The 230,686-nt window shown below is 59.8% G+C and carries 167 protein-coding genes, 4 tRNA genes and 3 pseudogenes; 60 read left to right on the top strand and 114 right to left on the bottom strand.

Annotated features, from left to right (window positions below; genetic code table 11):
* Positions 1-72: 72 nt before the first annotated feature.
* The 7 genes from JF70_RS01395 to leuC all read right to left on the bottom strand — a co-directional run bounded on the left by JF70_RS01395 (position 73) and on the right by leuC (position 9,580).
* Positions 73-966, bottom strand: a complete 894-nt coding sequence (locus tag JF70_RS01395; RefSeq protein ID WP_045935016.1) for a lysophospholipid acyltransferase family protein — start codon at positions 964-966, stop codon at positions 73-75.
* 14 nt (positions 967-980) lie between these two features.
* Positions 981-2,312, bottom strand: coding sequence for a UDP-N-acetylglucosamine 1-carboxyvinyltransferase (gene murA, locus JF70_RS01390; protein WP_045935015.1), 1,332 nt, complete (start codon positions 2,310-2,312; stop codon positions 981-983).
* 139 nt (positions 2,313-2,451) lie between these two features.
* Positions 2,452-3,504, bottom strand: a complete 1,053-nt coding sequence (locus JF70_RS01385) for a CPBP family intramembrane glutamic endopeptidase (protein WP_156149552.1) — start codon at positions 3,502-3,504, stop codon at positions 2,452-2,454.
* 103 nt (positions 3,505-3,607) lie between these two features.
* Positions 3,608-6,196 carry a CPBP family glutamic-type intramembrane protease gene (locus JF70_RS01380; protein ID WP_045935013.1) on the bottom strand — a complete coding sequence of 863 codons (2,589 nt, stop codon included), beginning with the start codon at positions 6,194-6,196 and terminating at the stop codon, positions 3,608-3,610.
* A gap of 167 nt (positions 6,197-6,363) precedes the next feature.
* On the bottom strand, positions 6,364-7,323 hold the full coding sequence (locus tag JF70_RS08415; RefSeq protein WP_052690667.1) for a CPBP family intramembrane glutamic endopeptidase: 960 nt from the start codon (positions 7,321-7,323) through the stop codon (positions 6,364-6,366).
* 114 nt (positions 7,324-7,437) lie between these two features.
* Positions 7,438-8,124, bottom strand: a complete 687-nt coding sequence (gene leuD / locus JF70_RS01370; protein ID WP_045935012.1) for a 3-isopropylmalate dehydratase small subunit — start codon at positions 8,122-8,124, stop codon at positions 7,438-7,440.
* A gap of 52 nt (positions 8,125-8,176) precedes the next feature.
* A complete protein-coding gene (gene leuC / locus JF70_RS01365; RefSeq protein ID WP_045935011.1) occupies positions 8,177-9,580 on the bottom strand; it encodes a 3-isopropylmalate dehydratase large subunit in 1,404 nt (467 codons plus the stop codon).
* 152 nt (positions 9,581-9,732) lie between these two features.
* Here leuC and JF70_RS01360 point away from each other — a divergent pair, with 152 nt between their 5' ends.
* Entirely contained in the window at positions 9,733-10,521 is a 789-nt protein-coding gene (locus JF70_RS01360; protein ID WP_045935010.1) for an IclR family transcriptional regulator, read from the top strand.
* Positions 10,522-10,531: 10 nt separating this feature from the next.
* Here the strand turns inward: JF70_RS01360 and JF70_RS01355 are convergent, their stop codons facing one another.
* Positions 10,532-12,001, bottom strand: a complete 1,470-nt coding sequence (locus JF70_RS01355; protein ID WP_045935009.1) for a metallophosphoesterase family protein — start codon at positions 11,999-12,001, stop codon at positions 10,532-10,534.
* A gap of 228 nt (positions 12,002-12,229) precedes the next feature.
* On the opposite strand from JF70_RS01355, the gene JF70_RS01350 reads away from it, so the two are divergent.
* Positions 12,230-13,189, top strand: a complete 960-nt coding sequence (locus JF70_RS01350) for a polyprenyl synthetase family protein (protein WP_082069321.1) — start codon at positions 12,230-12,232, stop codon at positions 13,187-13,189.
* 245 nt (positions 13,190-13,434) lie between these two features.
* Here JF70_RS01350 and JF70_RS01345 read toward each other — a convergent pair whose 3' ends face one another.
* The 12 genes from JF70_RS01345 to JF70_RS01290 all read right to left on the bottom strand — a co-directional run bounded on the left by JF70_RS01345 (position 13,435) and on the right by JF70_RS01290 (position 28,319).
* Positions 13,435-14,928, bottom strand: coding sequence for a cytochrome ubiquinol oxidase subunit I (locus tag JF70_RS01345; protein WP_045935008.1), 1,494 nt, complete (start codon positions 14,926-14,928; stop codon positions 13,435-13,437).
* 261 nt (positions 14,929-15,189) lie between these two features.
* On the bottom strand, positions 15,190-17,049 hold the full coding sequence (gene cydC, locus JF70_RS01340; protein ID WP_052690665.1) for a thiol reductant ABC exporter subunit CydC: 1,860 nt from the start codon (positions 17,047-17,049) through the stop codon (positions 15,190-15,192).
* Positions 17,050-17,068: 19 nt separating this feature from the next.
* A complete protein-coding gene (locus JF70_RS01335; protein ID WP_045935007.1) occupies positions 17,069-19,012 on the bottom strand; it encodes an ABC transporter ATP-binding protein/permease in 1,944 nt (647 codons plus the stop codon).
* Between the two features lie 61 nt (positions 19,013-19,073).
* Positions 19,074-20,126: a cytochrome d ubiquinol oxidase subunit II gene (gene cydB, locus JF70_RS01330; RefSeq protein WP_045935006.1), complete on the bottom strand. Its 1,053-nt coding sequence runs from the start codon at positions 20,124-20,126 to the stop codon at positions 19,074-19,076.
* The gene (locus JF70_RS01325; RefSeq protein WP_045935005.1) at positions 20,123-20,395 is read right to left on the bottom strand and encodes a hypothetical protein; all 273 of its coding nucleotides are present in this window, start codon (positions 20,393-20,395) and stop codon (positions 20,123-20,125) included. The genes cydB and JF70_RS01325 overlap by 4 nt, the downstream gene beginning before the upstream one ends.
* Before the next feature lie 53 nt (positions 20,396-20,448).
* Positions 20,449-21,624 (bottom strand): NAD(P)/FAD-dependent oxidoreductase, encoded by a 1,176-nt coding sequence (locus JF70_RS01320; protein ID WP_045935004.1) that lies wholly within the window; start codon positions 21,622-21,624, stop codon positions 20,449-20,451.
* 315 nt (positions 21,625-21,939) lie between these two features.
* A tRNA-Gln gene (locus JF70_RS01315) sits at positions 21,940-22,011 on the bottom strand.
* Between the two features lie 41 nt (positions 22,012-22,052).
* Positions 22,053-22,125, bottom strand: a tRNA-Glu gene (locus tag JF70_RS01310).
* Positions 22,126-22,193: 68 nt separating this feature from the next.
* Positions 22,194-23,720, bottom strand: coding sequence for a glutamate--tRNA ligase (gltX, locus tag JF70_RS01305; protein WP_045935003.1), 1,527 nt, complete (start codon positions 23,718-23,720; stop codon positions 22,194-22,196).
* Positions 23,721-23,776: 56 nt separating this feature from the next.
* Complete coding sequence (gene nrdG / locus JF70_RS01300; protein WP_082069320.1) at positions 23,777-24,499, bottom strand: anaerobic ribonucleoside-triphosphate reductase activating protein; 723 nt, start codon at positions 24,497-24,499, stop codon at positions 23,777-23,779.
* Between the two features lie 69 nt (positions 24,500-24,568).
* Entirely contained in the window at positions 24,569-26,965 is a 2,397-nt protein-coding gene (gene nrdD / locus JF70_RS01295) for an anaerobic ribonucleoside-triphosphate reductase (protein ID WP_045935994.1), read from the bottom strand.
* A gap of 349 nt (positions 26,966-27,314) precedes the next feature.
* A complete protein-coding gene (locus JF70_RS01290) occupies positions 27,315-28,319 on the bottom strand; it encodes a LacI family DNA-binding transcriptional regulator (RefSeq protein ID WP_045935002.1) in 1,005 nt (334 codons plus the stop codon).
* A gap of 401 nt (positions 28,320-28,720) precedes the next feature.
* Here JF70_RS01290 and JF70_RS01285 point away from each other — a divergent pair, with 401 nt between their 5' ends.
* From JF70_RS01285 to JF70_RS08410, 3 genes are all read left to right on the top strand, one after another.
* The gene (locus JF70_RS01285; RefSeq protein WP_231578782.1) at positions 28,721-29,737 is read left to right on the top strand and encodes an ABC transporter substrate-binding protein; all 1,017 of its coding nucleotides are present in this window, start codon (positions 28,721-28,723) and stop codon (positions 29,735-29,737) included.
* Positions 29,734-30,522, top strand: coding sequence for an ABC transporter permease (locus JF70_RS01280; protein ID WP_045935001.1), 789 nt, complete (start codon positions 29,734-29,736; stop codon positions 30,520-30,522). The genes JF70_RS01285 and JF70_RS01280 overlap by 4 nt, the downstream gene beginning before the upstream one ends.
* A 179-nt stretch (positions 30,523-30,701) precedes the next feature.
* Positions 30,702-31,754, top strand: coding sequence for a DUF805 domain-containing protein (locus tag JF70_RS08410; protein ID WP_052690664.1), 1,053 nt, complete (start codon positions 30,702-30,704; stop codon positions 31,752-31,754).
* 51 nt (positions 31,755-31,805) lie between these two features.
* Here JF70_RS08410 and JF70_RS01270 read toward each other — a convergent pair whose 3' ends face one another.
* The gene (locus tag JF70_RS01270) at positions 31,806-32,666 is read right to left on the bottom strand and encodes a hypothetical protein (protein ID WP_156149549.1); all 861 of its coding nucleotides are present in this window, start codon (positions 32,664-32,666) and stop codon (positions 31,806-31,808) included.
* 81 nt (positions 32,667-32,747) lie between these two features.
* Positions 32,748-33,404, bottom strand: coding sequence for a histidine phosphatase family protein (locus tag JF70_RS01265; RefSeq protein WP_045934999.1), 657 nt, complete (start codon positions 33,402-33,404; stop codon positions 32,748-32,750).
* Between the two features lie 214 nt (positions 33,405-33,618).
* On the opposite strand from JF70_RS01265, the gene JF70_RS01260 reads away from it, so the two are divergent.
* The 3 genes from JF70_RS01260 (at position 33,619) to JF70_RS01250 (ending at position 35,997) form a co-directional block, all read left to right on the top strand.
* Positions 33,619-34,956 carry an MFS transporter gene (locus tag JF70_RS01260; protein ID WP_045934998.1) on the top strand — a complete coding sequence of 446 codons (1,338 nt, stop codon included), beginning with the start codon at positions 33,619-33,621 and terminating at the stop codon, positions 34,954-34,956.
* Between the two features lie 78 nt (positions 34,957-35,034).
* Entirely contained in the window at positions 35,035-35,541 is a 507-nt protein-coding gene (locus tag JF70_RS01255; protein WP_045935991.1) for a GtrA family protein, read from the top strand.
* Between the two features lie 108 nt (positions 35,542-35,649).
* On the top strand, positions 35,650-35,997 hold the full coding sequence (locus tag JF70_RS01250; RefSeq protein WP_045934997.1) for a phenylpyruvate tautomerase MIF-related protein: 348 nt from the start codon (positions 35,650-35,652) through the stop codon (positions 35,995-35,997).
* Between the two features lie 120 nt (positions 35,998-36,117).
* On the opposite strand, the gene rplI is transcribed toward JF70_RS01250, so the two are convergent.
* The 10 genes from rplI to JF70_RS01200 form a co-directional block, all read right to left on the bottom strand.
* Complete coding sequence (rplI, locus tag JF70_RS01245) at positions 36,118-36,567, bottom strand: 50S ribosomal protein L9 (RefSeq protein ID WP_045934996.1); 450 nt, start codon at positions 36,565-36,567, stop codon at positions 36,118-36,120.
* Positions 36,568-36,581: 14 nt separating this feature from the next.
* Positions 36,582-36,830, bottom strand: a complete 249-nt coding sequence (gene rpsR, locus JF70_RS01240) for a 30S ribosomal protein S18 (RefSeq protein WP_015021310.1) — start codon at positions 36,828-36,830, stop codon at positions 36,582-36,584.
* A gap of 36 nt (positions 36,831-36,866) precedes the next feature.
* Entirely contained in the window at positions 36,867-37,484 is a 618-nt protein-coding gene (locus JF70_RS01235) for a single-stranded DNA-binding protein (protein WP_029677658.1), read from the bottom strand.
* Positions 37,485-37,572: 88 nt separating this feature from the next.
* Positions 37,573-37,869, bottom strand: coding sequence for a 30S ribosomal protein S6 (rpsF, locus tag JF70_RS01230; RefSeq protein WP_015021308.1), 297 nt, complete (start codon positions 37,867-37,869; stop codon positions 37,573-37,575).
* A 139-nt stretch (positions 37,870-38,008) separates the two neighbouring features.
* A complete protein-coding gene (rfbB, locus tag JF70_RS01225) occupies positions 38,009-39,040 on the bottom strand; it encodes a dTDP-glucose 4,6-dehydratase (protein ID WP_045934995.1) in 1,032 nt (343 codons plus the stop codon).
* A gap of 25 nt (positions 39,041-39,065) precedes the next feature.
* Complete coding sequence (locus tag JF70_RS01220; RefSeq protein WP_052690662.1) at positions 39,066-40,214, bottom strand: LicD family protein; 1,149 nt, start codon at positions 40,212-40,214, stop codon at positions 39,066-39,068.
* A complete protein-coding gene (locus tag JF70_RS01215; protein WP_045934994.1) occupies positions 40,207-41,337 on the bottom strand; it encodes an NAD-dependent epimerase/dehydratase family protein in 1,131 nt (376 codons plus the stop codon). The genes JF70_RS01220 and JF70_RS01215 overlap by 8 nt, the downstream gene beginning before the upstream one ends.
* The gene (locus tag JF70_RS01210; protein ID WP_082069316.1) at positions 41,337-42,095 is read right to left on the bottom strand and encodes an IspD/TarI family cytidylyltransferase; all 759 of its coding nucleotides are present in this window, start codon (positions 42,093-42,095) and stop codon (positions 41,337-41,339) included. Before JF70_RS01210 ends, JF70_RS01215 begins: the two co-directional genes overlap by 1 nt.
* Before the next feature lie 38 nt (positions 42,096-42,133).
* Positions 42,134-43,411 carry an ABC transporter ATP-binding protein gene (locus tag JF70_RS01205; RefSeq protein ID WP_045934992.1) on the bottom strand — a complete coding sequence of 426 codons (1,278 nt, stop codon included), beginning with the start codon at positions 43,409-43,411 and terminating at the stop codon, positions 42,134-42,136.
* Positions 43,411-44,250: an ABC transporter permease gene (locus tag JF70_RS01200; RefSeq protein WP_045934991.1), complete on the bottom strand. Its 840-nt coding sequence runs from the start codon at positions 44,248-44,250 to the stop codon at positions 43,411-43,413. The genes JF70_RS01205 and JF70_RS01200 overlap by 1 nt, the downstream gene beginning before the upstream one ends.
* A gap of 140 nt (positions 44,251-44,390) precedes the next feature.
* Between JF70_RS01200 and JF70_RS01195 the strand changes: the two genes are divergently transcribed.
* Positions 44,391-45,569 carry an acyltransferase family protein gene (locus JF70_RS01195; RefSeq protein WP_052690661.1) on the top strand — a complete coding sequence of 393 codons (1,179 nt, stop codon included), beginning with the start codon at positions 44,391-44,393 and terminating at the stop codon, positions 45,567-45,569.
* Between the two features lie 6 nt (positions 45,570-45,575).
* Here the strand turns inward: JF70_RS01195 and JF70_RS01190 are convergent, their stop codons facing one another.
* From JF70_RS01190 to JF70_RS01180, 3 genes are all read right to left on the bottom strand, one after another.
* A complete protein-coding gene (locus tag JF70_RS01190; RefSeq protein WP_045934990.1) occupies positions 45,576-47,654 on the bottom strand; it encodes a DUF6541 family protein in 2,079 nt (692 codons plus the stop codon).
* 109 nt (positions 47,655-47,763) lie between these two features.
* Positions 47,764-48,705 carry a glycosyltransferase family 2 protein gene (locus tag JF70_RS01185; RefSeq protein WP_045934989.1) on the bottom strand — a complete coding sequence of 314 codons (942 nt, stop codon included), beginning with the start codon at positions 48,703-48,705 and terminating at the stop codon, positions 47,764-47,766.
* Positions 48,705-50,402, bottom strand: a complete 1,698-nt coding sequence (locus JF70_RS01180) for a glycosyltransferase (protein WP_045934988.1) — start codon at positions 50,400-50,402, stop codon at positions 48,705-48,707. Before JF70_RS01180 ends, JF70_RS01185 begins: the two co-directional genes overlap by 1 nt.
* Before the next feature lie 118 nt (positions 50,403-50,520).
* Between JF70_RS01180 and JF70_RS01175 the strand changes: the two genes are divergently transcribed.
* Positions 50,521-51,498 carry a glycosyltransferase family 2 protein gene (locus JF70_RS01175; protein ID WP_045935988.1) on the top strand — a complete coding sequence of 326 codons (978 nt, stop codon included), beginning with the start codon at positions 50,521-50,523 and terminating at the stop codon, positions 51,496-51,498.
* A gap of 19 nt (positions 51,499-51,517) precedes the next feature.
* Here JF70_RS01175 and JF70_RS01170 read toward each other — a convergent pair whose 3' ends face one another.
* On the bottom strand, positions 51,518-52,219 hold the full coding sequence (locus JF70_RS01170) for a metal-dependent transcriptional regulator (RefSeq protein WP_045934987.1): 702 nt from the start codon (positions 52,217-52,219) through the stop codon (positions 51,518-51,520).
* Positions 52,220-52,394: 175 nt separating this feature from the next.
* Between JF70_RS01170 and JF70_RS01165 the strand changes: the two genes are divergently transcribed.
* From JF70_RS01165 to JF70_RS01155, 3 genes are all read left to right on the top strand, one after another.
* Positions 52,395-53,837: an Nramp family divalent metal transporter gene (locus JF70_RS01165; protein WP_231578778.1), complete on the top strand. Its 1,443-nt coding sequence runs from the start codon at positions 52,395-52,397 to the stop codon at positions 53,835-53,837.
* Between the two features lie 301 nt (positions 53,838-54,138).
* Positions 54,139-55,581, top strand: a complete 1,443-nt coding sequence (locus JF70_RS01160) for a catalase (protein ID WP_045934986.1) — start codon at positions 54,139-54,141, stop codon at positions 55,579-55,581.
* 126 nt (positions 55,582-55,707) lie between these two features.
* Positions 55,708-55,795 (top strand) — tRNA-Ser (locus tag JF70_RS01155).
* A 176-nt stretch (positions 55,796-55,971) separates the two neighbouring features.
* Here the strand turns inward: JF70_RS01155 and JF70_RS01150 are convergent.
* From JF70_RS01150 to JF70_RS01140, 3 genes and pseudogenes are all read right to left on the bottom strand, one after another.
* Entirely contained in the window at positions 55,972-58,398 is a 2,427-nt protein-coding gene (locus tag JF70_RS01150; protein ID WP_045934985.1) for a hypothetical protein, read from the bottom strand.
* Between the two features lie 532 nt (positions 58,399-58,930).
* Positions 58,931-60,261: pseudogene (locus tag JF70_RS09140) on the bottom strand (MFS transporter).
* A 165-nt stretch (positions 60,262-60,426) separates the two neighbouring features.
* Positions 60,427-60,876, bottom strand: coding sequence for a MarR family winged helix-turn-helix transcriptional regulator (locus JF70_RS01140; RefSeq protein ID WP_045934984.1), 450 nt, complete (start codon positions 60,874-60,876; stop codon positions 60,427-60,429).
* Positions 60,877-61,634: 758 nt separating this feature from the next.
* On the opposite strand from JF70_RS01140, the gene JF70_RS01135 reads away from it, so the two are divergent.
* The 4 genes from JF70_RS01135 (at position 61,635) to JF70_RS09060 (ending at position 64,040) form a co-directional block, all read left to right on the top strand.
* A complete protein-coding gene (locus JF70_RS01135) occupies positions 61,635-61,913 on the top strand; it encodes a MarR family winged helix-turn-helix transcriptional regulator (protein ID WP_338058847.1) in 279 nt (92 codons plus the stop codon).
* A complete protein-coding gene (locus tag JF70_RS09070; protein ID WP_052690659.1) occupies positions 61,913-62,878 on the top strand; it encodes an excinuclease ABC subunit UvrA in 966 nt (321 codons plus the stop codon). Before JF70_RS01135 ends, JF70_RS09070 begins: the two co-directional genes overlap by 1 nt.
* A gap of 379 nt (positions 62,879-63,257) precedes the next feature.
* Complete coding sequence (locus JF70_RS09065; RefSeq protein WP_197069075.1) at positions 63,258-63,515, top strand: hypothetical protein; 258 nt, start codon at positions 63,258-63,260, stop codon at positions 63,513-63,515.
* Positions 63,516-63,563: 48 nt separating this feature from the next.
* Positions 63,564-64,040 carry a hypothetical protein gene (locus JF70_RS09060; RefSeq protein WP_197069074.1) on the top strand — a complete coding sequence of 159 codons (477 nt, stop codon included), beginning with the start codon at positions 63,564-63,566 and terminating at the stop codon, positions 64,038-64,040.
* Between the two features lie 32 nt (positions 64,041-64,072).
* On the opposite strand, the gene JF70_RS01125 is transcribed toward JF70_RS09060, so the two are convergent.
* On the bottom strand, positions 64,073-64,843 hold the full coding sequence (locus JF70_RS01125) for a GNAT family N-acetyltransferase (RefSeq protein WP_045934983.1): 771 nt from the start codon (positions 64,841-64,843) through the stop codon (positions 64,073-64,075).
* Between the two features lie 348 nt (positions 64,844-65,191).
* Here JF70_RS01125 and JF70_RS01115 point away from each other — a divergent pair, with 348 nt between their 5' ends.
* On the top strand, positions 65,192-65,812 hold the full coding sequence (locus JF70_RS01115) for an isochorismatase family protein (protein ID WP_045934981.1): 621 nt from the start codon (positions 65,192-65,194) through the stop codon (positions 65,810-65,812).
* Positions 65,813-65,830: 18 nt separating this feature from the next.
* On the opposite strand, the gene JF70_RS01110 is transcribed toward JF70_RS01115, so the two are convergent.
* The gene (locus JF70_RS01110; RefSeq protein WP_045934980.1) at positions 65,831-66,577 is read right to left on the bottom strand and encodes an SDR family oxidoreductase; all 747 of its coding nucleotides are present in this window, start codon (positions 66,575-66,577) and stop codon (positions 65,831-65,833) included.
* Between the two features lie 262 nt (positions 66,578-66,839).
* Between JF70_RS01110 and JF70_RS01105 the strand changes: the two genes are divergently transcribed.
* Complete coding sequence (locus JF70_RS01105) at positions 66,840-67,721, top strand: glycosyltransferase (RefSeq protein ID WP_231578775.1); 882 nt, start codon at positions 66,840-66,842, stop codon at positions 67,719-67,721.
* A gap of 3 nt (positions 67,722-67,724) precedes the next feature.
* On the top strand, positions 67,725-69,776 hold the full coding sequence (locus tag JF70_RS01100) for a DUF6541 family protein (protein WP_045934978.1): 2,052 nt from the start codon (positions 67,725-67,727) through the stop codon (positions 69,774-69,776).
* Here the strand turns inward: JF70_RS01100 and JF70_RS01095 are convergent.
* Positions 69,749-70,744: a glycosyltransferase gene (locus tag JF70_RS01095; RefSeq protein ID WP_082069314.1), complete on the bottom strand. Its 996-nt coding sequence runs from the start codon at positions 70,742-70,744 to the stop codon at positions 69,749-69,751. The genes JF70_RS01100 and JF70_RS01095 overlap by 28 nt on opposite strands.
* A 153-nt stretch (positions 70,745-70,897) precedes the next feature.
* On the opposite strand from JF70_RS01095, the gene JF70_RS01090 reads away from it, so the two are divergent.
* The 12 genes from JF70_RS01090 (at position 70,898) to JF70_RS01035 (ending at position 90,275) form a co-directional block, all read left to right on the top strand.
* Positions 70,898-72,223 carry an MFS transporter gene (locus JF70_RS01090; protein WP_045934976.1) on the top strand — a complete coding sequence of 442 codons (1,326 nt, stop codon included), beginning with the start codon at positions 70,898-70,900 and terminating at the stop codon, positions 72,221-72,223.
* 530 nt (positions 72,224-72,753) lie between these two features.
* Positions 72,754-78,240 (top strand): endo-alpha-N-acetylgalactosaminidase family protein, encoded by a 5,487-nt coding sequence (locus JF70_RS01085; RefSeq protein WP_052690656.1) that lies wholly within the window; start codon positions 72,754-72,756, stop codon positions 78,238-78,240.
* Positions 78,241-78,534: 294 nt separating this feature from the next.
* The gene (locus tag JF70_RS01080; RefSeq protein ID WP_045934975.1) at positions 78,535-79,860 is read left to right on the top strand and encodes an ABC transporter substrate-binding protein; all 1,326 of its coding nucleotides are present in this window, start codon (positions 78,535-78,537) and stop codon (positions 79,858-79,860) included.
* A gap of 131 nt (positions 79,861-79,991) precedes the next feature.
* Positions 79,992-80,948 carry a carbohydrate ABC transporter permease gene (locus JF70_RS01075; protein WP_045934974.1) on the top strand — a complete coding sequence of 319 codons (957 nt, stop codon included), beginning with the start codon at positions 79,992-79,994 and terminating at the stop codon, positions 80,946-80,948.
* On the top strand, positions 80,948-81,853 hold the full coding sequence (locus JF70_RS01070; protein WP_045934973.1) for a carbohydrate ABC transporter permease: 906 nt from the start codon (positions 80,948-80,950) through the stop codon (positions 81,851-81,853). Before JF70_RS01075 ends, JF70_RS01070 begins: the two co-directional genes overlap by 1 nt.
* A 49-nt stretch (positions 81,854-81,902) precedes the next feature.
* Positions 81,903-84,095 (top strand): 1,3-beta-galactosyl-N-acetylhexosamine phosphorylase, encoded by a 2,193-nt coding sequence (gene gnpA / locus JF70_RS01065; protein WP_045934972.1) that lies wholly within the window; start codon positions 81,903-81,905, stop codon positions 84,093-84,095.
* Entirely contained in the window at positions 84,085-85,164 is a 1,080-nt protein-coding gene (locus JF70_RS01060; RefSeq protein ID WP_045934971.1) for a phosphotransferase enzyme family protein, read from the top strand. Before gnpA ends, JF70_RS01060 begins: the two co-directional genes overlap by 11 nt.
* Positions 85,161-86,693, top strand: a complete 1,533-nt coding sequence (locus JF70_RS01055; RefSeq protein WP_045934970.1) for a galactose-1-phosphate uridylyltransferase — start codon at positions 85,161-85,163, stop codon at positions 86,691-86,693. Before JF70_RS01060 ends, JF70_RS01055 begins: the two co-directional genes overlap by 4 nt.
* A gap of 59 nt (positions 86,694-86,752) precedes the next feature.
* On the top strand, positions 86,753-87,493 hold the full coding sequence (locus tag JF70_RS01050; protein ID WP_045934969.1) for an SDR family oxidoreductase: 741 nt from the start codon (positions 86,753-86,755) through the stop codon (positions 87,491-87,493).
* 111 nt (positions 87,494-87,604) lie between these two features.
* Complete coding sequence (locus JF70_RS01045) at positions 87,605-87,973, top strand: TIGR02328 family protein (protein ID WP_045934968.1); 369 nt, start codon at positions 87,605-87,607, stop codon at positions 87,971-87,973.
* Positions 87,974-88,961: 988 nt separating this feature from the next.
* A complete protein-coding gene (locus JF70_RS01040) occupies positions 88,962-89,552 on the top strand; it encodes an SAV1803-related protein (RefSeq protein ID WP_045934967.1) in 591 nt (196 codons plus the stop codon).
* Positions 89,553-89,690: 138 nt separating this feature from the next.
* Complete coding sequence (locus JF70_RS01035; protein ID WP_156149547.1) at positions 89,691-90,275, top strand: hypothetical protein; 585 nt, start codon at positions 89,691-89,693, stop codon at positions 90,273-90,275.
* Here the strand turns inward: JF70_RS01035 and JF70_RS01030 are convergent.
* Complete coding sequence (locus JF70_RS01030; RefSeq protein ID WP_045934965.1) at positions 90,262-91,512, bottom strand: MFS transporter; 1,251 nt, start codon at positions 91,510-91,512, stop codon at positions 90,262-90,264. The genes JF70_RS01035 and JF70_RS01030 overlap by 14 nt on opposite strands.
* A 204-nt stretch (positions 91,513-91,716) precedes the next feature.
* Here JF70_RS01030 and JF70_RS01020 point away from each other — a divergent pair, with 204 nt between their 5' ends.
* The gene (locus tag JF70_RS01020; protein WP_156149546.1) at positions 91,717-96,825 is read left to right on the top strand and encodes a Spy0128 family protein; all 5,109 of its coding nucleotides are present in this window, start codon (positions 91,717-91,719) and stop codon (positions 96,823-96,825) included.
* 236 nt (positions 96,826-97,061) lie between these two features.
* Positions 97,062-97,478, top strand: a complete 417-nt coding sequence (locus tag JF70_RS01015) for a hypothetical protein (protein WP_045934962.1) — start codon at positions 97,062-97,064, stop codon at positions 97,476-97,478.
* A 158-nt stretch (positions 97,479-97,636) separates the two neighbouring features.
* Here the strand turns inward: JF70_RS01015 and JF70_RS01010 are convergent, their stop codons facing one another.
* Both JF70_RS01010 and JF70_RS01005 read right to left on the bottom strand, forming a co-directional pair.
* On the bottom strand, positions 97,637-98,332 hold the full coding sequence (locus JF70_RS01010; protein WP_197069073.1) for an MIP/aquaporin family protein: 696 nt from the start codon (positions 98,330-98,332) through the stop codon (positions 97,637-97,639).
* A gap of 260 nt (positions 98,333-98,592) precedes the next feature.
* Positions 98,593-102,087: an SNF2-related protein gene (locus JF70_RS01005; RefSeq protein ID WP_045934961.1), complete on the bottom strand. Its 3,495-nt coding sequence runs from the start codon at positions 102,085-102,087 to the stop codon at positions 98,593-98,595.
* A 160-nt stretch (positions 102,088-102,247) separates the two neighbouring features.
* Here JF70_RS01005 and JF70_RS01000 point away from each other — a divergent pair, with 160 nt between their 5' ends.
* From JF70_RS01000 to JF70_RS00985, 4 genes are all read left to right on the top strand, one after another.
* The gene (locus JF70_RS01000) at positions 102,248-103,720 is read left to right on the top strand and encodes a DHA2 family efflux MFS transporter permease subunit (protein ID WP_045934960.1); all 1,473 of its coding nucleotides are present in this window, start codon (positions 102,248-102,250) and stop codon (positions 103,718-103,720) included.
* A 101-nt stretch (positions 103,721-103,821) separates the two neighbouring features.
* On the top strand, positions 103,822-105,057 hold the full coding sequence (locus JF70_RS00995; RefSeq protein ID WP_045934959.1) for an FtsX-like permease family protein: 1,236 nt from the start codon (positions 103,822-103,824) through the stop codon (positions 105,055-105,057).
* On the top strand, positions 105,054-106,061 hold the full coding sequence (locus JF70_RS08390) for an ATP-binding cassette domain-containing protein (protein WP_052690655.1): 1,008 nt from the start codon (positions 105,054-105,056) through the stop codon (positions 106,059-106,061). The genes JF70_RS00995 and JF70_RS08390 overlap by 4 nt, the downstream gene beginning before the upstream one ends.
* A gap of 82 nt (positions 106,062-106,143) precedes the next feature.
* Positions 106,144-107,025: a hypothetical protein gene (locus JF70_RS00985; RefSeq protein ID WP_045934958.1), complete on the top strand. Its 882-nt coding sequence runs from the start codon at positions 106,144-106,146 to the stop codon at positions 107,023-107,025.
* On the opposite strand, the gene JF70_RS00980 is transcribed toward JF70_RS00985, so the two are convergent.
* Positions 107,004-107,669: an HD domain-containing protein gene (locus JF70_RS00980; RefSeq protein ID WP_045934957.1), complete on the bottom strand. Its 666-nt coding sequence runs from the start codon at positions 107,667-107,669 to the stop codon at positions 107,004-107,006. The two genes, JF70_RS00985 and JF70_RS00980, sit on opposite strands and share 22 nt — an antisense overlap.
* Before the next feature lie 232 nt (positions 107,670-107,901).
* Here JF70_RS00980 and zwf point away from each other — a divergent pair, with 232 nt between their 5' ends.
* From zwf to pgl, 3 genes are all read left to right on the top strand, one after another.
* On the top strand, positions 107,902-109,383 hold the full coding sequence (zwf, locus tag JF70_RS00975; RefSeq protein ID WP_231578908.1) for a glucose-6-phosphate dehydrogenase: 1,482 nt from the start codon (positions 107,902-107,904) through the stop codon (positions 109,381-109,383).
* On the top strand, positions 109,380-110,387 hold the full coding sequence (locus tag JF70_RS00970; protein WP_045934956.1) for a glucose-6-phosphate dehydrogenase assembly protein OpcA: 1,008 nt from the start codon (positions 109,380-109,382) through the stop codon (positions 110,385-110,387). Before zwf ends, JF70_RS00970 begins: the two co-directional genes overlap by 4 nt.
* An 81-nt stretch (positions 110,388-110,468) precedes the next feature.
* Positions 110,469-111,260: a 6-phosphogluconolactonase gene (pgl, locus tag JF70_RS00965; protein WP_045934955.1), complete on the top strand. Its 792-nt coding sequence runs from the start codon at positions 110,469-110,471 to the stop codon at positions 111,258-111,260.
* 29 nt (positions 111,261-111,289) lie between these two features.
* Here pgl and JF70_RS00960 read toward each other — a convergent pair whose 3' ends face one another.
* Positions 111,290-112,066: a FadR/GntR family transcriptional regulator gene (locus tag JF70_RS00960; RefSeq protein ID WP_197069072.1), complete on the bottom strand. Its 777-nt coding sequence runs from the start codon at positions 112,064-112,066 to the stop codon at positions 111,290-111,292.
* A gap of 232 nt (positions 112,067-112,298) precedes the next feature.
* Here JF70_RS00960 and JF70_RS00955 point away from each other — a divergent pair, with 232 nt between their 5' ends.
* The 3 genes and pseudogenes from JF70_RS00955 to gnd all read left to right on the top strand — a co-directional run.
* Positions 112,299-113,744 (top strand): GntP family permease, encoded by a 1,446-nt coding sequence (locus JF70_RS00955; protein WP_052690654.1) that lies wholly within the window; start codon positions 112,299-112,301, stop codon positions 113,742-113,744.
* Between the two features lie 36 nt (positions 113,745-113,780).
* Positions 113,781-114,458, top strand: a complete 678-nt coding sequence (locus JF70_RS00950; RefSeq protein WP_082069312.1) for a gluconokinase — start codon at positions 113,781-113,783, stop codon at positions 114,456-114,458.
* Between the two features lie 54 nt (positions 114,459-114,512).
* A pseudogene (gene gnd, locus JF70_RS00945) lies at positions 114,513-115,424 on the top strand (phosphogluconate dehydrogenase (NAD(+)-dependent, decarboxylating)); the annotation flags it as partial.
* Here gnd and JF70_RS00940 read toward each other — a convergent pair.
* The 4 genes from JF70_RS00940 to JF70_RS00925 form a co-directional block, all read right to left on the bottom strand.
* Positions 115,414-116,343, bottom strand: coding sequence for a family 43 glycosylhydrolase (locus JF70_RS00940; RefSeq protein ID WP_045935980.1), 930 nt, complete (start codon positions 116,341-116,343; stop codon positions 115,414-115,416). The pseudogene gnd and the gene JF70_RS00940 sit on opposite strands and share 11 nt — an antisense overlap.
* Before the next feature lie 83 nt (positions 116,344-116,426).
* A complete protein-coding gene (locus tag JF70_RS00935; protein WP_029677600.1) occupies positions 116,427-117,284 on the bottom strand; it encodes a carbohydrate ABC transporter permease in 858 nt (285 codons plus the stop codon).
* Complete coding sequence (locus tag JF70_RS00930; protein WP_082069311.1) at positions 117,281-118,210, bottom strand: carbohydrate ABC transporter permease; 930 nt, start codon at positions 118,208-118,210, stop codon at positions 117,281-117,283. The genes JF70_RS00935 and JF70_RS00930 overlap by 4 nt, the downstream gene beginning before the upstream one ends.
* A 13-nt stretch (positions 118,211-118,223) precedes the next feature.
* Positions 118,224-119,474 (bottom strand): ABC transporter substrate-binding protein, encoded by a 1,251-nt coding sequence (locus JF70_RS00925; protein WP_045934953.1) that lies wholly within the window; start codon positions 119,472-119,474, stop codon positions 118,224-118,226.
* A gap of 185 nt (positions 119,475-119,659) precedes the next feature.
* On the opposite strand from JF70_RS00925, the gene JF70_RS00920 reads away from it, so the two are divergent.
* The gene (locus tag JF70_RS00920) at positions 119,660-120,694 is read left to right on the top strand and encodes a LacI family DNA-binding transcriptional regulator (RefSeq protein WP_045934952.1); all 1,035 of its coding nucleotides are present in this window, start codon (positions 119,660-119,662) and stop codon (positions 120,692-120,694) included.
* 69 nt (positions 120,695-120,763) lie between these two features.
* Here JF70_RS00920 and gndA read toward each other — a convergent pair whose 3' ends face one another.
* From gndA to JF70_RS00905, 3 genes are all read right to left on the bottom strand, one after another.
* Positions 120,764-122,230, bottom strand: coding sequence for an NADP-dependent phosphogluconate dehydrogenase (gene gndA, locus JF70_RS00915; protein WP_045934951.1), 1,467 nt, complete (start codon positions 122,228-122,230; stop codon positions 120,764-120,766).
* A 112-nt stretch (positions 122,231-122,342) separates the two neighbouring features.
* Positions 122,343-124,664, bottom strand: coding sequence for a KUP/HAK/KT family potassium transporter (locus JF70_RS00910; protein ID WP_045934950.1), 2,322 nt, complete (start codon positions 124,662-124,664; stop codon positions 122,343-122,345).
* A 175-nt stretch (positions 124,665-124,839) separates the two neighbouring features.
* On the bottom strand, positions 124,840-125,796 hold the full coding sequence (locus JF70_RS00905; RefSeq protein WP_045934949.1) for a TatD family hydrolase: 957 nt from the start codon (positions 125,794-125,796) through the stop codon (positions 124,840-124,842).
* A gap of 198 nt (positions 125,797-125,994) precedes the next feature.
* On the opposite strand from JF70_RS00905, the gene JF70_RS00900 reads away from it, so the two are divergent.
* Complete coding sequence (locus JF70_RS00900; RefSeq protein WP_045934948.1) at positions 125,995-127,059, top strand: alpha-arabinofuranosidase; 1,065 nt, start codon at positions 125,995-125,997, stop codon at positions 127,057-127,059.
* Between the two features lie 120 nt (positions 127,060-127,179).
* Here JF70_RS00900 and JF70_RS00895 read toward each other — a convergent pair whose 3' ends face one another.
* The 8 genes from JF70_RS00895 to JF70_RS00860 all read right to left on the bottom strand — a co-directional run bounded on the left by JF70_RS00895 (position 127,180) and on the right by JF70_RS00860 (position 138,992).
* Complete coding sequence (locus JF70_RS00895) at positions 127,180-127,911, bottom strand: PDZ domain-containing protein (protein WP_045934947.1); 732 nt, start codon at positions 127,909-127,911, stop codon at positions 127,180-127,182.
* A 163-nt stretch (positions 127,912-128,074) separates the two neighbouring features.
* On the bottom strand, positions 128,075-128,956 hold the full coding sequence (locus JF70_RS00890; RefSeq protein WP_052690653.1) for a carbohydrate ABC transporter permease: 882 nt from the start codon (positions 128,954-128,956) through the stop codon (positions 128,075-128,077).
* Positions 128,953-129,903, bottom strand: a complete 951-nt coding sequence (locus tag JF70_RS00885) for a carbohydrate ABC transporter permease (protein ID WP_045934946.1) — start codon at positions 129,901-129,903, stop codon at positions 128,953-128,955. The genes JF70_RS00890 and JF70_RS00885 overlap by 4 nt, the downstream gene beginning before the upstream one ends.
* 112 nt (positions 129,904-130,015) lie before the next feature.
* The gene (locus tag JF70_RS00880; RefSeq protein WP_045934945.1) at positions 130,016-131,335 is read right to left on the bottom strand and encodes an ABC transporter substrate-binding protein; all 1,320 of its coding nucleotides are present in this window, start codon (positions 131,333-131,335) and stop codon (positions 130,016-130,018) included.
* Between the two features lie 227 nt (positions 131,336-131,562).
* Positions 131,563-132,555: a glycoside hydrolase family 43 protein gene (locus JF70_RS00875; protein ID WP_045935977.1), complete on the bottom strand. Its 993-nt coding sequence runs from the start codon at positions 132,553-132,555 to the stop codon at positions 131,563-131,565.
* A 140-nt stretch (positions 132,556-132,695) separates the two neighbouring features.
* Positions 132,696-135,476 carry a family 43 glycosylhydrolase gene (locus JF70_RS08385; protein ID WP_052690652.1) on the bottom strand — a complete coding sequence of 927 codons (2,781 nt, stop codon included), beginning with the start codon at positions 135,474-135,476 and terminating at the stop codon, positions 132,696-132,698.
* 211 nt (positions 135,477-135,687) lie between these two features.
* On the bottom strand, positions 135,688-136,770 hold the full coding sequence (locus JF70_RS00865) for a LacI family DNA-binding transcriptional regulator (RefSeq protein ID WP_045934944.1): 1,083 nt from the start codon (positions 136,768-136,770) through the stop codon (positions 135,688-135,690).
* Positions 136,767-138,992: a family 43 glycosylhydrolase gene (locus tag JF70_RS00860; RefSeq protein WP_045934943.1), complete on the bottom strand. Its 2,226-nt coding sequence runs from the start codon at positions 138,990-138,992 to the stop codon at positions 136,767-136,769. Before JF70_RS00860 ends, JF70_RS00865 begins: the two co-directional genes overlap by 4 nt.
* 210 nt (positions 138,993-139,202) lie before the next feature.
* Between JF70_RS00860 and JF70_RS00855 the strand changes: the two genes are divergently transcribed.
* Positions 139,203-140,786, top strand: coding sequence for a glycoside hydrolase family 43 protein (locus JF70_RS00855; RefSeq protein ID WP_052690651.1), 1,584 nt, complete (start codon positions 139,203-139,205; stop codon positions 140,784-140,786).
* A 6-nt stretch (positions 140,787-140,792) separates the two neighbouring features.
* On the opposite strand, the gene JF70_RS00850 is transcribed toward JF70_RS00855, so the two are convergent.
* The 6 genes from JF70_RS00850 to metG all read right to left on the bottom strand — a co-directional run bounded on the left by JF70_RS00850 (position 140,793) and on the right by metG (position 152,514).
* On the bottom strand, positions 140,793-142,151 hold the full coding sequence (locus JF70_RS00850) for an alpha-amylase family protein (protein WP_045934942.1): 1,359 nt from the start codon (positions 142,149-142,151) through the stop codon (positions 140,793-140,795).
* A gap of 51 nt (positions 142,152-142,202) precedes the next feature.
* The gene (locus tag JF70_RS00845) at positions 142,203-143,270 is read right to left on the bottom strand and encodes a glycoside hydrolase family 43 protein (protein WP_231578772.1); all 1,068 of its coding nucleotides are present in this window, start codon (positions 143,268-143,270) and stop codon (positions 142,203-142,205) included.
* A 114-nt stretch (positions 143,271-143,384) separates the two neighbouring features.
* Entirely contained in the window at positions 143,385-145,292 is a 1,908-nt protein-coding gene (locus tag JF70_RS00840) for an ABC transporter ATP-binding protein (RefSeq protein ID WP_045934941.1), read from the bottom strand.
* 29 nt (positions 145,293-145,321) lie between these two features.
* The gene (locus tag JF70_RS00835) at positions 145,322-147,160 is read right to left on the bottom strand and encodes an ABC transporter ATP-binding protein (protein WP_045934940.1); all 1,839 of its coding nucleotides are present in this window, start codon (positions 147,158-147,160) and stop codon (positions 145,322-145,324) included.
* A 224-nt stretch (positions 147,161-147,384) separates the two neighbouring features.
* Positions 147,385-150,405 (bottom strand): HAD-IA family hydrolase, encoded by a 3,021-nt coding sequence (locus tag JF70_RS00830; protein ID WP_052690650.1) that lies wholly within the window; start codon positions 150,403-150,405, stop codon positions 147,385-147,387.
* Between the two features lie 237 nt (positions 150,406-150,642).
* Positions 150,643-152,514, bottom strand: coding sequence for a methionine--tRNA ligase (gene metG, locus JF70_RS00825; protein WP_045934939.1), 1,872 nt, complete (start codon positions 152,512-152,514; stop codon positions 150,643-150,645).
* Positions 152,515-152,911: 397 nt separating this feature from the next.
* Here metG and JF70_RS00820 point away from each other — a divergent pair, with 397 nt between their 5' ends.
* Together JF70_RS00820 and JF70_RS09135 are read left to right on the top strand one after the other, a co-directional pair.
* Complete coding sequence (locus JF70_RS00820) at positions 152,912-153,388, top strand: hypothetical protein (RefSeq protein ID WP_052690649.1); 477 nt, start codon at positions 152,912-152,914, stop codon at positions 153,386-153,388.
* Positions 153,385-153,846 (top strand): variant leucine-rich repeat-containing protein, encoded by a 462-nt coding sequence (locus JF70_RS09135; RefSeq protein ID WP_231578770.1) that lies wholly within the window; start codon positions 153,385-153,387, stop codon positions 153,844-153,846. The genes JF70_RS00820 and JF70_RS09135 overlap by 4 nt, the downstream gene beginning before the upstream one ends.
* On the opposite strand, the gene rsmI is transcribed toward JF70_RS09135, so the two are convergent.
* Complete coding sequence (gene rsmI / locus JF70_RS00810) at positions 153,810-154,763, bottom strand: 16S rRNA (cytidine(1402)-2'-O)-methyltransferase (protein WP_045934937.1); 954 nt, start codon at positions 154,761-154,763, stop codon at positions 153,810-153,812. The two genes, JF70_RS09135 and rsmI, sit on opposite strands and share 37 nt — an antisense overlap.
* Positions 154,764-154,989: 226 nt before the next feature.
* Between rsmI and JF70_RS00805 the strand changes: the two genes are divergently transcribed.
* Positions 154,990-156,546 (top strand): dolichyl-phosphate-mannose--protein mannosyltransferase, encoded by a 1,557-nt coding sequence (locus JF70_RS00805; RefSeq protein ID WP_045935971.1) that lies wholly within the window; start codon positions 154,990-154,992, stop codon positions 156,544-156,546.
* A 155-nt stretch (positions 156,547-156,701) separates the two neighbouring features.
* Here JF70_RS00805 and JF70_RS08645 read toward each other — a convergent pair.
* The 7 genes and pseudogenes from JF70_RS08645 to JF70_RS00775 form a co-directional block, all read right to left on the bottom strand.
* Positions 156,702-157,047: pseudogene (locus JF70_RS08645) on the bottom strand (class I tRNA ligase family protein); the annotation flags it as partial.
* A 513-nt stretch (positions 157,048-157,560) separates the two neighbouring features.
* Positions 157,561-159,183 carry a type 2 periplasmic-binding domain-containing protein gene (locus JF70_RS00800; protein ID WP_045934936.1) on the bottom strand — a complete coding sequence of 541 codons (1,623 nt, stop codon included), beginning with the start codon at positions 159,181-159,183 and terminating at the stop codon, positions 157,561-157,563.
* A 96-nt stretch (positions 159,184-159,279) separates the two neighbouring features.
* Entirely contained in the window at positions 159,280-159,951 is a 672-nt protein-coding gene (locus JF70_RS00795) for a YesL family protein (protein ID WP_045934935.1), read from the bottom strand.
* Between the two features lie 87 nt (positions 159,952-160,038).
* Positions 160,039-160,959, bottom strand: a complete 921-nt coding sequence (locus JF70_RS00790; protein WP_227028615.1) for a carbohydrate ABC transporter permease — start codon at positions 160,957-160,959, stop codon at positions 160,039-160,041.
* 37 nt (positions 160,960-160,996) lie between these two features.
* A complete protein-coding gene (locus tag JF70_RS00785) occupies positions 160,997-161,998 on the bottom strand; it encodes an ABC transporter permease (RefSeq protein ID WP_156149544.1) in 1,002 nt (333 codons plus the stop codon).
* A 445-nt stretch (positions 161,999-162,443) separates the two neighbouring features.
* A complete protein-coding gene (locus JF70_RS00780; RefSeq protein ID WP_045934934.1) occupies positions 162,444-163,883 on the bottom strand; it encodes a GH1 family beta-glucosidase in 1,440 nt (479 codons plus the stop codon).
* Between the two features lie 53 nt (positions 163,884-163,936).
* Positions 163,937-164,839, bottom strand: a complete 903-nt coding sequence (locus JF70_RS00775) for a TetR/AcrR family transcriptional regulator (RefSeq protein ID WP_082069306.1) — start codon at positions 164,837-164,839, stop codon at positions 163,937-163,939.
* 412 nt (positions 164,840-165,251) lie between these two features.
* Here JF70_RS00775 and JF70_RS00770 point away from each other — a divergent pair, with 412 nt between their 5' ends.
* A complete protein-coding gene (locus JF70_RS00770) occupies positions 165,252-167,753 on the top strand; it encodes a glycoside hydrolase family 94 protein (RefSeq protein WP_045934933.1) in 2,502 nt (833 codons plus the stop codon).
* Between the two features lie 76 nt (positions 167,754-167,829).
* Positions 167,830-168,669: an alpha/beta hydrolase gene (locus tag JF70_RS00765; RefSeq protein ID WP_045934932.1), complete on the top strand. Its 840-nt coding sequence runs from the start codon at positions 167,830-167,832 to the stop codon at positions 168,667-168,669.
* A 91-nt stretch (positions 168,670-168,760) separates the two neighbouring features.
* Here JF70_RS00765 and JF70_RS00760 read toward each other — a convergent pair whose 3' ends face one another.
* From JF70_RS00760 to JF70_RS00715, 10 genes are all read right to left on the bottom strand, one after another.
* Positions 168,761-170,800, bottom strand: coding sequence for a beta-galactosidase (locus JF70_RS00760; protein ID WP_045934931.1), 2,040 nt, complete (start codon positions 170,798-170,800; stop codon positions 168,761-168,763).
* A gap of 88 nt (positions 170,801-170,888) precedes the next feature.
* Positions 170,889-172,391 carry a glycoside hydrolase family 43 protein gene (locus JF70_RS00755; protein ID WP_045934930.1) on the bottom strand — a complete coding sequence of 501 codons (1,503 nt, stop codon included), beginning with the start codon at positions 172,389-172,391 and terminating at the stop codon, positions 170,889-170,891.
* Positions 172,392-172,403: 12 nt separating this feature from the next.
* Entirely contained in the window at positions 172,404-173,483 is a 1,080-nt protein-coding gene (locus JF70_RS00750; RefSeq protein WP_045934929.1) for a glycoside hydrolase family 5 protein, read from the bottom strand.
* Between the two features lie 186 nt (positions 173,484-173,669).
* The gene (yicI, locus tag JF70_RS00745) at positions 173,670-175,697 is read right to left on the bottom strand and encodes an alpha-xylosidase (protein WP_045934928.1); all 2,028 of its coding nucleotides are present in this window, start codon (positions 175,695-175,697) and stop codon (positions 173,670-173,672) included.
* Positions 175,698-175,774: 77 nt separating this feature from the next.
* Complete coding sequence (locus JF70_RS00740; protein WP_082069305.1) at positions 175,775-177,298, bottom strand: alpha-L-fucosidase; 1,524 nt, start codon at positions 177,296-177,298, stop codon at positions 175,775-175,777.
* Complete coding sequence (locus JF70_RS00735) at positions 177,285-177,962, bottom strand: SGNH/GDSL hydrolase family protein (RefSeq protein ID WP_045934927.1); 678 nt, start codon at positions 177,960-177,962, stop codon at positions 177,285-177,287. Before JF70_RS00735 ends, JF70_RS00740 begins: the two co-directional genes overlap by 14 nt.
* A gap of 239 nt (positions 177,963-178,201) precedes the next feature.
* Positions 178,202-179,953 carry a type 2 periplasmic-binding domain-containing protein gene (locus JF70_RS00730; protein ID WP_045934926.1) on the bottom strand — a complete coding sequence of 584 codons (1,752 nt, stop codon included), beginning with the start codon at positions 179,951-179,953 and terminating at the stop codon, positions 178,202-178,204.
* A gap of 162 nt (positions 179,954-180,115) precedes the next feature.
* The gene (locus JF70_RS00725; protein ID WP_045934925.1) at positions 180,116-181,864 is read right to left on the bottom strand and encodes a type 2 periplasmic-binding domain-containing protein; all 1,749 of its coding nucleotides are present in this window, start codon (positions 181,862-181,864) and stop codon (positions 180,116-180,118) included.
* 363 nt (positions 181,865-182,227) lie between these two features.
* Positions 182,228-183,157: a carbohydrate ABC transporter permease gene (locus JF70_RS00720; RefSeq protein ID WP_045934924.1), complete on the bottom strand. Its 930-nt coding sequence runs from the start codon at positions 183,155-183,157 to the stop codon at positions 182,228-182,230.
* Positions 183,158-183,187: 30 nt separating this feature from the next.
* Positions 183,188-184,159, bottom strand: coding sequence for an ABC transporter permease (locus JF70_RS00715; protein ID WP_231578768.1), 972 nt, complete (start codon positions 184,157-184,159; stop codon positions 183,188-183,190).
* Between the two features lie 397 nt (positions 184,160-184,556).
* On the opposite strand from JF70_RS00715, the gene JF70_RS00710 reads away from it, so the two are divergent.
* The 4 genes from JF70_RS00710 (at position 184,557) to JF70_RS00695 (ending at position 188,543) form a co-directional block, all read left to right on the top strand.
* Positions 184,557-185,207: a YesL family protein gene (locus JF70_RS00710; protein WP_045934922.1), complete on the top strand. Its 651-nt coding sequence runs from the start codon at positions 184,557-184,559 to the stop codon at positions 185,205-185,207.
* 262 nt (positions 185,208-185,469) lie between these two features.
* Positions 185,470-186,195, top strand: coding sequence for a DedA family protein (locus tag JF70_RS00705; RefSeq protein WP_045934921.1), 726 nt, complete (start codon positions 185,470-185,472; stop codon positions 186,193-186,195).
* 140 nt (positions 186,196-186,335) lie between these two features.
* Positions 186,336-186,408 (top strand) — tRNA-Ala (locus tag JF70_RS00700).
* A 245-nt stretch (positions 186,409-186,653) separates the two neighbouring features.
* Positions 186,654-188,543, top strand: a complete 1,890-nt coding sequence (locus JF70_RS00695) for a cellulase family glycosylhydrolase (protein ID WP_052690647.1) — start codon at positions 186,654-186,656, stop codon at positions 188,541-188,543.
* A gap of 83 nt (positions 188,544-188,626) precedes the next feature.
* On the opposite strand, the gene JF70_RS00690 is transcribed toward JF70_RS00695, so the two are convergent.
* From JF70_RS00690 to JF70_RS00660, 7 genes are all read right to left on the bottom strand, one after another.
* Entirely contained in the window at positions 188,627-189,814 is a 1,188-nt protein-coding gene (locus JF70_RS00690; protein ID WP_045934920.1) for a glycoside hydrolase family 1 protein, read from the bottom strand.
* A 397-nt stretch (positions 189,815-190,211) separates the two neighbouring features.
* Positions 190,212-193,871: a glucosidase family protein gene (locus tag JF70_RS00685; protein WP_045934919.1), complete on the bottom strand. Its 3,660-nt coding sequence runs from the start codon at positions 193,869-193,871 to the stop codon at positions 190,212-190,214.
* A 42-nt stretch (positions 193,872-193,913) separates the two neighbouring features.
* On the bottom strand, positions 193,914-194,807 hold the full coding sequence (locus tag JF70_RS00680) for an alpha/beta fold hydrolase (protein WP_052690646.1): 894 nt from the start codon (positions 194,805-194,807) through the stop codon (positions 193,914-193,916).
* A 24-nt stretch (positions 194,808-194,831) separates the two neighbouring features.
* Positions 194,832-196,499 carry an ABC transporter ATP-binding protein gene (locus tag JF70_RS00675; protein WP_045935965.1) on the bottom strand — a complete coding sequence of 556 codons (1,668 nt, stop codon included), beginning with the start codon at positions 196,497-196,499 and terminating at the stop codon, positions 194,832-194,834.
* Complete coding sequence (locus JF70_RS00670) at positions 196,499-197,467, bottom strand: ABC transporter permease (RefSeq protein ID WP_197069070.1); 969 nt, start codon at positions 197,465-197,467, stop codon at positions 196,499-196,501. The genes JF70_RS00675 and JF70_RS00670 overlap by 1 nt, the downstream gene beginning before the upstream one ends.
* Positions 197,468-197,472: 5 nt before the next feature.
* A complete protein-coding gene (locus tag JF70_RS00665; protein ID WP_231578767.1) occupies positions 197,473-198,372 on the bottom strand; it encodes an ABC transporter permease in 900 nt (299 codons plus the stop codon).
* Between the two features lie 213 nt (positions 198,373-198,585).
* Positions 198,586-200,232 carry an ABC transporter substrate-binding protein gene (locus tag JF70_RS00660; RefSeq protein ID WP_052690645.1) on the bottom strand — a complete coding sequence of 549 codons (1,647 nt, stop codon included), beginning with the start codon at positions 200,230-200,232 and terminating at the stop codon, positions 198,586-198,588.
* 336 nt (positions 200,233-200,568) lie between these two features.
* Between JF70_RS00660 and JF70_RS00655 the strand changes: the two genes are divergently transcribed.
* Positions 200,569-201,681 carry a LacI family DNA-binding transcriptional regulator gene (locus JF70_RS00655; protein WP_045934917.1) on the top strand — a complete coding sequence of 371 codons (1,113 nt, stop codon included), beginning with the start codon at positions 200,569-200,571 and terminating at the stop codon, positions 201,679-201,681.
* Between the two features lie 18 nt (positions 201,682-201,699).
* Here JF70_RS00655 and JF70_RS00650 read toward each other — a convergent pair whose 3' ends face one another.
* The 10 genes from JF70_RS00650 to JF70_RS00605 form a co-directional block, all read right to left on the bottom strand.
* Positions 201,700-203,397, bottom strand: a complete 1,698-nt coding sequence (locus tag JF70_RS00650) for a DEAD/DEAH box helicase (protein ID WP_045934916.1) — start codon at positions 203,395-203,397, stop codon at positions 201,700-201,702.
* Between the two features lie 202 nt (positions 203,398-203,599).
* Positions 203,600-204,130 (bottom strand): heat shock protein transcriptional repressor HspR, encoded by a 531-nt coding sequence (locus tag JF70_RS00645; protein WP_052690817.1) that lies wholly within the window; start codon positions 204,128-204,130, stop codon positions 203,600-203,602.
* A gap of 52 nt (positions 204,131-204,182) precedes the next feature.
* The gene (locus JF70_RS00640) at positions 204,183-205,187 is read right to left on the bottom strand and encodes a DnaJ C-terminal domain-containing protein (RefSeq protein WP_045934914.1); all 1,005 of its coding nucleotides are present in this window, start codon (positions 205,185-205,187) and stop codon (positions 204,183-204,185) included.
* 147 nt (positions 205,188-205,334) lie between these two features.
* A complete protein-coding gene (grpE, locus tag JF70_RS00635) occupies positions 205,335-206,063 on the bottom strand; it encodes a nucleotide exchange factor GrpE (protein WP_045934913.1) in 729 nt (242 codons plus the stop codon).
* 1 nt (position 206,064) lies between these two features.
* Positions 206,065-207,945: a molecular chaperone DnaK gene (gene dnaK, locus JF70_RS00630; protein ID WP_045934912.1), complete on the bottom strand. Its 1,881-nt coding sequence runs from the start codon at positions 207,943-207,945 to the stop codon at positions 206,065-206,067.
* A gap of 239 nt (positions 207,946-208,184) precedes the next feature.
* Entirely contained in the window at positions 208,185-210,335 is a 2,151-nt protein-coding gene (gene malQ / locus JF70_RS00625) for a 4-alpha-glucanotransferase (RefSeq protein ID WP_045934911.1), read from the bottom strand.
* Positions 210,336-210,589: 254 nt separating this feature from the next.
* The gene (locus JF70_RS00620) at positions 210,590-211,201 is read right to left on the bottom strand and encodes a DUF624 domain-containing protein (RefSeq protein WP_045934910.1); all 612 of its coding nucleotides are present in this window, start codon (positions 211,199-211,201) and stop codon (positions 210,590-210,592) included.
* Positions 211,202-211,282: 81 nt separating this feature from the next.
* Positions 211,283-212,119 (bottom strand): carbohydrate ABC transporter permease, encoded by an 837-nt coding sequence (locus JF70_RS00615; RefSeq protein WP_045934909.1) that lies wholly within the window; start codon positions 212,117-212,119, stop codon positions 211,283-211,285.
* Positions 212,116-212,961, bottom strand: a complete 846-nt coding sequence (locus JF70_RS00610) for a carbohydrate ABC transporter permease (protein ID WP_045934908.1) — start codon at positions 212,959-212,961, stop codon at positions 212,116-212,118. The genes JF70_RS00615 and JF70_RS00610 overlap by 4 nt, the downstream gene beginning before the upstream one ends.
* A 126-nt stretch (positions 212,962-213,087) precedes the next feature.
* Entirely contained in the window at positions 213,088-214,437 is a 1,350-nt protein-coding gene (locus JF70_RS00605; protein ID WP_045934907.1) for an ABC transporter substrate-binding protein, read from the bottom strand.
* Between the two features lie 470 nt (positions 214,438-214,907).
* On the opposite strand from JF70_RS00605, the gene JF70_RS00600 reads away from it, so the two are divergent.
* A complete protein-coding gene (locus tag JF70_RS00600) occupies positions 214,908-215,996 on the top strand; it encodes a LacI family DNA-binding transcriptional regulator (RefSeq protein WP_082069302.1) in 1,089 nt (362 codons plus the stop codon).
* A 25-nt stretch (positions 215,997-216,021) separates the two neighbouring features.
* Here the strand turns inward: JF70_RS00600 and JF70_RS00595 are convergent, their stop codons facing one another.
* From JF70_RS00595 to JF70_RS00565, 7 genes are all read right to left on the bottom strand, one after another.
* Positions 216,022-218,475 (bottom strand): glycogen/starch/alpha-glucan phosphorylase, encoded by a 2,454-nt coding sequence (locus JF70_RS00595; protein ID WP_045934906.1) that lies wholly within the window; start codon positions 218,473-218,475, stop codon positions 216,022-216,024.
* Between the two features lie 472 nt (positions 218,476-218,947).
* Complete coding sequence (locus tag JF70_RS00590) at positions 218,948-219,784, bottom strand: carbohydrate ABC transporter permease (protein WP_045934905.1); 837 nt, start codon at positions 219,782-219,784, stop codon at positions 218,948-218,950.
* Positions 219,781-220,635 (bottom strand): carbohydrate ABC transporter permease, encoded by an 855-nt coding sequence (locus JF70_RS00585; protein WP_045934904.1) that lies wholly within the window; start codon positions 220,633-220,635, stop codon positions 219,781-219,783. The genes JF70_RS00590 and JF70_RS00585 overlap by 4 nt, the downstream gene beginning before the upstream one ends.
* A 158-nt stretch (positions 220,636-220,793) precedes the next feature.
* A complete protein-coding gene (locus JF70_RS00580) occupies positions 220,794-222,116 on the bottom strand; it encodes an ABC transporter substrate-binding protein (RefSeq protein WP_052690643.1) in 1,323 nt (440 codons plus the stop codon).
* 132 nt (positions 222,117-222,248) lie between these two features.
* Positions 222,249-223,592: a glycoside hydrolase family protein gene (locus JF70_RS00575; RefSeq protein ID WP_052690816.1), complete on the bottom strand. Its 1,344-nt coding sequence runs from the start codon at positions 223,590-223,592 to the stop codon at positions 222,249-222,251.
* A 234-nt stretch (positions 223,593-223,826) separates the two neighbouring features.
* Complete coding sequence (locus JF70_RS00570; protein ID WP_045934901.1) at positions 223,827-224,888, bottom strand: LacI family DNA-binding transcriptional regulator; 1,062 nt, start codon at positions 224,886-224,888, stop codon at positions 223,827-223,829.
* A gap of 270 nt (positions 224,889-225,158) precedes the next feature.
* Entirely contained in the window at positions 225,159-225,869 is a 711-nt protein-coding gene (locus tag JF70_RS00565; RefSeq protein ID WP_045934900.1) for a histidine phosphatase family protein, read from the bottom strand.
* A 40-nt stretch (positions 225,870-225,909) separates the two neighbouring features.
* Between JF70_RS00565 and JF70_RS00560 the strand changes: the two genes are divergently transcribed.
* Positions 225,910-226,275, top strand: coding sequence for a DUF4235 domain-containing protein (locus JF70_RS00560; RefSeq protein WP_045934899.1), 366 nt, complete (start codon positions 225,910-225,912; stop codon positions 226,273-226,275).
* Positions 226,276-226,381: 106 nt separating this feature from the next.
* Positions 226,382-227,200 carry a nitroreductase family protein gene (locus JF70_RS00555; RefSeq protein ID WP_045934898.1) on the top strand — a complete coding sequence of 273 codons (819 nt, stop codon included), beginning with the start codon at positions 226,382-226,384 and terminating at the stop codon, positions 227,198-227,200.
* A gap of 211 nt (positions 227,201-227,411) precedes the next feature.
* On the opposite strand, the gene JF70_RS08640 is transcribed toward JF70_RS00555, so the two are convergent.
* The 4 genes from JF70_RS08640 to JF70_RS00535 all read right to left on the bottom strand — a co-directional run bounded on the left by JF70_RS08640 (position 227,412) and on the right by JF70_RS00535 (position 230,507).
* Positions 227,412-227,663, bottom strand: a complete 252-nt coding sequence (locus JF70_RS08640; RefSeq protein ID WP_045934897.1) for a hypothetical protein — start codon at positions 227,661-227,663, stop codon at positions 227,412-227,414.
* A gap of 221 nt (positions 227,664-227,884) precedes the next feature.
* Complete coding sequence (locus JF70_RS00545; protein ID WP_045934896.1) at positions 227,885-228,823, bottom strand: aldo/keto reductase; 939 nt, start codon at positions 228,821-228,823, stop codon at positions 227,885-227,887.
* Positions 228,824-228,891: 68 nt separating this feature from the next.
* Positions 228,892-229,644: a tyrosine-protein phosphatase gene (locus JF70_RS00540; RefSeq protein WP_045934895.1), complete on the bottom strand. Its 753-nt coding sequence runs from the start codon at positions 229,642-229,644 to the stop codon at positions 228,892-228,894.
* A 197-nt stretch (positions 229,645-229,841) separates the two neighbouring features.
* On the bottom strand, positions 229,842-230,507 hold the full coding sequence (locus JF70_RS00535) for an NAD(P)H-binding protein (protein ID WP_052690642.1): 666 nt from the start codon (positions 230,505-230,507) through the stop codon (positions 229,842-229,844).
* Positions 230,508-230,686: the final 179 nt, after the last annotated feature.

The raw sequence follows: 230,686 nt of genomic DNA, 5'->3' as shown, positions 1-230,686 counted from the left end.
CAGCCTCATTCTTGTCTCTACCATCCTATGACACCGCCGCCGGACAGTGGGAATTGGAGGTGGGTTCCAGCCTTATTGCTCGCTTCTGGGCCGACGGGTCATGGTCACGTAATCGAAGTATCCAGCCGCCGGAGGTTCCTCGCCACGGATCTCGGCCATGACCTCCTCCATCCTGTTGCGCAGGCGGACGCAAAGGAGATGCACGGACTGCTTGGGAGGTTCAGCACCCCACTGACCCACGTCTTCCAGAAGGTCGGAATAGTCAAGGAGCCGGTCATAGCACATGACCACGTTCTTCCGAGGCCAGGGCCACTTGTGATTGATCGAAGCCGCCCCCCAGGTGATGCTGGGATAAAGAGGGACCATGCGACCCAACTGCCGCGAAGCCTCCAAGGCGATGAATCCGACCCCGGGCTTGAGCGACATGGGCCACTTCAGGGGGTCACGGGTCACGGTCCCCTCGGGCCAGATGGTCAGCGGCCTGCCCGAGGTGATGATGCTGATCGACTCCTCCTCGATCGACCTGGCCTTGCCGGACTTGCGCTCCACCGGCTGCATGCCCACCATGCGAAACCAGCTGCCGATAAGGGGCCAATGGGCCATCTCGGCCTTGGCCATATAGCGGGGACGACGACCCAGGTGGAAGAGGGCCATCATGGGGATGAAAACGTCGAACTGGGTCACATGGGTGGCTGCGGTGATAAAGGGCCCGGTCTCCGGAACCCGCTCCAGCCCCCAGGCATAGACCCGGCAGGAGTCACGCACCACCTGGGAGACCCCGCGCAATAGACGGGTGGTCCCCACAGGGTGCTGACCGTCTATCTCGTCCAGGGCCGGCGTGCGATGTCCAGTGGGATAGTAGCGGGTCGGATCCACCAGACTGTGCCGTTGGGCCAGCAGGGCCACCTGTCGGTCGGACAGGGCAGGCACCGCAGACCGGGGGGAGGGTTTGCCTTTGGAAGCCATCTATGTCTGCCGGATCAGTCGATCTGCGCGTCCAGGGCCAGCAGCTTGTCGCGGAAGTCCTCGTAACCGCGGTCGATCAGGGAGATGCCGTGGACGGTGGAGGGGCCGGAGGCCGTCAGTGCGGCGATCAGGTGGCTGAAGCCGCCACGCAGGTCGGGCACATCGATGTCCTGGCCGGTCAGCGGGGTGGGCCCGAAGATGACCGCCGAGTGGTTGAAGTTGCGCTGCTGGAAGCGGCAGGGCAGGGATCCTAGGCACTCCTTGTAGAGCTGGATGGTGGCGCCCATCTGAATAAGCGGCTTGGTGAAGCCGAAGCGATTCTCGTAGACGGTCTCGTGAACGATGGAAAGACCCTTGGCCTGGGTGAGAGCCACCACCAGGGGCTGCTGCCAGTCTGTCATGAATCCGGGGTGCACGTCGGTCTCGATGGCCACGGGCCGCAGGTCGCCGCCCGGATGCCAGAAGCGGATGCCGTCGTCGCGCACGTCGAACTGGCCGCCGATCTTGCGGAAGACGTTCAGGTAGGTCATCATGTCGGGCTGGTGGGCGCCCTTGACCATGATGTCGCCATGGGTGGCCAGGGCGGCAGAAGCCCAGGAGGCGGCTTCGATCCGGTCGGGCAGGGAGGTATGGGTGAACCCCTTCAGGGAGGGCACACCCTCGATGCGGATGGTCCTGTCCACGTCCACGGAAATCTGCGCGCCCATCTTCTGCAGGACCGCCACCAGGTCCATGATTTCGGGCTCGGTAGCCGCCCCTGACAGCTCGGTACGCCCCTCGGCCAGGACTGCCGCCAACAGGGTCTGCTCCGTCGCGCCCACCGAGGGGTAGGGCAGGTGGATCTTGGCTCCATGCAGGCCGTCTGGCGCTGTGATGTGGATGCCGGACTCATGCTCCTTGTCGACATTGGCCCCCAGCTTGCGCAGGGTCTCCAGATGGAAGTCGATGGGCCTGCTGCCGATGCGGCAGCCACCAAGAACGGGGATGAACGCCTCCCCCATCCGGTGCAGGAGCGGTCCGGAGAAGAGGATGGGTATGCGGGAAGAACCCGACAAGGTATCCACATCGGCCACATCAGCCAGCTCCACATGGCTGGCATCGATGGTGACCACGCCCTCCTGAGGACGAACGTCCACCTTGACACCGTGAAGCCTCAGCAGATCCGAAACCACCTGGACATCGCGGATTACAGGCACATTCTTGAGTACCGAGACACCCGGAGCCAAAAGGGCGGCCACCATGGCCTTGCTGACGAAGTTCTTGGCCCCGCGGACCTGTATGGTGCCATGCAGGGGCCTGCCGCCCACCACATGCAGCACATCATCCTGAGTATTCACCTTGGGCATTTATCGGCTTCTTTCTCGTATCCGCTCAGAGCCGGGCTTTGGCACATCATCGGCCCTTATTGCAAGTCTGCCACAGGGGGTGTGGGGACACCGTGAATTGTCGCCTCAGGCATAGAGCGTCCACCCTGTCAGATACCGGTCAGGCGCCGGCTGAACCGAAGGGGGTCAGCATGGTGAAGCCCATGATCAGCAGCAGCATGATGAAGAATGGGCAGGCCCAGGCGCCATAGACGTTCGTATAGGTGCGGTTTTCCCGCAGAAAAGCGACAATCCGATGGCGACCCAGGTAAAGGACCAGGACGGCTGCCAGCATACCTGCCAGCATCATGAGCACGTTGATGTAGGAGGACATATTGTCGCTCATAAACCCGAGAAGGAGTTCCAGCCCGTCGCTGACGACCAGATTGTTGAACACGTGCAGAGCTATTGACCAGAAGATGGAGTATTCGCAGGCCAGATAGCCCAGGAGCAAACCCATGATGAAAGCGAAGAACCCTTGGCCAAGGTCGCCATGGAAGAAGCCGAACATGACGGCGGATGTGACGATGGCGAAGACGTGGCCGTAGGGCTTCAGCGCGTGCAGGATGGCACCTCTGAAGACCAGCTCCTCGATGACCGGGGCCAGCAGGCTGACGTATATAAACATGGGAATGGTACCCGAGGCCTGCTGAATCTGCTCGGTCGTGGTCCAGGACTGCTGCACTCCCAACCGCGCCGCGGTCCAATCCATGCCTGACTGATACCAGTCGGCCAGGGTCTGCCCGGTCAGCGTCAGTGCAAAGCATCCCAGCAGAACCTGCCATGTCATGGGATGCAGATCAGTGTGGAAAATGCCCGTAGGGCCGGAATCGCAGATCTGCCGGCGTCGTGTGAAAACCAGGAAGCAGAGGCCTGTGCAGGCGGCGATCAGATTGATGATGCCCCCATACTCCTTGTCGGCATGGCTCATCACATATATAAATCCCGAGTGGGCAGGCACCGGATCGAACACGGCATTCCACTCCATCTGAGCCAGGACACCGAACAGAAGGCCGACGCTGTTGATGATAAGCAGGTAGACCAGCAGCAGGGCGGCCTGACGGTTGAGCATGCCCCTGGCCGCACTCATCCATGCGCGATCCGCCGTGCCTCGTCTGGGCTTCTGAGTCTGCCCAGTCCCTGACGCGTCGGCCGCCGTCGCTGTCTGCCCCATGTCACCATGCCCTTTCACGATCCTCTGCAGGTTTGGCCATCCGGCATTGACCTCCAGCTGGTCCAAGTCTACGCCACCACCGACAGCACCTATACGTCACGCGCTAGAGCAGACCGGGCACAAACTTGAAGACCGTCAGCAGCAGGCAGAGCAGCAGATAGAGCAGGAACCAGGGCTGCCTCCAGGAAACGTACGTTCCCTTAGGTGCCCGATAGCGCCGCCGGTAGTCCAAGAGGCTGGCGCGGCGCAGAAAGAACATGACCAACCCAGCCAGAACCAAGACGAGTGCCACTGCCAAAATCGACAGACGGGCGGTTCGCGGGGCGCTCATCAGATAACGGTTGGGCAGGCCACTGAAGAGCAGATCGCCGACCACACGGGCTCCGATGGCCCAGATCAGACCATACTCCAGGGAGCAGTATCCCAAGGCCAGCCCCAGCAGGAAGATCCAAAGCCCAGAGACCGGATCACACTGGAGCAGGGCGCAGAGCAGGGATGCGGTCAGGATGGCAAAGACTCGACCAAACCGACGCAGTCCGTTAAGGATGATGCCACGGAACACCAGCTCCTCAGCCAAGGGAACAGCCAATAGCGCGTACAGGGCCATCATCGGCGAGGAGGCGCCCGTGACCAGCAGACTGCGCGAAGCCAGGGAGGGGATGTGCAGAAGCAGGCAGAAGTGGTTGAAGAACTTGTTCAGTTCATGGACCATCCCCTGGCCCAGCAGGAGCACCGCCACAAGGGCCAGCAGAGCTGCCACCGTCATTCTTCTATCTGTGCGCCAGTGGACGGCGTCCTGTCCCCGCTGATCCTCGCCTCGAATAACGCTCCACTCTGAAATACAGGCATAGGTCAGCGCCAGCAGGACCGACAGTAGGGTAATTCCATCGGACAGGAAGGCTATGGATCCGGGGTCTTTGACCTGCTCCATGATGACAGGCAGGATCATCCCTGAACCGACCATGAGCACCAGAACCGATATGGCCAGGTAGACGAAGGCGAAGGCGGCCTGGCCATTGACGGCATGGAGGACCCCCGAACTGGCTGTGTAGGTGGCGGACTTTTTGGCGGCGGGTTTGCCCGCAACTGCAGCAGCTGGCGTGGCAGTATCAAGTTCCCTTGGAACAACAATCGGCTGCGAATTGGCCGGCACCGGTCGGCTTGCTCCTGCGACGGGTTCTGCAGAAGAGTTGGAAACGACCCTGGGGGCTGCCGACTCGACTGAAGGACGGGTGCGGTTACGAACAGACCGCCGCTTGGACAACCGACGGGCTCCTCCACTCCTTTTACGACCTCTGGTGGAAAGGCCCAGATGAGGACCATGCGAAGAGCCGGACGGCTTGGTTGCGTCCGTCGTTGCGGCCTTGGCAGCCACAGCAGCTGCAGCAGCCTCGGCAGCCTTGGCGGCGAGAGCCACCGAAGCACCTGGAGAAGATACGGACGTCGGTGAAGATGCAAACTGAACGACCGACTGCGTCCCTGAAGCTGCATTCGCAGCATCGGAAGATTCAGAAACGGCAGGCTGAACGGCAATGCCTTCTTGGCCGGTCTGCACGGGCTGACCGGCATGATCCTTCTGCGCGAGCGCCGGCCCCTGTCCCCCGATAGCCTTTGAGGAAACGACCCGACCACCGGTGCCGTCACTGGCGACTGCAGCAGGCTGGGCAACTACCCGTGGAGTCGAACAGACACGACGCCCCTGATGTTCGGCCTCGCTGGCCACGGATTGTGCAGCGGCATCGCTCTGTCCTGGAGCCGAGGAACCGGTGACCAGGGAATTCCAGTCCGCATCCGAACGACGGACAACGACTGGCCGGTCGGCGAATACCACGGGGGTCGCAGGCACAGAGACCTCCGGACTCGGTTTCGCAGACATCGAAGCCTGAGGGCCGGAGGCCGAGGGCGCCTCGGCTGTAGTCACCGACTTGGGTTCGGCTGTTTTGACTCCGGAAGGAGCGGGAGCGGAAGCTTTTGATGACTCCTGCTCAACCTTGGAAGGTGCCAGGACAGCGGAATCGACAGCATTGGCAGACGATGCGGAAGCTGCAGGTTTGCCTGCGCGGGTGCTTGTGGACGGCTTACGACGCTTGGGCATATTCCAAGAGAAGACCGGGCCTTTGTTCGTCTCGGGCTTGGTCCAGGACCAAACGACCTTGACTGCAGGCTGCTCCTGCTGTGCCGAGGTCCCTGAGACCGTCCCGGTGGCCTTGGAAGCCTCCAGCTCTCGGCGTACCACCACACGTCGCGGGGATGGCTCTTGGCCGGAATCCTTTACGCCCTGCCCGTCAACCGGCAGGTCTGCCGGAGGAAATGCGGGAACTTCCGGTTGACTGGCCATGGTGACCGAGTTCAAAAAATCATAGGATCCGGGAAGCACCGAGGGTCGTTCACCAACTGGCATGGCACCCTTGTGCCCCTTGCCACCAGCTCCGTCATCACCCAGAAGAGCGGTCTTCCTATGGGCTATCCGCCCCGGGTAGGCCAAGCCATCATCCACCGCCTCCCCCGGCAGGCTCAAGGGTGGCAGGCTGATGGACCCTTCCTCATAGTCCCAGTGGCGTGCGTAGTCCTTGCTGGCACTGTGGCTTGCAGTCATGAGGGCAATAGAGGAGCGCGACACCTTCAAGCGCCCCTGATCGCTTTGGGCATCGGCAGACTCACTGCCGCTGTCGCGATCCTCATCATCCCTCATCCGTCGATGATCCTTCCCCTTCATGCACTACCGTACGACCGCCAAGGGCGTCCAGCGACACGAACCTTTCCCCACGTTCATATCAACACTACATGTCCGAGTCTAGCCCGACCCCGCCCTTCCCTCGACAGAATCCCGACAATGGGCCAGTGCCATCGACTGTCTGCTCAGGACAGCCCCGGCACGAATTCGCTCAGGGCCATCAGCAGGCATGCCATGCAGAAGAGCAGGAACCAAGGCGCCCTCCAGGAAGCGTATATCCCCTTGGGAGCGCGATTGCTCCGGCAGTAATCACGAAGAGTCCCCAGCTTGAACAGCAGTCCGACGACTCCGGTCAGCAGCACCAGGATCATGAGCAGGCCTAGGCCGATGCGAACAACCTCGGGTGCCAGGGGCATGTACTTGGCCAGCAGACCTGAAGAGAAGGCATTGTTGAGCATGTGCACCAGCAGGGACCAGACCAGCCCGTACTCCATGGCCAGATAGCCCAGAACCAGGCCGGAAATGAAACCGAACAGACCCTGGACCAAGGAGCCATGCATGAAGCCGAAAAGCAAAGAAGAGGTAATGATGGCGAAGACTCGGCCAAAGCGGCGCAAGCCATTCATGATGACCCCTCGGAAGACCAGCTCCTCGGCAAAGGGCCCCAGAAGAATGCCATAGAAGAGCATGATCGGCGTTTCCATGCCGCCGTCGTCGGATGCGGTCGGCGGATGCAGACCAGTACCGGACAGAATGGCGCTCAGTCCAGAGTTGGCAGCACCGGCCACCAGCTGACTGAGGAAGAAGCAGGCCAGGGCGATGATCAACGCCAGCAGGCTGAATCGGCGCGCAGTGACCCAACGCACCTGGTCCTGGCCATGCCGTTCATGGCCGACGATGACCGGCCATTGACTGATCAAGGCAAACATCAGGGCCAGCACCACGGAGACAACCACTGTCCAGTCACCTAAAGGACCATTGTATTGCTCCTTGGAAGCATGCGGGAAAAGAGCAGGCAGAACCACCTTGCTTCCCAAAAGACCCGCCAGGGTCTCGATGGCCACATAGATGAAAGCAAAAGCACTGAGGGCATTCACTGCCTGTCTAACGCCCCAGTTGTGCACATCGCCGCTGCTGTGCCTCATGATAATCGCCCCTCTTAGCTTGCCAACCGGTCACAGTCGACCAATGACTGTCACATTCCATGGTAGGCGAAGAAGGGGCGAATGACTTTCATATAAGGGCACACGGCCCGTCGGTCAGATGATGCCGCGGTCAGCCAGGGGCCCGGGCCAGTCGATTTGACCCTCCCTGGCTGAAGTGACCGGCTCTTCCGGCATATGCCGGGCCGGCAGGGTGCGCGGCTTGAAGGGGAAACGCTCGGCCCGAATGCGCTCATAGGCACGAATGTCATCCTCATGCTGCAGGGTCAGATCAATGTCGTCGTAGCCGTTCATGAGCCGCCATCGCACGTAATCGTCCACTTGGAAGGGCAGGGTCACATCCGCGCAGGTGACTGTGCGAGTACCCAGGTCCACGGTCATCTCGGTGCCGGGGTCCTCCTCCAGGAGCTTCCAGAGCAACTCCACTGATTCCTGGGGCATGATGGCGGCCAGGACCCCGTTCTTGGCTGTGTTCCCATAGAAGATGTCAGCGAAGCGGGGGGCGATAACCACGCGGAAGCCGTAGTCCCGCAGAGCCCAGACCGCATGCTCCCGCGAGGAGCCGATGCCGAAGTCCGGCCCGGCCACCAGGATGCGGGCACCTGAATATTCGGGCCTGTTGAGCACGAAATTCGGATCCCTTCGCCAGGCGTAGAAGAGCGCATCCTCGAAGCCTGTCTTCTTCACCCGCTTCAGGAATACGGCGGGGATGATTTGGTCAGTGTCGACGTTGGAGCGGCGCAAGGGCACCCCGACCCCGGTTACAACGGAAAGTGGCTCCATGATGACCTCCTGCCTGCTGGATGGCGATGATGATGACGAATGATTGATGGGCTTACAGATCGGCCGGGGAGCAAATGGTTCCCTTGATGGCCGTCGCAGCAGCCACCTCGGGCGAGGCCAGATGCGTCCTGCCGCCCTTGCCCTGACGACCCTGGAAGTTGCGGTTGGATGTGGAGATGGAACGCTCCCCCGGCACCAGCTGGTCGGGATTCATTCCCAGGCACATGGAGCAGCCGGCGTTGCGCCATTCGGCTCCGAAGTCCTCGAAGATGCGGTCCAGCCCCTCCTTTTCGGCCTGAATGCGAACGCGCGAAGAAGCCGGAACCACCAGGACGCGATGCAGGTTCTTGGCCTTGTGATGCCCCTTCATGATGGCCGCTGCCGCGCGCAGATCCTCGATGCGCCCATTGGTGCAGGAGCCGATGAATACGGTGTCCACGGCGATGTCCCGGATGGGCATCCCCGGCTTCAGACCCATATAGTCGATGGCCTCCTGGGCTGCCTGGCGCTTGGCCGGATCGGCGATCTTTTCGGGCACAGGCACATCAGCAGCTATGGGCAGGCCCTGTCCGGGATTGGTGCCCCAGGTCACGTAGGGGGTCAGCTGGTCGGCATCCAGAATGACCTCCTTGTCAAAGACCGCATCCGGATCGGTGGGCAAAGTTCGCCAGTAGTCCAGGGCCTGATCCCACATGGCCCCCTTGGGGGCATGCGGCCGGCCCTCCAGGTAGGCGAAGGTGGTCTCGTCGGGCGCAATCATCCCGGCCCTGGCCCCGGCCTCGATGGACATGTTGCAGATGGTCATGCGTGCGTCCATGGACATCCGCCGAATGGCCTCGCCCCGGTACTCCAGAACGTGCCCTTGGCCGCCGCCCGTGCCGATTTTGGCGATGACAGCCAGGATGACGTCCTTGGCGCCTACGCCCGGCTTGAGCTGCCCGCGGACGGTGATGGCCATGGTCTTGAAGGGCTTCAGGCTCAGAGTCTGAGTGGCCAGGACATGCTCCACCTCGGAGGTGCCGATGCCGAAAGCCAGGGCCCCGAAGGCCCCGTGGGTCGAGGTATGCGAATCGCCGCAGACGATGGTCATGCCGGGCTGGGTCAGTCCCAGGACGGGTGCAAAAGCATGCACGATGCCCTGGTCGGCATTCCCCAATGGAAGCAGACGGACGCCAAACTCACGGCAGTTGCGCTCCAGGGTGGAGATCTGCAGGGCCGAAACCTTGTCGGCGATGGGCCGATCGATGTCGATGGTGGGGGTGTTGTGATCCTCGGTGGCGATGACCTGGTCCACGTGACGAATCTCCCGGCCTGCCAGGCGCAGACCCTCGAAAGCCTGAGGACTGGTCACCTCGTGCATGAGCTGCAGATCGATGTAGATCAGATCGGGCTCGCCGCCTTGGCCCTTTCTGACCAAATGATCGGTCCAGACCTTTTCCGCCATTGTGCGTCCCATATCGCCTCCTGAAAGCCTACGACCGGCCAGGGCACCAATCTCATCGGCACCCCCGCCGGCCTCCTACCACCGAGTATGGAACTGCCCAACCGTTATGAACTTTTGCATTTCATATACTGAGATGGCATAATTCAACCATGGACACACCTTCTATGAACGACGACGACAGATACCCCTCCGTAAACGATCGGAACATGCATCAGGAGGAGATTCATTCGGGCGTCGGCGTTCTGGACAAGACGGTGCGAATTCTGGACACCCTGGAGACCGGACCCATGACCCTGGGCCAGCTGGTCAACGCCACCGGATTGGCTCGACCCACAGCCCACCGGTTGGCCATCGCCTTGGAGCGCCACCGCTTCGTGCTGCGGGACGCGCATGGCCGCTTCGTCCTGGGCTCCCGCTTCGCCGAGCTGGCCGCCGCCGCCGGCGAGGATCGACTGCTGACCGCCTCGGGGCCCATCCTGCACACACTGCTCAACCGTTCGGGCGAGTCGGCCCAGATTTTCCGCCGTCAGGGCGAAGTCCGTGTCTGCATCGCCGCAGTGGAACGCGCATCGGGCCTGCGCGACTCCATCCCCGTAGGCGCCCTGCTGTCCATGGAGGCCGGGTCGGCAGCACAGATTCTGCTGGCCTGGGAGGAACCTGAGCGCCTCCATCAGGGTCTGCGACACGCCAAGTTCAACGCAGCGACCCTGGCCACGGTCCGCAAGCGCGGCTGGGCCGAATCCATCAACGAGCGGGAAGAAGGCGTCTGCTCCATCTCGGCCCCCATCCGCAACGGATCCGGACAGGTCATGGCCGCCATATCCATCTCCGGTCCGGTCAACCGCATGTCGACCACGCCGGGAAGGCGCTACGCCCCCCTGGTCATGGCCGCCGGCAAATATCTGACCGAAGCCCTGCTGCGAGCCTCATCTCCCGCCCGTCGTAGGGTCTGAGCCGGAATTCCTAACCCCTTGGCCCTGATCGCCGCCGGGAGGAACCCCAGGAGGCAATCAACCCGGCCAGGGCCGTCAGGCCGCCTGCCAAGACCCCGGGCCGACGCAAGAGGTTGACCGCGTCTCCGGTGGAGGTGGGTACATGGCTCATGGCGAAGGTGTAGACCTTGTGGGATCCTGGCCGCCCCACCAATTGCCCGAACTCCAGGAGCTGGGTGCGGGGATGATGGGGATGGCGGATGTCGAACTCGAAGAGCCGTGCCGCCCGCTTGCTGGGCACCGGACCGTAGGAACCGAATCCACATGTGGGCGTGGCCCCCAGCGTCAGATCCCCGCTGCGTCCGACGAAGCCATTGCGATGGTCATGCCCGGCGAAGAGGGCGAAGTAGCCCCGGTTCCGGGTCAGCAGGTCATACTCGCCGCTGTCCTCGTCCGGACAGGAGACGCCTTCGCCCAGGTAGGAGCCCGGGCAGGTGCGCGACTCGTCCAGGATATAGCAACGGGAGTCGAAGCTTCGGTAGCCCTGGACCGCATAGGCTGTGGTGGCCGGCACCGGCTTGAGCAGATCATAGAACTGGGGGATGGGCATGTGCTGAAAGACTATGGATCGGTTGCCCAGAAGGTCAGGAGCGGCCGCCAGGAAATCCAGAGCCTGGGCCGAAGGTGAGCCATAGCCGCCTGCACGGGCATAGTCGCCGGAGTCCACCAGGACCAGGCCCATGACCACCCCGTGACCGTCACAATCCGCCACAGGCAGCGCGAAGGTGCCCGGAGCGCAGACGAAGGCCGTCTGGGAGGGCAGGGCCGACCCGATCAGCGCATGGACCCTATCAGGATGGGCGACCGTGGCCTCCGGATTCAGGCAGCCGGGCACCTCCCGATAGATGGCGTCCATCTGATCGGTGTCCAGGCCGCACTGGAAGTCGTGGTTGCCATAGGTGACGACGAAGGGAATCCCACGTTCAACCAGCGGGCCGGTGATCAGGCCGACGGTTCTGCGGACCAGATCCTCGGTGTGCTTGATGTTCTGCTGACGTACACGCTCGGCATCCCTACTACCCGGTTCCCGGCGGTCAGCAGCAGCCTGACCATCCTGGGACTTGGCAGAGCGCTTCAGGGAGGCCCCCCCAAGCCCCAAGGCGCTGCCCATGCTCAGACCAGCGGAATAGATGCCGTCCAAGGGGGTGCTCCAACGCCTCTTGCGGAAGGTGTGCTCGTAGGCCGTGTCGTACCCGGCCACCTGGTTGCCCGAAAAGACCACCAGATCGGGCTTTGCCGCATCACAAGCCGCGCCTATCAGCCTGATTGTGTCCGCAGAGACCTTGGGGCCCTCCTGGACGTCGGCCAGCTGCAGAAGTCTGAACTTGCCCGAGTAATGGAACTGGAGTCGCCCCAGCCGGGCCGAAACGGACAGCGGTCGATCATGCTCTCCCTCGCCGCCTTGTGGGGAGACCTGATCCGCGTGGTAATGCTGACTCATACATCTAGCCTACTTCACCCGTCTTCGCCTCCAGGCCAATCTATGCAGCCCCCTTACGAATGGAATCCAGGCCGGAGCGTCACCGCAGCCGGCCGGCACCCTGATGTCAGCTTGGCCACAGTGATTACGATGACAGCCAGGACCGGGCCACCAATCTTCAGGCCTGGCCCCGGTCTTGGTATATTGGATACGTTGCGGTTCTTAACGAGATAGAGGGAGCGTACCTCCATGGCAGAAGGACAAGGGCTCCTGTTGCGCAAGGATCTTGAGCGGGTCATTGATCGCCTGCACCAGGAGCGTACCCATGTGGCCCCCTATCAGGAGGATTACCGTCGACTGCTGGATAACCACGGCAAGATGATTCGCGCCGCCATGGTGGTCCTCTTTGCCCGGGCCGGAGCACGGACAGAAGGACACCTGGACGACACCGTCATCACCGGCGCCGCCGCCATCGAGATGCTTCATCTGGCCACCCTGGTCCACGACGACGTTCTCGACAATGCCCCCATTCGCCGCAACAAGCCCACGGTCCACACCATCCGGGGCAATAAGGCAGCCATCTATCTGGGTGATCTGATCCTTTCGCGCTACATGGAGATCATGGCCTCCATCGCCCCTGACACAGGCTTTATCCGCGAGCAGGCCGGCACGGTCTGCGAGATTGTGGGCGGCGAACTCTACCAGGAGTCCGAACGCCACCATACCCATATCACCATTGACGATTACGACCGAGCCATCTCCGGCAAGACCGCAGCCCTCTTCCGACTGGCCTGTCTGACCGGGATCCGCCTCGATGACCAGCCAACTGACCCAGCCTTGGAGCGGACCGCCAGAGACTTCGGCGGGAATCTGGGCATGGCCTTCCAGATCATCGATGACATCAACGATTTTGATCTGGACCGTGACACCGGCAAGCCCAAACTGGAGGACATTCGCGACGGAATCTACACTCTGCCGGTTCTGCTGGGATTCCAGGAGGATGAGAACTTCAGAACCTTGGTCCAGCAGGATGATCCCAACCTGGTGGTCGACTACCTCAGAGCACATCCCCAGTTGATGGAAAGCAGCCGTCAAACCGCCAAAGACTGTCTGCGGCGGGCTTCAGACAGCCTGGAGGATTCCCCCATGAACAAAGACGTGCGTGACCTGTTGCAGAGGATTACGGTCAAGCTGACCGCACAGGTCTGACTGGACCGGCACGACAGAACCAGCTCGAACGAACCTGAGCGAGTAAAGCCGGTCTGGCATCAAGCAGAAGTCGAACATGCATCTTATCTGTCGCTTCATGCGGGCATCGCTCTCTTTTCTGAATCTCACCCACATCCACCGCTGATGGCAAACACCCTATGACAGCAAATCCCCCGCTCCGAACCATGCGGTCCGAAGCGGGGGATTTACCGAAGGGGAAGGAAAGGTTTGAAATCAGTCGACCATCAGGCCAGGGCCACCCGAGCCGGCGCACCATGCACCTTGGCAGGCTGCGGCCCATTGCCGTCATCCGGCTTATAGAAGGGTCCCTGGTGCAGGGTCCTCCTGGTATAGAAGACCATGACTCCGCCCAGAACCAGGAAGAGCAGGAAGTAGACAATGCAGGTGAAGAGCAGGTTCGGCACCGTGCTGGTGGGCGAAACCCCATCGGCGATGGTCTGATAACCATATACCAGCCACGGATAGCGCCCTAGCTCGGTCACCAGCCAGCCGCTGGTCGTCGCAGCAAATGGAGCAAAGGTGAAGATACCCATGATCCAGAGCTTCCAGCGCGTGGTGAACAGTGTGTTCTTCTTCTTACGTGTGAACCAGAGCACCAATGCGGATATCAGGGCAAAGGCAAACCCGATTGCGACCATCAGGCGGAAGACCCAGAATAGGGTGGTGACCGGCACGTAGTAGTTCATGTCCTTGCCATACTTGGCATCGTACTTCTCGTGCAGTTCCTTGTTCACGGTGTTCATGCCCTTGACGGCGCCTGTTTTCTTGCCGTAAGCCAGCTGCGACATGGCTCCGGGAATCTCGACGGACCCCTCAATCTTATGGTCCTTCTCATTGATCAGAGCCACGGCATTCCAAGGAGCGGGATCACCGGTGTCCTCGTAGATGCCCTCGGTGGCGGCCAGCTTCATGGGCTGATCGGTCACGATGTACTTGCCCTGCAAATCACCGTAGGTGATCACGCAGATGGAACCGATAAGACCGAGCAGGGCGGCCAGACGGATTGACTTGGTGAACAGGTTGACCTTGGCCTGCTTCTCGGAGTCGGCCTCGACAGCAGCCACGGCCTGGTCCTTGTTCCCCATGTGCATCCTCAGCAGACTGAAGGCACTGCAGCCCATGACCACGAAGGCCCCTGTGCAGACGGCGGCGAAGAAGACGTGGGGGAACTCGATCCACAGCTGGGGATTGAACATGACGTCACCAAAATTGCGCAGCCGTACATGGCCGGTAGTCTGGTTGATCTCGAAACCAACCGGGTGCTGCATGAAGCTGTTGGCAGCCAGAATCCAGATTGCCGACATGGAGGAACCCAGGAAGGTCAGCCAGATGAAGACCGCATGCACGGCCGGCTTGAACCTATTCCAGGTGAACATCCACACGCCGATGAAAGTGGACTCCAGGAAGAAGGCCAGCAGGGCCTCGATGGCCAGGGGGGCACCGAAGATGTCACCCATGAACCTGGAGTAGTTGGACCAGTTCATGCCGAACTGGAACTCCTGAATGATGCCGGTGACCACGCCTACCGCAAAGGAGAGCAGGAAGATCTTGGACCAGAACATGGTCATCTTCTTGTAGACATCCTTCTTGGTCACCACATAGGTGGTCTCCATGATGGCGACCGCCAGGGCCAGACCGATGGTCATAGGGACATAGAAGAAGTGGAATATCGTCGTCATGGCGAACTGGAATCTAGACAATCCCAATACAGTGAACATCGTTCCTCCCAATCTCTGCAGGGTTCGTCGGGCGCGGGTACACGGGTCGAATCCGGACGGATTCAGATATGACCGGGCTTATGCCTACGAGAACCTCTCAGCTCTCCCCGACTTCGCGACCTGGTCGCTTCCGCGGGCTCCGGTTTCCATGTCGTCCTGTCCATGAACCGACGGCGCACGGTGACCCGCCGGGAAGCCATCCGCAAAGATCGGCAACCCGACAACCGTGCAAAATTCATTGCTCGGGAAACAGCCTGATGGTCATTCAACAGGGTTCCGTCCATCTGAATCTGACTGCTTCTGTAAGTATATCCCTTGACCGGCACCCTTGTCCACGTCCGAGACGTCCATGCGATAAAGTTCACGGAAACGGGCGTTTTCACGGTACAGATCGACCGGACGACCCTGCATGGCGATGTGCCCGTCCTGCATAAAGATGACCTGGTCGGCCTCCTCCAGCCCCTGCAGGTGGTGGGTCACCCAAAGAAGGGTGCGATTCTGGCTGACCTTGAAGATCATGGCCATGAGCCGCCGCTCGGTTATGGGATCCAGACCGATGGTGGGTTCGTCCAGAAGGATGATCGGGGTGCGCTTGAGCACGATCCTGGCCAGGGCCAGGCGCTGACGCTGTCCGCCTGAGAGTCGTCCGCCGGCCTCATCCACCGGCGTGTCGATTCCCTGGGGCATGTCATCCACCACCTGATCCAGCTGTACAGCCTTCAAGGCCTGGCGAACCTGATCGTCATCGGCCTGGGGAGCGCCCAGTCGCACGTTGGAGGCGATGGTGGTGTTGAAGAGGAAGGCCTGCTGGTTCAGGTAGCCAAAGAGTTGGGGACGCTGATCCTGTAAGGCATCGACCGGTATTCCATTGATCAGGATGCGGCCGCTGGTAGGACGCAGGTCTCCCAGGAGCAGCTGAAGGACCGTCGTCTTGCCCTCGCCGCTGGGACCGAGCAGGGCCACCCGCTGCCCGCCTTCGATTCGCAGGCTGAAGTCGTCCAGCAGCAGGGGGTCATCGGGGCCGTAGGAGAAGCTGACATGGTCGAAGACGATTGACTTGATCGGCCCCTCCAACCTGGTCTGTGCACTCGGCTCGATTCGCCGGGACTCGACGCGCTCGGTCAGACCGTTCAGATGGTCCAGCGAGTCCGTGTAGAGGGGGACCTCAGCCACAGCCTGGGAAACCACGATGAAGCAATCGACCAGGGGGAAAACCGCCAGGACCACGGCTGCCGCAAAGTCAGCAATGGAGGTGGAGCTGGTCATACGCAGATCCGCCCCAACAATCAGAGCCACCACCATGAGGGCGAAAATCATCTGGATGCCGCAGTTGCGCCAGCGTTCAAACCGCTTCTGCTCTCTGCGGCCGGTGGCGATGTCGTTGAAATCACCGGAGGCTGTATCGACGAAGCGGTGCCGACGGCGGGTAATCACCCAATCCCCCAGGCCCATGTAGCTCTCGGTCACCGCTGTGTACTGGTCCTGCCGCCGTGCCTTCTCCATGTCGTAACGCCCGTCTGAATAAGCCAGCGAGACCAGCGGGACCAGAATCAGAATCAGGGCGAAAAGCAGGAAGAGCAGGAGCGAGGTCAGCCAGGAGAAGACACCCACGGCGATGGTGACCACCACCCACATCATGTAGGCCACGACCGTGGGGAAGATGGTGCGCAGGTAGAAGTTCTCCAGATGGTCCAGGTCGTCCGAGAGCATGCCCAGGACCGTGCCTGTGCGCTCATGCTCGTTCAGGAAGGCCGCGTCCTGCGAGAGGGTGCGGTAGAGCTGAACCCGCAGCTTGGAAACCACTCGGAGCACCCAGTCATGGCTCTTGATGCGCTCCAGGTACTTGAATGTGGGTCGTCCGATACCGAAGGCCCTGGTCAGGACCACCGGCACATAAACGGCGAAGATGTTGAAGGGATGACGGGCCGACCTGCTGATCAGGAATCCCGATGTGAACATCAGTCCGGCCGCGCACACGAAGGTGATGGTCCCCAGGAAGAAGATCAGGGCAAGCAGACCCTTGTCCTGACGCAGGTAGGGCCAGAACCAATGGTCCCGGTGCCAGATATGCATGTAGCCTGACAGCCCACGGCCGCGGCGGGAGGTCTTCGACGATCCCATGCCACCTCTTCCGGCGGTTTCAGTCCTGCTGGTAGTCGGCAATCTGGTTCCCTCCCATCTCATCGATCAATGCATCCAGGGGTCCGCCCTGACCAATCAGCTCTTGCGGATTGCCCTGGGCCACAATTCGTCCATGCTCCAACATGATCACCCAGTCCATGTTGGCCAGCCAGTGCAGCCGGTGGGTGGCCAGGACGACCAGATGCCCGTCCATAATGGGCAGCAGGGTCTGTTTCAGGTCGTATTCGGTCTCGATGTCCAGGTGGGCTGTGGGCTCGTCAAAAAACAGAATCTCGCGCGAGGGATCCAGGATGCCCCTGGCCAGGGCGATTCGCTGTGCCTGGCCACCGCTGATGCCGCGGTTGCCCTCCCCGATTTGGGTGTTCAAACCGTCGGGCAATGTGTTCAGCCAGTCGGTCAGTCCAGCCCGATCGGCTGCACGGGCCACTTGAGCATCGTCTGCTTCCAGGTTGTAAAAGCGGATGTTGTCGGCCACTGTGCCGTGGAAGATGAAGGGGTTCTGCGGAATGTAGCTGATGTGCCGCTGCCAGGCAGCCACGTTGCAGTGCTCCAGCTGATGACCATCCAGGTCTATGGTGCCTGCCTTGGGCTGGTCAAAGCCGGCCAGCAGATCCATCAGCGTGGACTTGCCGGCTCCGGAACGACCGACAATGGCCACCTTGGAAAAACCGTGCAGGTTGAAGTCCAGACCGCTCAGGGCCAGAGGCTGCTCCTGAGAATCCACGGCTGCCTCGGCTCCGGTTCCCTGCGATGCCGCGGAACCGACCTCAGCCGAGACCGCTCCCCCATTACCGTGATGAACCTTGGTTGCCTTGCGTTTGCTGCCCTTCTTGCCGGACTTTTGGCTCTCGGACTTGGCCATGGCATCCATCTGCGCCCCGGCTGAAGCAGTACTCTCCACCGGTTTGGGGCCAGGATAGGCAAAGTCGATTCCTTCCAGGCGCAGGTGGCTGTCTTCCTTCCATCCTGACCAGTCCAGTTCCTCCAAACGTTTGGGCTCTGGTTGCGCCAGCATGTCCGCGATGTCGTCCAAGGCGTTCTTGCCGTTCAGCGTGGCGTGGAAGTCGTCCCCGAACTGCCGGATGGGCATGAAGTACTCAGGGGCCAGAATCAGGGCCAGCAGGGCTGGGAAGAGCTCCACCTTGGCATTGATCAGATTGTTGCCCAGGAAGACGGCCATGATGGCGATGGCCAAGGTGGCGAAGAAGTCCAGAGCGAAGGTGGAGGTCATGGCCACCCTGATAACGCTCATGGTCCTCTTGCGGAAGCGGTCCGAGACCGAATAGATCTCGTCCTCGTATTCCTTGTCAATGCCCAGCATCTTCAATGTCGGCAAGCCCAGGACCGTATCCATGAATCGGGTGTTGAGCTTTCGGAACTGAGCGTACTGCCTGCTGGAGCGATCCCTGGCTGCCAGACCCAGGATGACCATGAAGAAGATGAGCAGGGGCAACATGAGCAGGAGAATCAGGCCGGAACCTGCATCCTGGGTCCAGACCACCACCAAGACAATCAGTGGGATGAAGATGAGATCCATCATCTTGGGCAGAACCGTCAGCACGTAGGTACGCACCTGGTCAAGCCCATCCACCAGCATGGTGACGGCCGAGCCCGTGCCACGCCGAGCCAGAGCCGACGGCCCCAGGGAGAAGACCTTGTCCTGAATACGGGGCCGCAGCTCGGCTACGATGGCATCGGCACGGTCGGTGGCGATACGATCCTTGGCCACGTCACAGAGCTGTCGACAGGTGTAGGCGGCCAAAAAAATCAGTACCGGCACCACCAGCACCTTCAAATTCTTAAGGCGCCAGATACGCACCAGGGCCAGGGTCAACCCATAGGCCTGAACCACCACGCCTATTCCCTGGACCAGGGACAGTGCGGCCAGCAGGCCCAAGGTGAACCGGACTCCGTCGAAACGGAAGAGATTTTTGTCAATCAATGCATTATCCTCCGGATGCGCTCCGGTCCTGTCAGCACTGCCCCCCTGCCTCCTTCAACTTTCAGACTGTCTCAGCCACGGTGGCCGAAGGGGCCACAGGCGAAGCCAGGTGGGCACCATCGGTGTCCAGCCGCTTGCGCTGGATGAAGTAGCTCCAGATGAAGTAGGCCAGCATGATGGGCAGGAAGATGCAAAGCACCACGGTCATGATCTTCATGGTCAGCGGCGATGCCGAGGCATCCTGGATCAGCAGGTTATGAGCCGGATCATCAGCGATCATCACCCGCGGGAAGAGCCCGTTGAAGATAAAGGCGATAATGGCCATCAGGGTGATGCCCGAGCAGGTGAAGGCGTAGCCGCCGCGCTTCTTGAAGACGGCAACGTGACCTCCGATAACCGACGCCAGGATGATGACGGTGATCAGCCAGGTAGACAGGGGGCGTGCCTTGTAGAAGTCGGTGTTGAAGATGGCCAGGAGCACGAAGACAATCAGGGCCGGATAGGCGATCCAGTAAGCCTTCTCGCTGACGTTGAGCATCCGGCGGGAATCCATGGCGCCCAGCTTCAGGCTCAGGAAGTGCAGGCCATGAACGAAGCTGAAGAAGACGACAGCGATGCCGCCGACCACGGACAGCCAGTTGAACACGTCGAAGAACCCGGGCCAGGCATCGCCGTTCTTGTCCATGGGAATGCCCTGGATCAGGCTGGTCAGCATCATGCCCAGGAAGAGTGGCGCGAAGAGCGAGCCGATGAAGTTGGCCCACTGCCAGACGCCACGCTCACGGCTGGTCAGCGCGTGGGAGGCGAACTCGAAAGAGACGCCACGCAGAATCAGGGAGACGAGCACCAGGAAGAGCAGAAGATAATACCCAGAGAAGAGAGAGGCGTACCAGAGCGGGAAAGCAGCAAACATAGCGCCACCGGCGGTAATCAGCCAGACCTCGTTGCCATCCCAGTGGGGGCCGATGGCCCTCATGAAGGTGGCGCGCTCATCACCGTCACGGGCCACGAACCTGGTAGCCATGCCAACGCCGAAGTCGAACCCTTCAAGCAGAAGGAATCCTGCAAAAAGCAGGCCGATGACAAAGAACCACAAACCTTGTAGAAAACTCATGCTAATGCCACTCTCCTCTCGCTCCTGCCAATCCGCGCACAGGCCCGGGAATCTTCGCCCTGGCTGTGAGCACTCCAGATATCCGCCACACTGGAGCGGCAGACCGTGTCTTCCACCGGGAGGAGGAAGAGCAGGAGGTAGTCGATAATCTTAATGAACACATGGTCGACGGCCATCGTCGGCAAGGACGAACCGGGGCGAGGCGAGGGCAGGACGAACAGGCTCCCCATCGAAGAACAATGTCGCGACATCCTCATGGCATTGACCATGTCCGTCCTCCTCTCTCATCGCCTCTAGCCCCTGGCGTCTTTAAGACGCTGGTTCAGTTGCTCTCCAACATGGTACGCACGTTGGCCAACTCCAGGACCGACCGCTCGTTGACAATCCACTTAACGACCGAGACTATCTTGCCCTTGAGCTTCAGCGTTCCCATTCGGTCGATTTCGGCAACCCCGGCGTGGGGGCCAAGAGAGCACACGGTCCCTAGGCTCCGGAAGGTGAACCGCTGGGGCTCCTGCCCCCGCATTCTGGCAAGGACATTCGCGGCCGCGGTATCAGCCTGGGCCATCGAAATCTGTGCAGTGGTCGGGTAGAGCCGACCTGACTGCGGATCGGGAACGGCGCTGACATCACCCACCAGAAACTCCTCTGGATGCTGCTCCACCGACAGGTCATCCCTGACCACTACACGGTTACGCTTCTGATTATACCCGGAATCGGCAATAACGTGGCTACCACGCACACCCGTTGTCCAAATGATCGTATGGGCCTTGAACTCCTGATCATTGGAGACCACGGCATCCTGCCTGACCTCGGTAATGGGGGTGGAGGTGTGGAAGTTGACTCCGCGCTTGCGCAGATAATCCACAGCCCAGTCGACCAGGTCCTTGCTGAACATGGGCAGGATCTTGGGCGAGGCCTCAATGCAATCCACCTTGACCTGATCCATGGGGAAGCCCAGGCGCTTCGAGAGCTGAGGCAGACGGTAGACCAGTTCGCCCAGGTACTCGATGCTGGTGAAGCCAGCGCCGCAGACAACGATGCTCAGATCCAGCGGATCGTGGCTGGTCTTGTAGCGGGCCAGCGTCTCTTCCAGCTTCTTACGGGCCGCCAGAGCGGTGTCCACGTCGACGAGCGGCCATCCATACTCATCGGCACCCTTGATGCCGAAGGTTTCGGACTCGAAGCCCAGGGCATTGATCAGGTAATCATAGGACAGAGGATCGTGATGCTCCAGGCTGACCCGGCGGTTGTCCTGATCGATGCCGACCACCTTGTCGACAATCAGCTCCACCGAATCGGGCAGGGACTTGCGCAGGTCGAAGACCACGTCCGCAGGCTCCTTGGTCCCCGCCGCCACCTGGTGCAACTGGGTGGACTCGTAGTGATACTCATTCTGATTGACCAGGACTATATGTGCATCAGTCTTTGCATGAGCCAGCTTCTTGACCGCGCGAAGACCCGCATAACCAGCTCCCAACACCATGATTGTCGTCATAATCACACACCTTTACCGAAAAAATCGTACAATGATTCATATACCGGGTGATGTTGCCCGATCAGCCGATGATTGGGTCCATCACTCAAGCCTCTATGCTCAAAGTATCAGATTCCGTCATCGGAAACTCTGACATAGCAGTCTGCCGGGCCTCCTCTTTTTGTTTGCTTGCTCACACCGTGGGCAACTCTCGTGGATACCACTGGCCGCCGCTTTGCAAACCAGAAGCATTCCTAGATTCCATGGTAATGCGTAAACAAGAAGAGCGGAACACCGTGTCGGCGTTCCGCTCCCTGGGACTCAATGTCTCTACCGCTGGGGTACCTGGACTCGAACCAAGAATGGATGAACCAGAATCACCTGTGTTGCCAATTACACCATACCCCAATTGGCTGTGCGACAATCGCTTGGACGATTGCCACATGTCGTACCCCCGACCGGATTTGGACCGGTGTTGGCGCCGTGAGAGGGCGTAGTCCTAGACCGCTAGACGACGGGGGCTTCACTTTTCGCCGCGTACGAACCCGGTTCAGCAGGTCAGTAGCACAACAAAAAAGAAATATACCCGCTCAGAGGTTTTGGCGCAAGTTGGACATCCTTCGGAGTGTTGTACTCTTGCCCAGGATCTCCAGGGACTCAAACAGGGGCGGCGAGACCCGCCTTCCCGAGACCGCCACCCTGACCGGGCCGAAGGCCAGACGGGGCTTATAGCCGCCCTCATCCACCAAGGCCTGAGTAAGCAGGTCGTGAAGGTGATCGGTCTTCCAGTCCTGGTCCGGCACACCCTGCAGGGCGGCGATAGCCAGGTCCAGGACCTGTCCGGCGGAATCCTTGAGTTGTTTGCGGGCGTCCGGCTCGGGCTCCAGGTAATCCTCCTGGCTGAGCAGACTGCCCACCATGCCGGAGACCTCGCCCAGCAGACGTACGCGGGGCTGGACCAGTGGGGCGGCAGCACTCAGAATCCGTTGCTCACGATCGCTCAGGTCCTGCCAGCGCTCGGCACTCACCAGCCCGTCGCGCTTGAGGTAGGGCAGGGACCGGTTCAGGAAGTCCTGTGGCTCCAGCATGCGGATGTGCTCGGCGTTTATGGCCACGGCCTTGTCGATATCGAAGTGGGCCGGATTGGCCTTGACGTCCCGGATGTCGAAGTGCTCAACCATCTCGTCCATGGAGAAGACATCCCGGTCGGGGCCGATGGACCAACCAAGCAGGGCCAGATAGTTGAGCAGGCCTTCGGGAATGAAGCCGTGCTCCCGGTGCAGGAAGAGGTTGGACTCGGGGTCGCGCTTGGACAGCTTCTTCTTGCCCTGGCCCATGACGTAGGGCAGGTGCCCGAACAGGGGCATGGCCCGGGCTATGCCCAGCTCCATCAGGTACCTGTAGAGGACGATCTGCCGGGGGGTGGAGCTGAGCAGATCCTCGCCGCGCAGGACCACGTTGATGCGCATCAGGGCGTCATCCACCGGGTTGGTCAGCGTGTACAGTGGATCGCCGTTGGGGCGCACAATCACATAGTCGGGCACAGACCCGGCCTTGAACTCGATGTGTCCGCGAATCAGGTCGTCAAAGGCGATGTCCTCGTCGGGCATGCGGACGCGCAGGGCTGGTCGCCGGCCCTGATCACGGAAGGCCTGACGCTGCTCCTCGCTCAGGTCGCGGTCGTAACCGTCGTAGCCGAAAGCGGCAGGACGACCGGCGGCTAGGTTGCGCTCCTTGATCTCCTCGGCGGTGGAATAAGACTCGTAGGCGTAGCCGGCATCCAGCAGCTGCCGGGCTACATCGCGGTATATGTCGCCACGCTCGGACTGCCGGTAGGGGCCATCCGGGCCGCCGACCTCCACACCCTCGTCCCAGTCCAGCCCCAGCCACTTGAGGGCCTCCAGAATCTGCTGGTAGCTCTCCTCGCTGTCGCGCTGGGCATCGGTGTCCTCGATGCGGAAGACGAAGGTGCCATGCGAGTGCCGGGCCTGGGCCCAGTTGAAGAGTGCGGTTCGAACCATGCCCACATGCGGGGTGCCGGTCGGCGAAGGGCAGAAACGGACCCTCAGGTCCTTAGGCAGGTCGGGTTTGGCGTCGTGATCATGCTCATCAGTCATGACACCCATTGTGCCCCGGCAAGGCGACGTAGACCAATTCAGGGCAGGAGCCGGTATCAGCCCCGCTGCTGCTCCTGCTGACGGTCCTTGCTGTAGGTCTCCGGAATGAACCTGGTCTGGTCGTGCAACTTGGACCAGATGACCACCTGGCCCTGCTCCAAGGACCGTGGCACATCGATGATCCGCTGGTTGTCCGAGCCTCGGAACTGGAGCAGGCTGTTCTTCCGATTCTCCAAGTAGCGTCCGTCCACCAGCACGTCAAGGTAGGAGATCAGCTGGGCCTTGTCCGGGGTCTCCCCCGGCCGGTTCAGCTCCTCCCAGGTGTAGCCGGTCCAGCACCAGATATCCTTCTCGTGGCCGAACTCGCGCCGGATTCGCTCCGAAAGGCCGAGCAACATGGGGGTGTTGAGCAGAGGCTCCCCGCCCAGGTAGGTGATGCCCTGCACATAGGACAACGACAGGTCCTTGATGATGCGGTCCTCAAGCCGCTGGGTATAGGGGTGTCCGGCGCCGAAGTCCCATATGGAGGCGTTGTAGCACCCCTGGCAGCGGAAGGGGCAGCCGCTGACGTAGAGGGAGCAGCGGATCCCCTCGCCGTCGGTCATGACCAGACGCTTGTAGTCCGCCACGATTCCCCGACTGAGCCGGCGACCGTCCCACTGGCCGGCCTTGGGATTGTTGGTCAGCGCAGAGGGAACCCCCGGACCGCGCCCCTGCTCATCAGCAGCGAAATCACGGTGGCCGCCTGTCTTCCTCATGGCTCCCTGTATGTCCGTCATCTGGTCCTCCTCATGACAATGGCGGGCCGCAAACTACCCGGCCCGCCATTAACTGCGTCTTTTCAGAGCCTATTCGGCCTTGTCGTCGAACCACTCCTTGGTGGATCCGTCCTTGAGGACCACGTGGCCGGTCTCGCCCTCCATGTGCTTGACGCGGTGGGCGATCTCCTCGTGCCTGCCGTGGACCATGGGCCGCTGGACGGGGTTGCCCAGGTAGCCGCAGGTGCGCTTGGTCACGTTGCACTTGTCAGGGTCGTCGTTGCCGCATTCGGGGCACTTGAAGCCCTCCTCGGTGGGTTCGAAGTCGCCCTCGTATCCACAGACGAAGCAGTGATCGATGGGCGTGTTGGTGCCCAAGTAGCCGATGCCGATGTCGTAGGCGTAGTCCCAGACCGCCTCCAGGGCCTTGGGGTTCTGCTGCATGGAGGGAAACTCGCAGTAGTTGATGAAACCGCCCGAGGCCAGATAGGGGAAGTCCCGTTCATAGCTGAGCTTCTCCATGGGTGTGGGCCGCAGCCAGACCGGGTAATGGAAGCTGTTGGTGTAGAAGTCATGGTCGGTCACGCCGTCGACTACGCCGAACTTCTCCTTGTCCATCCGGGCGAAGCGGTCGGTCAGCGACTCGGCCGGGGTGGAGTAGACCGAGTAGTGGTATCCCTCAGCCTTCTCCCACTGCTTGCAGAGCTGATTCATCCGGCGAACGATGCTCAGGGCGAATTCCTTGCCCTCCGGATCCCAGGAATGATCCTTCATCCAGTCCTTGCCGTAGAAGACGCTGGTGGCCTCGTAGAGGCCGATATAGCCAAGCGAAACAGTGGCGCGGCTGTTGCGGAAGAGAGTATCCACGCTGTCGGTCGGCTTCAGCCTTCCGAAGGCGCCGTACTGGTAGAGGGTGGGAGCGTTGATGGGCGTGGCCTGCTTGCAGCGCATGATACGGAACTGCAGGGCGTGGTGGGCCACCTCCATACGCTGATCGAAGATCTTCCAGAAACGATCCTTGTCGCCGCGGGATTCCAGGGCGATGCGGGGGATGTTGACGGTGACGACGCCCAGGTTCATGCGTCCGTCCTCCTCATCCTCGCCCGTCTCGGGGTTGGTCCAGGCCTGCAGGAAGGAACGGCAGCCCATGGGGGCCTTGAAGGAGCCCGTAATCTTGACCAGGTTCTCGTAGAAGACCACGTCAGGGTACATGCGCTTGGTCGAGCACTCCAGGGCCAGCTGCTTCATGTCGTAGTTGGGATCGCCCTCGTCCGCATTGAGACCATGCTTGATGGTGAAGACCAGCTTGGGGAAGATGGCGGTGTGGCGGTCCTTGCCCAGTCCGCGGATACGAATCAGGAAGATGGCCCGCTGGATCTCCCTGGCGAACCAGGAGGTGCCCAGCCCGAAGCCCACGGTGACAAAGGGGGTCTGGCCGTTGGAGACACGGTTGGAGTTGATCTGGTACTCCATGGTCTGCATGGCATCGTAGATGTTCTTGCGGGTCAGGATCTTGGCATAGACCTGGCGCAGCCGAACAATCTGCGGAGCGTCCAGGTCGAAGGGGGCGTCCTCGCCGATAGGGGCACGATCGTCCAGGTGGAGCCAATCAGCCTCCCGAGCCTTGAGTCCCCGGACGACATCCTTGGCCACGTCGATGGGCTCTTCGTCCGGCAGGACGGCCTCAGCCATGGAATAGTTCTTCTTGTAGTCCAGACGCGCGTACTTGTCCAGCATCTCGTCGCAACGGTTGACCGTCTGGCCGCCGTACTGGGAGCCGGCGATGTCCTTGATGATCTGGGTGATCTGCGTGGCGGCCGTACCGATGGACTTGGGTGAGTCCATCATGGCGTTGCCCAGCTCGAAACCATGGGCCAGCATGTCGCCGAAATCAGGCAGTGAGCAGTTGGTCTCGGCCGTAAAGGGCGAGTAGTCCGCGTCGTGGAAGTGGATGTCGCCCTTCATATGGGCGTTGGAGACATCCTTGGGCAGCATGGCGAAGGCCGAGGCCTTGGAGACCGCGCCAGCCAGCAGGTCGCGCTGAGTGGCGTAGACGTTGGCGTCCTTGTTGGCGTTCTCCCGCACCAGGGTCTCGTCCTTGCTGGTCAGACGATGGACGGCCTCGTTGACATCCGTGGCCTTGGCCCGCTGAATGTCACGGTCGAGGCGGTAGGAGGTATAGGAGCGAGCGATCTCGTAAAGATGGGCATTGACCAGCGCGTGCTCGACCAGGGTCTGGATGTCCTCGATCTTGACCGGGTTGGTGTAGCGATCGGTGATCTCGGACTGAACGGTCAGGGCCATACCCCGGATCTGCTGACGATCCTCGGGGCTGACCTCGTGCTTGACATCCTTGAAGGCGGCTTCGATGGCGTTCATGATGTTGACGGGATCAAAATCGACGATCCGGCCGTCGCGCTTCTCGACCAGAATGCCATCGACAGCATCGCGATCCGAAATGCCACGCTCCTTCACGCTATCGGTCATGACCTCAGTATCCATCGTCACTCCTCATATGGTCTTCTAATAACTGTTCATGTGCTCTTGCTTTGGCGTTCCTGAATTCCATGCCGGGAACGGCGAATCACATGGATGTCATTCTTGATGACAAGACTCACTCTATCACGTCGTGACCACCATATGTAGTGTCTGCGGATGATTCGTTTCCTACATTTAGTTATTCCCATGTTTTGTGAGCTGAGTCACAAATAGCAGGGTATGGACAAGGGCGGCAAATGGCCGAAAGGCCATTGAAAATCATTTACAGGGACGACACAGCCGCCCGACACGCACATGATTTGTCGAGCCCCGACCCCTGCGTCAAGCAGGAACGGACCTAAGCCAGCAGGCCCCTTGGCACGAAGAGGGTTTGGGTGCGCAGACGGCGATCCACGCCCATGCCCTCCGGAGCCTGCCGCCCCGGCTCAATCATGGACAGGAGCATGTCAACGCCCTGGCGGCCCATGCGATCCACCTGCTGGGAGATGACCGACACCTGGGGACTGATCAGTTGAAAGACCTCCAGGTCGTCGAAGGAGACCAGGGGCACACGTGAGCGCAGGTCGCCCTCCCACTCCATGGCGACGGCCTTGATGGCATCGGCCGAGTAGCCGAAGATGACCGCGTCCACCCCTTGGCCGAGCAGGTGGCGCATGGTCGCGGCCGCCCGGGGACGGTCCTCGAACCCCTGGCGGACCACCAACCCCGTCAACCCCTGACGGGCATCCACGCCGTCCAGGAAAGCCTGCTCGCGCTCGCGGAAGGTATAGGAGCGGCTCTCTGGGCCCGGGACGAAGGCCACTCGTCTGCTTCCCCTGGCTACCAGCGCGTCCAGGGCCGCCTCCATGCCGGGTACCGGGTCGGAATCCACCAGAGGGACGCCGGGCAGGGTCCGGTCCGGACGGTCCACGAAGACCACGGGGAATTCCCTTGCCAGCATGGTGCGCAGCATGGGCGACGTGGGCCCGTCAGGCACGACCAACACGCCGTCCATATGTCGGGACAGAAGGATGCGGTAATAGTCCTCCTGCCTGCTGGCCCGGCAAGAGGACACGCCGATCAGGGGCGCGTAGCCTGCCGAGTAGAGCTGGTCCTGAACCGCGTAGACCAGCTCGGAGAAGTAGGGGTTGCGGATGTCGGGGACCAGCAGACCTACGGCATGCGAGCGCGAGGATCGCATGGAACGGGCTCGGCTGTCGGGGATGTAGCCCAGCTCCATGGCCGCCCTGCGGACCCTGTCCTTGGTGGGCGGGGAGATGCGCCCCTTGTCGTTGAGCGCCTGGGAGACCGTGGATACGGACATGCCCGCCTGCTTGGCCACATCACTGATGGTCACCGACATGGGAACCCTCCGTCGAACCCTACCGAAATCGGATGTCTTGCTCCGGACGGGACCGACAGCGGCCGGCCCGCACGGACCTCTCGTGAGTCTCCAGTATAAGGGCATATGATGCAACCTTTCACCACGGCGAGGCAGGAGCGGCCGGGTTGGACTAGAGTGGTCTTGTTCGCGCGGCTGGTGGCAGCAGCCGTGGCACACATCGCAGAATTCCATCGGTCAAGACCGTATCGGATCGTCGCGCGGGCTCCTCACCTTCCCGTAGCGGCCCCGATGCGGATGGGCACCAGGGGTGTCGGAGAGGCAAGGTGACAGTGATGAGCATGTCGGAGAACAGTGGCTTCAGGAGAATTCCCGGCCGCAAATTGATCGTACGGGCGCTTGCCCTGACAGCGGCGCTCTGCATGGCAGCTACGAGCGCAGCCTGCGGGTCCAAGGGTGCAGAGAACAAGGCCGATGACGGCTCCAAGCTCTCCTTCATGCTGGATTGGACGCCCAACACCAATCATGTGGGCATCTACGTGGCCCGGCATCTGGGCTACTTCGACAAGGCCGGCCTGAAGCTGACCATCCTGCCCACGGCCCAGGCAGGAGCCGAGACCTCAGTCCAGAACGGGGTCGCCGACGTAGGTTTCTCCAAGCTGAGCAACTTGGCCACCTTCAACTCCCAGGGGGCCGACCTGCGGCAGGTCTTCAACATAGGCCAGCATTCCGTGGCACGTTGGTGCTCGCTGGCCTCGCGCACCGACATCCAGACCCCTAAGGACTTCGACGGCAAGACCTTCGTCAGCTTCGGCTCGGCCGAACAGACGGCCGTGGTCAAGCAGATGATCCGCTATGCGGGCGGCAAGGGCGACTTCAAGCGGGTGACCAGCGGCACCAACACCTTCGCCACTTTGACCAGCGGCAAGGGCGACTTTGCTGGCTTCTACGCCAATTGGGAGGGCGTGGAGAGCGAGCTCAAGGGCCCGGCACTGCACTGCTTCACCCAGGCCGACTGGGGAGTGCCCGGCAACCCCGACCAGCTGGGCTTCGTGGTCAAGAATTCCTGGCTGCAGCAGGCCGGCCACCGTCGCGCCCTGACGGCATTCGTCAAGGCCTGCCTGAAGGGATACAACTACGCCCTGAGCCACCCCGACCAGGCGGCGGACATCCTGGTCAAGGAGACCAAGGGATCGGCCATCGACCCGACCCTGGCCAAGCGCTCCATGGAGAGCATCGTCAAGGAGGGGTACTGGGTTGACAGTCCAGAGCAAAAGAGCATCAGCGGACTGATCAACGTCAAGGATGCCCAGGATTATCTGGACTTTCAGTTCAAGGCAGGCACCTACCGGGACGCCAAGAAGGCAGACCCCGACAAGGCCCCTCAGGCCAAGGACCTGTGGACCGATCGCTACGTCCGGGAAGCAGCCGATCAATGAGGGTGCGGCAGCAGAGCGGTACCCGGGCGCTACCTCCGACCATCACCCTGCTGGCACTCCTGATCATCTGGGAGCTGGCCGCCCGCCTGGGCGGAGTCAGCGAACAGGTTCTGCCGGCACCCAGCCGAATCCTGGATGCCACAGTGCAATCCCGGGAGGACCTGCTGCCCGCCACCGCCATCACCGCCCTTGAGGGCCTTCTGGGCTTCCTCCTGGCCTCGGTCCTGGGAATAGTGATCGGCCTGGCCCTCTACAGCTGGCGTACCCTGCACGACGCCCTCTATCCCCTGATCGCCGGAGCACAGATGATCCCGCTGATCACCATCGCCCCCCTGTTCGTGATTTGGTTCGGATTCGAACCCCTGGGCAAGGTGGTCATCGTGGCCGTCTTCGCCCTCTTCCCTATAGTGGTCCAGACCTACCGGGGCCTCAAATCAGTGCCCCGCTTCTACCAGGACGTTGCGCTGAACTGCGGGGCGACTGAAACCTGGACGCTCTGGCATGTCAAGCTGCGAGTGGCCTCCGGGCAGATCTTCGGCGGTCTGCGCATCAGCGCCGCCTATGTCTTCGCCACCGCGGCCACCTCGGAGTATCTGGGCGCCAGGAACGGTCTGGGCATATGGCTGCAATCGGCCTTCAACTCCTTTAGAACCCCGCTGATCTTCTCGGCAACCCTGGTCATCATCCTGCTGACCGCCCTTCTGCTGGGCCTGATCACCCTGACTGAAAGGCTACTTCTGGGCGATGCCGGCGATGATCATATGGTCAATCCGGACGACGAGTGAAGAATCCTGCAGCAGCAATCAAATACCGAATCTGACAGACTGATCCGAGTAAGTGTGACGAGTCCCCCCATCCCCGCACTATCAATGACTAGCAGATAGAAGAACCGGCCTGCCATAATAGGAATATACGGCAAAGTCAGATTCAGGATTATCAACAGAAGATGAGAGGGACGATATCCATGAGCCATCCAGATGATACGAACGACGGGAACCAGATCCCCAATGACCAGGGTTCGGCTGATCAGGGTTCGGCCAACGACTGGTCCCCGAAGGTCCCTAGTGACGGAACCGGCTCAGAAACCACAGCCTACCAGAACCAGCCTCAACCAGGACAATCCGGCTATGCACAGCCGGCTTCGGACCAGAGCGACATCTACCATCCAACGAGCGAAGCCCAAAGCCCTGCCGGCGATTACCACCGGGAACAGCCATACCAAGGGCAGCCATACGGTCAACAGCCACAGGGTCAACAGCCAGGCTACAACCAGCAACAGCCCTATGGTCAACAGCCCAATGAACAGCAGTACTACGGACAGCAGCAGGCGCCTTACGGTCAGGGTCCGAATCCCGGCCAGTCCAACGGCCAGCCCAACGGTACAACCCCGCCGTCTGGCTATGCATCGGACAACTCTTATCAATCGCCTGAAGGTTGGTCGCAGGCAGGCTACCAATCGGGGTATCAGGCAGGGTACCAGCCCGGACCTCAGGTCCCGCAGTATCCGGCCTACCCCTATGCGGATGCCGGGTACAATGGCGAGCCGCCGCTGAACGCACCCTGGTACGGCATTGACTTCGTAAACGCCTGCAAGCGGTTCTTCGTCAAATATTCCGTCTTCTCCGGAAGGGCCTCCCGTGGGGAATTCTGGTGGGCTTTTCTAATGATCTTCCTCATCAACCTTGCGATCTCGATCATCAGCTCAGGATCCAACTTTGTGGGACGGATTCTGTCCCTCCTGGTCACCATAGGACTTTTCATACCCAATCTGGCCGTGAGCATACGACGCCTTCATGACACCAACATGTCCGGCTTCTGGATACTCCTGCCCTTCGTAAGCGAACTGGCGGGCAGCATCCCTCTGATCTTCGCCATCGTGGCTATTGTAGACGGGCATCCAGAATCCTCGCTCTCCCTGCTTGGCTTGGGAGTATTGATCATGATTGCCGGAACCGTCGCCGGGATCATTCTGTTGGCCCGGCCCAGCGATCCACGTGGAGCACGCTTCGACCGCTGAATCCACCCTGCCCTTCGCCTTGACCGATGCCAAGGCGAAGGGCAGGAGGTCTTAAAGCTCCACAGGAGGCTTGTTGGGGTCCTCGGGCACATGGGCGAACTTGGCCTGCAGGGCTTCGCGGCTCTTGCGTTCGTCATCCTCCTTGGCCTTGCGCTTGGCTTCCTCGGGGTCCCAGAGCACCTCCTGACGATGGTGGTCCCACTCAGCACCCACCAGAGGAGCCAGCAGGTCGGCGAAAGCCTCAGGATCATCCAGTAACCCCAGGGCGTGGATGACGTCCTCGGCAGACAGGAAGGCCCGGGGGATGCCCAGTCGCTCATTGAGCTCATTGACATAGACCAAGACCGGCGCGGCGGCCGCAGCATGGTCAGAGTCGGCGCCGGCGCGTTGAAGCAGATCACGGCAGATCTCCAGACTCGTAGCCAGGGCCTGGGTCACTCCCTCCTTGCCCCGAGAGGATTCGGGGGATTTGTTCTGACCATCCAGAGACTGCTCGGCCTTGGCCACGCCGGCAGCCACATCCTGCTGCCGAGCCTGGTCCCAGCCGCTGCCCAGGGTTTCGGCCAAATCCGCAAGCGTCTTGGACTGGTCGTCCTGCGCCTGTGCAGCCGCCTCGATGGCATCGTTGGCCGCCATGAGGGCATCCACCAGATCCTGGGGACGACCGGGGATGTCCTCAGCGCCCTCATAGACGTATTCAGCGTCTGGGATGGTCACATCCTCTCCCGTCATCAGTTGCGCCAGCACCATGCTGATGCGCACCTGCAGGTCCTCCGCATATTTGGCGTCGTTGGCCAGATGCTCTGCATTCGTCAAGGGCCAAAGGTCCACCAGCCTGGCCCCCTGCTCAGCTGCCTGAGCCAGGGCGGGCCGTCCGGCTATCGCATCCAGGCTTGCCTGTACATCCACCATGATCATCACGCTCCTTCATCGGGTTCTCGGACAGTCATCCACGACAGTATCCCCAGCCATCCTAGGCCGCTCGAGCGGTCTTTACACGCCTGCCGCCGGGTCCGCATAGGCGATTCCCAGCAATTTGCCGGTTTCACAGTCCAGGGTGATGGAGGTCACAGAAGCCAGGGCAGTGGCCCGAAGGAGCATGTTGTGCTCGGGATGACCGGTCTCCAGGAGATGACGATACGACCAGATGGGCGATTCATGCGAGACGGCGAGGACCTGGGCGTCAGGATGGTTATGAACCACCTGCCGGACGAAATCCCCCACTCGCCGGGCGATCTGCCGATAGGACTCCCCCCAGCTGGGACGGCGCAGATCCAGGATCAGCCGCAGGTTGGAGGGTCGCCAAAAGGCCCCCTGCCCGTGACCGATGCGTTTGCCCCGGAATTCGTTGCCGGCCTCGATCAGACGACGGTCGTAGATAGGCTCCAACGGTTTCAAGCCGTGCCGGACACGAGCGGGGTTGATCTGCTCAAGCAGAATGTCCGTGGTCTCCCGGGTCCTGTCCAGCGGAGAGGAGTAGACGGCTTCCAGATTGCGCATGCCGGGAGCCTCGGCCAAAAAGCGGGCCGTCGCCTCGACCATGGCCCTGCCTCTGTCAGACAAATGGAATCCCGGCAATCGCTCATAGAGAATATGATCGGGATTATCAACCTGGCCATGACGGACGAAATGTATGGTCGTCGCAGGCACGACCCACCTCCCAAACTCCCCGACAGGCCCCATAAGTGACCATGGCGGAGGGTAGAATCATCAGTATCCGAATGGCACCGATCAGGCGCCGATATGGTTACCACTGTAGCAGTCCCCCCAGCAGCCCCACATCCCTTCATGCGTCTGGAAGGTCCTGTGGAAAAACATGCTTCGGGACCGTGAAAACACCCAAGGAAAGCGAGACGAACAGCCCATGCCACGGCAATTGAAGGCGGCTTTGATCGAAGCCGGTCACAGGGTCTTCGGAGGTTACTCGGCGCTCCTGCGGCTGCCGCACACGGCTCGGTTCGCAGTGGGGTCGGTCATCGCCTCCATGCCCTTCCCCATGGTGGGCATGACCATCACCATCTCGGTGCAGCACTACTACGGCAGCTATTCCCTGGCTGGCGCCCTGACCGCCATCCAGGCCGTGGCCCTCGCCCTGATAAGCCCCATGCTGGGCAAGATGGTCGACAAGTTCGGCCAGCGGCAGGTCTCCATCCCCACGGTTCTGGTCTGGATCGTGGCCGCCACGGTCCTGATTACGGCCATCACCGCCCACGCTCCCACCTGGGTGCTCTACCTGGTCACCCCCTTCATGGCGGCCATTCCACCCTGGGGAGCCATGAGCCGTAGCCGGTGGACACATCTGCTGCGTGGCGACCATCGGGCCACCAACCAGGCCCTGTCCCTGTCAGGCGTCTTCGATGAGGCCATGTGGGTGATCGGCAACCCACTGGCTTCCATACTGGCGGTCATTTCAGGCGTGTTGGCCTTCTCCTTCACCGGGATCTGCGTGCTGGTCGGGGCCTTCATGTTCCTCTCCTGCCGAGAAACCGAGCCGCCCTCGCAGACGGACATGGCCCGCGCCCAGGGCATCACCCGCAAGGAGTACCGGGAGCGTCAGGCTCGGCAGGTGGCTCGTCTGCGGGCACAGGAGGGCGGGAACGGCCGCAGCGGCGCCTTCTGGAGCGCCGGCATGATTGCCGTCTGTGCCACCTGGTTCGGTCTGGGAGCCTTCCAGAGCGCGGCTTCCATCTCCATCATCGCCTTCGCCACCGAGCAGGGGATGAAGCAGATGACCGGGTTTGTCTTCGCCTGCTTCTCCTTCAGCTCCCTGGTCGGCGCCCTGCTCTACGGGGCCAAGAACTGGACCATCCCCCTCTGGAAGCGTTTCTACTTCTGCCTGCTGGTGGTCAACCTGGGCATCGGAACCTTCATGTTCGCCAGGAATCTGTGGACCATCATGGTCATCTACCTGATCATCGGCGTCTGCCAGGCACCCACCTGGATCAACGGCAACCAGCTCATGCTCCACCTGGTGCCGCCCATCCGCTTCACCGAAGGCATGGCCTGGTTGAGCGCCATGAATTCGATCGGGTCCTCGGCCGGTTCGGCTGTAGCAGGGCAGTTCATAGACCGTTACGGATCCCAGGGCGGGTTCGGGGTGGTCACTACGCTGGCTCTGGCCTCGCTGGCCATCGCCTTTGTGGGCTTCCGTCAGATTCGCAGCAGCACCGAGGAGCCCATTCTGACCGAGCTGCCCGCCTGAGGGCGTAACGTAAGGCTTTTGCGCACAAGCGGCTCCCGGTACCCCGCCAGCACAGGAGGAATGATTGAATGGGCTACCGTGCGTAGATTAATCGGACAGTTGCTCAAGTTCGGCATCGTGGGCGTCATCGCCTTCCTGATCGACATCGGCATCATGAACCTGCTGATCATGGGTCCGCATCTGAACAATGTCCTGGCAGGAGCCATCTCCTTCCTGATCTCCCTGGTTTTCAACTATCTGGCCAGCATGCGCTACGTCTTCAAGCATCGGGAGGACATGGCCCGGTGGATGGAGATGGCGGTCTTCCTGGTCTCCTCGGTCATCGGTCTGGGAATCAACGAGGTGATCCTGTGGATGGGCACCGCCATGCTGCCCCCGGATGCCATCACCACCATGCACGCCCGCTACCTGCTCTACGCCAACATCGCCAAGATCACAGCCACCGTGGTGGTGGCCATCTGGAACTTCCTGATCCGCAAATGGTTGCTGGACGCGCCAGCCCCCGGCAAGCCGGTCAACCCGCGTTCGGTGGCCCACCGTCTGGGGGCCTGGTCCCTAAGTCATCGGCCCTTCGGCTGGCACTGAACCAGCCCGTCCGGTCGAGGCTACTATGGGACGGGAATAGTCAGCCATCCGCCGGGCGGACCGAATCATCCTGATTGGTCATGCCGGGCGGACCCGAAAGGAAGCACCATGCCCGTTATCCACACTCACGTAAGCACGCCCCTTACCGCCGAACAGCGCGAGCGGATCAAGACCGCCTACGGCAAGGCCATCACCGCTGTCCCCGGCAAGTCCGAGGGCTGGCTCATGTGCCCCTTCGAGTCGGACATGCCCATCTACTTCGGTGGTGATGACAGCAAACCCGCGGCCTATGTTGAGGTCAACGTCTTCGGCAGCGATGTGCCCAAGTCCGCTTGGGAAAGCCTGACCAAGACCATCATGGATACGTTGGAATCGGAGCTGTCCATCCCCAAGGACCGCACCTACATCCGCTACACGGCCACCACCGACTGGGGTTGGAACGGCGGCAATTTCTAAATCGGATAATGCCCTGTAACGCATAAGGAGGCCTTCCCGCGCATAATCCGCTGCGGGAAGGCCTCCTGCTTAAGCCCAGATCCCTATTTCAAGGGATCCTTATGGGATAGGTCGCATTTGCTACTCAGCGACGACCTTGACCGTGAAAGCAGCCGAGATCTCGGGGTGCAGAGCTACGGTTGCCGGGAACTCGCCAGTGGTCTTGATGGTCTCCACGGAGATGGCGCGGGGATCCACGTCGGCCAGGGGGCGAAGGGCCTGGGCGATGGCATCGTTGGAGATGCCGCCGAAAAGCTTGCCCGAATCGGACACCTTGGCTGCGATCTCGACGGTCTGCCCATCGATGGCGGTCTTGGCAGCCACAGCATCCTCACGGGTGGCCATGGACTTGGCGCGACGGGCCCGCTGCAGGGACTCGATCTGCGCGGCGGCGCCCTTGGACCAGGCGAAAGCCAGTCCCTGGGGAATCAGGAAGTTGCGCGCATAGCCGGGCTTGACTGCGACGACGTCGCCCTTGTGACCCAGATCGGTCACGGTATCGGTCAGAATAACCTTGGTTTCCTTTGCCATAATCCTGACCTCCCTCAGCGACCGTTGGTGGCGTAGGGCAGCAGGGCCATCTCACGGGCGTTCTTGATTGCCTTGGAGATCTCGCGCTGCTCCTGGACGGTGACGCCGGTGATGCGGCGGGAACGAATCTTGCCGCGGTCAGAGATGAACTTGCGCAGCAGAGCCACGTCCTTGTAATCGATGGTATGAATCTTGGCGGCCCTCAGAGGATTCGGCTTCTTCTTGAAGGGCTTGACCGGCGGTTGCGGCCTTTTACGTGACATTGGTACTCCTTAAATGAATGATGACGCTATGAAACTTCAGAATTCGGGTTCGTCCCCGGAACCACCGAACTCACCGGTGGACCCGAAGGATCCGAAGGAATCGCCGGACCCGGTCGATGACCAGGGATCCTGAGCAGGGGCCTGCTGGCTCTGCGCTGGCTGCTGACGACCCATGGGGGCCGATGCCGCGCCGGCGCCGCCCTGGTAGGAAGCCCCACCCTGGTATCCGCCGTTGTTGGAGCCAGCGAAACCACCACGGGATCCTCCGCCACCAGTGTTGGCATTCCTGGTGACCTGGGCGGTGTTCCGTGTCAGTGCGGGTCCAATCTCGTCCAGACGCAGCTCCACGACCGTGCGGTTGTTGCCCTCACGATCCTGATAGGAGCGCTGCACCAGACGACCCTGAGCGATCACCCTCATGCCCTTGGTCAGGCTGGCCTGAATGTTGGAGGCCATGGGACTGTAGGTGGAATCCCAGGCCGAGCAGCGCATGAAGAGCGAGTCGCCGTCCTCCCACTGCCCGGAGTTCCTGTTGAACTGCCTGGGCGTGGACGCGATGGTCAGGTTGGCCACCGTGCCTCCATTGGAGGTCGTACGCACCTCCGGATCCGCAGTGAGATTACCCACCACGGTGATGTATGTATCTCCCGCCATGTCACGACCTTTCCTCGGAATGAGGACTTGGGAATGGGCCTGCTGGGGCGAATGTCAGCCGACGCTTCGATGTCCTTTTACTGTTTGCTTACTTGTCATCCTTGCGAAGAATCTTGGTGCGGATGACGGACTCGTTCAGGTTGAGCACACGATCGAGCTCAGCACTGGCGGAAGGCTCGCAGGTGTACTCGACCACCACGTAGTTGCCTTCCTTATGCTTGTCGATCTCGTAGGCCAGCTTGCGACGGCCCCAGACATCGATGTTGTCGACGGAGCCGCCTTCCTTGGTGACCACCTCGAGATACTGGTCGGTCAGCTTCTTCAGCGAGCGCTCATCCATGGCCGGATCGGCAATGAACATCAATTCATACTTATGCGCAGACATCACCCACCTCCTTTGGACTTACAGGTCACGGACCTTCCGTGACAGGAGGGTGTATTGCACGCCATTCGCGGCAGAACAGTTCTCTGGCCACGATGGGAACCCGATTAGTTTACATCCAAGGGTGGTACAGCTACAAATATCAGTGTCCCTGCTCCCGATAGCGAGCCTCGACTGCCTGCTTATCACCTACCCACCACCTGCGGTGACAACGATACCAGTCAATCGTCTCTGCCAGACCCTGCTCGAAGTCTCGGTGCAAAGGCTGCCAACCCAGATCTCGCCGTATCTTTCCGGCATCGATGGCATATCTACGATCCCCTCCAGGCCGATCTGCCACCAAATCGAATTCGTCCGGCCCACGGCCCATGAGGCGCAGGATCATCCTGAGCACCTCCATGTTGCTCAACTCGCCATCCGCGCCGATGAGGTAGGTTGATCCAGGCGCTCCATGAACCAGGATGCTCCAAATGGCCCGGCAGTCATCCTCCACATGGATCCAATCCCGGACCGCACGTCCTTGGCCATAGATTCGTGGACGGATTCCGGACAGGATGTTGGTGATCTGCCGAGGAATGAATTTTTCAATGTGCTGATAGGGACCGTAGTTGTTGGAGCAGTTCGAGATGGTCACCCGGGTCCCATAGGTGCGCCACCAGGCTCGCGCTAAATGGTCCGCTCCTGCCTTGGTGGCCGAATACGGACTCGAGGGCCGGTAAGGGCTGGCCTCGGTGAAACGGTGCGGATCATCGAAGCCGATATCGCCGAAAACCTCATCAGTGGACACCTGATGGAAGCGAAGGCCGTGGCGACGGGCCGCCTCCAGCAGAACATAGGTGCCATAGAGATTGGTCCTGATGAAGGGCGCTGGATCCTGGATGGAGTTGTCGTTGTGCGACTCAGCCGCAAAATGGACGATGGCATCGACACGAAACCGGCGAATGGCCTGTTCAACAGATTCCGCGTCGCAGATATCGGCATGGACCATATCGATCCGATCGGGAATAAGGCCATGGAGGTTATCGATCTTGGCTGCATAGGTGAGCAGATCGTAAACCACGATGTGCGTGCCAGGATGGTGGGCCAGCACATAACGCACAAAATTCGTGCCGATGAACCCGGCACCCCCCGTCACCATCAGGCATGAGGGCCCCGACGACTCATGGCCTTCCATGCTGCCCGAACGAAGCCCAGACGTCTCACTTCCGTTCTTCATCACCAGGAGTCCGTTCCCAATCCTCCGAAAGCATCCTGCGCATGGCTCGTACCGATTCCGGCGAGGTAATGTACTCATCGGCGACATGCTCATGGGAATGCATGTCGCGCGGCAAAGCCATGTAGTCGCCATAGGCCTTACCCAGGTACTCGCGATAATTCCTGGGCACTGGAACAGAGATCCCGCGGAAGGGCAGAGTCGTCGAACCGGTCCAGTCACCGGTCAAGTAGGGACCGGATGAGCGCACCTCGTCGATGTTTTCAATGCCCCTGATCAATCCTGCAGCGCCATCAGCTGTGGGCAGGATGGATACGCGAGTCGCCAGATCTGCCAGGTGTGCCTGCAGGTCGGATTCCAGGGCGGGTATCAGAGGATCCGCCCCGGAAATGTAAATATCCCGGCTCCAAGAGGAGCTCGCGTATTGTTTGCGGATTTCCTGGACAAACTGTAAACGTTCCTGCGTGCAGATTTGCCAAGCATCTTCCGGATTGCCAGATACCCAATCCAGGGGGAAAAGATCGACAAAACAGGGGTTGGCCTCATCTATTGACCGGAATCTGATCTGCTTGCAAGGCACATACCAGTCCCAGACGACCGTGACACGGAAACGTCCATCCTCGTGCACGGCTTTTTCCAACCTGCTCAACTGTTCGCGAGTGATGTAGACGTCAATATCGTCATCCCAGGGGATGAAATCCTGCTGACGGAAGGCGCCCAGCACTGTGCCGCCGGTACCCCAATAGGATATCTCATGATCCCGGCAAAACTGATCAAAGAGTTCGAACAGCCTTGCCTCCGCATCCTGGAAGAGCGCATGGATGCCTTCGGCCTTGGGCAGCCCTCTGAAGAATCTGAGTTGAGCCTGCTCAGTGGTCTCATGATCTCCCCGGAACAGCTGCCAGTACATGACGCTATTCGAATCATGGACGTATTCCAAGGTCTCATTCAGCGCACGGCATTGCCTCTCCAAGCGGTCAAGACTCTCCTGAGCCTTGTCCAGGGCCTTCCGCTGATCATCGATCACCTGAAGGAGTCGAGCATATCTGGCATCATCCTGCGCCCGGAAGTCCCGCAAAGACCGGGAGGAGATGGGCAGGCGCCCCTTGATGCCGGCAATCAGACGGCTATTCATTGTCCATGCCTTTCCCTGCGACATTGCCGGTCTGCCATGTTGACGGCCGCATGCCAAAATACCGACCGGTGCGTTCCAGTCCTTGCGCCAGTCCGACCTCTGCCTCAAATCCCAGAGCCCGCATTTTGGAAGTATCAAGAATATTGTCCTCCGGAGGAGAGAAGCGCGCAAGCTCATCCTGATCAGGCTGTTCATACCGCACCATACCGCCCGGACGTCCAAAAAGCCGAGTCAGTTTCCGAGCCACCCCGGCTATGGTGACTTCTTCCTTGCCCTTGGCGATGTTGTAAGTCGAATCCTGGCCGCGCAGCAGAAGCAGCATGATGCCATAGACCGCGTCTTTGATATAGCAGTAGCTACGTCGCTGCAGACCCGGGCTGTGCATTTCGATGTCCCTGCCCTCTTGAAGCATCCGCAGAAAAAGCGTAATGATCTTGGGATCGTCCAGCCGGTCACCCGGGCCATACAGGTAGGCCATACGTGCCACAGTCACAGGAAGGCCCAGCTGCAGACGTGCCCCTGCGCAAAGGTTTTCAGCGGCTAGCTTGCTGATTGGGTAGCAGTTGCGGACCACTGCCGGGTCAAAGCTTCCCCTATCCCCCTCCTTGAGGATCCCCTCCTGGCTATGACCTCCATAGGCTTCAACGCTGGACAGATAAACCACTCGGAAGGGCTTGGTGTCCAGATCCGCCAGATATTGCAGAATCTGCTCAGTCCCAACCACGTTGGTCATCATGGTCCCCATGGGATCGGATTGGTAGGCCACGGGGTCGGCATTGCTGGCGGCGTGGATGCAATACTCTATCGGACCTTCGTTTTGCAGCGAGAGGGGGGCGCGAAGATCCTGTTCCACGACCTGCAGCCATGAGTCCTCCCAGTCGTCGCCCAAAACATCTCGCAGACGTTTCCGACTCCTGACCACAGCAAGAACATCGATATGCAGGCCATGGCGACGACGCAAAGCAGCTATCAGATGCAGAATGAAGGAACCCACAAAGCCTGTTCCGCCGGTAATCAGTATCCTGCAGCCATCCAGCTCCCGCCACAAGTCCGGATGGGCGTCGGCCAGACCATTCACATCCTGTTGCAGAATGTCTGCATCGACTCGTCCTCTCCCCGTCATCAGGACATTCCCTTGGCATCGAGATAGGCCTCGAAGAGCGCCACATCCTCGGGACTGGTGAGCTTGAAGTTGGAATTGTCACCGGCTACCGCATGAACCACATGACCAGTCTCGATCAGCAGCGTGCAGGTAGCTACCGAATCATGAATACCCATCTCATCAGCCTGGCGATGGATTAGTGAAAGATCGCGCAAACGCAGGCTCTGTGGGGTCTGGGTTCGCATGACGTGAGAACGTTCAACCACCCTGCTGCTGGACTCGCCGTCATCGGTATGAAGCAAAGCCTCGGTTGCCGGCACTACAGTGACGGCATTGCCGTATTTCTCCACACCTGCGATGTTGGCGTTGATCACTTCTTCAGTCAGCAAGGGGCGAACACCGTCATGGATCAGAATGATGTCCTCAGGCGAATACTGTTTCTCAAGATAACGCAGACCGCAACGAATGGATTCGAAACCGCTGGCACCTCCAGGTAAAACAGCTCGGACCTTGGTCAGCCCGCAATCTTTGACATACTGCTCAACGATTCCTGTCCACTCGGGCAGGGATACGACAATGATGTCCTCGACGGCCACTGCTCGTTGAAAAGCTTCCAGGGTATAGACCAGTACCGGCTTGTTCCGAACTACCAGAAACTGCTTGGGCACCGGTCCGCGCATACGGGCGCCAACCCCACCGGCCAATACCAGGGCGACGACCCTGACGGCGGGCTCCTCCGGGGAATCCATACTCCTCTTTCCCCAACTCTCGTGACTCATATTCCGATTCTATCGAAAGTGCTGCGGGTACAGACAGGTCAGAGTGATTCCTCGCCCAAAAGACTGATCTGCAGCCCACGGTCGCTCAACAAGGCGTACTCCCTGTTTCGCTTGTCTCTGATGGCAAAGACACAGGAGTTCTCGTCATTGGTGAAGGCAATCATTTTGGTGGGGGCATTTTTGTCCGCTTGCGCGGCATCCCGCACGCGCAGGGATACGACGAGACGAAATTCGCCATTGTTGAAAATGTTCAAGGGCACCGAACAATGCACCACCTGATGCCCACAGGCTTTTAGACGGATGACATCGGAACCTGTGTCATAGGCTATGCCGCCGCGTCGAGTGTCGTGCATGGCGATGGCCATATAGAGATTGTCATACTCAGCGCAGTCGTATTCCACGTCAAAACGGAAGGTATCCGAGCTCTTGCAGACCGAGGATGATACCGGATAGGCGCGCAGGAGGGGTACCTGGGCGCTGAGACCGGTCGGATATTCATCCCCTTGCTTCTTGCCATCGGATTGCTTGTCGGGGGCCTTGAGATTTTCCAAGGTGTACCGGTTGGCGACATCATCCTTGTCGCCGTTAATCACCACATGGCCGTCCTTGATCAGAATCGCCCGGTCGCAGTACTTCTTCACGGCACCCATGTCGTGGGTGACGAGGATGACCGTCTTGTTGGGATCCTTCTTGACCTCGGTGAAGTAATCATCGCATTTGCGTTGGAAGGCCTCATCGCCGACAGCCAGTACCTCATCCAGGATCAGTATGTCGCCTTGGGCCTTGATGGCCACGGAAAAAGCCAGGCGCACCTGCATGCCGCTGGAGTAGTTCTTCAGCTTCTGATCCATGAACTCGCCCAGTTCAGCGAAGTCCACGATGTCATCGTACATGGCATCGACCTCGCTGCGGGTGAATCCCAGCAGGGCTCCGTTCAAGTAGACGTTCTCACGGCCTGTCAGCTCCGGGTTGAAGCCGACGCCCAATTCGATAAAAGGCACCAGCTTGCCCGTATAGGAGATGCGACCGCGTTCAGGATAGTAGATGCCCGAAATCAGCTTGAGCAGGGTTGATTTGCCGCTGCCGTTGCGTCCAACGATGCCGAAAAAGTCACCCCGATGCACCTGGAAGGACACATCCTGCAGCACCTGCTGCTCCTTGTATCCCTTGATTCCTCGTGTCCAGTTGATAAAGGCCTGCTTGAGTCCTGTGGCTTGTTCGGTGGGCAGACGAAAGACCTTATCCACATGCTCCACAGACAGGACCACGGGCCGATCGTCTTTTTTCTGACGGATTGGTTCCCCAGCCTTGCTCATCACATCACCTCGGCGAATTTGTGATTGTACTTGCGGAATACGCATACACCCAGCACCACCATGATCACAGTGAGCAGGATAGGGATCATGGTCACGAAGGGATTGCTGATCTGATTCCATACCGTGGGGGTGGTTTCCGGAGCGATGAATGAATGCCGGATATCCTGGATGGACTGCGCTATAGGGTTGAGCAGAAGCAGCTTGGCAACGACGGGGCCCCACCAATGATGGATTCCCGACACCGCCGTCAGAGGATAGATGACAGGGATGGAATAGAAAATCACCTGCTGCAACACATCCCAGATATGCGAGACGTCACGGAAGTAGACGTACATGGTAGCCATGATCAGAGTGAAGCCCAAGGCCAGAATATACAGCTGGAATACGCTGATGGGCAGCAACAGGACTCTCCAAGTGAAATGCACCCGGCAGAAGATGGCAAAGATGAGAACCACGATCAGGTTGATACCGTAGCTGATCAGCGCCCCCATGGTAGCAGATACAACCACGATGTAATTGGGGAAATGCACCTTACGCAGGAGGTCGCCACGATCCACAATGGAACGCAGGCCTATGGAAGTTGACTCGTTGAAGAACTGCCAGGAGCTTATACCCAGAAGCAGCACGACGGGATAGGTCGGCGTGCCATCGGTCATCCTGAGGAATTTGGCGAAGACCAGATACATAACCACGAAGAGCATCAGCGGCTGCAGAACGGACCAGGCAACCCCAAGGAAGGATCCCTGATACCTGAGCTTGAAATCGGTCTTGACAAGCTCACGCAGGATAACCAATGAATAGTGGTATCGCTGGCGTAATCTATCTACGATGCTTCTCACAAGCGTACAGACTACCAGAGCCCGCCAATGACAAGAGCTCTCCTACTTCCTTTGTTCATTACTAACACAATGGTTTGAGTACTATCAAGGAAGAGTCGCAGCGATCCACGACCTAGTTTGATAAACGTTCTGGAGGCCTTATGCCGAACAAGCAACGAGACTGGAAATTTGAGTTCCTAAGAATCGTAGCGATGCTGCTTATTGTTACGACTCACTTTTTCGCCGATGACAACTGGGCAGTACATACCGATCCGGCCCAAACGGGAACGTGGGCGGGAGCGACTCATAATGCTCTCAGTTTCCTTGGACAGGTAGGCGTCACCCTGTTTGTACTCATATCAGCCTATTTTGTAGCCACCAAAACGACTAGCCCTATCAAACGTCTGTGGAAGTTGTGGATACAGATTTTTCTCTACTCAGCACCTATATTTTTACTGTTTCTTTTCTTGAAATGGAACCATGCCATTCCTGAACACTACCTGGCTGGAGTGACTGTCAAAAGTGGCCTGGTCTCTTTCCTCCCCATCACCGAAATAGCCTATTGGTTCATCAGCGCATATTTCATCATGACCGCTTTCAGCCCGTTCATCAACAAACTTATGGAACATTTAACCTCTGCACAATCATGGATCTTGACTGCCATGATCATATGGGTGACGTTCATATGGCGAATACTCAATGCGCAGAGCCAGTATTATACCGATTGCGGTTATCTGATTTCCATTTACCTTATTGGTGCAAACATCAGGCTTTACCCTGAAAGACTACCACGCATCCATTGGTATTCTGCACTTATTTGCACTGTGATCAGCTTCGGCCTGTGCGTAGTAGGCACACGCGCACTTGGCAGGCAGAACTCAATGACCGCCATCCTAGGCAATCCGCCAACCAACCTTTTGACCGCAGGACCTGGTGCTTCGCCAATACTTGCTGTAATATCCGGCTCCGTCATATTCATCTGGGTAACACAGATTCGTACACTCAACCGTGGCAATACTCTTTGGAGCAGGCTCATCATTGCTCTTGCACCATCCACGCTGGGCATATATTTAATTCATGAAAACTTCCTGATTAAACCACTGTTGTGGGATACAGTTTTCAAAAGCCCCGAGCCTATGGGGCTCCTTGCCAAGCTGATTTTTGCAGCAGCAACTATAGCCCTTGTCTTTCTCGTGCTCATGCTTGTCAGTTATATATATAATTTCCTCATCGTAAATCCCGCTATTAGAGTAGTCTCGCGGATTCATCTCTCTGGCAGGACAACCGGCAGGCATATAGGCATAGATGATCAGACCGCACGCAACAATCCTGCCGAATAGCTTCAGCTAGCATGCGCGACTATCGATTCTGTACAATCGCATAATTCCTTGCTGCAGAACCGGAGTGAAACCAGGTGTGCCATCATGAACGGCGTCGACACCACGCCAATCGCGCTTTTTATAGCTGGCATAGTCGGAGATTACTTTGGCCTTGTCATCGGGGTCTGGCTTATAGTCGGTACGGTCAAGAAGCATCAAATACTGCGCGTGTGATTCCTTGACAGCTCGGCATACATGCTGATCCTCATCCATGTTGGCCAAGCCGTTCATAATCAACTTGCTCTGGACCGTAGGCTTACCTAGCCAGTTGCCTTGCCATGCCTTGTAATAGACGTTCAGATCATCGATTCCCCACGCGTAGACGCTGCCATCATATGGTTGGTTGAGAATCAAGGATCCCGGTGGAACAATCTGACGGACCTTTTCAACAAAACGTCGCTCGTCAGCGGTGTAGCTTTTGGGCTCGTCTCTTGAATTTGTGTACCGCAGATCCCTGGTTACGGCGCCGAAAGGCGTATCGACGCTATGGCTGCCGCGCATGTGGTAATTCGGGAAGAAATTGATAATTTCCACGACGACAAGCACAGCAGCAAACAATGCGATCCGCTGGCGTGAATCATGGCCATCGACCATAACACCATCAAACAATTTGACAATCACGTTCATCAGTGACCACAGGCCAATTGCCGCCAATGGTATGCCGGTGAACACCGCCGAAGCCCCTAAACGATAGGCGTCATGGTACCAAAATCCCGTAAGCACAGCCTTGGCTCGGCCATCAGTCGCAGCCGAGAGGAAATAGAGAAAACACATTAATATGTGTGAGCATCCCAGCCATAGGAATTCTCTATGAAGCAACACATACAAGAACCCCAGCATGACCAATATGCCAAGCATAAACTGTGGCTCGGCATCATGAAAGCCCAGAAAGGCAATATCAAATATGGCCTGGGGCTTGGTTTCAAACGATGGCCAACCCCAGCGTACGGTCCGTTGCATAAATGGCACCTTGTAAAGGCCGACCCACACACAGGCGATCAGCAGCAGCACCGCTGCACTCAATACAGGTACCGTCAAAGCCCGATTGGCTCTTAACTTTGAGGCATCGCAATATCTCGGTATTTGAGTCATCAGATATGGAACGAGAAAGATTCCCATGGTAAATACTGCATTGGGCTGAGTAATTGCTACGCCGATTATATTCGCTACCAGCAATACTCCATCTTGAGCTCTGCGTTTCCAGCTGCTCCTTGCGTCAAGGATATTGAGGAAAAGAACCATAGACAATGGAAGTATCGCGAACGACAACAGATTGGAATACAAGGGGCCGAACGCCAAAAATCTCCATGGGAATGCGGTAAACATCAACGTAGTGCACATACAAAGAATCATCGCTGGACGCAAACCGGACAGCACTTTTTTCAGCAAAAGGAACATGGAGCCAGGGAATACAAGAGCAATAATGCATGCATTGACCGCATTCGCCGCAATCAAAGGACTCACACCTGCAGTACCAGCCACCAATGCGACCAGCGAGTGCCAACCTGTTGGGTAGAAAGATGACCCAACCGTTGGAACAATATTTCCGGAAGTCAGAGGCGACATATCCCCGGTAGTCAGGAATTTCCTGACTATACCCATGTGCCATGCGTTATCGAATAGCTGCGAATATGAATCTGGACCATCCAAATTGCGAACCAACACGAAAGTGGTAATAAAGATGCCGACCGTCCAGAAGCCAAACAGCACCAGCCAGTCATGCCGTTTCTGCACATTGCCGTCTGAACCAGCAGCATTGGCATCGCGCTTCATTGCATCCACGCTCAGTTTCTGCATTACCACTTTGACCAGCAGGGGGATGATTGATATGCAGAGTGAGACACCCACTACAGTTCCGACAGAACTCTTTATGCCTATCTTCTGTTCAATTATTTCCAAAATCCCATACAGCGCCAAGGCTATTGGCGGGGAAAGCAACAGGGAGGTCCGTCTCGAATATCCAAATGCGGAAACGAGTAGAAAACCAGGAATATATAGTAAGCCCGCAGCCAGCAGCATAGATGCTAGGAAGGAAAGCCACATCATCTTTTCTACTGTATCCTTTCGCGATATCCGTCACGTTTGATTCGAACGCTCGGTTGCAGAGCGCCGAAAAATCATAAATGGTAGATATTTTCCTTCTTGCACGCCAATATCATTGATTCCCAACTTGCGGATAATCAATTGACGGGTTGAACCTTATAGCTTCGATCATCTTGCCATACATTTGTCGACGCAACTTCTTATCCACTCCACCGGACCGCATGGCATACCAAACCTGGGCGCAAAAGAGCAGATAATGGACCAGGCTTTTGTGATGCAGTCTGTAGGATCCCTGATTACGAATGCCATAGGCGAACTTCCAGGCGTTCTTCTCGTTGATCATCGAGAAATTGACTCCCTTGTTCTCACCCATATCGTGCACCACTACGCTATCGAGAACCTGGACTCCGGGGCAGTCTCTCGTAATACGCAAGGTGTACTCAGCATCGTCAAACCAGATGAAGTACTCCTTGTATGGCAGACCATAGGCTTCCATGACCCAACGTGGGATGAGCACAGATACGAAGGATGCCTGATTGATCAGCACCAGATCCCTGAGCCCCATGGCTCGCAACCGACCCCAGTCCCAGGTAGGTACAGGATTGTTCATTTCTGAAATGGTTCCGTCGATGTATTTGATCAGGGAGCAGGCAAAGGGAATATCCGGGCTCAAAGCCTGGGTGGCCTGTTCGTAGCCTCCGAGCAGTTTTTCCAAGGCATCCGGCTCAGGATATCCGTCATCATCGAAGATCCACACATAGTCGAAACCCATCCGGTAGCCCTCGCGCATGCCAGCAGAGAAACCACCGGCCCCGCCGACATTCTCGGGCAGGGTGACAATGCGAAGCTCCACCTTCCCTTCCAGGGGGAATGCGTCCTGATACTCATGCAGATAATCCGCAGTCCCATCGGTCGAAGCATTGTCGACAATAATCAGGGCCTTGGGCAGAAAGGTCTGGGACTCCAGGGAAGCCAGAACCTTCTTCAGCTTTTCCAGACGGTTGAAGGTGACGACGACAGCGGCCACATTCCTCCGGTTATCTACAGCATTCATCACTGCGCCCATTCTCCCAACATTCGGGTGAAGAAGGAGTCGGCCGATTCCTTCCTTGAAAACTCCTGAAGCCGTTCCAGCTCCGCCGTCCACAACCGCCTGCGATCCTCTTCATGACCATCCATCCTGAGCAAGGAACGGACCGATTGGCGGACCAGCCCCAACGATTGCCGAGGCAACAGCCCCTGAACAGGAACCAGCGTCGATTGGGAACCGACATCAGCGCTCAACACCGGCATGCCCCGACTGATAGCCTCGATGGTCGTAAGAGTAATACCCTCATTGATCGAGGTGATCAGCAGAGCATCCGCCCAATCATATGTTGCAGAAACAGGCTGAGAGACATCACGACGTTCCACTACATGATCCAGGCCATATTTCTCAAGAAGTTTGCGTACCTCCAAATCCATATCACCGCTGCCATGCATAATGAACCGAAAACGACCCGGGAAACGATGCTCCATTTCCTTGGCGACATTGATAAATGCCTCCGGGCGCTTCTGCCTGGTCATCCTCCCTACAAAGGCGATATGAAAGACATCCTGTTGCACCCGATCCTTGTACCTTGGATGCATCTGATCGGCAGTCAGACCAACCAAGGGTGCCATAACCACCTTTTTCGCCGATATGCCATGATGATTTACCAGCCAATCCTGCAGTTGCGGCGAAATGACATGGTGCAGATCGATGTAAGGGTCGCGGCTCACGCTCTGGTTGGGATAGCCACCGCGATCATGGTATTCAAGAATATGCAGTGAGTCGACAATGAACGTATGCGGATAGTACCGCTTGATCCACCAGAGCCGGTCATACATCCATTGATTGTGATGAATCAGGACGCCACGGATGTTATACTGCTCAAACAGAGCCCTGAGCAGGGGCACGTCGCCGATGCCATCCTGCGCAGGAAAGGTCAGATTGATGACGAGTGCATCATCCAAATCCTTGCTGACGATCCATGGCTGATGACTGTCATTGTTGGTGATGACGATAGGCAATAGCCCAGCTCTACGAGCCAAAGCGATTGTTTCCATGGCCCAGCGTTCGGCTCCCCCGGGCTGCAGCCAATGCATGGCGATAATGACAGCCTTGGGAGCCGAAGAATCCGGTTGCCCAGGTTCGATAGGACTGGCTGGATGATGCACAGCCCCACGAGCGAACAGGTCGCTGGGTGAATCGGGACGATAAGTCTCAATAGCCTGGTATCCCGCTTTCTCACGTTTACGCCTGAGCAACTCACGAACCTGATCGAACAGAAGCGGGAAATGCAGCTCACAGTAATTGTAGATCTGGTTGCGCATAGGCAGCCGAGATGATAGATTCCGGGCCTTGACCGTCATATCAGAGGCATCGTCCGGAGTAAGCAACACATACCGTTCATTCCAGTCAACCAATTGATGATGCGGATCAAAATAGTGCGGGGTAAAGGCAGTCTTAGGCTTGGACGTTGACCTGGCTTTGAATTCGACTACAGGTTTAAGTCCGGCTCCCTTGGTTAGAGAACCATTCAGAGTCGACGTATCCGTCAAGCGGGGATACTGCCAGTCTTCACCCATATAGATCTTGTAGAGCAGTTCTCGACCAGGCTGCATCAACGAATGGTAGTTGACTGCTGAAATAACCAACCGGCGTTGCCGTTTGCTCAAGCCATCAAGTTGCTTCCAGACATCAGGTCCAGTTTCAAATAGCTGCTGCATGTGGTCTATGCTAACCTGAGCGCGGTACGCGCAATGGGCATACCTCTGCTATTGCCCACAAATTTCATAATCCTATATAGACCTCAATCTGAGAATCCCTATATGTATAGTGTTAATCATGAAGCTTGCCTTGAAAGAAGCAACCATTGCCGTTCTCTTGCCCTGCTATAACGAGGAGCAGACGATAGGAAAAGTCGTTGACGACTTCCGCAAAGCACTCCCAACGGCGACCATTTACGTCTATGACAACAACTCCACAGACAAAACAGCTTCCATAGCACAATCCAAGGGCGCAGTAGTACGACCGGAACCACGCCAAGGTAAGGGCAACGTCATACGAGCTATGTTCGAAGACATCGATGCCGACGTATATGTCATGGCCGACGGCGATGACACCTATCCAGCGGAAAATGCTCCCGCTATGGTGGATAAAATCCTCGAGGGCTATGACATGGTGATAGGCGACAGACTAAGCTCCACCTACTTCCAAGAAAACAAAAGGCCCTTTCACAACGTCGGCAACAGATTGGTTCGCTCGGCAATCAACGGCATCTTCGGTGCGCAAGTCAAGGATATTATGACGGGCTACCGGGCTTTTTCGTTTACCTATGTCAAATGCTACCCGATTCTGTCCCATGGATTTGAAGTGGAAACAGAAATGACCATACACAGCCTGGACAGGAATTTACGGCTGTACGAAATGCCCGTTCAATACCGTGATCGTCCTAAGGGATCCCACAGCAAACTCAACACTGTGGGCGATGGGATCCGCGTGCTTTCCACCATTTTCAGAATGATCAGGGAGTACAAACCCCTTCCCTTCTTTGGAGGATGCGGCCTGCTGATAGACCTGGTCGGTTTCGGTTTTCTCTTGTCGGTAATGTTCGAATTCTGGCGCACAGGATCGGTCCCGCGTATTCCGACCCTTATCGGATCAGTACTGTTGATCCTTGTCGGTCTGTTATCCATCATTACCGGTATTGTTCTCGATGTTCTAGCGAAAAACGACCGAAGAGCCTACATTCATACCTCAAACTTATTCGCGTATCTTCACCGTCGTCAGCGAGAGCATGAGGCCAACCGCAGCGAACAGTAACGCTGTTCAGTACGACAAATCAGATAAGACTGACCTGAATCAATGCCGCCTGGTCTTTAGACAGCACAAGAAGGTCGTCCGAAGCGGAGTCGGAGCTGGAATGCATATCCGTCAGGCTTACGGCTAATTCATCATCAGCCTGCCTACTTTCCACCTGCACCAGACAGCCAGGCCCTATGCGGTAACTGCTGAGCGCACGAAGTATTTGTGAATCCTCGTCGCTGACTCGTTGCACTTTTACCGTCGTCCCTGCAGATACTTCCGAAAGAGGCCTTGTGGTTGTAGGTATTGGCGGAAGGTCCCCCTCAGGCGAGGGTATGGCATCCCCATGTGGATCGGCAGTTGGGTGTCCCAGATAGTCGTCGATACGGTCGACCATCTTGTCGGAGACGGCGTGCTCAAGGCTGTCCGCCTCCTCATGCACCTCATCCCAACCGTAATCGAGGACCTGCACCAGGAAGGTCTCCAGCAGCCTGTGGCGCCGGACCATGGTGACCGCGTAGCGACGACCGGTCTCGGTCAGCTCGACCTTGCCGTAAGGCCTGTGGGTGACCAGACCGGCATCGACCAGACGGCCCAGCGCGCCTGAGACCGTCGACTGTTTCATGCCCGTCCTGTCAGCCACCGCAGTGGGCTGGACAGGGCCCTTGTCCCATTCCTGAAGGTCCCAGATGACCTTGAGATAATCCTGGGCGCTGGAGGACAGTTCGGCAATTCCCATGTTCCACAGTCTATAGCACAGCTCCACGGCACGACCCGCAGGTAACCCAGCAGGCATATTTCGACATTGTCACAGCTCACCTCTGGTATTCTTCGTCAAGCGCCATTAGACTTCGAAGGGTCGAAGTCTATAGCCAGCCGTACGACCGCCATGGTCCAGAATCAAGGAAGGTGACATGCCGAACACTAAGACCCGACCCGCTTCAGGGTCCGCCAGTCCAGCCGGATCCGAAGTCGGGACTCCGCCATCCGGTCGGCAGCACCAATCCCATCCCATCATCGAGACGGCCAACGGACGCTCCCTGGAGGAGATCAACGCCACAATCTCCGTACCCAACTCAACCTCATCCTTCTGGAAGAACCTTGCAGCCTTCTCCGGCCCGGGCGCCCTGGTGGCAGTCGGTTACATGGACCCAGGCAACTGGATCACCTCCATCGGCGGCGGCGCCCAGTATGGCTACCTGCTCATGAGCGTCATCCTCATCTCCAGCCTGATTGCCATGATGCTGCAGTACATGTCGGCCAAGCTGGGAATCGTGACTGGCCTGGACCTGGCCCAGGCCACACGCCAGCACACCAGCCGCCGACTCAGCTTCGCCCTCTGGATCTGCACGGAGCTGGCTGTGATGGCCACCGACATCGCCGAAGTGATCGGCGGGGCCATCGCCCTGAAGCTGCTCTTCGGCATTCCACTGATCCTGGGCGTGACGCTGACCGTGCTGGACGTGCTCATCCTCCTGCTGCTGACCAAGATCGGCTTCCGCCGCATCGAGGCCATCGTGGCCACCCTGATTCTGGTCATCATGGCGGTATTCCTCTACGAGGTCTTCCTTGCCAGGCCCGACATGCCCGCGGTCTTCCGCGGCTTCATCCCTGACAAGGCCATCCTGGGCAACGGCCAGCTGACCATGGCTCTGGGCATCGTGGGCGCCACGGTCATGCCTCATAACCTCTATCTGCACTCATCCATCGTCCAGACCCGCGACTTCGACCGAAGCGACGACCATCAGGTTGCCAACGCTGTCCGCTTCGCCACCTGGGATTCCAACATCCAGCTGTCCGCCGCCTTCGTGGTCAACTGCCTGCTGCTGATGCTGGGTGCGGCCATGTTCTTCGGACACGGCGAAGGGCTGGACACCTTCACCGCCCTCTACAACGCCCTTGGCGACAAGACCATCGCCGGTCCGGTCGCCTCCGGTCTGCTCTCCACACTCTTCGCCGTAGCCCTGCTGGCCTCGGGCCAGAACTCGACCATCACCGGCACCTTGACCGGGCAAATCGTCATGGAGGGTTTCATCCGCATGAGGATCCCCCTCTGGCTGCGCAGGCTGGTCACCCGTGTGATCTCCATCATCCCCGTACTGATCTGCACCATCGCCTTCGGCGGCAAGGAGTCCGCCCTGGATAGCCTGTTGGTCTACTCCCAGGTCTTCCTGTGCGTGGCCCTGCCCATATCCATGATCCCCCTGGTCTGGTTCACCTCCTCCAAGAAGATCATGGGCAAGTACGCCAATCCTCGATGGATGGCCTTCCTGGCCTGGATTGTGGTAGCCGTCCTGACCGGGCTCAACCTCCAGCTGGTCATCCAGGATGTGGGTGAACTGATACAGATGCTCTGAACACCGGTGCTCTGATGAGAGCCGCCGCCATTTGCCGATTGAATGAGGCAGTGCCGGCGGCTTTCTTATGATTCTGTCAAGGGTGTCATAAACTCTTGCTGGATTAGTGAGATATCTGACTCTCGCTCAGCGCGCATATCCACCAAGTCCATTCCCAGTCAGATACGGTGGAGGATAGCAGGATTTTATCAAGGGTCTTGCTATCAGCGACCGGACAGTCGACCAGAAGCAGGGTCGCAGACCTGGCCCGCATGGGACTGTCGATCGCAAAAATCATAGATGTCACAGGAATCGAGCAGATATGAACGACAAACTCACCACCAACGAAGGGCAGCCTTGGGCAGACAACAACCATAGCCAGACGGCGGGAACCCGCGGACCCATCCTCATGCAGGACTACCAGCTCCTCGAAAAGCTGGCCCACTTCAACCGCGAGCGCATCCCAGAGCGCGTAGTCCACGCCAAGGGGGCCGGAGCCAAGGGAACCTTCACCTTGACCAAGGATATGAGCGCCTACACCAAGGCCGACGTATTCAACGGAGCCGGCAAGACCACGCCCATCCTGCTGCGCTTCTCCCAGGTGGCCGGCGAATCCGGCTATCCCGACACCCTGCGCGACGTGCGCGGTTTCGCCCTGCGCTTCTACACCCAGGAGGGCAACTACGACGTGGTGGGCAACAATACCCCCGTATTCTTCGTCAACGACCCCCTGAAGTTCCCCGACTTCATCCACTCGCAGAAGCGCGACCCGGCCACCCACCTGCGCAGCCAGGAGATGCAGTGGGACTTCTGGTCGCACTCCCCCGAGTCGGTACATCAGGTGACCTATCTGATGGGCGACAGGGGCAACCCGGCCAGCTATCGGAACATGAACGGCTATGGAAGCCACACCTTCAAGTGGGTCAATGCCAAGGGCAAGCAGTTCTGGGTCAAGTACCACTTCCTGAGCGAGCAGGGCGTGAAGAACATGACCGACGAGACCGCGGCCAAGGTCGCCTCCGAGGACACCGACTTCCTCCTGCACGACCTCTACGATGCCATCGACCGGGGTGACTACCCGAAGTGGAAGGTCTGCGTGCAGATCCTGCCCTACCAGGAGGGCCTGGATTATAAGGACGACATCTTCGACGTGACCAAGGTGGTCTCCAAGAAGGACTATCCGCGCATTGAGATAGGCGAGTTCGTGCTGGACACCAACCCGACCAACTATTTTGATGATGTGGAGGAGGCGGCCTTCTCCCCCGCCAACTTCGTCCCAGGCATCGAGCCGTCGCCCGACAAGCTGCTGCAGGGCCGCCTGTTTGGGTACAAGGATGCCGAGCGCTACCGTCTGGGCGCCAACTACGAACAGCTGCCCATCAACCGCCCGGTCAACGAGGTCCACAACTATGAACGGGACGGTTTCATGTCCCAGGGGCAGGATGGATCGGTCAACTATGAGCCCAACAGCAAGGGCGGCCCCGTGGAGGACAACGATGCCCGTATGCATGGCGATGCCGTCCAAGGGCAAACCGAGTACTCCCGCCCCTATGACAAGGACTACTACTCCGCGGCCGGCCGTCTCTACAGGCTGATGAGCCCGGAGGAGAAGGACCGCCTGATCCAGACCATCAAGAACACCCTGGGGTCTGTCGATGACCAGGAGATCCAGGTTCTTGAGACCAGGCAGTTCTACCAGGCCGACCCTGACTACGGTCAGCGCGTAGCTGATGCTCTTGGCCTTTCCATGGATCAGATCAAGTAGAACATCAGCAGGGCGGGAACTGCCGGCGACACGTCTGGACTGGCCTGCAATCCCTGCCCTGTGTTACTATTTCCTAGTTGCCTTGATAAGGGTCATGTAGGCTACGGCCCCGTTCATTGCAGCCCTGGAGGATTCGCCTAGTGGTCTATGGCGCACGCTTGGAAAGCGTGTTGGGTTCACGCCCTCACGAGTTCGAATCTCGTATCCTCCGCCAGCAGGGGATTTTGGGCTTCCCAAAATCCCTTTTTGTTACTCACCTCCACGACCCCAAGAGGATTGGTAATAGTAAGTCGGCAAAGGCTGGTCGCATCCCTATCAACTGATACGACAAGGCACAGAATCCGATGCACACTCATCTCGGCATGATTCCCACCTCAGCGCCGTCATTGATCAGGCCGACTCAACATCGCCTTTCACAACTGTCACAGTCTCCTTCGAGCGACTTTTCTGATTAATCAGCTTCACCATTTCCTTTTCGCAGTTACGCATGTAACCCAGGCTCTTCTTAAGACCGGAGAGCTCTTTCTTGGTTTCTTTTCTCTCAGCCTTATCTAAATCCTTATCTTCAGAACGCCTAGAGAGAACCTCCTGCTGAATTTCCATTCGTTCAATCTGATCGAGCAAACCCTGTCGGATCCGTTCAATCGTCTCTGGCTTCATATCAGCTTGAGTAAAGTCAGATTGGCAAAATGTTAGGAGCTTCGAACACTCGTCGAGTGCAAACGCTCCTTTGGAATCAGTGAGAAGTGAAGCAACAGCAGTTACCCCACTACCACCAACCAAACCCAAGACTGCACCGCCACCAGCGATTATGGCTGTGCCGCCTGCCATACCGAAGCCTCCAGCAGCCAATGCGCCACCGCCAACCGCTGCAAGGCTCGCACTGGTAAGAGCAGCACCAGACAGGCCGGCAACAGCTGATCCGGCAAACAACGGCGCTATGACTGGCGCTATGACTGGCGCTAATGTAAACGCTGCACCTCCCGTAGCAACCGCAACCGCGGCAGTTCCCGCAGCACCGACAATTTTTTTGGTTCGGCTACCATTCAATACGCCGGCATTCCTATTCAGCGCCTTAGCGGTCTGCTGCACAGGGGATTTATCCGAATCGCCGCTTACATCACGCCATAATTCTTCGAGAATCTTTGAATCAAATTTTGGTCGTTTAGTTCTCTTGATCGAGGAGTCCGGCCCTCCCTCAGGATTCTCTGACTCCGTTTCAAAATGATATAGGTCATACGGGGTGAACCGTGCAAGTTCAATCAGAACCAAGGCTTTCCATGTGTTCCCGTCCCGCGCAACAAGTTCTTCAATTCTCTCTTTCACTTGCCCGCGATTAAGGAGATCACAGTCATCAGGCAGGTTTTCAGACCAACTGTCAAACCATTCTTCCTTTTCTCTACGATCCACTGCCTTACTTCGATCTATGTCCTCATAAAGCGCCAGTCGCTCTACCGAGAACAGAACAGATAGATGCTCCGGCTTCAACGAGAGCATTTCCATTGTTGCCCGACCTGCCGAATCGTCGCTTTGCTGCCGCAGCCTGTGGCTTGCTCTTCGTTCCCATACCGTTTTGACATCCACACCTATTGCGAAAACCAGACGAGTCACACCTACATAGTTGATTTTCAGCAGGAAGAGCTTGCCATCGAATCCCTTTATTACAACCCCGACCAAGGCAGCCCGAATGGCAGCATCCGCTAGATCCACTGCAGTAAAGGTAGCCGAAGCAATGGATACCATGCGGACTACTCTGGAATTATTGAATGGAAGGATCACGCCCATGTCCAGCTGCGACAGGTCGTCCGAAGAGCGGACTTCATTGTTTCTCATCTCCAGATAAAGATGATGAAGAAAATAGCAGCCCCGCGTCAGGCATTCATTCAGCAACACTGGAAGCGCCTGACGCCCCAGTCCATGCACAATTCCGATCTCGGTTCGCAGGTTAAACCTACGAAGCACTTTACGTCCTTCATCGTCAACTTGAGCGAATAAGGTCCCATTGAACATCTTGGAAAGAAGTTTCCGTAACCCCATGCCGGAATCCATGGCATTTTTAAACACGGGCAAGGCGGACAATTCCTTAATAATAGAAAGAAAAGGCCCGGGTATTCCCGTGCCGTGACCAGGATTCGAACTTGACCCCGGCGCGTCTGACGCCATGTGAAAGAACCATCGCACCGTGCCTAGGAACAGCTTTTCGCTGACAGTACCGCCGATCAGACCTTCCTTAAACCATTGTTCTTCCACCGGGACTGCAATGAAATCTCCGTTCTGATTGGTGCCGTATACCTTTCCTGTAAATTGAGTGAGTATCGAGAACACCAATCCCTCAAGGGAGAAGTGGTGAGAAAAGTCTCTGAGATGATGTTGCAACCCGCCGCCAAATTCGGCTGTGTACTTATCGCCGACAAAAGGATATTGATCTTCTAGGAATTGAATGGCATCACGCAGGGACTCTCCTTTAAAATCAGAATGCTGCTTTGCCACCCAAACCACGAACTCATTGACTTTCTCCGAACCCCACTCGTTCGCCCTGTCCAGAGAGAACTTGCCAACAAAAATCGCATCACATAAACCCGCAACCACCCCACTAGCTGCAGCCATCTTGTAATCAAATAGTGCATCATCTTGTACATGGTCGCTTGCAGGGTCTTCTTCAATGGATTCCACGTAGATTCCATCACCGAAATTGTCGGTCGCTTTTGCAGTGCTGATTCCAGCCTCTATGCCTTTGTCCTTAGCAAGCTCCAGCGAATACTCAACAGAAACCAACTCGCTACCGTGCCGCGTCGAAAGCTCCAACTCCCTTGTCATCCGTCCCTCTCCTTCCACAGTGCGCGCAGGAACAAAACAATATAGCCAGAATAAAACAGCAAATGAAGTGCCCGCAAACAGTCAACCAGCGCTTTTCTCGTCCTTGTCGAATTTCTGGCTTCGTCCTGCACGATAGTCGTTTTCTGCGTCCGCAACATTGTCTAGCTCGATGGATTCCAGTATCTCCTATGGCTAGAGCTTTCCCGGCTGGTGTTGGCCTGCGCTCGGGAAGCAGTTTAGATAAGAAAGGCTGCAAATGCCACAAGAGATGCTGGATAAGGTAATTCCTCTATTATCATCGTCTCTTATGCACGCGTATCTAGGGCATGCAATAAATTTCTCAATCCTTGTATCGACCGGCAGCGAAGGTTCACTTTGTCAATCTAGAATCATGCTCGCCTTATGCAGTTGGCGTTTCCGACAGTTTTAAGTATCAAATTATGACCCATGCATGTATCCCTCTGCTCGTTGGCATTATGAGCCAATCGCTGTCAGCAATGGCCCCTGCTTTGAAAGCGAAAAGATATCTTTCTTACTCATTCTCAGTTTTATGCCGCTTAAGGAAAAGCGAGGCACACAGGCCGATTAGGGCTACGAGCATAAGGAAGATGAAGGCCCATTGGTAGCCCTGGTCGAGAGCCTGGGCTGGCGTGGCTCCGCTGAGACTGCCGCGCTGAGCGCCGATGGTGACAATCATCATGGCTGCGGCCGTACCCAGCGAGCCGCCCACCTGGCGGACAGTCGAGGCAGCCGCGTTGCCATGGGCCGTGAGTTCTGCGGGCAGTGCGTTGATGCCCTCGGTGAAGGTGGTCATCATGACCAGCGCCACTCCTGCCAAGCGCAGAGCATAGCAGGAGGCGATTACGATAAGACTGGTAGTAGTGCCGAACCATATCATCGGCAAGGTTCCGGCAAGCAGCACCGTGTACCCCAAAAGGGAAATCTTCCTCGCTCCGATTCTTTGATAGATCAGACCAGAGAGGGGGTTGAATATGCCCATGACAATGGCTCCTGGCAGCATGACCAGACCAGAGGTGAGTGCGCTTGACCCGCGCGTATTCTGGAGGTACAGGGGAAGTACCAGCTCTACCCCGACCATGGCAATGTTGCTCAGGGTGCTCAGCAGACTGGTCAGGTTGAAAGTAGCGTTCGTGAAGACACGCAAATTCACCAGCGGAGACTCCAGACGCAGCTGGCGTCGGCAGAACAGGATTACGACCAGCACGCCAGCAAGCAGCAATCCCAGGTCAAGCACTGACGCACCACCCGCGTCTCCAATGGCGAACAGGGCGTACAGAATGAGCCCAAACCCAGGCAGGAATAAACCACGGAAGGCACGTCCAGCCGGGTTCTCACCCGATGGTTGACCGTATAGACCAGGAAAAACGACGCCACCAGGATCGCGGCGCTCAAGGCAGCAAGCAGCACAAACAAGGCCCTCCAGGACCAGTGCTCCAAAACAAACCCCGAGAGCGTGGGGCCAACCGTGGGACCCAAGGCCACCACCAGGCCCACCACGCCCAGGGCCACACCGCGCCTATCCGGCGGGAAAAGCAGCAGTACCACATTCTGAATGAAAGGCATCAACGATCCAGCGGCCACGGCCTGAATGATTCTGCCCGCCAACAGCAGCGGGAAATGCCCTTTGCAGAAGACACAGACCAGGGAGCCCGTCAGGAAAATAGCCATCATGGCCATGAAGGTGTGCTTGGACCGGAAGTTGGAAAATACCCAAGCCGATACAGGTATCATCAGCCCCACCACCAGCAGATAGGAGGTGCTCAGCCATTGTGCGGTGGATTGGGACACATGGAATTCCGCCATAATGGTTGGCAGAGCATTGTTAAGGAAAGTCTCCGCCATCAGGGCCAGGAAGGCCCCTGCCAAAAGCGTGCCCATCATCGCAGTACGACTTCCCCTAGTCCCGCCTTTGCTGCCTTTCCCCTTGCCGCCATCCTTATTCATACCGCATCCTCCCCGTCCTTCACCGGCTCGGTCCAAAGCCTGCATGCTCCGACTAAAAACAGATCAGGATTCCATATTTCTAATGATCCGTTCCAGGTAGCCGACCAGCTGTCTGCTCTCCCGCTCATCGAACCCTTTCAAGGCAAGCTTGCCCGTGGCCTCCAATACATGCCGGATCTCGACCTGGTGGGCGTTCAGCTCCTTGCGCGCATGTCTGGTAAGCTCAAGAACCATCTGACGTCGGTCATCAGTCTGTGGCTTTGCCGTCAGCCATCCTGCCTTGACCAGCCGTTTGACAACTCCCCGAACCGTGGGATGGCTCAAACGGAACCTGTCGCCCACCGTCTTCTGCGTCACCTCCAGGCCCTCATGCTCATACAGGTAATAGACCATGACGAATTGGGGACCAGTCAGATTGGGAAAGATGTTCCGCACACACTCATTCATGTGCTTTTCCAGCAGGGTGTTGGCTATTTTGACCAGCCCCTCTGGCCGCTTCTCCGAGAGCTCCAAAAGATACCGCCTCTCTAAAATGTAGCATGCTACATTATTAGCGAAGAAAGACATGCTGTCAAATCAAGGAAATGCAAACACTCGCCCAACAATGTTCTTGATACATGGAAACTCGAGCAAAAGAGCCATGGCTCAGCCTCTCCGACCTGTAAGCATGAAGGCTTATGTAGAACCTAGGTATCAGAATCGCCGTACTTCATAGCCGACTAGCTAAGCAATACTGATATGCCGATAAGTCGATACCTCATTTCACTACTGCTGTCAACAAATCACAGACCTTTAATCAGTACGCTTCTCTCACCTTGGGACGACTGATATGGAGAATCGCCGAACCGCATCAAGGAATCTACCAGGCAGGCGCACGCCTATTTTCATGCATGAGCCCTTGCAAGCAACAATGGCTACAGGGAAGAGGTCCTTAGCACCAAAAGGTCCGGCTGAGCGGTCGATGAAACATCTTGCTATATTGCAACAAAACAAGGCAAATATTAATCCTCCAGCGATCTGACTTCACCGGTCCGATACAGTCAGACAAGCACGAAGCCGGGGCACAGGTAACTACCTGAGCAATAGATAATTTCCAATATGATATAGTTTCCATTATAAAATCAAATAAATCCTCTTCCCTTTATAACGCTCTCATGTATCTGCAGTGCGAATTCGTAGCAGAGCGTAATAGGGTCAACCCAGGAGACATCACCTGGCAACAGTTCGATATCCTCACTGTTTTGCGTACTGGAGCCTTCAGGCCCTCATAGATTGGTCAGCGACTTGGTATGAGCCGATCCAAGGTCTCCAAGAACCTGAGCACGCTGCGCGATCTCGGATACATCAGACAGACGCCCGATACTCGTGACCGGCGAGAGCTGGAGACCAGCCTGACCCAGGACGGTCGGGACATGCTCGCCATCATCGATCAACAGCATAAGACCCTTGAGGAAGACGCCAGACAGATCTGGTCCGAAGACGAGCAGGAAGAGTTCACTGCTCTTGCCAACAGGCTCATCGCCAAGCTGCGCCAGGAGCGGGTCGCCTGATGAGGACGGAATCCATCCTTATTGACCGAGCCTCCACACACAACCTCCAACAAGTCTCGCTGTCCATACCCAAACGGGCCATCACCGTGGTCACCGGCATGTCAGGTTCAGGTAAGTCGTCCCTCGTGTTTTCCACGCTGGCAGCCGAGTCACAGCGCATGATGAACCGCAGCTATAGCTCCTATATCCAGCAGCTCCTGCCCAAGTATGAGCCCGCGGAAGTCGCCCGCATCGATAACCTGCCCTTCTCCATTGTCGTCACCCAGAAGCGGCTCTCGGGCAATGCCCGCTCGACCGTGGGTACCTACACCGATATCTACACCGTCCTATGCCTGCTGTTCTCCCGTATAGCCCAGCCCTTCATCGGGTACTCCATGACATATTCCTTCAACAATCCTGCGGGGATGTGCCCGATCTGCCAGGGACTCGGAACTGTGTGCACTCTGGTGCTTGATCGCCTGCTCAACATGGATCTCTCGCTGAACCAGGGAGCCATCTACTTTCCCACCTTCCAGCCAGGCGGCTGGAGGCTGACCAGGTATACGGATTCAGGTTATTTTGACAACGACCTGCCTCTACAGGAGTGGGACAGAGATGCCCTCGACTTCCTGCTCTACGGCAAGAGGCAAAAACCGGCACACCTTGGCCCCAACTGGCACAAGACAGCCATGTATGAGGGATTGGTGCCCAGGATCACCAAGACCTTCATCAACCAGAGCAACGACAAGTACCAGCATGAGCTGGAGGAGGTTACGCGAATCACCCAGTACCCCGACTGCCAGGGGGCCAGAGTCAACGCCAAGGTGCGCTCAGCCAGGATCCGCGGACTGAACATAGCTGACTGCTCCGCCATGAGCGTGGCAGACCTCCAGGAATGGCTTGGAAAGATTCATGACAATCAGGCTGAGACCATTCTGCAGGACCTAATGCGCAAGATAGCCAAGCGTTGGCTTGCACCCCCATGACCTGACTGGGATCAAGAAAATCTTTGAAGGCTTGCGAGACAGGGGCAATACGGTAGTGATCGTGGATCATGACCCCTAGCTCATCGCCATTGCGGACCATATCGTCGACATGGGGCCAGGGGCAGGCAGTGAAGGCGGACGGATCGTATTTGAAGGGAACTATCAGTCTCTGCTGAGAAGCGGCACAGCAACTGGCAGAGCCCTGGCAGATCCAGGCGTGGTAAATGAACCATCGGTGCCTTCGCATGGCTTCTATACAATAGACAAGGTCACTGCCCACAACGTCAGAGAAGCCCACGCCAAGATACCCCGGCAAATGCTGACTGTGGTGACCGGGGTGGCCGGCTCAGGTAAGAGCACCCTTATTAAGGAAGGCTTCATGGCTCAACATGAGGCCTTACTCCTGGATCAGAATCCAATCAAGACCAGCGGACGCTCCAACCTGTTGACCTACTTGGGTGTCTTCGACCCGCTGCGCAAGGCCTTTGCCAAGGCCACAGGCGAGTCCCCCTCGCTCTTCTCATTCAACGCTGCTGGAGCCTGTCCGGTCTGCAAGGGCAAGGGGGTCGTCACCCTGGATATTGCCTACATGGGCGACACCAGCACTATCTGCGAAAGCTGCCATGGAACCAGGTAATCAACGCAGACCTTGTCTGCCAGATACCGTGGTCTCAGCATCGCCCAGGTGCTGAAACTGACTGCCAGCGAGGCTATGCACCAATATCGTGAAGTGCTGGGGCCAGCTATGAAGGCCCTGGAGGATGTGGGTCTGTCTTACCTATCCGTTGGGCAGGCTCTTGATATGCTCTCGGGCGGTGAGCTGCAACGCCTCAAGCTGGCCAGACTACTCAAGGAAGGAATTTATGAGACCCTGATTTTGAATGAGCCTACCAGCGGCCTGCATGAATCCAATATCCTGCAGCAGATTGCGCTCCTACGTAAACTCATCACCAACAAAGGACTCACTATCATCGTCATAGAACATAACCTGCGCTTCATCGGCCAGACCGACTGGGTGATCGATATGGGCCCGGGAGCCGGAAGCGCGGGCGGAAAAGTGCTATTTGAAGGAACTCCGCTTGCGCTGATGCGCCGCAATGACACTCCTACAGCCCGAGCCATGAATGCCTATTTCGGCTTTTTCAAAGATGCCACAGTGTAACCATAAGGGGTTGCAGTCAGATCAGCAATAGTTCAGCAATCTTGCAGACGGCGCTTCTGCCTGCCCTGCTGATCGAAATTGTCATCATCCAGCCAGGTCTCCAACCGCTCTTTCACTGCCGGCCATTCGCTGTCCAATATGGAAAACCAATCCGTATCCCGAGTACGGCCCTTGTAGACCATATCGTTCCTGAACCGGCCTTCAGCCTTGAATCCCAGCCTCAGCGCTGCCGCCCGTGAGGGCGCGTTGAGGCTGTCGCACTTCCACTCGTATCGGCGATAGCCCAAGTCCTCGAAGACATGCCTAGCCATCAGATACTGGGCCTCGGTAGCCTGCCTGCTTCTCTGCAACTCATGGGTATAGATAACGTGCCCCATCTCAATGCTTCCCACGTCGGACCTTATCCGCTGCAAGGCATACATGCCCAACAGATCCGACGAATCGAGAAGCTTCACATGCTTCCGTATATCCGCATCCTTTCCATCTGCAGACTGACCGACACTGAGTCCATGTGCAGACGGATTGCGGAGAATAGCAAAGAAGAGAGGATTGCGACTTTCAATCATGGATTCGAACCCTGAGTCGAATGATGGTCTATCAGGGTAGAGATCGTGAGTGCTATAGGTCATGATGGCTTTGTCGCATTCTGGACTGAAAATCCGTTCATAGAAGGCATCACCCTGGTTGCCGTCCAAGGGCACTGCCAGAACAGTACTGCCAGTCAAGATGACAGGATCCGGCGTAATGGCCCCGGGAAACGAAATCGCATCACCAATAGGTTGCCCAAACTCATTGATCCTCACACCCGCATCTCCTCCCTTGGAACGATGCCCGCTCTGTCACGTACGAAAGAGGTAGCCCCAGAAGCATCAGCTATAACTCCGTACAATCCTGGCACTTAGACTACCAAGTAAACACCCCAAAAGTCCGTATGAATCCGCCTCGCGCAACCACATTTGTCCTCCTTCGCTACTTGTCTTATCGTCTTGTGCGCAAGATGCTGATCCGCCGCCACATTTGTCCACATGCACTCAACCTGGAGGACCGACTCACCTGCGAGAATTAAACTAATACGTAAGAAGAAATGATCGAGGAGCTTCAACCGGTATTTCCTCTACCTACCGTCAGCATCGACCAAGGGAGTGATTACCATGTCCAAGGCTTTAATCGTCGTGGATGTTCAACCGACCTTCTGCGAAGGAGGGGAACTCGGAGTCAAGGGAGGCAACGCCACGGCCGGCAAAATCGCCGACTATGTCCACAATCATGCCGAGGACTACGCCTACATGGCCACCACCCAGGATTGGCACATCGAACCCGGGTCTCATTGGTCCGACCACCCGGATTTCGTGGACACCTGGCCCAAGCACGGCGTGGCCGGATCACCTGAGGCGGAGCTTCATTCCAAAATCCGGGAGTTGGGCATCACCCATCACTTCAAAAAGGGCCAGTATTCAGCCGCCTACTCCGGATTCGAAGGCATCGAAGACAACACCGATAAAATCCAGAGCAGGCAGGAGTTCGCTGCGGCCAAAGCATCTGGAGTCACCTTGGCCGATGCCCTGGCGCAAGCTGGCGTCAACCAGGTGGACGTAGTCGGCATCGCCGAATCCCACTGCGTCAAAGAGACAGCCCTGGATGCCGCGAAACTGGGTTACCGGGTCACGGTCTTCGAGGATCTGACTGTCCCGGTCAGCGAGGATCAGGGCGTTGAGGCTCGAAAGGCCATGGCCCAAGCAGGCATTCGTCTGCTTTCCTCCAGCAACGACTAAGGGCAGCGACAGAGGAATTCACCAGGGCTGGATGGTAGGGCCTACAGTAAACTCCGATACATTGGTATCCTCAGGCTGATCGATAGCGAAGGCCACCACCTGGGCCACCCGTTCTGGATCAATCTGGTAGCTGTCGTAGGTCTTGTTCATATCGGCCAGGGTCTGCTTGTCCGTTATGGTACCCAGCAACTCAGTCCGAATGGCCGCCGGGTAAATTGTAGAGGTACGAATATGGGTCCCCTCTTGGGCGGACTCCATCCTGAGCACCTCCATCAGATCGCGCAGACCCCACTTGGTTGCCCCATAGACCGCTCCACCCGGATAGGCTTTGAGCCCAGCCACCGAAGAGGTAGCGATGAACTGCCCGTGACGCTGCCCGATGAACTCCGGCAGGGCCGCAGCAATGCCGTACAGTGCACCTTTGAGGTTGACGTCAATGGTCCGATCCCACTCGTCCACATGCAGGGCCGACAGGGGCGAGTTAGGCATGAGCCCGGCGTTGAGGAATACTACGTCCACCCCGCCGAACTGCTTCTTAGCGAAAGCCACGAAGTCCTCATTGGCCTGCCGATCGGTCACATCCAGAGCCATGGAGGCCGCCTGGCCACCCGCCTGAATGATATCGTCGACGATTTTATCCAGCCGATCCTTGCGGCGAGCGCCCAGCACCACCTTGGCCCCTCGCTGTGCCAACAGCCTCGCCGTGGCCTCCCCTATGCCGGACGAAGCTCCGGTGATCAGCACTGTCTTATCAGCAACAGTCATAACAAGTCCCACCTTTCCTTGATCTTCAATCGGCCTGATGGTACAACCTCGAGTCGCTGGAAGTGCAAATCCTGCTACAGCCAAGCCCAAACCAACAATCGTGATCAAATGCGTGGCATGGGACTGAATCTATTGAGAAGGGCAGGTCAGTCAGGACTCCGCTGGCCGGGCACATGTAGAATCGACGCAGTAATCCACGAAGAAAGGCGGCTGCACTGCCATGAGCGCAAGGAATCAGAGCCATACTCCGTTTTCCCTCCTGATGGCTGTCTATGCCGGGGACACACCCTCCTTCGTTGCCCGCGCATTGAAATCCGACACCATTGAACAAACCCTCATGCCCAATCAGGTCGTCATTGTGTGCGACGGTCCATTGGGCAGAGAACTGGCCCAGCTGATTGATGGATATCCAGCCGAGTTGAAGAGGCAGCTGCTCCAGACCGACAGAGCCAAGGAAACACCCGAGTTCACAATCGTGCGGCTGCCAACCAACAGAGGCCTTGCCCATGCATTGAATCTCGGGTTGAAGTCCTGCAAATACGAACTGGTGGCCAGAGCGGACAGCGACGACATATCGCGCCCATCGAGATTCAACGTTCTCATCCCCTTGCTGGCCTCATCGGGTTTAGACGCCTTGGGGAGCGCCATCCAGGAGTTTTCAAATGACGAGCACACTCCCGGCCGGATCCGCTATCTGCCAAGCGGAGGATCCGAACTTCGGACATACGCCACCCTGCATTCTCCGCTGCACCACCCCAGTGTGGCCTTTCGCAAGACCAGCGTGTGCAGGGTGGGCGGTTACCCAGAGAATGCCGGGCGCTTTGAAGATTACCGTCTTTGGGAAACCATGCTGGTCGCCAGCGAGCATATTGGCAACATCAAGGAACCTCTGGTCCTCTATCGATCCGATAGGTCTATGTATCACCGCAGAGGCGGCATGCGCATGTTTCGGGACGAGCTGCGACTGCAAAACGATTTTCTGCATGACCGCTTCATCAACCCCATACAATATGTCAGAAACATCCTTATCCGTGCCTGCTACCGTCTGCTGCCCGACCAGGTACGCAGCTGTCTGTATGCCATCATGACCACCCTGCTCAACCGGTTCCATGGGAAGTCGGTGAATGACAGCCGAAAGAAGTGAATCATGCAATCAACCCTGATGACCTGGCAACAATCCTGGCCACTGCTGCTGTTCATCATCGCAGCCCTGTATCTGCCCGGCGGCCTGTTGGTGGCAGCACTGGGTAGCCGCAAACCCATCTTCTTAGCGGCGCTTGGCCCTGTGGCCTCCATTGCACTGGCCGGCATCGATGGCGTGCTCTTCCAGCCGCTTGGCATATCCTGGAACTGGCGTTCCTACGGGCTTTCGACCATAGTACTCATTGCCGTCATTCTTCTAGCGCGTAAGCTCTTCAATCATTTTCGTCATCCTGATGGAGCTGGCCGAGAATCCTCGGCACTGGCAAGCGAAGGCGGAAAAACCAAACCTCGATTAAGACACTTCCTTCCGGCAGTCATCGGCACAGCACTGGCCGCCTGCAACATCGGCATCAGACTGATGCAAGCTGCGCCTTCGCCGGATCAGGTCACGCAGAATTACGACTCGGTCTTCCACTACAACGTAGTGGCACGAATTGTGCTCACCGGTCAGGCTTCATCCCTACATGCTCTTCCACCCATCAGGGAAATATACCCCATAGCATTTCAGGAGTTCGCTGCCATGGGAGCGATGGCCTACAGACCCGCCACGGCAGTCAATGCAGTCACCTGCACCTGGCTGGTCTTTGCAGCTCTGATATGGCCGGTCTCCATGCTCTTTCTGATCAGAATCCTGTTGGGCAGACATGCCTGGAGCGATCTGCTCGCACCGGTACTCGCCTCATGCTGCGCGGGATTCCCCTTCCTCTTGTTGGATTGGGGCACCTTATATTCCATGTTCGCCGGCCAGGTCATACTGCCCGTCTTCGTCGCGCTTACCTGGTCCTGGTGTACAGACGGATGGCAGGAAGGCCGCCGATCCATAGTCGGCCTTGCCTGGATTCTCCTCAGCGTCGTCGCCGTATCCTTCTGCCATTTCAGGGTCATGATGACCGGCGCTCTTCTTGTGCTGCCACTGATCCTCAGTTGGCTGATCATGGCAGGGAGGCAGCTGGCCCAAACCAACAAGCATCGTTTCCGAGTGGCCGCCGGAGTGCTGACTGCCGGATTCCTGGTTCTGCTGGCTATAGGCCTCAAGATCTTCCATAATTTGTACCTGCGTGGCCCTGTACGGAAAATATCGGATCATCTCAACGGCGGCCCGGCACAGCCCACGGAAGACCTGCCAGCCGCCATAGTGCGCTTTCTGCTGGGGCAGCCCATCGATTCAGGCAACCGCCGACTGCCGGTCTACTGGCCCCTGGCTCTGGCCCTGGTCCTGGCTCTGATCGTACTCTGCCTGCACCACAACAGAAAGGACATGCTCCTTGTCTCCTCCTTCCTGCTGCTTGGTCTGGTCTTCGTCGCCTGTGCGGGCACCCATGCCGATTGGGCCAAGATTCTTACAGCCTTGTGGTACAAGGATCAACGCCGCCTGTTCTCTGCTTGGCCTGTAGTAGCCATCCCCATCATGGGCATGGCCTTGGAGCATGGCATCGAAGCCTTGAAACGATATACACCGCAGGCCGAGAAGATGGTATCGATGCCGGCTATGATGTTGGCAGCCACGGTAGCCGTGCTGATTTGCGCTGTGAATCCGCAGTTGGACTCCATGGAGAAGACTCTGGGCTCAACATATGCCTTCGCAGCCAACGACGCCGATGCCCCGATGCTGTCAACCGACGAATTCCTGCTGATGAAGAGAATGGGCCGCCATGTCTCGACCAGCGAGCAAGTCCTGTCCGATCCATGGAACGGCAGCGGCTACATGCTGGCTGTCGGTGGCACCACACCCTTCTACGCCCATCTGAACATGAATTGGGACCATGACCATGCCTATCTGGCCACAAACTTCGAGCACATCGACTCAGACCCGCAGGTGTGCAGGATCCTGACCGATCATCACATCGACTGGTATGCGGATATGGGCGGACCATACGTTGCCAACGATCCCCAGCATCAGATCTTCAATGGCCTTCATCCCGTCCCGCAAGCCCTCCAACTGGTCGACAGCCAGGGTCGGGCGAAACTCTACCGGATCACCGCCTGCCGCCCCTGATCGGCACGGTCGATCAGTGCCTGAATCTCGGGCTCCTGGGCAAACAGGTCGTGGTTGCTGCCAGGGTGTGTAGACATGCCGGCTTTGAATCCTCGAGACAAACAATGCTGGATCTGCCGCCGATCATGCGCCCTAATAAAGGTAAGAAGCCACCGTCTGCCAGTAGCAAGGAGCAGTGCAAGAAATTCAATCGTTGTGAAATTGCCCCTGCTGAATCGGAACATCCATATCTTGTTGCGCACCTCGTAAAAGAAGCGAGAACCCGGGTCGGCATCACTGGAGCCAAAGACCTTGGTCTTATGCCATACCCGACTGGCGGGAACGTAATAGCCGATACCCGTTTTCAGCAGTCTGGTGGTGTATTCGAAGTCGTCATTCCAAAGGAAGAAGGCGGCCCGTGGCAGGGTTCCTGCAGCTTGGATGGCCTTGACGTTCACCAAGCAAGAGACAAAGGACAAGGAGCGGACCTGGTAGGCATGGGCGCTGGTCTGCAACTGCGGCCTGCCTCTTCTGATCGGCAGACGTCGATGGGGCTTGTTCATCCCATGTACCCTGCCGTCCATCCACACAGCCTCAGAGCCCAAAACAGCAGGCCATGATCCATTATCGGCATAAGCCTCGGAGGCAGCATTAAGCAAGCTGGACAGGGCATTAGGCTGCGGCACCACATCGTCATCCATGAGCCACAGGTAGGCCTCACACTGAGGAGGAATCTTCGCCAAGGCCGCCGCCATTCCAGCCACAAATCCCCCTGCACCGCCCATATTGTGATGCAAACGGATCAAGTCAGGCTTCAAGGGGTGTGACAAGACCACGTCCACCGGTCCGTCCTCGCTGGCATTGTCGACGACAAGGACCTGATCAGGCTTGCGGGACTGGCCACTTATGCCATCCAGGCACTCCTGAAGGAGTTTGGAGCGGTTGTAGGAGACAACAACAGCGACTACAAAAAACCTCATAGTCTGCATTGTAACGATAGGTGAGGGTCAAATATTGAACTACAATCAGTTCTTAAATTTCCCATAGTGGACATTCAGAACAGACGAGCCGCAGATCAATGGGAGCATACAAACCAAGCAGCAGTTGGCCAGTCCCGATTCCGCGAGAGGAAGGCCCCAGTCATGTCGACCACACCGACACAGCCCTCATCACGAAAACAGGCTGTCTATCCATACCTGATCGTGCTCTCGGGCATCGTCTTCACGGCCATCCCGGTATCGCTGGTCTGCAGTTGTGCAGGCATCTTCTTCACTCCTGTCAGCAGCTACTTCCATGTTCCCAAGGCCGCATTCACCGGTTATTTCAGCATATTCAGCATCACCATGGTCATCTTCCTGCCGGTTGCCGGATGGCTGATGCACCGCTACGATCTACGCATCGTCCTGACGGCAAGCACCATCCTGGCCGGACTGGGCTGCCTGGGCATGTCCCGATCATCAGCCATGTGGCAGTTCTATCTATGCGGAGTGGTTCTGGGAATCGGCATGCCGCCCATACTCTATCTGTCAGTGCCCACGCTCATCAACGCCTGGTTCCGCAAACGGGTCGGGTTCTTCATCGGTCTGTGCATGGCCTTCACCGGCATAGGCGGGGTGATCTTCAACCAGATAGGCACCATGATCATCAGGTCCGCTCCTGATGGATGGCGGCGGGGATACCTGGTCTTTGCCATCCTGATTCTGGTGGTCACCCTGCCCTTCACCATTTTCGTCATTCGCGGCACGCCCGAACAGATGGGTCTGCATCCCTACGGCGCCACCGACCAGGAGCCTGCTGCGGCTGAGGCTGCCTCCAACAGCGCAGACACTGGAAGCAAAGACAAAAAGGACTCAAAGCTTGCCGCTTCGACTGTGGGCATGACCGCTTCCCAGGCCTTGCGCTCCCCTGCCTTCTGGGCGCTGGCGCTCTTCTGCGGCCTGATCACCATGAATCAGACCATCTACCAGTTCCTGCCATCCTATGCGGCATCCCTGCCATCCATGGCAGCATACACGGGCCTGATAGCGTCCTCCTGCATGGCCGGCCAGGCTATCGGCAAGATCATCCTGGGCATGGTCAATGACGGCAGCATCGTGGGCGGGCTATGCCTCGGCATCGGTGGCGGCATTCTCGGTGTCTGTCTCATGGTCGCCTTCCCCGGATTGCCCGCACTCCTCCTGCTGGGGGCCTTCGCCTTTGGCCTGGTCTACGCCTGCACTACAGTGCAGACACCAATCCTGGTTACAGCGGTCTTCGGCTCGCGTGACTACACCAACATCTATGCCCGCATCCAGATGGTGGGGTCCCTGGCCTCAGCCTTCGCCGCTCTCTTTTGGGGCGCCATCGCTGACCAGCCCCATGGCTACCTCATCATGTTCGGCCTGAGCATCCTGATTATGGTTGCGGCCTTGCTCCTGGGCATTATCCCCCTGAAAGGTACACACAAGTCGGTCACCCAAACCGCCTGACCGGGCCCTGCAACCAACAGTCTCCGCAACATCCCGATTTTCGTCATGCGCCGACAGAGGGACGACAGACCGCCGCTATAGGGACCTCACGTTCCGCAGAGAAGCCGGGCCGCCCAGCTAGATCAGGGGGCTTGTCACCATCGCCGGCCTCGGTCTTGACCGACCTGTAGAGCATCACCTACAACGCCATCCGCTCGCCTCTGACCGCAGCTACGGCAGTAAATCCATAAGGGAAGAATCGTTCGTTCACCGGATCTCCAGCCCATATGCATCGACGACCGTACAATCTGCAAATGCAGCTTCGAAGAACTTTCCTACCACAATACGACAAGTACATATACAAATAACCAAGCCTGATTTTTGAACCTGTCTCTACTTGTGCAATAACATTATCTTTACTACACTTACATTTGACATTGACGTGACGTTCTGGCCAAAACAACGACGTAGTAGGTTCCGGGCGGCCTCTTCTCCGGTTCATGGTTCAGTCGTCCATCATCACATAGACGGCAAGGAGGCTTGTCTAGAATATGAAACGCATCATATCCATGGCCCTGGCGACAGTATTCGCCTTGGCCACCGCAGGGGCCGCGGATCCGGCCTTCGCAACCACGGGGAGTCAGCCCTACCACGCCAATGCTCCGTCAACCCTGACAACAGGATCAGGGACAAAAACCAGAGCTGCTGGCACCAATCCACGGATCACTCCCGTCAATCCTGCAGACCACAAATGGACTCTGGACTCCTCCACCACCAAAGGCGGCGAGGTGCTGGAAAAGTCCAATGGCTGGCTGCACTTCAAGGCCTCAGCCGCCAATGGCAATTCCACGACAGCCAGCGAGCAGTACCCGGCCATCGCCCTGGACGCCACCACCTACGACTTCACCAGCCCAGGAGCTCTGACCTTGACCATGAGCTCACCCCAGCCTGGCACTGAGAACAGATTCGGGTTCTACCTCGGGTATGCCAATCCCAACTCCGGTCTCTTCATCGGCTATGACTCGGGCGGCTGGTTCTGGCAGCGCTACGGCGGGGACGGCCAGTGGTACACGGGAACCAGACTTCCGGCACCGGCCCAGGATACCCCGACCACGATAGGAATCACTTGGACTGGTCAGCGCGCAGGACTCACCGTGGACGGACGTGCTGCTTTCGAGGATGTCGACTACGGCCCAATGGCTGGCGCGCTAACCGGAAGGTTGGCCATGAAGGCCGGCGTTTACCAAAACCAGATCACTGACGTCAAGCTCAAGCTCAAGGAAGACCCGGCTGATCTGCATTCGGTCGTCGGGCGAATCGTTGATGCAGACGGCGGAGCCATCGCCGGAGCCAAGGTCCATCTGACGGGAGCTTCGACATTGACAGACGCCGAAGGCGCCTTCACCCTGGAGCAGATCAAATCAGGCCAATACACCCTACAGATCGGCAAACAGGGCTACGAGGACGTTACTAAGGACATACAGGTGGACCGTGCCGACCTGAATCTGGGATCCTTGCAGCTGAACAAAGCCACCCCAGAGGCCAAGGTCACCCTGAGCACCCCCGAGATGAGCGTGCAGGTCAGAAAGCACTTCCCCTCAGTGGTTCAATACACCATGACCAAGCTGGACAACAGGGTCATGTACGGCCGACATCAGGATCTGCGTCGTCTGAACATCAATGGCATAGACATGGATCTGACTGATTCAGACGTGACTTTCACCCAGCAAGGGACAGACAAGGCCACCTACCAGCTTCACGCCCGCAAGCCCGACCAGAATATCGATGCCACCGTGACAGCGGTCCTCTGGCTCAAGGCCAACACCCTGCACCTGGACATCACCAAGATTGAAAACGCTGCCGGAGAAGACCACCCCATCCAGACCATAGCCCTGCCCGGGCAGGATCTGGTATCCGTCAGCAGCGATCAGGACGGAGCTCAATTCACAGGCGCACGCATGTCCTCGGACACCAAAGTATCCGGCGACACCACCTTCCCCATCACTGACGACACCACAGTCGATCCAAACAAGGCCGATTACATCTACGGATTCGTCTCGGGAGGATCGCTGAGCGCCGGGCTATGGAGCAACAGCGAACATGACGGCACCACGGCGGGCAGCTCTACTGCCGGAGGCGGTCAAAACACCCGCGTGCTCACGGATGCCACCAGCGTTCATGGGTCAACATCCCTCGGACTGTCCAGCCCTGCCTGGTACTACCATCGCCAGGTCCGGGACTCCAAGAACCGCACGTTCACAGTCGAACAGACCGAAATGCCCAAGATGGCCGTGGCCATCACAGGCGACGAAAATCAGGACGGCAGGGTCGACTGGCAGGACGGGGCCATCGCCTACCGGGCCATCATGAACAACCCTTACGGAGCCCAGGAGGTGCCTGATCTGGTTTCCTGGCGTATCGCCATGAACTTCGGAAGCCAGGCCCAGAATCCCTTCCTCAGCACCTTGGACAATGTGAAGAAGGTAGACCTTAACACCGATGGGCTGGGTCAGTCCGTCCTGCTCAAGGGCTACGCCAACGAGGGGCATGATTCCGGCCACCCGGACTACGGGGACATCGGCACCCGGATGGGCGGCGCCAAGGACATGAACACCCTGATGAAGGAGGGAGCCAAGCATGGCGCCCGCTTCGGCGTACATGTCAACGCCGACGAGATGTACCCGGAGGCCAAGGCCTTCAACGAGGATCTGGTCCGCCGCCGGGCTGACGGCAGCCTCCAATACGGCTGGAACTGGCTTGATCAGGCGGTCGGCATCGACGGCATCCACGACCTGGCATCAGGCTCCCGCCAAAGCAGGTTCGGCGAGCTTAAGAAAAAGGTCGGCAACAATCTGGACTTCGTCTATGTGGATGTCTGGGGCAATCGAACCTCCGGCAACGAGGACTCCTGGGAAACCCGCAAGCTCTCGAAGATGATTACCGACAATGGTTGGCGAGTAGCCAACGAATGGGGCGCAGCCAACGAATATGACGCCACCTTCCAGCACTGGGCGGCTGATCTGACCTACGGAGGCTCCACCCTCAAAGGGCAGAACTCCCAGGTCATGCGTTTCCTGCGCAACCATCAGAAGGATAGCTGGGATGGCGACTACCCCGCTTACGGGGGCGCAGCCAACGCCCCACTTCTAGGCGGCTACAGCATGAAGGACTTCGAAGGCTGGCAGGGCCGCAACGATTACGATGCCTACATAGCCAACCTTTACACCCATGATCTGTCCACCAAGTTCATCCAGCACTTCAAGGTGACTCGCTGGGTCAACAATCCTCTGGACCAGCAGTCCCCCAAGGATCCTTCAGCCAACAACGGCCAGGAGCGGATAATCCTGAAGGACGACCTGGGTCACCAAGTGATCATCGACCGTGGTTCCAACGATCAGTCATCATCGGCCTACCGCGAGCGCACCATCACCCTTGACGGCCGAACCATCCTGCAGGGAGCGGTCTCGCCCGGCGACGGCAGTGGCCAAGGAACCGAGTCCTACCTGCTGCCATGGCTCTGGGACGCGAAGACAGGCAAGCCACTGTCTGTGAGTAACCAGAAGCTTTATCACTGGAACACCCGCGGCGGCACGACCACCTGGACCCTGCCCGACTCCTGGCACGATCTGTCTGCAGTCAAGGTCTACCGTCTGAGCGACCAGGGCAAGACCGACCCATTGGATATACCCGTAGTCAACGGGCAGATCACTCTGAACGCCAAAGCGGAAACTCCCTACGTGGTTCATCGCGGTGCCTCAGCCAATCCGGACATTTCCTGGAGCACAGGTTCCCATTTGGTCGACACAGGCTTCAACGGCGGCAAGAAAAGCCTTGAGGACAACTGGCAGACCAAGGGCTCCGGGAGCGCCACCATCGTCAAAAGTGCTTCCAGCAATCCCATGCTCAAGCTGGATGGCCGAATCGAATCGTCACAGACCATAAAGGATCTGGAGCCTGGTGCACGTTATGCCCTCTATGTGGGCGTGGATAACCGAAGCGACGGCCAGACACGCCTGGAGGTCCGCAACGGAGACCAGGTGCTGGCCACCAACTCCACTGGGCGCAGCATAGCCAGGAACTTCGTGCAGGCCGATCCCCACAACACCAACTGCGCCACGGTAGATGGCAGCAGCCTCTTCCAGAACATGTACGTCTTCTTCACAGCACCGGATCAGGGCAATCCGATTCTGACCCTTTCACATCAAGGTGAGGGATCCGCCTACTTCGACAATCTGCGCCTGGTGAAGAACGGGTACCAGGGTCTGGAAACCGACGCAGATGGCGGCGTGAAGACCTTGACCAATGACTTCGAGCACAACGCTCAAGGCATATGGCCCTTTGTGGTCTCGGGCGCAGAGGGTGTGGAGGACAACCGCGTCCATCTGTCCGAGCTCCACGCCCCCTACACTCAGGCGGGCTGGGACGTCAAGAAGATGGACGATGTGCTGCAAGGAGATTGGTCGATCAAGATCAACGGGTTGACCGAACGTAACACCTTGGTCTACCAGACCATTCCCCAGAATGCCCGGTTCCTGACCGGAGCCACCTACCGAATCTCCTTCGACTACCAGGCCGGATCCACCGGCTCCTACGCTCTGGCCATTGGGCAGGGCGAGTTCGACCCGGCCCGCACCCAGCTGAAACCCTTGGAGAAAGCCCTGGGCACTACGGCCCACTACCAATTCGAGCTGACTGGCGGACCTCGGGATTCCTCTTGGTTCGGCATCTACTCGACCGACAAGGCACCCGACCGCCAGGGCACATCTGGCGATGCGGCCAACTTCGGTGGGTATCAGGACTTCGTCCTGGACAACCTGCGCATCGAGCGGCTTCCAGACACGTCCAAGACCCAGGAAGAGGCCCGAGCCAAACTCAAGCAGGTGCGTGATCGCTTCGACGACAGCCGCGCAAAGTACAGCGACCAGGCTTGGCTGACCTACCTGCATACGGTGGATCAGGCCCGTCTGCTGATCGAAAAGGACGGCTCGGGACCGAAGGACTGGTCACATGCCTACGGAATCCTGACGGCCCTTGAGGACTACATGGCCACGGCACCCGGGTCGCAAGCAAGCGATGGCTGCGACATAGCCAAGGATAAGTATGCAGTCAGCGCAGGCAGTGAACAGCCCGATGCCGGCGGTGTCGAGGGACCAAAGGAGTATGCCCAGGATGGCAAGCCCTCAACCTACTGGCACACCAAGTGGGGTGCAAACGCCCTTGAGGACGGCTCAGCCTGGTATCAATTCGACCTGCAAGAGCCCACCACTGTCAATGGACTGCGTTACCTCCCCCGGCCGGGCGGCGATTCGGTCAACGGCAAGATCAAAGGCTACAAGATCACTCTGACCCGTAGTGGACAGTCGGAGCCGGTAGAGATAACCGGCACCTTCGACACGCAGACTACCTGGCAGAAGATCTCCTTCACCCCGGTATCCAATGTGATCAGAGTCAGATTGACCGCAATCGAGACCACGGGCCAAAGCAGCTCGGAAGCCAACCATTATGTATCGGCAGCCGAGCTCCGTCTGACCACCGATTGCACCCTGCCGACCTTGGCGGAACCTGTAGACAAGGGCGAGCTGCAGGATCTGGTGAATCAGGCTGCAGGACTCAAGGAGGCGGATTACACTCCAGACAGCTGGAAGACCTTGCAGGATAAGCTAGCCACAGCCAAGCAGGTGTTGGCCGACGATCAGGCCACGGCCTATCAGGTGGCCTTGGCCGCCGCCAATCTGCAGACGGCCATCACCAAGCTTCAGCCCGCAATACCCGGAACCGGCATACCCGGAACCGGTATAGGCGGTATCGGCAGCGGATCAGATACCGGAAAGAATCCGATCACCGGCACAGGCAATGGTTCTGGCCTCGGTGGCGGCAAGGGGAATATACTGCAGAAGCCAACCCATCCCAATGCTCACGGGCAGGACGGATGGCTATCGGCGACAGGCGTCGCAGTGACCTCCCTGCTGGTCGTAGTTATGCTCGGGCTGACGACTGGTCTCCTCCTGACCAGGCGCAGTCAGGGGAAACGAAGTTAACTAATAACAATAACCCTGACTGAAAGGGACGGCGAGGCCTTATACCCCGCCGCCCCTTTTTGTATCTCTAACATGCAATTACAGCTGATACAAATTTATCAACAAGTAAACACCGACAGCCATGACCTACATGAAGGCGACAAAACCAAGACCATGGCGGGGAATTGATTTAGTGCCCAGGTAAGGAAGACCGATCCATGAATTGTAAATAGTGTTGACAATTAGACCTAATGTGTTAATCTGAAACTGGTCGTCTGGTGACGACGACGGCCATTTACCGTAAAGGAGCGGGAAATGATATCTGAAGGGAAACGACTACTCGCTGCGGTGACGTCGCTGGCGGCCCTGAGCATCGCCCTGTCGGGCTGTGGTTCATCGGGGGCGTCAAAGTCCTCATCTGAAAGCGAGTCTTCCAAGTCGGACGAAAAAGTGCAGATCACCTACCTGCATCGGCTACCGGACAAACCGAACATGACCCCCGTCAATGACATCGTCGCGCGGTGGAACAAGTCCCACCCCAACATTCAGGTCAAGGCAACCAAGTTCAACGGCAAGTCAGCCGAGATGATCAAGAAGCTGGAGACCGATGTCAAGGCCGGCAACGCACCGGACCTGGCCCAAGTGGGCTATGCCGAGCTGCCGGAGGTCTACACCAAGAGCATGCTGGAGGACGTGAGTGCCCAAGCCTCCAAGTACAAGGACAATTTCTCCCCCGGGGCCTACAAGCTTATGGGCATTGACGGCAAGATGTTCGGCCTGCCGCAGGACACTGGCCCGCTGGTCTACTTCTACAACAAGGCCGAATTCGATAAGCTGGGCATTTCAGTGCCCACTTCCAAGGACGAGCTGATCGAAACCGCCAAGAAGACGGCTGCACAGGGCAAGTACATCATGTCCTACCAGCCCGACGAGGCCGGCAACATGATGCCAGGCCTGGCCGGTGCCACCAAGCCCTGGTACACCGTAAAGAACGATGCCTGGGTGGTGGACACCCAGACCGACGGCTCCAAGCAGGTGGCCGACGTTTATCAGCAGCTGCTGGACGCCAAGGCTGCTCCAACCAATCCACGCTGGGACCCCTCTTTCGATGCCTCACTCAAGAACGGCCAGCTTATCGGTACTGTGGGCTCCGCCTGGGAGGCACCTCTCATCGTTGACACCATGGGCGATACCGGCAAGGGCGAATGGCGCGTAGCCCAGCTGGGAGACTGGTTCGGTAACTCAGGCAAATCCAGCCCGGACGGCGGATCCGGCGTCGCTGTGCTCAAGGGCAGCAAGCATCCTGAACAGGCCATGGAGTTCCTCAACTGGTTCAACACCCAAGTCAAGGACCTGACCTCCCAAGGTCTGGTACTGGCTGCCACCACCGAGGAAGCGAAGACCCCCGAGAGCTGGTCATCCTACTTCGGCGATCAGGACCTCATGAAGGAATTCGCCACCGCCAACAAGAACATGGGCGACTTCACCTACATGCCGGGCTTCTCCTCGGTAGCTGCGGCCATGACAGAAACTGCCGCCAAGGCTGCCACCGGGCAGGCCAAAGTCGCTGACATCTTCTCGCAGGCACAGACCACCTCCATAGCCACCCTCAAGGACTACGGCCTGGCCGTCGCCAAGTAATCGACACCATCAGGACCGAGCGGAACCATTCCCGAGGTTTGGGACCCGAAGCCGGTGAACGTGTTTCGGGTCCCAAACATGCTCGGTCGTAATCTCATTTTCTCTTCAAGACAAGGACAGGTGTACCCAGAATGAGTGCTACACGGCGGTCGTCAGCTGCCCGACCAGGCAGGGCGGGACGCTCGGATGCGGTGAAACGTGCCGAACGCACGGGTTGGGCTTTCATGGCCCCCTTCGGCATCCTGTTCATCGTGGTCTTCATCATCCCTATCATCTATGCCATTTACTCCAGCTTCTTCCAGGACGTCGCCTCGGGTGGCGGCGCCTACGGGGGCGGAACCATGGTCAATAAATTCGTGGGTCTGGCCAACTTCAGGTATGTGGTGACCTCGGCCGCCTTTTGGTCGGGAATCGGCCGTGTGCTGATATATACCCTGATCCAGGTGCCCATCATGATCATCGCCGCCCTGGCCCTGGCCATGGTGCTGGATTCCTACTTGGTCAAGCACGTGACCCCATTCCGTCTAGGCTACTTCCTGCCTTATGCCATCCCCGGGGTGGTCGCATCCATCATCTGGGTCTTCCTCTACAATCCGCAGATCTCACCCATCGTCAAGGGCCTATCCTCCATAGGCATCACCGTAGACTTCTTCGCCGGCAAGGTCGTCCTGGCATCCATGGCCAACATCACCACTTGGACCTTCACCGGGTACAACATGCTCATCTTCCTGGCAGCCCTGCAGGCCATCCCCCATGATTTGTACGAAGCGGCCCGCATAGACGGGGCCACCGGCTGGCAGATCGCCCTGCACATCAAACTGCCAAATGTGCGCGGCGCCGCCCTGCTGGCCATGCTGCTCTCCATCATCGGCACAATCCAGCTCTTCAATGAGCCCCAGGTCATGCAGACAGCCGATCCGGGCATCTCCAACTCCTTCACACCCATGATGATGGCCATGAACACCTCCCGTGGAACCCTGACCCCCAAGGGCAATGGTCCGGCATCGGCCATCGCCATCGTCATGGCCCTGATTGCCGGCGTGCTGGCCTTCCTCTACGCCTGGATTGAAAGGAAGGTGAACGAATAATGCGCATCTTTCACTCAAGAAGCGGTTCCACCCAGGAACTGCCACGTTCCATGCGCCCCTCCCACCTGGCCAAGATCATCACCGTGGCCGTCCTGATCATCACCCTGATCTACTTCCTCTTCCCCATCTACTGGGCCGTCATCGCCTCCACCAAGTCGCCTTCCCAGTTGATCGGCAGCAATGGCATCTGGTTCGCATCGAGCCTCAAGGACCTGCCCGGCGCCATCGCCACCAACTACAGCAAGCTGCTGGGCTGGACACATGCCAGGTTCTGGCAGTGGGTTGCCAATTCGTTGATCTACTCGGGCGTATCCGCAGTGATCGGAACCATCGTCTCGGTCATGGCCGGCTATGGAACAGCTAAATTCAACTTCCGCGGGAAGGGCATAGCGATGGCCGTCGTCATGGCATCCCTGCTCATGCCTGCCGCGCTGATGACCATTCCTCAGTACTCCATCTTCCAGGCACTGCATTTGGACAACACCATGCTGTCCATCATCATCCCCTGCTCGGTCTCGCCCTTCGGGTTCTTCCTGGGAAGGGTATATGCGCAGAGTTCAGTGCCCACGGAACTGCTGGAAGCAGCCAGGATTGACGGAGCCGGCGAGGCGCGCATCTTCTTCACCATTGTCCTCAGACTGCTGGCGCCGGCCATGGTGACCATCTTCCTCTTCCTGTTCGTGGCCACCTGGAACAACTTCCTGCTGCCATTGATGATGCTCTCCGGCGAAGGGCTCTACCCGGTGACCCTGGGTCTGTACGGCATGGTCTCCCTGCCCACCTTCAACGACAGAGGAGCCCTGATGATGGGGGCCCTGCTGGGCGTGCTACCGGTCATCATCCTCTTCCTGTGCCTGCAGCGGTTCTGGCAGGCTGGCCTTGCCGCCGGCTCTGTCAAGGGCTGAGGCTCACCCACCAACCAATTCATACATCCGCGAAGGAGCATGTTGATATATGAGCACCACAGGCCGATTCACCTTGCCTGGCGAGGAACACTTTGTCAAGCAAACCGAGGAGCTTTGCCAAAGGTGGGGGGCGGATGCCATCCGCAATTCCGACGGCACCAGTCTGGACAAGGAACTGCTCGGGCTGGGAAAGAAAGTCTATAGCGCCTATTTCCCAGCCAGGGGCTATAACGGGTGGATCCGCGAGCATATGGACGAGACGCCTCAGGTCTTTCTGCTGACGGATCGAGTCCTGGCTCAGAACGGGCGGGTCGACATCGATCTGATGTCCGGCTTCTTCGACCAGCAATTCACCCCCAACCGCGACGACGACCCCCACCGATACTGGGAGGTGATCGACCGGACCACCGGGGCGGTGCTACCCGACGAATCCTGGAATCTTGACCCTGACTTGGACCGCGTCCATATCGAGGGCGCCATGCCAATGCATGAATATACGGTCACTTTCCTGGCCCGCATCATCTGGGATCCTGTGGAGATGTACAACCACCTGACCAACGACTGGGGCGACCGGGAACACCAGATTCCCCTGGACATCTACCACCCCGCCACCCGCGACTTCGCCATGAAGGCCTTCGCCCGATGGCTGAAAGACAACCCCTCCACCGACGTGGTTCGCTTCACCACCTTCTTCTATCAGTTCACGCTGCTCTACGACCAGCATCAACAGGAAAAAATCGTCGACTGGCTGGGCTACGCCTGTACAGTCAGCCCTAGAGCCCTCGAGGATTTCTCACGGGAATATGGATACCGCCCACGGGCCGAGGACTTCGTTCGAGACGGCTCCTACAATTCCTCCTTCCTGGTGCCTACGCGAACACAGCGCGACTGGATGGATTTCATCAGCCGTTTTGTAAGGGCCAATGTGGCCACCATGGTCGACATGACCCACGCAGCCGGTAAGGAAGCCATGATGTTCCTAGGCGACCAGTGGATCGGCACCGAACCTTATCGGCCCGGGTTCTCCGATCTCAAGCTGGATGCCGTGGTCGGATCCGTCGGTGACGGAACCACCCTGCGCATGATCGCCGACATCCCCGGGGTCCGTTACACCGAGGGACGCTTCCTTCCATATTTCTTCCCCGACACCTTCCATGAGGGCAACGACCCCAGCATCGAGGGCCTGGACAACTGGAGGAAGGCCCGCCGGGCCATTCTGCGCAGTCCCATATCGCGCATGGGCTACGGCGGCTATCCTTCGCTGGCTATAAAGTTCCCCAAGTTCGTGGACACCGTGGCGGCCATCGCGGAGGAGTTCCGCGACCTGCACCGACACACAGGCAGCCGCCCTGCCGCCACCCAGCTGACCGTGGCGGTGCTCAACTCCTGGGGGGCCATGCGCTCCTGGATGGCCTACACCGTGGCCCATGCCCTGCCCAACCAGCAGACCGCCTCCTACTACGGCATCCTGGAAGCCCTCTCCGGCATGAGGGTCTCCGTCCGCTTCATCAGCTTTGACGATCTTCTGAGTCAGGGCGTGGATCCGGACATCGACGTCATCATCTGCGGCGGACCGGAAGGCACCGCTTTCAGTGGTGGAACAGTATGGAAGAACCCCGAGCTGGTACGGATTCTGCGCACCTGGACGGAAAACGGCGGCGGTCTGATCGGAGTCGGCCAGCCCACGGCTCTGGACTGGCAGGGACGTTTCTTCCAGCTGGCTGACATATTCGGCGTGGATCAGGAGCGCTACCGGACGCTTTCTGTGGACAAACACTTCTCCCCAACCATACAAGACCACTTCATCATCCATGACCTGCCGGAGAATGCCCCTGCCGACTTCGGCCACCCGATTCTCGACACCTACCCTATCGATGGACATACAAGCCTGCTCAGGGCCGATGGCGGTCAGGTCCAGCTGGCGGTGCGTGACTACGGCAGCGGACGCGGAGTTTATCTGTCTGGACTTCCCTATTCGGCAGTCAATGCCCGCCTGCTGGAACGAGCTCTGTTTTGGGCGGCCCACAAGGAGGAGCGGTACCGGAAGTGGAGCAGCGACAATCCTGAATGCGAAGTGGCCGTCTTTCCTCAGTCGGAAACCTTCTGCGTGATCAACAACAGCGAAATGGCGCAGAGGACAGAGATTCGACTTCCCGGTGGAACAAGCCGAGCCCTTGACCTGGGCCCCTCGGCCATGGTCTGGCAACCGCTGCCTTCGGAAAAGAGGGACCATGAAGATTGATGAGAGCGCGCTGCGTCAGGTGGCAGAACACTTCGCCATGCAGGGCAGTCTGGAAGACGTCACTCCCTACGGCAACGGACATATCAATGTCACCTACCTGGCCAGAACCGACCGGCGACGGTACATCCTGCAGCAGATGAACACGACTGTTTTCCCCGATACTGCTGCTCTAATGCACAACATTGAGCTGGTCACCGACTTCCTACGCTCGCAGGGGCAGGAGACCTTGGACATCGTACCCACCGACCAGGGCGCCTCCTGGTACCAAAACGACCAAGGGGCCTGGCGGGTCTACAAATTCATCGAGCACACCCGATCCTACGAGATGGTGCCCAACCCCCAGGTCTTCCGCAACGCCGGAGACGCTTTCGGGCGGTTCCAGAATTATCTGGCCGACTTCGATGCCTCCCAGTTGAACGTGACCATCCCCCATTTCCATGACACGCCCAAACGCTTCCGTGATCTGATGGCCGCCATCGAGGATGACCGCAGAGGCCGGGTCAGGGAATGCCAGGAGGAGATTGATTTCTTCCGACAGCGCGCAGACCGTTACGGCACCGTGATGGATGGTCTGGCTGATGGGACCATACCCCTGCGGGTGACCCATAACGATACCAAGCTCAACAACATTCTCATGGACGAGACCACCGGCCGAGCCAGGGCAATCATCGATCTGGACACGATCATGCCCGGCTCCATGCTCTTCGACTTCGGGGACGCCATACGCTTCGGGGCCTCCACTGCGCTGGAGGACGAGCAGGACTTGGAAAAGGTGCACTTTGACACCAATCTTTTCCAGGCCTATGCCCAAGGGTTCATCGGGGCCGTCCGCTCAAGCATCACCGATCGAGAGGCCCAGCTGCTTCCCCTGAGCGCCTTGCTGATGACCGAGGAATGCGGCATGCGATTCCTGACCGACTACCTGCAGGGAGACATTTACTTCGCCGTCGCCTATCCGGAGCACAATCTGGTGCGCTGCCGCACCCAGGTGACCCTGGCCCGTCAGATGGAAAAATCAACAGATCAGACTGCCAGCATGGTCGGCCAGGTCATGGAGGCCACCAGATGAGCCCACAGACCGATTCACGGGAGTCCGAAAAACAACCTGCCCTGGATGCAGACCTGGATGCCCTTCTGGACTTTGCCCGCCGACATCTGGAATTGGACGAACGCGACACGGATTGGACGCGCAATCGCCTGCTGGCACTACTGGATTTGGACTACTATACTCCTAGCGACCGAGCTTCCGCCCGTCAATCGACGAGCCAAGGCTCCACAGCCGAAGAGATCACCGACCTGCTGGCGGCTTTTCGCCGGGATGCCCACGCCGCAGGCGTATTCACAGCCGATCGGGATGCAGCGGTCACTGATCGACTCATGGGCCAGATCACGCGTTCCCCATCCCAGGTGGCTGACAGGTTCGCCGCCGTTGAGGCGGAAAAGGGATCCATGGCCGCCATGCGCTGGCTCTATGACTACGGGATCGCATCGACCTACATCAAAAAAGCCGACCTGGATCGCAACCCCAGATTCGAATCCCAGGGCCTGATCATCACCATCAACCAAGCCAAACCCGAGTTCCGCACCATGGCCAAAGCCGCAGCCGGCAATCGGGTGGGCAGCGGCTACCCGGCATGCACCATATGCAGAGCCAATGAAGGTTTCGCAGGACGAGGCAGGAGCACCCTACGCACTTTAGGCGTGACCCTTGGCGGTCATCCCTGGTTCTGGCAGTTCTCCCCCTACGGCTACTTCGACCAGCACGGCATCTGCGTCAATGCCGAACACAGACCCATGCGTGTGGACCGAGAGACTTTCGGCAACCTTCTGGACTTCGTGGATCGTTTTCCAGGCTACTTCCTGGGATGCAATGCCGCCCTGCCGGGAATAGGCGGGTCGGTGCTGGCCCACGACCACTACCAGGGCGGAGGAGAGATTCTGCCCCTGCATAAGGCTCCGGCCAGAATGGCCATGTCCCTGCCTGGCACGCCTGGCATTCTGATCGAGATTCCGGACTGGCCAGGCACGGCCATCCGCCTGATAGGTCATGATCGGGAGGACCTCATCGAGGTAAGCGACCTGATTCGGCGCGGCTGGATCGATTACTCCGACGAAGCTCTCAACATCCGTCCACAGGGTCCCCGGGGCCGTCAATCAGCGCTCTCGCCTAGTGTGCTCATCACTGACCGGGGATACGAGATGAACCTGATTCTGCGCAACAACGGGGTCAGTGAGCAGTATCCGGACGGCATCTTCCACGTTCATCCTGAGTTCTACGCCATCAAGCAGGAGCCCATCGGATTAATCGAAGCCCAGGGTCTCTTCGTTCTGCCAGGCCGCTTGGTGCCACAGCTGACAAGACTCGCCAGGGCCCTGGAAGATGGCGAGGATCTTCCAGGGTCCCTGAAAGAATTCCGCAATCAGTGGGATGAGCTGACGGTCATGCTGGGGGGATCGCGCGATCCTCAACAGATTCGTTCGGCCATACGCCGGGAATTGGGCGATGTCTGCAAGCGGATCCTGGGCAACACCGCGGTATTCAAGGATCCTATGCAGACCCGGGCCTTCCTGCTCGGGCTGGGATTCGTTGATCGGTAGCGTGGGCATGCCATCCCATAGGATGGAATACGACAGCACATCTCTATAAAGGAGTGGATATGACTGATCGTTTACAAGGTAAGGTAGCCATCATCACCGGAGGAACCGGCGGCATGGGCGTGGGCATCGCCGAGTGCTTCGTCCGCGAGGGAGCCAAGGTGGCCCTTACCGACATCAAGGAGAGCGATGCCTCCCGCAGCTTCATGCAGGAGCACCCCGGGCAGGTCGTCTTCCACACCCTGGACGTGACTGATGAGGACCAGTGGGTGTCCACCATCGACACCGTTGAAAAGGAGCTGGGCCAGCTGACCACCGTGGTCAACAATGCCGGCGTCGGCGACAAGGGTGTCACTATGGACGAGGAAAGCTACGATGACTGGAAGAAGATCATCGCCATCAACCTGAACGGGACCTTCCTGGGCACCAAGCATGGCATGAGGGTCATGAAGGGCCGCGGCGGATCCATCATCAACATTTCCTCCATCGAGGGATTCGTGGGCCTGAGCCGGGCCGGAGCCTACAACGCCAGCAAGGGCGGCACCAGGCTGCTGACCAAGTCCGCCGCCCTGGATTCCGCCAACAACGGCTACGGCGTTCGCGTTAACTCGGTCCATCCTGGATTCATCAAGACCCCTTTGATCAGCCAGAGCCTTGAGGACAGGATGAGCAAGCTGACGCCCCTGGGCCATATCGGCGAGCCCCAGGACATCGGTGAGATCTGTGTCTATCTGGCCAGCGACGAATCCAAATTCGCGCTGGGTGCCGAATTCGTTGTGGATGGCGGATTCATCGCCCAGTAAGGAATTGCAGTAGGAAATTGCCTCAACCCCTCCCCCGCTTATCCGCCTCACAGTAATGCAATTGGCTAGGCTGAAGGAGGGGTTCATCTATGACCCCAACGAGGGGGCGTCATGCGACTGTGGCATCAGGATCTGATCCGACTGCTTCCCAGACAGCAGCTGCTGGGCCAGCATCGGGAGATCACTGCACTGCGGGGCCTGGGCTGGGGTCGGCGGCATGCCACCGTTGACTATGTCTTCCACCACTCCCCGTACAAGCTCTTTCAATTTCATCTTCTAGTCATGGCAACGATGCACGAGCGTGGCTATCATCCCGATCCTGCCTGGCACGACCCGCTTTACCGCGGCAGGCACTGCCCACCATACAAGGATTTAACTGCCGTGCCGTTGACAGATCCCATCTTCCCCGAGCACGATGCAGCCTATCTGCAGGAATGCTTGGAGAATCTGGCAGGGAAAGGCATCCATCTTCCCCTCTGACGGTCGCCCCTCTCGACGGCATAGGATCGCTTATAACAAAATGTACGATCATACTTGGAACTATGTCGCAGATATTTAGGGAAGTGCCCGTGCCCATCATCGACGTTTTCAATCTCATATATTGATAAATTAGCCCCGTAGATGGGAAGGTACCTTTGAACAACTTGCTTAGTGATGGTCTTTCTGATGCGGATTCCTACAGAGTGAGACGGGAGTATATTACTGGCAGGTTTGACACTTAGCTTTCTCCTTGCGCTTTCTATGTTGCTTTGCACCCGTCTGGAACCTTTGAGTCCCCTCATCCCCCAGGATTCTGATTTTTCGACGCTGAGTGAGGCATATAGACGTCCCAACGGCATTATTACTGAGATACCAACAGACCCTTTCGGTGGTGATTGACGGACTTGAGATATTGAATGAGTTTAGTGGCATTCATCGTTTCGGACTCATGACACTGATCGGATATTCTGGAGTTGGGCGCGACCTGGAACATGCATACACGCCCTATGCCCTACGTTCGATTTAGACGAGCCAAATATCCCCTTATTTTTTCGATTATGCCAGCATGGAAGACCGGCCACAACGTACACGCACGCCGACAGCTTGGCAATGCATGACACAATTGACCCAAGATTACAGATTTGTGTTGGAGCGTCTGCGTGAACGTACCCGCCAGTGGGAACAGCTCATCGCATCATTTCAGTCGCAGATAGCCAACCAGAGTACCGCGATAAAGTCATTGAGGCACGTTCTAAGGAACAGCCAAAGCATCGGTTGGCATCGAGTAGATCGCTGTGGCATAGTATTTTCGGCTTGGATATCACCAGTAAATTCACCGATGCCTATTCCCGAAAGTGCAAAATTTGCCGCTCCACTTTAACCGAGTGGCATGTTTTATCCTTGATGAGTTAGCTTTAAGATACAAGACAGCGGTGTAGGGCGTTGTATTTATAAATCATTCTCAAGCTATATAAACAGGAGGGTCTGAGTGTACGGACTTGAACTTTTGCAGGGCACCTATCAAGAGGCCGTAAATGTTTTTTTGACCAAATATGGAGGGGCGACGGACGATTACTTTTCCGAGAAGTCTTATGCACGATTCAAAGCCGGGGAAATTAAAGCACCTACCAAGAGAAAGATTTCCCGCACTTCTGAGGGTTTGTATTGTCATCACATCGACGAAGACAAGATGATTATGATGGCATCGCCGGAATTTATCAGGTATCTGGACATTCCCTTTGATTACCAGCGTAAGAACCGGCTCGTATACTGCAATCTCATCGAGCATGGGATACTTCATCTGCTTATTGCTTCTGAGACCTGTGGCAGAGGATTCGAACTCGGTTGTCTGCCAGGTGTCGGTGGATATGTGAACTTCATACGTCCGAACCTTATTCAGTGGCTCATCGATGGAGTGGAGCCCAAGCTTCCTTGGCAGATAGCATGTCGTAACGCAGTATTCATGAACAGACATGCTGCTAAGAAAATGATTAAGCAAATGGACAGGTTTCTTTTCGACCATTATCCGTCTGTGACCAAGAAAGAGCTAAAGGAGGGCTGTGAAGCTTTCCAATACTGACGATGACCCCTTGCAAAGGGTCACCCCCAATTGTTAGTTGAGAACATACTAAAGCGTAAAAAAATAAATCATTAATTTCGCCAAGCCTTAACCACAGTTGTGGCTATTTCTGCGGCCATCGTGTGCTCCGCTTGGCAGATGAAGACGACCTTTGCCAAAGACGATGAACGGCGCAGCTATGACCTCTACTACACCCTGCTCAAAAAAGCTTCACGAGTTTATGTTTGGAAGTCCAAGACTGCTCGGAACGAGAATCAGGAGCATGTAGCCGATGAATGTCCAATCATCATCAACTACAGCGAAGGCACCATTCGCCAAGTCTCAATCCTGGTCCACTGGGATCTCCTGAAACACTCCCGTTTACGAGCCATCAACCTCCAGCACAACAAAGCCGACTATTACCGGGTGCCTGGATTCGGCATCATCACGCCTGGCGCACACTGCCAACGGCTGACTGGGTTATATCCTATGGATCCTGACAAACGATTTGTCTGGAGCCTGCCTACCATCTGCCCTAAGGACATCTTCGAATCCCCCCGCTTTTTGGACAAAGGCGATACTCAGGACCGCTGTCGACTGACTACTGTGGCCACAAAATTCACTGACGTGTACGGCAATATTCGGGAACGGCTGTTTGAATCCGAGTATCTGCCCAGAGACCGTACTTCGCCCGACAACCGGTTGGTGGAGTTCTGCCAACCGAAGAGCATCATTCCCGAGTGAGTCTGGACACCGTGGGCACCAGGAGGGTGACCGCCGCCAGCAAGAACGCCAAAGGCAACAGGGCCGGCCTGACACCGGTATGATCGGCCAGAAACCCGATAGCCGGAGGAATGATCCAGGAGACTCCGTAGTAGGCAGTGGAGATGACCGAAGCACGCTGGGCCGCCACGGCTGGATCCTTGGTTGCCAAAGTAGTGACAATGGGTACGCCCAGAGCAGCTCCGACACCCCAGATTCCAGTGCCCACAAGGCTCAACACAACAGAGGGCGAAAGAGCATAGACCAGGATACCCAGAGCCGAGACCAGGAGGGTCAGGACCAGCGAGCGCATGTTCCCCAACCGCTCGATCAGATGCGTCCCCAGCAACCTTGATACGATCATAGCTGCAGCGAAGATCGTGGGAGCAAGACCGGCTTGAGACTCAGGGACACCGAAGGCATCGACCAGGCCAATGCCGCTCCAGTCGTTGACGGCACCCTCGCTGGCCTCCAGGGCCACATTGATCAGGGCAAGCATGAGAACCAGGGCATCGCCCCAGGCCGCCAACTGCTTGCCGAAGGCGGACGATTGCCCTGCCCCCGCCTGTCGATCCGAACGTTCCTCGTCAGCGCCGCCCTTGTAATCACCCAGAGGCTGAACCGGGCAGAGCAGGACGCAGGCGACCACCAGTGCCAGGCTGACCAGCGCATTGACCGCCAGGTGCGCACCTATGGCTACACCCAGATGGGACAGGAGCGAGCCCAGTCCCAGGGCAAGAAACATGCCCAGGCTATATGAGGCATGGAAGCGCGGCATTATCGACCGAGAGGAGAAACGCTCCACTGCGCCGGCCTCGACGGTGTTGACCGTTCCCCAGAGGCTGATTCCCGCCGAATTGAAGAGCAGGCCTAAAACCACCCCAGGCACTGAGCGAAGGGTGACGGCCAGGGCCGCGATCACCATGCCCAGGCACCAGGTGGACGCTGCCAGCAGCATGGCCCGCCGCACACCCAGCCGATCGGTCAGAACCCCTGAGACCAGCATGCCGACCAGAGCGCCACAGCCGCCCAGGATGGTCATCAGAGCCAGGCCCGAAGGTTGCAGACCGAGACTGGCCTTGACTGTTGGCAGTCGAGAAATCCATGCCGAAGTGCCGATGCCCATGATGATGAAGAACCCATAAACAGCCGACCGCTCACGCATTCCATGACCCGGAAAATCGGCCATCGAGAGCCCATGATGATCCCGTTCACTCATGCGGGCCTCCTTGCTTTGTTCTTGGTTGACCCTTTTTCCCGGAGGCGCACAGCAATAGCGGAATCATAGCCAATGATTCTGTATACTGTTCCACAGCACTATTATCGGATGACTCGAGAACCATCGTAGACAGTCGACCGGATGACCTGAAGGGAATGCCAGGCCCGACGCCCCAAGCGGTCGTCGGCGCTCAAAAGGAGAAACGTGGCAAAGGGTAATTTGAGCGGTAAAGTCCTGGCCGGCCTGATGGCTATGGCCATGTTGATACCCACCATGGCCATAGCCGACAGTAAGCAGACGGCTGATGCCCAGACCGCCGCATCCATATCAACATCTCCAACAACACGTGTACAGCAGGCGACTGCGACAAACCAGACGTCGTCCACGTCGACCCAAACCTCTACTCCACAGTTGGACACTGCCACATCCGGGGCAGCCCAAACCACTCAGAAGTCGAAGTCAACCCCATCGAACCAGGCCGCGGCCATACAACCCAGCAGAAAGCCGACCGCCAAATCGGCAATCAAGGACATGCTGGACACCGACGACGCCGTGGTCACCACCCTGTCCCAGGCCTCACGCTCCACCGGCACGGCTCCTTTCGACAAGGACAACAACCCCGGCAACGACCACGATGCAGACAATGACATAGTGCGTACTTTCGATAAGTTGTCCTACACCTACTCTTTTGCCGTAAATACCCGCAGCGAGACAACCAGCTACCGCCGGGGCCGAATAGGCTTCCAATTCAAACTGAACCAGCCTGAGGATCGGGTCACCTTTGATGTGGATTCCATGGGCTGGGTGGACAATACGCCGGGATACCAGCCAAAGCAAATTACAGAGACCATCGACGGTCAACCGACACAGGTGCTAACCGTTTACCGGCTACTCACCGCCACAGAGAATTTGTCCACCGTTATTCCGGGATCCTCCAGCGTCACTCTGGTCCTCCGGGTCCGAAGCATGCCCAATGGCAGCAAATTCGCCCCCGAGATCCAGGCCTGGGGCGCTCCGGATGCCATCACCAAGACCGATCCTGCTTCGGCCACGTCCGATTCGGTCACTGTATCGGCCAAGCTCAATCTGAACCTGCGGATCACTGGCGGAACCAATGAAGGCTCCGGCAACCAGACCTTCGACTTCAACACCCCAGCCGCCGGCAATTACCCCAACCATGAGCTGGGCAAGCGCAAGGGGATCATCAGCAAGTTCAACTGGGCCGTTGACATGCGTTGGCCCGATCGGACCAAGGGTCTCAAGGGTCTGGAGGCTCCCATTGGCCCCATAACCTTTTCCCTGTCGCTGAGCAATTTATGGCAGACCGCTGGCGGAGATGCCTACCCGAAAATAGAGGATCTGCAACCCTACTTCTGGGACATCGGCACCATCGACGGCGACTTCAACAACAGCGGGCGCAACACCGGCGATCAGGGCTGGAGACCCACTCTCAGCAACTATGGCTATGCCCGATCCACGGGTGGCACGGCTGGGATGGACCGGGTCCAAGGCAATGGTCAATACACCGTGGCTGAACAGCGCAGCAGCCAGGGCCTCAGGCTGGACCTGACTTTGAAGGACTATGAAACCAACGATCCCTTCCCCTACCTGGGACACACTTATGCACGAGACACCAAGTGCACGCCTGCCCTGGCCTCGACTGACTGCACGCGACAGGAAGTGGCCGAAATCTCCACTGGTTACCTATATGTCTTCAACCCCTCCACTGTCGGCGACAAGGACGTGGCCAACTACTATGGACAGACCGGTCTCAGCTTGCAGAGCAAGGTCGACGACGGCGACCTGAGCGCGAAATCGCTATCAAACCAGTCTTTGCCCCCTGCCTCTGGCCCCACGGACACGTCAAACCAAACCGACCAGTCCGATGACATGTGGCACAACGTCATCTTCACGCAAGGTTCCAGCACAATAAAGGCAGGCATCAGCAACATCATTCAGTACAGTTGCATGACGGCTTCCAACTATTTTGATGACGGCGTGGACTGCGGGTGGTGGACTGCTCCTGACAATCTACGGGGGACTGACTCAGCAGTCGCAGGGACCCAAGTGCGGGTAACGGCCGGCTTCAACTTCAAAACCAGCAAGGCCGATCTGCCTCTGCTGGGAATGTCCTTGGTCAAGATCGACCCAAAGGTGGTTGGGCTACCTGCTGACTCCGACGGCCTGGATCTTCCCTGGGTCAGTGGCATCTGGCAGAACAGCAAATACGATGTATACGAGTCAACGAGCAATCAAAACCCGTTACAGGATCTGGTCATGTATGCCACCAAATCCGACGGGAAGGACTGGAAAAACGACACTGAGCAGGCCAATGCCGACATAGAGGATCTGAACTTTTATAGCACACAGGAGGAAGCAAAGAAGCATGGCATGGTTGTAGGCATGCTGCTGGGCGGGCGCACCGCCGCGCCCTCCAGGTTTGCCGAAGAGAATTCCCGATTCGGCTTCGGCGGATTTGTGATCAACGTCCTCCCCGACGCCAAGGTAGGTTCGGTAGCCCAGCTGACATCGGTTTCGCGCACCTTCACCCGCAGCCAATTAGCAGCTATGGCCGGGCTGGACCCTGAGAACTCAAGCGATCAGGAATGGGAGGACTGGGCCAGGAAACAGAACCCCTATGATCTGGCCAAAATCAAATCTCCCGACTTGGCCACGTCGGTCGGCGGCTATACCAAGGCCCGCTATGATCAAATGAACGGTTACCTGGGCGGGGACACCGGCGGCAATGAACACGGGGACAGCCTCTATATAGCCGGCGAAACCAACACCATCTCCAACGCCGTAGCACAAACAAGCACCAATTCCAGACCCAAAGAATACTTTGACATAGACAGCGATCAACGGTTCGTTGACTGGCGGCTAACCATCAACACCGGCAGTTCAGCTTCCCAAGCCAACAAGGGCGCCCAAACCGAACTCTACATCACCGACAAACTACCAGCAAAGCTCCACTACATCCCCGGCAGCGCCCGATTGGGCGGCACATATACGGAAGCCACGCCTGAAATGGGCCACATAGAGGGCGGAACCGCCTGTGAGCCATCAGTGAGCACGGACTCCGCAACCGGAATCACCACTCTGTCCTGGACACTGACCAACATCCCTGTGGACGGCAACAGCCGGGTCATCCACTTCTCCACCTCCCTAGGCGACCTGACTGACCCCGGCAAAGACATCGGTCCCAACGAGGACCTGACGACCTCTGCCACAGTCCAGTCAAAATACAATATGTCCCAGCCCAACACATACTTGAAGACCGCCGACTCCTTCACCATCCACGCCTGGCGGACCAACACCACCAGCCTTTCCACTTCGGCCGTACAGGATACCAATGAAGCCGGTGCACCAATCGGCTTCACCAACATGCTGAGCAGCACCCCAGGCAGTGGCAAGCAGCATCACTATGCCATCGACATCATGCCGTACAAGCAGACAAGCGGCAAACCCGACTTCCACGGGGAACCTACTTTTGCCGATATGAGCATAAAAGCCTCGGCGGGGGCTGGTCTGAGCGGAGTCACCATCCGCTACACCACAGATTCTCGATGGCGGGTGAATGACACGAGTTCCATACAATCCCAGGATTACCTCTCTTGGGACGCGGCTGACTTGAACCCAACAAGTGGCGAAGTGAAAATGCCTGAAAACGCGGTCGCCTGGGCCTTCATCATCGATGGGCAGCCCAACCAATTCCGCTATGAGATTACCTTCCATATAAACCCTGGAAACAACTCCTCCGGCGACCGCTATCGGAATCGCTGGGGCAATGCACTGAACCAAATGCCTGCCCAGGCCATGGTTGTCCAGCGTTCCATCAGTGGCATCGTATGGTACGACGTCAATGGGGACGGCATCCGCTCCTCGGAAGATATTCTGCTTAAGGATGTCAAAGTGACCCTGTTCAACGATACTGACGACAAGCCTGCCAAGTCGGTCGTCACCCCACATGATGATCTGAGCACAAAATCTGATTCCCGGGGCAAGTACGAACTGACCAATATACCGGCAGGGAAATTCCACCTGCGCTTCGACCCCGCTCCGAACACGAACTGGACCCACCTGACTACAACAATCCAAAAGGCCGACACAGCCACCCAGAGCGAAAACTCCTCAGCCAGCGACTTTCTGGAGGACGGGACCATGAAAGGCGCCGTCATCAACGATATTGAGTTCCAGAAGGCCGAGGATATGGTGGACGCAGCCAGCCAATCCCTGGATTTCAACAACTGTGGCCTGACAGGAATGATGGACACCGATGAAGTGTCTGCCGGAGTCGAAGTACGGATCCAAGGCAGGAACTGGCTCGGTACAGACTCCTTCGCGTTGAATGTCGAACCCCTGGATGGCGCACCGTCTGCAGCGTTGCCCAGCCAAATCACCATCAACGCCGACAACCAAAATACCCAGGTGCCCGTCAACGTGTATGATTTGCCCGGCGATGGCGGCTACAGGTATCGTATCCACCAGGAAACCGGCTCCATTCCTGGCCTGACGTATGATCAGAACGCTGCAATCCTGACCATCACTTTGACAACCGATGCAGCTCGGTTACACCGTACCGCCAAGGCGCAGTGGACCGACAGCAAGGGCAGCAAGATAGACACGGTGGTCTTCACCAACACCTACCAGGCCAAGCCGGCCACGGTCAAGCTCACAGCCTTCAAGCACCTGGAAGGCCGGGACCTGAAAGCCGGGGAGTTCGACTTCCTCCTGCAGAACACGAAGGGCGGCAAGCCGACCCAAGCATCCAACAAGGCCAACGGGACCGTCGAATTCCCCGAACAGACCCTGTCCGAGGCCGGCGACTACACGTACTCCGTGAGCGAGGCCCGGGGCAGCCTGCCCGGCATCACCTACGACCAGGACACGCACCAGATCACCGTCCACGTCACCGACGACCAGCAAGGCCAGCTCCAGACCACCGTCACCGGCAACAACCCCACCTTCACCAACACCTACCAGGCCAAGCCTGATAAGCCGGATAATCCCGATGACCCTGGCAACTCTGCAGGACATGACAAGCCGAATCCGCCGGTAGAACCGAGCAAGCCGAGCGAGTCCGATCATGCACCCAGCAAACCGGATCAAACCGGTTCCAATAGCCAAAAGACGGCACCAGGAAGCCAATCTTCTGATGGCCAGGCGAAGTCCTCTACGGATTCCCAAGCCCTGGCCGCCTCAGGCTCAGACCCAGTCATACCTGCAGCGCTGACTTTCGGCACTGCCGTCCTCGGCCTGGCGCTGATGTGCCTGCCTCGGCATCGCAGGGATCGAGAGGCCGACCTAGGCTGATAGTTGACCGCATGCGAACACAGCCGGACACGTTTCTCACTAATGACAGCCACCTATGGCGAACCTCACGGTTCCCTGCCCCTATCCGCAGACGAAATTTGGTATTCTTGCAAGTGGAAGGAATCTTGCATCCAGAGGTCACCGTCGACGATGGACGGTCACCTGAACGGTCATGGCCCTGCACGGTCATGATGTCGATTGTCACACGTGCAGGCCGTCATACAGAAAGGTCAGTCATGGCAGACGATACAGTCATTGTTGTTGATACTTCCATGTTCGGAAAAGATGCCGCCGCGAAGACGGCCAAGGCCAACGAGGTCGCCCGCAAATACGGCATCAGCGACGAAGCCCTCAAGAAGGTCGAGGATTACAAAAATCAGTTGAGCTACCACCAGGCATGGGACCTGCCTTTCCTAGGCTACGTGGACGAGGACGGCTATGGATACGCCTACGTACCCAACAAGGCTGTCGCGGCCGACGGCTGGGATGCCCATAAGGCTTTCCTGGACCTGCCCGATGATGCCCAGACGGCATTCGCCATCCGCATGCTCTTCACCCATCGCGACGTCGACCGCCACGGTGCAGAGATGTTCCTTCACCACGGTCGCGGGCTGACAGTCCGCTTCCAGGAGCCCACCTCAGCCAGCTACTGAGCTCGAACCACCTTGACCAACTCGACCCCCGGTCCTGTCGTAATAACCCCCTGACAGGGCCAGGGGCTTTTCCATGTCGACAATCAAGGCAGAAGCCCCATCCAGGCAGGCGCTAACACGCCGATGCAGGCTCCGACGATCGGCCCGACGAAGGGTATCTAGGCGTAGCTCCAGTCCGCATCCTTCTTGCCGGACATGGGCAGAAGGCAGTAAGCCAATCGAGAGGAAAAGTCACGTGCGGGATTCATAGCCGCACCAGAAACACCACCCAAGGCCATGACCAGAACCGTGATGACCAGGGCCACGCCCAGGGGCCCGACCTGGGTGGGCGTCCCTCCATTGAGGAAAACCCAGGTAACCAGGATGGCCGTGCCGATGGCCTCCGATGCCAGATTCCAGAAATTCGAACGTATGGCCGGTTTGGTGCAGAAAACCATGAGTTTGGTATCTGTATCGGTCGGAAGTTCGAAATGCTTGCGAGTGCCCAGGTAGCCCAGGCAGGTACCGAAGAAAGCCCCCAGGAACTGGGCGGAAATGAAGATGGCCACATTGGCCAAGGTGACCGGAATGCCGCCCTTGCCCATGGCCAGGCCGTTCAAGGTCGCCTGTGGATCAATCCAGTGACCGACCACCCTGGCAAGCGTCACCGCCGGATTGAGATGGCCGCCCGTTCTCCACCCCGCATATACGCCTACATAGACAGCAAGACCCCAGCCCAACGAGGCGTTGATCCAGTCGGCTCGATAGGCCCCTGTCTTGGGGAGCGACCTGCTGGCTGCGACCATGAAAGCGATGGCCATCATAAGGGCCGTGCCCATGAACTCTGACCAGAACATCTGCACGCCGCTGATCATGCTCTCTCCTTTAGCTCCCTGTAATCAAAGGAGCTGAAAGTGGCCAGGCTCCCATAACCCGAAGAATCGACTGCCACCAAACCGCCAAACCCACCAGTGAGGCTGCCGTCAATCCGTTCTTACATATAGTCTTTCGATTTGACTACTGGGTCAAGAGTAACCGGATCCGTGGCCCAGGTGTCTCGCCATCGATGATGCCACTACATTCAAGGCCACTGACTATTGGATTCGAGTGGATCCACATCCAGACGCGATCACAATCAACCCAGCAGGTCCAGGAGGTCCTTTCTGCTCAGCCTGGCCACGCCTGCGGCACCGGTGGATGCGGCCGAATCGACGAAGCGCGAGGCCAGGTCGCTCTTGCTGTGCTGCAGGTTGAGGATGCGTTCCTCGATGGTGTCCTTGGCGACGACCTGGTAGACGTTGACGTCCTGGGTCTGACCGATCCGGTGGGCGCGGTCGTTGGCCTGCTCCTGGGCTGCGGCGTTCCACCAGGGGTCCGCATGGACCACCACGCAGGCTCCGGTCAGGTTGAGCCCGGTATTGCCGGCCTTCAGAGAAATCAGGAAAACCGGCGTGGCATCCCTATTGAACTGTTCCACCAGCTCCAGCCGCCGCTTCTTGGATGTGGCGCCGGTGATCAGGTCGTAAGTCACATCCAGCCGACGGAGCCGCTGGGCTATCAGGTCCAGGTAGGAGGTGAACTGGGAGAAGATCAGCATCTTACGCCCGGCATCCTGGCAGGAGACCACCAGATCCTCGATGGCATCCAGTTTGGCCGACTCGCCGCGCCGGTCCCGACCCTGATCCTGGTAGACCAGACGCGGATCGCAGCAGACCTCCCGCAGCCTGGTCAGCTGGGCCAGCACCTGGATTTTACCGACCTCGTACTCCTGATCCCTTTCCTTGTTGAGCGTGGCCCTCAGCTCCTGCTCCAGAGCCGCATAAAGCTTGCGCTGACGACCCTGCAGGGGCACGCTGATCACGTTTTCGATCTTCTCGGGCAGATCCGTCAGCACCTGTGACTTCAGCCGGCGCAGAATGAAGGGTCCAACCAGGGCCTGGAGCCGGGACTGGGCATCCTGATCGCCGCTGAGTATGGGCATTTCGAAGCGGTCCCTGAACCGGGAGTAGGGACCCAATATCCCCGGCATCAGGAAGTCGAAGATGCTCCAAAGCTCGGAAAGCCGGTTCTCGATGGGTGTACCGGTCAGGGCGAACCGGTGCAGGCTGTCCAGAGCGCGTACGGCCCGGGCGGCCTTGGTGGCATGGTTCTTGATGTACTGGGCCTCGTCCAAGACCAAGGCATACCAGGGCAGGCTCCGATACCGGTCCAGGTCCCTCCTGAGCAGGTCATATGAAGTAATCAGCAGGTCGTAGGACCTGGCCTGATCCAGCAGATCCTGACGCTGGCTGCGCCCTCCGGCCAGGACCGCCACCCGCAGATCCGGCGTAAAACGGCGGCACTCAGCCTCCCAGTTGTAGACCAAGGAGGCCGGACAGACAATCAGCGAAGGCCCCCGATCCCTGGCCTGATCCCGACGGGAGAGCAGGTAGGCCAGCATCTGTATGGTCTTGCCTAGACCCATCTCGTCGGCCAGAATACCGCCGAATCCGCGGTCGCTCAGGGTACATAGCCAACGCAGCCCTTCGACCTGGTAGGGTCTGAGCCTCCCGCGCAGCCCGTCGGGGACCCTGAACCCCTGAGGGTCAGGCTTGCGATCCTTCAGGTAATCGCGGAAGCTGGAATCACGGTCCTGCTCGGGCACCAACGCATCCAGGTAGCCGAGCTGAAATTCAGGCACACGGACCGGCCCCTTGGCCAGATCAGCCGGGTCGATACCCAGATCTTCAGCCAGGGTGTCCACAGCCTCGGTATTCAGATCAGCCAACTCGACGAAGGCCCCGTTGCGCAGGCGATGGAAGCGCCGACGACGGCGATGATCGGCCAGAATGGCAGCGGCCTCCTCGGGCCGTACCTCATCGGCGATGGGCGAAATCTCGACCAGACCGGAGCGCACCCTCACACCCACGCGGATCTGAGGATGAGAGACGACGCTCAACCCGTCGAAGGCCGGGGTGGAGAAGACCCGTCCCAGGCCCTTGAGCACGGGCAGGCCCCGGGTCAGCAGGGTGTGGATGGCCTCCTCATTCTCCTCGGGGATGCGGGCCAATCCCTCCTCCATCAGGGGGAAATAGCGGCGGACCGTCTGCCGGGCCAAAGACTCGCTCTCCCGGTCCCTGCCGGGTTCATCCTCCGAGGCAGGGTCAGCGCCGACGGACAGAAGACGGTCCCCATAGCGGGCCTTGAGATCGCAGCTGACCCCCTGCCGATCCCTGTCCAAATAAAGCTCGATCCTGCAGGGTGGCCGTCGCCGGGCATCCAGCTCCTCGGGCAGACTGGCGGAGAGCCCTGATCCTTCCTGGGCACCCTGATCCAAGTCGGGAAGGACGGTCCGGGCGAACAGGTCCAGGTCGTCTGCATCCAGATGCAGATCCCGATCCTCGCCAGGGCGGCAGAGGGTCTCCAACAGGTCCCGATGACGCATGAAACGCGCGCTACAACGGTGGATGACCGGCCCCGGATCCAGCCCTAAGCCCGGCTGCGAGGGGCGCACGATAACGAAGGAAGAGGCCTGGCCTAGGATGAAGCGCTCCACGGCCAGGGCATGGGTGATTCGATAGCCGTCCGCCTCCTTGCTGACCGCGATACCCGGGTCCGGGTCTCCGCCGACCACCGGGGCAGGCATGGTCTGCAGGAAGGAGTCCTCGGGAGGCGTGTAGTCCAGGGTGAGCCCGGAATCCACAAACAGGTCGAGGATCTGCGCCACCTCGTCGTCGCTAAGCCGGATCCCCGCCAACCCTGCGCGTGTAAGACGGCGGCGCATGCCCCCCTCCTGTTCGGCCAGGCTACGGCGGATGGCGCCGGCCCTTTCCAGAATGGTCAGCAGAGCCTGGGCCCGGTCGTCAAAGGTGTCACGGGAGTGGATGAAGGCCAGCCGCCGACCGTAAGACATGAATTCGCCCTGATCCACGGCGCGCAGCAGGGCCGGGAGGTCCTTGACCAGGTAGGCGACCCCGTGTGAGGACAGGGTGATGTGCAGACGGACCAACCAGCCACCGCGTTCACTGGTCAGGTCGGGAATCAGCCCGACCGATCCGATGGGCAGGTGACGGCCGCCGACCGGACCGTTCTCCTGCTTGAGCAGGTTCAGCTGGCGGTCACGGAAGGCCTGCCGCCGCCGACCCTCCTGCCGGTGCATGTAGGCCGCCAGGGGTCCCGAGGTCGATCGGGTGGACCGGGACCTACCCTGGTCTCCGGTCCAGTCATCCGATCCCGAAAAGGCCTGACTGGACTCGTTGTAGGCCATGATCAGGGCGACTACATGCTTGCAAGCAGGACCCTGACGCCCAAATGCCCGGCAGGTGCAGGAGGAGTCGATGACCCGATGGGCCTGCTCGTCCAGCCGAGCCTGAACCATGCAGTCGCCATCCGGCTGATAGGTGGCGGGCACACGCCCCTTGAGAACGGTCAAAGCCCCCAGGTGCCGCAGGCGCAGGTCTGTAAAGCGGCGGTCATCCAGCAGTTGATGGGCACGGAAATAGGCCTTGCCGCCCAACCGACGCAGAGCGGCGTCAGAGATGGTGTCCGGGTCGCCAAAGGTCCGTCCCTCCTCCTCGTCGCCCGGATCATAGAAGCCATGGCCTCCTGAACCACCCGCTCTTGACCCGTAGACCGCTGCATGCCAATCCACACACACCCTCCTTATGGTCTCTGACGACCATTCCCGAGCATAACCTTTTCCGTCCAGATGTGGCACGCCTTCGGCGAAGCGAGTAGACATGCCGACTTACGAAAAAATGACCGTCTCCCTAAGATGGCGTGCTGTTTGTCTGAAGAAGGAGATCATTATCGTGCAAAACACGTCCACCTCTGCCTCCGTTCACCGGTCACGCCCGGCCGTCCCCCATCCCTGGCCGGCCATCGCCGCGCTGATGATCGGGGCCTTCGTGGGCATGCTGAGCGAGACCTCGCTCAATATCGCCCTGCCCAACCTGATGGAAAGCTTCCGGATCCCCGCTGCCACCGTGCAGTGGCTGGTCACGGGATACATGCTGGTCATCGGCATCGTCCTGCCCTTCTCCAGTCTGATCTCCAAGTGGTTCACCACCAGGCAGACCGTGATCTTCGGCCTGGTCGCCTTCCTGGCCGGCTCGGTTGTTTCGGCCATGGCCCCCACCTTCCCTGTCCTTCTGACAGGACGGCTGATCCAGGGCATCGGCACCGGCCTGATCCTGCCGCTCATGTTCACCGTAGCCATGCTGATCTTCCCGCCGGCGCGACTGGGCACGGTCATGGGCATGTGCGCCCTGGTCATCATGTTCGCCCCCGCCATCGGCCCGACCCTGACCGGAATCATTTTGGGCAAGCTGACCTGGCACTGGATCTTCTGGTTCTTCACCCCATTCCTGGTTGTAGCCCTGATCTTCGCCGTCGGCTTCCTGAAGAATGTAGGGACCATCACCCATCAGCGGCCCGACCTGGCCTCTATTCTGGAGTCCATTGTCGGCTTCGGCGGACTGGTGGCAGGAGTCAGCCTGGCCAGCCGGTACGGATGGCTCTCCCCCGTCACCCTGATTATCCTGGTTGTGGCCCTCGTAGCCCTGGTCCTCTATATTCGTCGTCAGCTGGGCCTGGAGCACCCGGTGCTCAACCTGCGCATCTTCTCCATCCCGGCCTTCCGTTACGGAGCCACCCTGGTCATGCTGGACTTCGCAGTCATCCTCTCCTCCATGTATCTGCTGCCCCAGTTCCTGCAGCGGGGGCTGCTCCTGCCCGTGGCCATGACCGGCATCCTCATGCTGCCCGGCGGGGCCATCAACGCCCTGGTCTCGGCCTTCGCCGGCCGGCTCTATGACGGCTTCGGGGCCCGTATGCCCGTCCGCTGCGGATTCCTCATCGCACTGGTGGGTACGGTCATCCTCCTGTTCACCGGCCCGCACACCCCTGTGGCCCTGGTGGTGGCGGCCCACATCATCCTCATGATCGGCTGCCCCCTGGCCATGTCACCGGCCCAGACCTACGCGCTCAACTCTCTGAGCGGACCGCAGTCCGGCGACGGGAGCACCATCATCAACACCATGCAGCAGATTGTAGGAGCCGTGGCCACGGCCATCACCACCTCCCTGCTGGCCATGGGCGAAGGGCAGGCAGCCGGAGTTGATAAAGCCCAGGCCTTCACCAGGGGCACCCACTACGGATTGATCTTCACCCTGGTGCTGATTCTGGCCGCTCTGGCCGTATCCCTGAAAGTGCGCAACTTCTCCCACGCCGAGCAGCCAGAGGCCGAGCAAGACATTCAGCAAGCTCCAAGTTCGCACCGCTAGCTTGGGAGCGTCCCTGGCTAGACTGGAGGACGACGACCGGACTTAAGGCCTGCCATCGTGGGCCGCCCGGTCATCCCTGGAACGCTATCAGGAAGGGTGTCATGTTCGTTCTCAAGAACGCCTGGTTCACCATCAAGCGGCATGCGGCGCGGAGCCTGGTCATGGTTCTGACCTGCCTGGTCGTGACGGCACTGGCCACGACGGCGGCCACCGTGCTCCAGGCTGACACCAAGGCACGTACCACCGACTACGAATCCCAACAGGTGGATGCCGTCATCAGCCCACGCAAGGGGACCAAGGCGTCCCCCCTGGGCTGGAACGAGTATTCCAAGTACGCCCAGCGCCTGCAGATGGATGGCATGCAGTACAAGGCCTACTTCCATGAGACCGCGAACATCGACCCGGAGGGATTGCCCCAGTCAGGCAGCTACTCCCTGGTGGGCGTCTCCGACAAGGCGGCCGAGCCCACCCTGCCTCACGGCCCCTTCGTGCTGGACCAGGGCAAGGGACTGGACTACGCCTCGCAGAATGTCTCAGGCACCCAGACCGTGCTGATCTCCAAGCAGATGGCACGGGCCAACAAGCTCAAAGTGGGCGACACCCTGACCATCAAGGATCCCCGCCAGGAGGATCAGCAGGTCAAGCTGACCGTCTCGGGCATCTATCACTACCGCAAGGCCGCCGGCCAGGCAGCCGACCGGGCCATTTACACGGCCTATCCCACCTTTGCCATGCTGGGGCTGGATACGGCCAGCAAGCCGGGAGACCCTGGCCATGAACTACTGGTGGCCTTCGTCCTGGATTCGCCGAGCACCTACCATAAGTTCATCAAGGAACTGCGCAAGGACGGGCTCAAGGCCTCGCAGTACGACATCGACTCTCCCAGCCTGAAGGACTACCAGCGGCGGATGGAGCCGGTCCACCAGGCTGCCGACCAGGCGCGAACCACCATCATCCTGGTCTGCCTGCTGGGCGGACTGATTCTGCTGGGCTGCCTGTTTCTCATGCTGCGCGGCCGCGCCAACGAAATCGGCATGGCTGTCACCATTGGAGTCCACAAGGCCCGGCTGGGCTGGCAGTTCGCCCTGGAGACCCTCTTGTCCACCCTACCCGGACTGGCCCTGGGCCTGGCGCTGGGCGCCGCGATCAGCCGACCGCTGGGCCGGTCGCTCTTCCGGCTGGGAAGCCTGGCCAGCATGCCTCATGCCGGTCTGATCTGGAAGATGATCCTGATTGGCCTGGCCGTCTGCCTGGTCCTCGCCCTGGCGGCAGCCACCAGGGTGGCGGCCTTCAGAACCGCCCAGCTATACACCAACGACCTGGAGGATGAGGCATGAGCGAAAAGACATCGGACCAGCAGCCGGACGAAAAGTCCCAGGAAAAGGCTGCATCCACGGCCGCTGACCAGACAACGCCCGGTCAGAAGCAACCCGCTCGGCCTGCGGCCGACGCTGAGCAAAAGACCGACGAGAACACCAGCGCCGAACCGCTGCCCGAATCCGGGGAAGAAGCAACCGCTGAGACGGATGAAAAGTCCGAGGTGGATGATTCTTCGGAAGAAGATGCCTCACCGGCTGCCTTCAACGTGGTCATCGAGCATGAAGATGCCGAAGATCTCGACGGCGATCAGGAGGACCCGCTATTGGAGACCGATGACCAACGGGTGCTGGTTCCTGGCGGCTACCCCGTGCTTTCCCTGAAGCATGTGGATTACACGCGCAAGGTTCAGGGCCGCCCCGAACAGATCCTGGACGATGTCGATCTGGATTTCCAGCGCCGCCGCATCTACTCGGTGGAGACCACCTCGCCTTCCGGACGGGCCGCTCTGATGGCCCTGATGACAGGCCTGCGCGCCCCCACACAGGGCAGCGTGCTCTTCCGGGGCACGGATCTACGCCAGTTGCTGGCCTCCGACTATCGCGGCCACCAGATCGGGGCCATCTTTGGCACCGATGCCCTGAGACGCGACCTGACCCCCGTGCAGAATCTTGTCTACACCATGGATGCCAGCGGGCGCACCTTCCTGGGCCCCAAGGACAATCTGGCCCGTCAACTGCTGGACGAGGTGGGCTTCCCGGAGCGTCTGCAGGACACGCTGACCGCTGATCTGGGACACCTGGACTTCCGTCTGGCCTCCGTGGCCCGCGCACTGTGCTGCGAGTGCGACGTGCTCATCGCCGACGAACCCACCGAGGGGCTGGAGCCTGGCGACTGGGACACCCTGCTGGCCACACTGAAGCGGGTCTCCCGCCGTCATGACTGCACCGTGATCATCCTGACCTCGGGCGGTTCGGACACCGTAGACGAGGGTACCTACGACGACCGATTCATCGTGGATTGAGCCCCGACCTTCCGGGCCGGGGACGGACGGCACTGCACTGGTCTGTTCGGTCATCACCCATGAGGAGTGGATACCCCGGGTCATGGCCGAACAAATCGATTCATGCAACAAGGGCACGCTTCGGCAACGGAGCATTATCCTGCATCACCACCATGGATTCGGACCCGTTCGGGGGGTCGGCGCCAAGGAAGCCATATGGATCACCCCGGGGCTCCTGATCGCCCAGAACGCCTGGCTGGCCTCCCAAGGTCGTCCCTCATGGGCCCTGTCAGCGCCACCGACCATGTGGCTGGACGGGCTGGACCAGTCCCTGACCGGTCGCAGGATTCTGACCGTGACGGCCGCGACCATCCTGACCTGGCGCCTACTGCCATCGGGCCTGGGGCAGCGCCCCTGGTCGCAGCTGGCTGCCGGCCGGGTATCAGGCCTGCCTGCAGCCCGACGAACCCTTGAAGACCTGCAGCGCAATCTACGGACAGCCCCTCCGCAATCGTTGATTCGCATCCAGACCCACCTGCCCAACATCCATGAGGAATGGCGGGTCATCATCGACAGGGATCGAATTGCGGCCTCCAGCGGATACTGCCTGCATGAGGGCGAGGACTCCAGGGTCATCACCACGGTCTTTGACGGTGCCGTCTTCGATCCAAGACATCGAAGAATCGCCGAAGACTGCGCCCTCCAGGCAGCCAAGGGTCGATCTCCTGCCCCAATCAGCGTGGATCTGGCCTTCCTCCGTGGGTCGGATCGGCCTCTCGTCCTGGAGGGAAACCCGGTCTGGTGCGCAGCCCCTTACGCTTACGGACCACAGGGCATGGCCTCTTTCCTGAAAGCCGTTGCGGCCTGCCGGACCGATCCAGTCGACCCCTATCGACCAGACCCGTGGATGCTGCGCGAATTCAGCGGTCGCTTCCGCGGTTCCTGGGGGCCGGTCCGGCAGGATCAGACGATGGTCATGCCATAGTGCCTGGCCAGGGGCTGCAGGTCCGGCACCCCGTACCGGGCCACCAGTTGCTTCCATCGGGCCAGGTTGTCGGGACCATACTTGGCTGTGCGCTTGGCGGCGGTGGGCTCGGAGACGAAGATGGGCGGCTGATGCTTGCTGTGGAACTTGTCCGCATACATGACCACCTCCTGCTCAGGGTTGACCGGCAGGTAGTCGTCCGGCGGCAGGTTCAGATGTTCCTCCTCCACCTGGCGACGGGTCAGCCCCACCCCGGTGTGGTTGCGGGCGAACTGGGCCACCGACTCGTCCACCCCGGCGTCCAACAGCAGGCGATAGCCCTCCAACCCGTGCTCGATGTACCTCTCGCCCTGGAAGGTCAGCGGCCGTCCCTGGGAGCCGTCGTCCTTGAGGATCCGGTAGGTGCCGATGTCGTGCAACAGGGCACCTGTGCGGACCAGGTCACGATCCAGAGGCCGCTCGGGCAGGACCCGGTCAGGGTCATCACCACGCAGCAGGCGTTCGTTGACCTGGTCGGCCATCCGCACCGCGAGGGCGGCGATGATTTGGCAGTGGGTATGTATCAGTTCATAGGCGGCTTGGGAGGGCGCATACTGACGATGCAGGGCCTCGGCCATGGGAACATTGGGAATCATACCGACCATTCTAGGGATCCCTGCCACAAATGTGACCTTTGCGACGCTATGCACACTTCAGCGGACAACGAACCCCTCCCCTCTGCTGCCGACAGTAGACTGGGAGCCACAGTATTTCACGAGGAGCACTATGGACACTTCACCACTTGTGCGCTCCGCCGACCAAACCGCTCCCCCCGACAAGGACGGCGGTCGACAGGCGCCCTGGCACAACCCCCTGCTGGACCCGCGCGATCTGCGTATGCCGCGCATTGCAGGCCCCAGCTCATTGGTCATTTTCGGCGTCACCGGCGATCTGGCCAAGAAAAAGCTCTTGCCGGCCGTCTATGACCTGGCCAATCGGGGACTGTTGCCAGCCAGTTTCGGGCTGATCGGATTCGGACGGCGCGACTGGAGCGACCAGCAATTCGTCGCCTTTGCGGAGGAGAACGTCCGCGCCCACTGCCGAACCCCCTTCAACGGGTCCACCTGGCGGCATCTGAGCCAGGGCATGCGCTTCGTCAAGGGCAGCTTCGACGATGCCGAGGCCTTCCGCAACCTGTCGGCCACCGTCTCTGAGCTGGACCGGGTCCGGGGCACCCGTGGCAACCATGCCTTCTACATGTCGGTGCCGCCCAAGGCCTTCCCCCAGGTGGCCCGTCAGCTGGCCGAGTCGGGGCTTTCCCACTCCAAGGAAGGGGCCTGGCGCCGCGTCATCATCGAGAAGCCCTTCGGTCACGACCTGGCCTCGGCCAAGGAGCTTGACCGGGTGGTCTCCGAGGTCTTCGAACCGGATTCGGTCTTCCGCATCGACCACTACCTGGGCAAGGAGACCGTGCAGAACATCCTGGCCCTGCGCTTCGCCAACATGATGTTCGAGCCGGTCTGGAACTCCAACTATGTCTCCCATGTGCAGATCACCATGGCCGAGGACATGGGCATCGGCGGCAGGGCCGGCTACTACGACGGAATCGGAGCAGCCAGGGATGTCATCCAGAACCACCTGCTGCAGCTGATGGCCCTGACGGCCATGGAGGAACCGGTCTCCTTCTCGGCGTCGGATCTGACGGCTGAGAAGACCAAGATCCTCTCCGCTGTCCGTCTTCCCAAGGATCTGGCGGCCCACACCGCCCGAGGCCAGTACACGGCAGGCTGGCAGGGCTCCCAGCACGTGGTCGGCTACCTGGATGAGGACGGGATCGACCCCTCCTCCACCACCGAGACCTACGCGGCCATCAGGCTTGATGTGGACACCCGCCGCTGGGCCGGCGTTCCCTTCTACCTGCGCACGGGCAAGCGCCTGGGCAAGCGGGTCAGCGAAATCGCCATCGTCTTCAAGCGTGCCCCCCACCTGCCCTTCGAAGCCACGGCCACCCGGGAACTGGGCGCCAATGCAGTGGTCATCCGCGTGCAGCCCGACGAGGGTGTGACCCTGCGTTTCGGGGCCAAGACCCCTGGATCGGCCATGGAGGTGCGTGACGTCAACATGGACTTCTCCTACGGGCGTTCCTTCACCGAGGCCTCCCCCGAGGCCTATGAGCGGCTGATCCTGGACGTGCTCCTGGGAGACCCGCCCCTCTTCCCCACCACCGAGGAAGTCAATCTCTCCTGGAAGATCCTGGACCCCATCGAGGAGTTCTGGGCCGGACAGGGCCAGCCCCAGCCCTACCGCGCCGGCACCTGGGGTCCGCGGAAGGCTGATCTGATGCTGGCCCGCGACGGATACCACTGGAGGATGCCATGATCGTCAGACTGAACAACACCACTACCTCCGCCATCGCCCGGGAGATCGACGAGCTCCACGTTGAACGCGGAGAGGCCGCCCAGGGAAGGGTGCTGACCCTGGTCATCGTCACCGAACAGGCCCATCTGGAGACGGCCCTGGAGACCGTAAACGCCGCAAGTCGTGAACACCCCTGCCGGGTCATCGCCATAGTGACCAATGCCGAAGACCATCAGGCCGGGCAGGAGGCGGACCAGCGGACCGCTGCGGCACAGTCCTCTGAAGACTGCGTCTCCTACAAGGACACCAACCATGACGGTGACCGCACACTGGATGCCGAAATCCGCTTCGGCTCGGATGCCGGTGCCGGTGAGGTGGTGGTCCTGCGACCAGTGGCGGCTCTGCTGGACCATTCCGATGCTCTGGTCATCCCCCTCCTGGTGCCGGATGCCCCCCTGGTGGTCTGGTGGCCCACCAATCCGCCCCTGGATCCCTCGCAGGATCCCATCGGGACCATGGCCGCCAGCAGAATCACCGATGCCATGGAGGCCGACGATCGCCAGGCCACCTTCGCCGGGCTGCTGGCCCATTCGCGCGATCAGGACGTGGACCTGTCCTGGACCAGGATCACCATATGGCGAGCGCTGCTGACCTCCATGGTGCAGCAGCCGCCCCACCTGCCCATCCGTTCGGTCAGGGTGACCGGCCAGGCCCACTACCTGCCATTGGAGCTGCTGGCCTCATGGCTGGCCCTGAAATTGAAGGTGCCGGTCACTGTCGAACGTGACCCGAAGGCCCAGGCCGTCACCGGCGTCTACTTCGAACGCCCGGACGGGATCATGAGCATGGAGCGCCACCATGCCGACCAGGCCCGGATCAACCAGCCCGACCAAGCCCCACAGACCATCTCCATGCCCCTGCGCACTGCTGTGGACTGCATGAGCGAGGAACTGGGTCGGTTGGATCCCGACGAGGTCTATCAGGAGGTCATCCACACCGGCTGGGGAATGGTCGACCACCGGTAGGCGCCCCGTAGCGACTCGATTCATAAGCAAACGCCCGGGTGTAGGCTGAGGCCAGCATCACCTGCATGCAAGGAGGATCAGATGACCGATCGTCGTACCGTGACCTATGCCACAACCAAGTTGCTCAACCAGGCTACAGCAGCCCGCATCCTGCTGGAGCTGGGAGACCTCCTGGCCCGTCAGGATCGGGCCGACCTGGCACTGACCGGTGGCCGGGACGCGGCGGATGTCTATGCCCTGATGGGTGCTGATCCCCTGAGCCGGAGCGTGGACTGGAGCCGGATCCACCTCTGGTGGAGCGATGAGCGGTTCGTAGGCCTGGAAGACCCGGACCGCAACGACGAACAGGCACGGCGGGCCTGGTATGGCTCGCTGATCGACCAGGGGCTGCTGCCGCAGGCCAATGTGCATCCCATGCCCGTGGACACCCGCAGCCCAGCCCAGGTTGAGACCGCCGACCAGGAGGAGAACGAACGGGCCCTGACCCAGGCGGCAGCCAGGTATCAGCAGGAGATCATCGACCAGCTGGGCCCTGAGGGCCGGATGGATCTGGCCGTCTTTGGTGTGGGACCCGACGGCCATTATGCCTCCCTCTTCCCCGACCGCCCCGAGGTCAGGCTGCAGGACGATGATTTGCTGGTGACGGGTGTCAGCAACTCCCCCAAGCTGCCCCCGCTCAGGGTCACCATGACCACGCCATTCATCCGCCGGACCCCCAAGGTCTGGCTCTTCACCTCAACCGTTGAAAAGGCCTCGGCCGTGGCTGCCGCCCTGGGAACCACGGACGATCCGCATGTCCCCTCCTCTTACGCCAGGGGCACCCTGGAGACCCTCTGGCTCCTGGACGCTGATGCCGCCTCGAAACTGAACTGAGCCTCCTGCGCCAGGAGCCTCTACAGATCTCAGGACTCCGAAGATTCCTTATCCGCAGCACGGGCGGAATCCTCGGAGTCCTTTCTTGTCATTTGCTCGACAGCCCGATCGGATTCGTCGACGATCCACTCCATGGCGTGCCGTGCCCCCTCCGCATCGCCCCGGCGTATCAGCGCCGCCACGTCGCCGTGCAGCCGCAGAGCCTTCTCATCGGCCTTCCTGGGCATAAGCTCATGCCGGGTCCGCCCAGACAGCACTGAGGCAATCACATCTCCCAGCGCCGAGAACATAGCGTTGCCCGATGCCTCAAGCAGGGTTCGGTGGAAGGTTTCGTCAGCCCGAAGATAGTCCGGCCCGTCGGCCCGGTCAGCGTTGGCCACCATATCAATAGCGGCCCGCGTCAGCCTCGCCCATTGATCCTGATCAGCATGGCCGGCCGCCAGCTGGGCAGCCATGGGCTCCACGCATGCCCTGAGCTCGGACAGCTCATGCAGGGCCCGCCCCCGGTCGGGTCCGCGCAGCCTCCACTCGATCACCTGCGGATCATAGATATTCCAGAGCCGACAGGGGTTGACCGTGGCTCCGACCTTGCGCTTGACGGTGACCAGACCCATGGACTCAAGGACCCTGGTGACCTCCCGGGTCACTGTGCGCGAGGGCCTCTGGCTATCCAGATCCGGGGCAGGCAGCCGGTCGCCCGGTGCGATGGTGCCATCGACGATGGCCGCCCCCCACCGGTCCAACAGCCGGTCATGCAGGGTGCCTTCTGTAGCCGTTTCGTCATCAGGCTTGCTCGCGCTTTCCACGGGTTCCACTCTAGCAACCGGGCCCGCGCCCAGAGCGATCGCACGATTCTGCAAACAAGCGGAGGCTCAATCCTGTCCTCAGCATGCCATCTTCCAAACCGTCCCAGGTGCGTGTAAGATATTGTCTGTTAAGGCATACTTAATATCACGCTGTCGATATTAAGTAATGCAAAAATAAGAGCCGGAAAGCTGATCAGGCCCAACGGTTCGCATCCTCAGAGAAGAGGCAGCCATGCTTTTAGCGTCGCAGCCGACAGCCGGCGGGTACCTGACCCTGGCGGCGAGTCAGGCCGTTTCCCTGAACACCACCCAATTGGGCATCAGTCTGGTGCTCAGCCTGGCGGTGCTCATTTTCCTAGTTACCGTCGTTAAGCTTCATCCCTTTGTCTCCCTGCTGGGTGCCGCCCTGGTGGTCGGCATCGGTTCCGGCTATGGTCCCGTGGCCACCCTGACCAGCTTCACCGGCGAGTTCGGCTCCACCATGGGCTCCGTGGGCATTCTGATTGGCCTGGGAGCCATGATCGGCAAGGTCCTCATGGACACCGGAGCCACCGACCAGGTGGTCAACACCCTGGTCGCCAAGTCCAAGCCCGCCACCATCCCTTGGATCATGGCCCTGATCGGCGCCCTGATCGGCCTGCCCATGTTCTTCGAGGTTGGCCTGGTCATCCTGGTCCCGGTCATCATTCTGGTGGCCCGCCGTACCAAGCTCCCGCTGATGCGGGTGGCCATCCCCACCCTGGCAGGCCTGTCCATCATGCACGCCTGCGTGCCCCCTCACCCTGGCCCCTTGGCCGCTTTAAGCCAGTTCAAGCAGACCGGCAATGTGGGCCTGACCATGATGTTCGGCATCCCCTTCGCCCTGATCACCCTGGTCGTCGTGGGCCCGGGCTTCTCCCGGCTGGCTTCCCGCTGGGTGCCCGTTCAGGCCCCGGCCGACTTCGTGGCCAAGAGCGAGCAGGCCGGCAAGGAGGAGACCCGACTGCCCTCTTTCGCCATCTCGGTCTGCTGCATCCTGCTGCCAGCAGTCCTCATGCTGCTGACCTCCATCTTCGAGATCGCTGTTCCCGGCTTCAAGGATCGCACGGACGGCCTGGCACAGACCATCAACTTCATCGGCAACCCGGTCATGGCCCTGGCCATAGCCCTGATTGTCTCCATGCTGGTCCTCAAGGCCGCCTCGGGCATCTCCTGGAAGACCGTCAATGACTCCCTGGGAGCCTCGCTGCCCGCTGTGGCAGGCATCCTGCTGATCGTGGGCGCAGGCGGCGGCTTCAAGGGCGTACTGGTCTCCACCGGCATCGGCAAGATCATCGGCACCTTTGTGGAGCACTCCAACATCTCCATCTTCCTGCTGGGCTGGGTCATCGCCGTCTTCGTGCGCATCGCCACAGGCTCGGCCACCGTCTCCATCCTGACCACGGCCGGCATCCTCAGCAACGCCATGACCATGATGCATGCCGGCTCCACGGCCACTACGCTCCTGGTCATCGCCATCGGCGCCGGCTCCATCTTCCTCTCCCACCTCAACGACGCAGGCTTCTGGCTGATCAAGGAGTACTTCGGCCTGAGCGTTGGCGAGACCCTGAAGACCTGGTCGGTTCTGGAATGCCTGCTGTCGGTAGTGGTCCTGGTCCTGGTCATGATCGCCAGCATCTTTGTGCCCATCACCGCCTGAGCGTCATTGCCGGATCACTTTTCAGAAAGGTTACACATGGTCGACACATCATCAAAGAATTCCGACGCGCTGAGCGCAGAGGATCACCCGGAGCCCCAGGTCCCCTCGGCAGTGGACAACACGGTTCCCCCGGACTACTTCCAGGGCCGCACGCCCGTTCTGGTCATCATGGGGGTCGCCGGCTGCGGCAAGACCACCATGAACGAGCACCTGGGTAACAAGCTGGGCTGGGACATGGCCGAGGCCGACGACTTCCACCCCCAGGCCAACATCGACAAGATGGCCCGCGGCATCCCCCTGAACGACCAGGACCGTTGGCCCTGGCTGGACAGCATCCATGATTGGATCGAGGATCACATGCGCCGTGGGGTGCCTGGGACCGTCACCTGCTCGGCCCTGAAGCGGATCTATCGTGACCGGTTGCGGATGCCTGGGGTGGTCTTCATTCACCTGAGCGGGGACTACGACTCCATCATGGAGCGGCTCTCCAAGCGGAAGGGCCATTTCATGAAGCCGCAGATGCTCCGCTCCCAGTTCGACGATCTGGAGCCCCTGGGACCGGACGAGGTCCACCTGACCATCGACGTGGGTCTGCGCATGTCGCCCGAGATCGAAGCCGAGGAGGTCATCGACACCCTGGGCCTGCAGTGCGACGTCAAAGCGCACACCGCTCAGGTTCAGGCCGAGCGCGCCCGGCAGGCAGCCCGCCAGTAGCACCGACGATTCGGCCCGACCGCGGCCGACCACCAACCTTCGCGGTCAACTTCACACTGTTGCAGTCAAGGGAGAGGAACTGACACTATGAAGATTGGCATGATCGGCCTGGGACGCATGGGCAAGAACATGGCGGACCGCCTGCGCACCGGCGGCCACCAGGTGGTCGGCTACGACATCGCGCCGGACTCGGGCAGGGATGTGGACAGCCTGCAAGCCCTGGTCCAGGCGCTCGAGGCCCCCCGGGTGATCTGGGTCATGGTCCCGGCCGGCAAGCCCATCGAGTCCACGCTCGATCAGCTGGGCGAGCTGATGGAGCGCGGCGACCTGGTAGTGGACGGTGGCAACACCCGATTCACCCAGGACCAGGAGCACGCCCAAGCCCTGGCTGCCAAGGGCATAGGCCAGGTTGATGTGGGCACCTCCAACGGCATCTGGGGCAAGGAGAAGGGCTACGCCCTGATGGTCGGCGGATCGGACGAGGACGTGGCCCGGATCCAGCCCATTCTGGACACCCTGAAGCCAGAGGGTGACTACGGTCTGGTCCATGCGGGAGGAACCGGCGCGGGCCACTATGCCAAGATGGTCCACAACGGCATCGAGTACGGGATGATGCAGGCTCTGGCCGAGGGATATGCGGTCCTGGAGGCCTCGGACCTGATCAAGGAGCCAGGCGAAGTGGTGGAGTCCTGGCGCAAGGGTTCGGTCATCCAGTCCTGGCTGCTGGACTTGCTGGCCCAGGCCCTGAAAGAGGACCCGCACCTGAGCGGAATCGCCGGCAAGGCCGATGAGACCGGCGAGACCAAGTGGATGATCGCGGACGCCCTGGAGCTGGGGGTGCCCACGCCGGCCATCACCTCGGCCCTCTATGCCCGCCAGTCCTCCAAGATCGAGGACCCCATGACCATGAAGGTGGTCTCCGCCCTGCGCAGCGCCTTCGGCGGCCACCCCATCGTCAGGGAGTGACCGGATTCCGGGCCGGATACCAGTAGGATCCCACCTGCGGACTGACCTGGACCATGGCGCCGTCATCGGCGAAATCCAAGGGAGCGAAGACGATTTCGCGATGGCAGCCGTCACCCTGCCCGCCCCTGGCGAACCTGTGGTAGGCCACGATCCAGTCGTCCCGGTCCGGCACACGGGTGATGCAGTGATGCCCAGTAGCCAGGATCCCCTTGGCATGATCAGCCTTGATCAGGACCTGGGGCGCGGTCCAGGGCCCGTCCAGCGATGGCGCGCTGGACCAGCGGATCCGGTAGCCCGGATCCCTGGTGTCGTTCTCCGACCAGGAGGCATAGTAGGTGTCTCCCCGTCGGCAAACAGTGATGGCTTCGCGGAAATTGTCGGGCACAGCGGAGCGCACCGAACCCTCTTCCAGACGCAGGCCGTCCGGGCTCAGCCGCCCCATGTAGGCACGGCCATTGCCCCAGAGCAGATAGGGCACATCGTCGTCATCCACGAAGACCGAGGGATCGATGGGCAGGCAGTCGTAGTCCCCCCGGGCGATGAACGGCTTTTGGGCCGCCCGGAAGGGACCGGTTGGACCGGGAGCCACGGCCTGGCCGATCTGCCCGTCGGCCACAAAATACAGAATGCAGCGTCCCCGGCGCACCAACAGGCAGGGAGCCCAGGCACCCTGTCCCCCATGCCACCAGGGGACCTGGTCCAGGTCCAGGATCCTCCTGCGGGTCCAGTGGCACAGGTCCCTGGATTCATAGACGTAGAAGGCATGCGAGGACCATCCGGGCAGACCATCCTCGGTGCAGTAGAGGTACCAGCGGTCCCCGACCATGACCAGATCCGGGTCCGCGCAGTAGCGATGCAGGGGGTTGCTCGCCAATCCCGTCCCCTCCGACCCTTGATGTGCGTTTGCGAATTCCTCCATGGACTGTGACTCCGATCCTTCATGAATGCGGCGGCCGGAACCTCCGACCGCCGCCATTGACTACGACCTTCCGATTGGCCGCCTTATCCCTTGACCGCGCCGGCGACCAGCCCGGAGACGATCCACTTCTGACAGAAGATGAAGAAGACGAAGACCGGTATCAGGGCCAGGACCGTAATGGTCATGAAGCTGGGCCAATCAGTGGTGAACTGGCCGACTGCGTTGTAGACCTGCAGAACGATGGTGCGCAGGTTGGAGCTGCTGATGAAGACGTTGGCCGTCATGAAGTCGTTCCAGGTCGACATGGTTTGGAAGACCACCACCGTGGTCAGGATGGGCCTGATCAGGGGCAGGACGATGCTCCAGAAGATCCTCAAGGGGCCGGCACCGTCGATCCTGGCGGCCTCGATGACCTCGAAGGGCAGGGACTGCATGTATCCCACGATCAGGAAGTAGCAGAAGACCGCTCCTCCCAGGTACATGATGATCAGGCCCAGGAGCGTGTTGACCAGCCCCACGCTGGACTCCATCCGGTAAAGGGGAATCAGGGTGGACTGGGTGGGAATGACGAAGGCGATCATGAGAATCACCCCGATGACCGAGGTGAAAATCGACTTGCGCAGGATCATCCCGTAGGCGGCCAGGGCTCCGATCAGCACCTGGAAGAGCACGCCGAAGAAAGTGACGATCAGCGTGTTGACCAGGCTGCGGACGATGGGCACCGTGGCGAAGGCCCGCGTGTAGTTGCGCAGCGTCCACTGCTTGGGCAGACCCAGCGGATTGGTGGCCATATCGGGCACGGTCTTGAAGGTGTTGATCAGGATGTACCAGAGGGGCACGGCGCAGATTAGGGCGATAATCAGCACCACCACGCTTCTGACCACCGAACGCCGCCGTTCCCGCTGGCTCAGAGTCAGGGTCGAGCTCTTGCTGCTGCTCATTGGAACCTCCTGGAAATCAGGCTGGCGGCGCCCATCTGAGCGAAGACCACCAGGGCCGTGGCCACGGTGAACAGGACCGCCAGGGCCGAGCCCAGCCCGTACTGGGACTGGCCGATGCCCTGCTGAATGATGGACTGGGTCACCGTATAGGTGGAGTACCCGGGGCCGCCCTTGGTCATGGTGTAGGGCAGGTCGTAGACCTTGAGGCCTCCTGACATAAGCAGGAAGCTGGAGGTGACGATGCCTGGGATCAGCTGGGGCAGGGTGATGTGGACGAACTGCTGGCGGCTGGTGGCCCCGTCCACCGTGGCCTGCTCATAGAGGTCTCCGGGAATGGACTGCAGGAAGGCCAGGTAGAGTGTGGCATGCCAGCCGATCTGCGCCCAGACCGCGATGAAGATGACGCAGCACCGGGCCAGGGTCGAGTTGGACAGCCAGGGCACCGGTCCCAGGCCGAAGACGCCCAGGATGGTGTTGAAGACACCTGACTTCATGGGCGAGAAGATGTACTTCCAGACCATGCCCATGATGGCCAGCGAAGGCACGCTGAAGAAGAAGAACAGGGAACGGGCGAAGTTGCGGCCCCAGAACTTCCGGTTCAGGGTGACGGCCAGGGGGATGGCGAAGATGGTCACCAGAACCGTCTGGGCCACGGCATACAGGATGGTGAACACCAGACCCTGCATGGTCGAGGAATCGGTGAACACGCTGTGATAGTTCTTCCAGCCCACATAGTGCATGTTCAGGCTGTAGCCGTTGAAGTCGGTCACCGAGTAGATGATGGTCTGCACCAGCGGCACCGCGAAGAGGATGACGAAGACGGCCAGGATGGGCAGAAGGAACCAGAAAGAGGTCAGATCCTGCCGCAGGCCGACCATGCGCCGCCGATGGGCGTTGGCACGTTCTGCCGAGGATTGGGAAGCCATGTTCCAGCCCTTCCTACTTGACCGAGTCCATCTTGTCGTCGATGGCCTTGGCCCACTGATCCAGATTGATGGAACCCTGCACCAGCTGCTGGGTCTCGGACTGGCGGACCGTGGTCAGCACATCAGGCTTGGCATAGAAGTTCATGAGCAGGAAGTAATGGCCGGGCTGCACGTTGGCCCGGTAGACCTGCTCGTACTCGGGCTTGACCTTGGCCTTGAACCCCTGGACGGTGATGGCATCCCCGTTGTCGGCCGAACGTTGCAGGGCCCAGTGGCTGTCCATGAAGGTCAGGAACTTCCGGGCGGCCTTGAGCTTGTCGCCCTTGAGATGGGAGTAGATGGCGTAGGCAGGCGATGGCGATCCCTGGGCGTAATTGACCATGCCTTTCTCCATGAGCGGCATGGGGGCCATGCCATACTTGAGCCCGGACTGGCCGATGGACGGCAGGTCCCAGGGGCCGGTGCAGATCATGGCCACCTGGCCGTTGATGAACTGGGTCTTCATGTCGTCGCCGCTGATGCCGACCGTGTCCCGGGTGACCAGACCCTGGTCGTAGAGCTTCATCCAGGCCGCAGCCGCCTCACGTTGGTCGCTGCCGGGCTTTTGAGGACGGCGGTCGATCAGGCTGGTCACATCGACCTTGTCCCTGTCGAACTGCGAGCCCATGAAGGCATCGGGAATCCTGCTGGGGCCATCGGCGATGGTCTCCAGGAAGGGCGTGACCCCGGCGGCCTTGAGCTTCTTGCACAGCTGCAGGAACCCGTCCCAGGTCTCCGGAACCTCCTTGGCGCCAGCCTTGGCCAGCAGGTCCTTGTTGTAGACGATGCCGGAGGCCCAGGAGGACACGGACATACCGTAGACCTTGCCCTCATGACTTACGAAGTCCTTGTTGGCCTGGGAGATGTTGCGCATGAACGGCTCGTTGGTCAGGTCCCGCACGTAGCCGTTCTTGATCAGGTCAGCCTTGTTCTCGGAGGTGATGATGAACACATCCGGGGCCTGGTTGCCGACCAGTCGGGTCTGCAGGGTCTGGATGTACTCGGGGGTCGGCGGCGAGTAGCTGAAGTCCACCTTAATCCCCGGGTTCTGTTGCTCGAATTGGTCGATGTATGGCCTCATGACCTGTTCGTTGTTCCATGACAGGAAGGTCAGCGTGGTCTTGGACCCGTCAGCGCCACCAGCCCCGCAGGCACCCATGGCCGACACCAACACGCCGACCCCCAACGCCGCAGCTATGCCCTTCCATGCTCGCTTCAGCTTCATGACTCCTCCTTGCAATCAATCCTCTGAACATCCGTCCGGGCTGTTCAACGTCGAAACCCGGGAATTGACACGATTCAACTGCTGTCACAATATGGTATAGCACGTTGGTTGAATCGTGTCAATTACATGCTGACAGGGCCACCCGCGTGCCTAAGATGATGACTGAACCCCGGGAAAGGTGCGAGATGGTGACGATGAGCGACGTGGCCAAGGAGGCGCAGGTCTCTCGGGCCACTGCCTCCTATGCCCTTCGAGGCGATACCCGCATAGCGGATGACACCAGGCGCAGGGTCCTGCTTGCCGCCCGCAAGCTCCGCTACTCGGCCAATCTGTCGGCCAGAAGCCTGCGCTCAGGCAAGAGCGGCATCATCGGCGTGGCCATCTTCGAGCTGGACAAGCCCTACCCCGCGCAGATGAGTGCGGCCATCTCCCGGCAGATCAACGCCCACGGCATGCAGGCCATCATCCAGCAGACCTCCAACTCCAAACAGGACGAGGTCTCCATCCTCCGGCATGTGACCAGCCAGCTCTGCGACGGCACCATCTTCAGCCCAGGCAGCATTACCAATGAAGAGATGCAGGAGCTGGCCGATGGCAAGCCTCTGGTCCTGCTGGACGACCCCTCAGCCGAGCCGGTCTTCGATTCGGTCATGACGGCCGGATTCGAGGGAGCCGCCATGGCCGTGCGGCACCTGTTGGACTGCGGATGCCGACGGATAGGCGTGGTGGGTGCCGACATGGCGGACAGCACCGATCCGGTCCAACGGCACTCGGTCCGTGGCCGCAGGGTGGCCGGCTGCCTGAAGACCCTGAAGGCCGCCGGAATCGAGGCCCGGCGCGAAGACTTTCTGTCCCTGGACCGCTGGGACGGGGAAATGGCCCGCGACCTGGGCCATCATCTGGCCGACACGACCGACCTGCCCTTTGACGGCATCTTCTGCATGACCGACTCCCTGGCCCTGGGCCTGATCCGAGGACTGCACGAATGCGGAGTGGAGGTTCCCCGGGACTTGGCCGTTGTGGGATTCGACGGCATCCAGGAGGGAGAGTCCTATATACCTTCGCTGACCACCATCAGCACCGACAAGGAGGACCTGGCCCGCAAGGCGGTGGATGCCCTCCTGGCCCGTCTGCAGGGGGACGACGATAATCGTCCTCCCACCCGGACGACTGCCGGCTGCCGGCTGGTGGTCCGGGAATCCACAGCCAGGATCCGCTGACAGGATGACAAAAGGGTCCGCGCAGCCGTTTCAGCGGCTGTGCGGACCCTTGCGGTTCCGGCGAGAAGCTCAGTCCTGCTTGATCTCGGACTTGTCCTCGGCCCAAAGGGTGTGGAAGGCGCCTGGCTGATCCACACGCCCATAGGTGTGGGCACCGAAGAGGTCGCGCTGGCCCTGGATCAGGGCGGCAGGGAGCCTATCTGAACGCAGCCCGTCGTAGTAGGACAGGGAGCTGGCGAAGACGGGGATGGGGATGCCGGCCTGGGTGGCACGGGCCACAACACGCCGCCAGGAGTCCTGGGCCTGCTCGACCGCCTGCTTGAAGAAGGGGTCGAAGAGCAGGGAGCCCGGCTCACGGCCGGAGGCGTAAGCATCGGAGATCCGGTTCAGGAACTTGGCCCGGATGATGCAGCCGCCACGCCAGATGCGGGCGATGGCACCCATGTCCAGCTTCCAACCATAGACCCGGGCGCCCTCCTGCATCTCGTTGAATCCCTGGGCATAGGCCACGATCTTGGAGGCGTAGAGAGCCTGGCGGATGTCCTCGATGAAGGACTTGCGGGCCTCGGGGTCGGCAGCCAGATCAGCCATGACGGCCTTGGGCTGCGGACCCTTCAGACCCTCCTGGGCCGCCTGGTTGCGCAGCTCCGGCGAAGAGGAAAGCCCCCGGGCGAAGACGGCCTCGCCGATGCCGGTCACGGGCACGGCAAGGTCCAGCGCGGTCTGCACGGTCCAGGTGCCGGTGCCCTTCATGCCGGCCTGGTCGGTGACGATGTCGATGAAGGGCTTGCCTGTGGTGGCATCGGTGTGATGGAGCACCTCGGCGGTGATCTGCACCAGGTAGGAGTTCAGATCGCCCTGGTTCCACTCCTCGAAGACCTGGGCGATGGCCTCGGGCTCCATGCCCAGGCCCCGGCGCATCAGGTCATAGGACTCGGCAATCACCTGCATATCGGCATACTCAATGCCGTTGTGGACCATCTTGACGAAGTGGCCCGCCCCATCGGTGCCGATGTGGGTGACGCAGGGTTCGCCATCGACCTTGGCTGCGATGGACTCCAGAATGGGCCCCAGGGTTTTCCAGGACTCATCGGTCCCACCGGGCATCATGGAGGGTCCCAAGAGGGCGCCCTGCTCACCGCCTGAGACGCCACAGCCCACGAAGTGCAGCCCACGGGCCCTGATGGCCTTTTCACGGCGGATAGTGTCCTTGAAGTAGGCGTTGCCGGCATCCACGATGATGTCGCCCGGCTCCATGAGCTCGGCCAGGTCGTTGATCATCTGGTCGGTGGGATCTCCGGCCTTGACCATGATGATGGCCGTGCGGGGCTTGGTCAGCGAGGCCACGAACTCCTGCAGGGTCTTGGCCGGAACGAAGTGGCCTTCCTGGCCATGATCGTGGATCAGGGTCTCGGTACGCGAATAGTGGCGGTTGTAGACCGCTACGGTATTGCCGTGCCGTGCCAGGTTCCTGGACAGGCTGGCACCCATGGCGGCCAGACCCACGACTCCGATATTGGCTTGAGCTTGTGTCATCACATCACCTTTCGACGGTAGCCCGGAAAGGCCGGGCACCAGGTTCCATGCCGTCAATTCTATGGCCCGGACCCGATTTGAGCCAGGCTCCATAGGGTGAGATTCCACTCACTCAGCCCTTGTGATGCTTGCCGCCCTTGATCTTGCGGGAGGGCAGGACCACGCGCGTCAGCTTGGGAACCGCCCTGGTGGAGACGAACAGGGGCTGCACTTCCACGATGGGGTTGTAGGGAGCCAGACCAAACCACTTGATCGGCGAGCCCGCCACCTTGCGGATGGCGTACTTGACCTTCAGCGAGAAGGCGCCGCGGGAGTCGATCTTGGACTCGGGCATCAGGGCCTTGTGGACCAGCACATAGGTGACTGTGCCGATCTGCGGGTCCTCGTCCACCTTGGGGTAGATGGAGGGCTGCTTGGGCAGTTCGCCGCTGTCAATCAGCTCGTGCATGATCTGGTGCAGGTAGGTGGCCACATTCTGGTCCACCTTGAAGCCCAACCTCATGCGCACGCGGAAGAGGTAGTTGGTGCCGAAGTTCTCCACCGAGTACTTGCGGGTGTAGGGGGCATCCGTGGTCTGGACCGAGACGGCCCACCAGGCTCGGGCCCGCTTGGGTCGGTTGGCGAAGATGGAGAAGAAGATGTCGGTGTCCAGCCGCCGCATCTCCGCGTCCGAGGTCAGATAGACCAGGTTGTCCGCATAGTAGGGGACGCGGAAGTCGTTGTGGAGCATCTCCAAGGCGGGTAGGCACTCCTTGGCAGTCATATGCCGCCGCTGCGAGCGCTCCACCTTGGTGCCCACGTCCCAGGTGTACATGATGCACAGGATGGCCGCGGTCAGCAGCATGGTGAACCAACCGCCGTGCATGAACTTGGCCATGGAGGCCATGAAGAAGAGGATCTGGATGGCCAGGAAGACCAGGGCGAAGAGCAGGGAGAGCGCCCGCTTGCCGTCGTGCCAGATATAGTCGGCCAGCAGGACGGTTGTAGTGATCATGGTCACCGTCAGAGCCAATCCGTAGGCGGCCGAGATGTGCTCGGAATCCTTGAAGATGGCCAGCACGGTCAGTGTGGCCGCGCACAGGACCCAGTTGATGGTGGGGATGTAGAGCTGGCCGCGGGTACGCGCCGGGTAGCGCACCTGCAGGTGGGGCATCCAGTTGAGGCCGGTGGCCTCCGAGACCATGGTGAAGGCACCCGTGATGAGGGCCTGTGAGGCGATGACACCGGCCGTCACCGACAGGAGGACCGCCACGTAACGCACGGTGGTGGGCATCATCTGGAAGAAGGGGTTGAGCCCGTCCACACCCTGCAGTGCCTTATTGTCGCTGTTGCGCAGGATCCAGGCCCCCTGGCCGAAGTAGTTGAAGACCAGTGCGATGTTGATGAAAGGCCAGGTGGCGTAGATGTTGCCGCGGCCCACGTGGCCCATGTCAGAATAAAGAGCCTCGGCTCCCGTGGTCGACAGGAAGACCGTGCCCATGATGGTCAGACCCACCGGATTCTGCGGGCTGAAGAGGAAGCGGATCCCGTAGACCGGATTCAGGGCCTCGAAGATGGACCAGTCGTTGCCTATGCAGTAGATGCCGATCAGGGCCAGGAAGGCGAACCAGACCATGACCACGCTGCCGAAGACCTTGCCGATCCGCTCGGTTCCACGCGACTGGACCGCAAACAGGATCAGGATGATCACGAAGGTGATGACCATGGTCAGATTTCCGTTTTCACGGAAGATAGGAGTCAGCACAGGGATGGTCTTGAGGCCTTCGACTGCCGAGGATATGGAGACCGCCGGAGTCAGCACCGAATCGGCCAGGAAGGCTGCGCCGCCGACCATGGCAGGGATGGCCAGCCATTTGCCGTAGTGCCGGACCAGGGTGTACAGGGCGAAGATGCCGCCCTCGCCCTTGTTGTCGATGCGCATGGCCACCAGAACGTATTTGACCGTGGTGATCAGCGTGATGGACCAGAAGACCAGGGAGAGCATGCCCAACACGGCCGCCCTGTCCACACGGGCCATGCCGCCCTGCCCGGCCACGAAGGCCTGCATGGTATACAGGGGCGAGGTGCCGATGTCGCCGTAGACCACGCCCAGGGCCACGATGCACATGCCCAGGCTGATCCTGTCCGGTGAGGACTGCACACGCCGCCACCAGCGGCCCAGAGGACCCTTTGGCGGGGTGCGGCGACGCTGGGCCGCCCTCTGGGCTTCGCGCCGGACCCGCTTGAGCTCGTTCTCCTCCTCGCGCGTGCGGGACTTGGCTGAGATCTTGGGAGCCTTGGTAAAGCTCTCCGGAGGAAGTATCGATTCTTTCGTCAGCCGACCCTTACGGGAGGCCACAGTCGGCTTCGCCGCTTTTTCACCGGATAACCGGGGTGGTTCGTCAGCGCCCCTGCCATCATCCTGAGCCGCCAACTCATGCCGCTCATCCGCCATAGAGCCCTCCATCGGCCAATGCCTTCACTCATCTACTTCCGGGTGCCGTATGTTGCTGTTTGCGCACACGTGCGACGACAACCGTAGCACTCTCCCCCCACACTTGGCAGGGGCGATTCAGACCGCGACACACCGTTAGCTTAATCCCGACCTGGCACTATGCGTCGAACATCCTTCACAGGCCATAAACCCGGCGCGTGGTGGCTGCCGTCGCTTCGGCCACTTGGGCCAAGGGGCGGTCCAAGGCATCGGCCATGGCACGCAGGGTGTATGGAATCATGTAGGGGGAATTGGTGCGTCCCCGGTATGGCATGGGACTCAGGTATGGCGCATCGGTCTCCACCATGATGTGGTCCATGCCGACCACGGACAGGGCCTGGCGGATTCCCTCGTTGCCCTTGTAGGAGACCGTTCCCGAGAAACTCAGATACCAGCCGTGCTCGGCAGCCACCTGGGCCATCCCTGCATCCCCCGAATAGGAGTGGAAGATCGTGCGCTCGGGGGCGCCGTCCTCCAGCAGGGTCTCGATGACCTGGCGGTGGGCGTCGCGGTCGTGGATCTGCATGGGCAGGTCCAGCTCCTTGGCCAGGGCGATGTGATCACGGAAGGCCTGCCGCTGGATCTCTTCGGCCCCCTGACCGGTCCGGAAGAGGTCCATGCCCGTCTCCCCGATGGCCACCACCTGGTCGGGATATGCGCGAGCCAGACGGGCGACCTCCTCAAGCGCCTGCTCGAAAGAAACCTCATGCCAGGGCTGATACTTCAAGGGCAGTCCGTCCGGGCCCGGCACCCCTCGATGGCCATGCAGGACGGCCTCATTGGGATGGATGGCCAGGGCCGCGTGGACCACCCCGGGATGGGCCAGGGCCAGGTCCACAGCCGTCTGCAGATGGGGCAGCTCGCAACCCACGTCGATGGCCCCGACCACGCCCACGGCCCGGGCCCTTTCCAGCTGCTGGTCGACCGTGCGGACGGGGACCGGATCCTGTCCGCGCTCCCTGGCCTGCCGGTCCATCTCCTGGGCGAAGGGGACCACAGAGGCCATGTGGGTGTGATCGTCGATGACCCCGATGCCTTCGGGCAGCGGCTCGGGGTCGGGAGCCCAGCTGCGGTCGCGATGATGCCTGCTCATGGTCCACAGTCTAGGGTCCCGTACGGCCCAACCTGCGACCCGCTCGGACGGACGGCGCCGACAAAGGGAACGCCGGCAGCTAGAATCGCCCATGACGGCCCTGGGACGGCCTGAACGGAGGAGCGAAGAAGCACCCGCCGTCCGTCCGCCGGTCCCCCGCCGCCACGGTACCGTTGCCGAAAGCAGGAAAGGTGGAACATGTCTACGGATTGGCAACCCTCGTTGGAGGCGACCAGCGCCTACCTCTTCGTCCACTTCACCGGCCACGAACAGGCCGAGACGGACGAGCAGCTCTACTTCGCCCTCAGCCGCGATGGCCTGCACTGGCATGACCTCCGGGCCCTGGGAGACCCGGTGCTGACCTGGAGCGAGGGCGAGGGCGGCGTGCGCGACCCCTATGTCGTCCGAGGACCAGACGGCCTCTTCCACATCATCGCCACTGATCTGTCCGTCTACCACAGGGGCGGCTGGCAGGAGGGCAAGGCCACCGTGAACGGTTCCACCAGCCTGGTCATCTGGGATTCACCTGACCTGGCCCACTGGGGCAGGCCCCGCCTGGTTGATGTGGCCTCGGCCATTCCCAAGGCCGGCATGGCCTGGGCACCGGAGGCCTGCTGGGATGCCGACAGGAAGCAATGGATAGTCTTCTGGGCCACGGCTGCCGCCGACAGCGCCGAGGACCCGGCCGCAGCCGACCTGGCCAATGAGCTGGGCGACGGCATCAACATGTACTACGCCACCAGCGCCGACCTGATCACCTTCTCCCGCCCGGTCAAGTGGATCGACCGCAGCAACGGGATCATCGACACGACCATGCTCAAGGCGCCCGACGGCTGGTGGTACCGGGCCTCCAAGGATGACCAGATCACCCTGGAACGCACCCGCAACCCCTATGCGGTCACCCATGAGCTGGTGCGCACGGACGACGATCAGGCCTGGTCCTACCTGTCCAACCTGACCGACATCTTCGGCCAAGGGCGCTACTCCTCACGCTACCTGGAGGGCCCCGAGCTCTTCCTCTACAACGATGCCGATGCCGCCGGACCCGACGGCAGGGCCATGCCTTTCGGCCTAATCTGCGACCAGTTTGCCGAGGGCCGGGGCTACCTGCCCTTCCGCTCGGCGGATTTGTCATCCAGGCGGCAACAGGACTGGGCCTTGGTAACGGACATGGACTTCGGCCGATTGACCAAGCGCCACGGCTCCATCATGCCCATCACTCAGAGCGAGTATCGGGTTTTGCAGCGGACCCTGACCCGCTGAACGACTTCTCGGCAGGTTCGAGCACGCGTAGGTCCGTGCCTGTCGGTCGTGCTCACATGGGCGTAACGGCAATCCCACTCGCCATCCGCATGCAGATACATGACATGGATACCCGCAGACTCAGCCGAAATCCATATAGTCGACGAAGGCCCGGACGTAGGTTGCGGTATCGGCTACGTTGCTCAGCCCCAGGATGGCATGATCGGGCAGGTCGGGCACCTGCCGCCAACGCGATGAGCGGGAGAGATCCAGACCCATGGCATGGGAGGGATTAGATACCTGCCTACCCTTGGAATCCACCAGAACGCCCTGGCTGGCCAACCGACGCAGGTCGTCGCCCTTCAATCCCTGTGAGGGCTTAGCCACCAGCCCGCGCCTGCACAGGGTCGGAAAGAGGTCCGTGGGGGCGATCACCATGTTGATCTGACCTGCAGTGACCTGGGTCAGGGCCTTGGCCGAATCGTCGTAGCCCTGGCCATTCAGGGTCAGGGTCGCCTTCATGTCGACCAGCCGACCATCCTTGATTCCCCGGTCGCGCATGAATCCCTGTTTGAGGCGGTCGAACCCCTCCTCCTGGGCGTTCATGTTGAAGCCCTGGACTGAAATAAGCGGGTCCGGCGGCCTGGTCAGTCTGGTGACGACCAGGCTGACCAGAAGGGCCAGTACCAGACCAGCGGCCAGAATACCAGGAAGGAAGTGCTGGGCGAAGTAGGGCCAACGCTTATCCGGCGGCAATTGCCTGAAGATGGTCCATTTGGACTGTCCGGCATGGGGATCCGCCGATGCCAGAACCCCCAGGGCCTCCTCCTGGTCGGAGCTCAGCCCATACTGATCGTCCTGACGCTCATCCATGCCTGACCTCCCCGTCCGCGACGTTCACCAGCCCAGTCTAAATCCAGAACAAACAAGGGGCCGACGGGGGTTGGTCACCCCCGTCGGCCCCTTGGGCACCAAGCACAGCGGCCCACCCCTCAACGGGCCATGTACCTGTTGCCGATGATGTCGGCCTCGTCGCTCACTTGATGCCCGTCATGGCGATGCCCTGCACGAAGCTCTTCTGAATGAAGAAGAAGACGATCAGCAGAGGCAGCGCCGAGATCAGGGCGCCTGCCATGACCACGCCGTAAGGCGTGACCGATGAGCCATGGCCGGTCAGCATGGCCAGACCGGCGGTGATGGTCCTGGTCTCCGGGCGGCTGGTCATGATCAATGGCCAGAGCAGGTCGTTCCAGTTGCCCATGAAGTTGAACATGGTCACCACCAGCACCGCGGACTTGGCGTTGGGCAGGATGATCTGCCAGAAGATGCGGAACTCACCGGCACCGTCGATGCGGGCCGCGTTGTCCAGATCCTTGGGCAGGGAGATGAAGAACTGCCGCAGCAGGAAGATGCCGCCCACATCAGCCAGCCTGGGGATGATGATGCCCCAGTAGGAGTTGACCAGACCCATGCTTGCCAGCAGCTTGTAGACCGGGATCAGCAGGGCCATGGCAGGGATCATCATGGTGGCGATCAGGATTCCCAGCAGGAAGCCGCGCCCCTTGAAGTCGATCCTGGAGAGCCCGTAGGCGGCCAGGGAGTCGAAGAAGACCGAGAAGACCGTCACGGCCCCGGCGAAGATCACTGTGTTCATCAGCTGCTTGCCGATGGGCATCCGCTGGAAGAGCGAGGTGTAGTTGTCCAGGGTGAATGAGGAGGGAATCACCTTGGGCGGCCAGGTCTGGGTCAGCTTGTTGGGCGTGAAGGAGGTGATCAGCACAATCAACAAGGGGAAGATGATGATCACCGTCATCAGGATCAGCAGGAAGTAGGTCAGGACCCTGGCCACCATGTGCCTGGCATGGGCCCTCCTGAGCAGCTTATCGTGCTCGATTGCGGTAGGAGTCGACTGGCTCATCCGATTTCCTCCTTCTCATGCTTGTTGTTCCAGACCAGCTGGATGACACCGATGATCAGCGTCATGATCAGCAGGACGTAGGACAGGGCGGATGCATAGCCCATCTTGCCGTTGCCGAAGGCTTCGGTGTAGATACGGTAGACGATGGTCTCCGTGGCGCGGTCGGGGCCTCCGGAGGTCAGGATGAAGACCTGGTCGAAGACCTGGAAGGATCCGATCAGTCCGAAGATGACCACGTAGTTGAAGGTGGGCAGCAGACCGGGCAGGGTGATGTGCAGGAAGCGCTGCCAGGCGTTGGCCCCATCCAGGGAGGCCGCCTCGTACAGGTCCGGGTTGATCCCCTGCAGACCGGCCAGGAAGATGACCATGAAATAGCCGAAGTTCTTCCAGACGGTGATGAAGATGATGGTGGCCAAGGCCGTGGACTTGGTTCCCAGCAGATCCATGTGCTGGATGCCGAAGAGCACCTTGCCCCAGTAGGGTATAAGACCCAGGGAGGGCGAGAGGATGAAGCTCCAGGCTATGGAGGCCACAGTCAGCGAGATGATGTAGGGCATGAACAGGCAGGTGCGGAAGAAACCGACCCCCTTGATGTCCTTGCGGTTGAGCAACAGGGCGAAAGCCAGGGCCACGATGACCACCAGCGGCGCGTAGGCGACCGCGTAGATGACCGTGTTGCGGAAGTCGGTCCAGAAGTCCGCGTTCGTGAAAAGCTCGGCATAGTTGTGCAGACCGACAAAGATGCCCTTGCGGTTGATGCGGTCTGTAGTCAGCGAGGTGAAGAAGGTCTTGATGGTCGGGTAAAAGACGAAGACCGACAGGACGATCAGGGCCGGGGCTATAAAGCTCAGCCCAATCCGGATATTGCGCCTTGAAAGGGTTTTCTTGTTGTCCTTGATGACCGCGTCGGCGCCCTGCGCGGGTGGGATCCCAGTGGTAGTGGACATAAGTACTCCAAAGTGCCGCCCGGACGCCGGGCCCGGGCGACGGTCAGCCATGAGGGGACCGGCCGGCGGCACTACTGGCCGCCAGACCGGTTCCTCAGGGGCGGATGGTCAATCAGTCCTCAGCCTTGTACTCGTCCAGATACTTCTGGATCTTGTTGGAGGCTTTGGACAGCGAGGCGGAAATGTCATCGTCGGTGCGGGCGGTGTTCTGGGTCACCGAATCCAGGGTGGCCGAGATATCACCGAAGCCGCCCTTGAGGCCGGCAATGCCGATGTAGGAGTTGTCCGTGTTCTCGGAGACCTTGGCGATCAGAGGGCGCTTGGAGAGCTCTTCGGTGGTCACGGTCTTGTTGTTCGGCGGATAGGCGGAGCCCAGGGACCACATGACCTGGTTGTCATGGTTGTTGTAGTACTTGAAGAAGGCGTAGATGCCCTTCTTCTTGGCCTCGTCCTTGACCTGCGAGGTGACCCACCAATACAGTCCGGTTGAACCGGTGTTGGAGCCCTTCCTGCCGTCGGGGTAGACATAGGTGCCGTCTCCGTTGGGTACAGGGAACAGATCGTGATTGATACCCTTGTCGGTGGCTGCCTGGTCCTCCCAGGGGCCGACGATGACCATGGCGGACTGGCCGGACTCGAAGGACTCGCGTGCAGCGGTGTCATCCATGCCGGTCTTGGAGTAACCGCCCTTGTAGAACTCGCGCATCTTCTGCAGGAAGGCCTTGTTCTGCTCGGAATTGATGGTGACCTTGCCCTTGGTGTCGTAAAGACCGGTGCCGTTGCCCTTCATGAAGGCCGCCCATCCGGAGTCGGACAGGGCCATGCCGTACTGGGAACCGTCACCCTTGGTCAGCTTCTTGGCCACATCCAGGAGCTGGTCCCATGTCTTGGGATAGTCCTGATCGGTCAGACCGGCGGCCTTCCACATATCGGTGTTGTACCAGACGGTGGTGGGCGCGTAGCCCATGGGGACCGCGCACTGCTGCTTCTTGCCGTCAATGGTGAACTCGGTCTGCTTGGTCACGTTGGGCAGGTAGTTCTTGGTCTCGTTGGAGGGATCGTCATAGAAGTCCTGCACGCACTGGAAGGTGCCGTCGATGGACCAACCCTGGCCGTTGTCGGCGCCGGTGGTGACGAAGTCGGGGCCGTCGCCCGAGGTGACCTTGGTGACCATGGTCTCGCCGATGGTGCTCCAGGGCTGCAGCTGGGCGTCGATGTGGTACTTCTTCTGCGACTTGTTGAAGTTCTCGACGATCTTCTTCAGAGTCTTGCCATCGGCCTCGGAGAATCCGTGCCACATGACGATGTTGGTGACGCCGTCCTTGCCCTTGGCATCCTTGCCACCACTGCCGGAACCGCAGGCCGAGAGCCCCACGGTGCTGAGCGTGGCGAGCGCGATTGCGGCTACCGCAGCCTTTCTGATTGCCTTCATTGTCTCTGTCCTTTCGACATCAAGCAACGGTTACAAAGGAACCGATGACGACCGGAACAACCATGTCCTGCCCATCTGGTCCAATGGCTTGCATCGCCTGGTCACGCTCCCAGATACGTGAACGTAGCCCACGCCTTTGTAAACCGACATCTTTCTAACGTTGCAAATTATATAATACTCGCTTCTCCAACGATGTACAAGCGTGTCGGGATGGCCCGGCAATGCCCTCAATGACTGCCATCGGGAGGCAGGATCTGGCGGCTCGTCGGGGTCCACCGATCGTCAGGCAGAGGCCGTCCGAAGTCCGGGCCATGGTCGGTCCAGGTGACCAGTCCCACCCTGGCATGGCGGTTGGGATCGAAGAGCGGGTCCCCTTCGATATGCGTGTAGTTGCGGGCATGGTAGATCATCAGGTCCTGGCTGCCGTCCTCGCTGACCGTGAAGCAGTTGTGGCCGGGCCCGTACTGGTGGTTCTCCTCGGCCGTTTTGAAGACGGGATGATCGCTCTTGGTCCAGGAGGCCGGATCCAGCAGGTCGGCATCCTCACGGGCGGTCAGCATACCCACTGCGTAGGGGACCCCGGTGCCCGAGGCTGAGTAGGTCAGGTAGATCATGCCCTGGTGAAGCAGAACGGCCGGCCCCTCGTTGACCTTGAAATCGATGCATTCCCAGTCATATTCGGGTTTGGAGAGCAGGACAGGATCGGTGGCCAGCGTCCAGGGATCGGCCATACGGGCGATGTAGAGATTGGAATTGCCCTCGATGGCCGGATCCTTCTGGGCCCAGATCAGGTACTGACTGCCCCCGATCACCGTTGTGGTGGCATCCAGGGAGAAGGAATCGATCGGGGTATGGATCTGCCCCTTCTCGGTCCACTCGCCATCCATGGGGTCTTCGCCGGTGTTCTCCAGTACGTACATGCGGTGGGTGGGCAGATCGGCAGAGCCGAAGTCCTCCTCTGCAGCCGCAAAGTAGATGTACCAGGCCCCATTGATCCGGTGGAGTTCGGGCGCCCAGATGTACCTGCTCATGGGACCGGACTCGTGCTTGCGCCAGATGGTGCGCTCAGGGGCGGCCTGCAGGTCGTCCAGCCTGGCGGCGGCGCGCAGGATGATCCTGTCGTAGGCCGGGTAGGAGGCGGTGAAATAGTAGAGGTCCCTGTGCTTGATGACCCAGGGATCGGCCCGCTGGAGTACCAGGGGATTGTGGTATGCGCTCATCATGTGTTCCTATCACGAAGACAGAGGTACTGGTCTGTATGACCAATATACAACGTTGAATATTATCGGGCCGCCCACCCTCCTCCGGGACGATCAAAGTCGAAGGCGGAGGGCGGCTTGTGCAACGGGCCCGTTCGGGTTCAGCCCCGGGCTCGGCGAATGGCGGTGAACACCAGTGCACCCAGCCCCAGGACAAGGGCCGCAGATGCGGCAGCGACGGGAGCCGACAGGGCCGATCCGGTCAAGGGCAGGCGACCGGCCTTGCCTTCCTTGCCGGACCGATCTGCGGGTGCAGGAGTGGGGTCCGCGGTGGGAACAGTCGCATGATTGGCATCGCCATCGGCCTCCTCTTGAACCTTGGCATCGGTCAGGGGACGCGAACCCCAGATGGCTACGGCACCTGCTGCCTTGGAGACATCGGCACCGGCATCGGTGAAGACATCGCCACCCAGCCCTGAGAAGAAAACGACCGGATGGCCCTGCTCATCAAGCTGTCGGCCCAGCCTGGCCCGATAGACGCCGTGCAACAGAGTGCCCGGATCCGCCGAGTCCACCTTGATGGTCAGGCCGCCAGCGGTCGCCGTCCAGGAGCCCTGCACCTGGCCGCCCAGCCGACCGCCGGCCAGCAGACTCACTGACGCCGACCGGTAGATGGCCGGGCTGGACAGGCCGGATCCCGCATAGTAATGGACCGGGTCATGGACAACCACCTGGTAGTCGCCAACCACCTGGCTGGAGGAGACCCTGCCCACCGGATTCCGGTATTCGAAGGGCGTCATGACCAACCAGCCGTCAGGGGTCTGTACCATCTGCCTGACCCGGACCTGGTGCTCCTCCAAGTTGCCCTCGGCGCGCACGAAGCGAGTGTGGTAGACGTTGAAGACCCGATCTTCGTCAATCAACAGTGCGTTGCCTCCCTGGGAGGTCAGCACCTGGTCCTGTCCGGGCTGGGCGAAGGAGGAGTCGATCCGCAGGCCCCGGTTGGCATCCAGATCATTCATTGCACGCCCATAGACGGCCGGCTTGCCGTTCTGGTCCAGGTAGGGGCCGGTGATGGAACGGGAGCGGAATTCACGCATCTGGTAGCCCCCGGTCTGCCCGAGTCCGCCGTAAGAAAGCATCAGATACCACCAGTCGCCCTGATGGACCAGGGCGGTGCCTTCGCCTGAGTTGCCGAAGCCTCCGGCGAGTTTGTGCCCGTAGTAGGCGTCGGACTGGTTGGCCTGGGTGGGGTAGGTGGTGGAGTAGTCGCGCAGGCCGGTCCTGGGGTCCAGGCGGATCATCCAGATGCCGCCGAACCAGGAGCCGAAGCTCATCCACAGGCCCCCCTGCCCGTCATCCTTGACACAGGCATCAATCGCATTGATACCCGTATCCGTAAGGCTGGCATAGCGCGACAGATCGGCATTGGGCCCCAGCACCTTGGGCACGTCGGTGGCCGCCACGTTGGACTCCTGGAAGCCGGAGTAGACCACCGGTCCCACCAGGCTCCAGTCCCCCTCGATGTCGTCGGCGGTCAGCAGGACGATGACCGACTTCTGGAAGGGGAATCCTCCCCCGTTCAGGCTCAGGTACATGCACCACTTCTTCATGGTGGCGTTGTAGTAGACCTCGGGCGCCCACATGTTGCCGGTCACGTCCGGATTGGAGGACTGCTTGGGCCATGCCTTCCAGATGGGATCCAGAATGCGCTGGTAATCCCGGCTCAGATTGTTGGTGAAGGGCTCCCAATGCTTGAGGTCGGTGCTGCGGGCCCAGGCCCGGTGGGAGCCGAAGATGTAGTAGCGCCCTCCGGCCTTGACCACGGAAGGGTCATGCACGGAGACACGCGAGTAGGCGTTCTGACCGTCCCTGGAGGTGCCCCTGACAATAAGCCGGTAGTCCTGCTGGATGGCTTTAGCGTCCCGGGATGACCTCGAGACCTTGTTGGCCTGCAGCCGGGCCGTCAGCGTAACTGGGATATCCCGCTTGCCGGGGACCACATGGGCCCTGCCGGTGGCCGCATTGACACTGACCGTTCCAGGAGCCGAAGAGGTCCACCCCACTGATGCGACAGTAGTTGAGACCGGCAGGTCGAAATCACCGTCCACGGCTGCGGGAACCGCCAGGGATGTGGCCTGCTGGTCGATCAGATCCCCAAGGTCCTCCGAAGGCAGGGTGGCGACGATCTGGTCGGCATCCAGGGCCTGCGGATAAACGGCGAATGACTGCACTGCGCCGTGGAAGAGCGCATCGTCTATGCCGGGGTATCGGGACTGGCCGATTACGTTGTGATGATGGTCGCCAAAGGCGGCAGGATTGACCGCAGCCTTGCCCTCAGCCACCTGTAGACCGTTGATATAGAGCCGGACCATATTGTTTCTGCCGTCGATGGTGGCGGTCAACGTGGAGAAGCGGTCATCGGGCAGGTTCTTGGATGCCGGCAGATAGGTCTCGCCCTGGCCGTTGGCCTTGGAAGTGATGGAGGTGTACAGGGAGGTATGGGTGGAGGCGGTCCAGGAGCCGACGGCCTGCTGGCCGGTTCCCCCCAGCGACCAGAGGTAGGTCCAGGGGCCTGAGGCGTTGAACCGGTCGTTGCGCACGCGGATGGAGACCGTGGCGCTGGCGCGTCCGCTCAGTATGTCATCAGGAAGCTTGACATAGGTCGATCCATCGAACAGGAGCGCATCGTCGGTCTTGACTGCCCCTGTCGGCCGACCATCGGCATCCAGGATGCGGGCCGGGCCGAAGGATGAGCCTGAGACGGTATTGTTTGCCTCCTTGGCTCCTGGAGCAAGGGCTGAAAAATCGTAGCCGAGCAGGGGCTGCGGCTGACTGGACGACATCCTGGTTGTGGCGCTGTCGTCGGTTTGGGACTGATCCGCCCAGGCTGGGGATGCGACTGTGCCGCCCGCCAGTATCATGCCCACGAGGGCTGCCACTGCAACCCCTCCTCGGCTCCGTCGTCCTGCGCCTGATGACGATTGATGACGCATGTTCACACCTTTCCATGTCGGCATCGGAGCGACCGCGCTCCGACCGGCAGGCCTCCATGGTCCGCCGATGCCACCTCGAATCATTCGAGAACGTCTTCAGTATATTACAACGTTAGAAATCAAGAAACCAGGAACACCCGGAAAAGAACATCAGCAGTCAGACGGCGATCTCGTTCCCGGGCAGGGCACGGGTTGAATTGCGGACCACCAGCGAGGAGGACACCTTGCGGAAGACGTGCTCGCCTTCCTTGATGTTCAGCGGCTGCACCCCATTGATCCTGTCCTTGAGGACACGGACCGAGAGCCTGGCCACGGCCTTGAGCCCGGGCGAGATGCTGGTCAGCGAGGGCGACAGATACTGGGAATCGTCCGAGTTGTCGAATCCGATGACCGAGATGTCGTCCGGCACGGACATACCGTGCATTTGTATGGAATGCAGAACCCCTGCCGCCAGCATGTCGTTCAGGGCCACCACACCGTCGGGGACGATGCCCTGGTCCAGCAGGGAGTTCATGGCATTGACCCCGTCGATACGGTGCCACATGCGCGATGGTGCCACCAGCCGGGGATCGTAGTCCAGGCCGGCCTCCTCAAGACCCTGTCTGTACCCCTCCAGGCGAAGAGCGGCCGAGCCCAGCTTCTCGCCGGGGTGGGTGCCGATGACCGCCACCCGACGGCAACCGGTGTTGATCAGATAGGCGGTGGCGTGCTTGGCACCCTCCACGTTCTCCGTGGCCACATGATCGAATTGGTCGCTGAAGATCCGCTCCCCCACGACCACCAGGGGATAGTCCACCCGCAGCTGGTCCAGGTCGTCCATGCCCAGCTCCAGCGGGCTGTAGATGAGGCCGTCGATCATGGATCGCTGGGAACCGTGCAGGGCTTCGATTTCACCCTCGCGCGAGTAGAGGGTGGGCTCCACCAGCACCCTCATGCCCAGCTTCTTGGCCTCCTCGATGACCAGGGAGGAGAGCTGGGCGAAGTAGGGCATGGCCAGATCCGGTATGGCCAGGGAGATCATTCCCGTGTAGCCCAGCCGCAGGTTTCTGGCCGGCACGTTGACCCGGTAGCCCAGCTCCTCTATGGCCTTGTTGACCTTGCCCCTGGTGGCTTCGGAGACAAATTCGTAGTCATTGACCACGTTGGAGACGGTCTTGACCGACACTCCTGCAGCCTGGGCCACATCCTTCATGGTCGGGGTGGAACCACGGCCCGTGCCGGGGGAAGCGGCTAAACTCATAAGACCCTGACCTCCAAGGTTACCGTGGCGCGGGTGGGGTCGAGCTCCTCATCCGTCTGCATATCCAATACGGGCATCCCCTCAGCAGACCAATGTACCCGCCTTACCTGACTGTCGCGGCCAAGGTAGCGGTCCTGATCATGCTCGGCATTATGGAAGACGTAGATCATGGTGTCGTCCTCGTCCTGCGACCACATACCGTGGCCGGTGCCCAGCTGCCAATGGCCATTGTACTTCCCGGACTTCTGTAATGGGTAGTCCAGCTTCTTCCACACGCCGGGATCGCATAGATCGGCCCCGACTCCGGCCGGTGCGGTCACCAGTCCGGTGGTGTAGTCGATGCCCACCAGGGAGCCGGAATAGATGAGGAAGATCCGGCCGTCATGGACCACGGCGTTGGGCCCTTCGGCAATCATGTTGTCCCAGGCGAACTCGGGGACGATGATCTGGCGTGGCGTGCTGGTCAGACGGTCGGGGCGGGCCGGATCAAAGGCGGCGATCCAGACCGAGCCCAGCTGCTGCCAGGCGTAATACCAGCGGCCGGTATCGTGCAGCACCGTCATGTCCAGGCTGATGCGCTGGATGGGGTTGAGAGGGGTGCCGTCAGCCCGCAGGATGGGTCGGGGGCTGTCCCAGTTCTCAGGCCGGCGAGGGTCCAGATCCCGGCCCTGGTCGTCGCGGCGCAGCTGCATGATGTGGCAGCAGCCGGTCCACATGTCCGGCTTTCCGGCCCGATCGTTGGCGGTCCCGTCCGGGTTGGTCTGCGGACCATCGAAGCAGGGCATGAAGAGGATGGAGAGCCTGCCGCCGATCAGGTGGATCTCCGGGGCCCAGAAGCAGCCGGTCATGACCCGGCCCTCGCTGTTGCGATCACCCCTGCGCAGCAGATCCACCTCCTTTTCATGGCCACCGGCCTGGTCGCTCAGGCCCTCGATGGTGTCGGCCACCCGCAGGGGCATGTGTGTGTGCCCGTTCAAGGGGTCGACGCAGTTGCCATCCGCATCCTCGGTGGCGATGAACATGAACAGGCGCTGCCCCCTCCAGGACCAACGGAAAATGGAGGGATCGGCCCGCTGCCGGGCGAAGGGGACCGGGTAGGCCGTCTGCCGGACCCGTCCGCCGATCAACCTGGTCTCTCCGGGATTCAGACGACCCTGGGCCAGGTCGCTGGTCAGACTGTCCAACTGGCTCTGGTCCCAATCCACCCCACGCAGGGCGGTGGACCCGTCACTGTAGAGGAGCCGTGCCTGGGTCTGCCGGACCGGCTCCAGGCCGTCGCCCCGGGAGATCCGAACGGGATCCACCTGCACGCCGGTGTTATAGATGCGCCCGAACCGTTCCAGCAGGCCACGCTCGCAGTCGGCGCTGACCCGCACCACATTGCCGGCCAGAATGCCCTTCATGCCGCAGTCCTCCTCCAGGGCGCGCCGGCGATCCAGGGGCAGGGGGTCACCCTGGGCCAGGGAATCGTCATCCTCCAGGACCTTCATGTCGGCCACCATGCCCATCTGCGTCGGGTCGTCCACCGTGGCCGTGCACAGCCGCCCGCGGTCGTCGTCCCAATAGAGTCGGCAGCCCTGGCCGTCGTCCAGAAGACGCGCCCTGGGCCGGTGGACCCCATGAGCGCCCAGGATATGGACCTGCGGCAAGCGTCGGTAGGTCAGCAGGTCCGGCGAAAGAGCCGTCAGGAAGGAGTCGGTCTGGGAGCCGTCAGACTGGCCCCCTCTGGCCGTCCTGGTGGCCAGAATGACGAAGGTGCCGTCACTCAGGGGCAACAGGAATGGGTCAATCAGACTCTTGAGAATCAGATCCTGACCTGGGACGACCGCCAGCTCCCGGGCCGCCTGTGAAGCCTGGCCATCGTCAACATTGTCGTCGGCATCAGCAGCGGTATTGGAGCCTTCGCCCTGGTGAGCATCCAGTCCAGGATTATGCCCGCCCTCTTGCGGCACCGCCTCACCTGGCAGGGCGGCCCCGGCCGTGCAGGCCCCACGGGCACTATCCGGTACCGCCTTGGTGGGCACGGCCGCAGCGAAGAAGATGCCGTAGTCGCCGTTCAGAGGCTCCCAACGGCCGGTCGCCCGCGAACGCAGGGCCAGGTGCATGCTCAGGGCGACATCCTCGTTGTTGGCCTCCTGCCGATCAGTGGGATGCCGGGTGTAGCACATGAGTGCAACCCCATCCCCAGATTCTCGTCCACCGTACAGAGCATCCTCACCCATGACGATTCCTTCCATCCGGCTTGCCGGCTTCAACGCCGACGACTATCGTTTCTAACGATAGAAATTATACATGGAGATCAGTCCCGACGCCCGATGCCCGCATGGATGAGGCCGGGCTGTTCGCTCATCCGTACCGAGCCGCCAGGCCGTCCATGCGCCGCGGGTCGTCATCGATGTGGATCGGGCTGCCTCCACGGAAAGCGAGGAACCATGAGAAGACCCAAACGCACCGGACGGGCCATGAAGGCCCTGACCGCCCTGACGGCGGGTCTGGCGGTACTGCTGACAGGGGCCCTGGGCGCCTGCTCGAGCCAGCAGCCGTCAACCAGCGGCACAAAAACCGCCGCCACCCAGGAGCCCAAGCGCGTCTCGGTACACGACCCCTCCGTGGTCCGCTCCGGCAAGAGCTACTACGTCTTCGGCTCGCACCGGGCCTATGCCCGCAGCACGGATCTGGTCAACTGGACCCCCTTCACCAACAACCTGAGCCGCGATTACAAGAAGATCTTTGCCCGGATCTGGAAGGACTGGCCCAAGCAGTCCTCCAATCCGGACGTGACCGGCAACATGTGGGCGCCTGACGTCTACTACAACGCCACCATGAAGAAGTGGTGCATGTACCTGAGCCTGAACGGGGCCGAGCATCGTTCGGTCATCGTCCTGCTGACCGCCGACAGGGTGGACGGCGACTGGACTTATGTGGGCCCGGTGGTCTACTCCGGCTTCACCCGGGCCAACTACATGAGCACCGACGTTCCCAAGGTGCTGGGCTCGGACCCGGAGCTGGACCGCTATCAGTCCTACACGGATACGGGTATCAATGCGATTGACGCCTGTGTCAAGGATGACGGGCAGGGGGGCCTGTGGATGAGCTTCGGCTCCTGGTTCGGCGGCATCTGGATGATCCGCCTGGACCCCAGGACCGGCCTGCGCGACTACTCCACCACCTACCCCACCCAGGCCAACCAGTCCGACGCCTACTACGGGCACAAACTCGCCGGAGGCTTCGGCAACTCAGGCGAAGGATCGGCGCTGCTGCACACCAACGGCCACTGGTACCTCTTCCTCTCCTACGGCAAGCTGGTGCAGACCGGGGGCTACCAGATGCGGATGTTCCGCTCGGACTCCATCACCGGCCCCTACCTGGACCAGCAGGGCAACCCGGCCATCGCCACCAGCGGCGAGGCCGACAACTGGACCAGCGAGACAGGCATCCGCCTTATGGGCTCCTACCAGTGGAGCGGGGACAAGAAGGGCGACATCGAGGTCTCACAGGGCGGGAACACGGCCCTGCACGACAAGGACGGCCGGGACTATGTGGTCTATCACACCAGGTTCTCCGACCGCAAGGAGGAGCATCAGATCCGGGTCCGGCAGTTGATGCCCACCGCAGACGGCTGGCTGGTGGCCGCCCCCTATGAGTATCTGGGCACCAAGGCCGGAGGCCCTTACAGCGCCAAGGACGAGGCCGGCACCTATGAGTTGGTGGAGCATGATCCGACCATCTTCTTCAAGGGACCGCGCAAGGTGACCGACACTCACAGCACCCGATACCGGGGCGTGGTCAAGGCCGTGGACATCCGCCTGGAGCCCGGCGGCCAGGTGACCGGAGCGCGCCAGGGCCACTGGCAGGTCGACGACCAGGGACGGCTGTCCATGGACCTCAATGAGGAGGACGGGACCGTCACCTACCAGGGCGTCTTCGCCCGGCTGCCCAGGGACAAGGACCACCGCACGGTCATGACCTTCAGCGCCCTGGGCAACAACGTGTGCATCTGGGGCTCCAAGCGCTGATCAGCCTCAGCGGGGATCCAGAGCCACCCAGACCACGCCGTGTGCGGGCACAAGAGCCACCAGCTCCCGGTCGGCACCCTGTCCTTCCAGGCTGATCCGGGCGGGCTCCGAGGTCCGGTCCCGCCAGAGGTCGACCGGGGTCCAGGCTCCGTCCGCCCCATCCAGGCCCACCAGGGAGGACAGGGCCGTCCTGACCCTCCGTGGGCGGTCCCCGGTCCAGAAGACAGCCGCATAGACCCCGTCGGCATGGGCCGAGGGGGTTCCGTCGGCCCAGTCGCTGGCCAGGGCCCTCCAGACGATCTCCTCGCCTGAGACCTTCCTGCCTTGGCCATCCCCACTCTCGACCGGCTCCCGGATGATCTCACCGTTGTCGGCCGAGCCGGCGGTGACCTCCTCCAGGGCCGGGTTGTCCAGCAGGGACAGGGTTGCCTCATCGCTGCTGGGAAGGTCGCCGCCCACCATCAGCGGCGAGCGCCCCATGGCCCAGAGGGTCAGCATGGTGCGCTGCTCGTCGGCCGTCAGGAGGCTGGACCGGTCCCCGCCCCGTTCGGCCCGCAGTCCGATATGCCCCAGTGGCAGCATGTCCGCATCGGCCCAGTGGCCTGTGCTCTGCAGAGGAGCCCAGCGGGCCAGACGGGCGAACTGGGCGTAAAGGTCCTGCCAGCGATCCCAGAGGTCGTCCGAAATACGCCAGAGCTGGGCGTGATCCCGCAGGAAACCAAGGTGGGTGGTGGGCACCCGGGTGCCCGGGGACAGGGAGAGGGTCATGGAATGCCCATGGGCCTGCTCGGCCTTGTGGATGGCCCGGGTATAGGCATCGATCTCACGGTCCATGAAGGGGGCCTGCATGTCGTCCACTTTCAGGTAATCAACCCCCCATCGGGCGAACTGGTCGACCTGGGCGTCATACCAGGCCTGGGCTCCCGGATGGGATTGGTCCAGACCGTAATTGTCGGGATTCCACGCACAGACATGGGTGGTATCAGCCACCTGGGCGGCTGTATAGGAGGTGCCGGGGACGGGCAGGTTCCGCTCGACCGCCAACCGAGGGATGCCCCGCATGACGTGGATGCCGAAGCGCAATCCCAGATCGTGGATCCGAGCGGCCAGCGGGGCGAACCCCTGGCCGTCGGCCGCCGACGGGAACCGGACCGGGTCGGGCAGCTGCCGACCATAGTCATCCAGGACCAGGGGCGCCTTGGCGTTGTAGCCATGGGCCCTGGCGGTCGGGTCATACCAGGCGATGTCTATGACAACCGTGTCCCAGCCCACCGGGAGCAGCCTGTCGTGCATGACCTGCGCATTGTCCAGCACCTCCTGCTCGGTGACGGTGGTCCCGTAGCTGTCCCAGCTGTTCCACCCCATAGGTGGTCTCCAAGCCTTGTCCATGTCTTGCTCCTTTCTCGATCCCTTGTTTCAGTTCTGCTGCACCAGAGGGCGCAGACGTTCGTATTCCTGCCGGGTCAGGGACAGGACCCCGCCGTGCTTGGTATGGGGGCGCAGGTGGAAGTCCTGCTCCCGGGCGTAGTCGAATCCCGCGTCCGGATCATCGCTGACCATGGGCCTGTAGCCCACCGAAGGAATCACATCCACCAGCAGGTACCAACGGTTCCGGGCATGGTCGGCATAGAGGGCCGGACCCTCCACACCCGAGGGGTTGCCATCGGCGCACCAGCCGGCGCCGATCCGCTCCTGGATGGTGGACCACCGGGCCTGCGGCAGCCACCATCGGGGATCGTCGGTGCTGTCCAGCCAGATGCCCCGGCCAAAGCCGTTGTCCTTGGTGGCCCGGTAGGTGCGCAGGCCGCCCCCGGGCAGAGGACGCTGGACCATGGTGGTGTCGATGGCATTGCGACCGGTATCGATAAGGACTCCGCCATAGCGGAAGTGCTCCTGGGTGAAGTCGGTGGTCGACCCCCAGAGCACCCGGTCGTAGGCCGACGGGTCGGTATGGTCGGGATCGGCCCGGTCAAAGAGCTTGGATGACCAGTAGAGGACGAAGGCCCCCTGTCCCGGTCCCTCATAGTCGGGCACCCATAGGCACTCCGGCGCCCAGGCCATGCCCAGCTGGACCCTGCTGCCGTCCTGCTGCAAGGACACATCCAACGGCCAGGGACCTGACCAATGAATCAGGTCGTCAGTGGACCAGATCATCAGCTTGGTGCTGCCATGGCGGGACCAGTAATCCCAGCCGCCGCCCTGCGACTGATCGCCGCCGAACACCCGCAGGTCGGTGGCCATGACATAGACCCGGCCGTTGCGCGGGTCACGTACCATGTAGGGATCCCTCAGACCGGTGGTGCCCAGATGCGAGGTCAGCAACGGCCTGCCCCCGTACAGCGGATCCCAGCTCAGAGGGTCGTCGCCCCGCGACAGGTCGAAGTAGAGGCGCTCGGCATACCCCTGGGGATCTTCGATGAAGTGCACCATCAGATACCCGTAGGGGTCGGCTCCCTCGACGTCCTCGTGAACCGTATTGCTCAACGTCTGCTCCTTTGCCCTGGCTGCCGAATCTGTCGGCTTTGACTAGTCGTTATCTATTTTACAACGATGTAATACTGCTGGCTGACGACCGGCAGCGACACAGAGGCCAGCCTGCTATTGCGCAGAGACAGCCGGATCCTGCCGAACCTGGTTGTCCTGTCCTGCATCATCGCCAGGCTGTGTCGATTGCGCCTGATCGCCGTTGGCAGTGCGGATCATGGCGTACTGGGACTCGTGCAGCCGGTAGTAGGCGCCCCTCTTGGCCAGGAGCTCCTGGTGGGTACCGTGCTCCACAATCTGCCCGTGATCGATGTAGAAGATCTGGTCCGCATTCTCGATGGTGGACAGCCGGTGGGCGATGACGAAGGAGGTCCGCCCCTTGAGCAGGTGGGCCAGTCCGGCCTGGAGGGCCTCCTCGGTGCGGGTGTCGATGCTGCTGGTCGCCTCGTCCAGGATCAGGATGCGGGGGTCGGCCAGCAGAACCCTGGCAAAGGCGATCAGCTGCCGCTGACCTGCGGAGAGGGTGGATCCGCGCTCCTCGACCTTGGTATCGTAGCCGTCGGGCAGCTCCATGATGAACTCGTGGGCATGGACGGCCTTGGCGGCCTCCTCGATCTGCTGGTCGGTGGCATCCAGGCGGCCGTAACGGATGTTCTCGCGCACGTTGCCGGTGAAGATGAAGGTGTCCTGAAGCATGACCCCCATCTGCCGGCGCAGGGAGGCCAGGGTCACATCGCGCACGTCATGCCCGTCCACGCAGACACTGCCCTCGGTCACGTCGTAGAAGCGCGACAGAAGGTTGACGATGGTGGTCTTGCCGGCGCCCGTGGGCCCGACCAGGGCGACCGTGCTGCCTGCCGGCACATGGAAGTCCACCAGGTTGAGGATGTTGCGGCCTCCGGGCTCGTACTTGAAGACCACGTCGTTGAAGTCCACCCTGCCCTTGACCGGCGGCAGCTCTATGGCCCCTGGACGGTCCTCGATCTCCGGGCGGACGTCCAGGGTCTCGAAGATGCGCTCCAGGTAGGCCGAACAGGTGATCAGCTGGTTGTAGAAGTTGCCGATGTTGATGATGGGGTTCCAGAAGTTGTTGGCATAGCCGACGAAGGCGATCAGCATGCCCGTGGTCACCTGCACGCCGCCCAGGCCGGTGATCCCCAGATAATAGATCAGCGCGATGGTGATGGTGGAGATGTTCTGCACTCCCGGCCACATCAGGTACTGGATGTGCACGGCCCGCATCCAGGAGCTGCGAACCTGCCCCTGCTGCTCCTGGAAGGTGTGGAACTGCTCGCGCTCCCTGACGAAGGTCTGCGTGGTCTTGACGCCCGCGATGGACTCATGGATATAGGCGTTCAGATTGCTCTGCTTGTTGGACAGGCGCTGGTAGGCCCGCCGCTGGAAGCGTTGGAGTACCAGCACATAGAGCACCAGCAGGGGCATGAGGACCAGGGACCAGAGGGTCAGTCTCCAGTCGATGACGAACATGACCACCAGGGTCAGCAGGAAGGTGAAGATGTCCGCGATCACGTTGATCAGACCCGAGCTCAGGGTATCCGAGAGGGTGTTGACATAGTTGACCACCCTGATCAGGATCTTGCCGTGGGGCCGGGAGTCGAAATAGGAGAAGGGCAGGGTCTGGATGTGGGTGAATAGATCCCGGCGCATGTCCTTGAGCATGAGCTGGCCCACCCGGGTGATGGCCACGGTCCGATAGCGCAGGAGGAGCTCATAGACCACGATGGCCAGCAGGAAGACCGCGCCCAGGGCGAAGAGCCGGACCGGATCCTTGGAGGGGATGACCGTGTCGATCATGGTCTTGGTCATGTAGGGAATGGCCACGGCGATGGCGCTCATGGACAGGACCGCCGCCAGGATGATCACCCCCTGGCGCAGGTAGGGCTTCAGATAGGCCCCTATACGCTTGATGTCACCGAAGTCGATCTGCTCCTCCAGGTCCTCGTCCTCGCGGAAGGTGTTCCTGCGCGCGGTGCCCGCCGAACGTTGTTCTTGCTGCTTCATCGTCTCACCTTGCCATGCCTGCTGATGTGTCAGAATCCCGCCGACTGCCCGGATTGCAGCCCAAGCTGCTTGCGGTAGATCCGGTAGTAGCGGCCGTGGGCGTGGACCAGATCCTCATGGGACCCGCGTTCCACGATCCTGCCGTGGTCAAGGACCAGGATCAGGTCGGAATCCTTGATGGAGGAGATCCTGTGGGCGATGGTGACCATGGTCCTGGTGCCCTCCATCTCCTGCAGATGCCGCTGGATGGTGGCCTCGGTCTCCATGTCGACGGCCGATGTGGTGTCGTCCATGATCAGGATGGCCGGGTCGTCAGCCAGGGCCCGTGCCAGACTGAGCCGCTGCTTCTGGCCACCCGACAGGCCAACCCCACGCTCGCCCACAACGGTGTCATAGCCCTCGGGCATCCGGTTGATGAAGGAGTCGGCTCCGGCCATGGAGGCCATGGTCCTGACGTACTGCTCGTCATCGCGGTGGGCCCCGAAAGCGATGTTGTCACCGATGGTGTCCGAGAAGAGGAAGGTGTCCTGTGCCACGATGTTGACCTGCCGCCGCAGCAGGTCCAGGGGCCACTGCCTGGCGTCGATCCCGTCGATGAGCACATGGCCCACGGTTGGGTCGTAGAAGCGGGCCACCAGGCTGACCAGGGTTGACTTGCCCGAGCCGGTCTCCCCCAGTATGCCCAGCCGGGTGCCGGCCGCCACATGGAAGTCGATGTCCTTGAGGATGGGGGTCTCCGGATCGTCGGGGAAGGCGAAACTGACGTGGTCGAAGCGGATGTCCCCGCGGATCCTGACCGGATCACCTGTCTGCTCGCCGTTGACCTTGGCACGGACCGTGGCCGCCTGGACCACGCCGGCCTGGGCGTTCTTGCGCTCGACGATCCTGGGTTCGGCCGTCAGCAGCCGACGGATCTTGACGCAGGAGGCGTTGAATCGCTCCACATCGTTGATCAGCCAGCCGGACTGGCGCACCGGGCCGTCGATCATCCACAGGAAGCTGTTGAAGGAGACCAGGGCGCCCAGGGTCATCTGCTGGCGGATGACCAGCCAGCCGCCCAGGATCAGGGTGATCAGCTGGAGCATGTAGGAGCAGCCATCCAGCCAGGGCATATAGGTGCGGCTGTTGCGGGCGGAGTCCATGTTGCGTTCCATGTAGTCATCGTTGTGCCGATCGAACTTCTCGGTCTCATAGGGCTCGCGGACGAAGGCCTTGACCACCCGGTTGCCCTCGATGTTCTCCTCGACCATGGAGTTGAGGGATGCCAGCGAGTTGCGGATGGCGTAGAAGAGCGGGTGGGCGTGCTTGGAGAGCTGCCAGGTGAAGTAGAAGAGGAATGGGGTCACAGCCAGCAGGGCCAGGGCCAGCCGCCATTCGATGGTGAACATGACGGCCAAGGACCCGGCGAAGAGGCAGACGGCATCCAGGATGTTGTAGGAGACCCAGGAGACGAAGTGGCGGATGGCATCGGTGTCCGAGGTCATCCGGCTCATGATGTCGCCGTTGCGGGTGTGGTTGAAGTAGGTGAAGTCCATGTCGTGGAGCTTCTCGTACTCGTCGCTGACCAGCCGATAGATGGTGTTCTGGCCGAATCGCTCCATGAACATCTGATAGCCATAGCGGCAGACACTGCGCCCAAGGGTGACGGCTATCATGGCGAAACAAAGCCTGGGCAGCCGATCCTCATGCCCCTGGCCAATGACCTGATCCACGATCATGCCCGCCAAAATGGGCATAAGCATGACCAGGACCTTGTCCGCCGCAAAAAGCAGGAGGGCGGCGGCGATCCTACCGGCGTCCGGCCTGCAGTAGGGGAGAATCCATCGAAGGTTGCTGCTGTGCTGATTCTTTGCAGAATCGACGTACATTGGAGGACACCCTCACGTTCCCTGTTGAACTTCTCTGATCTGGTCTCTTCTCATTGCCGTGACCGTCCGGGAGAGTGACTGACCGATGGTGACGCGGCTATGTTCCTCGCCTCTGCAACGCCGCACGTGTCCGCCCTGGATTCGTCAAGCGTTGCCTATTCTATTGGAGCCTGAACCAGATGCAACCCCGGATCCCGGGCGTGTCTAGGCCCAGAATCCGGAGGTCATATGTGGCGAGGATGCCCCTGGACCAGAAGGTCCAACCCAGGTCCTGACAGGCGCTTCAAATCGACACCGTCTGTTGTTACGGCAACCTGGAACCTGGTGCCCCGCACCTCCAGCTCGTAGGTCAGCGAGCGCCAGGATGAAGGCAGGCGTGGGTCGATGCTCAGCCCGGTCCCGCCGGTGTCCCGCAGGCCGCCGAAGCCGCAGACCAGGCTGGACCAGACGCCTCCGCAGGCGGCCAGGTGGATGCCGTCGGTCGTATTGGCATGCAGATCGTCCACATCCGTAAACAAGGACCGACGGAAGTACTGCATGGCCAGCTGGTCATGCCCCACCTCGGCGGCGAGGATGGACTGGGAGGCTGCCGACAGGGTCGAATCCCCGGTGGTCAGCGGATCGTAGTAGTCGAAGTCAGCCAGCTTCTGCTCCGGAGTGAACCAGGAGCTGAGCAGGTAGAGGGCCATGACCACGTCGGTCTGCTTGAGCACCTTGTGCCGGTAAATGACCAGCGGATGGTAGTGCAGCAACAGGGGCCTGGCCGTGAACTGGTCGAAGTGCCAGCGGGGGCGTTGCATGAACTGGGCATCCTGGGCATGGACGCCCTCCTGATCGTCGAAGGGGACGAACATGGCTTGAGCCGCGCTGGACCATTTGTCGGCCTCATCTTCGTCCAAGTGCAGCCTTTCACGGATGGCGCCGATCAGATCCGGGTGCTTCCCGCGCAGATACTGGTAGGCCTTGTAAGCGGCCAGAAGGTTGAACCGGGCCATCTGGTTGGTATACAGGTTGTCGTCAACCAGGACCGTGTACTCGTCCGGGCCGGTCACGCAGTGGATGTGGAAGCGGCCGTCCTCCTTGTAGCGCCCCAGGCTCATCCAGAGACGGGCCGTCTCCACCAGGATGTCGATGCCCTCAGCCTGCAGGAAGTCTTCATCGCCGGTGACCTGCACATACTGGGCCACCGCATAGGCGATGTCGGCATCGATGTGGTATTGGGCCGTGCCCGTGGGGAAGTAGGCGGAGGCCTCCTCGCCGTCGATGGTCCTCCAGGGGAAGAGGGCGCCGTTCAGGTTGAGTGCGCAGGCCCTGCGCCTGGCGGCTGGGAGCATCAAATAACGATAGTGAAGGACGGCTCTTGCCCGGGCAGGCGCCGAATAGATCAGGAAGGGGAGAATATAGATCTCGGTGTCCCAGAAGTAGTGGCCGCTGTAGCCGGACCCGCTCAGGCCCTTGGCGCCCACACCGTTCTCGATCTGGGCCGTGGACTGGGCCAGCTGGAAGAGTTCCCAGCGCACCATCTGCTGGGTGCGACCGCCATCGTCGGCCTGGATGCGGATATCCTGACGCTCCCAGAACTGATCCAGCCATTCGCGTTGACGCTGCTCCAGCTCATCCAGAGAGAGGGTGCTGACCTCCTCCAGACGATCGCGGCAGTCCTCGACCAGATTCCTGGTACCCTCGCCCCGGGTCTGCACGACCAGACCGTTGCCGCTGGTGCCGGCCGGAAGGATGGGATGGCTGCGGTAGATGGCATAACGGACCAGACGGGTGGAACCGCCCTTGGGCACATCCATGCGCCAGCCGGATCCCTCGACAGGCCGGCCGTCCCTGAACTGCCGGACGCCCAGGGCCAGGCTGAGCCGTGAATTATTGCAACGGAAGACCCTGCAATCCGCACTCAGCTCGCCATAGACCGCATTGTCCAGCACCTCGTGGATTCCGCAGCCGTCCACAAAGGTCGACTTGCGGGGGTCGCTGGAGTTGACATGGCGGGGGTTGTCGGCGTTGACCGGACCCTCGACCACCACAGCCATATCCCGGTCAGGCGACTCAACGGTCAGTGTGCAAACGGTCAGGCTGCGGTCATACAGACAGACCATGCGGGTGAGCACGGTCCTCAGGTGGATACCATGGCCCAGATCGTACAGATTGGTGGTGGTCGCGATTCCGGTTCGGAAGTCCAGACGCTGAGTGGTCTTCTCAGGCCGACCCAGGGGCAGCCCCTCCACCTTGAGAGTGAAGTCCGAAGCATCGGGCACCCCCTGGATCAGCTGGCCCACCTTGGCATATCCGTAGGCGCTTTCGGGATGGGCTATCCGGAAGGTGTCATGGAAGCCGCTTAAGAAAGTGCCGTTGCCCAGGCAACGTTCCCCGCCGCCTTCACCCCGGACACCGACAGAGCCGTTGGTGACCGAAAAGACCGTGGCGCTGACCGCGTCGGGTCGACCGACCTCGCTGAGCCCCCAGTCCTCCACAGGGAAGCGGTCCTCATCCAGACCGGGGTCCTCCCCCTGCCCTCGCTCGCTGGCATCGTCGTCGATCAGCTCGATCAGCTGGTCCACCACCAGGTCCGCGCCCGACTTGAGCAGCTGCTCGCGGCCGGCGCCCCTGTTCACGCCCACAACCAGGCCGAACCTGCCTGCATGACCGGCGGCCACGCCAGAGAGGGCGTCCTCGACCACAACAGCATCCTCATTGCGCAGGCCCAGCACCTTGGCCGCATAAGCGTATGTGTCCGGGGCCGGCTTGCCCTGAAGACCCATCTCATCCTTGAGGTTGCCATCCACCACGGTGTCGAAGTATCCGGCGATTCCAGCGGCCTGGAGGACCTGGGCCGTGTTGCGCGAACTGGACACCACGGCCAGACGCTTCTTGTCGGCGCGCAGGTGCCTGAGCAGATCCACCGTGTCCGGGTAGGGATCAATGCCCTTCTGCTTCAGCATCCGCTCAAAGGTCATGTTCTTGCGATTGCCGTATCCGCAGACGGTGTCCAGCTGCGGATCGTCATCGGGGTTTCCCCAGTCCAGGTCAATGCCCCTGCTGCGCAGCAGGGCGTCGACACCGTCATAGCGTGGCCGGCCATCCACGTAAGCGTAGTAGTCCTGCTCCGTGTAAGCCGGGACGTTTGCAGGCAGGACCTGATCGAACAACGCCTTCCAGGCGGCCTTGTGCAGGATGGTCGTGGGCACCAGCACCCCATCCAGATCGAAGAGCACACAGGCGAATTGGGCAACCTTCATGGTTACTCATCCTATGGGTCTTCCATGACGAAAGAACCCGGCGGTTCGAAGAACCGCCGGGCGAGAAGAGAGAGAAGAAGGGGTTCAATTATCGGGGCCGCATGACCCCCATCGGCCAGTACCTCAACCGACAGAACAAATATAACCAGCGCTACCTTGGAAGAAGTACCCGAAAACCTCAAAGTTCTCTGTGAATCACGAACTGGGGCCCGAGCGCACCCTCAGGCGCGTCGACCGTCACTTGCCTTGGTCTCCCAACTTGGCCTGCTCAGCCTCGAATCTGGCGCGCTCCTTGGCCTTGCGACGGTCCAGCTGCTCCTGGAAACGGTCCAGCTCCTCCTGCACGGCCTCCTTGGGAATGCGCGGGAAGATGGGTGTGGGCCGATCGATCGGCGTGCCGTCCCTGAGGGGCTCGCGCGCCCAAGGATGGACCGTCTCCCCCAGCCGGTAGTCGCCGGTGATGATGGGATAGTGGAAATCGGACCGGTCCAGGTCGTCGACCTCCTCAACACGGGGCAGAGGCGAGAAGGTGCCCTTGCCGCCCATGGTCTCCCAGACCCGCTGAGAGGCATGGGGCAGGAAGGGGGCCAGCATGGTGTTGGCATCCAGCACGGCCTGGGCGGCGGTATGCAGGACGGCAGCCAGTCGGTTCCGGTCATCCTTGATTTTCCAGGGCTCCTGGGCGGAGATGTACTTGTTGATGTCTCCCACCAGAGCCATGGCCTCGACCAGGGCGGCCTTCTGGCGATGGTGCCCGATCAGGGATCCCACGGTATCGAAGGCCTGAAGGCTGCGGTCCAGCAGGGCACTATCCTCCTCGGTCAGCCAGTCCTGCTCGATATGGGGGATGCTGCCGAAGTCCTTGTTGAGCAGGTTGGCCACGCGATTGACCAGGTTGCCCCAGGATGCGGCCAGCTCCTCGTTGTTGTGCCGGACGAACTCAGCCCAGGTGAAGTCCGAGTCCGAAGTTTCCGGCCCGGCTATGGAAATGTAGTAGCGGACCGCATCGACCGGATAGCGTGCCAGGATGTCCTTGACGTAGATGACGATGCCCCTGGAGGAGCTGAACTTCTTGCCCTCCATGGTCATGAACTCGCTGGCCACCACCTGCTCGGGCAGGTTGAGCTCGCCGTAGGATCCCGGCTGTCCGCCCTTGGACCCCTGTCCGTTGTAGGCCAGAATCTCCGAGGGCCAGATCTGCGAGTGGAAGGTGATGTTGTCCTTGCCCATGAAGTAGTAGCCCAGGGCCTTTGGGTCATTCCACCACTTGCGCCAGGCCTCGGGGTCGCCCTGACGGCGGGCCCATTCGATGGATGCCGACAGGTAGCCGATGACGGCGTCGAACCAGACGTAAAGCTTCTTGTTGGGATCGTCGACCCAGCCGTCCACGGGCACGGGAATCCCCCAGTCGATGTCGCGCGTGATGGCCCGAGGCTTGACCTCCTTGAACAGCCCCAGGGAGAAGTTGAGCACGTTGCTGCGCCAGCCCTTCCGGGTCTTCAGCCAAGCCAGGTTGGCCTCGGCCAGAGCGGGAAGATCCAGGAAGAAGTGCCTGGACTCCTCAAACCGGGGCGTCTCCCCATTGATCTTGGACACAGGGTTGATCAGCTCGTCCGGATCCAGTTCGTTGCCGCAGTTGTCGCACTGGTCGCCGCGAGCGCCATCAGCGCCACAGATGGGGCAGGTCCCCTCAATATAGCGGTCCGGCAGGGTCCGGCCGGTGGAAGGAGAGATGGCCACCTTCTGCTGTCCCTCATAGATGTAGCCATTGGCACGGCACTGGCGGAAAAGCTCCTGCACCACCTTCTCATGATTGCCGGTCGTGGTCCTGGTGAAGAGATCATAGCTGAGCCCCAGATCGCACAGATCCTTGACAATCACCCGATTATAACGGTCGGCGATCTCCTGAGGGCCCACTCCTTCGGCGTCAGCCTCCACCAGGATGGGAGTGCCATGCTCGTCGGTCCCCGAAACCATAAGGACATCATTGCCCTTCATGCGTTCGTAGCGTGCATAGACGTCCGAGGGGACGCCGAACCCAGCGACGTGGCCGATGTGACGGGGCCCATTCGCATAGGGCCAGGCGACGGAAACAAGGATATGACTCATACCAGCAAGATTATCGACTCAGGCCTACAATCCCCCCGCTCGTCCACAGGACCGCCGCCGAGCAAGCGAATTATCCACAAATGCACAAATTTTGGCCCTCCCTCAGGCAAACCCGGGCACGACCATTTACAGTCGAACCATGAATCGAGAACACGCGCTCGGGGGAGCGCCGTGGACGCCTACCACTGCCGTTGGCGCCAGCCACCCCCCTAGAGCTACCACCAAGCCGCCGAGTCGACCACTACAAGCCGGTGGAGCGCCGACGCATACCCGCAGCCGTCCTTCCACGGCCGAATTTGGGGTCCCGATCCCCGAACCCGAACCGCTGCCCAGTCTGATCCGAACCGAGGATCTGCCCGGTCCACTCAGCCTCAGTCTGCTGGTGAAGGAGGGAATCGTGACTTGTCTGGACCAATCCTGCTGCTATCTGAACGAACAGGCTGAGGGACTCTACGGTCGCGCCTCCATCGTCACGCCCATGGTGCCTTACGGCGCAGCGGCATGCGGCGGTCTGGCGCTCTGGATATGGATCAACGGCCAATTTCCCGATGCGCTGGACATCATCTCCAACTCCCACTTCCGCACGCCGGTTCACGGCAGGCCCCTGCGACCCCACCAGCGACAGCTGGATGCCCGCTACCTGATGAAGCTCGGGAAGCTCTGGGTGACTTCGCCGCTCTGGACGGCCTGTGATCTGGCCTGCGATTCATCGGGGCAATGCAACGGCGAGGAGACCATGACGGTCTTGCATGAACTCATGGAGCGGTATCAGGTCAGCTGCGGATCCTGCGAGAAGCTCCTGTCCTCCAACCCGCGCTGGCCTGGCCACGCTCAAGGGCTGGAGACCATAAGACGACTCAAGGCGATCCTATGAATCAACCGATGGGAGGTGGCCAACGCGGGCATGGCCATCATCGACTCCGGGGCCGGGATCGGGACCGTCGTGGATTCTCCGCCGCTGAACGTATGGCCCGGCTCGTGACTGCCGTCAGCAACCGGCCACACCCCTGCGCGGAAGACGATTTGAACCGAGATGATTCCATTGGCCTGGAACCGATGGCCGAGGTGCGCGCCCCACCGCCGGAGCCTCCCTTGGTGCCGACGGCCCTGATGGCCACAGACCCCGAGACCGACCCGAGCATCCTCTGGGCCATCGCCCGGGAGGAGCCCCGGCTGCGTCGGTGGCTGGTGGCCAATCCCGCCGCTTCGCCAGCCCTGCTGGAGACCGTCTCCCAGCTGGGTGGGCCCGGCGTGCGCAGGGCACTGGAGGTGCTGCTGGACGAGGGGAACGGGAATCAGTCCTCCTCATCCTCTTCAACAGCCAAGGCATAGATCCTTTTCCGATTGGGCAGGCTGCCATCGGCCAGGGGATGCTCGGCAGCCACCCGGGCGATGGCCTCCTTGAGGCGCAGGCCCTCGGATCGGGCCAGATCCCGTGCCAGAGCGGCCAGCTGCCGGTCATCCATGGCCTCAGGATCGTTGCGCCTGGCCTCCAGGGCGGAGGCACCAGCCACGACCAGGACCATCTCTCCCCGGGGAGGGTCCTCCTGAAGGGAGCGCACAATGTCGCCAACCGTGCCCCGACGGATCTGTTCATGCTCCTTGGTCAGCTCCCGGCAGAGGGCCATGAGCCTGTCGGGGCCGAAGACCTCCTGAAGGTCCTGCATAGCCTGATCGATGCGGTGGGGGGTCTCGTAGAAGACCATGGTCCGCTCCTCGCTGCGCAGGGTGCGCAGATGCCGCAGCCGTTCCTGGTGTCGGCGGGGAAGAAACCCCTCGTAGCAGAAACGGTCGGTGGGCAGGCCGGAGAGGGCCAGGGCATCCAGCACGGCACTGGGTCCAGGAGCACAGGTGACCGGTATGCCTCGCTCGATGGCCCGCCTGACGATGGCCATGCCCGGATCGTTGATGGTGGGCATGCCCGCATCCGAGACCACCAATGCGCAAGCTCCGTCGCGAACCTGGTCGAGGATGGGATCGGCCATCCGCCGCTCGTTGTGATCGTGATAGGCCATGACCCTGCCGCCTACGCGCACTCCCAACCGGTTGGCCAGATCATAGAGCCTGCGCGTGTCCTCAGCAGCCACCAGATCCGCCGACTGCAGGAGCTCCACCAAGCGCGTCGAGGCATCGGAGACATTGCCGATAGGCGTGGCCGCCAGCACAACCGTTCCACGTGAAACACTGGGTGAAATCGGCTCCTCATGACTTTCTCCGCCCTGTGTAAGTCCATCGCTCCGGCCATTCATGCTGCTCATGCCTTTAGTATGGCCTAATCTAGGGGTGATGACATCTTTGGCAGGGCTTTCTTCGCAGCATCGCTCCTCCAGACACGGCAGGCACGCCGCCCACCGGTCCGGTCGCCCTGTCATGCTGTCCATCTTCAGCAAGACCAAGGGTCAGCATACCAAGAGAGGAATCGACCGGATTCCCCGGCTCTCCCATCGGCAGAGTGGCTGGCTGGCCTGCATACTCATGGCTCTTCTAGGCGGGCTCCTGCGGTTTGTACGGCTGGGCAGCCCTCGGGCCATCGTCTTCGACGAGACATATTACGTCAAAGACGCCTGGACCATGCTGATGACCGGCGAGCCACGCAACTGGCCGAAAACAGCCGGCCCGCTGGACCTACCCATCGACCAGATCTTCGCCCAGGGACACACCAGCGGCTGGCTGCCCCAGGCCGAATACGTGGTTCACCCGCCGGTGGGCAAGTGGTGCATCGCCCTGGGTCTCAAGCTCTTCGGTGGAGCCGGCAACCCCTTCGCCTGGCGAGCGGCTACTGCCCTGGTCGGCACCATCGCCATCCTGCTGCTCTGCCGTGTGGCTCTGCGCCTCTTCCACAACCTGCCCATCGCGCTGACGGCCGGCTTCCTCATGGCCATAGACGGTCTGGGCATCGTCATGAGCCGTACCGGCCTGCTGGACAACTTCGTCATGGTCTTTGTCCTGGGAGCCTGGCTGTGCCTGATGGGCCATCGGGACTGGGCTCGGGCCAGGCTGCGACAATCCTGGGCCAAGGACCGGGCTGACTTTCGTCTGCATTACCGGGTGAAGGTCATTCAGTCACAGGGGCATCAAGGGCAGGAAAGCCGTGTCGAGCTGCCCGTGGCCACCACCGGCCCCTTCATCGCCTGGTCCTGGTGGCGGACCGGCGCCGCCCTGCTCCTGGGCCTGGCCACCGGCACCAAGTGGTCAGGTGCCTACTTCTTCGCTGTCTTTGCCCTGATTTCGGTGCTCTGGGACGGCTGGGAGCGCCATCAGGCAGGGTACGGATCCTGGCTGCAGAGCGCCGTGTTCAGGGACGGGCTGCCGGCGGCCTTGCTTATGATTCCCGTCTGGGCGGGCACCTATCTGGCCTCCTGGACGGGATGGTTCCTGCACGGTGATTCCTACATGCACAGCTGGGCGGCCCAGCATCCTGGCCAGGGTCTGACCTGGTTGCCGGAGGGGCTCCGATCCCTGGCTGAATACCATCGGCAGATGTGGCACTTCCACACCACCCTGCATACCCGCCATCCATACATGGCCAACCCCCTGACTTGGCCCTTGCAGATCAGACCCACCAGTTTCTACTGGCAGAAGCTCACCGGCTTCCCCGGCCTGTGCGGGCTGGCCAAGGACTCCCCCTGCGTGGCGGCCGTCACCTCCCTGGGCAATCCTCTGACCTGGTGGCTGGGCAGCATCTGCATGGTCCTGGCCATCGTCATCGCCATCGTGGTCAAGCACGGAGATTGGCGGATCTGGGGGGTGCTGGCAGGCATGCTGGCCGGCTGGCTGCCCTGGGTGCAATACATGAACCGGACCACCTTCACCTTCTATTCCATCGTCATCCTGCCCTGGATGATTCTGGCAATCTGTTACGTGGTCAACTGGCTACGGCAGAACTCGGACAGCGTCCTCTACCGGCAGACCATGATCATGGGCCTAACCCTGCTTGGCCTGACCTCGGTCTTCTTCTACCCGCTGTGGACCGCCATGCCCATCCCCTATGACTTCTGGCGCATGCACATGTGGCTGTCCAGCTGGATCTAGGACAGAGGCAAGGCGGTCGGACAGGGATGCCCGACCGCCTCACGGACACGTTTGCATGCCGTCGTGCTCAGACCGCACGATCGCGGATGATCTGCGCGTACCGCAGGCCGGAATCCTTCCAGATCCGCTCCTGGGTGTCATAGTCGACCCTGATCAGCCCAAAGCTCGATGGGTGCTGACAGGTAGCCGATGATGGTGTCGAACCAGACGTCCACAGGCACGGGAATCCCCCAGTCGATGTCGCACGTGGATGGCCCGAGGCTTGACCTCCTTGAACAGTTCCATAGATAAGTTGGGCACATTGCTGCGCCAACCCTTCCGGGTCTGTAGCCAAGCCAGGTTGGCTCCAGCGCTGGTGGAAAAACTCCTGCACGACTTTCTCATGATTGCCCGTCGTGGTCCCGGTAAAGGGGTCATAGCTGAGCCACAGATCACACAAATCCTTGAAATGACACGATTATAACGGTCAGCATCCGAACATTGGCGGGATTGAATACCCTCCTATGATCCGCCAAGGTTACGACGGCCGGCAGGCTCATTCCAAGTGAAGGCACTGACGACCGATGAAACGCCTGTAAGGGGCCGAAACCGGTCATGACCACTCCGGCAGGAAACGGAGGCGGCCGGCCACAATGGTGCGAGAGGGCAACCCACCGGGAGAAGGCAAGAGCCCGGCGGGCAGCCCTCCCGTTCCGTGAATCCGACGGCACTCTGGGGGGGGGGGGGGATGCCATCCCCTCAGGCTGACTCGGGCGGTGAGTGCCCATCCGGGAGGGAACCGAAGAACCCGGTCGAAAGACCGTACCGTGCCTCCTCACCACCCCTCGAACCCGGACTATTGACGGCCAAGGACCCGCCCACAGAAACGGCCGAACTCTGACGGAGCCAGTCGCCAACCCGGCCGCCTCATCGGCCTTCCTGGAGACCATATCGTAGTTGGGCGGGCCCGAGGTCCGACGGACCCTGGAGACCCACCTTGAATCACTGGAGGGCCCCAGGGCACGTCTGCATCCGTCAGTTCTTGGAGTAGTACTGGTCGTAGGCTTTCTGCACCAACTTGATGTTCTGATCCAAATTGGCCTTTTTCAGGGTCTGCACATAGTTGTCCCAATCCTGGTCCACACCACCCTTGGTCACCCACTGGGCGAACTTGGTCATGGCGGTGTTCATCAGGGTCGTGTTGTTGTTCTGCATGGTGGTCTGGTCCTCGGAGGAATACTTGAGGGCACCAGGGATGACATCCAACTTGGGGTCCACATTGGCCAGAGCCGGCTCAAGAGGCTGCTCCTGGCCCTTGACCTCCTCGAGATCCGCCGGCAGCTCGATCTTGAGATTCGGACGTATCCAGTAGGGAGAGTCATCAGCCAGGGTCTCCGTCCACTTCCAGGTGGAGGGGTCCTTGGTGGAGTCAGCAGGCGGCAGGACCTTATAGGAGTCCGGCCCTGTCTTCTGCACATCCGTGCCCAGATCACCCCAGAGCATCTGCAGGGACATGTCCTGCCCGTAGAAGGCATTAGCCACCTTGATGGCGGTCTCCTTGTTCTTGCTCTTGGCCGAGACCACCAGCGCGAACTCGCTGTAGTCCAACCGGTCCCCCTGGGTGTCGTAGACCAACTCATCCGGGTTCTGATCGGCCTTGGCCTTCAGCTGGGGCATGGCCACATACTGACCGGCCAACTTGTCACCAAAGCGGTCGGAGGCCGTCCACCCCCAGGTGAAGCCGATCTTGGCCTTATCGCCCTGGCCGCGTGCGGTGGACTGGGACTTGGAGTAGTCGTGGGTGAAGGCGTCCTTGGCGATCAACCCCTCCCCCCAGAGCCTGTTGAGGTACTGGATCAGTTCCTTGTAACGGTCATCGGTCAGGAAGGACTTGACCTTGCCCTTGTCGGCATAGTAGCCCTGGCCGCCACCTACCGACGTCACGATGCCCAGGCTCCCCAGCAGGAGGGTGGGCTGATAGTCACCGAAGCCGCCGGTACCGGGAGACTGGAAGTCAAAGGGGATCTCGTCGGCCTGCCCGTTCCCATTGGGGTCCTTGGTCTTGAAGGCCTTGAGCACCTCCTCAAGCTCATCCCAGGTGGTCGGCACCTTCAGGCCCAGCGTGTCCAGCCACTGCTTGTTGATGTACATGTGGCTGACGGCCTTGGGCCAGATACCCTTCTTGACGGCGGGCAGGATGTAGATCTTCCCGTCCGGCATGGAGACCACCTGCTTGGCCGTGGGGTCGGTATTGAACATCTTCTTGACATTCGGCATCTTGTCCAGGTCCTGGCTCAGATCCTCGAAGAGGGTGCTATAAGTGGCTATGTCCGCCAGGTTGATCCCCTTGAGAATGAGGTCGGGCACATCGCCGGCCGCCAGCATGGCCTGCTTCTTCTGGTCCCAGTCCGAGCTCGCCTCCTGCCAATGGATTTCGCAGCCACACTCCTTCTCCAGCTGCTTGGGCCACTTCATCTTGGATATCTTCTTGGTCAGAGGGTGCTTGGCTACGGCTATCGTGATGATCGGCTGGCCCTGGGCATTGGTGGTGGGCTCCTTGGAACCGCCGCAACCGGCCAGCATCATCGACATGGCCATCGTCATGGCCCCTATGGCCACCAGACGGTTCCTGAACCTGTGTTTCCCGAACGAACTCATGATTCGCTCCTCCTGTTCGACAGTGAACTTCTCTGCTTACCCCGGGCCCATGCGCCGATCGCACCGGTCCAGGCGGTATACTTAATGACGGATCCGTCACTCTCCTTTCGTTGCCATCTCGCCCTGTGCGCCCCGGCGCATCCGGACGGAAAAACCGTCGAGCCTGCCGTAGAACCAGACCGCCGACGACGACAGGAGGCAGGGCAGGACAGGCCCGAAGACTACGGCCAGGCCGGGCCAGGACCAGCAGGCAAAGGCCATAAGGGCCAGACCGAAAGCCAGGACCACACTCATCCAGGGACGCGCCAGAACCATCTGGACCGACCTGACCAGAATCCAACCGACCCCCTGGTCGTAGAGGGCGAATAGGACCCAGGACAGGGCAGTGGCCAGAATCATGAAGACCATGAGGCAGAAGAGGATGCCGGAGACGAAAACCCCGACCCTACCGGTCCGATGAAAGTTGACGATCCAATAATCCCCCAGCAGGAGGGCCCAGATGGCCGCCTGTGCCCAGCCGAAAATGTTGGCCCCCCTGAGCTCCTTCTTCCACAGACGGTGGAAGGTCCGCCAGGTCTGAGCGATCCCCCACTCCCTGTCCTCGTCTGTCAGCCACCTTCTGAAAACCCCGCAGGTCGCTGCCAGGGAGGGGAAGAAGCCTACCAGGACAAGCCCCATGATGGTGTGTGCCAGCAGGGCCAGGTTGGTGATGAAGGCCACCAGGACCAAGCGGGCCGCCTGCTCGTATCCGAGGGCGAATCTTTGCATGCTTCCTCCTTTCCCGGGTACAGCCATGGCTGTCCGGCCCATATCCGACCTGTCTTTGCTCCCCGTCAGTAGGACGGTCCGGTGCGGTCAGCCTTTGATCGCCCCAATCATGACCCCCTTGTTGAAGTACTTCTGTATGAAGGGGTAGATGACCAGGAGAGGGAGGGTGGAGACGATGATCACCCCGTATTTGATCTGGTCAGCGAACTCCTGCCCGTATCCGGCACCGGCCGTCGAGCCCGACCCCCCCTGGAAAGCCTGGTTGGACAGGAGGATGTCACGCAGGACGATCTGCAGGGGTTGCTTGTCGTAGGTGCGTATGTAGACCAAGCCGGTGAAGAAGTCATTCCAGTGCTGCACCAGGTAATACAGGCCGATGACGGCGATGATGGCGGAACTCAGGGGGATGACGATCCGCGTAAAGTAGCGGAAGTACCCCACCCCGTCGATCTGAGCGGCATCGTGGAGGTCCTCGGGGATGGAGCTCTCGAAGAAGGACCGGGCAATGATCAGGTTGTAGACATTCAGGGCCTGGGGAATGACGAAGACCGCCCAGGAGTCCAGGAGACCAAGCTGTTTGTAAAGGAGGTAGGTCGGGATCAGACCGCCGTTGACGAACATGGTAATCGTGAAGAAGAGCATGATCAGGCGGCGCCACTTGAACTCGGGCCGGGAGAGGGCGAAGGCCGCCGGCATGGTGACCACCAGGTTCAAGACGGTGCCTGCCACAGTGTAGATCAACGTATTCCGGTAGCCGTTCCAGATCCTGTCATCCCCGAGAATCTGCTGGAAGCCGTAGGCCGAAATGCCCTTGGGAATCCAGGTGACCTGGCCTGTGTTGACCAGGGTCTGATCAGAGACCGAAGCGATGATGATGAACCAGATTGGGTAGAGGATGGAGGCCACTATCAGCAGCAGGATGAGGACGATGATCAGGTCAGCCAGCCAGTCTCCCAGCGTCTTCCCCCCGATAAGCCGTCTGACCCTGCGGGCCCCGGAGCGTGCCATGTCTTGCGTGTTTTCCATTTTGTTGTCTTCCTCCCCCTCAGAAGATGCCGGTGTGGGACACCCTCCTGGAGATCTGATTGGCGATGACCAGGAAGACGAAGTTGATGAGCATGTTGAACAGGCCGATGGCTGTGGAATACGAGAATTGATTCTGCAGGATGCCGATCTTGTAGGTGTATGTCGATATAACCTCGGAGGCTGGCAGGTTCAGGGTGTTCTGCATAAGGAAGACCTTTTCGAAGCCTACGTTGAGCACACCGCCCATGTTCAGGATCAGGAGGACGCCGGCCGTGGGCATAATGGCGGGTATATCGATGTAACGAATAAGCTGAAAACGGCCTGCCCCGTCCATCTTGGCTGCCTCGTAGAGGGCCACGTCGACCGAACTGAGGGCGGCCAGGTAGATAATCGAGTTCCAGCCCATATGCTGCCAGACCTCGCTGATCCAGTAGATGGGCGTAAAGGTGCTGGGATTGCCCATGAAGTTGGCGTTGTCGATGTGGAGGAAGGCAAGGAAACGGGTGAGCAGACCAGTGGAGGGGGTAAGGAAGAGGTTGATCATGGCCACAATCACCACCGTAGATATGAAGTGCGGCATGTAGGTGATGGTCTGTACGAAGCTCTTGACCTTGGTGGAATGGATCTGATTGATCAGGAGAGCCAGGATGATGGGGGCGATGAAGCCCATGACCAGAGTCCACAGACTGATCCTGATCGTGTTAACCATGAGGGGCTTGAACATAGGTGAGGCGAAGAACTGCTTGAAATACTGGAAGCCCACCCAGTCGCCTCCGGTGAGGCCCTTGGTAAAATCATACTTCCTGAACGCCAGTTGAATGCCGTACATAGGGCCGTAGTTGAATACGGCCACGAACAGCATGGCTGGAAGCACCATGACCCATAAGGGCCAACAGCGCTTCAGGGAAGATTTATACCCCCCCCCCCCGCGACGAAAGGACCTTATGTGCCTTGGCGGGTTTGGAGGAGGCGAGGCGCGCGGTTTTACCGGAAGTCTTGACCTGACGGTCGACTTCTGCATCGGTTCCGTTCATGCTCAGCCCTTCTATGACTAGTTTCGCTCCCATCCGGCTCAATCCTTGAACCTGGGGGAATCCACAGCCGGCAACTGTGCCGTCATGACAACACAAGTTTATCTATCGTTGTAAAAAATGTCAATGCAGTCCTAATCACCTATCGACGCTGGTACGTGATTGATCCTGGGCCTCATCGTCCTGCCCCCCCCTCCTCTTACTTCCCCATGGACGGCCCTACCGATTCCTTACAGGCTCTGAATTCACATGTGGTGGCCAAGCTAGATATGAGGGGCCCGGAAATCCGGAAACATCAATCATGCCAGCGGGGAGGGTCACCCCCTCCCCCTGCCCGCATGATCAACCTGATTACATGTTCAGGGTCGGTGGTGCGGCCCACAGATCGCATGCGGAGCCGTTGCCGACTGCAGACCAATCGATGTCAGAGCCCTTTCAGATGGCATTGGCCTGAACAATCCGGGAATATCGCCTTCCCGAATCCTTCCAGATCCGCTCCTGGGTGTCATAGTCGACCCTGATCAGCCCAAAGCGCTTGGTATAGCCCAGGGCCCACTCAAAGTTGTCCAGCAGGGACCAGGCGAAGTAGCCGGTCACCCTGGCCCCGACCTGGATGGCCTTGGCCACGGCCCTGACATGCTCTTCCAGATAGGCCACCCGCTTGGGGTCGTGAACAATCTTCCCACCGGGCGCGTCCGGATCCTGACTGACCTGGTCATCCCAGGCGGAGCCGTTCTCGGTCACCATGAGTTCAATGTCGGGGTAACGTCGGCCCAGCTCGACCAGCAAATCGGTCAGACCCTGGGGTTCCTGATTCCAGCCCATCCCCGTCAGCTCTCCCTGCGGGGCCTGCCCTTCCACGCCCTCCTGGGCCGGCATGGCGTTGGCATGGCGATCGACCAGCTGGCCCTCGGGGCCAACCGCGGCATCGGCGGATCCGTCATCAGCCCTCCTGGCCTTCACATAGGTGGTGGCGTAGTAGTTCAGTCCCAGGACGTCAATGGGCTGATGGATGGTCTCCAGGTCACCGTCCTGCACGAAGCGCCAGTCGGTGTCCCCCCTTGCCGCCTGACTGACACCTTCCGGGTAGGCACCTTCCAGCATGGGGGTCAGGAAGACCTCATTGGCGAAGAGATCGGCCCTCTCCTTGGCGGCGAGGTCCTCCGGGCTGTCCGAGGCTGCCCGGGTGACCTGAAGGTTGAGGGTGACCGAGAGCCGGGCATCCTGCCCGGCCTGGGCCCTGATGGCCTGGCAGGCCAGTCCATGGGCCAGGTTCAGGTGGTGGACGGCGGCCAGGGCCTGGTCGTAGTCCTTGATGCCGGGGGCATGGACCCCGTTCCCATAACCCAAATAGGCCGCGCACCAGGGCTCATTCAAGGTGGTCCAGGTGTCCACTCGGTCGCCGAAGGAAGCGGCCAGGGCGGAGGCGTAGTCGCCGAAGCGGAGGGCCGTGTCCCTGCTGGGCCAGCCACCTGCATCCTGTAGGTACTGGGGAAGGTCCCAGTGGTATAGGGTGACGATGGGCCTGATCTCATTGTCGCGCAGCATATCAAGGACCCTAAGGTAGTGGTCCAGCCCGGCCTGGTTCACCGGACCACCGGCCATGGGGAAAATGCGGGACCAGGATATGGACATGCGGTAGGCGCCAACACCCATCTGCTTCATCAGGGCTATGTCCTGCGGATAGCGGTGATACTGATCGCAGGCCACATCACCGTTGGACCCGTCGACAACCACGCCCGGCCGGGCACAATATGTGTCCCAGATGGAATCCGTCCTGCCGTCCTCATGTGCCGCCCCTTCCACCTGGAAGGCAGCCGTGGCCGTTCCCCAGGTGAAGTCGGACGGGAAGATGAACTTACTCTCTTGGCCCATGCCAATCCTCTCTTTCGTTGCTTTCATGTCCGTAGCGCTTTACCCGCTTGCGGTCATTTGCTTTCCTCCGGCCGGTGGACGCCCTCGGTAGCCGTTGTCCCATCGCAGGGGTCGTCTGAACGAAGCTGCCGGTCCTGAACCGCCTGCTCCCCACCCGTGATAAGGCCGTAGGAAGCCAGGCAGACTTCGGAATCCGGGTCAATGTCACTAGGGTCCATGAACCCGTGCCACTTCTCCTGGGGGAAAAGCTCGTCGGAGAAGGCGAGCCATTCGGCCACCAGGTCGGCTGACCCGTCAGCCAGCCAGCGGTATTGCAGACCATCCATGGCCGACATGCACAGCATCCACATGTGGTGGAAGCGGTCCAGGTCGTACCCTCTGGGCAGGCACCAGTTCAGCGACTTGATGGTCTGCCAGAACTTCTGGTTGCGGCCTATGAAATAGCGGTGGGCCGGGTGCGAGGGGCTAAGGGCCTCCCCGTTCAGGATGGAGAAGAGCTTGACCATCTCCGGCCTGCGGGCATTGAAAATGACGTTGTTGGCGCAGAATCGAGGGAAGAAGAGGAGGTCGTGTCCATCCGCATCCGTCCCCGTACAGGTCTTGTAGATGAATTCGTCGGCCTCAGGGGAGTCATAGGCCTGCTCCATGACCATGCTGAACAGGTCGTTCTTGGAGTCGATGTAATGGTAGAGAGCGGCCTCGGTGATGCCCACCTGATCGGCCACGTCCTGCAGGGACATCCCCCAAAAGCCCTTGACGGCGATTACCTTGACGGCTGCCTTGACAATCTGGTCCCTGCGCTCATCGGCGGTCATCCGCTTACGCCGGGTGAAGCCCTTGCCGGTGAAGACCTGACGGGCACGGGGGTTCTCCGAGAAAGTGGACCCGCCCATCGGACCAGATCCGGTGACCTTCCTGCCGGCCCGGTACTGGTTCCAATCCTCTACGCCAGTCATGAACCCCCTTTACTCAGGCACCTGGCGGGCGATGGGACCCTGTCCCTGGAGTTGCCACCCGCCCTTGCGGGTCCCCATCATGACTGCAGGCGGCTCCGACATGCCCAATCGTTGGAGTTCGGATCTGTTGGCCGCCGTATGAATTCAACCATTAAGGAAATCCGCACACGCTTATCTATAGGTTTATCAATGAATGCTATCATCTTAGTCAAACGATAATACAAACGCGGGTCGCAAGCCTTGGCTGTCCTTCCCGGAGCGGGGTACGATTCCGGCAGCTATTCCGACAGGACACTGCTGCCTTCAAGGGGTTGTGACGCCCCGGGACAGTCCGGAGGGGTCGCCCGCGCCCTGCCCGCCTGGCCCCAACCCGACGAGGCTGGGCCAAGGTCGCATTGAGGATAGGGAGAACATGCAATACGGTCATTTTGACGACGCAGCCAGAGAGTATGTCATCGACACACCCGCCACCCCATTGCCCTGGATCAACTATCTGGGCAACCAGGACTTCTTCTCCCTCATCTCCAACACGGGCGGCGGTTATTCCTTCTATAAAGACGCCAAGCTTCAGAGGATAACCCGCTACCGCTACAACGGGGTACCTGCCGACAACGGCAGCCGCAACTACTACCTGAGCCTTATGGATCGGGACAACCCAGAGTCCGCCCCCCTGGCCACCTGGTCGCCCACCTTCCTGCCCTCCAGGACCCGCCTTGACCGGTACAGCTGCCGCCAGGGGACCGGATACACCATCTTCGAATCCTCCTACAAGGGGATCGATACGGTCATGACCGCCTTCGTTCCCGTGGATGCCGATGCCGAAATCAACCGTCTGAGAATCAGGAACACCACCGACTCCCCCATCCTCCTGGATGTGACCGGTTGCGTGGAGTGGTGCCTGTGGAACGCCGTGGACGACTCCAGCAACTTCCAGCGCAACCTGTCTACGGGCGAGGTGGAAGTAGAGCAGGGATCGGAAGCCACCCTTCTCTACCACAAGACCGAGTACAAGGAACGCCGGAACCATTACGCCTTCTTCGGGGTCAACCGGCCCACCTGCGGGTTCGACACCAGCCGGGACGAGTTCCTGGGCCGGTTCAACGGCTGGGACACCCCCCAGACCATCACCGAGGGCAGGGCCCGCAACTCCACGGCCCACGGCTGGTTCCCCATAGCCGCCAACAGGGTCCGGCTGTCCCTGGACCCCGGCCAGGAGGAGAGCCTGGTATTCATCCTGGGCTATATCCAGCTGCCCAAGGAAGACAAGTGGGAGAACCCCGATGACCCTTCCAAGGTGGGAATCATCAACAAGAAGCCCGCGCACGCCCTCTTCGACCGCTTCAGGAGGGACGACCAGGTCGACCAGGCCTTCGCCGATCTCAAGGCCTACTGGACCGACCTTCTGGGCCGGTTCACCCTGGACAGCGGCGACCCTCGCTTGGACCGGATGGTCAACATCTGGCACCAGTACCAGTGCATGGTCACCTTCAACCTCTCGCGCTCGGCCTCCTATTTCGAGTCAGGCACGGGGAGGGGAATGGGCTTCCGCGACTCCAACCAGGACCTCCTGGGCTTTGTCCACCTGATCCCCGACCGCGCCCGTCAACGCATCATCGACATCGCCTCAACCCAGCTGGAGGACGGGTCGGCCTGGCATCAGTACCAACCCCTGACCAAGCGGGGGAACGCCGACATCGGCGGTGGCTTCAACGACGACCCCCTCTGGCTGGTGGCCGGTACTTACGCCTACCTGGCCGAGACCGGGGATTCCTCCATCCTGGAGGAGCCCGTCCCCTTCAACAATGTGGAAGGGACCGAGGAGCCCCTCCTGGAGCACCTGCGCCGGTCGGTCGGGTTCACGATGAACCACCTGGGCCCACATGACCTTCCCCTGATCGGACGGGCCGACTGGAACGACTGCCTTGACCTCAACTGCTTCTCCGATACCCCGGGAGAGAGTTTCCAGACCATCGAAAACAATGACACAGGTGTGGCTGAGTCGGTCCTGATCGGAGGCATGTTCGTCCTCTACGCCGGCCATTACGCCGACATCCTGGACCATTACGGGACGGATTGCGGGATGGGCAGGGAGGCTGTGGCCCAGGAGACCGCCTCGGTCCACCAGGCCATCGAGGAGATGACCCATGCCGTGGAGGAGGCCGGATGGGACGGCCAGTGGTTCGTCAGGGCCTACGACGCTTACTCCCGTCCTGTCGGCTCCCACGCCGACACCGAGGGACAGATCTACATCGAACCCCAGGGGATGTGTGTGATGGCCGGTATCGGTCTCGAGGACGGCAAGGCCCGACAGGCCCTGACCTCGGTCAAGGAGAGGCTGACCTCCTCCTGGGGAACGGCCATCCTGGCCCCCGCCTATTCCACCTACCGGATCGAACTGGGCGAGATCTCCTCCTATCCCAGGGGGTACAAGGAGAACGGCGGCATCTTCTGCCACGTCAACCCCTGGATCTCCATAGCCAATGCCATGGTCGGCGATGACGAGGAGGCCTTCGCGGTCTACAGGCGCACCTGCCCGGCTTACCTGGAGGAGAAGTCCGACATCCGCAAGGTGGAGCCCTACGTCTACTGCCAGATGGTGGCCGGTCCTGAGTCCCCCACCCCCGGCGAGGGAAAGAACTCATGGCTGACAGGCACGGCCGCCTGGTCCTTCGTGGATGTCTCCCAGTACTTGCTGGGGGTCAGGCCCACCTTGGACGGGCTGGCTATCGAACCCCACCTGCCCGCCGAATTCAACGAACTGACCGTCGGCAGGACCTGGAGGGGGGTCACCTATCGGATTTCCATGAAGCGGACCGGGAGGCGTTCGGTCAGCCTGGACGGCCACGAACTGAGTGGCGGGATGGTACCGCCCCAGACCAGCGAGAATCCCGTGGACGTGACCGTGACCTTCTGAGATGACACTGGGTCATCCGGTGATTTACAATGAGCCATGGCCTGAGGGCCCTAACTATCGAAGAGGATGAGAGCAGATGCAGTATTTTGAACAGGAGATCGAGGGGATCGACGGCAGCCGGGCCAAGTTCGTCGGCTACAGCCTGGACAACAGCGAGGAGGTAGTGCCGGACCGGGCCCGCCCATCGGTCCTGGTCATCCCTGGGGGTGGCTATGAGATGACCTCCGACAGGGAGGCCGAACCCATCGCCGTACAGTTCCTGGCGGCTGGTTGCAATGCCTTCGTCCTGCGCTATTCCTGCTGGCCCTCCGTGTACCCGACAGCCCTGGTCGAGGCGGCCGAAGCCATGAAGCGCATCCGTGAGCACGCCGACCAGTGGCACGTGGACCCCAAGGCCATCAGTATCATGGGCTTCTCAGCCGGTGGCCACCTGGCGGCCAACCTGGCCACGACCGCCGGTGACCAGGACCTCAGGGCCCACGGCTATGACCCCGATGGCGTCCGCCCCGACGGCCTGATGCTGGGCTATCCGGTCATCACCTCCGGCCCCCTCGCCCACCGCGGGAGCATCGACCACCTCCTGGGCGACAAGAAGGAGGACCCGGCAGCCCTGGAGGCGGTCTCCATCGAGAAGCACATAGACAGCAAGACCCCGCCCGTATTCGTCTGGCACACCATGGAGGATGGTCTGGTCCCTCCGGAGAACACCCTCATGCTGGTAGAAGCATGCAAGCAGGCCGGGGTCAGCGTGGAAGCCCACCTCTTCCCCCATGGAGGCCACGGTCTGGGCCTGGGGACCGAAGAGACCGCCTGGCAGGGCACCAATGGAATCGAACCCTGCGTACAGATCTGGCCCCATCTCGCTACCGCCTGGATCAAGCGGACCTTCAGGGGGCAGGAAGATCCGACCGCCTGACTTTCGCCCACACCCCTAGCTCCATCCTGGTCCGGATCTCCTTGACGCCAGCCATAACAGGACCCGGATACTCAGGTTCACCGTTGGCCGGTCAGGCCAGTGCGACCAGAGCCACCCCGTAGGGAGGCAGATCCAGTGGGCCAGACACCCGGCCGCCGGCCAGGAGGTCCTCACCGCCCCTTAGGAGGGGAAGGTCGGCGGTAATTGGCGAGCGGGCCGAGTTGATCACGATGACATACCGGGTCCCGTCATCCGATTGGCGGATGGAAATGCTGACATCCTTGGGTGTATCGACCGCGGGGAGCCCCAGGCCGTCAACGATGGGATCCATGAAGGCATCCATGCCAGCCTCGTCCAAGGGAGTGCCAACGAAGTAGGCCCTACCTCTGCCGAAATCGTTCACCGTCAGGGCCGGGCTGCCGGCGTAGAAGTCGCCACCCCCGTAGGAGGCTAGGGGCTTGGCTCCCTCGCAATGAATCAGGCTGGCCACGATCTGACCGGCAGGCTGTCCGTCAACAGCTGCCAGACCTTCCACCGGTATGGTTTCATCAGGCGCCAGGGCATCGATCTCCTCGACCCAGACCCCGGTCAGCCTCCTCAGAACACCCGGATACCCGCCTGGAACCACCAGGTCACGTTCGTCGTGGATACCGGCCATATAGCCGGTGACGAAGGTGCCCCCGTCGGACACATAGGACTCCAGGTGGTCTGCCACACCGGGCAATAGGGAAATCAGGGCCGGGGCCAGAACCAAGTCATACTTCTTCAGGGTCTCGACCGGTGACGTGCTGGGTATGAAATCCACAGCCAGGTTGCGGCGATAGAGGGGACGGTAGAAGCGGTGGACCTCCTGGGGGTAGGAGAAACCTGCCGTGGGCCCTACGCAACCCTCCAGGGACCAGTAGCTCTGCCAGTCGAACATGATGGCCACCTTGGCCACCACTCGGCTACCCATGAGGCGGGCCCCCACCCGATTCAGTTCGGCCCCCAGGGCAGCGGTCTCCTTGAAGACCCGGGATTCCTCACTGCCGCTGTGGTCTATGACAGCCCCGTGGAAGCGCTCGCAGCCACCCCGGGACTGTTTCATCTGGAAGAACTGCACCGTGTCGGCCCCATGGGCCACGGCCTGCCAACTGAGTCTGCGGACCTCGCCGGGCCGCTTGACCTTGCAGAAGGGGAACCAGTTCTGCTGGTTGGGCGTTTGCTCCATCAGCATGAAGGGACGGCCTCCGCCGACCCCCCGCATGAGGTCGTGGGACATTGCGGTGAAACTGGGTGGGGTGTCCATGCCCGGATAATTGTCCCAGCTGACCAAGTCCATCTGCCGGGCCCACTCGAAGTAGTCCAGGTCCTTGAAGGTCCCCATCAGGTTGGTGGTGATCGGCGTGGAACCGTCGTGGCGGCGGATGGCGTCACGCTCATTGGTGAAGCAAGCCAGCTGTGCCTGCTCCTGGAAGCGGCGGTAATCCATCTGCAGGCCGGAGATCACACACTTGTTCTCGCCGATCCCATCCCCGTTGATCACGGGTGGAACCACGTCATCCCAGTCATAGATGGTGTGGCTCCAGAAGTTGGCGCACCAGGCCTGGTTGAGGGCCTGGACCGTGCCGTACTTCTCCTTAAGCCAGACACGGAAGGCGCGGGCACAGCCCTCGCAGTAACACAGGCCGCCGCCACCGCCGTACTCGTTGCCCACATGCCAGGCCACCAGGCCCGGGGTGTCGGCGTAGCGTTCGGCCAGATGGCCTGCCAGTGCCCCGGATGCCTGTCGGAAGTATTCACTGGTGGGGCAGAAGTTGTGCCGCCCACCGAAAACGCGATGCTTTCCCTCCTGGTCGGTCCGGATCACCTCTGGGTGGGTTCTGACCATCCAGGCGGGCAGGGCCGCCGTCCCCGTAGCCATGACGATGTTGAACCGGTGCTTGACCAGGAGGACCACGATCTTATCCAGCATGGAGAAGTCATATCTGTCTTCCGAAGGTTGCAGGAGGGCCCAGGAGAAGACGTTGATGGTGGCTTCGTTGATGTGGGCGTCCTCGAGTTTTTCGATGTCCTCTTCCCAGGTGTCCTCCGGCCACTGTTCCGGATTCCAATCGCCCCCGAACAGGAAGCTGCTGAATGTCGGTTTCATGATCGATCTCCTTCAGGTCGTCCGACGGGCACCAAGTGCCTCCATAGCGGGCGACCTCTCTCGTCGTTTTTGCGAATGTACAGATTGCTCAGACCCGGTAGGCCACCGGATCGAAGATGACTTGTCCGGATCCGTGGGCGTAGACCCCCAGAAGGATTCCGGTGAAGCCGCCGGCGTTGGTGAAGCTGAGGACCTTGCCCGGGGCATGACCCAGATCATGATCCCCGTCCCGGCCCGAAGCACGGAAGGCGTAACCCATCTCGTCCCCCCTGATCTCAAGGCCTATGGGTGCCCCGGCAGGCAGGTCCGCGGACCCCACCAGGCTGACCAGGCCGGCGTTGTGTACCTGGACCTGGACATGTACCAGACCGTTATGCGCAGGTTGCACCGACAGATCCATGTAATGGCCGGCATTGGCGTAGACGGCCAATCCGGCCTGGCCACAAGTCAACTGGGCCGGGTCTGGGAGGGTGGCCTCGAAGGTGCAGCGGAAGTCGGTCTGTCGGGTTCCGATCATGGGAGCCCCGTCGTCCAGGCCGAAGTCATGGCCGGCGGCCTCCACCAGTATGCGGGCTGCCGTTGGGTCACCCGAACCGGTCACGCTGAAACGACCGGCCCTGTCCAGGGAGGGGGTGATCCAGTCAATCTGATCCTCAAGGGCCTCCCCCTCGCCCAGAAGGGGGACATCGTAGGACTGGTCGGCCAGGGTGGGCCATCCATCCTTCCAAGCGAACCAGACCGCATAGGACTCCCTGCCCAGCCAGCCCTGGGCGGGATACTCATGGTTGTTCCGGGTTCCGTGGAAGACCATCAGGGTACGGTCCTCATCGAATCCTGCGCAGTCGCAGTGGCCGATGGCCTGAAGGGTCAGGTGGGTGCTCCGGTTGGTGATCAGGGGGTTGCCCGGACACATCTCGTAAGGTCCTGTGGGCGAGGCGGAACGGGCCATGTTCTCCATGTGACCAGCCTCGGTGCCCCCCTCCGCCCACATCAGATAGTAGAGCCCATCCCTCTTGTACATGTGGGGCCCCTCAGGATTTGCCCCGGTGGTCCCCCCGCAGATCCTCTCCCTCTTCGAGAGGACGGTCCCCGTGCCCACATCCAGACGGGACAGGTAGATACCGGGGACCTCCCTTTCGCCTTCCTGGTCAACCTGGTCGCTCTCATTGCCGCAGATGTAGACGGTTCCATCGTCATCGAAGAGGAGGGTGGGGTCGATACCGGGCCACCCCGTGATCCACAGAGGATCGGACCATCCCTGGTGGGGATCCGGCGTGGTCATGATCATGGTCCCCTTGTTGACGTTGGTGACGATCAGGTAGAACAGGCCATCATGCCAGCGCAGGGTGGGAGCATAGATACCCCCGCTATTGCCCATGCCCTCGCAGGGGAACTGCGAGGGGCGGTCCATAGCGTTCCCTACCAGTGCCCAGTGCTTGCCGTCACCACTCTCGTATATGGGAAGGCCCGGGAAATACTCGAAAGAGCTGTTGACCAGGAAGTAGCGGCCCGAGGGGGCCCGGCAGATGGTCGGGTCCGGATGGAATCCTGAGGCGATCCGGCGGGCGGGTTTGCAGTTGAACAGGGTCATCGCGGTACCTTCCTACCGGCGATCCGCCCTGGCCTGGGCGAATAAGGAGGCCATGTCGGGGTCGAAGAAGCGACCGGTGGTCCGGTCCAGGAAACACATCTCCTTGGTGGAGGTATCCCAGAGGACCGGGCAGGATCCGTTCTCCCGGCAGCAGCTCAGAACGGTCGATATCCACTTGAGGTTACTGGCGTGGTTCTTCCCGTCCACGGCCTCGGTGAGCAGACCGTATTCTCCGATGATCACGGGGATGCCGGCATCGACGAAGCGGCGGCGCTGGGTGGCGAAATCGGCCTCCACTGCCTTGACGTCCGCCTCGCTGCCCCACTCCTGCCTGGGTTTGCACCAGGTGGTGTCGTGTGTGGCCAGGGCGAAGTCGGCCGGGGAGTAATAGTGGATGGATACGATCAGCCGGTCCGCTACGCTGTCCTTGGGAAGGCGGTAACGGGAGTCACAGGTCATGGCCGTGTCGGTGTTGTAACCGGGAATCAGCAGGAAGCGCTCGGCGTTGTGCGACCCGCTGGCCCTGACCGTGTCGACGAAAATCTGGTTGAGCCTTTCCAGGAGTACATAGGCCTGGTCCCGGTCCATGTCATCGAAGCCGATCTCGTTGCCACCCTCCAGGATGAGGTCCTGCCCGTAATCCTTGAATGTGTCGGCGATCTCACGCCAGAGGCCGGCGAACCGCCTGCAGACCCCATCCGGGTCCTTGTCCGCCTTGCGAATCCAAGGGAGATCGCCCTCACCACCATCGTGATGGACGTTGACCATCACCTTGAGTCCGGCATCCAGACTCCAGTCGACGGCCCGGCGGACCGCGTTCATCCAGATGGCGTCCACGTGGCCATCCCCGTCAATCCACTCCACCCAGGTGACCGGGATGCGGATGGTGTCGAACCCGGCCTGCTTGACCAGGCGGGCGCACTCAGGGGTGAAGGGCTGGTTGAACCAGAGTTTCTCCTGATCCTCCGGGGTCCAGGTCCGACCCTCCTTCACGGCCTTCTCATGCTCCCCTTGGAGGGGGAAAGCATCGAAGGTGTTGCCCAGGTTCCAGCCCAGGCCCAACTCTCTGACGAATTCAAGGGCGGTCGTCATGGACCATCCACTTCTTTCTGCCGATAAGGCTGTATCGATAAGGGATGCACCACATGACGGCTGGGTCTCCAATCGGAGGGAGGCCTACGAGAGTGCATGCATCCATTGACGTTTTCATTTATGCAATCCAGGCCCTCCCCTGACCTTCCGGTCCGGGGAGGGCCGCACGTGGCACCAGAATCCGGCTCACACGTGGAGGGGGTCGGTGCCGGGCCTGACCAGGACCGGCAGAGTCTGGTAGTCGTAGGTCTCCTGGTACCAGCGTCCGGGCTCATAGGTCTTCCCGGTCAACATGTTGGCCCAGGGTCGGCCCGTGCCCTCATCAGGCACGTAGAAGCGGGCGGTCCCGTCCTCGTTGAAGATTGGGGCCACCAGGATGTCATCGCCCAACATGTACTGGGTGTCGATGTCCTCACAGGTCGGATCGCTGGGGAACTCCAGGACCATGGCCCTCATCATGGGCAGACCTGTCTCATGGGTCTCATGCGACATCTTTATCAGATAGGGCACAAGACGCTGCTTGAGCTTGGCGAACTCACGGGTGACCTCGACGGCCTCATCCCCGTATAGCCAGGGAACCTTGTAGGCGCTGGACCCGTGGTAGCGGGAGTGCGAGGAAAGGAGGCCGAACTGGGTCCAGCGCTTGTAGATGTCAGGAGTGGGCTGGTCCTCGAAGCCGGCGATGTCGTGGCTCCAGTAACCGAATCCGCTCATGCCGAAGGAGAGGCCGGCCCTCAGGCTTTCGGCCATGGAGGGGTAGTTGGAGGTGCAGTCCCCGCCCCAGTGGACCGGGTAGCACTGGCCACCCACCGTCGCCGAACGGGCGAAGAGGATGGCCTGGTCGGCCCCCTTCACCTCGACCAGGAGGTCATATACGGCCTTGTTGTACAGGAGGGTGTAGTAGTTGTGCATCTTGACCGGGTCGGAACCGTCGTGATAGACGACGCCCTCGGTGGGGATGCGCTCGCCGAAGTCGGTCTTGAAGCAGTCCACGCCCTGGTCCAGCAGGTGCCTGAGCTTACTCTGGTACCAGGCCGTTGCCTCGGGGTTGGTGAAATCGACGATGGCCATGCCGGCCTGCCACTTGTCCCACTGCCAGACCTGGCCGTCGGTGCGCTTGATGAAGTACCCCTTCTCGGCCCCTTCCTTGAAGAGCTTGGATTTCTGGGCGATGTAGGGGTTGATCCAGGCACAGACCTTGAGACCCTTCTGGTGGAGGCGGGCCAGCATCCCCTCGGGGTCCGGGAAGGCGGAGTGCTTCCACTCGAAGTTGCACCATTCCAGATCGTCCATCCAGCGGCAGTCGAAGTGGAAGACCGACAGGGGGATGTCCCGCTCCGCCATGCCGTCGACGAACTCGTTGACGGTCTTCTCGTCGTAGTCGGTGGTGAAGGAGGTCGACAGCCACAAACCGAAGCTCCAGTCGGGGACCAGTGGGGGTTTGCCGGTCAGATCGGTATAGGTGTTCAGCACCCCCTTGAGGTCCTGACCGCCGATCACCGAGTATGTCAGCTCCTGGCCGGGGACGGAGAACTGGACCTTGGAGACCTCGTCGGAACCGATCTCGAACTCCACCTTGTCAGTGGAATCCACAAAGACCCCATACCCCCGGTTGCTCATATAGAAGGGGACGTTCTTGTAGGCCTGGGCCGTGCCTGTACCACCATCCTGATTCCAGATGGTGACCGTCTGCCCATTCTTGACGAAGTTGGTGAAACGCTCGCCCAGGCCGTAGATCTTCTCTCCCACGCCCAGGTTGAGGGACTCGACCACGTGTGGCCTGCCACCGTCATCGGTCACCAAGGCCTTGCCCCTCCACGCCGACTTGGTCAGCGGACGGCCCTCATACTCGTACTCGAAGTCTATGGCGTCACCCTTGGCGATCTTCAGGGCCAGCCTGCCACTGGTGAAGGTCCATCCCTTCTCATCCTCCTCAATCTTCACCGGGGGATCAGTCCGGTTCAGTGTGAATTGGGGATCATGGCTGTGATCCTGCCTGTAGTTGATGATCCGTGTGGTGATGATGTCGGGGCGAGGGGATGTCACCTCGATGGTAAGCAGTCCTCCGTCCAGGGTCATGCCGGGATTCCTGATCACCTGGAAGGGGGCGTAGAGGATAAGTTTCTTCTCTTCGACATCCGCGCTGTAGATGTTGGCCGCATATTTGACGTCGAAACCGTCGCGCACAAGCCATTCTCCGTTGAGGAACTTCATGTTTTCCTATCTTTCCTTGTTGTTTGTCGGTCACTATGTCCTCGGGCCGGTGACAAAAATCCCGCAGGGGCTGAATCTCACTCCACGTCGATCCGGATGCCCAGAGGCAGGCCGGTGGCCGTGGTCCCAACGGGGTCCTTGAGGCCCTGAACCGCCAGTCCCTGGTCCGTCAGCTCGTAGCTGACCGGTCCTGCACCCAACTGACTGACCTGGCGGACGATCCCCTGAAAGACCGACCCCTCCTTGCCTCGTGGAGCAAAGGCCTTGATCAGGGCCCGTCCGTCTGTGGACGGCTTGAGCTGGTAGGCGTAGATAGCGCCTAATGCCGAGGTGAACCGAAAATCCTCGGGGGTGAAGACGGCCTCGGTCTGGTCCGCGAAGGACCCCGCTGCCGGATGGGTAGGCCCCTCCTGAGCGGCCCACCAGGGGCGGGACCCGTAAATCCCCTCCCCGTTCACATCCATCCAACGGCCGATGGACTCCAACATCTCCTCCTCCTCGGGGTCAATGGACCCGTCGGCGCAAGGACCCACGTTGAGCATGAGATTGCCGTTCTTGCTGACTGCGTCGAGGAGGGCAGCCAGGATTTCAGCCACCGACTTGTGATCCAGGGTGGTTGTGTGGCACCAGGAGTTGCGGGCAATGGCAGTGTCCGTCTGCCAGACGAAGGGAGTGGGGTTGGCGAAGCCGCCGCGCTCCACGTCCACGATGCCCGAACCCCAGGCCATGCCATCCATCTTGTAACAGATGGCGGTCGGGATCCCCCACTCGACAGACCGGTCGTAATAGTAAGCAGCCAGGCGCTGCAAATAGGGCTTGAAGGCCTCGTGCTGAACCCACCAGTCGAAGTAGAGGAGTTCGGGCCGATAGGCGTCAATCACCTCACAAACCCGCAGGAGCCAGTCATCCAGGTACTCCTTGGTTGGATAGGGCTTGCTGAAGAGGTCCTGGTTGTCAGGCTCGGGCATGGCAGGCCAGTAGAAGTCGCCCCTCTTCATGGGCTGATGCACATCGCTGTCGAACTCCTGCCCGTGACCCATGAACCACCAGTGCTCAGCCCGGTGGTCGGACAGGGCGAAGTGAAGGCCCTGGTCCAGAGTGGCCCGCCGCAGCTCACCGATCAGGTCGCGGTGTGGCCCCTTATCGAAGGCGTTCCATTCCGACAGGTCGCTGCGGTACATCTGGAATCCGTCATGGTGCTCGGCCACGGGCATGTAGTAGCGGGCGCCGGCCCGACGGAAGAGGTCCAGCCACTGGTCGGGGTCGAAACGCTCCGCCTTGAGCATGGGGATGAAGTCCTTGTAGCCGAACTCCTTCTGGGGTCCGTAGGTCTTCACGTGGTGGTCGAACTCCGGGTACCCCTTGATGTACATGTTGCGCGAGTACCACTCGTTACGGTAAGCGGGCACGCTGTACAGGCCCCAGTGAGTGAAGATGCCGAACTTGGCATCGGCGAACCAGGTGGGGAGCTCCATGGCGCACAGGGAGGCCCAATCGGCCTTGAAGGCACCCCGGCTGATCTCGGCATCCACCCGCGAAAGGTCGTCGGCACCGACCACGTCTTCACGCAGGGGACGGGGCTCCTGTTCACTTTTCGTCATCGAATGTGGTCCTTTCCCAGTCGAAGTCGACGGCTTGGAGCCAGGTCCTGGCCACCAGCATATGCCCCTCGATCCCGGGGTGGCAACGGTCCATGCTGAGTATGTAGCTACTCTGTTTCTCGAGGAAGTGGTCCATGGCAGCCTGGACGTCCACGTAGATGGCCTTATGTCGGTCCGCCACCTGCCTGGCCACTTCGGCATAACGGTCGACCATGGCCCTCATCGGATCATCCTTGTTCGGCTCCATCATGAAGGGGCTCATGACAATCAGGCCCCTGACCCGGGGCTCGGTCCTGCCCAACAGATCTTCGTACGTGTGTTCGAATTCATCCAGGGAGACCAGGTCCGCCTGGCGGAAGGGACCGTCGAAGTGACGCCAGACGTCGTTGATTCCTATCATGACCGAGACGTAGTCGGGCTTCATGTCGAGCACATCCCTGTCCCACCGGGCTGCCATCAACTTGATGTCGTCCCCGCTGACTCCCTCGTTCATGATCATGAGCTCCCGGTCGGGGTAGACGGCGGTAAGAAGGGCGTGGACCAGATTGACATAGCCATCGCCGAAGGAGCCCCAGCCGGCGGGAATAGCCTTGTAATCACGGTTGACGTCAGTGACCGAGTCTCCGCAGAAGACAATTCTTGAATTCTTTTCAAATGGGAGCATGCAGCTCTCGCACCTCGTTTTCCTTCTCTGTTTTCCATCATTCGCGGCACGGCCCCTGATTGGAACCAAGGCCACATTCATAACCGATAACCGGAAAACATCCACCGTGTCACCGGCATGGCAAGGGGAGCGCAACGGGGGGTGGTTAACCACCCGCCCGGCTAACGCTCCCCCACCGGTACATGCCTGACGATGGGCAGGGTCACCAGAGCTCCCCCGCCTTACCGTCCGGTGCGGAATCAGTTGCCTTCCGCCTTCTCGCGGTTGGCGAACTGCTTCTTGATGTTGACACGGGCCGTGTTCTGATCCTTGGCGTTCTTCATGTCCACATCCAGGACCTGCTTGAAGCCCAGTCCGTCGACCTTGGAACGCATTTCGTCCATCAGGCTGTTGAACTCGTTGTCATCCTTGGCAAAGACTGCCTTCCAGGAGGTGTTGACGATTTCGGTCTTCACCTGACCACGAAGGGTGGAGATCTGGGAGGACTCATCGGGCTGGATGAAGCTGGAGCCAGGGGCGATCATGAGCTTGTCCGCCTTCTCCAGGTACTGCATGGAGGTCTTGGCCCCGTCCATGTGCTCGGACCAATCCTTGTCCAGGGCGGAGTTGCTGAACTGGTCGATGGTGGACTGCCACATGCTGGAGTCATAGGGCTCCTTGGTGTCGGGATCAATGTCAGTGGCCAGCTCGGTGGTGAAGTTCAGGGCCGATACGCCGTCGGAGTAAGAGCCACCACCGAACTGGGCGGGGACCTTGGAGGACTTGTTGCTCTGGAGCTTCTTGCCGAAGTCGGTCAGCTCGGGCTTGCCGTCCTTGATGTCGAAGTTCATGCCCTTGACGCTGCCGGCCATGGCATAGACTCCTTCCTTGGAGTAGAGCCAGTCGATGAAGTTGACCAGGCGTTGCTTGTTCTTGGCCTTGGATCCGACGGCGATGATGGCTGCCCCGCCATTGGGGGTGGCTCCGTAGGAGAAGATCTTCATGTCACCCATGGGGGCCAGCATGTAGCCCTTGCCCTGGGCCTTGTTTTCCGTGGTGTTGTAAGCAGCGGGCCCCAGATAGCTCCAGAAGGAGAAGAGAATCTTGCCCTGCTGGTACTTGGCCGACATGGTGTCGTAGTTCTGGGTGGAGGACTCGGGGTCGACCAGGCCCATCTGGTTGGCCTTGTTGAAGAACTGGAGGGCTTTCTCGTACATCCCGCCCTTCTGGGTGACCGACTGGTAGTCGGAGCCGTCGGCCTTGGCCAGGACAAAGCCCATCTCGTCATAACCGAAGTAGGTCGTAGGCTGCTTGGCGTTGTTCATCATGTTGCCGTCCCAATCCTTGAAGAGGGAGAAGGCGTAGACGTTCTTGTCACCGGTCTCGGCCCGGGCCTTGTCCTGCATCTGCTTGAGCACCTGCAGGAAGTCATCCAGGTTGTTGAACTTGGGGTAGCCGAGCTCACGGTAGTAGTCCCAGCGGATGTAGGGGCCGAAAACGGGCTCGTTACCCTCGGAGGGGTCGGTCGGGCTCTTGGTGGAGACGCTCTGCGGCACCCCCCAGACCCCGCTGCTCTGACCCGACAGTTTGTTGAGGGAGTCAGTGGCGGTCTTGTACTTCTTGATGTTCTTGGCATTCTTTAGGTACGGCGTCATGTCCTCGATCAGGTGGGCCTTGATCAACTTGGTCAGTCTGCCATTGCCGGCTCCGGTGATGACCAGATCGCCCAGGTTCCCGGCTGCTGAACGGGTATCGAAGAGGGTGCTGCCACCACCGGCCACATTGGGCGAGATCATGTTCAATTTAATGTTGAACTTGTCCTTGACCATCTTGGCGAACCAGCCCTTTTGAACGCCCTGGTAGTTGGCCAGGTCGTCGTAGACGTCCACCTTCATCAGGGAGCCGTCGTCCTTCTCATTGGCGGAGTTGCCTCCGCCGCCGCCACAGCCGGCCAGGGCCAGCGAGGCTGACAGCACCGCTGCAGTCACCACTGCGAGTTTGCTATTCTTCATGGTTTCCTTGTTACCTTTCTCTGCAATAGTCTGGTTTTCAGACTCCCCGGTCGGCCCATGCGGTCGCCCGACATGGGCCGACCGGAGTTGTCAAGTCTTCATATGAGGTCCGGATCCCCTTGCCCGGGAATCCCGACGGGGGCCGGACGCTCATCTTCCTGTTCACTTCTTGTCTTCAAACTGCTTCTTGATGTCCACCCGGGCCGTGTTCTGGTCCTTGGCATCCTTCATGTCCACATCGAGAACCTGCTTGTAGCCCATCCCATCAACCTTGGAGCGCATCTCATCGAGGAGGGCATTGAACTCGTTGTCATCCTTGGCGAAGGAGGCCTTCCAGGAGGCGTTGACGATCTCGGTCTTCACCTGGCCGCGGAGGGTCTTGATCTGGGAGGACTCGTCCGGGGTCACGTAGCTGGAACCGGGGGCCACCATGATCTTGTCGTTCTTCCTCAGATATTCCATGGTGGTCTTGGCCCCGCCCATGTGGGCGGACCAATCGGTGCTCAGCGGGTCCGTGTTCTTGGCCAGCTGCGAGGGCCACATGCTGGCGTTGTAGGGATAGCCCGTGGAGGGATCCTTGTCCTGGACGATCACAGTCGGGTAGTTCAAGGCCGAGACCCCGTCCTTGTAGGTGCCGCCGCCCCAATCGGCCGGTACGTTGGCACCGTTGCCGAAGAGGACCTTCTCGCCGAAATCGGTCAGCTCGGGCTTGCCATCCTTGACCGTCCAGTTCAGGTTCTTGGGACCAGCGGATCCGCCGGTCTGGGCACCGGAGGCGTAGACCCCCTCAGGCGAGTAGAGCCAGTCGATGAAGTTGACCAGGCGCTGCTTGTTCTTGGCCTTGGAACCCAGGGCGATGAAAGTGCTCCCCCCGTCAGGCGTGGCACCGTAGGAGAAGATCCTCATATCCTCCAGGGGGGCGATCATGAAGCCCTTGCCCTTGGCCTTGTTGTCCGTGGTGTTGTATGCTGCCTGCCCCAGCCAGGGCCAGAAGGAAAAGAGAATCTTGCCCTGCTGGTACTTGGCATACATGGTGTCGTAGTTCTGGGTGGTCGACTCGGGGTCGACCAGGCCGGCCTGTGATGCCTTGTTGAAGAACTGGAGGGCCTTCTCGTACATCCCGCCCTTCTGGGTGACCGACTGGTAGTCGGAACCGTCGGCCTTGGCCAGGACGAAGCCCATCTCGTCATAACCGTAGTAGCAGGTAGGCTGCTTGGCGTTGTTCATCATGTTGCCGTCCCAGTCCTTGAAGAGGGACATGGCATATATGTTCTTGTCGCCGGTCTCGGCCCGGGCCTTGTCCTGCATCTGCTTGAGCACCGTGACCAGGTCATCCAGGTTGGCGATCCTGGGATATCCGACCTCCTTGTAGATGTCCCACCGCACGTAGGGGCCGAAGGTGGGCTCCAGCCCCTCGGAAGGGTCCGTGGGCGGCAGGGAAGTGACCGACCCGGGCACTCCCCAGACCCCGCTTGTCTGTCCAGCCACCTTGTTGAAGGCGTCGGTGGCGGACTTGTACTTCTTGATGTTCTTGGCATTTTTCAGATACGGCGTCATGTCGTCAATCAGATGGGCCTTGACCAACTTGGCCGCCTGGCCTGAGCCTGAACCGGTGATGATGATGTCGCCCAGGTTCCCGGCTGCCGAACGGGTATCGAAGAGGGTGTTGCCCCCGCCCGCCACATTGGGGGCCACGATGTTCAACTTGAGGTTGAACTTATCCTTGACCATCTTGGCGAACCAGCCCTTCTGAATGCCCTGGTAGTTGGCCAGGCCATCGAAGACGTCCACCTGCATGAGCGACCCGTCGTCCTTCTCGTTGGCGGAGTTGCTGCCGCCGCCACAGCCCGCCAAGGCCATGGACACGGTTATGACAGCGGCAGCCACCGCCGTCAGCTTCCTGGCTTGCATATTTCCCCTTTCCAGACACCGTCCGGCTCCCGGGCCCGTCCTGTCACCTTCGGCAGGTCGACGGACCGCAGGTCATCGGTAGGGTTCTGACTTCCGCTTACATACTTGTGGCTCGTACGACTGTCTCAACGGCCTGCGGGATCCTCCTCGGTCGATGCGCCCGGCCTTCAGACCCCTGCCCACCGCCGACGACTGCGTGAGCGGTGATGGTCAATCCAATGGTTGATCCCCTTCGGACCGGCGGGGCCACTGCCGGCCTTGCATTTCTCATCGATTTGTCCTCCTTGATGAATCGACATGAACGCTTCCTGGCCGCCGCGTGGAATCAGACCCACACGGCGGCAAGGTGGCACCTCCTCTCGATCAGCCCTTGACGGCGCCGAGCATCATGCCCTTGACGAAGTAACGCTGGAAGAGCGGGTAGATGAAGAGGATGGGCAGGACCACGATGACCGAGACGGTCATCCTGATCGACGACGGGGTCTGTTGGGTGGCCAGGGCCGCCATGTTCAGAGCCCCGCCAGCGCTGGCCTTGACCGCACTGGCCAGGGAGCTTGCCTGGTTGATGTACTGATAGAGCAGGTACTGCAGGGAGTAAAGCTTGGAATCAGTCATGTAGATCAAGGTGTCCTGGAAGGAGTTCCACTGCCCCACGGCCGAGAAGATGGCCACCGTGGCCAGAATCGGCGTGCACATGGGCAGGACGATCTTGAAGAAGACCGTCAGTGTGCCGGCGCCGTCCACCTCGGCCGCCTCCTGGAGGGACTGGGGAATGGACTCGATGTAGGTCTTCACCAGGATGATGTTGAAAGGCTGCACGATGGCCGGCAGGATGTATACCCAGAAGTTGTTGGTCAGACCCAGGTTCTTCATCGTGATGAACATGGGAATCAAGCCGGCATTGAAGTACATGGTCACGATGATGAAGCGGTACCAGAACTTGCGGTGCCACATGCCCTGCTGGGTGAAGAGGAAGCCCAGGAAGGCACTGGCCAGTACGGTCAGGGTCGCACCGATCACGGTACGTCCCAGGGAGACCATGGCAGCCGTACCCAGACCCTCCAGCTTGAAGACCTCCACATAGTTGCTCCAGTGGATCCCCTTGGGCAGGACGGTGATCTTGCCGGCGGCACTCAGGGTGTTGTCGGAGATGCTGTTGATGATCAGGTAGTAGAACGGGTAGACGCAGATGAAGGCGAAGAGGATGAAGAAGGCGATGTTGAAGACATTGAACACCTTCTCGCCCTTGGTCCGCTGCAGGAGGGGAGAGACGCCCTTCGATTCGATTGCCATGCTGTCACTCATGATTGTTTCCCCTCACGCTCAGATGATTGACTCGCCACGGGTCCGCTTCGAGGCCCAATTGACCAGGAACAGGAGGACCACACTGACCAGGGATTTCAACATGGATATGGCCGTAGCCAGAGAGAGGCTGTTCTGACCCATGCCCACGTTGTAGACGTAGAGGTCAAGCACCTGGATGTGCTTGAGGTTGAAAGCGTTCTGGAAGACGAAGTACTGGTCCATCCCGTTGTTCAGGAAGTTGGAGACGCTCAGCATCAGCATGACCAGGTAGGTGGGCATGAGCTGCGGGACCGTGACATGGATGATCTGCTGGAAGCGGTTGGCCCCATCCACCTGGGCTGCCTCGTAAAGCTCCGGATCAATGCCGGATATGCCGGCCAGGTAGAGGATGGACCCCCAGCCCAGACCCTTCCACAGGCTCCACAGGAGCATCTTGAAGTAGGTCCCGCTGTCGGAATCCAGGAAGTGGATGGGCTGTGAGATCAGGTGGATGTTCTGCAGGAGCTGGTTGATCATGCCGGTGGAGGAGAACATGGCAAATGCCACGGCGTAGACCAGGACCCAGCTGATGAAGTTGGGTAGGGTGGTCAGTGTCTGGATGACGTTCTTGAAGTGTTTGTTGCGAATCTCATTGAGGCCGATGGCGAAGAACAGCGGGAAGAACGAGGTCAGAATGCCCAGGCCGCTCATAACGAAGGTGTTGATCAGAACCTGGCCGACCGTGTGCAGCTGGGCCGGGTTCTGGACAATCATCTTGAACCACTGGAAGCCGACGAACTCGCTCTCCGACAGGGGAATGGGGGGCTGGTAGTCATAGAAGGCATATACCCAGCCGAGCAGGGGATAGTAACTGAAAAGGATGACCAGTATCAGAAAGGGGACGGTCAAGAGGAAGAGGTTGATGCTGTGTTTCTTCCTGCCGCTTATGCCCTCTTGGCGTTTGGTCTTACCCCGCCGGGTGGCTTTCAACGGAATGTCACCACTTGACATCCTGCCCTCCTGTCTTTTCCCATAAGCCCGCTCCCTTGCGTTGCCAGCCATGCGCCGTATGTATCCGCTACTTCTCGGCGCCGCGTAGATCGTAGTCGGCTTATTTATATGTTTGTAAATAGATTAGTACACCGATTTTACTAAGCTGTCAAGCCAAGGTCCTCCGCCAGGCATGTCACCACGTGAGGCAGGATCGGACCGTCAGCCCGTCAATCCAACAGACCGTCCAGGTTGGGCAGGTCCGGGCACCCCCCTGACAGGCCCTTCCGGCAAATGATCCCACGGCCGACGGTGCATGAGACGGAACGACACGGGATGCCGGTCCCACTCCCATGTCCGCGTGCCACCGCCCCTGCCGGGAGGACCGGCGGGTAGAGTCGAAGAGGAAAGGCGAATCATGCACTTCAACCTCGAAAGCCCCTTCTGGCGGTTTGTGAACACCTTGCTCAGATTCACGGCGCTGAACCTGCTCTTCGTCGTCACCTGCATACCCCTGGTTACAATAGGTCCCGCCCGCAGCGCCCTGTACGGCACGGTCTTCGCCTATGACGACCACGATGACATCCCCCTTTGCCGACAGTACCTGCAACGCTTCATCCGGGAGTTCAAGCAGTCCATCATCGCCTTCATCATCCACGCGGTGCTGGCTGCCATCGTCATTTACTCACTGGCCTTCTGGCTCAGCATGACAGGGGCGATGACCTACCTCGCCCTCATTGTCCTGATCATCGGAGCTGTCCTGCTTGTCCTCTCATATGAGTTCTTCTACCCCCTGCAATCCCGCTACACCAATACGGTCTGGGGTTTCTTCAAACTTTCCGTCGGTGTTCCCATGGGAATCCCCCTCTACGCCATCTGCCTCCTGGCCATCGACGTGGCCTTCGCCTTCCTCATCTACTATGTGCCCTTCCTGCGGGTCCTGGCCATAATCTTCGGCTTTTCCTGGCTGGCATATGCCAAGTCACTGATCTACCTACGAGCCTTCGACCGTTTCGAACGCGGAACCAAGGGCGACACCAAGACTACCTACAAGAACGGTTCATTGTGAGGCCGTGAGGAAGCAGGCTTCCGGCTGGCACCCCCTTCGACACGGAATACCCACAGAGCACGTCCGGGACGGTGCCGTCGCACTGCCACCCAGCCCTCCAAATGGCGGGGCACACTTCATATCGATTGTCTGTGCATAGGTCGAAATGGACAACGGTTGTGTCTTCCTCGCAAGGGTCTGGGGAAGACCAGCCTGCTGTGGTCCAGGCTTGCTACAGTTTGGAACGGTTCGTGCTTCAACATAACAGGACGGTCTTAGGCAAATGGGATTCATACACTGGCTCATCAACCTACTCAAGGATCCACGCAGTGCCATCGCGGGGTGGATTGCCATGGGACTGGTGCCCACATATGCATTCATCTTCCTGATCATCTTCATCGAGACAGGCGTGGTCTTCATGCCCTTTCTGCCTGGTGACTCCCTCCTGTTCGCGGCCGGCGTCTTCGCACACGACCCCACCAGCGGGATGGCATTGGACATCCTCCTGCCGGTCGTCTGCCTGGCTCCGATCCTTGGCGACCAGAGCAACTACTTCATAGGGCACTTTTTCGGACGGGCCATCATCAGGTCAGGCAGGGTGAAGGCCTTGACCCCGGAGCGGCTGGCCAAAACAGAGGGAATGATAGACAAGTGGGGACCCTTGGCGGTATTCCTGGGCCGCTTCTTCCCCTTCATCAGGACCTTCATGCCCTTCATCTCGGGAATCTCGGGGATGAAGTGGAGCCGGTTCACCCCCTTCAGTGTTCTGGGGGGCCTGGTCTGGTCCACCCTCTTCACCCTCCTGGGATACTTCTTCGGAGGCATTCCGGCCGTCCAGGAGCATTTCGAACTCGTCATTATCCTTATTCTGCTCATATCCGTCATGCCGACCATCATCGGACTGATCAAGGCCAGAGCAGGCAAGGGCAAAAGGGCCGAATCCGCGCAGGCTGCCGCTGACCGGGATGATCTCGGGGAATTCAAGCAGGACGGGAACCTCAGTGACTGAATATGACAACCCGTCCGGCAGCCGCGAAAACCGCGCCATGGGTTTGTAACACGGGGTCTGGCACAGACCGTCCAAATTGCGTTTGTGCCCACCCTGCGATACAGTACAGTCTGTTGTTCGGCTACGGTCGGGCAACGAATGGGGCTGTAGCTCAGTTGGTAGAGCGCTTCGTTCGCATCGAAGAGGTCGGGGTTTCGACTACCCTCAGCTCCACTTTTCAGCGGTGATTACGGGCATGCATGCCTGGTCCGTCAGTTGGCTCAGCCTCCGCTATTTATTCTAATGATTGAACTATAATATCTGTATGCGATTCTGCCGAAGCTGGCGGGCTCACTAAGGCGGCACAGTACGGTTGTGCCGTGCAGCTGCATACTCAGCGCAGCACACAGGAAACATCTGGCAGGCCCTGCCCTGCAGGCAGAGCCTGCCCAGTTACGGAACGGGGGATTGAATTGACAATGAAGCGATTCAGATTATTTATCACGAAGACAGGCAAGACGAGAACGAACGGTTGGGGTCCGGTCCTGACAGCTGCCACGACGGCCCTGACGGCCATGGGGCTGGTCCTGGCACCTGCGGCGAGCGCAGACACCCAAACCCGATCTGGAGCCGCCCCAGAGACTGCCGCTGCCTCGACTACCATCCTGCCGAAGACCGGGCAGACGCCCTCTCTCCGGTTCGCCAAGGAGATGGGCAGGGGATGGAACCTGGGCAATTCCTTCGATGCGGTGGACACCAACTGGTCCTCCCCCGATCAGGGCGAACAGGCCTGGGGGAATCCCAAGGTGACCCCCGACCTGCTCAAGGCCGTCAAGGACAAGGGCTACACCAGCATCCGGATTCCAATGACCGTCTACCGGCGATACCAGGACCTGGGCTCGGCCAACAAGGACGGCTACCGTTACCTGATCAATCGGGATTGGCTCAATCGGTATCGCCAGGTGGTCGACCAGGCGACCGGACTGGGAATGCACGTCCTGGTCAACATTCACCATGACTCCTGGATCTGGCTGAAGCAGTGGAATGGGCAGGTAGGGGCCAAGGAGGAGGTCATGTTCTCGGATTTCTGGAAACAGCTGGCCAGAACCTTCGCCGATGAGCCGGACAAGGTGGCCTTCGAGACCATCAACGAGCCCCAGTTCAACACCTGGGACTACCCGTCCGCCCAGGAGAAATTGGACAGACTGAACACGGAGGCGCGCTCCATCATCCGCTCCGTGCCCGGCAACGAGCACCGCATGATCGTCATGCCCACCCCCTCTACCACCCCTTCCGACGAGTACACCAGGCATCTGGCCTCCCTGATCAGGGGCTTCAACGATCCATACCTCGCGGCCACGGTCCACTACTACAGTGAGTGGCTCTACAGCGCCAACCTGGGGATCACCGGCTTCGACGAGAGGATTGGCACCGACAACCAGGGCCGCCCGACCACGGCCAGGACCTCGGCCGCCGCCACCTTCAAGACCATCCAGGACAACCTGACCAGCCAAGGCATCGGCACCGTGATTGGCGAGTACGGCCTCCTGGGCTATGACACAGGCAGCGACGTGCTCCAGGAAGGGGAGGAACTCAAGAACTACGACTACATGAACCAGATGGCCCGCCAGGACGGAATTGGGCTCATGCTCTGGGACAACGGCTCCATGATTTCACGTCAGGCCCCATATGGATGGAAGAGCGCCCGAATCGGCTCCGAACTCCAGGCAGCCATGGACGCCGTCTCCTCCTATGCCACGGGCTCCGACACTGTTTATCTTGCCTCCAAGGCTCAATCGGGACTGGCCATTCCCCTGACCCTGAACGGAAACTCCTTCAACTCGATCAAGGGCCTCAAGGCCGGTTCCGACTACACCTACGACGCTTCCTCCCAGACGGTGACCCTGACCGCCTCCTACCTGAACCGGATCCTGTCCGCCCCTAAGGCACCGGCCTACGGTCGGCTGGCCGATCTGACCCTCACGTTCACCGCCGGCGCCGACTGGCATGAGTATCTGGTTCGTGCCGGGCAGGCCACCTCCTCGCCCGCCGTCGGCCAGCGCAGCGGTATCACACTCCCCATGGACTATGCGGGGAACGCCGTCCGCAGGGTCTCCGCCAAGGAATACGGGCGGGCCGTCGGCCCCAACTCTTCCTGGTGGTCCTATCTCCAGGCCGGTTCCGCCTTCTCCAGTGACAGGAGGGCCGGCACCTTCACCCTGAATGGGAACTTCTTCTCCGACCCAAGCGTGACTGATGGAACCGTAGAAGTGACCATCGAGTTCTTCAACGGCTCCTCGATCATCGTCCCGATGACCATTTCATCTGGCTCCGTACAGGCAGGGGCATCGCGCCCGGCAGACCAGTAAGCGCAAGAGCGGTATGTGGTAGCGTCCGGCCCCGGACCGATACGAAGTCGGTTCGGGGCCGGACGTTCGTGTTCGTGCCTGTATTAGCCTCGGGGATGGGCAAGGAGACCGGAACGGGCCACCTGACCCAGCCAGGCCAAGGAGGGTTTGGGGTGACGCTCGAAAGTCGCGTGGTCCACGGAGACCAGGCCGAAGGTGGGTTTGTAGGACCCCCACTCGTAATTGTCCAGGAGTGACCAGTGTAGGTAACCCTCCACGCGCACGCCCTCATCCATGACCTGATGAAGGCCGGCCAGGGCGTCGAAGGTATAGTCGATCCTCCGACTGTCATCGGCTGTGGCGATTCCATTCTCGGTGACCACGATGGGGGTGTGCTCGGCGGTCTGCCAAGTGTGGAGCACAGCCTCCCCCAGGGCGGCAGGGTAATACTCCCAGCCTGTCAGGGTCTTCTCCGCATCCTCCGGGACCGGTAGGGGGCCGTCGTGGCCGATGAAGGTGCGCAGGTAGGCCTGCACCCCTATGAAGTCGTCGCCTCGTGCAGCCTGGGTGAAAAAGTCCTCACGGGGGTAGCGATACTCCTCCATGTCCTGTTCACAGCCCGGCAAGGCCTGGAAATCCTGACAGGCAATGGTCCAACCGGACTTGATTCCCGGTCGACGGGAGAGGGCTGCCCGAGCCTTCCTGTGGGCCATGACCAGGGATTCGGAGATGACCGGGTCGGGGGTGGGCAAGGAGGCGGCAGCCATATCGCTGCCCTCCTGCCCCCCTTGGGTCAGAGCCACCATATTGGGCTCGTTAATCGTGCAGACCCAGGTGACGCCTTCCAGAATGGGGATGAGGTGCTCCACGTACCGGCCAAAGAGGTCTGCCGAGGCAGGATCGCGCCAGCCCCCTCGCCTGGCCAGCCAGCGGGGCAGGGTCATGTGGTTCAGGGTGACCATGGGGGTCACCCCGGACTGGAGGCAGGTTTCGATCATGGCCCGGTAGTGAAGGAGCTGGGCCCGGGAGAAGAATCCCTCCTCAGGCTCCACCCTGGCCCACTCCACTGAAAAGCGGTATGTGTTCAACCCGCTGCCGGCCAGGAGGGATATGTCTTCCGCGTAACGGTTGTAGCTGTCGTCAGCGTCCCCCGAAGGCTCGCTGAGGTCGCTGTCCGGCCGGTGCTCACGCTCCCACCAGTCCGCGTTGACATTGTTGCCCTCTATCTGGTGGGCAGCCGTGGCCGCCCCCCAGAGGAAGTCCTGTGGAAAGGTGTATGTGGGCGTTGGCATGTGAATGTACCTTCCTTGCTGGATTTGGTGGTCGGCCCCTGCCGGGGCCACCCTTTGAACCCGCCTGTTTGTATCTTCCAGACGAGAGTGCCGGTCGTCCCTTGGCCGGATTGCGCGCACTTGCAGTCGGAATGCAATACAACCGCTTGGAAATTTCCAGCACTTTCAGAAGGGTGGATTCCCTTACGCGATTCGGTTGCCAGTAGGTGCACGACACTGCGGAGATAGAGGCACCGGCTTTCACCGCCAGTCCGTAGATTGCCGCTCTGCGCATACACACACCCCGCCTACTTCGCCGAGAAAGGCAGCCGGATGAGCTGCTGCCGAACAGCTGGTCGCCCTGCTACCTCCCTGTCGGCTTGGGCCGGCGGACAGTTACAGGCATGGGCGCCGGTACTTACTTTACAGTCTGTCCGTCGACTGCGAGGAAGATGTCGATATGGGCGGCATCGGCCAACTGGCCCTGCGTCACTTCCAATCCACCCTTGCGGTAAGGCAGATCCAGAATCCGGCCCTCAAGCCTGCGTCCATCAGCCTCAACCCTCAAGCGGTCCGAACCTGTACCCTCTGAGCCGGTGTCTCCTGGTCCAGCGACCGGCCCACCAGCCACATGGTAGCGGATGGTACGCGGCTGGCCGAACAGGGTCATGGTCACCTCCATTCCGTCATCTTCCTGGGACAGGACCGGATCGAAGACAACCCGCCCATCGCGCAACTGGAGGCCGAAGAGGTGCTGGACCACCTGTCGGCAGTAGATGCCGGGGCCGGAGGAATAAATCCTCCATCCTCCCCTCACGCCTACGGGATCCTTGGCCCCCTCCTTGAGCCTCGACCATTGGGAGGCGGCCGTGTACCTGTCGGGGAAGTCGGCGTCCGACGAAGCGAAGTAGCAATTGCGTTGCCTGGGCTCGCTGGTAGGCAGGCGGCGGAATTGGCCCACCGGGCTGATTCTTAGGAGCTCCTGACCCAGGCGGGTCCTGCCCAGCAGGCCCAGGGCCTCCGTGTAACGCACATGGGCGTGCGTATACATCAGGCCAATCTCCCGGCCCACGTTGGCGGCCTGTTCAGCCCTCTTGAAAACCCTTGTCACTCCATCATGGAAGGAGGCCGGGCGGTCCATGAGCCTCACACCGTCCGGATAGTGAAGATTGCCTTCGATGATCCTTTCATGGTCCGCCTCCTGATCAGGTGTGAGCAGGCCGGCGATGATGGAGCGAGTCATGGGAATCAACCTGTACCGTATCCCGGTCCTGGTATCCGAGGGGTGTATGACCGGGCGGGGTTGCCCATCTACGAAGTTGACGTATCCGGCCAAGACCCCTTGGAAGATAAAGTTATCGGCGAAGTCGGCCTTGATTCTGCCGGCTTCCCCGGCAAAGCGGGAGGCCAGGTCGGTCCGGCCGGCGGCCTCCAGGAGCGGTTGCAGTCCGCAGCAGGCCTGGTAGAGGAGGGCGATGGTCCATGTGGAGGCCATCTGTCTCTTCATGGACTCCTGGGCCGGCTGAAGGGTGTCGTCCCAGTCCCCCTCGCCATAACAGAAGAGGTCGGTATCCGGGACTCTATGCGACTGGATATAGTCCAGCGTCCGGGCAAGATGGTCGGCCACCGTGAGCGGGCCGGAAGAGGGGCGAGTGGCATCATCCCGCCAGAAAGCCACGGGCTCATCCAGGAGGTCCAACCTGCCGCCCGCTTCGAAGTACTCAGCCAGCGCCAGTAGGGGCCAGACGGGGATGTCCCCATGGGAATCGTGCTGATAGAGGTCCGCATACTGGTCGAACATGAACCACTGTGGCAGAGAACCGTCGGGGTTCTGGTGGGTGAAGACCTTGAGGAGGATGGTCCGGGCCAGGTCGGTATGACCGAAGGTCAGGGCAAGTTCCAGAGGCCCCTGGCAGACGTCCCGTGTACCCCAGGCGGCGCCCCCATACTGTTCCAGCCCGTGGGGTGACAGAAAATGAACCAGGGCGTTCTGCACCAGCCAGGGCATAAGGTCGTTGAATTCGGCGAATCTTCCCTCCCCCGCCACATGCAGCCCCTGCATGAAGGAGGCCATGGCCAGGTAATGGGCATGGAGAAGCTTCCGTTCGGATGTGGCGGGGACCGCATCAGGTTTGCTCTCCTCGCTTGCGCCATCCATGAATCCGGCGATGGTGACGGACAGGGCCCGGCCCCCGTCCGACAGGAAGGTGACCATGGCCGGATCGGTGGTGCGGACCCCCTCACCCGGATCGAAGAGGGGGCCGTCATCCCCGGCCCTTGCATCGGGCGATGAGATGACATAGCTCAGTCCTGGGCAACGCTCAGCCGCAGGACTGCCCGGTGCAGGGGTAAAGGAAATGGACCCCCCCATCCCCCGGGCGACATCGGCAGGAGCGAACTTCCGAAGCCAGATAGATGGATCTTCCAGGCTGACGGTCAACAGAGCCCGGATCGGACCGTCGGCCTCCAAATGGATGTCGATGGCGGCCCCGTCCAGATGGGCGATGGTGGACACCGTCAGGCTCCGATCACCCAAACGGTAGACCCAGCGGGATCCGCCCAGATCCATGATGTAGGCCGAAGGAACACCCAGGAGGCGCCAGGTCCCGTCCACCTGGACCAGGATGCGTACCCCCCGCGAGCGCAGGAGGCCCAGACCGGTCTTCTGGACTGAAACCAGCTGGTTCATGTTGGTGTTGCCCAGGACCACCTGGGAAGCGAAGACACCCCCTGCGTAGGTGGTGGCGGCCATGGTGGGCCGTGACGGGTCGGTATCCGGATTGCCGGACAGGAGAATCTGCCCGTGGGAGCGAGCCACCTCCAGTTCCTTGCGCCTGCTTACCACATGGCAGGCATCATCTCCGAAGTAAGAGAGCAGATGGCCTGTCTGGTCCGCCTCCGGCTGGCGGACGGACCCTCCGCCCAGTCGGCTGAACTCGCCCTCAGGCAGGGGGTCGCCATTCAGCAGTGCGGAAGAGATCAGGAGTGATGTTGCTGACTCAACCTGTGAGGCAGCAGGAGAGACAGGCGAGGTGTCATGGGGGCCGATGGACGGACCGTCATCGGCCTCGGTCCAGTCCGCCCCACTCAGACTTTCCTCAGAGGCCCCTGCGCAGGCGGTGCAGGCCTTGCCCAGGTCACCCCTGTAATCGGACATGGCCGTGTTCCACACCTGCCAGGTGAGGCCTCCCTGGGTCAACGGCGCCTTGGGAGAGAGGAGGCAGGCCATGGCGAACTCATACTGGTCTATGCCCCCCCGGTCCCAGTCGGCATCGCCGAGAGCCTCGGGCTGACCGCCCAGACGGGCACCAAGTCCGTAAAAGTCGTAACCGTCGGTCATGAATGCCCTGCATCCCTGTATGATTCCCGTAACGTACAGGGGAAGCCGAGGAGCGCAACCCATTGTCTGTCGGGCTGACAGGACGTTGCCAAAATTGGGGACGCCCTGCACATGGTAGGCGATGTACTGGGAGATGTAGGACTCGGCGCCGGCAGCCGTGGACGGCTCCACCAGGGCCAGATCCTGGGCGGAAACCAGGTCCCACAGATCGTCAGGCAAGACGGCGTCATCACATTCCTGCCTCTCAATACCAGAAGTCAAGCCGCCCTGGTCGATCGTGACCGACACCTCCCAGGTCCATGACGCCCCCCTGCCAGTCCCGCCGCCTTCGCCACCTGATGGAAGAGCCAGGGAAAGCGCAGGCGATATGGCGCTTGGAACAAGTCGAACCCACCAACGGACGCCCATGTCCCTCCCCTCCCAGACTGGGCTGCCGACTGCCGGATCGAAAGAGGCCCGGGAACCTGATCCGGTCAGTTGGATGGAATCTATCCGCCCCTCCCGATGGCGGCGGAGCCAGAGACCAGCCAGGGGACGGTCATGGATGCCTGGCCTGAACTGGGTGACCTGGATGCCTCCTGCATCGATCAATGTCAGGTCCCCGTTGAAGTTGAACGAAGCCGAGAAGTCCCCCCTCTCGACGGTCATGCCTTGGGGCCGCCGCATCCGGTCCCCGTCTCCCTCGCCGTCACCTGCGCCCCGATCGGGAGACTTGCTGCGTGGAGTCTCTGTGTTCATCTTCTCCGCTTTCGTTGCTAATAGGCTTGTTCCTGCTGAAGTTCATCGTTTGTCCTGCGCAGAATCCCAGAAGTCGTCCAGTAGAGCCGCCGTCTCTTCAGGCCTGTCGATGTTGGGACAGTGGCCGGCACCCGCAATCACCTCGTAGCGTGCGCCCAGCATGCGGGCCATTCTGGCCTGCCAGTCCTGAGGCCAGGAAAAGTCGTCGTGCTCGCCATGGAAAACCATCATGGGCAGGCCGGTGGCAGCCAGCTGTTCGGTCCTGTCATGCAGGTCGGCCAGCTGGTCTATGGTCCCGATGAGCTGGTCCTGGCTGGTCCGCTCTGCCCGAAGACGCTGGAATCTGTCCTGCGGGTTCAGTTCCTCGTCCGGCAGGCTGGCCCTGTCCGGGTTATCCAGCCTCCACAGATCCCCACCAGGGTGGTCCAGGAGCCGCTGACGCAGGTCCGCCTTCCGGCCCGGCCAACCATGGGGGCCGGACGACATGAGGGTAAGGCTGGCAAAGAGGTCAGGGTCGGCCAGGAGGGCCGCCTGGGCCACCACCCCGCCGAAGCTGTGTCCCAGGAGGTGGACCCGTTTGGCCCCGGTGTGCTCAATCAGGATACGGGCTACATCCAAGGCATCACCGGCCGTGGCCCCCCTGTCATAGGCCTTCCTCCCTTCAGGGGCCACCGAGTCTGCCTGCCCCCTCTGCGAGTAGGACCAGACATCCCAACCATCCTCTCCCAGGATGGAACTGATCTGGTAGAAGTCCTCCTTGGAACCGGTGAAGCCGGGAATCATCATGGCCACTCCCCGCACCCCCCTTACCCCCTTGGGGGCATGGAGGGCGGTCAGGTCGCCCACGGGGGCATGTATGACCATCGCCTCGATGTTCTCCGGCAGGGGTAGGTCCCCAAAGGGCACACCCCTGTCCACGACATGGTGGGATATCATTGTTTCTCCTGTGGCTTTCTGCCCTCAGGCCTGCGTGCGCAGGCTGGGGATGGCGTCGAGCAGCTTGATCGTGTAGTCGTTTTCAGGGTGCTGAAGAACCTGGGCCGTCCGTCCCCGCTCCACCACCGTGCCCTTGTTGAGGACCATGATCGAATCGGTGATCAGTCGGGCCGACAGGAGGTCGTGGGTGATGTAGAGCATGCTCACGTTCAACCGGACCCTCAGGTCGTCTAGGAGGGCCAGGATTCCGGCCCTCAGGGTCATGTCCAGCATGGAGACCGGTTCATCGGCCACCAGGACGTGGGGGTTGCTGGCCAGCGCCCGGGCTATGACCACCCTTTGGCGTTGCCCTCCCGACAGCTGGTGGGGGAGTTTGGCGGCATACTGTTCCACAGGGGTCAAGCCCACCGTGTCCAGCAGTTCCAACATCCGCCTGCGCGCATCGTCCCCCCTCAGGTCCGTGTAATTGAGGATGGGCCTGGTCAGCGTGTACTCCACCGTGTGGAGGGGGTTGAGGGCCGAATAGGGATCCTGGAAGATCATCTGAATGTCGGAACGCAGGGACCTCAGATCCTTGCGCCGCTTCATCTGATCAACCCGCCTGCCGCCCAGGGTGATGTTGCCTGAGGTCGGCCTTTCCACCCCGGTGAGCATTTTGGCTATGGTGGACTTGCCGGATCCGGATGCCCCCACCAGGGCCAAGGACTGGCCCGGGGAGAGGGTGAAGGAGACATTGTCGACGGCGGTCACCGAATCCTCACCCCGCTTGCGGGAGGGGTAGATTTTGGAGACGCCGGTCACCGTGACCGTCATATCTTCCTCATCGTCGGTCTGCGAAGTGGTTCCACCAACCGAGCCTGAGGCCTCGGCCTCATCGCGAGGCTTCAAGCCGGGCACTGAAACGTGTTCGGCTCTGGGATCACCATAATGGCTGAGGAGCATCTTGGTGTAGTCGTCCTGGGGATCGGTCAGGATCCGCCCGCTGGGGGCATCCTCTACGATCCGTCCGTTGTGCATGACCAGGACCCTCTGGGTGGACTCAAGGACCACACCTAGGTCGTGGCTGATCAGGATGGCGGTGAAGCCCTCCTGTTTCTGCAGCTCTCGGATGGTCCCCATCACCTCGTGCTGGACCAGGACGTCCAGTGCGGTGGTCGGCTCGTCGAAGACCATGAGCTTGGGCTCCAAGGCCAGGGCCAGGGATATGGAGACCCTCTGCCTCATGCCGCCCGACAGTTCGCCCGGGTAGGCGTCAAGCACGGAGTCCTGCAGACCAACCTTCTCTACAAGCTGCCTGGAATGGGCCTCATAGTCCTTCTTCTCCACGTTCCCGTGCGCCTTGTATATGTCCACGAAGTGCTTGCGGACGGTCCGCACCGGGTTCAAGGCGTTCATGCCCGACTGGAGGACCATGGCGAATCCGCCGCACCGCTGTCTGCGGAGCTCCTCCTGGCTGAGAGTGGTGATGTCCTTGCCCCCGAAGAGCACGCGCCCCTTGCTGATCCGGGCCGGCGGCTTGGAGAGTCGTGTGACGGCGAAGCCCAGGGTGGACTTGCCCGACCCCGACTCACCGACCAGGCCCACGAATTCACCCTGGTCCAGCGAAAAACTCACGTCCTCGACTGCCTTGACCGGTTCCTGGTCGGGGCTGTCATATTCGACGGACAGGTTCTCGACACGTAGCAGTTCCATCATGCCTTCCCTTCACGCAGACGGGGGTTGCTCAGGCGGTCCACACCGAAATTGATGAAGGTCATGGAGACCGCCAGGAGGGCGACCATGAGACCGGGCGCCAGCAGGAGTGCCCACTGACCGGTCAGGATCACATTGTTGTTCTGGGCCCAGTAGAGCATGGTGCCCCAGCTGACCGTGGTCGAGTCGCCCAGGCCCAGGAATTCCAGGCCTGCTTCCGACAGGGCGCCGGAGGTGGCCGCACCGAAGAAGTTGTTGATGATCAGGGAGAGCATGTTGGGGAAGATTTCATGGAAGATGATCCGCCAAGAGCTGTCCCCGCTGAAGGCCGCTGCAGTGACGAAGTCCCTGGAACGCAGGGACTGGGTCTGCGAGCGCAGGACCCGGGACCCCCAGGCCCACCCGGTCAGGACGATGACCAGTATGATTACGCCCATGCCTCCGTTCTGGAGGTAGGCTGCGATGATGATCATCAGGGGGAGGGAGGGGATGACCAGGAAGAGGTTGACGATGAAACCGACGAACTCCCCGGCGAATGAGCGGATGTAGCCCCAGCTCAGGCCCACCAACACGGCTATGCAGGTGGATAGGAGGCCGGAGACCATGGCCACCATGACGGAGACCCTCCCGCCCCACAGGAGCTGGGAGAGGACGTCCTGCCCGTTGCTGGTGGTACCCAGCCAGTGCTGGGCGCTGGGTCCGATGCTGGCCTCGAAATCGCCGGCCTTTGGATCATAGGGGCTGAGCCAAGGGGCAAACAGGGCCGAAAGGACGATCAGAGCCAACAGGACCAGGCCGAACCTGGCCTTGGGCACCTCCCAGACCGTCTTGAACCCCTTGCCTATCACCTCCAGGGCCCGGAGGACAGGATTCTGGCCCCTGGCGGTAGGGGCCTGCGGCCCTTGGGGGTCATTCCCATTCCCGTGTGCGGAAGTCTGCATCCCTGTGCTGACGATGCTGTTCGTCATCGCCCTCACCTCCTCGTCCTCGGGTCAAGGACCCCGTAAAGAATGTCCACGATGAAGTTGGCCACCAACACGCTGATGGTGATCATCAGGAAGATGGCCTGCATCAGGGGGTAGTCCTGGTTGGTCACGGCCTGGTAGAGGAGGAGGCCGACCCCCGGGTAATTGAAGACCTGCTCGACCAGGAGGGAACCGCCGACCACGCCGCCCAGTACCAGGCCGAAGGAGGTCAGGTTGGGAAGGAGGGCATTCCTGGCCGCGTACTTGAGCATGACCGTCCGTTGGCGCAGGCCGTTGGCCTCGGCGAAGGTGACGTAGTCATCACCCAATGTGTTGATCATGGTGTTGCGCATGCCCATCACATAGCTGCCCAGGGAGGTCAGCAGGATGGTCAGGGCCGGCAGTATGGAGTGCTCCACGGCATCGGATATGAAGTCCATCGAGAAGTTGGGTATTGCGGTGGACGAGTAAGCGCCGGAGGTCGGGAAAAGGCCGGCCTTGTAACCGAGGAAGAAGAGGAGCATAAGGGCCAGCCAGAAAGAGGGGAAGGCCGAAAGGAAGGAGCTGGAGATCGTACCGGTCACGTCCACGGCGGTCCCCCGCTTCCAGGCCATGAGAGCCCCGAGTGCGGTCCCGATGATGAAGGAGATGATCGTCACCAGCCCCACCAGTGTCAGGGTCCAGGGAAGGGCTGCCCCCACCAGATCCGATACGTTCTGCGGGAAGTTGCTGTACGAGACGCCAAAGTTCAGGTGGACCACATCCCCCAGATACTGCCAGTACTGGCTGAGCAGGTTGCCCTTGGGCATGCCCAGCTGGGCTTCTATGGAAGCCCTGACCTCAGGGGTGACCGGCCCGTTCTGGGACAACTTGGCTATGGCTGCGTCGGCGGGTGAGCCTGGCATCATCCTGGGCAGTATGAAGTTGACGGTTATGGCCGCCCAGAGGGTAACGAAGAATAGACCAATTTTCCCGAAAAAATATCGCACGTGACGACCTTTCATCCGTCAGGGGCGGGGGCGGCCCAGTAGGCAGGCCAGGAGGGACTGGCTGTCCCGACGGCCCGGCAGGACCGCCACCGAACCAGCCCGCTCCCCTTCTGCCCTTATGGGCCCGGCCTCTCAGGCCTTCTTGATATGGGTTACCACCATGAGGACCGACTGGGTCCAGGTGCTGGGTGAGGTGTAGGGGTCGTCCTCACTGGGCCAACCCGTGTAGTTCCGTGTGCTGAACAGGCCCCAGAGACCGCCGTAGAAGAGACCGATCACAGGCACATCGTCGTAGACGATCTGCTGGAGCTGGTCGACTATGTCCTTCTGGGACTTCTCATCGGCCGCCTGCTTGAGCTGGGCCAGGAGTTCATCGGCCTTGGGGTTCTTGTAGCGCTCGAAGTTGGCGTTGGCCGACTGACCCACAGGAACCGCGAACTCACTGTTGAGCAAGCCGTTGTAATCCTGGAAGACGCTGCCGGTGCCTCCGAAGGAGGAGATCAGGAGGTCATAGTCGCCGTTGTTCTGCGCCTGTGTGTATGCGGCGGGCTGGGGCTGGGTGAGCTTGACGGCTATACCCAGCTTGGTCAGCTGGCCCTGCATGGTCTGCACCCCGCGCAGCCAGTCGGTGTAGCCGCTGGGCACGGTGATGTTGACCTCGAGCTGCTTGCCGTTGGAATCCACCAACTGGTCGCCCTGCTTCTTGTAGCCGGCCTTGGCAAAGTACTCCAGGGACTGGGCCTCGTCCTGGGAGACCTTCCCCTTGTTGGGAATGGAATCGTTGACCCACTTGTCATGGTTGGGCAGGATGAGGCCGGTCTGGGTGGCACCGTCCACATAGCCCTCCTCGGCATCCTTGGCGATCTTGTCGCGGTCAAGGGCATAGCTGAGGCCCTTACGGAAGTTCACGTCGCTGAAGGGGGCCTTGGTCAGGTTCGGGTAAAGGGAGACCGTACCCCCCGGAGGGAACCAGTAGTGGTTGTGCTGCTTGTCGGCGCCCACCCAGGTCTTGTCCACGTTGTTGATGAAGGAGTAGGCCCAGTCATACTTCTTGTTGACCAGGTCCAGCTGCTTGTTGGAGGCGGGCAGAACGATGGTGTCGGCCGCAACCTTCCCGGCCTGCCAGTAGTCCTTGTTCTTCGCCAGGGTGTACTGGTTGGGCTTGAAGGTGTCCAGCTTATACGGGCCGGTCCCGACGGGGTTCTCATTGGTCCACTTGAGGGGGTCCTTCACACCCTTCCAGATGTGCTCCGGGACGATGTTCTGCTGACTGACGATCGACACCGCAGGCACATCGTTGTCCTTGAACTGGAAGGTCACTTTGGACCCTGAGGCCTCAAGGGAGGAGATGTGCTGCCAGACCCCCAGGGAGTCCATGGCCGCATCCTTCTTGACCAGGTTGAAGGTGAAGACCACGTCCTGCGCCGAGAAGGGCTTGCCGTCGCTCCACTTGACCCCGTCACGAATCTGGAACTCGACTGTCTTGGGGTCCACGATCTTATGCCCGCTGGCCAGGAAGGGGGTTGAGGTCCCATCGAGGCTGTTGACCACCTCGAGGGGTTCGTAGATGAAGTTGATGCCTATCCTCTTGCTGGTCGAGAATGGGTTGAAATTACGGGTGAAAGTTGGACTGCCACTGTCACCGCCGAAGAGGATCTGATTGCCTGCGGCAGCCTGCTGCGTTGCTCCGGACTTACTTCCGCACGCCCCCAGTCCCAGGAGGGTGGCCCCTGCAACCAGTGTTGCAAGGATCCTCACCGCCACTGTTTTCCGTCTCATATGTCTCCTTTGTCCGCATTGACATTCACGGGCCAAATCCGTCCTCTGCCATCTGGGTGCAGTCGGCACCGTGCATGCACGGGTGGACTCCCGAACCTGCACGGCTTCCTGTGACGGGACCGGATCGACCATCGCACTTTCTAGTGTATGCGCTTACATTAGAATGCGCAAATCTGCTCCTGTCATAGGATTTTAAGCGTATGCTTTCCCTTAGATTACTAGATATAGTTGCCCTCATTACCGGATAAAAGAAATAATGTTAGCGCTATCAAATCACGCGGTCAATCACACGTTTCGATGATATGCTGTATGAGATGTATGAAAGAGGGAAAGCGGATGGCAAGGAAACCGACCGTCTACGATGTCGCCCGCGAGGCCGACGTATCCATAGCCACCGTCTCCAGGGTCCTGCGCACCCCGGAGAGGGTGAGGCCCGAAACCAGACAGACCGTGCTCGAGGCCATAAATCTCCTGGGCTACCTACCAAGCGGCAGTGCACGAAGCCTGGCCGCCCGGCGGACCAATACCATAGGCCTCTTTCTGCCCAACATCGACCAATTGGACCAGATCGGCGACTTCGAACTGGTCAGTGAGGATGCCGCCGACATAGTCTTCGACCCACCCCACGCCCAGGAGAACAATTCGGATTCCCTCTACTTCGACGAGGTCTTGAGGGGGTGCGAACTGGAATCCTGGCGGCAGGGCCTAAGCCTCATGGTCAGCATCGGATTGAAGGGGAAAGATGGCGACATTCCCCAACTGATCAACAGTATGTCGGAAAAGGTGGACGGCCTGATTGTCCTGGCAAGGTCCGTGCCTGATAGCGTCCTGGCCTTCCTGCGCAAACGCCTGCCCGTGGTCATGATCGCCAATGCCCCGGTCAACCAGGAAAGCGAATTCGACTTGGTCCGCGTGAGCAACCGCAAGGGCATGTACACCCTGGTCAGGCACCTGTTCGAGAAACACCAGGTGCGGCGGATGGCTTACATGACGGGCATGGATGATTCTCCAGACAATGGCAAACGCTACGAAGGGTTCTGTGAGGGTCTGAAGTCAGAGGGGCTGGAGCCCTCCGCCGCGCCAATCTACAGGGGGCAATTCTCCCAGTCCGTCGCCTACCAGATCGCCGCCAGCCTGGCCAGGCAGGGCACTCTCCCCCAAGCCCTGGTGTGTGCCAACGACCAGATGGCGCTTGGGGTCCTGAGAGCCCTGTCAGATGCGGGTATCAGCGTTCCCGACCAAGTCATCGTCACCGGGTTCGACGGAATCAAGGAGGCCTCCGTCTCCCAACCCCGCTTGACCACAGTCCGCCAGCCCATGGTTAATCTGGGCCGGGCCGCCGTCTCCACCCTGGTCAGGCGCCTGGGCTCACCGGAGTGCCCGCCCATCTCCACCGAACTCCCTGTACAGGTCCAACTCCGGGAGAGCTGCGAGGGGACCATGGTCTGACCCATGCGGTCTTACCAGTCAGTGGGACTTGACCTTACGGAAGGGATTATTGTCCCGCCTCCGCCTGCCTCCGCCATGCCTGTGATCACCGTTGCGGTAGGTGCGGCCGCCGTCGTCGAAACGACCGCCATCGTGGCGACCCCGCGCACGGGCTTCGCCCGCACGGCCACGATTGCCCCTGCCTCGATGGCCACCGGCTTGGACGGCATGATTGGAGTCAGCATGGCCATGCCGCCTGCGCCCGTCGAAGGGACGATCCTCGTCAAGCCCGTCAGCCCACTTGCGACGGGGATTTCTCCCTTCTTCACCATCAGATTGCCGGCCAGAGCCCCTCGGCCGCCTGTCGAACCGATCGTATCCCCGTCTCCTGCGGGCGGGCCCACCGGATCGACGACCACGAGAACCGGCCTGCTTGCGGTCCTGTGGTCCTCGGCTTTCAGCTATGGCGGCCTCCAAGGACCAGCCCTCAACCAGGGGGGCGTGGGGTCCCACAAGATCGCCCACCTCCTGGGAGTTGGCCGTGACTCCGACCGGCTTGGCATCTATATGGGCCATACGCAGCATCCGCCGTGTATCTCGCCGCTGATTGGGCAGGACGACCGTCACCACGTCGCCGGAGTGGCCAGCCCTGGCCGTACGCCCGGAACGGTGGAGGAAGGACTTGTAGTCGGCCGGAGGGTCCACCTGAACCACCAGATCCACTCCACTGACATCCATACCCCTGGCCGCCACATCGGTGGCCACCATGACCCGGACCAGACCTTCCGAGAAGGCCTTGAGGTTCCGGTCCCTCTGCCCCTGGGAGAGGTTGCCGTGCAACTGGACGGCGGGGATGCCGTTGTCAATCAGATTCTTGGCCAGCTTCTTGGCTTGGAACTTGGTCCTGGTGAATAGGATCCTCTTGCCCTGCCCTGCGGCCAGCGTGCGGACCAGGTCGTGCTTGGCAGCCTGCGTCGTCTCGAAGATGTGGTGGGTCATCAGATCCACATGCTGGGTTGCCGAATCCACCTCGTGAATCTTGGGATCCTTGAGGAAGCGCTTGACCACGGCATCCACTCCATGATCAAGGGTGGCTGAGAAGAGCATGCGCTGACCACCAGGACGAACCTGGGCCAGGATCCGCTCCACGGCAGGCAGGAAGCCCATGTCGGCCATCTCATCGGCCTCGTCCAGCACGGCGATCTCCACGTCCTCCAGGCTGAGCTTGTGCTGACGGAGCAGATCCTCCAGGCGACCAGGGCAGGCCACCACGATCCTGGCACCGCGCCGAAGCGCATCGACCTGACGACCCTGGCCTACCCCGCCGTAAACAGTGCAGGTCCGCATGCCGTAGGCCTGGGCCAGGGGGTTGAGAACCTCGTCGATCTGATTGGCCAGCTCGCGGGTGGGAGCCAGGACAAGACCGCGCGGGCGGGGCAGACCGCCTGAACCGGCGGCACCACCGCGGCCATGGGCGGCCCGTCCTCCTTCGCCGGAAGCCAGTCGAGCCACCAGAGGAATGCTGAAAGCCAGGGTCTTGCCGGAACCGGTCCGGCCCCGTCCCAGGATGTCACGGCCAGCCAGGGCATCAGGCAGAGTGTCCCGCTGGATGGGGAAGGCGCTGGTCTTGCCGTCCTTGCGCAGGACGCGTACCAAGGGTTCAGGCACCCCCAGCCGGTCGAAGGTCATACTTTCTACGGCGGATTGGCCGGAATCGGAAGGATTGGAATCGGGCATGGATGAAGCAGTCACAATGACCTTTCACAACAGGGAAGAAAACGGTACTGTCGGTCGACAGTTCGCAGGCCGCGTGCAAAGCAGAGAATGACGAATTTCGCGCAAGCGGTTTCCCCGTACTCAAAGCATTCAGGCGACAATCGACCGCAGCTCTTGGGCGAGCGGCCAACCTGTACACCATAGCACAGGCCCCTCACCTGCTTCAGGAGCGTACGCTCCAGACGATCAGCGATTTGGAATCAGTCGGGTCGGCCTCGTCATGCATCGTGTCCTGCCGCCAGAGCCGGGCCCTGCTGGAGCGCCTGACTTCGACAACCCGGCCATCGGCGGCGGCTGCGAACATACTGGACCCCTGCGACTGGTGGGAGCGCCGCAGCTGACGCCTCAGCTGGCGATTCTCCTCTGCCAGGGCCAGGATCCTGGTCACGCCAGCCAGGTTGATGGACTCGTCCTGGCTCAGATGCTGGGCCTGACCCAGCCGGTCCAGATCCCGCAGGGAGTATCGGCGCGCACCCCCCTCGGTCCGTTCCGGCACGATCAGACCCAGCCGGTCGTATTGGCGCAGGGTCTGCGGATGGATGTTGGCCAACTGCCCGACCTGGCCGACACTGAAGACCGGCAACTCGATGTCCAAGCCGGCATCATCGGCAGCATCCAGGCTGATGCGCCCGGCCACCAGGCCGCGAGCGCAGGCCAGATAAATCCGCCTGGTCTCGGGATCCACCCTGACCATGATCATCACTCCTTCCCGCTGTTCGCTCCGACTTGATCCCGCGTTCGGATCGTCATATCTTCATGCGCTCACCGGCGATCCGCTCGTCGAAGTCGCCACTGGACTTGGCAAAGTCACGCATGGCCTTCTTCTGGGCCATGCCCAACCGACCAGGCATGCGGATCTCAAGCCGCCCCACCAGGTCGCCCTTGCCGCGCCGGTCCTGAACCCCCTTGCCGGCGATGCGGATCTCGTCGCCGCTGGAGGAGCCGGCCGGGATCTTGAAGGTGACGACCTGGTCGTCGATGTCCCGGGCCTGGACCTTGGCCCCCAGGGCCGCCTCAGCTACCGTCACCGGCAGGATCATGACCAAATCCCTGTCCTTCATGGTGAACCGTTGGCTGGGCTGGACGCTGATCTGCAGGTAGAGGTCGCCATTGGCGCCCCCGTCCCTGCCAGGCCGACCCTTGCCAGCCAGCCTGATCCGCTGGCCATTGCGCACCCCGGCGGGGATATGCGTCTTGAAACGCTTGCCGCCCACGCTCAGGGAGACCGTGGCCCCCTTGACTGCCTGACGGAAGGACAGCCCAATTTTCGAGTTGCGATCCTCGCCCTTGACAGGCCTGGGCCTGCTCTCCTGGTAAGCGGTCCGACCGCCACCACCGGCACCTCCACCGAAGGAGGAGAAGATGTCAGCAAAGTCCGGCTGCCCCGAACCGTCGCCGAAACGGATGCGGGTGCCTCCAGGCGCTCCAGCCCCACCGAACATGGAGCCGAAGATGTCCGAGAACGCATCGGTGTTGAAGCCGCCCTGGCCGGAACCCCCGGCGAACCGGGCTCCCCCCATGCCGAACTGACGGATGGCATCGTACTTCTGACGCTGCTCCTTGTTGCTGAGCACGTCGTAGGCCTCGGAGATGTCCTTGAACTTCTCCTCGGCCTCCTTGGTCTTATTGAGATCGGGATGGTATTTGCGGGCAAGCTTGCGGTAGGCCTTGGTGATCTCCGCTTCGCTGGCGTCCTTGGAGACACCAAGGACCTTGTAATAGTCCTTGCTCAGCCATTCATTCTCAGCCATCCATGTCTCCTTTCCTCATAAGCTACGAATATATCGAATTGGAATCCGCCCTTTCGCGTGCGGCGGCGGGCGGGACTATGACCCACCCAGCCGCCGCATGCGAAGGCGTCGATTCAGCCTGCGGAAGGTCCGCAATCACCGTCCCTGCTACTGACCGGGCGAAGTCACCACTACTCTTGCAGCCCGGATCACCCGGTCGCCGATCCGATAGCCTGCCTCGACGACCGTGTCAACGGTCTCTTTCTTGGCGTCGGGGTCCGGCTTGTGCAGGATGGCCTCATGCTTGGTGGGGTCGAAGTCCTCGCCTTTTTCACCGAACTTCTCGACGCCGAACTTCTCGAAGGTCTTGTCGATCTTCTTGGCCACGGCCTGGAAGGAATCGTCCATCTGCCCGTGCTCCTTGATCCTGTCAATGTCATCAAGGGCCGGAAGAAGGGCTGTCAGTACATCCACGATGCCATGCTGGCGAAAGATGTCCTGCTCCTTCTTGGCGCGGTTGCGGAAGTTGACGAACTCGGCCCGCTCACGCTGGAGGGCCTCCAGATAATCGGCGGCCTCCTTCTTGGCCTGGCCCAGAGGAGTCAGTCCATCTGATCCCTTGTCGGCACCGTCCTCCTTGGCCGAGTCAGCATCAGTCTTGTCATCAGCCTGAGCATCCGCTGGCGACCCGTCCTTGGCGGAGGAATCCGACGAGGACTGGCTGGCCGCCTGGCTCTCGTCTGCAGCGGTCTTGTCGGCGTGACGGCCGCGAGCCGCTTCCTGGTCGGGCGACGAGGCGGCGTCAGAGGCCTTGGCCTCGTTTCCGTCCGGTCCGCCGCCGGCGGCGGCCGGGTCGCCCTTCAGCGGCCCGGCATCATCCTTGTCGAAGGCTGACATATCACTCGCCGTCCTTCTTCTTGTCGTCGTCGTCCACGACCTCGGCATCCACCACGTCGTCATCAGCGGACGAGGAGGAGCCTGCACCCGAGGCAGCGCCTTGAGCGCCTGCAGCGTCAGCAGAGCCCTGCTGAGCGTAGAGGGCCTGGCCGATCTTCTGGGCAGAGGTCATCAGCTCGCTCTGGGCGTTCTTGATCTTGTCCATGTCCTCGCCCTTCAGAGCCTCTTTCAGAGCGTTGACCTTGTCGGTGACCTCCTTGGCCACCTCGTCGGAGATCTTGTCCTTGTTGTCATTGACCAGCTTTTCGGTCTGGTAGGCGGCGGACTCGGCGGCATTGCGGGTGTCGGCGTCCTCACGGCGCTGCTTGTCCTCGGCTTCGTGGGCCTCGGCCTCCTTGACCATGCGGTCGATCTCGTCCTTGGGCAGGGCGGAACCGCCGGTGATGGTCATGGACTGCTCCTTGCCGGTGCCCTTGTCCTTGGCGGAGACGTGCACGATGCCGTTGGCGTCGATGTCGAAGGTGACCTCGATCTGAGGGACGCCACGCGGAGCCGGAGCGATGCCGGTCAGCTCGAAGGTCCCCAGAGGCTTGTTGTCACGGGCGAACTCGCGCTCACCCTGATAGACCTGGATCAGCACGGAGGGCTGGTTGTCCTCGGCGGTCGAGAAGACCTCGGACCGCTTGGTGGGGATGGCGGTGTTGCGGTCGATCAGCTTGGTCATGATGCCGCCCTTGGTCTCGATGCCCAGGGAGAGCGGGGTCACGTCGATCAGCAGCACGTCCTTGCGGTCGCCCTTGATGACACCGGACTGCACGGCAGCGCCGACAGCCACGACCTCATCGGGGTTGACGGTCTGGTTGGCTTCCTTGCCGCCGGTCAGTTCCTTGACCAGGTCCTTGACGGCGGGCATACGGGTGGAGCCGCCGACCAGCACCACATGATCGATGTCCTGAACCGAAATGCCGGCATCGTGCAGCACGTTGTTGAAGGGCGTGCGGCAGCGGCCCAGCAGGTCGGAGGTCATCTCTTCGAAGTGCGCCCGGGTCAGGGTCTCGTCCAGGTGGACTGGGGTCCCGTCGGAGGTCATGGCCAGGTACTGCATGGAAATGCTGGTGGACGAGGAGGAGCTCAGCTCCTTCTTGGCCTGCTCGGCAGCTTCCTTGAGCCGCTGCAGGGCGATCTTGTCCTTGGACAGATCCACGTTGTACTTGTTCTTGACCTCGCTGACCAGCCAGTCGATGATCTTCTGATCCCAGTCATCGCCGCCCAGCTTGTTGTCACCGTTGGTGGCCTGGACCTGGATGGTGGAGAAGCCATCGTCATCCTTGCCGATCTCCAGCAGGGAGACATCGAAGGTGCCGCCGCCCAGATCGAAGACCAGGATGCGCTCGTCCTCCTTGCCCTTCTCCAGACCGTAGGCCAGAGCTGCAGCGGTGGGCTCGTTGATGATACGCAGGACGTTCAGACCGGCGATCTTGCCGGCATCCTTGGTGGCCTGGCGCTGAGCGTCGTTGAAGTATGCAGGGCAGGTGATGACCGCGTCGGTGACGGGCTCGCCCAGGTAGGACTCGGCGTCCCTCTTGAGCTTCATGAGGATCTGGGCCGAAATCTCCTGAGGGGTCCACTTCTTGCCGTCGATCTCGACGGACCAGTCGGTGCCCATGTGGCGCTTGACCGAGCTGATGGTCCGGTCCACGTTGGTGACCGCCTGGCGCTTGGCCACTTCGCCGACCAGAATCTCGCCGGACTTGCTGAATGCCACCACCGACGGCGTGGTCCGCGCGCCCTCAGCGTTGACGATTACCGTGGGCTCGCCGCCCTCAAGGGTTGCAATGCAGGAATTGGTGGTTCCCAGATCGATGCCAACTGCACGTGCCATACTCGTTACCTCCTGATGAAATGGGGCGTAGGGTCTGACCCCGCACCTCGACGTTCACGTTCTCCGCTCGCGCTTCGTTCGTGGCCCCGATGGCCGACTTCCGTCGTCCCGGGCAAGCAGCCATCATGACCACTCCGAAACTTGAGCCTACATCACTCAACTTCTTCTGGCAAATATTATTCCCGTTACCAAGAACGCTGCTGACAAATGAGCGAATATCGGGATGGTTGCAGTTCGGCTCACCCTTTCTGCATAATCCCGGCAAGTGCGCGAACACGGGCCATATCGAACACCTTGTCAGCACTCACTGCTTGTCCATGTTCATCAGCCAATGGAACGCGCCAATTGGGGTATTCATCGACCGTGCCGGGCTGATTCTGCGAACGAGCCTCACCCACTCCGTCAACCAACGCGGCGACCTTGAGCAGGCAGGGGGACTCGGCGATGGCACGGTGCATAGCCTGCACGATTTCCTGCATATGGCCGTCCTCATCATCGGCGGCTGCTTTATCCAACCAGCCATGGTCCTGCAGAAAGTGCAGCATGGCCGCATGCTCCTGCTTGGCAGTATGCTCAAAACTGGCAGGCGACGTGTTCAGCAGGTGCAGCTTCTCTCTGAGTCGCACATGTTCATAACGAAGATATCCAGCCGTTGGCGGCAGATCATGCGTGGTCACGGCCGCCAACGCACACTGGCGGTACTGTGCCGGATCCGTAAACCGTCCATCTTGCTGTTCAAACCACTCAATGACGGTGCCCAGAATGCCACGTTCAGCCAAAGCCTGAGAAGCGTAACGGGGGACGACACCCAGATCCTCCCCGATGACCATCCCTCCGGAACGAGTCGCCTCAATGGCCCAGACCGCCAGCATGGCATCCTGATCATAGGACACATAGGCTCCCTTGCTCGCAGGCAACCCGTCAGGAATCCACCAGAGTCGGAACAAGCCCAAGGCATGATCGATGCGGACGGCCCCGCAATGAGCAAACATGGCATGGACCAATTGCCTATAGGCCGAAAACCCGGTCCGCTGCAAACTCATCGGATCAAGCGGCGGCTGCATCCAATTCTGCCCCTGCTGATTGAAAGCATCTGGCGGGGCGCCCACCGTAGCACCGGATGCATAAGATTCCGGATGGGTCCAGACATCAGCTCCAAGAGGATTGACACCGACAGCCATGTCTTCCATCAGACCAATAGCCATGCCGGCATCCCGGGCAGCCCTCTGCGCCCGATCCAGCTGTTGATCAGCAACCCATTGCATCCAGACGTAGAAATCGAAGTCGTCATGATGCTCCTGCAGCAGGTTCCTGACAGCGATGGAATCCGGGCCGAATCTATGGAACCATGAGTCGGATCCAGAATCAGGCCTACCCCAACATTGGTATGCCAGGCACCACAAGGCGAAGTCCTTGAGCTCAGCACCACCGGAATCAATGAACTGTTCCAGCTGTCCAGCACGTTCCTGACTCAGCTCACCCTCGTCATAGATGATCCGCAAGGCTGCCTCTTTGCACTTCCAGCTATGATCCCTGTCAATTACGTCAGGATCGGCATCATCCATAGATACCTGCTTCAGGAGCGTGTGGATACGTTGCTTATCCCTTGGCGGCAGATTCTGATATTCGTCGATCAGCTCAGGTCGGATATAGAGGGGATTGATAAACACCCGAGAGGATGGAAAATACGGCGAAGGCGTCATTGGAGGCACTGGCTCGGCGGCATGAATGGGATTTATCAACATGAAATCGGCCTTGGTCTTATCAGCGGCATCCACAAGAAGCCTACGTAAATCACCGAAATCGCCGACACCCCAGGATTGCGGCGAGCGCACCGAATACAGCTGAACCATCCAGCCCCATCGTGGATGCTCAGCAACCGCAGCCGGCAGATCGATATGTCCCGGCGCAGCAATCACCGTCGACACCGCGCTCCGCACGCCGTCCGATACGGTGAGCTTGTGGTACCCAATCGGAATCCTGCCATCCAAAACCAGAAAGAGGGGTCGACCGTCATCCGGGCCGCCTCCCGACGCGATCGCCAGCGACGATGATTGATCCGTTCCGTCCTCGAGTCTCAACGAAACTCGCACGGAACCTGCAGATGCACGAAGTGGCACCCTGACAGCATTGCCCACGGTCTGCACGATGGTCGGCGGACACAACTGTTCATTCTGTTCACGAAGTATGCGCTTCAGCGATAGACCGATCTGCGCATCGTCCTTGGCTGGAACACCCATTGCCCCCAGCACTCTGACGAGCACATCGTCATCTATATGCTGCAATTCGCCTTGCTGATCCTCATATTCAGCAGCAACCCCGCACAAAGCGGCAAGACGTGCCAGTGCGCCCGTAGTGTCCGGCAATGACTGCACTGCTTTCGCACTCATGATTTGACCTCATTCCACCCTGCGCAACGTGTGCCTTCCTGGCATCCCAATGGCATTACCCCCGGACCATCGCCCCGTGACATAGTTGATCTCCTTTGCTTACTTTGGCAGCAAGTCGAATACCGGGAGCAATCGCACGAGGTTCAACAGCCACCAAGATTATTCTTGCAATCGTTGTCATTCCTTAATCAGCATTGCATCGCCTTTTCATTTACATCCGAGTCAATTTGATGGAATCGTATACATGCTTATGTCTATTGCGAATTGCCGGTCCGATACCTGTCAAGGGTGGGTTTCTGGATCGGCGTATGGAGCATGACAAGTGTTCCATACCCTAGAACCACGAGAAGGAAAAGCCCCTGGGGAAGGTGGAACCAGCAGACGGCCAAAAGCAGTAAATACGCCAAGTCCATGACGGCCAAAGCCGCTGTGCGCGGCCAATTGACAACGCCGATGACCAGTGCGTTCAGCATGGTCCGCAGAACAGTATTTTCAAAACCGGCTTGCAGCGACCAGACCCATTCGAAGACGATGGCCCATAGCAGCCCCAAGGCGAATCCGGGTATCAGCAAGAGGGGTACGCGCACCAGGAGCCATCCGCATATCAGCAGGCAGCCAATCGGGCACAATATCAGCCATATGCACGTGGACTGCACAAATTCCACTCGAAAGGCATGGAAAAAATCGGCAGTCACATGGCCTCGTCCCTGGAGGGACCTTCGAGCGGCATAATGTCCTGCCGACAAAGCCGCACCAATGGTAACCAAGGGCAGGCCCGTAACCAGCATGAGCATGTTGATCCAGATGGCATCCGCCAGATCCGACAATCCGCGCATCAACCCTGAATCGGGAGAGAGAAAACCCATCAAACCTCCATGCAATGATGCTCAGCACGGGAGCCCGCCAGGGAAGAAGATCCGGGCAGGCCCCGTGTCTGAAACATCGGCCTACCCCTTCACTGCTCCGGCAAGCACACCTTTGATTATGTACTTCTGGCAAATCAGATAGAAGATAACAATCGGGATGATTGCCAACACCAGGCATCCCATCATGGCACCCATATCCACACTGCCATAACCGCCTTTTAGATACTGAATGGCTATGCTCATCGTTTTGAACCTGCGCATGTCCAAGGTCAAATAGGGCAAGAGGAAGTCATTCCATATCCACATAGCCTCGAGGATGGCCACTGATACAATCGAGGGCCGCATGATTGGCACCACGATTCCAAAGAAAGTACGTGGAATACTTGCTCCATCAATCATGGCTGACTCCTCCAGCTCCCGGGGTATGCCCTTGATGACGCCAGTGAAAATGAAAACAGCCAGACCAGCGCCGAATCCAAGATAGACAAGGCACAATCCCCAAGGTGTGTTAAGCCCCAGCATGTCCGCCAGCTTGGACAGCGTAAACATGACCATCTGGAAGGGCACGACCATGTTGAACAGGAACAGGACATACAAGGTTCTGGCCGCCCAATTATCGACGCGGACGATCCACCATGCACACATGGAGGTGCAGATCAGAATCAGCAGCACCGATCCAACCGTAATGAGCACCGTCCATCCGAAGCTGGCAATCAAGTCGGTCCGCTCGATGCCACGCCGGTAATTCTCCAAACCAACGAATGCCCTGCCTACAGGTATCGAGAAGGCATTGCGCGATATATATGCCTTGTTTTTGAAGGAATTGACCAGCACCAGCACCAGAGGGAACACCCACAGTATGGATACCAGAGTGAAAAAGACGCTCCATAAGCCGGATTTTTTGGTTTTCTCACTCATGCCGTTACCTCCTTGCTGGTGGTAAGCCGGTTCTGTATCAGCGCAATCAGCGCCACGATAACGAAGAACACCACTGCCTTCGCCTGCCCGACGCCCTCAAACCCGGTCCTGCCATAAAACGTCCGGTAAATGTTCAGCGCCAGGAGCTCAGAGGTGTTCGAAGGCGCGCCATTGGTCAATGCCAGGTTCTGATCGAACATCTTGAAGCCGTTGGTCACTGTCAGGAAAGTGCACACAGTTATCGACGGCATCATCAGGGGTAGCGTGATCAACATCAGCCGTTGCCGGCTATTGGCACCATCGACCGAGGCGGCTTCCAGCACATCACCGGGAAGAGCCTGCAGGCCGGCAATATAGATGATCATCATGTATCCGATTTGCTGCCAGCAGTACAGGAGCACCATTCCCCAGAATCCGTACATTCCCGAGTAAGTGATGGATCGGCCCCATCGGGAGAGCACGCCGTTGAGCAGCAGCAGCCAAATGTATCCAAGAACGATGCCGCCGATCAGGTTCGGCATGAAAAAGACAGAGCGAAACACATTCGCCCCTCGGATCGCCTTTGTCAGCATGTAGGCCACCGCGAATCCAGCTACGTTGACAACAACAGTCGTCACTATGGTAAAGGCGACAGTATAGACCAAAGCATGCCAGAATTCCCCGTCGGCCAGCGCTGCACGGTAATTGGCTAACCCGATGAATCGTGCATCAGTCACTGTCGTAAAACGACACAGGCTCAGCCACACACCCATAAGAAAGGGGACAATAAATCCGACTATGAAGGCCACCACTGTGGGCACGGTAAAAAGGACCCACCAACGCCGTATCGATCTGACTACCATGGGTCATCCATTCCTTCCCCGGCTCCATCCAAGCCCGCCATGACCATTCCTCACAAATTCGGACAAGTCCATGACGGGCAGCTGCTCATCTCAGCAAGCAGAATGGAAGAGCCGACGCTCTATATATCAGGCCTGACGATTGACCTGATACTCCTTGGCCCAATTGTCTACGAACGCCGACTTGACCTTATCCCAGCTGCCGGTGCCCTGCGCGTACTCCAGAAGGGCGTTGCCCAGGTCATTCTTCCACTGCTCGGAGGGCATCATGGTGAAGTTCCAGCTAACCTGGGTCTTACCGGACTTGGAGTCTTTGACTGCCTCCTCAACAAGAGGATTGTCGGATTTTACATCGTCGAAGCTCTTGAAGGGGGTGGTAAAGCCCATATCGCTGCTCATGGCTTTCTTGCCCTTTTCGGACGTTATCATCCAAGCCAGGAATTTCTCCGTCGCCCGCTGATCATCCTTGGAGGCCTTCTTGTTGATGCACCAGTAATTCTCCGAACCTGTCGCCAGTCCCTGATCCTTCTCGCCGGGAGCGCCGATGTAGATGGGCATCATGCCGATCTGATCCTTGGACATACCTGCTTTCTCCAAATCAGTCCATGCCCAGGTTCCATTCTGATATAGAGCGGCCTCTCCAAGAGCAAATTCCGAATTGGCGTCATCGCCGGTCTTGGAGCTCAGCTGCTTGGGATCAGTGGTGGAATCCTTCAGATAAAGATCGAAGATTTGCTTGAACTGAGGCAGATAAGTGCCCTTGACGGATTCTGGCTGAGTGGCGATCTTATCTTCCTTGAGTTCGTAATAGAGAGGAATATTGGCCAAATGCGTCTTGAAGCGCCAATCGGAGCTAGAGTCGAACCCCGCCGAGGTAAAGGCACCCTTGACGCCAAGCTCATCCTTGTGCTGCTGAATGTCATCAGCAACCGCCTTGAGCTTGTCAAATGAATTTATCTCCTTCACGGACTTGACCTTGGCATCAGGCAACTTCATGTACTTGCCCATGATGTCCTTGTTATAAATCAGCCCATAGGTCTCCATGGCATAAGGAACTCCCAGGACCTGCTGACCGTCATCCGACTTGAGCGCCAGGTCTTGATTGGTCAGTTGACGATACACTTCGCTTTTGGACATGTCTGCCGTATAAGACTTCCAACTGGCTAGGCCCACGGGTCCATTCACCTGGAATAAGGTCGGAGCCTGCGATTTGGCCATCTCCGACTTCAGCGTCTGTTCGTATGTATTGGAGGCCGCCGTTTGCACATCAACCTTGACGCCGGTTTCCTTGGTATATTCTTCAGCGATCGCTTTCCACTGGTCCGCTGCTTCTGGTTTGAAATTCAGGAAGAAGACCTTGCCAGCGGCTGTCTTACCGCCATCAGCCGATTGAGCCGATCCGCAGGCGCCCAAGGCTCCGACGGACAAAGTCAGAGCCGCCAATAGACCAATTCCCTTGGTTATCGTATGATTCATCATCGAACCTTTCTTTCTTGTTCAGTCGAATTCCTCGCTGTCACTTGTGTCCAGCCAGCGACTCGTGCCGAACTGAAATTCGACCTAACTTCTATTGTCCACAAAAAACGGAAAAATGCAAACGATAGCAATAAAGGATGGCGGAATGCGGTTTGCTAAGTCATTTCATCGACATGTCCGTTCTATGATTCGGCTCAACATGACTCTTTTAAGCCCACAAGACTCAGGATTCTCTATAATTCAATCGTTGTCATCAATGCGTCAGCCTTTCACACGGTGGCATCAACAGCATTCGTGCGATCGATTTCAAAACCTATATAAAGACTGCAAACGCGCTATTTCCCGGATATAACATCTGCGACGGATTAGATCTGCATCCCAGGTTCTATAATAAAGATGAAGTAGATGAAGAAGGAAATTGCTATCGTTATCTATCAGATACGAGGGCAGGCTCCGTCACATCGAACTGGATCATGGAGGAGGATTCGAATGAGGTGCTGCACCATAACGGCATCCCCAGCGGACGTCTCCTCTTCGGCAATCGGAGGCACCCAGTGAAATCCACCATCCAGGACGTTGCCAGGAAAGCCGGCGTATCAGTCTCCACCGTATCCCGGTCTTTCACTCGTCCACAGCTGGTTTCCGCGAAAACACGCGCCAAAGTCCTCACAATTGCCCGTCAGTTGGACTTTAGCATATCAAGATCGGCAGCAGCGCTGAAGTCAGGACAATCCATGCGCATTGCCATGCTCATAAGCGACAGTGTGACCAAATGGTTCAACAGCCATGTCTTCGCGGGCCTCAATGATGTTCTTCAACAATCAGGCTACGATATCTCCATTTATACAATGAATACCTTTGAAGCACGCAGCCGGTTTTTTTCCGATTTGCCAGTTCGTCGGAACGCAGACGCGGTAGTGGTTTGCTCATTCAACATAGAGCCGGATGAAATCGCCAGGCTGGGGAACATGGATGTGCCTATCGTAGGCATCAACATCCCAGCCATCAAGGAATTTGACGCAGCCGTTTATATCGACGACCGCGACTCCATGCGTCTGGCTGTCAACCATCTGATCGGCCTAGGCCATCGACGAATAGCATTCATTAGGGCAGGGCACGGTTCACCCTTCCGCTATAGGGCTGACGAGCGGCTTGAAGGCTTTATGGATGCCTGTCGCAAGGCGGACATTCAGGATGAGGCCACTGCCATACAATGTCCTCTCGGGCAAGATGTCTACAACTCAGCCTTGTCCCAACTCCTGGCACTGGAACCAGCGCCGACAGCTGTATGCTTCCAAACTGATGAATTGGCTATACCAATTCTTTACCGTCTTCATCGCTATGGCCGAGAAGTCCCTGACGATCTATCCGTTATAGGTTTTGACGACAGCACCTACAGCGACGCAATCGGACTGACCACCATACAACAGGATCCTTACGCCATGGGCAGGGCGGCAGCAGACAAGATACTCAGCCTGATCACAGGAAAGGATGCGGGGGAACTTTACCAAATGTTCCCCACGCACCTGATCCTCAGGGATACAACCAAACCTCCCCGGTGACCTTCCTGCAATCGTCAGGCCCCGCTTATCTGCGTGTTCCTGGCATCCAAATCCGGGTCAGATAATCCTCTACCGCCCGATCGGAACTGAAAGAGCCGCATCGGGCGATATTGAGTATGGCTTTGCGAGCCCACTGATCGGGCTGTCTGTATGCTTGGTCAATCCTGCGCTGAGCATCCATGTAGGCTCCGAAGTCAGCCATGACCATGAATTGATCGTGCTTCAGCCAATCCTGGACAAGCTTGCGATAAGTATCACGATCACCATGCGAAAAGGCTCCTGATGCCACCATATCAATAGCAGCTCTCAGACGAGCATCCTTGTCATAATATGCCATAGGAGCATATCCCTCAGCATCCAAAGCATGCACCTGATCCACGTTCAGCCCGAAAGCAAAGAAGTTCTCTGCACCCACCTTCTCGCGTATCTCCACATTTGCCCCGTCCAAAGTTCCGACAGTCAGAGCCCCATTCAGCGCGAATTTCATGTTGCTTGTCCCGCTGGCCTCCTTGCCGGCCTGCGAAATCTGCTCATCAAGGTCCGTGGCGGGAATCAGGTGTTCCGCCATGCTGATGTTGTAGTTTGCCGGGAAATACACCTTAAGCAATCCATCGGTCCGTGGATCCGCATTGATGACTCTGGCCACATTGTTGATCAGCTGGATGGTCAGCTTGGCCATGGCATAACCAGGGGCGGCCTTTGCACCGAAAATAACCGTTCTTGGCTGCGCCCGATGATTGTCGGATCCTCCGGCGATTATATCGGAGTAATCAGCAATGACCGCCAATATCTTCAATGACTGCCGCTTGTACTCATGCAGGCGCTTGACCATGACATCGAACATGGTTGAAGGGTCAGGGCTGAAGCCATACCGTCGTTGAGCGTAGAGAGCAAAATCCCTTTTATTGTCATCCTTGACGTGCATGAAGCGCGCCACGAAGCCGTCATCATCGGCCAGCGGTTCCAAACCAGACAGTTTGGAAAGGTCGGCAACCCAAGAATCAGTCCCCAAACCCTCCGTAATCAGATCCGAGAGCCGCGGATTTGCCAGTCTCATGAAGCGTCTAGGAGTCACTCCATTGGTTACGTTGGTGAACTTGCCAGGATAAACGGTGTGAAAGTCCCTGAGCGTGACCTCTTGCAGAAGTCTGGAATGCAGCTGTGCAACACCGTTGACCTTGGTGGATCCAACCGTAGCCAGATAAGCCATGCGAATTGTAGGATCCTCGCCTCGCGTGATGATACGCATGGCATCAATCCGCTCCTGGTCAACCTGTTCGTCCCTCAAATATCTGACAAAATCAGCATCGATGCGCTCGATGATCTCCATATGCCTGGGCAACAATTCCGCAAAAAGCGAGCGCGGCCACTCCTCCAAAGCCTCTGGCAAGAGCGTATGACAGGTATAGTTGAAAGTCCTCTGTGTGATCTCCCATGCCTGTGCCCATTCATAGCCGAAGTCATCCAAAAGGATGCGCATCAGTTCAGCGATCCCGATGACCGGATGCGTATCGTTCAACTGGAAACAAATATGATCAGGCAGAGCACTCAGATCAGGATGAGCCTGACCATGGTAGAAGGTTGCTATGGCATCGGCCAAGGATGCAGCGACAAAGAAATACTGCTGCTCCAATCTGAGACGCTTGCCGTCTGTATTGGAATCCTCGGGATAAAGGATCGCGCTGATGGTATTCGCTCGCACCTGAGCCTGTACCGCACCGCCATAGTCTGACTGGTTGAAGCGTTGCAGATCAAAGCCATCCAATGCTTCAGACTGCCAGAGACGAAGCGTATTTATACGCCCAGATGCATAACCAGGAATCGGATAGTCATAAGGAACCGCCTGAACCGACCAGGCCGGGTGCCAAACCCTATGGCCGCCCTGTTCCGTGACCTGACCTCCAAAAGCAACCCTTTGCGCTCTCTCCGTCTGTCGATATCCCCAGGCATCGCCGGCAGACAACCAATCATCGGGCTTTTCCGACTGTCTGCCATTTGCGTCGAAGACCTGCTCGAATATGCCATAGCGGTACCGAATACCATACCCGATGGCCGGCAGATCAAGCGAGGCCAAAGAATCCATAAAGCAGGCTGCCAGTCTGCCCAATCCGCCGTTGCCCAAACCGGGCTCATGCTCTGCTTCGATGACGTCATCGGGGTCAAAACCCAATTCCCGCATGGCTTCATTAAATTGATCAGTCATCCCTGCGTCCAGAAGAGCATTGGGCAATTGCCGCCCCAGCAGATACTCTGCGCTCAAGTAGCCCACAGTCCTGGTCGTGCCTTCGGCCATGCGTCGATTGCTGCACTTCCAAGATGGCGCCATACGATCGCGTACCAGCTGAGAAGCTGCTTGATAAATCTGAACCGGCGATGCTGCAGCCTCATCGACTCCCCAGCGTTGAACCAGTCGTTTGCGAACCCCCTCAGCAAACTCGGCTGCTGATATTGATGCTCTTGGCTCAGTCAATTCCGTCATTGGGCAGTTCCTCCATTCTCGCCATTGATGCCAAACCTCGCCTCGGCCCGGTCTGCTTTGACAGTGGCCTTCCCCGTCCTTGCCCGGAAAGGCCATTACCAACACCGAATCGCCATCAATGGCATAGCGCCAAGCGGCTACTTGTATTGCACACGTTATCATAATAAGAAACTTGTCTGCCTGCAAATCATTACTCAGCCTTTACAATCACTGGAGAAACAGTAACTATCCTTCAATCTGCGGCAAGTCTTAGAAACGAAGAGATGACATACATTAATGACACCGTTTGCAATTCAAAATCAGCTTTACTTTCACAAAATCCTCCGATGATGCAGACAGGCAGACTGAGGCTCCTGCTCAGCACATACCGTCCGCGGTATTGCAACCAGGCTAGCCAAACAGCCTGTCGGAGGAATGAAAATGGTCCCCGGGCCTAAGAAAGCAGCCCAGGGACCATGGAGGAATTGCAGTTTCAGCCCTTTACAGCACCAGCCAATACTCCACTGATGATGTACTTCTGACAGATTACATAAAAAATGACTATGGGAATGATAGCCATGACAAGACAGCCCATCATCGCTCCCATATCGACAGTCCCGTAACCGCCTTTGAGATATTGCACTGCAATGCTGATGGTCCGATATTTTCGCAGATCCAAAGTCAAGTAGGGCAGCAGGAAGTCATTCCAGATTCCCATGGCTTCCAGAATCGCCACTGACACTATGGAGGGTTTCATGATGGGCACAACAATCTCAAAAAAGGTCCTGGGGACACTCGCCCCGTCAATCATGGCCGACTCCTCCAGCTCTTGGGGGATTCCCTTGACCACTCCGGTGAATATGAACACCGGAAGTCCGGAGCCGAACCCAAGATATATGATCCACAGGCCCCAAGGCGTGTTGAGCCCTATGATGTCGGCCATCTTGGACAGGGTGAACATCACCATCTGGAAGGGAACGATCATGTTGAAGAGGAAGACCAGATAAAGCGATTTTGCCGTACGATTGTTCACCCGGACGATCCACCAGGCACACATCGAGGTGCATAGCAGAATCAGCGCGACAGATCCTACCGTTACCACTACCGTCCATCCAAAACTGGCAAAGAAGTTGGTCTGTTCAATGCCCTTTCGGTAATTGTCGAGGCCCGCGAACATGTCGCCCAGCGGAATGGAGAAGGCATCATGAGTGATATAGACTTTGTCCTTGAAGGAATTGATACCAACCAGCACTATCGGGAATACCCACAGTAGGCACACCAGTGTGAAGAACAGTGTCCACCAGCCTGAATGTTTGGCCTTGGCACTCATGCGGTTACCTCCTTGCGAGCGGTAAGCCTGTTCTGCAGGATAGCGACAAGGGCCACGATGACGAAGAAAATAACCGCCTTGGCCTGGCCTGCTCCCTCGAACCCAGCCCGTCCGTAAAATGTCCTATAAATGTTCAACGCAACCAGTTCTGAAGAATTGGACGGTGCTCCATTGGTCAGAGCCAAATTCTGATCGAACATTTTAAAGCCATTGGTGATCGACAAAAACGTACAAACGGTTATTGATGGCATCATCAGCGGAATGGTGATATGGAACAGGGTCTGGGCGCCGCTGGCTCCATCAACCGATGCAGCTTCGATGACATCACCGGGCAGGGTCTGCAACCCGGCGATGTAGATAATCATCATGTAACCGATCTGCTGCCAGCACATCAGCAATACCATTCCCCAGAATCCGTACGTACCTGAAAAGGTGATGGACTTACCCCAATGCTGGAGGACACCGTTGAGCAACAGCATCCAGATATAGCCGAGCACGATGCCACCTATTAAATTGGGCATGAAGAAGATCGACCGGAAAAGATTCGCTCCCCTTATCGCCTTCGTTAGCAGACTGGCGATCGCGAAGGCACACACATTGACGATTACCGTAGTGACCACCGTAAACAAGGCCGTGTACCACAAAGCATGCCAGAATTCAGGATCCGATATGGCTGCAGCGTAGTTTTTCGTTCCTATGAAATTGGCATCTGCAATAGTCGTGAAACGACATAGACTCAGCCAAATCCCCAATATGAAGGGGATGACGAATCCAATCACGAATGCCACAAACGTAGGCAAGACGAACAAGGCCCACCAACGGGAAATCGTCTTGCCAGCCATCGATATCATTATCAACCTCCGAGACAGAATCCAATGATTCATCCATACCGGTGCGCATACCGCCGAACATACTTCCCCGGGTTCGCGCGGCATGCGTACCGTGTATATCCTTTACTCATGCACAACCGCGCCGGTTCCACTCCGATTACGGCGCGGTCAAGCTTCCCTCACGACTTGTGAACCGTGTTGTACTCGGATGTCCACCCATCGACGAAGGACGATTCAACCTTGGACCATGGCCCAGTCCCCTGGGCGTATTCCAACATCGCATCGGCCATGGTCAAAGCCCATTGAGCCGTGGGAAGCGGGCGGATGACCAAGTCATAGCAGTTCCGCTTGGCATAAACATCATTGGCACGCAGTATGGGATTCTTCGTTTTGAAACCCGCCTTGGCATAGGATTTGAAAGGAGTCTCGAAGCCCATGGTGTCAGTGACGATTTTTCTGGCTCCATCGTTATCGAGCATCCAGTCCAGAAACTTCTTGGTAGCGTCTTTATCTTTTTGCGAGGCTTTGCTGTTAATGGCGAAATAGTTGGAGCTGATCGTTAACCCGGAGTTTTCCTCACCTGGGATTCCCATATACAGCGGGAAAACGCCCATATCCTTATCCGAGACTTTCTTGCCGCGCAGCTGTGGATACGCCCATGATCCCATCTCGATGAAAGCCGCATCACCAAGCGCAAATTCCGAAATAGCATCGTCCAGGGTCGCGCCTGAAAGCTGTGTTGGCGCAACCGTCTCGTTTTTGATCATCAAATCGAATATCTTCTTGAGATTAGGCACATACTTGCCCGATACCTTTGAAGGAATCACCGTCGTGTTCTGATCTCGATATTCGTAAAACACCGGTATATGCGGCAACATGTCGCCGTACCTAGGCCGTGAACTGGCCTCGAATCCAGCAGAGGTGAATGCTCCTTTGATGCCTAGATCGCTTTTATGAGCCTGAATCTCTTCAACCATCTTCTTGAGAGCATCAAATCCTCGGACTTCCTGTTCGGAGTGAATGCTCGCCCAGTCTGCGGCGAAATATTTTTTCAGAATCGCACGATTGTAGATGATGCCGTACCGGTCAAGCACAAAAGGAATAGCCTTGACCGTATCGCCATCTTTGAGCACATAGTCACGGTTTTGCAGATCCTTGTACATGCGCGTTCCGGAAAGATCATCGCAATAATCCACCCAGTTGGGAAAGTCATTGTTGTCCAGGCCGATAAGCGTCGGCGCATTGGTCTTGGCGAGTTCGCTTTTCAGTGTTTGCTCATAATTGCCTGGGGAAGCAGTCGTAATATCGAATGGTATGCCCGTATCCTTAGTGAACAGCTTTCCTAACTGAACGAACTGTTCATTGTTTTCGCCTTTCTGATTCATGTAGTAGACCCGACCTTGCGAGCTGCTACTAGCCCCTGTTCCTCCACAACCCGAGAGAACACCCATCGTGAGTACCGCGGCTGCGATTACGGCCGTCGTTTTCCTGACTGTATTCATGCCTTCCTCCATTGGAAGCCTTGACTCATCATCACATCCTGTATGTATGCCTAGCATAAGCGCTTAAGCAATTGCTGTCAGCCTCAACGATGTTCCCCGTCATCGCATAACGCCTTTATTGTTTTACAACTATCATCTCCTTACCGTATTTGATATCCAAGCATTCGAGAGTGTGAGGGAGCCGTCGGTTACGAACATGCCGACGGACCCACCGCTGGACCGGTACATTCTGGTGCTCAAAGCCACCCCGTCAATGTATAAGGTGGCAATCGTATCGTCCACAACGACTTGCAAATGATGAGCACTGTCTGCATCCAGGCGCACAGGTCTGGTCAGACCTATATTCATAGTGTTGAACCAGGGAAAGTTCGGACTTCCCTCAAACGTGCATCGGTTTTCGTCAACCTTGCACAGGAACTGATAGCCTGCTTCGGTCTCCGGATCCTCCTCCAAGACGACCCCGAAGGAGCGAGTGGAAGGGGCGAATCTGACATCGGCTTCAAAGGCAAAAGGACTGCCAAGATGGTCGGCGATCCTACGTTGCACTCTGCCATCGTCACCTTGCATGGCAAAGTCATCGATGGGCTTCCGATCGACAAAACCGTCCCAGAGTGTATTGACTGGCTTAACGCCTAAAGTATGATCCGGCCGCTGGAAGATCTCATGAGGCACGAATGTGCCGCCCCATTCATAATTGCCAGTGTCCTGATCCCCTTCCTTGGTCCCAACCCAGCCGAACAGGATACGGTGGCCGTTCAAGGCGAAGGTTCGTGCGGCATAATATGCGCTTCCTTCCAGACCGTCGTCCGGCGGCTGCAGCCAAGGCCCGTTCAAGCTCCTCGACATCCTATAGGTCATCCCGTGCCTATCGCTGTACTCCGTGACTATGTGATACCACCAGTCTCCCATTTTGAACAGGTCCGGCATCTCGTGCATCGTATACAAGTCCGGGGCCCAAAAATCGCCCTCGAATTTCCAGTTCATGAAATCCGGCGATGAAAAGCATACTGTCCTGCCGGTTCGTTTTGTCTTTGGACCGGGCTGTCGAGCGCCCAGCAAGACCAGATACCGGTCTTGCTCATCATCCCTGGTCACCCAAGGATCTCTCCAATCAGAAGGGTCATACCCATCTTGAGGCAGGAAGGGCAATGGTTCGCCCACCTTTTGCCAGTGATACAGGTCGCTGCTGACAGCATGCATCGGAACCTGAGAAAGCCCTCCTTCGTTCTCGATATTTCTGTTATAGCCGGTGTAAATAATGTGGTAACGATCATCGACTTTGCAAACAGAGCCGGCATAAATGAACTGATCCTGATCACGCTCACCACCGTGTGGAATTACCACGCCATGGTCTTCGTAATGGATGAAGTCCTTTGTCGTAACCAGGGACCACCCGAATGGCTTTCCAAGCGGCTCTGGATCCCTATCGTCGCGTTGGTGGAAGATGTAAAAGGTGTCACCCTCGCCGAAAGGCATACAATCCCCCACCCAATACCCCGGGGCTTGATAGTATAGCGTGTTCACTAAGTCAGTCCAATCTATTCTTGTCGTTTCGATCAGCCGTGATCGATGAATCTGCGATCATTCTCCCTTGTTTAATCGCTTAAGCACTTCCCAGAATAGTTGCTTACCTGTTTTTGTCAAATCACGGACCACCTGTCGCAGGCGGATGTGTTGCTGAGCGCAAGGCCTACTTATTAAGTAAAACCATCAGCGCGCCGGCACGGCAATAGAGCGCCTGACCACTGAGGGGCAAGAGACATGCACCGGCTGATATTCCTGCAAATCCTTGGGTCCTGGTCTTACAGCGGGGGCACTTTCCGCATCCTTTGAGTGTTTCCTGTCCGACGACGGCTCAAGCAGCATGCGCACTCCAAGTACACCGAGATCGTATTGGGGAAGAGCCACTGTTGTCAGGCCAGGATGAAGGTGGGCCGCAATCACTTCCTGGTTGTCGAACCCAACGACCGAAAGATGATCGGGAACACGCACTCCACGCTCCCTCAAAGCGTCGTACAGGCCCATGGCCGTTCTATCGTTATGGCAGAATACCGCAGTAGCCCCTGTCTTCATCAGCGCGTCCACCGCTCCATACCCACCCTCTTGATCGGCCTTGGCAAGAATCACCAAGGAGGGGTCGAAGGAAATCTGTGCCTGTTCCAATGCCTGACGATATCCCCGCAAACGCCCAACCGAAGCAGGTGAAGATTCCGACTGATTGATGAACGCTATCCTTTTATGACCCGCAGCAATGAGCAGATTGGTTGCGGTCAAACCACCCTGTACCTCATCCGGCACGACTGCCGGGTATGTACTGTCACGGTCATAACAATTCACCAGAACCGAATTGACCTGCCTTAATTCTTTAGGAGGGACTACTTCGTGATGCACCCAACTGGAATAGACGATGCCTTCAACCTGCCTCTCCAGCATGAATGAAAGCGCGCTGTGCTCTATACGCGAATCGCCGTTGGTATCGACCACCAACAGTATTTTGCCATTGCGCCAAGCCTCATCCTGAGCACCGCGGATGACCTGACCTGCAAACGGAGAAGTAGCAACACCATCACTGATGAATCCGATTGAGTCGGACCGCCCGCGCGCCAAGCCGCTTGCCAGGGCGTTTCTTCTGTACCCCATGCTCTTCGCTATACGCCTTACGCGCTTCCTGGTCTCCTCAGGAATTCTGACATCCTTATTGTCATTGACAGCCCACGAAGCGGTCGCGATCGACACCCCTGCCGCGTGTGCGACATCTTGCAATGTAACCATCCCAGTCCATCCTAATGATCCTGTGCGGTCATAGGGCTCAATCGTCACAACAACCGAAACATCAGTGGATGCATCAGCATACTCATATCATTGAATCGTTGAAGTTGCAATGATACCGGTCGATAGCGGCGTCCGACCTGTCTTTCGTCCCCGCCCATCGATGACATGCCCTCGCACTGACAAGCTTATCGGGTTCTGTACACACCGCATCTATCTGGACAACACACCGGAAGCATTCAATGTTCGATAAAGTTCCATTCGGATAATGACTCACACATTCCACTGCCTGAGCACACGTTCACCCTGGTAGATGCCGAGAACACCGTAATGCGCCGTATTCATCCTGAGCAACTGGGCCTTGCTTGGATCTAAGGCTAGCCACTGCGTGGTCAGGATGCGCAGAATATGGGCGTGTGCCACCAGGAGCACATGCCGCCCCGCGCATACCTGGGGTTCAAGCCATCGGACTATCTCCCGCGCACGAGCGGCCACCTGATCCAGACTTTCACCGCGGGTCACGTGCACTGGAACACGATTGCCTGAAGGCAGAACGACCACTCGGTCACCGGTCAGTTCATTGATGCCCAGGGCCTGTGGGCCGTCGACCCACAGTTTCCAGTCACGGCCGAGACCAGCCACCACATCTTGAGGACGATGCCCTTCGGCCGGACCATAATCCCACTCCAGAATCTCATCCATCGGTGTCGGATCAGGAAAGCCGGCCAGCTCGGCTGTCTGCCTGGCACGTTGCAGGGGACTGGAAAAAACACAGCCGGCGTCAAACCCCTCGGGAAAGGCTTTGGCCAGCCGCTGACCGGCCTCTCTGGCCTGTTCACGTCCTTGGTCAGTCAAGGGAATATCAGTGCGTCCCGTATATTGCCCTGTTTTGCTCCAAATAGTCTGACCATGCCGTAACAACACGGCGTAGCCTTTACTCTCAGCCGAGGCATCATTGCCCGCCGCGTTTTTCACAGTACCCATGCATGGTATTTTAACCCCAGGCGTGTGGGATAATGGACCTATGACGGACTCAGGACGGGAACCTGGCGGAATGGCCGACCAAGTGGTCGGCATGCTTCATCAGGTGGATGGCAAGGTGAATGACATGCGCAACTCGATTGAATCGGACCCGGACTCGCTGACAGACAAGCTGATCAAGTTTGCGCTTCCCAGCATCGCCGCACTACTGGCGGGCAAGCTCTTCCAATCCTTCTGGAGCGGGTTGGTCCGCAAGCGCAACGGAGGCGTGGACAACCCCGAAGAGGAACAGGAGAGCGCTACCGCCGGCCTACTCTTCGGCGTTCTGTCGGCAGCCGTCACTGCCCTGGTCTCCGGCCTGTTCGAGCGTGGTTCCCAGGCTCTGATCGATCGCCGCCATCAGCGCTGAAGACATAGGATGCTGACTGGCAACCTGGCAGGGCCTGATAACGCTGATTGCGTGATTTTGACGACAAGGTCTTGCATTGAAAGGCATTGACGGCCAGAATGTCAAAATGACCTTAGCAAATTCACAGAAAACCTCGGCCACGAATCCGGTCGATAATCCCACCATACGAACCTTGCTTGAGCGGCGCTCCATCCGCGGATTCACTGAAGAACCCGTTGACGACCAGACCGTCGCCTTGCTGGAGCAGGCGGCCCAACATGCGGCGACCAGCCGGTACTTCCATGAATGGTCGGCCATCAGAGTCACGGATCATGATGAGGCACTTGCCATTGCCGATATGGCCCATCAGCGCTATGTCGCCGAAGCCCCGTTGCTCTACATCTTCCTGGCGGATCAGCGCCGTAATGCCGATCTGGTCCGACGATTCGCCGATGATCTGGACCCGGATACCACCCTGCTCAACTCCGGCTATGTCTTCCTGCAGTCACAGAACGATGCGGTCCTGGCCCTGCACGCCATGGAGACCGCCGCCAACGCGCTGGGCCTGGGAGGAGTCATTCTGGGCAGCGTCATCAATGACACAAACAGATTGATTGATCTGTTGAAGCTGCCCAAGCTGGTCTATCCGGTGCTGGGTCTTGCCATCGGCCACCCGGCCCAGGATCCGGATCCCAAGCCCAGGATGCCTCGTCAGGCGCAAATCTTTACCAACACCTATCAGCGGGCCGATGATGATGCAGACATGAAGGATGCCCTGGCAGACTTCGACCAGACGGTCACCCGCTATTATCGCGACATCCGGCACATGGACGATCCCCACCGCTCATTCAGCGCCATAATGGCCGACAAGGTTCGCAATCCCGCCTCCGGTCATGAACCCATGCTGGATTCGATCCGCCGACAGGGCTTCGACCCAGCCTGCTAGGCGACGAAATTCCTGCAAGCCAGACAAACCGTAGGAATCAGCAGATAAGTTCAACAGCCAAGTTCACCAGCCTTAGGCGAATAGACAGAGACGGATTGGCCCCAGGCAGCGAGATCAGCGGAATCCAATCTTGCTGCCTGGGGCCGTCAGAAACAATCAGGATCAACTCAGTAACATCAAGCGCGCATGGGCTGCAGAGGCGATGACTGCCTCACCTGCGACGAGGCTTGTACCCACGTTTGCGGCTGTGTGGTTTCGAAGCTCGCGAGACCGCCCTCATACGCTGGTAGGAGCCCGGCTCATGGCTGGTCAGATGCCAGCTTCCGCAGTAATCACAGCGGTAGACCCATAGAAGAACGTCGCGTTCGACCATGCTGCGGTCGGCGGCCTGCTGGGCTTTGGCCCGATCGTGATACATGATCTTGGACGTAGCAGCGCAACGTCGTGGGGTGAAATAATGCATGACAGCGTACGACTACCTCGAAACCGATCCGACCATCCTCGATCTGACTATCCTTCTGCACATCTTTTGCACTCACGGTGCCCGATGCCCGACCAGGCTGGCCCTGCCAGATGACGCAAGAACATTTATGCGAGATCAGACGGCGGGGCGCAATCCTTCATAACCCGAAGCGGTAGAACCGGGCAGAAATCGGGCGGACGTGAGCGGCCCTACAGCAGGGATCAGGGCAGGTCATGACCGGCGCTCAGGTAGAGGTCGTACCATTCCTGGGCAGTCAGATCCACATCCGCACCAGCAGCCATCTGGGTGATGCGCTCAGGGTTCATGGATCCCAGGAGCACCTGTATGCCGGCGGGATGCCGCAGAATCCAGGCCACTGCGATTGCACTCTTGGACACCCCGTGCTGCTTGGCCAGTTTGTCCAGCTCGGCATTGAGTTCGGGATAGCGTGGATTGTCCAGGAAGACCCCGTCGAAGTATCCGGTCTGGAAGGGGCTCCAGGCCTGAATGGTCATGGACTTGAGCCGCGAATAGGCCAGAAGACCGCCATCATGGTCCAGGCTGGGATCATCGCCCATATTGACGTGAATCTCCTGGTCGACCATGCCGGTGTGTCCCAGACCGAACTGCAGCTGGTTGACCTCCAGCCGCTGACTTACAGCGCTCTGCAGCAGCTCCACCTGCATGGGGTTGACATTGCTGACACCGAAGTGCCGAACCTTCCCGCTGGACTGCAGTTCATTAAAAGCCTCAGCCAGATCATCCAAGTCGACCAGGGTGTCGGGCCGGTGCAGCAGCACGAAGTCGACGTGGTCGGTCTGCAGGTTGACCAGCTCCTCATCCAGGGCCTTCAGCAGATGGTCCTTGGAGAAGTCATAGCGGGTGATCTGGTCGCTGTCCGGGTTGCGGAAGATGCCGAACTTGGTCTGGATGCCCACGCTGTCCCGGTCTACGCTCAGATCCTTCAAAGCTTGTCCCAAGGCACGGCTGCTGGCCCCGGCGTGGTAGCAATCTGCTGTGTCGAAGAAGTCCACGCCCGCATTCATGGCCGTCTCCACAATGGTCCGCGCTTCCTCACGGCTCTTCTGATCGATCCGCATGACCCCCAAGGCCACACGGGAGGCCCGGAATCCTGACCGTCCTAAATTCATGTATCGCACAATGTCCTCCTCGTAATTGACGTCTAAGCTCGAGTCTACCCGTCCCAGCCACCTCCAGCCTTGCGCGGTTATTCCAACAGGTTGCTGCGCAGGGTCTCCACCTGGTCCGGTCCGAACCCCAGAGCCTGACGTGCATAGGCGAAGACATCACCATAGGCGTCGATCATGGCCTGTTGGGCATGGGCCAGGTATTCTTTCTTGACGCAGAGCGCAATCTCTAGTGCGTCCAGTGAATCCTGGTCGAAGCCCTTGGCGCGGAATTGGTCCAGCAGCTGATTGTTGGCCGCGACCCTCTCCTGGTTGGTCTTCAGGTAGTCCGCGAATATCTGGTCGTCGTCCACCTCCAGCAGCCAGAGCACCAGGGCCGCGGCGAACCCGGTCCTGTCCTTGCCGGCAAAGCAATGGAAGAGCGTGGCCCCCTGGGTGTTGCCCACGACGATGCGCAGGAACTTCCCATAACCCTGCTGGGCCGCAGGGCTCATGACCAGGTCATGGTAGATATTCAACATGTGGCCGTTGACCTGATCCGCTAAACCCAGCGAGGCGAAATCGTCCAAGCTGGCGCCGTTGGTACCACTTTGCTCCAGCAGATCAATGTTGGTAAAGGTCACACCATCGATCCTGTCGTCCGGACTTTCCTGTCTCTCAAATGGCCGGCGGAAGTCCACGACCTGCGTCACCCGGTAGCGGTCGACCAGATCCCTCTTCGTATCTTCGTCCAGACCCACCAGCTGTCCTGATCGGATGAACTTATAGGGACGAACCCGGCGGCCGTGAATGGTCCGAATGCCTCCCAGATCGCGAAAATTGGTGATGTTCATTAACGACCTCCTTCGGTTGCGCCCAGTCCCCACGCCAACCCCACCTTCATAAAGGTCACTGGGATGCAGTCCGCCAGCGCGCGATCAACAGCAAGAACCAACAAGCAATGCAACCAAGGTACCATCACCGTTGCTGTACAGACACGCCATAGTCTCGCGGCAAAAGCTTCTTGTGGGGGCTTGGTCGGTTCGTGTTGTCACTGCTCTGCGGTCAGGGCCTGTTTGATTGGTGTGCCTCCCCCAATGATGTTGTAGATCCTGCCTGTGGTCTGGGGAAGGTCGACGCAGTCGGCCAGGCATTGTGCCACGTCGGGGATCGGTATGGGTCCGGGGCCGTCCGGCTCTACCTGGATGGCTCCTGTGCCGGTCTGTTCGGTCAGGCTGCCTGGCTCGATGATGGTGTAATCCAGTCCGGAGCTGATCAGGTACTGGTCAGCCATGTTCTTGGTCACGTAATAGTCGGCAAGGGCGTCGATGGCAGGTTTGACCTGGGGCTGCTCCCAGCGCAGCCAGTCTGCTGCATACATGGCTCCCAGCATGACGTACCTGGTGATGCCGACCGTTTTGGCGGCCTCTATGGTCTTCATGGCTCCCAAAGCGTCGATCTGGTTGATGTCCTTGCCGCGTGAGCCTGCAGTGAAGACAACGGCATCCGCATGCGTCTTGCCGAATGCGTCGGTTACCTGGGAGAGCGGGTCATGCAGATCCAAGGTCACGGGCTCCACCTGCTGCCTGGCGTGAATCTTCGAGGCCCCTCGTGCGCAAGCGACCACTTCGTGGCCGGCTTTGACCAGGTCCTCGCAGGTCAATGCACCTACTCTGCCCGTGGCCCCTACAAGAATGATTCTTTTGCCCATGCTCATCCGCTTTCTTCGTATCCGTATTTATGCGCCTGATTCGGCTGCTTTTCATTCTAGATGTCCTGAACCAGAAACGACAGGCGGCAAAGTAGGCCACGGTTTTGACATCAGTGCTCTCTAGGTTCAAATCGCAGACAGCGCAAGTGAAAGGCGACCTTTGGTATTCAGCCCAACTGCGTTTG

It is taken from the genome of Bifidobacterium mellis, assembly GCF_000967265.1.
In the GTDB taxonomy this organism is placed as follows: Bacteria; Actinomycetota; Actinomycetes; order Actinomycetales; family Bifidobacteriaceae; genus Bombiscardovia; species Bombiscardovia mellis.
Note: the sequence above shows the minus strand (reverse complement) of the source record. Positions and strands in the feature narration are given on the sequence as shown.

Excerpts from the sequence above, each read along its gene's own strand:
- JF70_RS01395 (WP_045935016.1), bottom strand. The coding sequence starts at position 966 with ATGGCTTCCAAAGGCAAACCCTCCCCCCGGTCTGCGGTGCCTGCCCTG.
- murA (WP_045935015.1), bottom strand. The coding sequence starts at position 2,312 with ATGCCCAAGGTGAATACTCAGGATGATGTGCTGCATGTGGTGGGCGGC.
- JF70_RS01385 (WP_156149552.1), bottom strand. The coding sequence starts at position 3,504 with ATGGGGCAGACAGCGACGGCGGCCGACGCGTCAGGGACTGGGCAGACT.
- JF70_RS01380 (WP_045935013.1), bottom strand. The coding sequence starts at position 6,196 with ATGAGGGATGATGAGGATCGCGACAGCGGCAGTGAGTCTGCCGATGCC.
- JF70_RS08415 (WP_052690667.1), bottom strand. The coding sequence starts at position 7,323 with ATGAGGCACAGCAGCGGCGATGTGCACAACTGGGGCGTTAGACAGGCA.
- leuD (WP_045935012.1), bottom strand. The coding sequence starts at position 8,124 with ATGGAGCCACTTTCCGTTGTAACCGGGGTCGGGGTGCCCTTGCGCCGC.
- leuC (WP_045935011.1), bottom strand. The coding sequence starts at position 9,580 with ATGGGACGCACAATGGCGGAAAAGGTCTGGACCGATCATTTGGTCAGA.
- JF70_RS01360 (WP_045935010.1), top strand. The coding sequence starts at position 9,733 with ATGAACGACGACGACAGATACCCCTCCGTAAACGATCGGAACATGCAT.
- JF70_RS01355 (WP_045935009.1), bottom strand. The coding sequence starts at position 12,001 with ATGAGTCAGCATTACCACGCGGATCAGGTCTCCCCACAAGGCGGCGAG.
- JF70_RS01350 (WP_082069321.1), top strand. The coding sequence starts at position 12,230 with ATGGCAGAAGGACAAGGGCTCCTGTTGCGCAAGGATCTTGAGCGGGTC.
- JF70_RS01345 (WP_045935008.1), bottom strand. The coding sequence starts at position 14,928 with ATGTTCACTGTATTGGGATTGTCTAGATTCCAGTTCGCCATGACGACG.
- cydC (WP_052690665.1), bottom strand. The coding sequence starts at position 17,049 with ATGGGATCGTCGAAGACCTCCCGCCGCGGCCGTGGGCTGTCAGGCTAC.
- cydB (WP_045935006.1), bottom strand. The coding sequence starts at position 20,126 with ATGAGTTTTCTACAAGGTTTGTGGTTCTTTGTCATCGGCCTGCTTTTT.
- JF70_RS01325 (WP_045935005.1), bottom strand. The coding sequence starts at position 20,395 with ATGGTCAATGCCATGAGGATGTCGCGACATTGTTCTTCGATGGGGAGC.
- JF70_RS01320 (WP_045935004.1), bottom strand. The coding sequence starts at position 21,624 with ATGACGACAATCATGGTGTTGGGAGCTGGTTATGCGGGTCTTCGCGCG.
- gltX (WP_045935003.1), bottom strand. The coding sequence starts at position 23,720 with ATGACTGATGAGCATGATCACGACGCCAAACCCGACCTGCCTAAGGAC.
- nrdG (WP_082069320.1), bottom strand. The coding sequence starts at position 24,499 with ATGACGGACATACAGGGAGCCATGAGGAAGACAGGCGGCCACCGTGAT.
- nrdD (WP_045935994.1), bottom strand. The coding sequence starts at position 26,965 with ATGACCGATAGCGTGAAGGAGCGTGGCATTTCGGATCGCGATGCTGTC.
- JF70_RS01290 (WP_045935002.1), bottom strand. The coding sequence starts at position 28,319 with ATGTCGGTGACCATCAGTGATGTGGCCAAGCAGGCGGGCATGTCCGTA.
- JF70_RS01285 (WP_231578782.1), top strand. The coding sequence starts at position 28,721 with ATGGCAGCTACGAGCGCAGCCTGCGGGTCCAAGGGTGCAGAGAACAAG.
- JF70_RS01280 (WP_045935001.1), top strand. The coding sequence starts at position 29,734 with ATGAGGGTGCGGCAGCAGAGCGGTACCCGGGCGCTACCTCCGACCATC.
- JF70_RS08410 (WP_052690664.1), top strand. The coding sequence starts at position 30,702 with ATGAGCCATCCAGATGATACGAACGACGGGAACCAGATCCCCAATGAC.
- JF70_RS01270 (WP_156149549.1), bottom strand. The coding sequence starts at position 32,666 with ATGGTGGATGTACAGGCAAGCCTGGATGCGATAGCCGGACGGCCCGCC.
- JF70_RS01260 (WP_045934998.1), top strand. The coding sequence starts at position 33,619 with ATGCCACGGCAATTGAAGGCGGCTTTGATCGAAGCCGGTCACAGGGTC.
- JF70_RS01250 (WP_045934997.1), top strand. The coding sequence starts at position 35,650 with ATGCCCGTTATCCACACTCACGTAAGCACGCCCCTTACCGCCGAACAG.
- rplI (WP_045934996.1), bottom strand. The coding sequence starts at position 36,567 with ATGGCAAAGGAAACCAAGGTTATTCTGACCGATACCGTGACCGATCTG.
- rpsR (WP_015021310.1), bottom strand. The coding sequence starts at position 36,830 with ATGTCACGTAAAAGGCCGCAACCGCCGGTCAAGCCCTTCAAGAAGAAG.
- JF70_RS01235 (WP_029677658.1), bottom strand. The coding sequence starts at position 37,484 with ATGGCGGGAGATACATACATCACCGTGGTGGGTAATCTCACTGCGGAT.
- rpsF (WP_015021308.1), bottom strand. The coding sequence starts at position 37,869 with ATGTCTGCGCATAAGTATGAATTGATGTTCATTGCCGATCCGGCCATG.
- rfbB (WP_045934995.1), bottom strand. The coding sequence starts at position 39,040 with ATGGAAGGCCATGAGTCGTCGGGGCCCTCATGCCTGATGGTGACGGGG.
- JF70_RS01220 (WP_052690662.1), bottom strand. The coding sequence starts at position 40,214 with ATGAATAGCCGTCTGATTGCCGGCATCAAGGGGCGCCTGCCCATCTCC.
- JF70_RS01215 (WP_045934994.1), bottom strand. The coding sequence starts at position 41,337 with ATGACGGGGAGAGGACGAGTCGATGCAGACATTCTGCAACAGGATGTG.
- JF70_RS01210 (WP_082069316.1), bottom strand. The coding sequence starts at position 42,095 with ATGAGTCACGAGAGTTGGGGAAAGAGGAGTATGGATTCCCCGGAGGAG.
- JF70_RS01205 (WP_045934992.1), bottom strand. The coding sequence starts at position 43,411 with ATGAGCAAGGCTGGGGAACCAATCCGTCAGAAAAAAGACGATCGGCCC.
- JF70_RS01195 (WP_052690661.1), top strand. The coding sequence starts at position 44,391 with ATGCCGAACAAGCAACGAGACTGGAAATTTGAGTTCCTAAGAATCGTA.
- JF70_RS01190 (WP_045934990.1), bottom strand. The coding sequence starts at position 47,654 with ATGATGTGGCTTTCCTTCCTAGCATCTATGCTGCTGGCTGCGGGCTTA.
- JF70_RS01185 (WP_045934989.1), bottom strand. The coding sequence starts at position 48,705 with ATGAATGCTGTAGATAACCGGAGGAATGTGGCCGCTGTCGTCGTCACC.
- JF70_RS01180 (WP_045934988.1), bottom strand. The coding sequence starts at position 50,402 with ATGCAGCAGCTATTTGAAACTGGACCTGATGTCTGGAAGCAACTTGAT.
- JF70_RS01175 (WP_045935988.1), top strand. The coding sequence starts at position 50,521 with ATGAAGCTTGCCTTGAAAGAAGCAACCATTGCCGTTCTCTTGCCCTGC.
- JF70_RS01170 (WP_045934987.1), bottom strand. The coding sequence starts at position 52,219 with ATGGGAATTGCCGAACTGTCCTCCAGCGCCCAGGATTATCTCAAGGTC.
- JF70_RS01165 (WP_231578778.1), top strand. The coding sequence starts at position 52,395 with ATGCCGAACACTAAGACCCGACCCGCTTCAGGGTCCGCCAGTCCAGCC.
- JF70_RS01160 (WP_045934986.1), top strand. The coding sequence starts at position 54,139 with ATGAACGACAAACTCACCACCAACGAAGGGCAGCCTTGGGCAGACAAC.
- JF70_RS01150 (WP_045934985.1), bottom strand. The coding sequence starts at position 58,398 with ATGACAAGGGAGTTGGAGCTTTCGACGCGGCACGGTAGCGAGTTGGTT.
- JF70_RS09070 (WP_052690659.1), top strand. The coding sequence starts at position 61,913 with ATGAGGACGGAATCCATCCTTATTGACCGAGCCTCCACACACAACCTC.
- JF70_RS09065 (WP_197069075.1), top strand. The coding sequence starts at position 63,258 with ATGGCTCAACATGAGGCCTTACTCCTGGATCAGAATCCAATCAAGACC.
- JF70_RS01115 (WP_045934981.1), top strand. The coding sequence starts at position 65,192 with ATGTCCAAGGCTTTAATCGTCGTGGATGTTCAACCGACCTTCTGCGAA.
- JF70_RS01110 (WP_045934980.1), bottom strand. The coding sequence starts at position 66,577 with ATGACTGTTGCTGATAAGACAGTGCTGATCACCGGAGCTTCGTCCGGC.
- JF70_RS01105 (WP_231578775.1), top strand. The coding sequence starts at position 66,840 with ATGGCTGTCTATGCCGGGGACACACCCTCCTTCGTTGCCCGCGCATTG.
- JF70_RS01100 (WP_045934978.1), top strand. The coding sequence starts at position 67,725 with ATGCAATCAACCCTGATGACCTGGCAACAATCCTGGCCACTGCTGCTG.
- JF70_RS01095 (WP_082069314.1), bottom strand. The coding sequence starts at position 70,744 with ATGCAGACTATGAGGTTTTTTGTAGTCGCTGTTGTTGTCTCCTACAAC.
- JF70_RS01090 (WP_045934976.1), top strand. The coding sequence starts at position 70,898 with ATGTCGACCACACCGACACAGCCCTCATCACGAAAACAGGCTGTCTAT.
- JF70_RS01085 (WP_052690656.1), top strand. The coding sequence starts at position 72,754 with ATGAAACGCATCATATCCATGGCCCTGGCGACAGTATTCGCCTTGGCC.
- JF70_RS01080 (WP_045934975.1), top strand. The coding sequence starts at position 78,535 with ATGATATCTGAAGGGAAACGACTACTCGCTGCGGTGACGTCGCTGGCG.
- JF70_RS01075 (WP_045934974.1), top strand. The coding sequence starts at position 79,992 with ATGAGTGCTACACGGCGGTCGTCAGCTGCCCGACCAGGCAGGGCGGGA.
- JF70_RS01070 (WP_045934973.1), top strand. The coding sequence starts at position 80,948 with ATGCGCATCTTTCACTCAAGAAGCGGTTCCACCCAGGAACTGCCACGT.
- gnpA (WP_045934972.1), top strand. The coding sequence starts at position 81,903 with ATGAGCACCACAGGCCGATTCACCTTGCCTGGCGAGGAACACTTTGTC.
- JF70_RS01060 (WP_045934971.1), top strand. The coding sequence starts at position 84,085 with ATGAAGATTGATGAGAGCGCGCTGCGTCAGGTGGCAGAACACTTCGCC.
- JF70_RS01055 (WP_045934970.1), top strand. The coding sequence starts at position 85,161 with ATGAGCCCACAGACCGATTCACGGGAGTCCGAAAAACAACCTGCCCTG.
- JF70_RS01050 (WP_045934969.1), top strand. The coding sequence starts at position 86,753 with ATGACTGATCGTTTACAAGGTAAGGTAGCCATCATCACCGGAGGAACC.
- JF70_RS01045 (WP_045934968.1), top strand. The coding sequence starts at position 87,605 with ATGCGACTGTGGCATCAGGATCTGATCCGACTGCTTCCCAGACAGCAG.
- JF70_RS01035 (WP_156149547.1), top strand. The coding sequence starts at position 89,691 with ATGAAGACGACCTTTGCCAAAGACGATGAACGGCGCAGCTATGACCTC.
- JF70_RS01030 (WP_045934965.1), bottom strand. The coding sequence starts at position 91,512 with ATGAGTGAACGGGATCATCATGGGCTCTCGATGGCCGATTTTCCGGGT.
- JF70_RS01015 (WP_045934962.1), top strand. The coding sequence starts at position 97,062 with ATGGCAGACGATACAGTCATTGTTGTTGATACTTCCATGTTCGGAAAA.
- JF70_RS01010 (WP_197069073.1), bottom strand. The coding sequence starts at position 98,332 with ATGATCAGCGGCGTGCAGATGTTCTGGTCAGAGTTCATGGGCACGGCC.
- JF70_RS00995 (WP_045934959.1), top strand. The coding sequence starts at position 103,822 with ATGTTCGTTCTCAAGAACGCCTGGTTCACCATCAAGCGGCATGCGGCG.
- JF70_RS08390 (WP_052690655.1), top strand. The coding sequence starts at position 105,054 with ATGAGCGAAAAGACATCGGACCAGCAGCCGGACGAAAAGTCCCAGGAA.
- JF70_RS00985 (WP_045934958.1), top strand. The coding sequence starts at position 106,144 with ATGGCCGAACAAATCGATTCATGCAACAAGGGCACGCTTCGGCAACGG.
- JF70_RS00980 (WP_045934957.1), bottom strand. The coding sequence starts at position 107,669 with ATGGTCGGTATGATTCCCAATGTTCCCATGGCCGAGGCCCTGCATCGT.
- zwf (WP_231578908.1), top strand. The coding sequence starts at position 107,902 with ATGCCGCGCATTGCAGGCCCCAGCTCATTGGTCATTTTCGGCGTCACC.
- JF70_RS00970 (WP_045934956.1), top strand. The coding sequence starts at position 109,380 with ATGATCGTCAGACTGAACAACACCACTACCTCCGCCATCGCCCGGGAG.
- pgl (WP_045934955.1), top strand. The coding sequence starts at position 110,469 with ATGACCGATCGTCGTACCGTGACCTATGCCACAACCAAGTTGCTCAAC.
- JF70_RS00955 (WP_052690654.1), top strand. The coding sequence starts at position 112,299 with ATGCTTTTAGCGTCGCAGCCGACAGCCGGCGGGTACCTGACCCTGGCG.
- JF70_RS00950 (WP_082069312.1), top strand. The coding sequence starts at position 113,781 with ATGGTCGACACATCATCAAAGAATTCCGACGCGCTGAGCGCAGAGGAT.
- JF70_RS00940 (WP_045935980.1), bottom strand. The coding sequence starts at position 116,343 with ATGGAGGAATTCGCAAACGCACATCAAGGGTCGGAGGGGACGGGATTG.
- JF70_RS00935 (WP_029677600.1), bottom strand. The coding sequence starts at position 117,284 with ATGAGCAGCAGCAAGAGCTCGACCCTGACTCTGAGCCAGCGGGAACGG.
- JF70_RS00930 (WP_082069311.1), bottom strand. The coding sequence starts at position 118,210 with ATGGCTTCCCAATCCTCGGCAGAACGTGCCAACGCCCATCGGCGGCGC.
- JF70_RS00925 (WP_045934953.1), bottom strand. The coding sequence starts at position 119,474 with ATGAAGCTGAAGCGAGCATGGAAGGGCATAGCTGCGGCGTTGGGGGTC.
- JF70_RS00920 (WP_045934952.1), top strand. The coding sequence starts at position 119,660 with ATGGTGACGATGAGCGACGTGGCCAAGGAGGCGCAGGTCTCTCGGGCC.
- gndA (WP_045934951.1), bottom strand. The coding sequence starts at position 122,230 with ATGACACAAGCTCAAGCCAATATCGGAGTCGTGGGTCTGGCCGCCATG.
- JF70_RS00910 (WP_045934950.1), bottom strand. The coding sequence starts at position 124,664 with ATGGCGGATGAGCGGCATGAGTTGGCGGCTCAGGATGATGGCAGGGGC.
- JF70_RS00905 (WP_045934949.1), bottom strand. The coding sequence starts at position 125,796 with ATGAGCAGGCATCATCGCGACCGCAGCTGGGCTCCCGACCCCGAGCCG.
- JF70_RS00900 (WP_045934948.1), top strand. The coding sequence starts at position 125,995 with ATGTCTACGGATTGGCAACCCTCGTTGGAGGCGACCAGCGCCTACCTC.
- JF70_RS00895 (WP_045934947.1), bottom strand. The coding sequence starts at position 127,911 with ATGGATGAGCGTCAGGACGATCAGTATGGGCTGAGCTCCGACCAGGAG.
- JF70_RS00890 (WP_052690653.1), bottom strand. The coding sequence starts at position 128,956 with ATGAGCCAGTCGACTCCTACCGCAATCGAGCACGATAAGCTGCTCAGG.
- JF70_RS00885 (WP_045934946.1), bottom strand. The coding sequence starts at position 129,903 with ATGTCCACTACCACTGGGATCCCACCCGCGCAGGGCGCCGACGCGGTC.
- JF70_RS00880 (WP_045934945.1), bottom strand. The coding sequence starts at position 131,335 with ATGAAGGCAATCAGAAAGGCTGCGGTAGCCGCAATCGCGCTCGCCACG.
- JF70_RS00875 (WP_045935977.1), bottom strand. The coding sequence starts at position 132,555 with ATGAGCGCATACCACAATCCCCTGGTACTCCAGCGGGCCGATCCCTGG.
- JF70_RS00865 (WP_045934944.1), bottom strand. The coding sequence starts at position 136,770 with ATGAGTTTAGCCGCTTCCCCCGGCACGGGCCGTGGTTCCACCCCGACC.
- JF70_RS00860 (WP_045934943.1), bottom strand. The coding sequence starts at position 138,992 with ATGGGTGAGGATGCTCTGTACGGTGGACGAGAATCTGGGGATGGGGTT.
- JF70_RS00855 (WP_052690651.1), top strand. The coding sequence starts at position 139,203 with ATGAGAAGACCCAAACGCACCGGACGGGCCATGAAGGCCCTGACCGCC.
- JF70_RS00850 (WP_045934942.1), bottom strand. The coding sequence starts at position 142,151 with ATGGGGTGGAACAGCTGGGACAGCTACGGGACCACCGTCACCGAGCAG.
- JF70_RS00840 (WP_045934941.1), bottom strand. The coding sequence starts at position 145,292 with ATGAAGCAGCAAGAACAACGTTCGGCGGGCACCGCGCGCAGGAACACC.
- JF70_RS00835 (WP_045934940.1), bottom strand. The coding sequence starts at position 147,160 with ATGTACGTCGATTCTGCAAAGAATCAGCACAGCAGCAACCTTCGATGG.
- JF70_RS00830 (WP_052690650.1), bottom strand. The coding sequence starts at position 150,405 with ATGAAGGTTGCCCAATTCGCCTGTGTGCTCTTCGATCTGGATGGGGTG.
- metG (WP_045934939.1), bottom strand. The coding sequence starts at position 152,514 with ATGAGTCATATCCTTGTTTCCGTCGCCTGGCCCTATGCGAATGGGCCC.
- JF70_RS09135 (WP_231578770.1), top strand. The coding sequence starts at position 153,385 with ATGAATCAACCGATGGGAGGTGGCCAACGCGGGCATGGCCATCATCGA.
- rsmI (WP_045934937.1), bottom strand. The coding sequence starts at position 154,763 with ATGAATGGCCGGAGCGATGGACTTACACAGGGCGGAGAAAGTCATGAG.
- JF70_RS00805 (WP_045935971.1), top strand. The coding sequence starts at position 154,990 with ATGGCTCTTCTAGGCGGGCTCCTGCGGTTTGTACGGCTGGGCAGCCCT.
- JF70_RS00800 (WP_045934936.1), bottom strand. The coding sequence starts at position 159,183 with ATGAGTTCGTTCGGGAAACACAGGTTCAGGAACCGTCTGGTGGCCATA.
- JF70_RS00795 (WP_045934935.1), bottom strand. The coding sequence starts at position 159,951 with ATGCAAAGATTCGCCCTCGGATACGAGCAGGCGGCCCGCTTGGTCCTG.
- JF70_RS00790 (WP_227028615.1), bottom strand. The coding sequence starts at position 160,959 with ATGGCACGCTCCGGGGCCCGCAGGGTCAGACGGCTTATCGGGGGGAAG.
- JF70_RS00785 (WP_156149544.1), bottom strand. The coding sequence starts at position 161,998 with ATGCAGAAGTCGACCGTCAGGTCAAGACTTCCGGTAAAACCGCGCGCC.
- JF70_RS00780 (WP_045934934.1), bottom strand. The coding sequence starts at position 163,883 with ATGGGCCAAGAGAGTAAGTTCATCTTCCCGTCCGACTTCACCTGGGGA.
- JF70_RS00775 (WP_082069306.1), bottom strand. The coding sequence starts at position 164,839 with ATGACTGGCGTAGAGGATTGGAACCAGTACCGGGCCGGCAGGAAGGTC.
- JF70_RS00770 (WP_045934933.1), top strand. The coding sequence starts at position 165,252 with ATGCAATACGGTCATTTTGACGACGCAGCCAGAGAGTATGTCATCGAC.
- JF70_RS00765 (WP_045934932.1), top strand. The coding sequence starts at position 167,830 with ATGCAGTATTTTGAACAGGAGATCGAGGGGATCGACGGCAGCCGGGCC.
- JF70_RS00760 (WP_045934931.1), bottom strand. The coding sequence starts at position 170,800 with ATGAAACCGACATTCAGCAGCTTCCTGTTCGGGGGCGATTGGAATCCG.
- JF70_RS00755 (WP_045934930.1), bottom strand. The coding sequence starts at position 172,391 with ATGACCCTGTTCAACTGCAAACCCGCCCGCCGGATCGCCTCAGGATTC.
- JF70_RS00750 (WP_045934929.1), bottom strand. The coding sequence starts at position 173,483 with ATGACGACCGCCCTTGAATTCGTCAGAGAGTTGGGCCTGGGCTGGAAC.
- yicI (WP_045934928.1), bottom strand. The coding sequence starts at position 175,697 with ATGAAGTTCCTCAACGGAGAATGGCTTGTGCGCGACGGTTTCGACGTC.
- JF70_RS00740 (WP_082069305.1), bottom strand. The coding sequence starts at position 177,298 with ATGACGAAAAGTGAACAGGAGCCCCGTCCCCTGCGTGAAGACGTGGTC.
- JF70_RS00735 (WP_045934927.1), bottom strand. The coding sequence starts at position 177,962 with ATGCTCCCATTTGAAAAGAATTCAAGAATTGTCTTCTGCGGAGACTCG.
- JF70_RS00730 (WP_045934926.1), bottom strand. The coding sequence starts at position 179,953 with ATGAAGAATAGCAAACTCGCAGTGGTGACTGCAGCGGTGCTGTCAGCC.
- JF70_RS00725 (WP_045934925.1), bottom strand. The coding sequence starts at position 181,864 with ATGCAAGCCAGGAAGCTGACGGCGGTGGCTGCCGCTGTCATAACCGTG.
- JF70_RS00720 (WP_045934924.1), bottom strand. The coding sequence starts at position 183,157 with ATGGCAATCGAATCGAAGGGCGTCTCTCCCCTCCTGCAGCGGACCAAG.
- JF70_RS00715 (WP_231578768.1), bottom strand. The coding sequence starts at position 184,159 with ATGTCAAGTGGTGACATTCCGTTGAAAGCCACCCGGCGGGGTAAGACC.
- JF70_RS00710 (WP_045934922.1), top strand. The coding sequence starts at position 184,557 with ATGCACTTCAACCTCGAAAGCCCCTTCTGGCGGTTTGTGAACACCTTG.
- JF70_RS00705 (WP_045934921.1), top strand. The coding sequence starts at position 185,470 with ATGGGATTCATACACTGGCTCATCAACCTACTCAAGGATCCACGCAGT.
- JF70_RS00695 (WP_052690647.1), top strand. The coding sequence starts at position 186,654 with ATGAAGCGATTCAGATTATTTATCACGAAGACAGGCAAGACGAGAACG.
- JF70_RS00690 (WP_045934920.1), bottom strand. The coding sequence starts at position 189,814 with ATGCCAACGCCCACATACACCTTTCCACAGGACTTCCTCTGGGGGGCG.
- JF70_RS00685 (WP_045934919.1), bottom strand. The coding sequence starts at position 193,871 with ATGAACACAGAGACTCCACGCAGCAAGTCTCCCGATCGGGGCGCAGGT.
- JF70_RS00680 (WP_052690646.1), bottom strand. The coding sequence starts at position 194,807 with ATGATATCCCACCATGTCGTGGACAGGGGTGTGCCCTTTGGGGACCTA.
- JF70_RS00675 (WP_045935965.1), bottom strand. The coding sequence starts at position 196,499 with ATGGAACTGCTACGTGTCGAGAACCTGTCCGTCGAATATGACAGCCCC.
- JF70_RS00670 (WP_197069070.1), bottom strand. The coding sequence starts at position 197,467 with ATGACGAACAGCATCGTCAGCACAGGGATGCAGACTTCCGCACACGGG.
- JF70_RS00665 (WP_231578767.1), bottom strand. The coding sequence starts at position 198,372 with ATGATGCCAGGCTCACCCGCCGACGCAGCCATAGCCAAGTTGTCCCAG.
- JF70_RS00660 (WP_052690645.1), bottom strand. The coding sequence starts at position 200,232 with ATGAGACGGAAAACAGTGGCGGTGAGGATCCTTGCAACACTGGTTGCA.
- JF70_RS00655 (WP_045934917.1), top strand. The coding sequence starts at position 200,569 with ATGGCAAGGAAACCGACCGTCTACGATGTCGCCCGCGAGGCCGACGTA.
- JF70_RS00650 (WP_045934916.1), bottom strand. The coding sequence starts at position 203,397 with ATGCCCGATTCCAATCCTTCCGATTCCGGCCAATCCGCCGTAGAAAGT.
- JF70_RS00645 (WP_052690817.1), bottom strand. The coding sequence starts at position 204,130 with ATGGTCAGGGTGGATCCCGAGACCAGGCGGATTTATCTGGCCTGCGCT.
- JF70_RS00640 (WP_045934914.1), bottom strand. The coding sequence starts at position 205,187 with ATGGCTGAGAATGAATGGCTGAGCAAGGACTATTACAAGGTCCTTGGT.
- grpE (WP_045934913.1), bottom strand. The coding sequence starts at position 206,063 with ATGTCAGCCTTCGACAAGGATGATGCCGGGCCGCTGAAGGGCGACCCG.
- dnaK (WP_045934912.1), bottom strand. The coding sequence starts at position 207,945 with ATGGCACGTGCAGTTGGCATCGATCTGGGAACCACCAATTCCTGCATT.
- malQ (WP_045934911.1), bottom strand. The coding sequence starts at position 210,335 with ATGAGTGCGAAAGCAGTGCAGTCATTGCCGGACACTACGGGCGCACTG.
- JF70_RS00620 (WP_045934910.1), bottom strand. The coding sequence starts at position 211,201 with ATGGGTTTTCTCTCTCCCGATTCAGGGTTGATGCGCGGATTGTCGGAT.
- JF70_RS00615 (WP_045934909.1), bottom strand. The coding sequence starts at position 212,119 with ATGAGTGAGAAAACCAAAAAATCCGGCTTATGGAGCGTCTTTTTCACT.
- JF70_RS00610 (WP_045934908.1), bottom strand. The coding sequence starts at position 212,961 with ATGGTAGTCAGATCGATACGGCGTTGGTGGGTCCTTTTTACCGTGCCC.
- JF70_RS00605 (WP_045934907.1), bottom strand. The coding sequence starts at position 214,437 with ATGATGAATCATACGATAACCAAGGGAATTGGTCTATTGGCGGCTCTG.
- JF70_RS00600 (WP_082069302.1), top strand. The coding sequence starts at position 214,908 with ATGGAGGAGGATTCGAATGAGGTGCTGCACCATAACGGCATCCCCAGC.
- JF70_RS00595 (WP_045934906.1), bottom strand. The coding sequence starts at position 218,475 with ATGACGGAATTGACTGAGCCAAGAGCATCAATATCAGCAGCCGAGTTT.
- JF70_RS00590 (WP_045934905.1), bottom strand. The coding sequence starts at position 219,784 with ATGAGTGCCAAGGCCAAACATTCAGGCTGGTGGACACTGTTCTTCACA.
- JF70_RS00585 (WP_045934904.1), bottom strand. The coding sequence starts at position 220,635 with ATGATATCGATGGCTGGCAAGACGATTTCCCGTTGGTGGGCCTTGTTC.
- JF70_RS00580 (WP_052690643.1), bottom strand. The coding sequence starts at position 222,116 with ATGAATACAGTCAGGAAAACGACGGCCGTAATCGCAGCCGCGGTACTC.
- JF70_RS00575 (WP_052690816.1), bottom strand. The coding sequence starts at position 223,592 with ATGCCTTTCGGCGAGGGTGACACCTTTTACATCTTCCACCAACGCGAC.
- JF70_RS00570 (WP_045934901.1), bottom strand. The coding sequence starts at position 224,888 with ATGGTTACATTGCAAGATGTCGCACACGCGGCAGGGGTGTCGATCGCG.
- JF70_RS00565 (WP_045934900.1), bottom strand. The coding sequence starts at position 225,869 with ATGGGTACTGTGAAAAACGCGGCGGGCAATGATGCCTCGGCTGAGAGT.
- JF70_RS00560 (WP_045934899.1), top strand. The coding sequence starts at position 225,910 with ATGACGGACTCAGGACGGGAACCTGGCGGAATGGCCGACCAAGTGGTC.
- JF70_RS00555 (WP_045934898.1), top strand. The coding sequence starts at position 226,382 with ATGACCTTAGCAAATTCACAGAAAACCTCGGCCACGAATCCGGTCGAT.
- JF70_RS08640 (WP_045934897.1), bottom strand. The coding sequence starts at position 227,663 with ATGCATTATTTCACCCCACGACGTTGCGCTGCTACGTCCAAGATCATG.
- JF70_RS00540 (WP_045934895.1), bottom strand. The coding sequence starts at position 229,644 with ATGAACATCACCAATTTTCGCGATCTGGGAGGCATTCGGACCATTCAC.
- JF70_RS00535 (WP_052690642.1), bottom strand. The coding sequence starts at position 230,507 with ATGAGCATGGGCAAAAGAATCATTCTTGTAGGGGCCACGGGCAGAGTA.